The sequence below is a fragment of the Kosakonia sp. genome (genome assembly GCF_032104925.1).
Lineage (GTDB): Bacteria > Pseudomonadota > Gammaproteobacteria > Enterobacterales > Enterobacteriaceae > Kosakonia.
In genome coordinates, this window is record NZ_DAMCGF010000004.1 from 57,444 (window position 1) to 288,129 (window position 230,686).

225 protein-coding genes, 3 tRNA genes and 2 pseudogenes (2 of these 230 only partly in view) are annotated in these 230,686 nt (G+C 51.9%); 95 read left to right on the forward strand and 135 right to left on the reverse strand.

Annotated elements, in window-relative coordinates:
* The 10 genes from yceG to yceD all read right to left on the reverse strand — a co-directional run.
* Positions 1-101: the 5' portion of a cell division protein YceG gene (gene yceG, locus RT644_RS09505; RefSeq protein WP_313626457.1), read on the reverse strand. 922 nt of this gene lie to the left of the window's left edge; only the first 101 of its 1,023 coding nucleotides appear in the window; it begins with the start codon at positions 99-101; the stop codon falls past the left edge of the window.
* The gene (gene pabC / locus RT644_RS09510; protein WP_313626458.1) at positions 98-913 is read right to left on the reverse strand and encodes an aminodeoxychorismate lyase; all 816 of its coding nucleotides are present in this window, start codon (positions 911-913) and stop codon (positions 98-100) included. Before pabC ends, yceG begins: the two co-directional genes overlap by 4 nt.
* Positions 914-1,029: 116 nt before the next feature.
* On the reverse strand, positions 1,030-2,271 hold the full coding sequence (gene fabF / locus RT644_RS09515; RefSeq protein WP_044489622.1) for a beta-ketoacyl-ACP synthase II: 1,242 nt from the start codon (positions 2,269-2,271) through the stop codon (positions 1,030-1,032).
* A gap of 91 nt (positions 2,272-2,362) precedes the next feature.
* On the reverse strand, positions 2,363-2,599 hold the full coding sequence (gene acpP / locus RT644_RS09520; protein WP_000103754.1) for an acyl carrier protein: 237 nt from the start codon (positions 2,597-2,599) through the stop codon (positions 2,363-2,365).
* Between the two features lie 154 nt (positions 2,600-2,753).
* Positions 2,754-3,488: a 3-oxoacyl-ACP reductase FabG gene (fabG, locus tag RT644_RS09525; protein WP_020457450.1), complete on the reverse strand. Its 735-nt coding sequence runs from the start codon at positions 3,486-3,488 to the stop codon at positions 2,754-2,756.
* A 12-nt stretch (positions 3,489-3,500) separates the two neighbouring features.
* Positions 3,501-4,430, reverse strand: coding sequence for an ACP S-malonyltransferase (gene fabD / locus RT644_RS09530; RefSeq protein ID WP_020457449.1), 930 nt, complete (start codon positions 4,428-4,430; stop codon positions 3,501-3,503).
* A gap of 16 nt (positions 4,431-4,446) precedes the next feature.
* Positions 4,447-5,400, reverse strand: coding sequence for a beta-ketoacyl-ACP synthase III (locus tag RT644_RS09535; RefSeq protein WP_097407552.1), 954 nt, complete (start codon positions 5,398-5,400; stop codon positions 4,447-4,449).
* 6 nt (positions 5,401-5,406) lie between these two features.
* Positions 5,407-6,495, reverse strand: coding sequence for a phosphate acyltransferase PlsX (gene plsX / locus RT644_RS09540; protein ID WP_313626459.1), 1,089 nt, complete (start codon positions 6,493-6,495; stop codon positions 5,407-5,409).
* 79 nt (positions 6,496-6,574) lie between these two features.
* Positions 6,575-6,748: a 50S ribosomal protein L32 gene (rpmF, locus tag RT644_RS09545; protein ID WP_020457446.1), complete on the reverse strand. Its 174-nt coding sequence runs from the start codon at positions 6,746-6,748 to the stop codon at positions 6,575-6,577.
* Positions 6,749-6,764: 16 nt separating this feature from the next.
* Complete coding sequence (yceD, locus tag RT644_RS09550; protein WP_045507078.1) at positions 6,765-7,286, reverse strand: 23S rRNA accumulation protein YceD; 522 nt, start codon at positions 7,284-7,286, stop codon at positions 6,765-6,767.
* A 141-nt stretch (positions 7,287-7,427) separates the two neighbouring features.
* Here yceD and RT644_RS09555 point away from each other — a divergent pair, with 141 nt between their 5' ends.
* Both RT644_RS09555 and RT644_RS09560 read left to right on the forward strand, forming a co-directional pair.
* A complete protein-coding gene (locus RT644_RS09555; RefSeq protein WP_313626460.1) occupies positions 7,428-8,012 on the forward strand; it encodes a nucleoside triphosphate pyrophosphatase in 585 nt (194 codons plus the stop codon).
* 85 nt (positions 8,013-8,097) lie between these two features.
* Positions 8,098-9,249, forward strand: a complete 1,152-nt coding sequence (locus RT644_RS09560; RefSeq protein ID WP_313626461.1) for an alpha/beta fold hydrolase — start codon at positions 8,098-8,100, stop codon at positions 9,247-9,249.
* Positions 9,250-9,290: 41 nt separating this feature from the next.
* On the opposite strand, the gene rluC is transcribed toward RT644_RS09560, so the two are convergent.
* The gene (gene rluC / locus RT644_RS09565; RefSeq protein ID WP_160270737.1) at positions 9,291-10,244 is read right to left on the reverse strand and encodes a 23S rRNA pseudouridine(955/2504/2580) synthase RluC; all 954 of its coding nucleotides are present in this window, start codon (positions 10,242-10,244) and stop codon (positions 9,291-9,293) included.
* A 570-nt stretch (positions 10,245-10,814) separates the two neighbouring features.
* Between rluC and rne the strand changes: the two genes are divergently transcribed.
* Positions 10,815-13,961 carry a ribonuclease E gene (rne, locus tag RT644_RS09570; protein WP_313626462.1) on the forward strand — a complete coding sequence of 1,049 codons (3,147 nt, stop codon included), beginning with the start codon at positions 10,815-10,817 and terminating at the stop codon, positions 13,959-13,961.
* A 40-nt stretch (positions 13,962-14,001) separates the two neighbouring features.
* On the opposite strand, the gene RT644_RS09575 is transcribed toward rne, so the two are convergent.
* Positions 14,002-14,904, reverse strand: a complete 903-nt coding sequence (locus tag RT644_RS09575; RefSeq protein ID WP_409521843.1) for a LysR family transcriptional regulator — start codon at positions 14,902-14,904, stop codon at positions 14,002-14,004.
* A 161-nt stretch (positions 14,905-15,065) separates the two neighbouring features.
* Here RT644_RS09575 and RT644_RS09580 point away from each other — a divergent pair, with 161 nt between their 5' ends.
* Positions 15,066-16,277: an MFS transporter gene (locus RT644_RS09580; protein ID WP_020457439.1), complete on the forward strand. Its 1,212-nt coding sequence runs from the start codon at positions 15,066-15,068 to the stop codon at positions 16,275-16,277.
* Between the two features lie 81 nt (positions 16,278-16,358).
* Here RT644_RS09580 and flgL read toward each other — a convergent pair whose 3' ends face one another.
* The 11 genes from flgL to flgB form a co-directional block, all read right to left on the reverse strand.
* Positions 16,359-17,327, reverse strand: coding sequence for a flagellar hook-associated protein FlgL (gene flgL, locus RT644_RS09585; protein ID WP_313626464.1), 969 nt, complete (start codon positions 17,325-17,327; stop codon positions 16,359-16,361).
* 14 nt (positions 17,328-17,341) lie between these two features.
* On the reverse strand, positions 17,342-18,991 hold the full coding sequence (gene flgK, locus RT644_RS09590; RefSeq protein ID WP_020457437.1) for a flagellar hook-associated protein FlgK: 1,650 nt from the start codon (positions 18,989-18,991) through the stop codon (positions 17,342-17,344).
* 75 nt (positions 18,992-19,066) lie between these two features.
* A complete protein-coding gene (gene flgJ, locus RT644_RS09595) occupies positions 19,067-20,023 on the reverse strand; it encodes a flagellar assembly peptidoglycan hydrolase FlgJ (RefSeq protein WP_017456410.1) in 957 nt (318 codons plus the stop codon).
* On the reverse strand, positions 20,023-21,120 hold the full coding sequence (locus RT644_RS09600; protein WP_020457436.1) for a flagellar basal body P-ring protein FlgI: 1,098 nt from the start codon (positions 21,118-21,120) through the stop codon (positions 20,023-20,025). Before RT644_RS09600 ends, flgJ begins: the two co-directional genes overlap by 1 nt.
* A 12-nt stretch (positions 21,121-21,132) precedes the next feature.
* On the reverse strand, positions 21,133-21,831 hold the full coding sequence (gene flgH, locus RT644_RS09605; RefSeq protein ID WP_020457435.1) for a flagellar basal body L-ring protein FlgH: 699 nt from the start codon (positions 21,829-21,831) through the stop codon (positions 21,133-21,135).
* 57 nt (positions 21,832-21,888) lie between these two features.
* Complete coding sequence (gene flgG, locus RT644_RS09610; RefSeq protein WP_017456407.1) at positions 21,889-22,671, reverse strand: flagellar basal-body rod protein FlgG; 783 nt, start codon at positions 22,669-22,671, stop codon at positions 21,889-21,891.
* Between the two features lie 16 nt (positions 22,672-22,687).
* Positions 22,688-23,443: a flagellar basal body rod protein FlgF gene (locus RT644_RS09615; protein ID WP_020457433.1), complete on the reverse strand. Its 756-nt coding sequence runs from the start codon at positions 23,441-23,443 to the stop codon at positions 22,688-22,690.
* Between the two features lie 20 nt (positions 23,444-23,463).
* On the reverse strand, positions 23,464-24,741 hold the full coding sequence (gene flgE / locus RT644_RS09620; protein ID WP_017456405.1) for a flagellar hook protein FlgE: 1,278 nt from the start codon (positions 24,739-24,741) through the stop codon (positions 23,464-23,466).
* 26 nt (positions 24,742-24,767) lie between these two features.
* On the reverse strand, positions 24,768-25,448 hold the full coding sequence (gene flgD / locus RT644_RS09625; protein ID WP_020457432.1) for a flagellar hook assembly protein FlgD: 681 nt from the start codon (positions 25,446-25,448) through the stop codon (positions 24,768-24,770).
* Between the two features lie 11 nt (positions 25,449-25,459).
* Positions 25,460-25,864 (reverse strand): flagellar basal body rod protein FlgC, encoded by a 405-nt coding sequence (flgC, locus tag RT644_RS09630; RefSeq protein ID WP_020457431.1) that lies wholly within the window; start codon positions 25,862-25,864, stop codon positions 25,460-25,462.
* A gap of 4 nt (positions 25,865-25,868) precedes the next feature.
* The gene (gene flgB, locus RT644_RS09635) at positions 25,869-26,285 is read right to left on the reverse strand and encodes a flagellar basal body rod protein FlgB (protein WP_017456402.1); all 417 of its coding nucleotides are present in this window, start codon (positions 26,283-26,285) and stop codon (positions 25,869-25,871) included.
* 157 nt (positions 26,286-26,442) lie between these two features.
* Here flgB and flgA point away from each other — a divergent pair, with 157 nt between their 5' ends.
* The 3 genes from flgA (at position 26,443) to flgN (ending at position 27,917) form a co-directional block, all read left to right on the forward strand.
* A complete protein-coding gene (gene flgA, locus RT644_RS09640) occupies positions 26,443-27,102 on the forward strand; it encodes a flagellar basal body P-ring formation chaperone FlgA (RefSeq protein ID WP_045507063.1) in 660 nt (219 codons plus the stop codon).
* 94 nt (positions 27,103-27,196) lie between these two features.
* Complete coding sequence (gene flgM, locus RT644_RS09645) at positions 27,197-27,490, forward strand: flagellar biosynthesis anti-sigma factor FlgM (protein WP_017456400.1); 294 nt, start codon at positions 27,197-27,199, stop codon at positions 27,488-27,490.
* 4 nt (positions 27,491-27,494) lie between these two features.
* Positions 27,495-27,917: a flagella biosynthesis chaperone FlgN gene (gene flgN / locus RT644_RS09650; protein WP_017456399.1), complete on the forward strand. Its 423-nt coding sequence runs from the start codon at positions 27,495-27,497 to the stop codon at positions 27,915-27,917.
* A gap of 80 nt (positions 27,918-27,997) precedes the next feature.
* Here the strand turns inward: flgN and murJ are convergent, their stop codons facing one another.
* The 4 genes from murJ to rimJ form a co-directional block, all read right to left on the reverse strand.
* Positions 27,998-29,536, reverse strand: coding sequence for a murein biosynthesis integral membrane protein MurJ (gene murJ, locus RT644_RS09655; RefSeq protein ID WP_313626465.1), 1,539 nt, complete (start codon positions 29,534-29,536; stop codon positions 27,998-28,000).
* 107 nt (positions 29,537-29,643) lie between these two features.
* Positions 29,644-30,567 (reverse strand): Gfo/Idh/MocA family oxidoreductase, encoded by a 924-nt coding sequence (locus RT644_RS09660; RefSeq protein ID WP_313626466.1) that lies wholly within the window; start codon positions 30,565-30,567, stop codon positions 29,644-29,646.
* A gap of 2 nt (positions 30,568-30,569) precedes the next feature.
* On the reverse strand, positions 30,570-31,217 hold the full coding sequence (locus RT644_RS09665) for a YceH family protein (protein ID WP_045507054.1): 648 nt from the start codon (positions 31,215-31,217) through the stop codon (positions 30,570-30,572).
* 9 nt (positions 31,218-31,226) lie between these two features.
* Entirely contained in the window at positions 31,227-31,811 is a 585-nt protein-coding gene (rimJ, locus tag RT644_RS09670; RefSeq protein ID WP_020457425.1) for a ribosomal protein S5-alanine N-acetyltransferase, read from the reverse strand.
* A gap of 237 nt (positions 31,812-32,048) precedes the next feature.
* Here rimJ and mdtH point away from each other — a divergent pair, with 237 nt between their 5' ends.
* The 10 genes from mdtH (at position 32,049) to RT644_RS09720 (ending at position 39,474) form a co-directional block, all read left to right on the forward strand.
* Positions 32,049-33,257, forward strand: a complete 1,209-nt coding sequence (mdtH, locus tag RT644_RS09675; RefSeq protein ID WP_017456394.1) for a multidrug efflux MFS transporter MdtH — start codon at positions 32,049-32,051, stop codon at positions 33,255-33,257.
* A 65-nt stretch (positions 33,258-33,322) separates the two neighbouring features.
* Positions 33,323-33,970, forward strand: a complete 648-nt coding sequence (grxB, locus tag RT644_RS09680) for a glutaredoxin 2 (RefSeq protein WP_313626467.1) — start codon at positions 33,323-33,325, stop codon at positions 33,968-33,970.
* Positions 33,971-34,093: 123 nt separating this feature from the next.
* Complete coding sequence (locus RT644_RS09685) at positions 34,094-34,654, forward strand: lipoprotein (protein ID WP_313626468.1); 561 nt, start codon at positions 34,094-34,096, stop codon at positions 34,652-34,654.
* A 116-nt stretch (positions 34,655-34,770) separates the two neighbouring features.
* A complete protein-coding gene (gene pyrC / locus RT644_RS09690) occupies positions 34,771-35,811 on the forward strand; it encodes a dihydroorotase (protein WP_045507048.1) in 1,041 nt (346 codons plus the stop codon).
* A 75-nt stretch (positions 35,812-35,886) separates the two neighbouring features.
* A complete protein-coding gene (dinI, locus tag RT644_RS09695; RefSeq protein ID WP_017456390.1) occupies positions 35,887-36,132 on the forward strand; it encodes a DNA damage-inducible protein I in 246 nt (81 codons plus the stop codon).
* 277 nt (positions 36,133-36,409) lie between these two features.
* Positions 36,410-36,664, forward strand: a complete 255-nt coding sequence (gene bssS / locus RT644_RS09700) for a biofilm formation regulator BssS (RefSeq protein ID WP_017456389.1) — start codon at positions 36,410-36,412, stop codon at positions 36,662-36,664.
* A gap of 120 nt (positions 36,665-36,784) precedes the next feature.
* Complete coding sequence (solA, locus tag RT644_RS09705) at positions 36,785-37,903, forward strand: N-methyl-L-tryptophan oxidase (RefSeq protein WP_313626469.1); 1,119 nt, start codon at positions 36,785-36,787, stop codon at positions 37,901-37,903.
* Positions 37,904-37,954: 51 nt separating this feature from the next.
* The gene (locus RT644_RS09710; RefSeq protein ID WP_020457419.1) at positions 37,955-38,071 is read left to right on the forward strand and encodes a YceO family protein; all 117 of its coding nucleotides are present in this window, start codon (positions 37,955-37,957) and stop codon (positions 38,069-38,071) included.
* Between the two features lie 259 nt (positions 38,072-38,330).
* Positions 38,331-38,897 carry a cytochrome b gene (locus tag RT644_RS09715; RefSeq protein ID WP_020457418.1) on the forward strand — a complete coding sequence of 189 codons (567 nt, stop codon included), beginning with the start codon at positions 38,331-38,333 and terminating at the stop codon, positions 38,895-38,897.
* Between the two features lies 1 nt (position 38,898).
* Positions 38,899-39,474, forward strand: coding sequence for a YceI family protein (locus RT644_RS09720; RefSeq protein WP_020457417.1), 576 nt, complete (start codon positions 38,899-38,901; stop codon positions 39,472-39,474).
* Positions 39,475-39,508: 34 nt separating this feature from the next.
* On the opposite strand, the gene RT644_RS09725 is transcribed toward RT644_RS09720, so the two are convergent.
* Complete coding sequence (locus tag RT644_RS09725) at positions 39,509-40,558, reverse strand: rhodanese-related sulfurtransferase (protein ID WP_045507042.1); 1,050 nt, start codon at positions 40,556-40,558, stop codon at positions 39,509-39,511.
* A 217-nt stretch (positions 40,559-40,775) separates the two neighbouring features.
* Here RT644_RS09725 and RT644_RS09730 point away from each other — a divergent pair, with 217 nt between their 5' ends.
* From RT644_RS09730 to RT644_RS09740, 3 genes are all read left to right on the forward strand, one after another.
* Complete coding sequence (locus RT644_RS09730) at positions 40,776-41,696, forward strand: Kdo(2)-lipid IV(A) acyltransferase (RefSeq protein WP_020457415.1); 921 nt, start codon at positions 40,776-40,778, stop codon at positions 41,694-41,696.
* Positions 41,697-41,834: 138 nt separating this feature from the next.
* The gene (gene mdtG, locus RT644_RS09735) at positions 41,835-43,082 is read left to right on the forward strand and encodes a multidrug efflux MFS transporter MdtG (protein ID WP_045507039.1); all 1,248 of its coding nucleotides are present in this window, start codon (positions 41,835-41,837) and stop codon (positions 43,080-43,082) included.
* 342 nt (positions 43,083-43,424) lie between these two features.
* On the forward strand, positions 43,425-43,814 hold the full coding sequence (locus RT644_RS09740) for a MysB family protein (RefSeq protein ID WP_020457413.1): 390 nt from the start codon (positions 43,425-43,427) through the stop codon (positions 43,812-43,814).
* Here RT644_RS09740 and RT644_RS09745 read toward each other — a convergent pair whose 3' ends face one another.
* From RT644_RS09745 to mdoG, 3 genes are all read right to left on the reverse strand, one after another.
* Entirely contained in the window at positions 43,815-44,042 is a 228-nt protein-coding gene (locus RT644_RS09745; RefSeq protein WP_313626470.1) for a YceK/YidQ family lipoprotein, read from the reverse strand.
* 72 nt (positions 44,043-44,114) lie between these two features.
* Positions 44,115-46,643: a glucans biosynthesis glucosyltransferase MdoH gene (gene mdoH, locus RT644_RS09750; RefSeq protein ID WP_313626471.1), complete on the reverse strand. Its 2,529-nt coding sequence runs from the start codon at positions 46,641-46,643 to the stop codon at positions 44,115-44,117.
* Complete coding sequence (gene mdoG, locus RT644_RS09755) at positions 46,636-48,171, reverse strand: glucans biosynthesis protein MdoG (RefSeq protein WP_313626744.1); 1,536 nt, start codon at positions 48,169-48,171, stop codon at positions 46,636-46,638. The genes mdoH and mdoG overlap by 8 nt, the downstream gene beginning before the upstream one ends.
* A gap of 273 nt (positions 48,172-48,444) precedes the next feature.
* Between mdoG and mdoC the strand changes: the two genes are divergently transcribed.
* Positions 48,445-49,593, forward strand: a complete 1,149-nt coding sequence (gene mdoC / locus RT644_RS09760) for a glucans biosynthesis protein MdoC (RefSeq protein WP_097407533.1) — start codon at positions 48,445-48,447, stop codon at positions 49,591-49,593.
* Between the two features lie 36 nt (positions 49,594-49,629).
* On the opposite strand, the gene ymdB is transcribed toward mdoC, so the two are convergent.
* The 5 genes from ymdB to csgB all read right to left on the reverse strand — a co-directional run bounded on the left by ymdB (position 49,630) and on the right by csgB (position 52,009).
* Positions 49,630-50,160, reverse strand: coding sequence for an O-acetyl-ADP-ribose deacetylase (gene ymdB / locus RT644_RS09765; protein WP_313626472.1), 531 nt, complete (start codon positions 50,158-50,160; stop codon positions 49,630-49,632).
* Positions 50,161-50,239: 79 nt separating this feature from the next.
* Complete coding sequence (locus tag RT644_RS09770; RefSeq protein WP_313626473.1) at positions 50,240-50,566, reverse strand: hypothetical protein; 327 nt, start codon at positions 50,564-50,566, stop codon at positions 50,240-50,242.
* A 124-nt stretch (positions 50,567-50,690) separates the two neighbouring features.
* On the reverse strand, positions 50,691-51,011 hold the full coding sequence (gene csgC, locus RT644_RS09775) for a curli assembly chaperone CsgC (protein ID WP_020457407.1): 321 nt from the start codon (positions 51,009-51,011) through the stop codon (positions 50,691-50,693).
* A gap of 52 nt (positions 51,012-51,063) precedes the next feature.
* Complete coding sequence (csgA, locus tag RT644_RS09780; RefSeq protein ID WP_017456373.1) at positions 51,064-51,513, reverse strand: curli major subunit CsgA; 450 nt, start codon at positions 51,511-51,513, stop codon at positions 51,064-51,066.
* Between the two features lie 40 nt (positions 51,514-51,553).
* Complete coding sequence (gene csgB, locus RT644_RS09785) at positions 51,554-52,009, reverse strand: curli minor subunit CsgB (RefSeq protein ID WP_174240605.1); 456 nt, start codon at positions 52,007-52,009, stop codon at positions 51,554-51,556.
* Between the two features lie 591 nt (positions 52,010-52,600).
* Here csgB and csgD point away from each other — a divergent pair.
* From csgD to csgG, 4 genes are read left to right on the forward strand one after another with little or no spacing between them, the layout of a single operon-like run.
* Positions 52,601-53,251: a biofilm master transcriptional regulator CsgD gene (gene csgD, locus RT644_RS09790; RefSeq protein WP_313626475.1), complete on the forward strand. Its 651-nt coding sequence runs from the start codon at positions 52,601-52,603 to the stop codon at positions 53,249-53,251.
* Positions 53,252-53,255: 4 nt separating this feature from the next.
* On the forward strand, positions 53,256-53,645 hold the full coding sequence (gene csgE / locus RT644_RS09795; RefSeq protein WP_020457404.1) for a curli production assembly/transport protein CsgE: 390 nt from the start codon (positions 53,256-53,258) through the stop codon (positions 53,643-53,645).
* 26 nt (positions 53,646-53,671) lie between these two features.
* A complete protein-coding gene (gene csgF, locus RT644_RS09800) occupies positions 53,672-54,085 on the forward strand; it encodes a curli production assembly/transport protein CsgF (RefSeq protein WP_017456369.1) in 414 nt (137 codons plus the stop codon).
* Positions 54,086-54,110: 25 nt separating this feature from the next.
* Complete coding sequence (gene csgG / locus RT644_RS09805) at positions 54,111-54,944, forward strand: curli production assembly/transport protein CsgG (protein WP_020457402.1); 834 nt, start codon at positions 54,111-54,113, stop codon at positions 54,942-54,944.
* A gap of 111 nt (positions 54,945-55,055) precedes the next feature.
* On the opposite strand, the gene tnpA is transcribed toward csgG, so the two are convergent.
* The 5 genes from tnpA to ghrA form a co-directional block, all read right to left on the reverse strand.
* Entirely contained in the window at positions 55,056-55,514 is a 459-nt protein-coding gene (gene tnpA, locus RT644_RS09810) for an IS200/IS605 family transposase (RefSeq protein ID WP_038918153.1), read from the reverse strand.
* Between the two features lie 163 nt (positions 55,515-55,677).
* The gene (locus RT644_RS09815) at positions 55,678-56,160 is read right to left on the reverse strand and encodes a DUF1097 domain-containing protein (RefSeq protein ID WP_313626477.1); all 483 of its coding nucleotides are present in this window, start codon (positions 56,158-56,160) and stop codon (positions 55,678-55,680) included.
* A gap of 102 nt (positions 56,161-56,262) precedes the next feature.
* Complete coding sequence (locus tag RT644_RS09820) at positions 56,263-56,817, reverse strand: molecular chaperone (RefSeq protein WP_313626478.1); 555 nt, start codon at positions 56,815-56,817, stop codon at positions 56,263-56,265.
* Positions 56,818-56,836: 19 nt separating this feature from the next.
* Positions 56,837-57,574, reverse strand: coding sequence for a phosphatase (locus RT644_RS09825; protein ID WP_313626479.1), 738 nt, complete (start codon positions 57,572-57,574; stop codon positions 56,837-56,839).
* An 85-nt stretch (positions 57,575-57,659) separates the two neighbouring features.
* Positions 57,660-58,598, reverse strand: coding sequence for a glyoxylate/hydroxypyruvate reductase GhrA (gene ghrA, locus RT644_RS09830; protein ID WP_313626480.1), 939 nt, complete (start codon positions 58,596-58,598; stop codon positions 57,660-57,662).
* 263 nt (positions 58,599-58,861) lie between these two features.
* Between ghrA and RT644_RS09835 the strand changes: the two genes are divergently transcribed.
* Positions 58,862-58,949: transfer RNA gene (locus tag RT644_RS09835), tRNA-Ser, on the forward strand.
* 384 nt (positions 58,950-59,333) lie between these two features.
* Here RT644_RS09835 and RT644_RS09840 read toward each other — a convergent pair.
* Together RT644_RS09840 and RT644_RS09845 are read right to left on the reverse strand one after the other, a co-directional pair.
* Entirely contained in the window at positions 59,334-59,639 is a 306-nt protein-coding gene (locus RT644_RS09840) for a putative quinol monooxygenase (protein ID WP_313626482.1), read from the reverse strand.
* Positions 59,640-59,700: 61 nt separating this feature from the next.
* Positions 59,701-60,717, reverse strand: a complete 1,017-nt coding sequence (locus RT644_RS09845; RefSeq protein ID WP_313626484.1) for an NADP-dependent oxidoreductase — start codon at positions 60,715-60,717, stop codon at positions 59,701-59,703.
* A gap of 91 nt (positions 60,718-60,808) precedes the next feature.
* Here RT644_RS09845 and RT644_RS09850 point away from each other — a divergent pair, with 91 nt between their 5' ends.
* Positions 60,809-61,711, forward strand: a complete 903-nt coding sequence (locus RT644_RS09850) for a LysR family transcriptional regulator (RefSeq protein ID WP_313626485.1) — start codon at positions 60,809-60,811, stop codon at positions 61,709-61,711.
* Between the two features lie 154 nt (positions 61,712-61,865).
* Complete coding sequence (locus RT644_RS09855) at positions 61,866-62,195, forward strand: NIPSNAP family protein (protein WP_313626747.1); 330 nt, start codon at positions 61,866-61,868, stop codon at positions 62,193-62,195.
* A 340-nt stretch (positions 62,196-62,535) separates the two neighbouring features.
* Here the strand turns inward: RT644_RS09855 and RT644_RS09860 are convergent, their stop codons facing one another.
* A complete protein-coding gene (locus RT644_RS09860) occupies positions 62,536-63,444 on the reverse strand; it encodes a LysR family transcriptional regulator (protein WP_097407525.1) in 909 nt (302 codons plus the stop codon).
* Between the two features lie 93 nt (positions 63,445-63,537).
* Here RT644_RS09860 and RT644_RS09865 point away from each other — a divergent pair, with 93 nt between their 5' ends.
* The 3 genes from RT644_RS09865 (at position 63,538) to RT644_RS09875 (ending at position 65,722) form a co-directional block, all read left to right on the forward strand.
* Entirely contained in the window at positions 63,538-64,521 is a 984-nt protein-coding gene (locus tag RT644_RS09865; RefSeq protein WP_313626486.1) for an NAD-dependent epimerase/dehydratase family protein, read from the forward strand.
* Between the two features lie 435 nt (positions 64,522-64,956).
* Positions 64,957-65,364, forward strand: a complete 408-nt coding sequence (locus RT644_RS09870) for a hypothetical protein (RefSeq protein ID WP_269231253.1) — start codon at positions 64,957-64,959, stop codon at positions 65,362-65,364.
* Between the two features lie 169 nt (positions 65,365-65,533).
* Complete coding sequence (locus tag RT644_RS09875) at positions 65,534-65,722, forward strand: hypothetical protein (RefSeq protein WP_313626757.1); 189 nt, start codon at positions 65,534-65,536, stop codon at positions 65,720-65,722.
* Positions 65,723-65,733: 11 nt separating this feature from the next.
* On the opposite strand, the gene RT644_RS09880 is transcribed toward RT644_RS09875, so the two are convergent.
* The 4 genes from RT644_RS09880 to RT644_RS09895 all read right to left on the reverse strand — a co-directional run bounded on the left by RT644_RS09880 (position 65,734) and on the right by RT644_RS09895 (position 71,426).
* Positions 65,734-66,279: a hypothetical protein gene (locus tag RT644_RS09880; protein WP_313626488.1), complete on the reverse strand. Its 546-nt coding sequence runs from the start codon at positions 66,277-66,279 to the stop codon at positions 65,734-65,736.
* Between the two features lie 410 nt (positions 66,280-66,689).
* Entirely contained in the window at positions 66,690-68,588 is a 1,899-nt protein-coding gene (locus RT644_RS09885; protein WP_313626490.1) for a methyl-accepting chemotaxis protein, read from the reverse strand.
* A gap of 575 nt (positions 68,589-69,163) precedes the next feature.
* On the reverse strand, positions 69,164-70,210 hold the full coding sequence (locus tag RT644_RS09890; protein ID WP_313626491.1) for a hypothetical protein: 1,047 nt from the start codon (positions 70,208-70,210) through the stop codon (positions 69,164-69,166).
* A gap of 424 nt (positions 70,211-70,634) precedes the next feature.
* On the reverse strand, positions 70,635-71,426 hold the full coding sequence (locus RT644_RS09895) for an MFS transporter (protein WP_313626492.1): 792 nt from the start codon (positions 71,424-71,426) through the stop codon (positions 70,635-70,637).
* 215 nt (positions 71,427-71,641) lie between these two features.
* Between RT644_RS09895 and RT644_RS09900 the strand changes: the two genes are divergently transcribed.
* Positions 71,642-72,448, forward strand: coding sequence for an SDR family NAD(P)-dependent oxidoreductase (locus tag RT644_RS09900; RefSeq protein ID WP_313626493.1), 807 nt, complete (start codon positions 71,642-71,644; stop codon positions 72,446-72,448).
* Positions 72,449-72,813: 365 nt separating this feature from the next.
* Here RT644_RS09900 and RT644_RS09905 read toward each other — a convergent pair whose 3' ends face one another.
* Positions 72,814-73,107 (reverse strand): DUF1330 domain-containing protein, encoded by a 294-nt coding sequence (locus RT644_RS09905; protein ID WP_020457383.1) that lies wholly within the window; start codon positions 73,105-73,107, stop codon positions 72,814-72,816.
* A 203-nt stretch (positions 73,108-73,310) separates the two neighbouring features.
* Here RT644_RS09905 and RT644_RS09910 point away from each other — a divergent pair, with 203 nt between their 5' ends.
* Positions 73,311-74,216 carry a LysR family transcriptional regulator gene (locus RT644_RS09910; protein ID WP_020457382.1) on the forward strand — a complete coding sequence of 302 codons (906 nt, stop codon included), beginning with the start codon at positions 73,311-73,313 and terminating at the stop codon, positions 74,214-74,216.
* Between the two features lie 49 nt (positions 74,217-74,265).
* Here the strand turns inward: RT644_RS09910 and RT644_RS09915 are convergent, their stop codons facing one another.
* On the reverse strand, positions 74,266-75,033 hold the full coding sequence (locus tag RT644_RS09915; protein WP_269231262.1) for an AraC family transcriptional regulator: 768 nt from the start codon (positions 75,031-75,033) through the stop codon (positions 74,266-74,268).
* Positions 75,034-75,148: 115 nt separating this feature from the next.
* Here RT644_RS09915 and RT644_RS09920 point away from each other — a divergent pair, with 115 nt between their 5' ends.
* Positions 75,149-75,874 (forward strand): type 1 glutamine amidotransferase, encoded by a 726-nt coding sequence (locus RT644_RS09920; protein ID WP_313626495.1) that lies wholly within the window; start codon positions 75,149-75,151, stop codon positions 75,872-75,874.
* Positions 75,875-75,984: 110 nt separating this feature from the next.
* On the opposite strand, the gene RT644_RS09925 is transcribed toward RT644_RS09920, so the two are convergent.
* Together RT644_RS09925 and RT644_RS09930 are read right to left on the reverse strand one after the other, a co-directional pair.
* Complete coding sequence (locus RT644_RS09925) at positions 75,985-76,461, reverse strand: DUF1348 family protein (RefSeq protein ID WP_017456351.1); 477 nt, start codon at positions 76,459-76,461, stop codon at positions 75,985-75,987.
* A gap of 59 nt (positions 76,462-76,520) precedes the next feature.
* Entirely contained in the window at positions 76,521-77,090 is a 570-nt protein-coding gene (locus RT644_RS09930) for a TetR/AcrR family transcriptional regulator (protein WP_020457379.1), read from the reverse strand.
* Positions 77,091-77,535: 445 nt separating this feature from the next.
* Between RT644_RS09930 and RT644_RS09935 the strand changes: the two genes are divergently transcribed.
* Positions 77,536-77,985, forward strand: coding sequence for a carboxymuconolactone decarboxylase family protein (locus RT644_RS09935; RefSeq protein ID WP_045506980.1), 450 nt, complete (start codon positions 77,536-77,538; stop codon positions 77,983-77,985).
* A 44-nt stretch (positions 77,986-78,029) separates the two neighbouring features.
* On the opposite strand, the gene RT644_RS09940 is transcribed toward RT644_RS09935, so the two are convergent.
* The 3 genes from RT644_RS09940 to RT644_RS09950 form a co-directional block, all read right to left on the reverse strand.
* Positions 78,030-78,887, reverse strand: coding sequence for a hypothetical protein (locus RT644_RS09940; RefSeq protein ID WP_313626496.1), 858 nt, complete (start codon positions 78,885-78,887; stop codon positions 78,030-78,032).
* 149 nt (positions 78,888-79,036) lie between these two features.
* Positions 79,037-79,780, reverse strand: a complete 744-nt coding sequence (locus RT644_RS09945) for an SDR family oxidoreductase (protein WP_313626497.1) — start codon at positions 79,778-79,780, stop codon at positions 79,037-79,039.
* 225 nt (positions 79,781-80,005) lie between these two features.
* Positions 80,006-80,446, reverse strand: a complete 441-nt coding sequence (locus RT644_RS09950) for a GNAT family N-acetyltransferase (protein WP_045506974.1) — start codon at positions 80,444-80,446, stop codon at positions 80,006-80,008.
* A gap of 437 nt (positions 80,447-80,883) precedes the next feature.
* Between RT644_RS09950 and RT644_RS09955 the strand changes: the two genes are divergently transcribed.
* A complete protein-coding gene (locus tag RT644_RS09955; RefSeq protein ID WP_097407517.1) occupies positions 80,884-81,387 on the forward strand; it encodes a DUF1003 domain-containing protein in 504 nt (167 codons plus the stop codon).
* 385 nt (positions 81,388-81,772) lie between these two features.
* Complete coding sequence (gene catA, locus RT644_RS09960) at positions 81,773-82,450, forward strand: type A chloramphenicol O-acetyltransferase (RefSeq protein ID WP_313626500.1); 678 nt, start codon at positions 81,773-81,775, stop codon at positions 82,448-82,450.
* Positions 82,451-82,544: 94 nt separating this feature from the next.
* Here catA and RT644_RS09965 read toward each other — a convergent pair whose 3' ends face one another.
* From RT644_RS09965 to RT644_RS09980, 4 genes and pseudogenes are all read right to left on the reverse strand, one after another.
* Positions 82,545-82,943, reverse strand: coding sequence for a barstar family protein (locus tag RT644_RS09965; RefSeq protein WP_313626501.1), 399 nt, complete (start codon positions 82,941-82,943; stop codon positions 82,545-82,547).
* A 341-nt stretch (positions 82,944-83,284) separates the two neighbouring features.
* A pseudogene (locus tag RT644_RS23630) lies at positions 83,285-83,718 on the reverse strand (hypothetical protein).
* 50 nt (positions 83,719-83,768) lie between these two features.
* Positions 83,769-85,157, reverse strand: a complete 1,389-nt coding sequence (locus RT644_RS09975) for an ATP-binding protein (RefSeq protein ID WP_313626503.1) — start codon at positions 85,155-85,157, stop codon at positions 83,769-83,771.
* Positions 85,157-85,834: a response regulator transcription factor gene (locus tag RT644_RS09980; RefSeq protein ID WP_313626505.1), complete on the reverse strand. Its 678-nt coding sequence runs from the start codon at positions 85,832-85,834 to the stop codon at positions 85,157-85,159. Before RT644_RS09980 ends, RT644_RS09975 begins: the two co-directional genes overlap by 1 nt.
* A 206-nt stretch (positions 85,835-86,040) precedes the next feature.
* On the opposite strand from RT644_RS09980, the gene RT644_RS09985 reads away from it, so the two are divergent.
* Positions 86,041-86,877 carry a MipA/OmpV family protein gene (locus RT644_RS09985; protein ID WP_313626506.1) on the forward strand — a complete coding sequence of 279 codons (837 nt, stop codon included), beginning with the start codon at positions 86,041-86,043 and terminating at the stop codon, positions 86,875-86,877.
* Positions 86,878-87,050: 173 nt separating this feature from the next.
* Here the strand turns inward: RT644_RS09985 and RT644_RS09990 are convergent.
* Positions 87,051-87,639: pseudogene (locus RT644_RS09990) on the reverse strand (LysR substrate-binding domain-containing protein); the annotation flags it as partial.
* A gap of 225 nt (positions 87,640-87,864) precedes the next feature.
* Positions 87,865-88,635, reverse strand: coding sequence for an SDR family oxidoreductase (locus RT644_RS09995; protein ID WP_160270783.1), 771 nt, complete (start codon positions 88,633-88,635; stop codon positions 87,865-87,867).
* A gap of 94 nt (positions 88,636-88,729) precedes the next feature.
* Between RT644_RS09995 and RT644_RS10000 the strand changes: the two genes are divergently transcribed.
* Entirely contained in the window at positions 88,730-89,674 is a 945-nt protein-coding gene (locus tag RT644_RS10000) for an AraC family transcriptional regulator (RefSeq protein WP_313626508.1), read from the forward strand.
* A 28-nt stretch (positions 89,675-89,702) separates the two neighbouring features.
* Here RT644_RS10000 and RT644_RS10005 read toward each other — a convergent pair whose 3' ends face one another.
* The gene (locus RT644_RS10005; RefSeq protein ID WP_313626510.1) at positions 89,703-90,569 is read right to left on the reverse strand and encodes an SDR family oxidoreductase; all 867 of its coding nucleotides are present in this window, start codon (positions 90,567-90,569) and stop codon (positions 89,703-89,705) included.
* 108 nt (positions 90,570-90,677) lie between these two features.
* Here RT644_RS10005 and RT644_RS10010 point away from each other — a divergent pair, with 108 nt between their 5' ends.
* Together RT644_RS10010 and RT644_RS10015 are read left to right on the forward strand one after the other, a co-directional pair.
* Positions 90,678-91,553 (forward strand): LysR family transcriptional regulator, encoded by an 876-nt coding sequence (locus tag RT644_RS10010; protein WP_313626511.1) that lies wholly within the window; start codon positions 90,678-90,680, stop codon positions 91,551-91,553.
* 296 nt (positions 91,554-91,849) lie between these two features.
* The gene (locus RT644_RS10015; protein WP_313626512.1) at positions 91,850-92,254 is read left to right on the forward strand and encodes a GNAT family N-acetyltransferase; all 405 of its coding nucleotides are present in this window, start codon (positions 91,850-91,852) and stop codon (positions 92,252-92,254) included.
* Positions 92,255-92,350: 96 nt separating this feature from the next.
* Here RT644_RS10015 and RT644_RS10020 read toward each other — a convergent pair whose 3' ends face one another.
* Positions 92,351-92,887: a dihydrofolate reductase family protein gene (locus RT644_RS10020; RefSeq protein ID WP_313626514.1), complete on the reverse strand. Its 537-nt coding sequence runs from the start codon at positions 92,885-92,887 to the stop codon at positions 92,351-92,353.
* Between the two features lie 604 nt (positions 92,888-93,491).
* Between RT644_RS10020 and RT644_RS10025 the strand changes: the two genes are divergently transcribed.
* Positions 93,492-94,397, forward strand: a complete 906-nt coding sequence (locus RT644_RS10025) for an NADP-dependent oxidoreductase (protein ID WP_313626515.1) — start codon at positions 93,492-93,494, stop codon at positions 94,395-94,397.
* A gap of 242 nt (positions 94,398-94,639) precedes the next feature.
* On the opposite strand, the gene mmuM is transcribed toward RT644_RS10025, so the two are convergent.
* From mmuM to RT644_RS10040, 3 genes are all read right to left on the reverse strand, one after another.
* A complete protein-coding gene (gene mmuM, locus RT644_RS10030; protein ID WP_313626516.1) occupies positions 94,640-95,572 on the reverse strand; it encodes a homocysteine S-methyltransferase in 933 nt (310 codons plus the stop codon).
* Positions 95,559-96,959 carry an S-methylmethionine permease gene (mmuP, locus tag RT644_RS10035; RefSeq protein ID WP_313626517.1) on the reverse strand — a complete coding sequence of 467 codons (1,401 nt, stop codon included), beginning with the start codon at positions 96,957-96,959 and terminating at the stop codon, positions 95,559-95,561. The genes mmuM and mmuP overlap by 14 nt, the downstream gene beginning before the upstream one ends.
* 362 nt (positions 96,960-97,321) lie before the next feature.
* On the reverse strand, positions 97,322-98,074 hold the full coding sequence (locus RT644_RS10040) for an IclR family transcriptional regulator (protein WP_097407862.1): 753 nt from the start codon (positions 98,072-98,074) through the stop codon (positions 97,322-97,324).
* Between the two features lie 404 nt (positions 98,075-98,478).
* On the opposite strand from RT644_RS10040, the gene RT644_RS10045 reads away from it, so the two are divergent.
* The 6 genes from RT644_RS10045 (at position 98,479) to RT644_RS10070 (ending at position 103,361) form a co-directional block, all read left to right on the forward strand.
* Positions 98,479-98,871, forward strand: coding sequence for a RidA family protein (locus tag RT644_RS10045; protein WP_313626520.1), 393 nt, complete (start codon positions 98,479-98,481; stop codon positions 98,869-98,871).
* Between the two features lie 201 nt (positions 98,872-99,072).
* On the forward strand, positions 99,073-99,912 hold the full coding sequence (locus RT644_RS10050; protein WP_313626521.1) for a transporter substrate-binding domain-containing protein: 840 nt from the start codon (positions 99,073-99,075) through the stop codon (positions 99,910-99,912).
* A gap of 53 nt (positions 99,913-99,965) precedes the next feature.
* Positions 99,966-100,703, forward strand: coding sequence for an amino acid ABC transporter permease (locus RT644_RS10055; protein WP_045506921.1), 738 nt, complete (start codon positions 99,966-99,968; stop codon positions 100,701-100,703).
* Positions 100,700-101,344: an amino acid ABC transporter permease gene (locus RT644_RS10060; protein WP_045506919.1), complete on the forward strand. Its 645-nt coding sequence runs from the start codon at positions 100,700-100,702 to the stop codon at positions 101,342-101,344. The genes RT644_RS10055 and RT644_RS10060 overlap by 4 nt, the downstream gene beginning before the upstream one ends.
* Positions 101,341-102,078 (forward strand): amino acid ABC transporter ATP-binding protein, encoded by a 738-nt coding sequence (locus RT644_RS10065; protein WP_020457349.1) that lies wholly within the window; start codon positions 101,341-101,343, stop codon positions 102,076-102,078. Before RT644_RS10060 ends, RT644_RS10065 begins: the two co-directional genes overlap by 4 nt.
* Before the next feature lie 11 nt (positions 102,079-102,089).
* Entirely contained in the window at positions 102,090-103,361 is a 1,272-nt protein-coding gene (locus tag RT644_RS10070; RefSeq protein ID WP_313626748.1) for an alanine racemase, read from the forward strand.
* A gap of 108 nt (positions 103,362-103,469) precedes the next feature.
* On the opposite strand, the gene RT644_RS10075 is transcribed toward RT644_RS10070, so the two are convergent.
* A complete protein-coding gene (locus tag RT644_RS10075) occupies positions 103,470-104,351 on the reverse strand; it encodes an AraC family transcriptional regulator (protein WP_233500354.1) in 882 nt (293 codons plus the stop codon).
* Positions 104,352-104,767: 416 nt separating this feature from the next.
* Between RT644_RS10075 and RT644_RS10080 the strand changes: the two genes are divergently transcribed.
* Positions 104,768-105,514: an SDR family oxidoreductase gene (locus RT644_RS10080; protein ID WP_313626523.1), complete on the forward strand. Its 747-nt coding sequence runs from the start codon at positions 104,768-104,770 to the stop codon at positions 105,512-105,514.
* Between the two features lie 13 nt (positions 105,515-105,527).
* Entirely contained in the window at positions 105,528-106,241 is a 714-nt protein-coding gene (locus RT644_RS10085) for an SDR family oxidoreductase (protein ID WP_313626524.1), read from the forward strand.
* 103 nt (positions 106,242-106,344) lie between these two features.
* Here the strand turns inward: RT644_RS10085 and RT644_RS10090 are convergent, their stop codons facing one another.
* Positions 106,345-106,746 (reverse strand): winged helix-turn-helix transcriptional regulator, encoded by a 402-nt coding sequence (locus RT644_RS10090; RefSeq protein ID WP_020457344.1) that lies wholly within the window; start codon positions 106,744-106,746, stop codon positions 106,345-106,347.
* Positions 106,747-106,847: 101 nt separating this feature from the next.
* Between RT644_RS10090 and RT644_RS10095 the strand changes: the two genes are divergently transcribed.
* The gene (locus RT644_RS10095) at positions 106,848-107,579 is read left to right on the forward strand and encodes an SDR family NAD(P)-dependent oxidoreductase (protein ID WP_020457343.1); all 732 of its coding nucleotides are present in this window, start codon (positions 106,848-106,850) and stop codon (positions 107,577-107,579) included.
* 807 nt (positions 107,580-108,386) lie between these two features.
* Here the strand turns inward: RT644_RS10095 and RT644_RS10100 are convergent.
* Complete coding sequence (locus RT644_RS10100; protein WP_313626525.1) at positions 108,387-109,343, reverse strand: D-2-hydroxyacid dehydrogenase family protein; 957 nt, start codon at positions 109,341-109,343, stop codon at positions 108,387-108,389.
* 1,071 nt (positions 109,344-110,414) lie between these two features.
* Between RT644_RS10100 and RT644_RS10105 the strand changes: the two genes are divergently transcribed.
* The 7 genes from RT644_RS10105 to RT644_RS10135 all read left to right on the forward strand — a co-directional run bounded on the left by RT644_RS10105 (position 110,415) and on the right by RT644_RS10135 (position 115,083).
* Complete coding sequence (locus RT644_RS10105) at positions 110,415-110,846, forward strand: SRPBCC family protein (RefSeq protein WP_313626527.1); 432 nt, start codon at positions 110,415-110,417, stop codon at positions 110,844-110,846.
* A 115-nt stretch (positions 110,847-110,961) separates the two neighbouring features.
* Positions 110,962-111,345 carry a Rid family hydrolase gene (locus RT644_RS10110; protein ID WP_313626528.1) on the forward strand — a complete coding sequence of 128 codons (384 nt, stop codon included), beginning with the start codon at positions 110,962-110,964 and terminating at the stop codon, positions 111,343-111,345.
* Between the two features lie 33 nt (positions 111,346-111,378).
* A complete protein-coding gene (locus tag RT644_RS10115; RefSeq protein WP_313626529.1) occupies positions 111,379-111,942 on the forward strand; it encodes a GNAT family N-acetyltransferase in 564 nt (187 codons plus the stop codon).
* Between the two features lie 546 nt (positions 111,943-112,488).
* Complete coding sequence (locus RT644_RS10120) at positions 112,489-113,022, forward strand: glyoxalase superfamily protein (protein WP_020457337.1); 534 nt, start codon at positions 112,489-112,491, stop codon at positions 113,020-113,022.
* Between the two features lie 474 nt (positions 113,023-113,496).
* Positions 113,497-114,276: a BPL-N domain-containing protein gene (locus RT644_RS10125; RefSeq protein WP_409521847.1), complete on the forward strand. Its 780-nt coding sequence runs from the start codon at positions 113,497-113,499 to the stop codon at positions 114,274-114,276.
* 66 nt (positions 114,277-114,342) lie between these two features.
* Positions 114,343-114,489, forward strand: coding sequence for an omptin family outer membrane protease (locus RT644_RS23635; protein ID WP_409521848.1), 147 nt, complete (start codon positions 114,343-114,345; stop codon positions 114,487-114,489).
* Between the two features lie 506 nt (positions 114,490-114,995).
* Positions 114,996-115,083 (forward strand) — tRNA-Ser (locus tag RT644_RS10135).
* Between the two features lie 514 nt (positions 115,084-115,597).
* On the opposite strand, the gene RT644_RS10140 is transcribed toward RT644_RS10135, so the two are convergent.
* Entirely contained in the window at positions 115,598-116,497 is a 900-nt protein-coding gene (locus RT644_RS10140; RefSeq protein ID WP_313626531.1) for a LysR family transcriptional regulator, read from the reverse strand.
* A 98-nt stretch (positions 116,498-116,595) separates the two neighbouring features.
* On the opposite strand from RT644_RS10140, the gene RT644_RS10145 reads away from it, so the two are divergent.
* The gene (locus RT644_RS10145) at positions 116,596-117,318 is read left to right on the forward strand and encodes an SDR family oxidoreductase (protein WP_313626533.1); all 723 of its coding nucleotides are present in this window, start codon (positions 116,596-116,598) and stop codon (positions 117,316-117,318) included.
* A 697-nt stretch (positions 117,319-118,015) separates the two neighbouring features.
* Complete coding sequence (locus RT644_RS10150; RefSeq protein ID WP_020457333.1) at positions 118,016-118,495, forward strand: RrF2 family transcriptional regulator; 480 nt, start codon at positions 118,016-118,018, stop codon at positions 118,493-118,495.
* 66 nt (positions 118,496-118,561) lie between these two features.
* Here RT644_RS10150 and oqxB read toward each other — a convergent pair whose 3' ends face one another.
* Both oqxB and RT644_RS10160 read right to left on the reverse strand, forming a co-directional pair.
* Complete coding sequence (gene oqxB, locus RT644_RS10155) at positions 118,562-121,714, reverse strand: multidrug efflux RND transporter permease subunit OqxB (protein WP_313626534.1); 3,153 nt, start codon at positions 121,712-121,714, stop codon at positions 118,562-118,564.
* Between the two features lie 23 nt (positions 121,715-121,737).
* Positions 121,738-122,913, reverse strand: a complete 1,176-nt coding sequence (locus RT644_RS10160; protein WP_020457331.1) for an efflux RND transporter periplasmic adaptor subunit — start codon at positions 122,911-122,913, stop codon at positions 121,738-121,740.
* A gap of 334 nt (positions 122,914-123,247) precedes the next feature.
* On the opposite strand from RT644_RS10160, the gene RT644_RS10165 reads away from it, so the two are divergent.
* Positions 123,248-123,610: a helix-turn-helix domain-containing protein gene (locus RT644_RS10165; protein WP_044489829.1), complete on the forward strand. Its 363-nt coding sequence runs from the start codon at positions 123,248-123,250 to the stop codon at positions 123,608-123,610.
* Here RT644_RS10165 and RT644_RS10170 read toward each other — a convergent pair.
* From RT644_RS10170 to efeU, 8 genes are all read right to left on the reverse strand, one after another.
* On the reverse strand, positions 123,590-123,835 hold the full coding sequence (locus RT644_RS10170) for a hypothetical protein (RefSeq protein ID WP_313626536.1): 246 nt from the start codon (positions 123,833-123,835) through the stop codon (positions 123,590-123,592). The genes RT644_RS10165 and RT644_RS10170 overlap by 21 nt on opposite strands.
* A gap of 468 nt (positions 123,836-124,303) precedes the next feature.
* On the reverse strand, positions 124,304-125,629 hold the full coding sequence (locus tag RT644_RS10180; RefSeq protein ID WP_313626538.1) for a glycosyl hydrolase family 28 protein: 1,326 nt from the start codon (positions 125,627-125,629) through the stop codon (positions 124,304-124,306).
* 253 nt (positions 125,630-125,882) lie between these two features.
* Positions 125,883-126,290 (reverse strand): hypothetical protein, encoded by a 408-nt coding sequence (locus tag RT644_RS10185; RefSeq protein ID WP_313626540.1) that lies wholly within the window; start codon positions 126,288-126,290, stop codon positions 125,883-125,885.
* A 276-nt stretch (positions 126,291-126,566) separates the two neighbouring features.
* Entirely contained in the window at positions 126,567-127,130 is a 564-nt protein-coding gene (locus RT644_RS10190) for a chorismate mutase (RefSeq protein WP_409521844.1), read from the reverse strand.
* Between the two features lie 680 nt (positions 127,131-127,810).
* Positions 127,811-128,599: a phosphate starvation-inducible protein PhoH gene (gene phoH / locus RT644_RS10195; protein WP_017456289.1), complete on the reverse strand. Its 789-nt coding sequence runs from the start codon at positions 128,597-128,599 to the stop codon at positions 127,811-127,813.
* A 538-nt stretch (positions 128,600-129,137) separates the two neighbouring features.
* Positions 129,138-130,421, reverse strand: a complete 1,284-nt coding sequence (efeB, locus tag RT644_RS10200; RefSeq protein WP_313626542.1) for an iron uptake transporter deferrochelatase/peroxidase subunit — start codon at positions 130,419-130,421, stop codon at positions 129,138-129,140.
* Positions 130,422-130,425: 4 nt separating this feature from the next.
* The gene (efeO, locus tag RT644_RS10205) at positions 130,426-131,553 is read right to left on the reverse strand and encodes an iron uptake system protein EfeO (protein ID WP_020457323.1); all 1,128 of its coding nucleotides are present in this window, start codon (positions 131,551-131,553) and stop codon (positions 130,426-130,428) included.
* 39 nt (positions 131,554-131,592) lie between these two features.
* The gene (gene efeU / locus RT644_RS10210) at positions 131,593-132,426 is read right to left on the reverse strand and encodes an iron uptake transporter permease EfeU (protein WP_313626543.1); all 834 of its coding nucleotides are present in this window, start codon (positions 132,424-132,426) and stop codon (positions 131,593-131,595) included.
* Between the two features lie 281 nt (positions 132,427-132,707).
* Here efeU and RT644_RS10215 point away from each other — a divergent pair, with 281 nt between their 5' ends.
* A complete protein-coding gene (locus RT644_RS10215; RefSeq protein ID WP_020457321.1) occupies positions 132,708-133,892 on the forward strand; it encodes a NupC/NupG family nucleoside CNT transporter in 1,185 nt (394 codons plus the stop codon).
* A 35-nt stretch (positions 133,893-133,927) separates the two neighbouring features.
* Here RT644_RS10215 and RT644_RS10220 read toward each other — a convergent pair whose 3' ends face one another.
* On the reverse strand, positions 133,928-134,359 hold the full coding sequence (locus RT644_RS10220; protein ID WP_313626545.1) for a DUF3574 domain-containing protein: 432 nt from the start codon (positions 134,357-134,359) through the stop codon (positions 133,928-133,930).
* 99 nt (positions 134,360-134,458) lie between these two features.
* Positions 134,459-135,967, reverse strand: a complete 1,509-nt coding sequence (putP, locus tag RT644_RS10225; protein ID WP_044489611.1) for a sodium/proline symporter PutP — start codon at positions 135,965-135,967, stop codon at positions 134,459-134,461.
* 418 nt (positions 135,968-136,385) lie between these two features.
* Here putP and putA point away from each other — a divergent pair, with 418 nt between their 5' ends.
* Positions 136,386-140,342 (forward strand): trifunctional transcriptional regulator/proline dehydrogenase/L-glutamate gamma-semialdehyde dehydrogenase, encoded by a 3,957-nt coding sequence (gene putA, locus RT644_RS10230; protein ID WP_313626548.1) that lies wholly within the window; start codon positions 136,386-136,388, stop codon positions 140,340-140,342.
* Positions 140,343-140,392: 50 nt separating this feature from the next.
* On the opposite strand, the gene RT644_RS10235 is transcribed toward putA, so the two are convergent.
* The 6 genes from RT644_RS10235 to RT644_RS10260 form a co-directional block, all read right to left on the reverse strand.
* Positions 140,393-140,995, reverse strand: coding sequence for an SIS domain-containing protein (locus RT644_RS10235; RefSeq protein WP_313626550.1), 603 nt, complete (start codon positions 140,993-140,995; stop codon positions 140,393-140,395).
* The gene (locus tag RT644_RS10240) at positions 140,992-142,629 is read right to left on the reverse strand and encodes an FGGY-family carbohydrate kinase (protein WP_269231304.1); all 1,638 of its coding nucleotides are present in this window, start codon (positions 142,627-142,629) and stop codon (positions 140,992-140,994) included. The genes RT644_RS10235 and RT644_RS10240 overlap by 4 nt, the downstream gene beginning before the upstream one ends.
* A gap of 16 nt (positions 142,630-142,645) precedes the next feature.
* The gene (locus RT644_RS10245) at positions 142,646-143,599 is read right to left on the reverse strand and encodes an ABC transporter permease (RefSeq protein ID WP_020457315.1); all 954 of its coding nucleotides are present in this window, start codon (positions 143,597-143,599) and stop codon (positions 142,646-142,648) included.
* Between the two features lies 1 nt (position 143,600).
* On the reverse strand, positions 143,601-144,590 hold the full coding sequence (locus tag RT644_RS10250) for an ABC transporter permease (protein WP_097407818.1): 990 nt from the start codon (positions 144,588-144,590) through the stop codon (positions 143,601-143,603).
* The gene (locus tag RT644_RS10255) at positions 144,583-146,082 is read right to left on the reverse strand and encodes a sugar ABC transporter ATP-binding protein (RefSeq protein ID WP_045506843.1); all 1,500 of its coding nucleotides are present in this window, start codon (positions 146,080-146,082) and stop codon (positions 144,583-144,585) included. Before RT644_RS10255 ends, RT644_RS10250 begins: the two co-directional genes overlap by 8 nt.
* 107 nt (positions 146,083-146,189) lie before the next feature.
* Positions 146,190-147,173 (reverse strand): autoinducer 2 ABC transporter substrate-binding protein, encoded by a 984-nt coding sequence (locus tag RT644_RS10260; RefSeq protein ID WP_017456273.1) that lies wholly within the window; start codon positions 147,171-147,173, stop codon positions 146,190-146,192.
* Positions 147,174-147,595: 422 nt separating this feature from the next.
* Here RT644_RS10260 and RT644_RS10265 point away from each other — a divergent pair, with 422 nt between their 5' ends.
* A complete protein-coding gene (locus tag RT644_RS10265) occupies positions 147,596-148,147 on the forward strand; it encodes a nucleotidyltransferase family protein (RefSeq protein WP_313626552.1) in 552 nt (183 codons plus the stop codon).
* Positions 148,148-148,210: 63 nt separating this feature from the next.
* Positions 148,211-148,606: a lysozyme inhibitor LprI family protein gene (locus tag RT644_RS10270; protein WP_045506835.1), complete on the forward strand. Its 396-nt coding sequence runs from the start codon at positions 148,211-148,213 to the stop codon at positions 148,604-148,606.
* Here the strand turns inward: RT644_RS10270 and rutR are convergent.
* From rutR to RT644_RS10285, 3 genes are all read right to left on the reverse strand, one after another.
* Positions 148,603-149,241 carry an HTH-type transcriptional regulator RutR gene (gene rutR, locus RT644_RS10275; RefSeq protein WP_020457310.1) on the reverse strand — a complete coding sequence of 213 codons (639 nt, stop codon included), beginning with the start codon at positions 149,239-149,241 and terminating at the stop codon, positions 148,603-148,605. The two genes, RT644_RS10270 and rutR, sit on opposite strands and share 4 nt — an antisense overlap.
* Before the next feature lie 23 nt (positions 149,242-149,264).
* On the reverse strand, positions 149,265-150,185 hold the full coding sequence (locus tag RT644_RS10280; protein WP_313626555.1) for a DMT family transporter: 921 nt from the start codon (positions 150,183-150,185) through the stop codon (positions 149,265-149,267).
* 131 nt (positions 150,186-150,316) lie between these two features.
* Positions 150,317-150,493, reverse strand: coding sequence for a general stress protein (locus RT644_RS10285; RefSeq protein ID WP_020457308.1), 177 nt, complete (start codon positions 150,491-150,493; stop codon positions 150,317-150,319).
* 393 nt (positions 150,494-150,886) lie between these two features.
* Here RT644_RS10285 and wrbA point away from each other — a divergent pair, with 393 nt between their 5' ends.
* Positions 150,887-151,483 carry an NAD(P)H:quinone oxidoreductase gene (gene wrbA / locus RT644_RS10290; protein ID WP_020457307.1) on the forward strand — a complete coding sequence of 199 codons (597 nt, stop codon included), beginning with the start codon at positions 150,887-150,889 and terminating at the stop codon, positions 151,481-151,483.
* 20 nt (positions 151,484-151,503) lie between these two features.
* The gene (locus tag RT644_RS10295; protein ID WP_017456265.1) at positions 151,504-151,731 is read left to right on the forward strand and encodes a YccJ family protein; all 228 of its coding nucleotides are present in this window, start codon (positions 151,504-151,506) and stop codon (positions 151,729-151,731) included.
* Positions 151,732-151,773: 42 nt separating this feature from the next.
* Here the strand turns inward: RT644_RS10295 and agp are convergent, their stop codons facing one another.
* A complete protein-coding gene (gene agp / locus RT644_RS10300; RefSeq protein ID WP_313626556.1) occupies positions 151,774-153,012 on the reverse strand; it encodes a bifunctional glucose-1-phosphatase/inositol phosphatase in 1,239 nt (412 codons plus the stop codon).
* Between the two features lie 152 nt (positions 153,013-153,164).
* Here agp and RT644_RS10305 point away from each other — a divergent pair, with 152 nt between their 5' ends.
* Positions 153,165-153,611, forward strand: coding sequence for a helix-turn-helix domain-containing protein (locus tag RT644_RS10305; RefSeq protein ID WP_313626558.1), 447 nt, complete (start codon positions 153,165-153,167; stop codon positions 153,609-153,611).
* Between the two features lie 133 nt (positions 153,612-153,744).
* Entirely contained in the window at positions 153,745-154,527 is a 783-nt protein-coding gene (locus tag RT644_RS10310) for an SDR family NAD(P)-dependent oxidoreductase (protein WP_097407805.1), read from the forward strand.
* Positions 154,528-154,583: 56 nt separating this feature from the next.
* Here RT644_RS10310 and RT644_RS10315 read toward each other — a convergent pair whose 3' ends face one another.
* Complete coding sequence (locus RT644_RS10315; RefSeq protein ID WP_313626560.1) at positions 154,584-155,318, reverse strand: YnfC family lipoprotein; 735 nt, start codon at positions 155,316-155,318, stop codon at positions 154,584-154,586.
* A 30-nt stretch (positions 155,319-155,348) separates the two neighbouring features.
* Here RT644_RS10315 and RT644_RS10320 point away from each other — a divergent pair, with 30 nt between their 5' ends.
* A complete protein-coding gene (locus tag RT644_RS10320) occupies positions 155,349-155,540 on the forward strand; it encodes a hypothetical protein (protein WP_313626561.1) in 192 nt (63 codons plus the stop codon).
* 31 nt (positions 155,541-155,571) lie between these two features.
* On the opposite strand, the gene RT644_RS10325 is transcribed toward RT644_RS10320, so the two are convergent.
* Positions 155,572-156,954: a diguanylate cyclase gene (locus tag RT644_RS10325; RefSeq protein ID WP_020457302.1), complete on the reverse strand. Its 1,383-nt coding sequence runs from the start codon at positions 156,952-156,954 to the stop codon at positions 155,572-155,574.
* Positions 156,955-157,345: 391 nt separating this feature from the next.
* Between RT644_RS10325 and RT644_RS10330 the strand changes: the two genes are divergently transcribed.
* Positions 157,346-157,939, forward strand: a complete 594-nt coding sequence (locus RT644_RS10330; RefSeq protein WP_045506820.1) for a helix-turn-helix transcriptional regulator — start codon at positions 157,346-157,348, stop codon at positions 157,937-157,939.
* A gap of 64 nt (positions 157,940-158,003) precedes the next feature.
* Here RT644_RS10330 and RT644_RS10335 read toward each other — a convergent pair whose 3' ends face one another.
* From RT644_RS10335 to RT644_RS10410, 16 genes are all read right to left on the reverse strand, one after another.
* Positions 158,004-159,005 carry a hypothetical protein gene (locus RT644_RS10335; protein ID WP_313626562.1) on the reverse strand — a complete coding sequence of 334 codons (1,002 nt, stop codon included), beginning with the start codon at positions 159,003-159,005 and terminating at the stop codon, positions 158,004-158,006.
* A gap of 16 nt (positions 159,006-159,021) precedes the next feature.
* Entirely contained in the window at positions 159,022-159,948 is a 927-nt protein-coding gene (locus RT644_RS10340; RefSeq protein ID WP_313626563.1) for an ACP S-malonyltransferase, read from the reverse strand.
* Positions 159,949-159,959: 11 nt separating this feature from the next.
* Positions 159,960-161,327: a hypothetical protein gene (locus RT644_RS10345; RefSeq protein ID WP_313626565.1), complete on the reverse strand. Its 1,368-nt coding sequence runs from the start codon at positions 161,325-161,327 to the stop codon at positions 159,960-159,962.
* A 17-nt stretch (positions 161,328-161,344) separates the two neighbouring features.
* Positions 161,345-162,082: an outer membrane lipoprotein-sorting protein gene (locus RT644_RS10350; RefSeq protein WP_313626751.1), complete on the reverse strand. Its 738-nt coding sequence runs from the start codon at positions 162,080-162,082 to the stop codon at positions 161,345-161,347.
* 56 nt (positions 162,083-162,138) lie between these two features.
* Positions 162,139-163,443, reverse strand: coding sequence for an ABC transporter permease (locus tag RT644_RS10355; RefSeq protein ID WP_313626566.1), 1,305 nt, complete (start codon positions 163,441-163,443; stop codon positions 162,139-162,141).
* 6 nt (positions 163,444-163,449) lie between these two features.
* On the reverse strand, positions 163,450-164,106 hold the full coding sequence (locus RT644_RS10360; RefSeq protein ID WP_313626567.1) for a hypothetical protein: 657 nt from the start codon (positions 164,104-164,106) through the stop codon (positions 163,450-163,452).
* A complete protein-coding gene (locus RT644_RS10365) occupies positions 164,090-164,797 on the reverse strand; it encodes an ABC transporter ATP-binding protein (RefSeq protein ID WP_044489609.1) in 708 nt (235 codons plus the stop codon). Before RT644_RS10365 ends, RT644_RS10360 begins: the two co-directional genes overlap by 17 nt.
* Positions 164,797-165,789, reverse strand: a complete 993-nt coding sequence (locus RT644_RS10370; protein WP_313626569.1) for an ATP-binding protein — start codon at positions 165,787-165,789, stop codon at positions 164,797-164,799. Before RT644_RS10370 ends, RT644_RS10365 begins: the two co-directional genes overlap by 1 nt.
* Before the next feature lie 11 nt (positions 165,790-165,800).
* Positions 165,801-167,012, reverse strand: coding sequence for a beta-ketoacyl synthase (locus RT644_RS10375; protein WP_313626570.1), 1,212 nt, complete (start codon positions 167,010-167,012; stop codon positions 165,801-165,803).
* Between the two features lie 4 nt (positions 167,013-167,016).
* Positions 167,017-169,575 carry a beta-ketoacyl-[acyl-carrier-protein] synthase family protein gene (locus RT644_RS10380; protein WP_313626571.1) on the reverse strand — a complete coding sequence of 853 codons (2,559 nt, stop codon included), beginning with the start codon at positions 169,573-169,575 and terminating at the stop codon, positions 167,017-167,019.
* Positions 169,576-169,676: 101 nt separating this feature from the next.
* Positions 169,677-170,837 carry an aminomethyltransferase family protein gene (locus RT644_RS10385; RefSeq protein ID WP_313626573.1) on the reverse strand — a complete coding sequence of 387 codons (1,161 nt, stop codon included), beginning with the start codon at positions 170,835-170,837 and terminating at the stop codon, positions 169,677-169,679.
* A 30-nt stretch (positions 170,838-170,867) separates the two neighbouring features.
* Complete coding sequence (locus RT644_RS10390) at positions 170,868-171,149, reverse strand: acyl carrier protein (RefSeq protein ID WP_020457289.1); 282 nt, start codon at positions 171,147-171,149, stop codon at positions 170,868-170,870.
* 3 nt (positions 171,150-171,152) lie between these two features.
* Positions 171,153-171,719 carry a 3-hydroxyacyl-ACP dehydratase FabZ family protein gene (locus tag RT644_RS10395; RefSeq protein WP_020457288.1) on the reverse strand — a complete coding sequence of 189 codons (567 nt, stop codon included), beginning with the start codon at positions 171,717-171,719 and terminating at the stop codon, positions 171,153-171,155.
* A gap of 3 nt (positions 171,720-171,722) precedes the next feature.
* On the reverse strand, positions 171,723-172,478 hold the full coding sequence (locus RT644_RS10400; RefSeq protein ID WP_313626752.1) for an SDR family NAD(P)-dependent oxidoreductase: 756 nt from the start codon (positions 172,476-172,478) through the stop codon (positions 171,723-171,725).
* Positions 172,471-172,863: a holo-ACP synthase gene (gene acpS / locus RT644_RS10405; protein ID WP_045507240.1), complete on the reverse strand. Its 393-nt coding sequence runs from the start codon at positions 172,861-172,863 to the stop codon at positions 172,471-172,473. Before acpS ends, RT644_RS10400 begins: the two co-directional genes overlap by 8 nt.
* A gap of 19 nt (positions 172,864-172,882) precedes the next feature.
* Positions 172,883-174,526, reverse strand: a complete 1,644-nt coding sequence (locus tag RT644_RS10410; protein WP_313626574.1) for a ShlB/FhaC/HecB family hemolysin secretion/activation protein — start codon at positions 174,524-174,526, stop codon at positions 172,883-172,885.
* Between the two features lie 660 nt (positions 174,527-175,186).
* Between RT644_RS10410 and RT644_RS10415 the strand changes: the two genes are divergently transcribed.
* Both RT644_RS10415 and RT644_RS10420 read left to right on the forward strand, forming a co-directional pair.
* Positions 175,187-176,044, forward strand: a complete 858-nt coding sequence (locus RT644_RS10415) for a transcriptional regulator (protein ID WP_313626575.1) — start codon at positions 175,187-175,189, stop codon at positions 176,042-176,044.
* Complete coding sequence (locus RT644_RS10420; RefSeq protein ID WP_313626577.1) at positions 176,037-176,519, forward strand: hypothetical protein; 483 nt, start codon at positions 176,037-176,039, stop codon at positions 176,517-176,519. The genes RT644_RS10415 and RT644_RS10420 overlap by 8 nt, the downstream gene beginning before the upstream one ends.
* A gap of 218 nt (positions 176,520-176,737) precedes the next feature.
* Here the strand turns inward: RT644_RS10420 and RT644_RS10425 are convergent.
* Both RT644_RS10425 and RT644_RS10430 read right to left on the reverse strand, forming a co-directional pair.
* Positions 176,738-176,825, reverse strand: a tRNA-Ser gene (locus tag RT644_RS10425).
* Positions 176,826-176,959: 134 nt separating this feature from the next.
* On the reverse strand, positions 176,960-178,588 hold the full coding sequence (locus RT644_RS10430; protein WP_313626578.1) for an ABC transporter substrate-binding protein: 1,629 nt from the start codon (positions 178,586-178,588) through the stop codon (positions 176,960-176,962).
* A gap of 272 nt (positions 178,589-178,860) precedes the next feature.
* Here RT644_RS10430 and yccA point away from each other — a divergent pair, with 272 nt between their 5' ends.
* Together yccA and tusE are read left to right on the forward strand one after the other, a co-directional pair.
* Positions 178,861-179,520: an FtsH protease modulator YccA gene (yccA, locus tag RT644_RS10435; RefSeq protein WP_020457281.1), complete on the forward strand. Its 660-nt coding sequence runs from the start codon at positions 178,861-178,863 to the stop codon at positions 179,518-179,520.
* An 88-nt stretch (positions 179,521-179,608) separates the two neighbouring features.
* Positions 179,609-179,938, forward strand: coding sequence for a sulfurtransferase TusE (gene tusE / locus RT644_RS10440; RefSeq protein ID WP_313626580.1), 330 nt, complete (start codon positions 179,609-179,611; stop codon positions 179,936-179,938).
* Here the strand turns inward: tusE and yccX are convergent.
* The gene (gene yccX / locus RT644_RS10445; RefSeq protein WP_045506776.1) at positions 179,935-180,216 is read right to left on the reverse strand and encodes an acylphosphatase; all 282 of its coding nucleotides are present in this window, start codon (positions 180,214-180,216) and stop codon (positions 179,935-179,937) included. The genes tusE and yccX overlap by 4 nt on opposite strands.
* Positions 180,217-180,309: 93 nt before the next feature.
* Here yccX and rlmI point away from each other — a divergent pair, with 93 nt between their 5' ends.
* Both rlmI and hspQ read left to right on the forward strand, forming a co-directional pair.
* Complete coding sequence (gene rlmI / locus RT644_RS10450; protein ID WP_097408004.1) at positions 180,310-181,500, forward strand: 23S rRNA (cytosine(1962)-C(5))-methyltransferase RlmI; 1,191 nt, start codon at positions 180,310-180,312, stop codon at positions 181,498-181,500.
* A 60-nt stretch (positions 181,501-181,560) separates the two neighbouring features.
* A complete protein-coding gene (gene hspQ / locus RT644_RS10455; protein ID WP_017456235.1) occupies positions 181,561-181,878 on the forward strand; it encodes a heat shock protein HspQ in 318 nt (105 codons plus the stop codon).
* 28 nt (positions 181,879-181,906) lie between these two features.
* On the opposite strand, the gene RT644_RS10460 is transcribed toward hspQ, so the two are convergent.
* Positions 181,907-182,320, reverse strand: coding sequence for a CoA-binding protein (locus RT644_RS10460; RefSeq protein ID WP_313626581.1), 414 nt, complete (start codon positions 182,318-182,320; stop codon positions 181,907-181,909).
* A 137-nt stretch (positions 182,321-182,457) separates the two neighbouring features.
* On the opposite strand from RT644_RS10460, the gene mgsA reads away from it, so the two are divergent.
* Positions 182,458-182,916: a methylglyoxal synthase gene (gene mgsA, locus RT644_RS10465; RefSeq protein ID WP_086871977.1), complete on the forward strand. Its 459-nt coding sequence runs from the start codon at positions 182,458-182,460 to the stop codon at positions 182,914-182,916.
* 30 nt (positions 182,917-182,946) lie between these two features.
* On the opposite strand, the gene helD is transcribed toward mgsA, so the two are convergent.
* Positions 182,947-185,001, reverse strand: a complete 2,055-nt coding sequence (gene helD / locus RT644_RS10470; protein ID WP_313626583.1) for a DNA helicase IV — start codon at positions 184,999-185,001, stop codon at positions 182,947-182,949.
* Positions 185,002-185,123: 122 nt separating this feature from the next.
* On the opposite strand from helD, the gene RT644_RS10475 reads away from it, so the two are divergent.
* Together RT644_RS10475 and yccS are read left to right on the forward strand one after the other, a co-directional pair.
* Positions 185,124-185,570: a YccF domain-containing protein gene (locus RT644_RS10475; RefSeq protein WP_020457274.1), complete on the forward strand. Its 447-nt coding sequence runs from the start codon at positions 185,124-185,126 to the stop codon at positions 185,568-185,570.
* A 17-nt stretch (positions 185,571-185,587) separates the two neighbouring features.
* Positions 185,588-187,717 carry a YccS family putative transporter gene (gene yccS, locus RT644_RS10480; protein WP_313626584.1) on the forward strand — a complete coding sequence of 710 codons (2,130 nt, stop codon included), beginning with the start codon at positions 185,588-185,590 and terminating at the stop codon, positions 187,715-187,717.
* Here yccS and RT644_RS10485 read toward each other — a convergent pair.
* Positions 187,711-188,331: a TfoX/Sxy family DNA transformation protein gene (locus tag RT644_RS10485; RefSeq protein WP_097408001.1), complete on the reverse strand. Its 621-nt coding sequence runs from the start codon at positions 188,329-188,331 to the stop codon at positions 187,711-187,713. The genes yccS and RT644_RS10485 overlap by 7 nt on opposite strands.
* Before the next feature lie 218 nt (positions 188,332-188,549).
* Between RT644_RS10485 and sulA the strand changes: the two genes are divergently transcribed.
* A complete protein-coding gene (gene sulA / locus RT644_RS10490) occupies positions 188,550-189,059 on the forward strand; it encodes an SOS-induced cell division inhibitor SulA (protein WP_020457271.1) in 510 nt (169 codons plus the stop codon).
* A gap of 367 nt (positions 189,060-189,426) precedes the next feature.
* Positions 189,427-190,476, forward strand: coding sequence for a porin OmpA (gene ompA / locus RT644_RS10495; protein WP_045506756.1), 1,050 nt, complete (start codon positions 189,427-189,429; stop codon positions 190,474-190,476).
* 75 nt (positions 190,477-190,551) lie between these two features.
* On the opposite strand, the gene matP is transcribed toward ompA, so the two are convergent.
* Complete coding sequence (matP, locus tag RT644_RS10500) at positions 190,552-191,004, reverse strand: macrodomain Ter protein MatP (protein ID WP_020457269.1); 453 nt, start codon at positions 191,002-191,004, stop codon at positions 190,552-190,554.
* Between the two features lie 182 nt (positions 191,005-191,186).
* On the opposite strand from matP, the gene RT644_RS10505 reads away from it, so the two are divergent.
* Both RT644_RS10505 and fabA read left to right on the forward strand, forming a co-directional pair.
* On the forward strand, positions 191,187-192,947 hold the full coding sequence (locus RT644_RS10505) for a Lon protease family protein (RefSeq protein WP_313626585.1): 1,761 nt from the start codon (positions 191,187-191,189) through the stop codon (positions 192,945-192,947).
* Between the two features lie 69 nt (positions 192,948-193,016).
* Positions 193,017-193,535, forward strand: coding sequence for a bifunctional 3-hydroxydecanoyl-ACP dehydratase/trans-2-decenoyl-ACP isomerase (gene fabA, locus RT644_RS10510; RefSeq protein ID WP_131411023.1), 519 nt, complete (start codon positions 193,017-193,019; stop codon positions 193,533-193,535).
* Between the two features lie 70 nt (positions 193,536-193,605).
* Here fabA and rmf read toward each other — a convergent pair whose 3' ends face one another.
* The 6 genes from rmf to rlmKL all read right to left on the reverse strand — a co-directional run bounded on the left by rmf (position 193,606) and on the right by rlmKL (position 201,534).
* A complete protein-coding gene (gene rmf, locus RT644_RS10515; protein ID WP_017456222.1) occupies positions 193,606-193,773 on the reverse strand; it encodes a ribosome modulation factor in 168 nt (55 codons plus the stop codon).
* A gap of 253 nt (positions 193,774-194,026) precedes the next feature.
* Entirely contained in the window at positions 194,027-194,599 is a 573-nt protein-coding gene (gene pqiC / locus RT644_RS10520) for a membrane integrity-associated transporter subunit PqiC (RefSeq protein WP_313626587.1), read from the reverse strand.
* Positions 194,596-196,236 carry an intermembrane transport protein PqiB gene (gene pqiB, locus RT644_RS10525; protein ID WP_020457266.1) on the reverse strand — a complete coding sequence of 547 codons (1,641 nt, stop codon included), beginning with the start codon at positions 196,234-196,236 and terminating at the stop codon, positions 194,596-194,598. The genes pqiC and pqiB overlap by 4 nt, the downstream gene beginning before the upstream one ends.
* Positions 196,226-197,494 (reverse strand): membrane integrity-associated transporter subunit PqiA, encoded by a 1,269-nt coding sequence (gene pqiA, locus RT644_RS10530; protein WP_097407998.1) that lies wholly within the window; start codon positions 197,492-197,494, stop codon positions 196,226-196,228. The genes pqiB and pqiA overlap by 11 nt, the downstream gene beginning before the upstream one ends.
* A gap of 11 nt (positions 197,495-197,505) precedes the next feature.
* On the reverse strand, positions 197,506-199,413 hold the full coding sequence (locus RT644_RS10535) for an ABC transporter ATP-binding protein (RefSeq protein WP_045506740.1): 1,908 nt from the start codon (positions 199,411-199,413) through the stop codon (positions 197,506-197,508).
* A 12-nt stretch (positions 199,414-199,425) separates the two neighbouring features.
* Positions 199,426-201,534, reverse strand: a complete 2,109-nt coding sequence (gene rlmKL, locus RT644_RS10540; RefSeq protein WP_313626589.1) for a bifunctional 23S rRNA (guanine(2069)-N(7))-methyltransferase RlmK/23S rRNA (guanine(2445)-N(2))-methyltransferase RlmL — start codon at positions 201,532-201,534, stop codon at positions 199,426-199,428.
* A 99-nt stretch (positions 201,535-201,633) separates the two neighbouring features.
* Here rlmKL and RT644_RS10545 point away from each other — a divergent pair, with 99 nt between their 5' ends.
* Positions 201,634-202,743, forward strand: coding sequence for a YcbX family protein (locus RT644_RS10545; protein ID WP_072051603.1), 1,110 nt, complete (start codon positions 201,634-201,636; stop codon positions 202,741-202,743).
* On the opposite strand, the gene zapC is transcribed toward RT644_RS10545, so the two are convergent.
* Together zapC and pyrD are read right to left on the reverse strand one after the other, a co-directional pair.
* Positions 202,740-203,282 (reverse strand): cell division protein ZapC, encoded by a 543-nt coding sequence (gene zapC / locus RT644_RS10550; protein WP_020457261.1) that lies wholly within the window; start codon positions 203,280-203,282, stop codon positions 202,740-202,742. The two genes, RT644_RS10545 and zapC, sit on opposite strands and share 4 nt — an antisense overlap.
* Before the next feature lie 168 nt (positions 203,283-203,450).
* Positions 203,451-204,461, reverse strand: a complete 1,011-nt coding sequence (gene pyrD / locus RT644_RS10555) for a quinone-dependent dihydroorotate dehydrogenase (protein WP_020457260.1) — start codon at positions 204,459-204,461, stop codon at positions 203,451-203,453.
* A 247-nt stretch (positions 204,462-204,708) separates the two neighbouring features.
* Between pyrD and ssuE the strand changes: the two genes are divergently transcribed.
* From ssuE to ssuB, 5 genes are read left to right on the forward strand one after another with little or no spacing between them, the layout of a single operon-like run.
* Complete coding sequence (gene ssuE / locus RT644_RS10560) at positions 204,709-205,284, forward strand: NADPH-dependent FMN reductase (RefSeq protein WP_097407995.1); 576 nt, start codon at positions 204,709-204,711, stop codon at positions 205,282-205,284.
* Positions 205,277-206,248, forward strand: a complete 972-nt coding sequence (locus tag RT644_RS10565; protein ID WP_020457258.1) for a sulfonate ABC transporter substrate-binding protein — start codon at positions 205,277-205,279, stop codon at positions 206,246-206,248. Before ssuE ends, RT644_RS10565 begins: the two co-directional genes overlap by 8 nt.
* A complete protein-coding gene (gene ssuD / locus RT644_RS10570; protein ID WP_017456211.1) occupies positions 206,245-207,390 on the forward strand; it encodes an FMNH2-dependent alkanesulfonate monooxygenase in 1,146 nt (381 codons plus the stop codon). The genes RT644_RS10565 and ssuD overlap by 4 nt, the downstream gene beginning before the upstream one ends.
* Positions 207,391-207,397: 7 nt before the next feature.
* On the forward strand, positions 207,398-208,186 hold the full coding sequence (gene ssuC / locus RT644_RS10575) for an aliphatic sulfonate ABC transporter permease SsuC (protein WP_313626594.1): 789 nt from the start codon (positions 207,398-207,400) through the stop codon (positions 208,184-208,186).
* Positions 208,183-208,959 carry an aliphatic sulfonates ABC transporter ATP-binding protein gene (gene ssuB / locus RT644_RS10580; RefSeq protein ID WP_269231338.1) on the forward strand — a complete coding sequence of 259 codons (777 nt, stop codon included), beginning with the start codon at positions 208,183-208,185 and terminating at the stop codon, positions 208,957-208,959. Before ssuC ends, ssuB begins: the two co-directional genes overlap by 4 nt.
* Before the next feature lie 205 nt (positions 208,960-209,164).
* On the opposite strand, the gene pepN is transcribed toward ssuB, so the two are convergent.
* The gene (gene pepN, locus RT644_RS10585; protein ID WP_160270830.1) at positions 209,165-211,777 is read right to left on the reverse strand and encodes an aminopeptidase N; all 2,613 of its coding nucleotides are present in this window, start codon (positions 211,775-211,777) and stop codon (positions 209,165-209,167) included.
* Between the two features lie 263 nt (positions 211,778-212,040).
* Here pepN and pncB point away from each other — a divergent pair, with 263 nt between their 5' ends.
* The 4 genes from pncB to RT644_RS10605 all read left to right on the forward strand — a co-directional run bounded on the left by pncB (position 212,041) and on the right by RT644_RS10605 (position 217,926).
* On the forward strand, positions 212,041-213,243 hold the full coding sequence (pncB, locus tag RT644_RS10590) for a nicotinate phosphoribosyltransferase (protein WP_313626597.1): 1,203 nt from the start codon (positions 212,041-212,043) through the stop codon (positions 213,241-213,243).
* A gap of 159 nt (positions 213,244-213,402) precedes the next feature.
* The gene (asnS, locus tag RT644_RS10595) at positions 213,403-214,803 is read left to right on the forward strand and encodes an asparagine--tRNA ligase (RefSeq protein WP_313626598.1); all 1,401 of its coding nucleotides are present in this window, start codon (positions 213,403-213,405) and stop codon (positions 214,801-214,803) included.
* Positions 214,804-215,405: 602 nt separating this feature from the next.
* Positions 215,406-216,548 (forward strand): porin OmpF, encoded by a 1,143-nt coding sequence (ompF, locus tag RT644_RS10600; protein WP_313626600.1) that lies wholly within the window; start codon positions 215,406-215,408, stop codon positions 216,546-216,548.
* A 187-nt stretch (positions 216,549-216,735) separates the two neighbouring features.
* Positions 216,736-217,926, forward strand: a complete 1,191-nt coding sequence (locus RT644_RS10605; protein ID WP_269231342.1) for an amino acid aminotransferase — start codon at positions 216,736-216,738, stop codon at positions 217,924-217,926.
* Between the two features lie 45 nt (positions 217,927-217,971).
* Here the strand turns inward: RT644_RS10605 and RT644_RS10610 are convergent, their stop codons facing one another.
* The 7 genes from RT644_RS10610 to cmoM all read right to left on the reverse strand — a co-directional run bounded on the left by RT644_RS10610 (position 217,972) and on the right by cmoM (position 228,612).
* A complete protein-coding gene (locus RT644_RS10610) occupies positions 217,972-218,619 on the reverse strand; it encodes an MBL fold metallo-hydrolase (RefSeq protein WP_313626603.1) in 648 nt (215 codons plus the stop codon).
* Between the two features lie 26 nt (positions 218,620-218,645).
* Positions 218,646-219,194, reverse strand: a complete 549-nt coding sequence (locus RT644_RS10615) for a YcbK family protein (protein ID WP_020457248.1) — start codon at positions 219,192-219,194, stop codon at positions 218,646-218,648.
* Between the two features lie 188 nt (positions 219,195-219,382).
* Entirely contained in the window at positions 219,383-221,185 is a 1,803-nt protein-coding gene (gene ldtD, locus RT644_RS10620; protein ID WP_313626605.1) for a L,D-transpeptidase, read from the reverse strand.
* A gap of 184 nt (positions 221,186-221,369) precedes the next feature.
* Positions 221,370-225,818: a chromosome partition protein MukB gene (gene mukB, locus RT644_RS10625; protein ID WP_045506694.1), complete on the reverse strand. Its 4,449-nt coding sequence runs from the start codon at positions 225,816-225,818 to the stop codon at positions 221,370-221,372.
* The gene (gene mukE / locus RT644_RS10630) at positions 225,818-226,522 is read right to left on the reverse strand and encodes a chromosome partition protein MukE (protein WP_045506691.1); all 705 of its coding nucleotides are present in this window, start codon (positions 226,520-226,522) and stop codon (positions 225,818-225,820) included. Before mukE ends, mukB begins: the two co-directional genes overlap by 1 nt.
* On the reverse strand, positions 226,503-227,825 hold the full coding sequence (gene mukF / locus RT644_RS10635; protein WP_020457245.1) for a chromosome partition protein MukF: 1,323 nt from the start codon (positions 227,823-227,825) through the stop codon (positions 226,503-226,505). Before mukF ends, mukE begins: the two co-directional genes overlap by 20 nt.
* Positions 227,818-228,612, reverse strand: a complete 795-nt coding sequence (cmoM, locus tag RT644_RS10640) for a tRNA uridine 5-oxyacetic acid(34) methyltransferase CmoM (RefSeq protein ID WP_313626607.1) — start codon at positions 228,610-228,612, stop codon at positions 227,818-227,820. The genes mukF and cmoM overlap by 8 nt, the downstream gene beginning before the upstream one ends.
* A 118-nt stretch (positions 228,613-228,730) precedes the next feature.
* Between cmoM and elyC the strand changes: the two genes are divergently transcribed.
* The gene (gene elyC, locus RT644_RS10645) at positions 228,731-229,507 is read left to right on the forward strand and encodes an envelope biogenesis factor ElyC (protein ID WP_097406934.1); all 777 of its coding nucleotides are present in this window, start codon (positions 228,731-228,733) and stop codon (positions 229,505-229,507) included.
* Here elyC and RT644_RS10650 read toward each other — a convergent pair.
* Both RT644_RS10650 and kdsB read right to left on the reverse strand, forming a co-directional pair.
* Positions 229,487-230,380: a YcbJ family phosphotransferase gene (locus RT644_RS10650; RefSeq protein WP_313626608.1), complete on the reverse strand. Its 894-nt coding sequence runs from the start codon at positions 230,378-230,380 to the stop codon at positions 229,487-229,489. The genes elyC and RT644_RS10650 overlap by 21 nt on opposite strands.
* A gap of 136 nt (positions 230,381-230,516) precedes the next feature.
* Positions 230,517-230,686, reverse strand: the final stretch of a protein-coding gene (gene kdsB / locus RT644_RS10655) for a 3-deoxy-manno-octulosonate cytidylyltransferase (RefSeq protein WP_017456194.1). Its footprint extends 577 nt past the window's final position; the window shows 170 of its 747 coding nt (coding positions 578-747); its start codon lies off the right edge, out of view; it ends in the stop codon at positions 230,517-230,519.

The window sequence follows — 230,686 nt, forward strand, 5'->3', positions numbered from 1 at the left end:
ATCTGGCTGTCCGCTAACTGGCGAACCTTCCAGACGCCGGCTCCCGCCGCGATAATCAGCAAAGCCAACAGGAGGAGAACTACGCGTAACATTTTCTTCATGACGGATTTATGCGCTCACACAAGGGGGCTAAAAAGTGGTACAAATCGCGCGCTGACCAGTGCTGTTCCGCCCACTGGCGAACCGGGACAACTGGCATCAACGCGTTACAAATAATGACTTCGTCGGCCAGCATCAGCACATCATGCCGCGCATTGACTTCGACAACCTCAAAAGCGGAAGTTTTCAGCTGGCGCAAACAGTATTGACGCATGATGCCATCAACACCGGCCTGATCAACGCGCGGCGTGAAGACCTTCGAACCCTGCCGCCAGAAGATATTGGCGGCACAACATTCAACCAGCCAGCCTTCGCTATCCAGCACCAGCGCTTCATCAGCAGAGGTCTGCTCAAGCCCGGTGCGAATCAATACCTGCTCCAGGCGGTTAAGGTGTTTGATCCCGGCAAGCATCGGGTTACGCCCGAGGCGAATATCACTCAACGCCAGGGTTACCCCTTCCTGCCGCCACCGAGCGTAATGGGCAGGGCTTGCTGATAGCGACACTATCCGCGTCGGCGTATCACAACCCGCTGCGCTATAGCCTCGTCCGCCAGTGCCACGGCTGAGAATAACTTTCACCACACCCTCTTCTTTCTCTTTCGCGAGGTGTGCCATTTCCCGCGCCAGTATGTCCCAGTCGAGATAAGGGATCTGGAGCCGTTTACAGGCAAGACGCAGGCGCTGGAGATGCGCGTCGGGAAACTGGATTTGCCCGTCAAGGACACGCGCGGTGGTAAAACAGCCATCGCCAAATTGCGTCGCCCGATCATTCGCGGCAAGCCATTGCTGCTCTTTACCATTAATCAAGAACATAGAGGGCTCCTTATGCGTCTGGGCGGACAGTTTGGCAGGTTGAAAAGCGCAGGACAAGGGGATAAACCCGAATAGAAAAGGCCCGACAAGCGGGCCTCCAGTACACAGCGAAATGATCAGACTTTCTTGAAGATCAACGAGCCGTTGGTGCCACCGAAACCGAAGGAGTTACACAGGGTGTACTCCATACCGCTTACCTGGCGTGCAACATGCGGCACAAAATCCAGATCGCAACCTTCATCCGGGTTATCCAGGTTGATGGTCGGCGGAACAGCCTGATCGCGCAGGGCGAGGATCGAGTAGATAGATTCTACTGCGCCTGCCGCCCCCAGCAGGTGGCCGGTCATCGATTTGGTCGAACTAACCATTACTGTGCGAGCCGCGTCGCCAAAGACCGATTTCACGGCCTGCGCTTCTGCCATATCTCCCGCCGGCGTAGACGTACCGTGCGCATTAACATAGCCAATCTGGCCCGGGGTGATGCCGGCATCACGCAGTGCATTAACCATCGCCTTCGCGGCACCCGCACCGTTTTCCGGCGGAGACGTCATGTGATAAGCATCGCTGCTCATACCAAAGCCGACGATTTCAGCATAAATTTTCGCACCGCGCTTTTTCGCATGCTCATACTCTTCCAGCATGATGATGCCAGCGCCATCGCCGAGAACAAAGCCGTCACGCTCTTTGTCCCACGGACGGCTTGCCGCCTGCGGGTTATCGTTGCGGGTAGACAGCGCGCGCGCTGCGCCAAAGCCACCGACGCCTAACGGCGTACTCGCTTTTTCCGCGCCGCCTGCCAGCATGGCGTCGGCGTCGCCGTAGGCGATGATACGTGCCGCATGACCGATGTTATGCACACCTGAGGTACACGCTGTCGCGATGGAAATACTCGGGCCTTGCAGACCGAACATGATAGTCAGATGACCTGCCACCATGTTGACAATCGTTGAAGGTACAAAGAACGGGCTGATTTTACGCGGCCCACCCTTGACGAGGGAGCTATGGTTTTCTTCGATCAGGCCGAGACCGCCGATACCAGAACCAATCGCTGCGCCAATACGGGATGCGTTCTCTTCTGTGACTTCAAGGCCGGAATCCTGCATGGCCTGAACGCCAGCCACAATTCCATATTGAATGAAGTCATCCATCTTGCGCTGTTCTTTACGCGAGATGATGTCCTCACAGTTAAAATCCTTTACTAAGCCAGCAAATTTGGTTGCATAGGCGCTAGTATCGAAATGGTCGATCAGGCTGATGCCACTCTGACCGGCAAGGAGAGCTTTCCAGGTAGACTCTACGGTATTGCCGACAGGAGACAACATGCCAAGTCCGGTCACAACTACACGACGCTTAGACACGTTTGTCCTCCAGGGAGGGTATAAAAAAGAGATTCGTGGGATAACTACAGATAAAACTCAGGCGGTCGAGTGACCGCCTGGAGATGTTCACTTACGCCTGGTGGCCGTTGATGTAATCAATGGCAGCCTGAACGGTGGTGATCTTCTCAGCTTCTTCGTCCGGAATCTCAGTATCAAACTCTTCTTCCAGAGCCATTACCAGCTCAACGGTGTCAAGAGAATCAGCGCCCAGGTCTTCAACGAAGGAAGCATTGTTGGTAACTTCTTCCTGCTTAACGCCCAGCTGTTCGCCGATAATTTTCTTAACGCGTTCTTCGATAGTGCTCATACTCTTAAATTTCCTATCAAAACTCGCTTTCGCGATGGTTTTCGTAGTGTATAAAATGTTGAAAAATTTGCAACTAAATCCCGGCAGTTCTTACCACGATTTTACGCTATTTTGAGGCCTTTCGCCCTAATAACGCAAATAATTTTCATCGTGGTTAAACCATATACATTCCGCCATTGACGTGCAGGGTTTCACCAGTGATGTAACCCGCCTCGTCAGAGGCTAAAAATGCAACCGCACTGGCGATTTCCTGAGCACCGCCAAGGCGACCCGCAGGAACCTGCGCCAGAATACCCGCACGCTGATCATCAGACAGCGCACGCGTCATGTCCGTTTCAATAAAACCCGGAGCAACAACGTTTACAGTAATACCGCGGGACGCAACTTCACGCGCCAGCGATTTACTGAAACCGATAAGACCCGCTTTCGCCGCAGCGTAGTTGGCCTGACCAGCATTTCCCATGGTACCAACCACAGAACCGATAGTGATAATACGCCCATGACGCTTTTTCATCATAGCGCGCATTACCGCTTTTGACAGACGGAAAACAGATGAAAGATTGGTGTCGAGAATATCGTTCCACTCATCCTCTTTCATGCGCATCAACAGGTTATCACGGGTGATCCCGGCATTATTTACCAGAATATCAACCTCGCCAAATTCTGCGCGAATGTTTTCCAGAACAGATTCGATAGATGCAGCATCGGTCACATTCAACACCAGACCTTTGCCGTTCGCACCTAAATAGTCGCTAATCGCCTGCGCGCCACTCTCGCTGGTCGCCGTACCGATAACCTTCGCGCCACGGGCAACGAGGGTTTCAGCAATAGCGCGACCAATACCGCGGCTTGCACCGGTTACCAGTGCGATTTTTCCTTCAAAACTCATGGTCTTCCTCTTTTATTGCGCAAGTGCCTCTGACACGGCAGCCGGCTCGTTGAGCGCAGATGCAGTCAGGGTGTCAACAATACGTTTAGTCAGGCCGGTGAGGACTTTACCCGGGCCAACTTCATATAAGTGCTCAATGCCCTGCGACGCCATCAATTCAACGCTTTTCGTCCATTGCACGGGGCTGTACAGCTGACGCACCAGCGCATCACGAATCGCTTCTGGCGTCGTTTCGCACTTCACATCCACGTTATTTACAACCGGGATCTGCGGCGCGTTAAAAGTAATGTTCTTTAATTCAGCGGCCAGTTTTTCTGCGGCAGGCTTCATCAGCGCACAGTGCGACGGTACACTAACCGGCAGCGGCAGCGCACGTTTGGCACCTGCAGCCTTGCAAGCAGCGCCTGCGCGTTCAACGGCTTCTTTATGACCAGCAATAACCACCTGGCCTGGCGAATTATAGTTCACCGGAGAGACAACTTGCCCTTGTGCCGATTCTTCACATGCTTTGGCAATGGAAGCATCATCCAGGCCGATAATGGCAGACATCGCGCCAGTACCCGCCGGCACGGCTTCCTGCATGAATTTCCCACGTAGTTCAACCAAACGAACCGCATCAGCAAACGCGATAACACCCGCACACACTAATGCGGAGTATTCGCCCAGGCTATGCCCCGCCATCAGCGCTGGCGTTTTACCACCCTGCTGCTGCCAGACGCGCCACAGCGCGACAGAAGCGGCCAGCAGCGCCGGTTGTGTCTGCCAGGTTTTGTTCAGTTCTTCCGCCGGGCCTTGTTGCACCAGAGACCAGAGATCATACCCCAGAACAGCTGATGCCTCTGCGAATGTCTCTTCAATCACCGGATAAGCCGCAGCCATATCAGCTAACATACCGACGGTTTGGGAGCCTTGTCCCGGGAACACAAAAGCAAATTGCGTCATTTTTTTATCCTTATACTCAGAAACGAACCAGCGCCGAGCCCCAGGTGAACCCGCCACCAAACGCTTCCAGCAGGACAAGTTGCCCCGGCTTAATGCGTCCGTCGCGTACCGCTTCATCAAGCGCGCTGGGAACGGAAGCTGCGGAGGTGTTGCCATGGCGATCCAGCGTAACAACAACGCTATCCATCGACATGCCGAGCTTCTTCGCTGTCGCGCTGATGATACGCAAGTTAGCCTGATGCGGCACCAGCCAGTCCAGCTCGCTGCGCTCAAGATTATTGGCTGTTAATGTTTCATCAACAATACGCGCCAGCTCTGTCACCGCAACTTTGAATACTTCGTTACCCGCCATCGTCAGATAGGTCGGGTTCTCCGGGTGTACACGATCAAGGTTAGGCAGCGTCAGCAGCTCGCCGTAGCTCCCGTCTGCGTGCATATGTGTGGAGATGATGCCTGGCTCTTCGGAAGTGCCCAGCACAACAGCGCCTGCACCATCACCAAACAGAATAATCGTACCGCGGTCGTCCGGATCTAATGTCCGCGCGAGCGCATCAGAACCAATGACCAACGCATGTTTCACCGCACCAGATTTAACATACTGATCGGCGATGCTCAGCGCATAGGTGAAGCCCGCACACGCAGCAGCAACGTCAAACGCCGGGCAGCCTTTGATTTCCAGCATGTTCTGGATTTGGCAGGCTGCACTCGGGAAGGCATGCGTTGCAGAGGTAGTAGCAACAATGATCAAGCCTATCTGATCGTTATTGATGCCCGCCATCTCAAGCGCACGCTTAGCGGCTTCATAGCCCATGGTCGAAACCGTTTCGTTTGCAGCGGCGATGCGGCGCTCACGGATCCCTGTACGGCTGACAATCCACTCGTCAGAGGTTTCCACCATTTTTTCTAAATCGGCGTTTGTCCGAACCTGCTCAGGCAGATAACTGCCGGTACCAATAATCTTCGTATACATGTACGCTCAGTCACTCTTGGGTAATATACACACGCTCTGGTTTTCGCCATCCGTTGCAGACGAAGACGAGTGTGCATACACAGATTCCAGGCGAGCGGCGATCCGTTGTGGAACCTGCCGCTGCACCGCCTGCACTGCCTGCTCAATTGCCACGCAAAATGCGCGCTGATTCGCTGCACCATGACTCTTAATCACAGTGCCGCGCAATCCTAACAGACAGGCGCCATTATACTGGTCGGGGTTGAGGTGACTGAATCGCCTTGTCAGGCTTTTTTGTAACCAACGCTTTAATAAAATCAGCCACCACGACCTTTTTTTTCCTTCACCCTGCGATTTCAGCAGTGAAAGAAACATTCTGACAACACCTTCCATTGTTTTTAATGTGACGTTTCCGGTAAAACCGTCACACACCAGCACGTCCGTTTTGCCGGTCAATAATTCGTTCGCTTCAAGATAACCAATGTAGTTCATTGAGGACATGGAGCGTAATAATGCCGCAGCATCGCGGATGCTATCGTGCCCTTTGGTCTCTTCTTCACCAATATTTAGTAGCGCCACACGTGGGTTGGCAATACCGAGGATCTCTTCGGCCATCACCGCGCCCATCACGGCAAATTGCGCCAGCATTGTGCTGTCACAATCGACGTTTGCGCCCAGATCCAGCACAACGGTCTTGCCTTTCTGTTGATGAGGCAACACGGTCACCAGCGCCGGACGCTCAATTCCGTCAAGCGGTTTGAGCAGCATTTTCGCCAGCCCCATTAGCGCACCGGTATTTCCCGCACTCACGCAGGCCTGGGCACGACCTTCTTTGACTAACTCCAGCGCCGTGCGCATAGAAGTACCACGGCTGCTACGAATAGCCTGCGCTGCGCGCGCATCACTGGCAATAACTGACTGGGCAGGAACAATAAGCAAGCGCGAGCGTTGCTCGAAATCAGCTTTGGCAAGTAATGGCGTGATAGCGTCGGGATCGCCGACTAAAAGAAGGTTGAGTTGAGAATTAGAGTTCAGTGCCTGCAAAGCTGCAGGCACTGTCACGGATGGGCCAAAATCTCCCCCCATGACATCTAACGCCAGGGTTAGACGTGTCAAGGTATCGTCGCAGCCTGGTTCGGTCTATCCCCGCTTACGCGGGGAAATCCTCACTAAGCTTCATCACGCTTGCGCGTGATTACTTAGTGATAACCTTGCGACCGCGGTAGAAACCGTCGGCGGTAACGTGGTGACGCAGGTGGGTTTCACCAGAAGTTTTGTCTACAGACAGGCTGGTGACTGCGGTCAGCGCGTCATGGGAACGACGCATGCCACGTTTGGAACGGGTTGGTTTATTCTGTTGTACGGCCATGGACCTTACTCCTTAATTACTTACGCTTTAAGCTGGCTAATACGGCAAATGGATTTGGTTTCTGCGCTTCATCAGGCAGTTCCCCAAAGACCATGTCCGCCTCGGACACTTCACAGTGTTCAGAATCATGCACCGGAACTACCGGCAGGGAGAGAATGATTTCATCCTCGACCAGCGCCAGCAGATCGATTTCACCGAATTCGTTAACCTCAATCGGCTCATACGCTTCCGGCAGTGCTTCAGCCTGTTCGTCTGAACGCACAGGACTAAAACAATACGTGGTGTAGACCTGATGAGTGAACGGTTTCCCGCAACGCTGGCATTCGAGCGATACCGTTACCTTTGCATCACCGTTTAACACGGCAAGACGCTGGTTATCGATAACGAACGACATGGAGCATTCCACATCACTGTCTACGCTGACTACAGATTCAGCGACGCGCTCCGCCTGGTCGGGAGTATAGATACCCTCGTAATCAAGGCGTTTTTGAGCCGTGCGAACCGGATCAAGAGTCAGGGGTAATTTTACCTTTTGCATAGGGCGCGCATATTAACTTTGTAACGTCATAGAGTCAAAGAAAAAGGCAGCCTGCGGTTGCCTTTTGCCAATAATTCGCACACATTGCGGCCTACAGTTTAAAATGCCTGTCATTGTTAAGCCATATTTGGTGAAAAAAATATGTCGCAAATTATCCTCGCTTCCACTTCGCCCTACCGCCGCGCCCTGCTCGAAAAACTCGGTTTACCCTTTGAATGCGCCGCACCGCAGACAGACGAAACACCGCGTGCAGGCGAAGCGCCTCGCCATTTAGTGCTAAGACTGGCGCAGGAAAAGGCACAATCACTGGCGCAAAAATACCCTCAACATTTGATTATTGGTTCCGATCAGGTGTGCGTACTTGATGGCGAAATTACCGGCAAACCGCACACAGAAGAGAATGCCCGCCAGCAATTGATGAAAGCCAGCGGCAATATTGTGACTTTTTATACTGGCCTGGCGCTGTTTAATTCCGCAACCGGTCATGTGCAAACGGAATGTGAGCCTTTCGACGTCCATTTTCGCCGCTTAAGTGAACAGGAAATCGACGACTATGTCCGCAAAGAGCGCCCGTTGAACTGTGCCGGTAGCTTCAAAAGCGAAGGACTGGGTATTGCATTATTTGAACGCCTGGAAGGACGTGACCCTAATGCATTAGTGGGTTTGCCGCTAATTGCGCTGTGCCAGATGCTACGGCGTGAACATTGTAACCCGTTGTTAAGCTAATGCTTTCGCGATCACAGTTTCTTTTTTAGGCAAAAGTTACATTCATCACCAATATTAAAACGTCGTTTTAATTTAAGGAGAGGTGATGAAGATTTTACGTACGTTGCCGCTGATGTTTGCCCTGCTGGCGTCTGGCAATGTTTATGCGCAAGATAAGTGGCAAACAGAGGGCGTCGTTGAAGGCAATCTTCCGGCAAGCTGGCAAACGCTGAAAGCGCAGATGCGTTATCCCGATTCGTGGTTATCAGGCAATTTTAAAGATTTCCACCAGTGGCAATCGCATAGCCGCCAGCTATTTCGCCGCGCCCTGCTCACCCCGGACGCCACGAAACCCTTTTCTCCTCACTCGATAGCGAAAGAAGATCGCGGCAGCTATACCGCTGAAAAATTATCGCTGAACATTACGGACGATAACCGCATTTCCGCCCTGTTATTGATGCCGAAAACACCCGGCCCGCACCCTGCCATCGTTCTGTTGCACGATCATGGCTCGAAGTTTGATATCGGCAAAGAGAAGCTGATCCGCCCGTGGGGTAACGCGGTGCAACTCGCCAGTGCGCAAGCATGGGCTGATAAATTTTTCAGCGGTAAATTTATTGGCGATGAACTGGCGAGCCGGGGTTACGCGGTTATCGCTATCGACAGTCCCGGATGGGGCGATCGCGGCCCGATGGTTTATGAACAACAACAGGCGCTGGCCAGCAACTACTTCAATCTGGGACGCTCGCTGGCAGGCGAAGTAGCCTATGAGGATATGCGCACGGTCGATTTTATCGCCGCGCATCCCGGAGTGGACAGTAAACGCGTTGGCGTACTGGGTTTCTCAATGGGTGGTTTTCGCGCCTGGCAACTGGCGGCGCTGAGCGAAAAAGTCGCTGCTACAGCGGTTATTTCGTGGTTTGGAACCTATAACGGCCTGATGCAACCCGGCAATAACGTGTTACGCGGTCAATCCGCGTTCTATATGTTGCATCCGGGGATGCCCGCCCGCATGGATATTCCGGATATCGCCAGCATTGCCGCGCCGAAGCCGATGCTGATTTTCAGCGGTGGCAAAGACAAACTTTTTCCGGCAGCGGCGGTAAAAGACGCTTTCGACAAAGTGCATCGGGTGTGGTCTTCGCAGCAGGCAGACGACAAACTGGTGACGAAAAGCTGGCCTGAGCTGGGACATGTCTTTTATCAGGAACAGCAAAATGAAGTGTTTCCGTGGCTGGACAAATGGCTGAAGCCGTAAGCCAACCCCGTTTTCCCCTCGCAGACGCGAGGGGAAAAAGATTACTTAGCGTTACGTAACACTTGCAGACAATGTTTGAGTGCCTCATCAAGTGGCGCTTCTATACGCAATGTTTCGCCCGTATGGGGATGCGTGAACTTAAGTGCCGCAGCGTGCAGGAACAGTCGTGACAGCCCGGTTGGAGCCAGTTGCTTATCAAACTCGCGATCGCCATAGCGATCGTCAAAAGCAATCGGATGACCGGCATGTTGAGTATGTACACGAATCTGATGCGTACGTCCGGTCACCGGGCTGCAACGCACCAGCGTCGCGAATTCGTAGCGCTCTTCAACTTTAAAACGTGTTTCTGAAGGCTTGCCTTCGCTGTTCACCCGCACTATCCGCTCGCCACTTTGCAGAATATTTTTTAGCAAAGGTGCCTGCACCACTTTGACATGTGACTGCCACTGGCCGCGAACCAGCGCCAGATAATCTTTCTGCATATCTTTACCGCGCAGCTGCTCATGCAGCGAACGCAGCGCGGAACGTTTTTTTGCCACCAGCAAAACGCCGGAGGTATCACGATCTAAACGGTGAACCAGTTCAAGAAAGCGGGCTTCCGGGCGCAACGCGCGCAAACCTTCAATCACGCCAAAACTCAGCCCGCTACCGCCGTGTACCGCCGTGCCTGAGGGTTTATTCAGCACCAGGATATGATCGTCTTCATAGAGAATAACGTCGGTTAGCTGGGCAACTTTTTGCAAATGCGGAGAAACCGCCTCTTCTTCTTTTTCTGCCACGCGTACCGGCGGAATGCGGATTTCATCCCCCGCTTCCAGTTTATATTCCGGTTTTACACGTTTTTTATTTACCCGCACTTCACCCTTACGCAGGATGCGGTAAATCATGCTTTTAGGTACCCCTTTGAGCTGGGTACGCAGAAAATTATCGATACGTTGCCCCGCTTCATCAGCGGTAATAGCAACAAATTTTACGGATGGTGTCTCAGTTTTCATGGGAGGCGATTCTAAATAGCCACGCTGAATAGCGCCACTCATTTTTCTATGCTTATATTTACAATTGACTCGGTGGCTTCGTTTTACACAGTTGATTCGGCGGTTATTAAACCAATCTCCGGGCAAAGGTGAAAAAACTGTGAGTAACCGGGTGATAAATGGTAAAAGTCAGCTTGCTATAACAGGGTTCGCAAGGAATAATGTTGCGGTTTTCCGTGTTGAATCTTGTTAAAACAAGTAAATGAGCGGAATGACCAGTTTTGCCTGTCCGATCATACACGCAGCAATGGCGTAAGACGTATTGAACTTTCAGGCAGTTAGCGGGCTGCGGGTTGCAGTCCTTACCGGTAGATGGAATCTTCTCTGGAGAGTTTTTCCCAGGCTGTTCCCCTGATAATTGCGCTGTGTTTTCCACAGGAAACACAGGCAACCGACACACTGCGCCTCTTTAGCGAGCGACAACCGTGAGGTTGGCGACGCGAATAGTCTCGAGGCCATCGGTTCTCCCCCGGAAAGGCGTTATCTTGCCCGCAGCTTAGTCGTCAATGTAAGAATAATGAGTAAGTTACGATGAAAAGAATGTTAATAAACGCAACTCAGCAAGAAGAGTTGCGTGTCGCACTTGTTGATGGACAACGCCTGTACGACCTGGATATCGAAAGCCCGGGACACGAGCAGAAAAAAGCGAACATCTACAAAGGTAAAATCACCCGCATTGAACCCAGCCTTGAAGCCGCATTTGTTGATTACGGTGCCGAGCGTCACGGTTTCCTCCCCCTCAAAGAGATCGCCCGCGAATACTTCCCAGCTAATTACAACGCACATGGACGTCCGAACATCAAAGACGTACTGCGTGAAGGTCAGGAAGTCATCGTTCAGATTGATAAAGAAGAGCGCGGCAACAAAGGCGCGGCACTGACCACTTTTATCAGCCTTGCAGGCAGCTACCTGGTGCTGATGCCGAACAACCCGCGTGCGGGCGGCATTTCTCGCCGTATTGAAGGCGACGATCGCACCGAGCTGAAAGAAGCACTCTCCAGCCTGGAATTACCGGATGGTATGGGTCTTATCGTACGCACCGCAGGCGTGGGCAAATCCGCCGAAGCGCTGCAGTGGGATTTGAGCTTCCGTCTGAAACACTGGGAAGCTATCCAGAAAGCCGCCGAAAGCCGCCCTGCTCCGTTCCTGATCCATCAGGAAAGCAACGTGATTGTGCGCGCCTTCCGTGACTATCTGCGTCAGGATATCGGCGAAATCCTCATCGATAACCCGAAAGTGCTTGAGCTGGCTCGCCAGCATATCGCTGCGCTGGGCCGTCCGGATTTCAGCAGCAAAATTAAACTGTACACCGGGGAAATCCCGCTGTTCAGCCATTACCAGATTGAGTCGCAGATTGAATCCGCATTCCAGCGTGAAGTCCGTCTGCCGTCCGGTGGCTCTATCGTTATTGACTCCACCGAAGCGCTGACCGCCATCGATATCAACTCCGCACGCGCAACGCGCGGTGGCGATATTGAAGAGACCGCCTTTAACACAAACCTGGAAGCGGCAGATGAGATCGCTCGCCAGTTGCGTCTGCGTGACCTGGGTGGCCTGATCGTTATCGACTTTATTGATATGACCCCGGTGCGTCACCAGCGCGCGGTGGAAAACCGTCTGCGTGAAGCAGTACGTCAGGATCGTGCGCGTATTCAGATTAGCCATATTTCCCGCTTCGGGCTGCTGGAGATGTCCCGCCAGCGCCTCAGCCCGTCGTTGGGCGAGTCCAGTCATCATGTCTGCCCGCGTTGTAGCGGCACCGGCACCATTCGTGATAACGAATCCCTGTCGCTGTCGATTCTGCGTCTGATTGAAGAAGAAGCGCTGAAAGAAAACACCCAGGAAGTGCATGCGATTGTACCGGTTCCGGTCGCGTCATACCTGTTAAACGAAAAACGCGCCGCGGTAAGCGCTATCGAAGCCCGTCAGGGCGGCGTACGCTGCGTGATCGTGCCAAACGACCAGATGGAAACGCCGCACTACTCCGTACTGCGCGTGCGTAAAGGCGAAGAGACGCCAACGCTGAGCTACCTGCTGCCGAAACTGCACGAAGAAGAGATGGCCCTGCCGTCTGAAGAAGAGTACGCCGAACGTAAGTTACCTGAACAACCTGCATTGGCTACCTTTGTTATGCCGGACGTTCCGCCAGCACCACAAGCGCCAGCCGCAGCAGCAAGCCAGGCGCAACCTGCCGCAACACCAGTTGCTGCCCCAGGTTTGCTGGGTCGTTTCTTCTCTGCCCTGAAAGGCTTGTTCGCGGGTGAAGCTGCCCCGGCGCCGGTTGAAGTGAAAGAAGAGAAAAAAGGCGAGAAACAAGAGCGTCAGCAGGATCGTCGTAAATCACGCCAGGGCAACCGTCGCGATCGTAATGACCGCCGTGACAACCGCAGCGAAGGCAACGAAGCGCGCGAAAGCCGTGATAACCGCGAAGGTCGCGAAGAGAATCGTCGTAACCGCCGCGAAAAATCGCAGCAAAACGCCGAAGCCCGTGAATCTCGCCAGCCAGTCGCTGTTGATGAAACAGAAAAAACGAAATCTCGTGACGAGCAGCAGCAACCTCGCCGTGAGCGCAACCGTCGCCGTAATGATGATAAACGCCAGGCGCAGCAGGATGTCAAAGAGCTGAACCGCGATGAGCAACCTGCTCAGGAAACTGAACAGGAAGAGCGCGTACAGGTCATGCCGCGTCGTAAACAGCGTCAACTCAGCCAGAAAGTCCGTATTGGCGGTGACAACAACGTAGAAAACCGCGTTGAAGAAATCACTGTCCAGGACACCGCAGCGCAAAACACGCAGCTGGCGAAAGTCGACCTGCCAGCGGTGGTTGAAACCGCGCCGGTACAGGAACAGGATGAAAACGCTGAAGCACGCGAAAACGCGATGCCGCGCCGTTCACGCCGTTCCCCGCGCCACCTGCGCGTGAGTGGTCAGCGTCGCCGTCGCTACCGTGATGAACGTTACCCGCTGCAATCTCCAATGCCGTTGACCGTAGCCTGTGCCTCACCGGAAATGGCGTCCGGTAAAGTGTGGATCCGTTATCCGGTGCCGCGCGCGCAGGAAGAGCAGCAGACTCAGGAACTGGCCGTTGAAAACAATGCAGCCCCTGAGCAGGAAATCGCTCCGGCTATGGCTGAAGCGCAACTGGTTGCGCATCCGCAAGCGGAAGTTGTTGAGCCGCAGGCGACGGTTGAAAATGCCGAGCCGGTAGTGGTTGAACCGCAAGCCGCTGTTGAAGCACCGCAGACGGTTGCCGTTGAAACCACCCACCCGGAAGTGATCGACACGCCGGTGGATGAACAACCGCAGCTGATTGCTGAGGAAGATCGTCCCGTTGCGCAGGAAGTGGCAGAAGAAGCCGAATCCGCACAGCAGGAAGTCGCACCGGTAGCAGAAACGCCAGCGCCGGAAGCTGTACAGGACGCGTCCGAAGAAGCGGCTGCGCCAGTTGTTGCCGAGCCGGTGAAAGCGCCGGTGGTAGCACATGTTGCTCCCGCGGCTAAAAAAGTGGCTACCGCGCCAATGACCAAAGCGCCAGCGCCTGCCTATGTGCCGGAAGCGCCGCGTCACAGTGACTGGGTACGCCCGAACTTCGTCTTCGAAGGTAAAGGTTCTGCGGGTGGTCACAGCGCCACACACGCGGCAACCGCTCCGGCGACGAAACCGCCAGCTGCTGAGTAATTCCCTGGCAGTAAAAAGCCGACCCCCGGGTCGGCTTTTTTTATGCCTGTCGCACCGGATGGCGCATACCGCCAAGCCCAGGCATCACTTCACGCATCAGTTGTAAAAATTTCCGCAACCGCGCGGGATAATAGCGCGCCCACGGATAAACCAGATGAACCGGCAGCGGCGCGGCCTGCCACTGCGGCAACAGCGCTACCAGCTTGCCACTGCGCAACTCCTCTTCCACCGCCCAACTGGAAATCAGCGTCACGCCAAGCCCGCCAATGGCGGTATTGCGGGCCGCATACAGGCTGTCGGTATAAAGCCGGGGTGCAATCGCCACCTGCTCCGTATCGCCACTTTGCAGGTGACTCAGATGAATTTCATGCTGGTAGAACGTGCTGAGCGCAATCCACGGCAGCGCGGAGAGCTGCTGCGGTGTGTCGACAGCAGGAAAACGCGCCAGCAACGCGGGTGACGCCACGATAGATCGGGGTACTTCTGCCAGCAGTACCGATACCGTTGCCGGGTCCACTTCTGCCCCAACGCGAATAGCGCAATCGATATTGGCACTGAGAAAATCGACATTCTTGTCATTGAGCATCCATTCAACAGAGAGTTGCTGGTGACGTTCAAGAAACTTAGTCAGCGGACCGAGCAGTTGTTCCTGACCAAAGGCATGCGGTGCGCGTACGCGCAAAATCCCGACCGGCTCGTCGTCGGACTGGCTCAGTTCATCTTCCAGCGCCACCCAGGCATCCGCAACGCGCTTTGCATGCTGATAGCAGCGTTCACCATCATCCGTCAGCTTCATCGCATGAGTGGTGCGCAAGAGCAGCTTGACGCCAAGCAGCGACTCCAGCGACTGCAACCGGCGGCTGACCGTCGCCTGCGTCGTCTCCAGCTGGCGCGCCGCCGCCGACAGCGACCCGGCCTCCACGATACGGATATACGTCCGCATCAAATCCACCCTATCTATACGCTCTTGCCGTTTCATTATTATTTTACCTATACGTTTCACGTATAACCGTTTTACCACTCCGCTGGCTACCGCGCCATGCTCTGCTGCGTAAAAATGGCCTCACTTCGTTATTTACACCTAACGTTCCTGGGGAACCTGCTATGAACCGTCATTCTCTTTCGTCCGATGTTGTTGGCTGGGTCATTTTTGCCCTCGCGCTCGGCGCCGGATTCAGCGTCGCGGCTATCTATTATTCACAACCGCTGCTGCCATTAATGGGCAGCGACCTGCACTTAACCGTCAACGGTATGGGGCTGGTGCCGACACTCACACAGGCCGGTTATGCGCTGGGTATTTTGTTCCTGCTGCCACTGGGCGACCGCCACGACCGCCGCCGTCTGATCCTGGTTAAAAGTGCTGCACTGGCGCTGCTGTTACTGGCCTGTAGCCTGACCAGCCATCTGCCTTCATTACTGGTCGTCAGCCTGTTACTGGGCATGGCCGCAACAATGGCGCAGGATATTGTCCCGGCGGCAGCAATTCTCGCGCCGGAAGGCAAACAGGGGAAAATGGTCGGCACGGTAATGACCGGTTTACTGCTCGGGATCCTGCTTTCCCGTACCGTCAGCGGCTTTGTCGGCGCGGCATTCGGCTGGCGTATCATGTATCAGCTTGCCGCAGTCAGCATTGCGTTGATTGGCGTGCTGATGTGGTCGGTGCTGCCGCGCTTCGCAACCCACTCCACGCTGAGCTACCCGGCGCTGATGAAATCGATGGCGCACCTGTGGCAACGCTATCCGGCACTGCGCCGCGCCGCTTTCGCGCAGGGTTTTTTATCCATCGCTTTTAGCGCTTTCTGGTCAACCCTTGCGTTGATGCTGCTGGAAAAATATCAATTAGGCAGCGCGGTCGCGGGTACGTTCGGCATCGCCGGTGCGGCGGGTGCGTTAGCGGCACCGCTGGCGGGTGGTCTGGCGGATAAAGTTGGCGCAGAAAAAGTCACACAGTTAGGTGCGGGTCTGGTGACGGTATCCTTCGCCCTGATGTTCCTGCTGCCGGTACTGCCGCCGCATGGCCAGCTGGCACTGATTGCCCTCTCGGCGGTGGGGTTCGACCTGGGTCTGCAATCCAGTCTGGTTGCTCACCAGAACCTGGTGTACGGTCTTGAACCGCAAGCGCGTGGTCGTCTGAATGCGCTGCTGTTTACTGGTGTGTTCATTGGTATGGCGCTGGGCTCTGCGCTGGGCAGCAAACTTTACTCCGTTGCGTCCTGGCAGGGTGTGGTAGTGCTGGCAACGGTTTCCGGTCTGGTTGCTCTGCTGATCCGTCTGTTCGACGCCCGTCAAATCCAGCAAGCGGCGCAGAAAGCGTAGGATAAAAAAAAGCCCGCTCCGGGGTGATGGAGCGGGCATAGCGAACATGCCCAGTTTCCAGACATGCTCAAAATGAAAACATTACTTATTCATCTGGAACAACGACAGACCCTGCATATCGGTGAACGCTTTGTAAGACGCCTGCAGCGCGGCTTGTTGCATGGTGTAAGACGAAATCACCGAGTTCCAGTCCACGTCAATCAAATCACTCTTCTGCTGTTTCAGCGCCACAGTACGGTCATCGCCCAGCGCATCGAGGGTGTCCAGTTCGTTCAACTGCGTACCCAGTTCAGCACGGACAGTCGACACGTTGTTCAGGGAGTTCCCCAGACCACGGCTGGTTTTATCCACCACCGCCTGCGCTGCCGCCTTGGCGGTTTCATTGCCCGCTACCGGGGTTTTCAGTGCGGTAATCGCCGTATCGAGCATTTTGAACAGATCGGTTTCCGAAGTGCCCGGCAGGCCGGTGGCCGGATCAACCGGTTCTGGCGTGGCGTTGCTGCTGATATGGTTGAAGACTTCATTGCCCGTATGCGCAATAACCATGGTACGCGAGGCGTCAACCTGCTGGGAAATTGCCTGGTTACCACCGCTATATGTGCCCGTGGCATCATACGGCGCGCTTTCCGTTTTATAGCCGCCAAAGATATAGCGACCGTTACCGTCGGTACTGTTCGCCAGGTTCAGCAGCTGATCGCGGTAGCCCTGCAGTTCAGTTGCCAGCGAAGCACGGTCATCATCACTCAGCGAACCGTTGCCCGCTTTCACAATGGTGCCCTGTGCGCCAGTGATCGCCGTCGTCACCTGCTGCAATACGCTCTCTTCCAGCGACACTTTCTGCTTGGCGAAAGTACGCGCCGTCTCGTACTGGGTGTTTTGCGCCTGCGCCTGCGAAATCACCACCGCCTGCGAAGCGGCAATCGGATCGTCCGACGGGCGGTTAACTTTCTGCCCGGTCGCCATTTGCTCGCCGTAACCCAACCACGCACTCTGCGAGTTGGTCACGCCGCGCATGCTTTGTTCGTACATCATTTGAGTACTGATACGCATTTTTCACTCCTTACTTAGCGAATGCCGAGCAGCGCATCAAACAGCGTGCTTGCAGTTTGTAAAACCTGAGCGTTCGCCAGGTAATATTGTTGATAACGCTGCAGGTTACCGTACTCTTCGTCGAGGTTAACCCCGGAGATCGACTGCTGCTGCTTGGTCAACTGCGTCACCACGTTCGTCTGCGTGGTGGAGCTGGTTTTCAGCGTCGAGGTTTTGTTACCCACATCGCTGACCAGCGTGGCATACGCGTCGTTAAACGTTTTGTTGCCGCCGACGACTTTCGCGCTTTGCAGATTCAGCATCGCCTGGCCGTTGCGGTTATCGCTCGCACCAGAACCCGCGACGGAAGCCATGGCGATTTTCGACTCATCGGTAATCGCCACGCTCATATTCACAATCGCATTGCTCACCGGGCGAACGGTAAAACTGTCGTTGGCTTTAGGGCCAGTGGTGGCGCTGATGCTAACTTTCAGACCATCGAAATTCAGCGTGCCATCGGAGGGATCTGGCGTCACGGTGGTCGTGGTATTGTTGGACAGTCGGGTAACTTTCCAGTTAGTCCCGTCGTAGGCCACTTTATAATCCGTCGCCTGTACCGCCGAGCTGTCGCTGACCGCTGCGGTCAGTACCGCATCACCGGTGTTTTTGGAATTACTGGTGGTTGATGGCGCGCCAATGGTAAAGAACTGGCCACCCTGATTACCACTCGCATCGTAACCCTGCGTGTGTTGCTTGTTGAATGAATCAGCAAACGACAGCGCCAGTTGTCCAAGCGTATTACGCGCCTGGTCAAGATCCTGCGAACGGAACGACAGCAAACCGCCCAGCGAACCGGTGGTGATCAGTTTTTCCGGGATCTCAATGTTGCCTGCGGTTTTGTCAACATACGCCACGGCAGTACGTGCCGGATCGGCGCTGGACTGAACGGCCGCCAACTGGCGCGCATCGCTGCCCTGCACCAGAGAGTAGCCATCACCCATGCTGATGTTGTAGGTGTTGCCATCCTGGACGCTGACTTCAACACCGACAATTTTGTTCAGTTCACTAACCAGTTGGTCGCGCTGATCGAGCAGGTCGTTCGGCGACGCACCGCCGCCAACCGCGGTCAGACGAGAAATCTGATCGTTAAGTTTGGCAATTTGCGTGGAGTAGTTGTTGATCTGATCAACGCTTGAAGAGATAGACAGGTTTACCTGTTTATCCTGGTCACGCAGGTACTGGTCGGCCACTTTGAACTGGTTAACCAGACCGTCCGCTTTACCGAGCATCGCCTGACGGGATGACGGGTCAGAAGCGTTACTTACCAGTGTTTGCAGGCTGGAAAAGAAGCTCTGCAGGCTGGTCGACAGCGAGTTAGTGGTATCCGACAGTACATCGTCAATTTTTGACATCTGCTGGTAACGCGTGGTCAAACCGCTGTTCTGGTTTTCCGCTGCACGCAGCTGATTAGTAATAAAGGCGTCATACTCACGCTGAACACCGGTAACGAGTACACCGTTACCCACCCAGCCGCCACCGGTCAGGGTACTGTTGCCTGAGGTGAGCACCGTCGTCTGACGGGTATAACCCGCTACGTTATAACTGGCAATGTTATTACTGGCGGTATTAAGCGCGGCCTGGGCTGCGTTGAGCCCACTCATGGCGCTGTTAATCAAACTGGACATGGAGGTTCCTTATACACTTTCAGACATGAGTCCTGTTGACGATTATCGGCAACCCAGGGCAAAACTTGAGATATTTCAGAACAGATTTTGGATATCCGTGCTGTAGGCTTTACTGACCTTTTCACCCATCGATTTAAGCTGTTGGATCATGCTGGTCAGCTTACGGGCGTAGTTTGGATCGGTCGCATAACCGGCGTTCTGCAACGCCTGCGCGCCCTGCTCCGCCGTCGCCGCCGTGGTCACCGCCGAGTAGCGTTTATTACGCGTCAGCATGCCCACATAATCGGAGAGCGCTTCAAGGTACGAGCTGTAGACGCGGAACTTGGCTTTCACCTTCACCGCTTCTCCGTTTTCATATTCTGTCGTCGTGATTTCTGTGGTCGGCCCTTTCCAGCCTGGCGTGGCTTTAACACCAAAAATGTTAAAGCTCGGCTCACCGTTTTCACGCGGGATCTGGCGCTGGCCCCAGCCGGATTCCAGCGCGGCCTGCGCGAGGATCAGGTGGTGCGGAACACCGCTCTGCTCACTGGCAAGACGCGCCGGCAGTGAAAGCTGGGCAAGGAAGTCTTTGCTGTCACCGGTTAACGGCTCGTCGCCATCTTCCGGCACTTTTGGCATCGCTTTGCGCACCAATTGTGTCAGTGCCTGGTTTTGATAGGACGTCACGGTTTCCAGCGGGAACTTCATCGGCACCTGCTGCATCTGATCGGCAGGCTCAACCGGTGCCTGATCGCCAGCCATCTGTTTAACCATCATATCGGCCAGGCCAAGCCCTTTGCCTGCGGTCATCTGCTGTGCAATTTGCTGGTCATACATGCTGGTGTACAGCCGTGTTGAATCACTGCTGAAAATCCCGTCTTTCGGTAACGCTTCGCGCATGCTTTTCAGCATCATCTGCACGAACATCCCTTCCATCTGGCGGGCAACCGGGCGCAGGTTCGCGCCAGGATCCTGACGGGTTTGCGCCTTCAGTTCATTCAGTGATTGCGCGTCCCATGCCGCGCTCGTCAACAACCGGCTGTCAGTCAACATTAGATGATCTCCAGTTTCGCACGCAGGCAGCCTGCGCTTTGCATCGCCTGAAGGATGGACATCAGCTCCATCGGGGAAGCACCGAGCGCGTTAAGCGCACGGACCACGCTGTTCAGGTTGGCGCTGGAACGGACGCTTTGCAGCGAACCGCCACTCTGGCGCATATCAATTTGTGTTTGCGGTGTCACCACCGTCTGACCGCCGCCAAATGGCGTATTCGGCTGGCTCACGTTGGCCTGCTGATTGACCGTTACCGAGAGGTTGCCCTGCGCGACAGCACAGTTATCCAGCGCCACTTCGCGGTTCATCACCACCGAGCCGGTACGGGAGTTAATAATGACTTTCGCGTCCTGCTGCGTAACGCCGACTTCCATATTCTGGATGTCGGCCAGCAAACGGACTTGCGAGCTGCCGCCGTTAGAAACGCGGATCTGCACGGTACGCGCATCCAGCGCGGTCGCGCTGCCGTAACCACGGTTACGGTTGATGGTGTCGGCAATTTGCTGCGCCATGCTGAAATCTTCCTGGTTCAGCTGCAGGTTAATGGTGTTACCTGCGCCAAACTGGGTCGGCAGTTCACGTTCGATGACCGCACCGTTAGTAATACGCCCGCCGTTAAGCTGGTTGACCTGCACACTGCTGCCACCTGCGGAAGCACCTGCACCGCCGACCAGAATGTTACCCTGCGCCAGCGCATAAACCTGGCTGTCAACGCCCTTCAGCGGCGTCATCAGCAGCGTACCGCCGCGCAGGCTTTTTGCGTTACCCATTGAGGAGACCACGACATCAATGGTCTGTCCCTGGCGTGCAAACGCCGGGAACTGGGCGGTGACCATCACCGCCGCCACGTTTTTCAGCTGCATGTTGGTGCCGGCAGGAACCGTGATCCCCATCTGCGACAACATGTTGTTTAAGGTTTGGGTGGTAAATGGCGTCTGGGTCGTCTGGTCACCTGTACCATCGAGCCCCACGACCAGGCCATAACCAATTAAGGAGTTTTCACGTACGCCCTGTACACTGGTGAGATCCCGGATACGGTCAGCCTGGGCGAAGGTCGCCACCAGCGCTAACACGATACCAGTCAAATACTTAAACATAATTCACCCCGGTTACATCGGCGATAAGTTGAGGAAGAAACGTTGCAGCCAGCCCATATTCTGCGCTTCGTTGATATAGCCGTTGCCGACATACTCGATGCGCGCGTCCGCCACCTGTGTGGAAGGAACCGTGTTGCTGCCGCTGATGGTGCGTGGGTTCACGACACCCGAGAAGCGAATGAATTCAGTGCCCTGGTTGATGGCTATCTGTTTTTCACCCACCACATGTAAATTGCCATTGATCAGCACCTGATCGACCGTCACGGTCAGCGTGCCGCTAAAGGTATTGCTGGCATTGGCGCCACCTTTGCCGTTAAAGGTATTACCGCCGGAAGCAGAGAGATCGGCGCGGGCATTACCAAACAGACCTTCCAGGTAGCGCGGCGTGGTATCCATGCCGAAACTGGCCTTGCTGTCACGGCTGGCATTTGCCGACGAGCTCTTACTGGCACTGACGTTCTCTTGCAGTACGATCGTCAATGTATCGCCCACGTTACGCGGACGGCGGTCTTCAAACAGTGGCTGATAGCCGTAGTTTATCGGCTGCGCAGTCTGATAAATCGATCCATTTACCATCGGCACCGGTCCCGGAACCGGTTGAGCGGTGGTCGCCCCCTGAACCAACGGCGTTGATGGAACCCAGGCACATCCCGTCAGGGTTAATGCCACTAAAGCCATAATCGGATAGCTGCGCACGGCGTATTTTTGCATTGCATTCATCTTCAAAATCAGGGTTCCGGTGCGGCAGTTACCGCACCGGATAACGCCTTAGAGTTGCGTCAGTTTTTGCAGCATCTGATCGGTGGTCGATACTGCCTTACTGTTTATTTCGTAAGCGCGCTGAACCTGGATCATATTCACCAGCTCTTCCGCCACGTTTACGTTCGAGGTTTCCACAAACCCCTGATACAGCATCCCCGCACCGTTCAGCCCCGGCGTCGTGGAGTTTGGCGCGCCAGACGACTGCGTTTCTGCGTACAGGTTTTCACCAAGACTTTCCAGACCGGTGTCGTTCATAAAGGTGGTCAGGTTTAACTGGCCAACCTGAACCGGCGCGGCGTTACCCTGCTGCGTCACACTAACCACGCCGTCGCGGCCAATGGTGATGCTCAGGGTGTTCGCCGGAATGGTGATCGCAGGCTGCACCTGGAAACCACCCGCCGTTACCAGTTGACCGTTCTGGTCGACCTGGAAGGAACCATCGCGGGTATACGCCGAGGTACCGTCCGGCAGCAGCACTTCAAAGAAGCCCTGCCCCTTGATCGCCACATCTTTACTGTTGTTGGTCTGAGACAGGTTGCCCTGGCTGTGCAGACGCTCGGTGGCCACCGGACGAACACCGGTACCGATCTGCAAACCCGAAGGTAGCGTTGTCTGCGCTGAAGACTGTGCGCCAGGCTGACGAATCGTCTGGTACAGCAGATCTTCAAATACCGCGCGCTGGCGCTTAAAACCATTGGTACTGACGTTCGCCAGGTTGTTGGCGATGACATCCATATTGGTTTGTTGGGCGTCGAGGCCGGTTTTTGCGATCCATAATGAACTGATCATAAGTAGTCCTGTTTAATTAGCCCATTGACAGCAATTGGTTGGCGCGCTGGGCGTTATCGTCGACGCTGCTGATAATTTTCATCTGCATCTCGAAACGACGGGCGCTGGCGATCATGTCGGTCATTGCGGCAACCGGCTTGACGTTACTGCCCTCCAGCACACCTGACATCACGCGAATAGACGGGTCGTCCTGCAATGTCGTACCACGGGTCGCTTGTGCGTTCTGGCTCAGACGGAACAGCCCGTCATCACCGCGCACCACTTCCTGCGCGTTCGCTTTCACCAGCTTCAGCTTGCCGACCGGCGCGATAGTATTCGCCGGATCGCCAGGGTTCAGCGATGAAATCGTCCCGTCAGCCGCGATACTAATTTGCGAACCTTCCGGTACCGAAATCGGGCCGCCGTCGCCAATCACCGGATGCCCCTGAATGGTCAACTGGCCGGTTGAACTCACCTGGATATTACCGTTACGGGTATACCCTTCAGAGCCGTCCGCCGTCTGTACTGCCAGCCAACCGTCCTGCTGCAACGCCACGTCCAGCGGACGCGAGGTGTAGTCAAGTTGCCCTGGCGTCATATCGGCGCCAGGCGTAGAAGCCACTACCAGCGTACGGGTAGGCAGTGAAAGCCCTTCTACCGGTACCGCGCGCAGCGCATTGAGCTGCGCGCGAAAGCCTGGCGTGGACGCATTCGCGAGGTTGCTGGCGGTGACAGCCTGCTGATTCAGCGTCTGGCTGGCGGCGCCCATCGCGGTGTATATTGCGTGATCCATTAAGCCATCCCGTCAGACGATTAACGCAGGTTAACCAGCGTGTTAAGGATCTGATCCTGGGTTTTGATGGTCTGCGCGTTCGACTGATAGTTACGCTGCGCGACAATCATGTTCACCAGTTCTTTACTCAGATTCACGTTTGATGCTTCCAGTGCGCCGTTGGTCAGCTTACCGAAGTTGCCGGAACCCGCTGTACCCACGATAGCAACGCCGGAAGCGGTGGTCGCAGACCAGACGTTGTCCCCTTCGGATTTCAGGCCTTCGTTGTTAGCAAAGTTCGCCAGCACGATCTGACCCAGTACCTGAGTTTTCTCGTTGGAGTAGCTGCCCACCACAGTGCCGTCATCGTTGATGGCGTAGCTCACCAGTGATCCTGGCGGGTAACCATCCTGATCAACAGAGGCTGCGCCGCTGCTGCCGGTGTTCTGCTGCATAGAATTCAGGAAGCTCAGCGAGTAAGTACTGGCAGCAGAACCATTGAGGCTGGCCAGCGCGATATTGATCTGCGGCTGCGCGTTCGGCGCGGCGTTCAGGTTCCAGGTACGCGGCGTAGTGGCCGGCAGCACTTCGGTGTAGTTAGTCACGGAAGTGAGCGTACCGTTGGAGCTGAACGACATCTGCGCGGCTTTTTCATAAGAAGAGCCGGAAATGCTGGAGTCTTTGGTGTAGACATCCCAGGTATTAGCGGCGGTTTTAACGAAATAGCAGTCAACCGCATGTTCGTTACCCAGGCTGTCGTAAGACGTTACCGTGGTTTTTTTGTTGTAGGTATCCGAGTTAGTCGGATCGAACGGTGTCGTCGTCGGAATGGTCGCCGTCGAGTTCAGGTTCATCGGCATCGTCGCCGTGGTGGTGGCACGCGCCGACATCACGGTCGTTGGGATGTTAATGGTCGTCGGGTTGGCACCGGTCTGTACTACCGGCGGTGTACCCGCAACCGGATAACCCGTCAGTTGCATACCCTGCATGTTGACCAGGTTGCGGTTCTCGTCCAGCTTGAACTGGCCGTTACGGCTGTAATAAACAGAACCGTTGGTATCTACCATGCGGAAGAAACCGTTCTGGCTAATCGCAACATCCAGACCACGACCGGTGTTGGTCGTTGTACCGTCGGTAAAGTCCTGAGTGATACCGGCAACTTTTACGCCCAGACCCACTTTAGAACCGGCAAACATATCGGCGAAGGACGCAGAGCCGGATTTAAAGCCATAGGTGGCGGAGTTGGCAATGTTGTTACCAATGACATCGAGGTTGGTGGCCGCAGCATCTAGGCCGCTGACCGCTTGTGAAAAGGCCATGACTTACTCCTGATAAGTGTTTTGGCTTAGATAATCTGCCGTACTTCGTCGAGTGTGGTGGTACCGTAAGTACCTAAATCCAGTGTGCTACCGTTGCTGCCGCGGGTAACACCTTGCACCAGTGCAAACTGCAGCGGCTGGGCAACCAGCTGTGTTGCGCCAGAGCTGGCGGCGATAGAGACTTTATAAGAGCCATCGGGTGCCGCTGTTCCATCCGTCATCTTGCCGTCCCAACTGAAGGTGTGGACACCGGCAGTCAGCGAGCCAATATCGATAGTGCGCACCACGGTACCGTCTTTGCTGGTCACGGTAGCGGTCACTTTATCGGCGGCTTGCGTCAGTTCCACGCCAAACGGCGTTGAGGTTTCTTTGCCCACCAGAACGGTCTGTCCCGGGATCATCACGCCATGGCCAATCAGGTTTGTCGCCTGCAGCGACTGGCTGTTGTCGATCTGTCCGGAAATCGAACCGAGGGTGGTGTTCAGTTTTTCAATCCCGCTCACGGTGCTGATTTGCGCCAACTGAGTGGTCAGTTCGTTGTTCTGCAGCGGGTTAGTCGGGTCCTGGTTTTTCAGTTGCGCGACCAGCAGCGTTAAAAAGCTGCCTTGCAGGTCGGATGCACTGTTTGTTCCGGTTGCGCTGGTGTTGTTACTGGTCGAGGAGACACCGTTATTTGTCGGGTCATCCACTCTTACGGCGATAGACATGCGCGTCTCCTTTACTGTCCGAGCGTGAGGGTTTTGAGCATCATGCTCTTAACGGTATTAAGTACTTCAACGTTCGCCTGGTAGCTGCGGGACGCAGACATGGTGTTCACCATTTCGCCGACCACATCAACATTGGGCATTTTGACGTAGCCATTCGCATCAGCCAGCGGGTTACCTGGTTCGTAAACCAGTTTGTCCGGTGCCTGGCTTTCAATCACATCAGCAACTTTTACACCGCCGGTCGCTTGCCCGGGCGCAGCATCCACCTGGAACACAACCTGCTTAGCGCGATACGGCTGACCATCGGGCCCGGTCACGCTGTCGGCGTTCGCCATGTTACTGGCGGCCACGTTCAAACGTTTGGACTGCGCGGTCAGCGCGGAGCCTGCGACATCAAAGATATTCAGTAATGCCATTTAATTAGTTCCCCTGTTGCAGAACACTCATCATGCTTTTGATCTGCCCACCCAGCACGGTCAAGCCGGTCTGGTATTTAACGCTGTTGTCAGCGAACTGCGTACGTTCACGATCCATATCCACGGTGTTGCCATCCAGCGAGGGCTGATCCGGAATGCGGTACAGCAAATCGGTAGACGGTCCGCTCATCGCCTGCGCCGGGATATGGCGCGAAGAGGTCATGGTCAACGCAACGCCGCTGCCTTCAGCACGCCCACGCTCCATGACTTTTTTCAATTCGCTGGCGAAATCAATATCGCGCGCCTGAAACCCCGGGGTATCGGCGTTGGCGATGTTTGCCGCCAGAATTTCCTGACGCTGGGCGCTCAGGTTCAGCGCTTCTTGCTGGAAACGAAGTGCGGCATCAAGTTTATCGAGCATGGCTCCCCCACTGATGACAATTATTTAGCCAACAGCTTAAATCTCCGCTGACAAACTTATCGCTGGAATAAGGGCAAAATGCGTCGCTATTTATTGCGTTGATAGGTTGACCATGCGGTTAAAATCCCCTCAACCACTCAACAGGCAGGAGTCTGCGATGAACACGTTGAAAGGCGGTTTAGCCGCGACCTTACTGTTTTTAAGCGCCTTTGCTCAGGCCGCTGACTTGCAATCACAGCTGACGTCATTTTTTGCTCAACGTCTTGCTGGCTTTAGCGACGAGGTAGTGGTAAATATACGCACCCCGCAAAATCTGTTGCCCAGTTGCGAGCAGCCAGCGCTGAGCGTGCTCGGGAACGCTAAACTGTGGGGGAACCTGAACGTGCTGGCGAATTGCGCAGGTGTTAAGCGCTATTTGCAGGTGGAGGTTCAGGCGACCGGTAACTATGTGGTGGCAGCGCAGTCCGTTGCCCGTGGCAGCCTGTTGCAGCCCGGCAGCGTGACGCTAAAACGCGGCCGCCTCGATCAGTTGCCGCCGAGAACGATGCTGGATATTACCCAGGCGCAGGATGCGGTCAGTTTGCGCGATCTTACTCCAGGCCAGGCGATTCAACTGTCAATGTTGCGCCAGGCGTGGCGGGTTAAAGCGGGTCAGCGTGTACAGGTCGTGGCGTCGGGCGATGGCTTTAGTGTGAACGGCGAAGGTCAGGCACTGAACAATGCGGCGGTGGCGCAAAACGCCCGTGTGCGCATGGCTTCAGGGCAGATTGTCAGCGGTACAGTGAACGCTGATGGGAATATTCTGATTAACCTATAATCTTTTTAAAGAATTCATGTCGCCTGCCGATAATTAAGCAACGACTAAAGATATCAGGCCCGAAACGCCGGGATACCTCGATGAGGACAACACTATGAGCATTGATCGCACATCGTCTTTAAAACCGGTTAGTTCCGTTCAACAGCGCGAAACTAACGAGACCCAAACGCAGAAAACGCGTCTGGAAAAAGCGGCTACGGCAAACAGCACCAGCGTGACCCTCAGCGGCGCGCAGACCAAGCTGATGCAGGCTGGCGCGAATGACATCAATATGGAGCGCGTGGAACAGCTGAAAACCGCGATCCGTAATGGTGAACTGAAGATGGACACCGGCAAAATCGCCGATGCCCTGATTGATGAAGCGAAGAGTTACTTGCAGAGTAAATAACAGTATGAATCGACTGTCAGACATTCTTGATCAAATGACAGTTATCCTGAGCGCTCTTAAAGACGTGATGGATGCTGAGCAAAAACAGCTTTCCGTAGGTAACATTCAAAGCAGCGCACTGCAGCGTATCACGGAAGAAAAAAGCTCATTGCTCGCGACACTGGATTACCTGGAGCAACAACGTCGTTCGACACAAAAAGCGCAGCATAGCGCGAACGACGACATCGCAGATCGCTGGCAAACCATTACGCAGAAAACGCAGCATTTGCGCGACCTTAACCAGCACAATGGATGGCTGCTGGAAGGACAAATTGCGCGTAACCAGCAAGCGCTGGAACTGCTAAAGCCGCATCAGGAACCGAGCCTGTACGGCGCGAATGGCTATACCGCTTCCGCCAGCCGTGGCGGAAAGAAAATCTCGATTTAATAAGACCCGTCTTCTTTGCCAGGGATAATTCCCTGGCAATTTGCTTTTCTGTTTTCCCGCTTCCACTTCGCTGAACAGACTTACACCGTAGTCCGCCGCGCGAACTCTTTCACTTTAAAGCCCAGCAGCGCAAGCGTGGCGAAATAGGCAATCACCCCGACCAGCACGACAGCCATCAACCGCAGCAGGCGATAAGGCATAGTGCCAGTTGACCACTCCGGCATGACATACAGCATGCCCATTAATGCCGCTGCCATCACCAGCACCGCAACCACCAGACGCAGCAGGAAACTTGCCCAGCCCGGCTGCGGCGTAAAGATCTGCTGCTTACGCAGCTGCCAGTAAAGCAGCCCGGCGTTCAGACAGGCCGCCAGACCAATCGACAAAGACAACCCGGCGTGTTTCAGCGGCCCGATAAACGCAAGGTTCATTAATTGCGTCATCACCAGTGTGACGATGGCAATCTTCACCGGCGTTTTAATGTTCTGTCGCGAGTAGAAACCCGGCGCCAGCACTTTAACCACGATAAGCCCCATCAGCCCTACCGAGTAGGCGATGAGCGCGCGCTGGGTCATTGATGCATCAAACGCGGTGAATTTACCGTATTGGAACAGCGAAACGGTCAACGGTTTCGCCAGGATGCCGAGCGCTACGGCGCTGGGCAACGCCAGCAGAAAGCAGAGCCGCAGCCCCCAATCCATCAGGCGGCAATATTCGTCGTGGTTCCCGCTGGCGAAACTTTTCGACAACGACGGTAACAGGATAGTGCCAAGCGCCACGCCAAGCACGCCGGAGGGAAACTCCATCAGGCGGTCAGCGTAATACATCCACGACACGGAACCGGAAACCAGAAACGAGGCGAAAATGGTGTTGATGATAAGTGAGATCTGGCTGACCGAAACCCCCAGAATGGCCGGCCCCATCTGTTTGATAACCCGCATCGCCCCGGCATCGTGGAAGCTGATGCGCGGCAGCACCAGCATGCCGATCTTCTTCAGGTGCGGCAGCTGATACACCAGTTGCAGCACACCGCCGACCGTAACAGCCCAGGCCAGCGCCAGTACCGGCGGATGGAAATAGGGAGCAGCAAACAGCGCAAAGCCAATCATGCTGATGTTTAAGAATGTCGGCGCAAACGCCGGCACCGAAAAGCGATTCCAGGTATTGAGGATCGCCCCGGCCAGCGACGCCAGCGAGATCAGCAGAATGTAAGGGAAGGTAATGCGCAGCAGTTGCGAGGTTAAGTTGAATTTATCCGCCGTATCGGCAAAACCCGGTGCGGTGACGAGGATCACCCACGGTGCCGCCAGCATCCCGGCCACGGTGACGATGGCCAGCGCCAGCGTCAGCAACCCGCAGACATAGGAGACAAACACCCGCGTCGCATCTTCACCCTGTTTGCTTTTGTACTCGGCGAGGATCGGCACAAAGGCCTGAGAAAACGCCCCCTCTGCAAAAATGCGGCGCAATAAATTTGGCAGTTTGAACGCCACGAAAAAGGCGTCGGTCGCCATTCCCGCACCAAACACCCTTGCCACAATGGCGTCGCGCGCAAAACCCAGCACGCGGGAAAACATCGTCATGGAGCTGACAGCCGCCAGCGATTTTAATAGGTTCATTCTGGTTTCCATAAGACACAACGCCTGCAATGCAGGCGTTGATGTACAGCGAAGCGCTTAGTCTACAGGGAAAAAGGCGAATTACTATCGCCAGATGTTACCGGGCATTATTCACTCATCGCCTCGCGCCAGAGCTTGTCTACCACGCGCTGGGCGAGGATCGCTTGCTCACCTGCGGTTTCCGGAACTGTCTGATTTTGCACGCATTCAATGAAATGGCGGGCGCATCCGGCGAAACCGCGCTGCTCCAGCACACTCTGCCAGCCCGCCACCGGACGGGCGACGACGCCCTGCCCGCGTTCTTCGCGCCACTCGCGCATGTCGGTTATGTCGAATAAGCCGCCGTCCGTCACCGCCTGAACCCATTCCCGCTGGCTGCCCGCCCGGCGATGCATGCTGGTGGTAATTTGCAGGTGTTCAACACTGAAATGGTGCTCGGCATAAATCATAGCGCCGTCGTCATTGGTCAGCAGCGTCCCGCTTTTTAATTGCGCGGCACCGCCCGCCAGCCATAGCGCGGTATCCACAACGTGCAGGTAGTCATCCAGCAGGGTGAAGCGTAAATCATGCGGCCCGACGCTATCGGTACGGTGTTTATCCATACGCAACGAAGCGGCCTGCGGCATCTGCTGTTTTAGCTCGCGGTAAAGCGGGGAGTAACGGCGGTTAAACCCGACCATCAGCGTCAGTTTTTTACGTGCGGCCAGCTCAATAAGCCGCTCCGCATCCTGTAAGTTTTCCGCCAGCGGTTTATCCACACAAACGTGTACACCGAGATTGAGCAACTCACTGACGACCGCATAGTGTGAAGCCGTGGAAGTATGGACAAAAACCGCATCGCATTGTGCCGCCACGGAAGCCACCGAGTCGGCATACGGAATGCGCCAGGTTTCGCACACGCGCAGCGCCTTTTCCCGCGTTGGCGACCAGGCCGCCGCCAGCGTCCAGTCAGTTGCTGCGCCTAACACCGGCAACCAGGCCTTTTGCGCAATGCCGCCAAGCCCTACCACACCGATACGTAAAGTTGTCACTGTTAATCTCCCAGATGTGCGAGCAGCGAATCGAGACGCTGCTTCAGTTCAGCCACTTCCGCTTCCAGCGCATCGACACGCGCTGCCAGAGACGCATCCGGCGGGCTGACGGCTTCCACAACATTCACCAGCGTCTGCACATCGCCGCTGAAAAGATGCATAAAGCGGCTTTCGCGTTTGCCCGGCTCTCTCGGCAGACGCACCACATACGGCCCGTCTTCACGCGTCGCCAGATGTTCTAACGCATTTTCCACTTCAGCCATATCGCTGAACTGATGCATCCGTTCGCCGCGGGTGCGCAACTCGCCCGGCGTTTGCGGCCCGCGCAGTAACAGCGTAGTGATCAGCGCCACTTCGGCAGAACTGAGTTTGAGATCGCCAAATTCCGAATTACAAAAACGCTGCTCATATTTTGTCACCCGGTTACCAAAACCGCTTACCGTGCGCAGATAATGGCGCTTGACCAGTTCATCCAGCACCGTTTGCACCTCGTGTTCAGCAAGGTTCATCACCGGTTCACGGTTGGTTTTTTGATTACAGGCAGTGACAACACCATTAATGGAGAGCGGGTATTGCTCCGGCGTCGTCACCTGTTTTTCCAGTAAACAACCAATCACCCTCGCCTCGACGGCGGTTAATTGATACTTCATCAAAACTCCTTAGCGACCGGGGGTCCATTCCTGCGTGGTTAATGCGGTAAGCACGTGATCGCGCCATTGCCCGTCAATTAACAGATACGATTTGGCATAGCCCTCTTTTTCAAAGCCAAGCCTCGCCAGCAAATCACCGCTGCGTTTATTGTGCGGCATGTAGTTCGCCATAATGCGATGCATATGTTGCGTGCGTTGCATATAGCGAATGGCGGTGGTGAGCGCTTCGAACATCAGCCCCTGCCCCTGCCATTTCTGGCCGACGGAATACCCCAGATAACAGGCATGAAAAGAGCCGCGCACCACGTTTGAGAAATTCGCCACGCCAATTATCTCTTTCTCTTCCGGATCGAGCAGCGCAAAGTAGAACGCAGAACCCTGTTTATGAAATTCATTGATCATGCTCAGGCGCGCCTGCCAACCGGAAGGATAACAATGGCTTTCATCGCGCACGGGTTCCCAGGGTTTTAAAAACTGGCGGTTTTCGGCGTAATAATCCGCCAGCCGCCAGGCGTCGCGCTCATGCACCAGGCGAACCACCAGGCGGTCTGTTACTAAGCGTACTTTCGGCACGTTACTGCGATAGCCAAACATGCATTACCACTCCTTCCGTTTTACGACTCTTTTAACCCCTTCCCTTTACTATACAGTTGCTCCGGGGCTGTGGGAAAACAGCAACATGGCATTTTCTGCGTCAAACACCATTTTCGATGAAAAGTCTCAATCAAAGGCAGATGTTGATAAAAAAATATTGTCACCACGAAGATGGGAAAAGGCCCGGCGAAACCGCAGAATAAGAAGGTCTTATCTTTCTTATTTCCCGGAGGGGAAATGGCGCGCATATCGCAGGCAAGGAGCCTGGGTAAATATTTCCTGCTTGTCGATAATATGCTGGTTGTTCTCGGCTTTTTCGTTGTCTTCCCACTGATTTCTATCCGCTTTGTTGACCAGCTTGGCTGGGCGGCGTTAATGGTCGGCATTGCGCTCGGTTTGCGTCAGTTTATTCAACAAGGGTTGGGGATTTTTGGCGGTGCGATTGCCGACCGCTTCGGCGCCAAGCCGTTGATTGTCACCGGCATGCTGATGCGCGCGGGTGGTTTTGCCGCGATGGCGGTGGCGCATGAACCCTGGCTGCTGTGGCTTTCCTGTATTCTTTCCGGGCTGGGCGGCACGCTGTTTGATCCGCCGCGCTCCGCGCTGGTGGTGAAATTGGTGCGCCCTAATCAGCGCAGCCGTTTTTTCTCGCTATTAATGATGCAGGACAGCGCAGGAGCCGTTATTGGCGCGCTGCTCGGCAGCTGGCTGCTGCAATATGACTTTCGTCTGGTATGTGCGGCCGGTGCGCTGATGTTTATTTTATGTGCCGCATTTAACGCCTGGCTGCTACCTGCCTGGAAACTCTCAACGGTGAAAGCACCGGTGCGCGAAGGTCTGACGCGCGTGCTGCGTGACAAGCGCTTTGTGACTTACGTACTGACCCTTACCGGTTATTACATGCTGGCGGTGCAGGTCATGTTGATGCTGCCGATTATGGTTAACGACATTGCCGGCTCACCGGCGGCAGTGAAGTGGATGTATGCCATTGAAGCCTGTCTGTCGCTGACGCTGCTTTATCCCATTGCTCGCTGGAGTGAAAAACGCTTTCGTCTTGAGCATCGACTGATGGCGGGTCTGCTGGTGATGTCCTTCAGCCTGCTGCCGGTGGGGATGGTCGGCACGCTGCAGCAGCTCTTCACGCTGATTTGCACCTTCTATATTGGCTCCATAATTGCCGAACCCGCGCGGGAAACGTTAAGCGCACAGCTGGCCGATGCCCGTGCACGCGGCAGCTATATGGGGTTCAGCCGTCTTGGGCTGGCCTTCGGTGGCGCGCTTGGTTATGCCGGTGGCGGCTGGCTGTTTGACGCCGGGAAAGCATTTAACCAGCCAGAGTTGCCGTGGATGATGCTTGGCGTTATCGGGATGATTACCTCCATGGCGCTACTGTGGCAATTTAGCCACAAACGTATTCGCCCGACCATGCTCGAGCCCGGCGCCTGATTTGCACGCCGGTTTTCCCTCTTCCATACTGGTAATTGATGGATAAGCCAGTATGGAGGAGAAACGTGAAACTCTACATTTACGATCACTGCCCGTTCTGCATTAAAGCCCGCATGATTTTCGGCCTCAAGAACATCCCCGTCGAACTCAAGATCCTGCTCAATGATGACGAAGCCACACCGACGAAAATGATTGGCCAGAAAATGGTGCCGATCCTGCAAAAGGACGACAGCCGCTATCTGCCGGAAAGCATGGATATTGTTCACTATGTCGATAAGCTCGATGGCAAACCGCTGCTTACCGGCACGCAAAACCCGAAAATCGAAGAGTGGCTGCGCAAGGTTAATGGTTACGTTAATAAGTTATTGATCCCCCGCTTTGCGAAATCGGCGTTTGACGAATTTTACACGCCACAGGCGCGCGCCGGGTTTGTAGCCAAAAAAGAGGCCGCCATTGGCGATTTCGCCGAGCACCTCAGCCATTCCACAGGATTAGCGAAAAATATCAGCGACGATTTACGTGTGCTGGATAAATTGATTGTGCAGCCCAACGCGGTGAACGGAGAACTCTCCGATGATGATATTCATCTCTTCCCGCTGCTGCGTAATCTGACGCTGGTAAGCGGTATCAACTGGCCAAGCCGCGTTGCAGCGTACCGCGACAATATGGCGAAACAGACACAAATTAACTTGCTGTCATCAATGGCTATTTAACCGCCCATGACGGAAGCGCGCCCGCTTCCGTCATGCCTTTCAGCTTTTTCCGCTGGCCTTTATTTAGTGTGTGTCGCATGCTACGCCCCTGCGTCGTAGCATGGCGATCACGTTGAGGAATTCATGAAGAGAATTATTTTTGCCGCAGCATTACTGTTGAGCGGCGTGCTGGTGGGGTGCAATCAACTGACCCAATATTCTATCAGCGAACAGGAGATTAACCAGGCGCTACAGAAGCGTAACGACTTCGCCAAAGATATTGGCGTGCCCGGCGTTGCGGATGCCCATATTGTGCTGAATAACCTGGCCAGTGAAATCGGTCGCGAAGAACCCAATAAAATCACGCTGACCGGTGATGCGAATCTGGATATGACCTCGCTATTTGGCAACCAGAAAGCCATCATCAAATTGAAACTCAAAGCGTTGCCGGTGTTTGATAAAGGAAAAGGCGCGATTTACCTGCAAGAGATGGAAGTGGTTAACGCCACCGTGACACCGGAAAAAATGCAGACCGTGTTACAAACGTTGATGCCTTATCTTAATCAGTCGCTGCGCAATTACTTTAACCAACGCCCTGCTTATGTGCTGAAAGAAGACAACAGCAAAGGCGAGGCGCTGGCGAAAAAATATGCCAAAGGGATTGAGGTGAAACCGGGCGAAATTATTATCCCCCTCACCGACTAAATAACAGGGCGCCGCGAGCGCCCTTTTTTTCAGGAAAAGGATGCAAACGAAAACGTTTCCGCTTATTCTTAGTGCCCGGCAAAAAACACCTGTTTCTCACCAGCCGGAGCACTCCAATGACCCAACCCCAGGTTTTGAAAATCCGCCGTCCTGACGACTGGCATGTCCATTTACGTGATGGCGAAATGCTAAAAACCGTGGTGCCGTGGACCAGCGAAACTTACGCCCGCGCCATTGTCATGCCGAACCTTGCTCCTCCTGTCACCACTGTGGATGCGGCTATCGCCTACCGCCAGCGTATTCTTGACGCCGTACCCGCCGGGCATGATTTTACGCCATTAATGACCTGCTATCTGACCGACAGCCTGAGCGCCGATGAAGTCGAACGCGGCTTTAACGAGCAGGTATTTACGGCAGCGAAACTCTATCCGGCGAATGCCACGACCAACTCCAGCCATGGTGTTACCAGCATAGATGCGATTATGCCGGTTCTGGAACGGATGGAGAAACTGGGCATGCCGCTGCTGGTGCATGGTGAAGTGACGCACGCGGATATTGATATTTTCGATCGCGAAGCGCGGTTTATCGAAACGGTCATGGAACCGTTACGCCAGCGCCTGCCGGGGCTGAAAGTGGTGTTTGAGCATATTACGACCAAAGATGCCGCAGACTATGTGCGCGATGGCAATGAGTTGCTGGCCGCGACCATTACCCCTCAGCACTTGATGTTTAACCGTAACCATATGCTGGTCGGTGGCGTGCGCCCGCATCTTTATTGCCTGCCGATCCTGAAGCGTAATATTCACCAGCAGGCGCTGCGCGAACTGGTTGCCAGCGGCTTTACGCGCGCGTTTCTCGGTACGGACTCTGCGCCGCATGCGCGTCATCGTAAAGAGGCCAGCTGCGGCTGCGCCGGTTGTTTCAACGCCCCCACCGCGCTTGGCAGTTATGCAACCGTGTTCGAAGAGATGAACGCCCTCCAGCACTTTGAAGCGTTCTGTTCCGTCAACGGGCCACGTTTCTATGGCTTACCGGTGAACGAAACGTTTGTTGAGCTGGTGCGTGAAGAGAGCCAGGTGCCAGAGACGATTGCGCTGCCGGAAGATTCACTGGTGCCGTTCCTCGCCGGTGAAACCGTGCGCTGGCGCGTTAAATAAAAAAATTATCGCTCCCTGTTGTAATATTTTTCGCTTAACTGTATAAACATACAGTAAATTACACAGGGGGCTATTATGCGCATTGAAGTGACTATCGCCAAAACCACACCCTTACCGCCTGGTGCTGTTGATGCACTGGCGGGCGAGTTATCTCGTCGTCTGAACAATTGTTACCCCGATCGCGAAAACAAAATTACGGTTCGCTATGCCGCAGCAAATAATCTTTCGGTTTTAGGCGGTGCAAAAGAAGATAAAGATCGCATAACTGAAATTTTGCAGGAAACCTGGGAAAGCGCCGACGACTGGTTTATCACCGACTAATTTCTCTTTAAGTTTGTGCTTATTGCCGGGTCGCCCCGGCTTTTTTTGTTGTTTTTTTAAGCGCAATCCTGGTGCAGATCTTTTTTAATAAAAATATATGGTTAAGAGCCCGTTTTCTTATTCAAAAAAATCTAACGGCCGAAAAAACATGTTGCAGAGTGTTTAATTATTCGATCTACAACCCCACTTGTTGGTATACTGAAAAAGCTTCAAATAAAACACGCATTGAACCTCAAGAGTCGTTGTCGAATTAAACACGCCAATAAAGGGGGTTATGATGGTAAAGAATAATGAAGTCATCCAGACCCATCCACTGGTCGGATGGGACATCAGCACCGTGGATAGCTACGACGCACTGATGCTCCGGTTACACTACCAGACCCCAAACAGAGCCGCTCAGGAAGAGACCGAAGTCGGCCAGACGTTGTGGTTAACGACCGATGTTGCCCGCCAGTTTATATCGATACTCGAAGCGGGCATTGCCAAGATTGAATCGGGCGACTACCAGGAAGATGAGTATCGCAGGCATTAGTGATAATGCGCTATATAGACTCAACAGGCACCCTTGTGGTGCCTTTCTTATTTCTGTCCTTGTATAACGTTCCCAGGTTAATTACCCTCCTGAACACGCATTTGCCTGGAGAACACCACCATGAAATACGATCTCATTATTATTGGCAGCGGCTCTGTCGGCGCAGCGGCAGGCTATTACGCCACGCAAAGCGGGCTGAATGTGCTGATGACCGACGCTCACCTGCCGCCCCATCAGGAAGGCAGCCACCACGGTGATACGCGTTTAATTCGCCACGCTTACGGCGAAGGCGAAAAATATGTTCCGCTGGTGTTGCGCGCGCAGCAGTTGTGGGAGCAACTGGCGGCGGAAAGCGGCGAAGCGGTATTTGACCGTACAGGCGTTATCAACATTGGTCCGGCTGATTCCACATTTTTGGCTAACGTCGCGCAAAGCGCAGCGCAGTGGCAGCTAGCCGTCGAAAAACTCGATGCCCCGTCACTGATGGCTCGCTGGCCGGAAATCCGCGTACCCGACGATTACATCGGCCTGTTTGAAGCCGACTCCGGTGTGCTGCGTAGCGAACTGGCGGTAAAGACCTGGATCCGTCTTGCCAAAGAGGCGGGCTGCGCTCAGCTCTTCAATTGCCCGGTCACCGCGCTACATCATCATGAAGACGGTATCAGCATCGATACCCGGGAAGGGACATTCCACGGCAAAAAAGTTCTTGTCAGCGCGGGGACGTGGGTGCAAAAACTGCTGCCTGAATTGCCGATACAACCGGTACGCAAAGTTTTTGCGTGGTTCCAGGCCGATGGCCGTTACAGCACCAAAAACAAATTTCCGGCGTTTACCGGTGAAATGCCCAATGGCGACCAGTATTACGGCTTCCCGGCGGAAGACAATGAATTAAAAATTGGCCGTCACAACGGCGGGCAGCTTATCAGCGACGCGCAGCAGCGTAAGCCGTTTGGCGAAGAGCCGGGAGATGGCTCCGAATGTTTCGCTTTCCTGCGCCAGTTTCTGCCCGGCATCGGTGGGTGCTTGTACGGTGCATCCTGCACCTACGATAACTCACCGGATGAAGACTTTATTATTGATACGCTGCCGGGATCCCCGGACACGCTGATTGTCACAGGCCTGAGCGGACACGGTTTCAAATTTGCGCCAGTGCTGGGCGAAATTGCCTGTGAATTTGCCCACGGCAAACGTTCGCATTTTGATTTACAACCTTTCTCACTTTCCCGTTTTACCGGGTAACCTTTCAGCGGCCTCGTTCGGGGTCGCTTATTGCATTTTTACGGAGAGAATATGCGCCGTCTGTTTCATTACTTAATAAATAACGTGCGTGAACATTTGATGCTTTATATTGCGCTGTGGTTACTGATCGCACTGATCGATATTATCTATATCGTATGGGCATCTTGATAAACACTGACAAAAATTGACATATACTTATAAAAATATATTGTCAGGGCAGAATATTTAAACATCATCTCCGCAGCAAAACCTCAATAAATTGAGGACTTACACCACAGTCCACCTAATGTGCTGAATGTTATCCAGCAAAGTCATTCAAAAACGATGATATAGAAAAAATAACGATTCAATAGCGTAATTTTGAGTTGCAATATTGTTTCTCTCCCGCCATTTTAATTTAACCAGTTATTAACTCAGATTAACAATTATGCCATTACGCAATTCACCTGAGCGCTACGGCGCCGTTTCTATTGTTCTGCACTGGCTGGTGGCCATTGTGGTTTATGGTATGTTCGCGTTGGGTCTGTGGATGGTGACGCTGAGCTATTACGACGGCTGGTATCATAAAGCGCCTGAGCTCCATAAGAGCATCGGCATTTTGCTCATGCTCGGCCTCGTGTTCCGGGTAGTGTGGCGTTTTCTTTCCCCGCCGCCAAAGCCGCTCGCCAGCTATTCACGTCTGACGCATATCAGCGCCGTGCTTGTTCATATCGCGCTCTATTTGCTGTTGTTCGGCATTCTTTTCAGCGGCTATCTCATCTCCACGGCCGACGGTAAACCCATCAACGTTTTCGGCCTGTTCGAGATCCCCGCAACGCTTGCCGATGCCGGATCACAAGCCGATCTTGCCGGAAATATTCACCTCTGGCTGGCATGGACAGTGGTTGTGCTGTCCGTATTACATGGCCTTGCCGCGATTAAACACCATTTCATCGATAAAGACGTCACTCTCAAGCGCATGCTGGGAAAATCGTCGCCTGACTCTGGAGCATAATATGAAGAAAATCCTGCCGGGACTCGCTCTCGCTTCGCTGCTGTTCACCACGGGTTCTGCTATCGCTGCGGACTACAAAATTGATAAAGAGGGTCAACACGCCTTCGTTAATTTTCGTATCCAGCACCTCGGCTATAGCTGGCTCTATGGCACGTTTAAAGATTTCGACGGGACGTTTAGCTTCGACGAAGCCAACCCGGCCTCAGACAAAGTGAACGTGACCATTAACACTAACAGTGTCGATACCAACCACGCCGAGCGTGATAAACACTTACGCAGTGCTGAATTCCTGAATGTCGCCAAATTCCCGCAGGCAACCTTTACTTCAACCGAGGTGAAAAAAGCGGGTGACGGGCTGGATATTACCGGCAATCTGACGCTGAATGGCGTCACCAAACCGGTAGTGCTGGCGGCGAAACTGATGGGCCAGGGCGATGATCCGTGGGGCGGCGTGCGCGCAGGCTTTGAAGCTTCCGGCAAAATTAAGCTGAAAGATTTTAACATCACCACAGATCTGGGTCCGGCGTCACAGGACGTTGAACTGATTATTTCCGTGGAAGGCGTGCGTCAGAAGTAAGATTGCGGGAGAGGGGCAACCCTCTCCCCAGGGTTTATTCCGGATCCGGAATGCCCAGTTTGGTATTCAGACGACCACGGGATTTGTTAAAGATTTTGTTGCCATTCTCCCGCCCGGCGCGACGTTTACGCTGCTCTTCTTCCGGCAATTCGCTCTCTTCTTTGCACAGCTCACTGCAGCAACCATTAAATTTCTCAGCGCAGGCCGGACATTGAATAAACAGCAAATGGCAGCCGTCATTACGACAATTGGTATGGGAATCGCAGGGTGTGCCGCACTGATGGCAATGAGCAATAACGTCATCGGAAATGCGCTCGCCCATACGCTCATCAAATACAAAGTTTTTACCGATAAAACGCACCGGCAAGCCCTGTTCGCGCGCGCGGCGCGCATATTCGATAATGCCGCCTTCGATATGCCACACTTTAGTGAAGCCGTTATGCTTCATCCAGGCACTCGCTTTCTCGCAGCGAATACCGCCGGTGCAGTACATAACGATTTTCTTATCTTTATGTTCCTGCATCATTTCGACCGCTTTCGGTAGCTGCTCGCGGAACGTATCCGCCGGGATCTCCAGCGCACCAGCGAAATGTCCGACTTCGTATTCGTAGTGATTGCGCATATCAATGAACACCGCATCAGGATCGTCGAGCATGGCATTCACTTCCGCCGCTTTCAAATAATCCCCCACATCGCTGGCGTCAAAACTCTCATCTTCGATACCGTCGGCAACAATCCTGTCGCGGACTTTCATGCGCAGCACCCAGAAGGATTTACCGTCATCATCAATCGCGATATTTAAACGCAGGCCGTCGAGCGCCGGATCGAAGGCATAAAGCGTCTGGCGAAAGGTATCGAATTTACTTTGTGGCACGCTGATTTGCGCATTGATACCTTCATGGGCAAGGTAAATACGGCCAAACACGTTCAACTGGCTAAAAGCCTGGTAGAGCGCGTCGCGCGTGGCTTGCGGATTAATAATCGAGAAATATTTATAGAACGAGACGGTAACGCGCGGTTCCGTTTCCGCGAGCATCCGCGCCTTCAGTTCATCATTGGAGATGCGGTTGTGTAACACTGGCATGGTGTACGTGTCCTGCAAAGTTAGGGGTGAAAAAACGGCGGCATCATAAAGCAAATACTGATAATTTACATCCACACATTTTGCGCTACATTTTCTCTCATTCTAACGATTACGACGCAACAATTCCTGACAAAACAGGCATTCTGTGCGCCATGGTTTTGGTTAATTCCGAAAAAATGCGAGAATACAGGGAATTGTTGCTTCAAACAGGACAGTCATGACGCATTTACCCAAGTTTACGGCATCGCTGCTGCACCCGCGCTACTGGGCTCTCTGGTTCGGGGTCGGCATGCTGTGGTTAGTTGTTCAACTCCCCTATCCCGTGATTTACCGCCTCGGCTGTGGCATTGGTCACCTGGCGCAGCGCCTGATGAAACGTCGCGCGCGTATTGCGCAGCGCAATCTCGAACTCTGCTTTCCGCACATGAGCGAAACAGAGCGGCAGAAAATGGTCGCAAAAAATTTTGAGTCGGTTGGCATGGGTTTGATGGAAACCGGCATGGCCTGGTTCTGGTCCGATCGCCGGATGTCACGCTGGATGGACGTTATCGATTTTGAACATGTCAGAAGCGTGCAGGCGCAGGGGCGAGGAATTTTGCTGATCGGCGTCCATTTTTTGACGCTGGAGATCGGTGCCCGCATGTTTGGTCTGAACGAGCCAGGTATCGGTGTCTATCGCCCGAACGACAACCCGGTTATTGACCTGCTGCAAACTTGGGGCCGCATGCGTTCCAATAAAAGCATGATCGACCGTAAAGATCTCAAAGGCATGATCCGCGCCCTGAAAGCGGGTGATGTCGTTTGGTATGCGCCCGATCATGACTACGGCCCGCGCGCCAGCGTTTTCGCCCCTTTCTTTGCCGTTAAAGATGCGGCTTCCACGTCAGGAACCTGGATGCTGGCCCGCATGTCCCAGGCCTGTATCGTACCTTTTGTTCCACGCCGTAAACCGGACGGTAAAGGGTATGAATTGATTATTCTCGAACCGGAATGCTCTCCTCCACTCGATGACGCAGAAACCACCGCAGCATGGATGAACAAAGTCGTTGAGCGCTGCATAATGATGGCGCCAGAGCAATATATGTGGTTGCATCGCCGCTTCAAAACGCGCCCGGAAGGCGTCCCCTCTCGCTACTGAAGCGATAAAGAGCCTGCAAATGCAGGCTCTTTTTTTGTCATACAAACCTGCGTCAGCGCATTGCGGCAATCATAACCCGGGCGCATAATTAGCATGCTTACTATCGACTATTATTAATGTGTGCTGTTATGGACGGTTATGTCTCACTCTGATGCCCCAATAAACTGGAAGCGCAATCTCACCGTTGCCTGGTTTGGCTGTTTTCTCACTGGCGCGGCGTTTAGCCTGGTGATGCCCTTTATCCCCCTCTATGTCGAGCAGCTTGGCATCACCGATCCCGGTGCGCTCAATATGTGGTCCGGTTTAGTCTTTAGCATCACCTTCCTGTTCTCTGCCATCGCTTCTCCCTTCTGGGGCGGTCTTGCCGACCGTAAAGGACGCAAAATCATGCTACTGCGTTCCGCGCTCGGCATGGCGATTGTTATGGCGTTAATGGGCATCGCACAAAATGTCTGGCAGCTCCTTGTGCTGCGGGCGCTTCTCGGTTTGCTGGGCGGTTTTATCCCCAACGCCAATGCCCTGATCGCCACGCAAATGCCGCGCAATAAAAGCGGCTGGGCGCTGGGGACGCTCTCAACGGGAGGCGTCAGCGGCGCGCTGCTTGGCCCGCTGGCTGGTGGTTTGCTGGCCGATAGCTGGGGTTTGCGGATGGTCTTTTTTATTACCGCTTCTGTGCTTTTTATCTGTTTTCTGCTCACGCTACTTTGCATCCGCGAAAATTTCACCCCGGTGGCAAAACGCGAGATGTTGCACTTCAAAGAGGTTTTCGCCTCGCTAAAAAGCCCCAAACTGGTGTTGAGCCTGTTCATCACCACCATGATTATCCAGGTAGCGACGGGCTCTATTGCGCCGATTCTGACACTCTATGTGCGCGATCTTGCCGGTAATGTCAGCAACATTGCCTTTATCAGCGGCATGATTGCCTCCGTGCCTGGCGTCGCGGCACTGCTTAGCGCACCTCGTCTGGGCAAATTGGGCGACAAAATCGGCCCGGAGAAAATCCTCGTCGCGGCATTGATAATCTCCGTCTTGCTACTGCTGCCAATGTCAATGGTGCAAACGCCATGGCAACTGGGCATTTTGCGCTTCCTGCTCGGCGCTGCAGACGGCGCCTTGCTCCCTGCGGTGCAAACGTTGCTGGTCTACAACTCCACCAGTCAAATTGCCGGACGTATATTCAGTTACAACCAGTCATTCCGCGATATTGGTAATGTTACCGGCCCGCTGATGGGTGCGGCGGTCTCGGCCAGCTACGGTTTTCGTGCGGTGTTTTGCGTGACGGCGGGCGTCGTTCTGTTTAATGCCATTTATTCATGGTGCAGTTTGCAGCGCCCTGCCCGCCGTGCCAGAACCGAGGCAACCCGCAGCGTTCAACGCCAGCAGTAGCGTAAAGCGTGATCGCCCACTCGATACAATAGATATTTGCCTTACATCCAGGCTGCCCCGCGTATAAGAAGCGATGCTGTTTCGTGCAAATTTCCCGAATTAATTAAAGCTGAAAAGCGGGATAACTGGCATGACTGACCATCTTTATCTTGCAACACGTTAAACATAAAACGCAGTCACAAACATTCGTCACGAATTCTGCAGGTGTACAGTTATTCAGCGCGACACCTTTCTCGTTATGCCATGAAATCGCTGATTTATTTATGACAAATTTGACGCTCGCAAAGCCAGCGTCTATAGGTTTGTGCATACCTTTTTTACTGTTATCTCAGGAGCGATGATATGGCCGAAACTGAACTGGAGTATTACTCAACACTGTCGGAAGCAATTGATGCCGCGCGGGAATTATTTATTGCCGACAACCCGGATCTTGATGAAGAAGAAATCAGCGTGCAGCAATTCAATGTGCAAAAGTATGTTCTTCAGGATGGCGATATCGCGTGGCGCGCTGAGTTTTTTGCGGATGAAGAAGAGCCCGGTGAATGCTTGCCTCTTTTCAGCGGTGAAGCCGCACAAAGTGTCTTTGACGGCGATTTCGATGAGATTGAGATAAGCCAGGAGTGGCAGGAAGAGAATACGCTGCATGAATGGGACGAGGGTGAATTCCAGCTGGAACCACCGCTGGATACCGAAGAGGGACAGACAGCCGCTGACGAGTGGGACGAGCGCTGATTACTCGTAAGGGCCGTGATGAGTATCCAGCGGTAACAAAAGTGTGTCAAACACCAGTGAGAAAGGTAAATCAAGTACGGTAATGTAGCGCCACGCGGAGTCGCGGACATCCCACTTAACGCCGGGGTAATACTGATTACCGTGTCCCTGGCCAGGAATTGTCCGACTGACGATGCTGCCGCAACCGCTTAGCAGATACGCCATGACGACTACTAAAATTACTCTCACAGACAACCTCTTCTTATCTGATACAGATAAAAAAATACCGGCTCTCAGGCCGGTATTTTCCTTAATGTCGGCTTACTTTGCCTTCAACGCCAGCGGGTTAAGCTTGAGCGTTTCATAGTAGCTCGCCCATGACAGATATTTCTCCGGCGCCGCCCACAAGCGATAGTGCATACGCGCTAGTGTGACCGGGTCGCTCAGCAACACCAGGCGACGGTCGCGGTTCAGCTTCTCTGGTGTTTCATTCAGCGCCTGCTCAACATGGCGATCGCGGGCAATTTCCAGCACGTGGCTTGCGCGGTGGCGAGCCGTTGCCATCGCCGTTGCCAGCGCGTTGAATGACGGGTTAAACACCGCATGCATAAATCCATCTTCCAGGCTGCGCGAGCGGTTCAGCTCCAGATATTTATCCGTGTTCACCAGTACCTGCGGCGGAGAATACTCTTCCGGGATGAGGAACAGTTTCCAGCGTTTGGTACGCAGTCCGACGGTAGACCGGCTGGAGATAACCGACACGAACGGCGACAGGATCAGCGAGAAGACAATCGGTGCCAGCCAGAACAGGAAGCGGAGATCAAGCCATGCCATCCCTACTGCCCATACCAGCCCCAGCAGCAGCTGAGAACCGTGGCGCATAAAGGCTTCACCCCACGGCGTGGAGTCATCGTCACGCTGCGGCGAGTTCCATACCACTTCCCAGCCAAGGAACGCGCTGACCACAAACACGGTGTGGAACAGCATACGCACCGGCGCAAGCAGCACCGAGAACAGCACTTCCAGCAGCAGGGAAATCGTTACGCGAATGAAACCACCGTACTCTTTCGGCCCCTTGCACCACACCAGGATGATACTCAGTAGCTTCGGCAGGAACAGCAGGACCATTGTCGAAGCGAAAAGCGCAATAGCCAGCTCCGGACGCCACTGCGGCCACACCGGGAACAACTGGCGCGGCTGCAGGAAGTATTGCGGCTCCGTCAGCGCATGCACCACCTGCAAGGCCGTGGAAAGCGCAAGGAACATAAACCACAGCGGCGCGGAGAGATAGGACATCACACCGGTGAGGAACACTGCGCGGTGAACCGGGTGCATACCTTTTACCAGGAACAGGCGGAAGTTCATCAGGTTGCCGTGACACCAGCGGCGGTCGCGCTTCAGCTCATCGAGCAGGTTCGGCGGCAGCTCTTCATATGAGCCTGGCAGATCGTAAGCAATCCACACCCCCCAACCGGCACGGCGCATCAACGCGGCTTCGACAAAGTCGTGGGACAGAATCGAACCGGCAAACGAACCTTCACCCGGCAGCGGCGCCAGCGCGCAGTGCTCAATAAACGGTTTCACGCGGATAATCGCGTTATGCCCCCAGTAGTGGGATTCACCCAACTGCCAGAAGTGCAAGCCCGCAGTGAACAACGGCCCGTAAACGCGGGTCGCAAACTGCTGACAACGTGCATAGAGCGTATCCATCCCGGACGCTTTCGGTGACGACTGGATGATCCCGGCGTTCGGGTTCGCTTCCATCAGGCGTACCAGCCCGGTCAGACACTCGCCGCTCATCACAGAGTCCGCATCCAGCACCACCATGTAGCTGTACTGGCTGCCCCAGCGGCGGCAGAAGTCATCGATATTACCGCTTTTGCGTTTTACGCGACGGCGGCGGCGACGGTAGAAAATCTGCCCTTCGCCCTGCACTTCCGCAATCAATTCCATCCAGGCTTTCTGCTCGGCTACGCAGATATCCGGGTTGTAGCTGTCGCTCAGAATATAGACGTCGAAGTGCGCCGCGTTGCCAGTGGCTTTCACAGATTCCCAGGTTGCGCGCAAGCCCGCGAACACGCGATCCACGTCTTCGTTACAGATAGGCATAATCAGCGCCGTGCGATGTTCCGGGTTTAGCGGTTCATCGCCCACCGTCGAGGCCGAAATGCTGTATTTATCGCGGCCAATCAACAGTTGCAGGAAGCCCATCAACGCAGTCCAGAACCCGGCGGAAACCCAGCAGAACAGCACCGCGAACAGGATCAAGATACCGGTTTGCAGCACATACGGCAGGAGCTGCATAAAGGAAACCCACAGATCCTGGCCCGCCATATCCGTTGGGTTGATAAGCGCCCAGCCCTGATAAGGCAGAATGGTTTTCATATACCAGGTGGCGACGACGGTTTGCGCCAGCGTCAGCACCAGCAGGATGTAGCGGCGGATAGAACCAACGGTACGCCATTTCTGCTCGTGTGCTTGCTCCTCTTTGGTCAAACGCGCAAGGTAACGGGGCGCAACTTCGCGCCCGCGCAGACGATCCCAAAAACGGCCAATCGGGTTCGTGCGCCACGGATCGGGGAACATCGAAGAGCGTTTGGCTTTCGGCATCGCCTGAAGCTGTGCACGCCCTTCATCGTCTTTGATCAATTGCCCTTCAGCGAGCGAATCCGGCCAGCTATGTTCCAGACGTGCTTTCACAGAACCCAGCGGCGTATCATCTTCACGCGTCCAGCTCGTATGCTCTTTATCCAGCGCCTCATGCACGCTGCGAATGCTCTCTGTCGGCAGCGCCGCTTTTTCCGATGCGGAAAGCGGCAGCATGTCGATATACTCAGTTGTCTTATTCATTGGCAGGTAGCTGATAGCTCCAGGTTTCACTCAGGTTCTGGTCGGCGTTGACCAGCGCCGCGCGCATATCCGTGGTTTTCTTCGGATCTTTGACTTTCACGCGCAACATCAAACGCCAACCTTGCGTAACCGGATTATAGCGAACGGTATTTTCCACAATCTCACCGTTATCGCCAATGCTGGCTTGCGCGGTTACTGGGGTATCCTTCGGCAGCTTTTTCATATCCTGGCCGGTGAAATCCACCACAAACGCGATAGTCCCGTCAGGTTGACGGATAAGATTTGACTGTTTCACATCCCCTGTGGAGCGACGCGTCTGCAATACCCACGCATTGTCTGGCGCATGCAGCTTGTCTTCGTCACGGCTAAAGGTGATGGTGTATTTGAAGTTCATCTCTTTACCCGGATCCGGCAGTTGATCCGGGGTCCAGTAAGCGACGATGTTATCGTTAGTTTCATCGTTGGTCGGGATTTCAACCAGTTCGACTTTGCCTTTGCCCCACTCGCCTTTCGGCGTTACCCACGCGCTCGGGCGCAGATCGTAGCGGTCATCGATATCTTCAAAACGGGAGAACTGACGACCACGCTGCAGCAGACCAAAGCCCTGCGGGTTTTCCATCGCATAGCTGCTCACAGCAAGATGTTTCGGGTTATTCAGTGGACGCCAAATCCACTCGCCGTTGCCTGCCAGCATCGATAAACCGTTAGAATCGTGCAATTCCGGGCGATAGTTGGTCGCAGGAGAGGGTTGCGTCGGCCCAAACAGGAACATACTGGTCAGCGGCGCAACACCGAGTTTGCCCACTTTGTCGCGCAGGTAAACTTTGGACTGCACATCTACCACGGTGTCGCGGCCTGGAATAATCACAAAACGGTATGCGCCTGTTGCACGCGGTGAGTCCAGCAGCGCGTAAATAGTCAGGCGTTTGTCAGTTGGTTTTGGACGCTCAATCCAGTACTCACGAAAACGCGGGAACTCTTCGCCAGATGGCAGTGCGGTGTCAATGGCGAGACCGCGAGCGGAAAGGCCATACACCTGCCCCGCACCAATCACGCGGAAGTAGCTTGCGCCCAGCATGCTGACGATTTCATCGTTTTTATCTTTATTATTGATGGGGTACAGAACTTTGAAACCGGCGAAACCGAGGTCTTTGACCGTGTCTTTATCGTGCTGGACATTGCCGAAATTGAAGTAATCCGGGCTGTATTTAATTTTACGTACGGCAGTGGTAGTCACTTCGTTGATGGTCACTGGCGTGTCGAAGTACATACCCTGGTGATAAAACTCAAGCTTAAATGGGGTGTTGATCGCGTTCCAGTAGGCTTTGTCATGGTTAAACTGGATCTGCTGATAGTCCGCGTATTTCATCTCACGGAACACAGAGGGCAAATTGGTCTTGGGTGCTTCGTAGCCTTTACCGGCCAGTGATTGTGCCTGTTTTGCGACATCATCAATAGAAAAGGCCCAGCCTGATGACGTATAAAGTGACAACAGAACAGCAGCACCAACCCAACGCATTTTCATCATTCGTAATTTAGGTTTCATAATAACTAAGCACTTCCCCCTTTGTGTGCTTAAATCGATCCGATCCATTTTAATGGAAACTCAGGCTATCCGACAACTGAATCCCCGCATTGTTCTCCATGCAGGCTCATTGAATAAGCAAATGAAACTAACCCTTTATCGTTTTGCAGGCTTATCCTGGAGACAGGTTATCGGTCATAGTGTAGGGTTGGTTGCGAATGTAATCATTATTTGTCTTATGGATAAGACGAAAAGTCTGAGAATGTACGGAGTGATATGACCAAAACCCCCGCACAACGAGAATATTTCCTTGATTCCATACGCGCGTGGTTGATGCTGCTTGGGATCCCATTTCATATTTCGCTGATCTACTCCAGCCATATGTGGCACGTAAACAGCGCCTACCCTTCATGGTGGCTAACGCTGTTCAATGACGCCATACATGCGTTCCGTATGCAGGTGTTTTTTGTCATTTCCGGTTATTTTTCATACATGTTGTATTTGCGCTATCCGCTTAAGCGCTGGTGGAAGCTGCGCGTTGAGCGCGTCGGCATTCCAATGCTCACCGCGATCCCGCTGCTGACGCTGCCGCAATTTATTATGTTGCAATATGTGAAAGATAAAACAGCCGAATGGCACACCCTATCGACTTATGACAAATTCAACACGCTGTCATGGGAACTCATCTCCCATTTATGGTTTTTATTAGTCCTTGTGGTATTAACAACGATCAGCATGGTGCTGTTTAAAAAACTAAAAAATAGCGCTAACCGGCTGGCTGGCAATATTTCGCTGGCGAAACTGTCGCTTTGGTTCCTGCTGTTAGGTATCGCATGGGCTGCGTTGCGTCGAATTGTGTTGATGATCTATCCGGATATATTACGTGACGCGCTGTTTAATTTTGCGGTCATGCAGACGTTGTTCTACATTCCGTTCTTCATTCTTGGTGCGCTGGCATTCATTAACTCGCGCCTGAAATCACTTTTCACCACGCCTTCGCCATGGTGCATGCTCGGCTCAGCGCTGGCCTTTGGTGCTTATTTGCTTAACCAGCGCTATGGCAGTGGTGATGGCTGGATGTACGAAACCGAGGCGGTTATCACCATGCTGCTGGGGCTGTGGATGGTCAATGTCGTCTTTTCATTGGGCCACAAGTTGCTGAACTTCCAGTCAGCGCGTGTGAGTTATTTCGTGAACGCATCCCTGTTTATCTATCTGGTACACCATCCGCTGACGTTGCTATTTGGTGCGTGGATCACACCGCATATCCAGTCCAATCTCCTTGGTTTTCTTGCCGGACTGATCTTCGTCATTGGCATTGCGGTGCTGCTGTATGAAATCCATCTGCGCATTCCGCTGCTACGCTTCCTTTTTTCCGGCAAGCCGCAGCAAAACGACGCGAAGCGGCATGCTCACGCCAGATAAGGTTTCCGGCTGCCCTGCCCGCAGAGCAGCCGCGCCTTATTGGATGTGCTGAGTCAGTAAGCGCTGGTAAAGCTGCGTCATTTCGTCATCGAAACAAACAAAGATCACCTTCTGGAGTTGAGGCCGACGTATAAGGTGCGCAGCGACGGTATTAACGGCGATTTCGGCCGCCGCGGCTTTTGGGTAACCATACACGCCGGTACTGATAGCGGGAAAAGCAATGCTCGTGTAACTATTGGCTTCCGCCAGTTGAAGGCTATTGCGGTATGCATCCTCCAGTAAGCGCGCTTCATTCTCTTCTCCGCCACGCCAGACCGGCCCAACGGTATGGATCACCGCTTTCGCCTTTAAATTTCCTGCCGCCGTGATCACCGCATGGCCTGGCGGACACTCGCCCTGCTGCTGACGTACCTGCCGGCACGCATCGAGCAAAGCAGGTCCGGCGGCACGATGAATCGCGCCATCCACACCGCCGCCGCCAAGCAATGATGAGTTTGCTGCATTCACAATCACATCCACTTCAAGCGTGGTGATATCCCCCTGAAGCACCTGCATACGTGGTTGCATTTTTGCCCCCTATCCGCCAGTAACCCGTTAACACCGTTAAGTGTATCCGGAAATAGCAAGGGCAACATATTCAAAATCATCAGTTATAGGTGATGGTAACCTCGGCGCGGGATTGCTGCGCATCGAGATAGCGCATCTGGACTTGCGCAACCGGCGAAGAGAGTGATTGCCCGGTTACCTCGTTGACATGGATTTGCCGGGTCTGCATTTGATTGTTTTGCAAACACGAAAGCTGCAGATTTTGGTTCTGAGTGCGAGTTTCGCAGCCGCCTTCAACGATGGCACCACGAAAATGGATCGCCCCTCCTGCCTGCTGGGTTCCGGCATAGGCGGATGACATCATAAAAAAGCAGGCAACAGGGAACACGAACGCTTGAAACAGACGCATAAACACCTCGTAAATCACTCATCCCTGGCGGTTGAGCTTCGGCTATTGGTAAGTTAAATATCGGCACCGTTAGCGCGTTCCTTAATTAAAATTAGCATTCAGATGAGGAATATGTTCGCCGTATCCTGGATTAAGTAAATTATTATTCGGCGGGCCACTGCCGGGAGAGATGGAGCGACTGACCATCAGATACCGTGACGAGAATTTTGACGTTATCGTGCGCGGAAATATTCAAATGAATGCGCGAAATTGCGGTTGTTTGATTCGCCGGGAGAGTCATTGTGTTTCGTTGCCGGCTTTGGCTCACCCCCGCAGCACCTTCGCGCTCGGTAATAATCTGCACCTGGCAAACACAATCCTGCGTAACCTGCACCAGCGGAGTAATGGTGTAATTGTCGCCCTCGCGGGTGGTATTGAACGTGATCTGGCTGGATAACGCCGCCAGCAATAATAAGGTATGCATAGCGCCTCCAAAAAAAACAGGGCCGTAGCCCTGTTTATTCCTGCCCGGGGGATCAGTACTGATTCGCGGTAGCGTGGTTACCGTAACCGGTTTGCTGGACAGTGACACTCGAGCCCGATGCAGTCTGGTTAACCAGCGCGCCGTTACCCACACCATACTGGCTCACAGAAATATCAGAGTTGCGGCCATTCCACTGATCGATAGTGGCATTGTTTTGCGCCCCGTTCTGGACCAGATCGATAGAGCTGGCATCAGAACCCTGGCCCACATCGGCGGCGTTGGCGGAACCATACTGATGGATAGTCAGGTCAGATTCACGTGCATCGCTTTGCAGAGCAAGGGCGGCGTTGGCGCTGCCATATTGATAAATGCTCAGTTCAGAATTTGGACCATTGCTGCCACCGCCATGACCGCCGCCATTGCCATACTGCGGGACACTACCTGCAAATGCACCTGCTGAAACAACGATCGCTGCGAATGCTGCCACTTGGAAAAGTTTCATGGTAAACCCCCGTTGGATTGAGATTAAAGCCGCAAGACTTTCAACGTTGAATAACGCGAATAGCCATTTGCGACTGTCGTTGCACCACTACTGCCGTTTTTTGCGTACCGTACTGCGTGATATTTGCCCGGTTGCCCGAGCCTTTCTGAATAATAACCGCGCTATTACCATAAGCCCCCTGCGTAATACTCGCATCGTTGGCACTCCCGGCCTGATCGATATAAGCAAGGTTATAACTTCCGGACTGGTTAATTTGCGCTGAATTGTTTCCGCCATTTTGCGAAATAACACCTAATAATTTCGAGCCTCGTTGATCAATATGCGCATTATTACTCGCACCATGTTGATCAATATTGGCTGATTGATTATAAGGCGCCTGGCTTAACTCATTAATCGCCAGATTATATTCCGGGTTTGCCAGGTCATATCCGGCTGCTGTTACAAGGCACGGAATTCCCAGCAGGGTTAACATCATAAAGGCTATTTTGTTCTTCATGCTGTCACCGCCAAACTTATTTGTTAATACCTGGTTGCAAAACTGAGTATGCCGTGGATAAAAAGAAAATATCTCACCAGCAAGTTGGATTTTCATTAACCTTGTCATTCTAAAGCATGAAGTATAATTATCCCCCGTTTGCAGCAGAGGCGGCATCAGATGATTTTTCTTAAATAATTACCCCGGCGTTATAAGCGTCAATGCCCAGGATACGTGGCCAGAGCAAAACGTGAAAATAAGGTGAACCTGAAGTCAACAAAAGTCAGGTCATTGTTCTTAATATAAATTCTTGCACAATATTCTTTTGTAACCCGCCCTGCTTTTGCCTTTGCATATCTACTTCCCCGAACATCAAAATAACATTTCAATATTTAATTTTACATTCTGTTACATGATTCACACTTGCTTTAAGGTTTGCAAGCGTTAGATTGAATTCGCAGCACTCATTACTTTGTATTATTTCTCCCTTGCACGGGCTGATCACTTATTCCTGAACACAGCATAGCGCATCCGACAGTACATCTGGTTTCCCCGGTGAATAACCGGGGGGTTGAAGTTGATGAACAAAAAACAAATACGCGGGGTTTCATCATGTTTAGTGAAGTCCATAGTTCAGCTATTTCAGTCTTATTATTAATAACCAAACCTTCATTACAGGCAACGGCGCTTCTCCAGCATTTAAAATTTGCGCTCTCTTTGCCCGGAAAGCTCCATAATATTCAACGGCCTCTCGATGAGATTCCCGCATTGAGCATCGTCTTATTCGACATGATGGATGCGGATAAAAAATTGATTCAGCAATGGCAGAATATCCTGTCACAACGAAATGGTGATATTAAGTTATTGCTGATGAATACCCCTCTTGATTACCCATTCCAGGATGTAGAAAACTGGCCAAATATTACGGGTGTCTTTTACATTTCCGAGGACAGAAGTCAGCTGGTCGATGGCTTACAAGGCGTACAACGTGGTGAGTGCTATTTCTCGCAAAAACTGGCGAGTTATCTCATCACTCATGCCGGGAATTATCGTTACTACAGCACTGAATCTGCATTGCTCACCCACCGGGAAAAAGAGATCCTTAATAAGCTGCGTATCGGCGCATCAAATATTGAAATAGCCCGTTCGCTGTTCATTAGTGAAAATACAGTTAAAACGCATCTTTATAATCTTTTCAGGAAGATAGCTGTAAAAAACCGCACGCAAGCCGTCTCCTGGGCTAACGATAATCTCAGGCGTTAGTGCGATGAAACGCTATGGGTATCGTCTGGCAACTGCCACTTTGCTGATCGCCTGCGTAAACGTATCGGCTGTTGAAGTCGAAGTTCCCGGGCTGTTAGCCGATCACACTGTATCGTCTGTCGGACACGATTTTTATCGTGCATTTAGTGATAAATGGGAAAGTAACTGGAAAGGGAATTTAACTATCAATGAACGACCTAGCGCCCGTTGGGGAAGCTGGATAACGATAATCGTCAATCAGAGTGTCGTATACCAGACGTTTCTTTTCCCGACGCACCGCGACTTTGAGAAAAATGTTGAAATCGCGTTGGCGCAAACCCAGCAAGCGATCGATCACCTGCAAATAAACCAGGCGCTGCTGAGCGTTGGCGATATGGCGAGTGATGAATTCTAAAATACGTTAAATCTCCGGAGGCTATTATGCGAAGCATATATACCCTGCTTGCGCTGTTGCTTGTCGCGCCTGCATGCTGGGCGGGAACCATGACATTCCAGTTTCGTAATCCTAATTTCGGCGGTAATCCTAATAACGGTGCATTTTTATTAAATAGCGCCCAGGCACAAAATTCTTATACCGATCCCAGCTATAAGGATTACGGCGTGGAAACCACTTCCGCGCTGGATAATTTCACCCAGGCAATACAATCACAAATATTGGGCGGATTACTTACCAATATTAATACCGGTAAACCCGGGCGAATGGTGACCAGCGATTTTATCGTGGATATTTCCAACAAAGACGGACAACTGCAATTAAACGTCACCGACAGAAAAACCGGCAAGACATCTACGATTCAGGTGTCGGGATTGCAAAGCGGTTCAACGGACTTTTAAGCCACTGTCTAACAGGACAACAACTATGTCGCGTCTATTTATTTTATTCGCCGTGTGTTTATTAAGCGGTTGCCTCACTGCGCCGCCAAAACAAGCCGCTAAGCCGACGCTGTTGCCGCGGGCGCAAAGTTACCAGGATCTGACGCATCTGCCGATGCCAAGCGGGAAAATTTTCGTCTCGGTGTATAACATCCAGGATGAAACCGGGCAATTTAAACCCTACCCGGCAAGTAACTTTTCTACCGCTGTCCCGCAAAGCGCGACCGCAATGCTGGTGACGGCGCTGAAAGATTCGCGCTGGTTTGTCCCGCTGGAACGCCAGGGTTTGCAGAATCTGCTAAATGAACGAAAAATCATTCGCGCCGCGCAAGAAAACGGGACTGTTGCCATCAACAATCGCGTTCCTCTTCCCTCGCTGACTGCCGCGAATATCATGATTGAAGGATCCATTATTGGCTACGAGAGCAATGTAAAATCCGGCGGCATTGGTGCGCGTTATTTCGGCATCGGCGGAGACACACAATATCAGTTGGATCAAATTGCGGTGAATTTGCGGGTGATTAATGTCACGACCGGGGAAATTCTCTCGTCGGTCAACACCAGCAAAACCATCCTCTCCTATGAAGTACAGGCTGGGGTATTTCGCTTTATCGACTACCAGCGGTTGCTGGAAGGAGAAGTTGGCTATACCGCCAACGAACCGGTCATGCTCTGCCTGATGTCAGCGATTGAAACGGGGGTGATTTTGCTAATCAATGACGGGATTGATCGGGGACTGTGGGATTTGCAACAAGGCGCCGATCGCCATAATCCTGTGCTGGCTAAATACCGTGAAATGGCGGTGCCGCCGGAGTCCTGAAAAATAAATATCCTCCGGCATAGCCGGAGGTTTTTCAGATGCGCCTGTAAGGCTCTGTTACCAGCTGCGCCCTAACAGGCGCATACGATCTGACATTTGCATCAAACTTCGTTACTTACGGCCCGTAAACGGGCTACCCGGATAAGGGATCGATAACTGCTCGCCCATTTTATCCTCTTCAAGCTGATGCTTTATGTATTCCTGGATCTTTGCCGTGTTCTTCCCTACCGTATCTACGTAGTATCCCCGGCACCAGAACTCCCTGTTCCTGTATTTGAATTTCAGATCTCCAAACTGCTCATAAAGCATCAAACTGCTTTTTCCTTTCAGATATCCCATAAAGCCGGATACGCTCATTTTGGGCGGGATTTCCACAAGCATATGGATATGATCTGCACAGCATTCAGCTTCCAGAATCCGTACATTTTTCCACTCACACAGCTTTCTTAAAATGCTGCCTATCGCCAAACGTTTCTCTCCGTAGAACGCCTGCCTTCGGTATTTGGGCGCAAAAACTATGTGATATTTACAGTTCCATCGGGTGTGCGCTAAGCTCTTTTCGTCCCCCATTGGGACCCCCTTTTGATTTCTTGTTGAACTTTTGCAGTTGCCAGACCGCAAGGTGTTTTAACAAATCAAAAGGGGTTTTAATAACTGGCTTAAAGCTGAAAGCTTTCCGGAACCCCCAGCCTAGCTGGGGGTTTTCTATGGACAAGAAAGGCGTGACTTGCGGTCACGCCTTTTCTTGCTCTTTGAGCAGCGGCTGCGCGCGGCGGGAAGCCAGCCACAGCCCGCTGTTTTTCATGGCATAGCCAAACACTAACCCCACCGCCAGCGACGGGATAACCAGCCGCCAGTCGCCCTGCCCGGCAAACGTCGCGCAGGCACCAATGAATGTCCCCGGTACAAAAGAGAGCAGCACGTTCCGGGCCTGCAGACACATCAAAAACGCCACCACACCGGTCATCAGATAGCCAGCGATCTCCAGATGCGGAGCCAGGGCTGCGCCATGAATAATGACCTGCGCCCAGGCCACGCCACTCATCACCGTACAGGCGGAAATAAGCAGCCCTTTCACACCGCCCTGCGGACACGCGAAATAGGCGGTGCAGCCGAGAAAACCGGCCCAGCTTAATAAACCGAAAGCGACAGCCACCCAGCCCCAGATGCCGGAGAGAATGCCTGTCGTAATTGCGATAGAAAGGAGAATGTTCATGGCGCGCATCATAGCAGATGCACGCCCCGGATATGCGACAATACGCACACTATTTGAAAACCAACTATCTCAGTTGCATTTTAATTGTGATTAAAATCACAATTAATCTTCTGACTCTTCCTGCAACTCATCCCACATCGCGGCAATTGCATCGCGTGTCAGTGGCGCCATGGTGCGCCAGAACGGCGTTGTCGCATGGGCTTCAACTTTGCCAAAGAAGGTGCCGCACCAGGGCAGGATATAATCGGCGAATAAGGTCTCCTGCGCTTCGCTTTCGTCTTCTGCGGCCTGATCTTCCAGCCATGATGCCGCAAGCAGCAACGTGCCGATGTGATCGGCTGGCGCATCGGTTAACGGCATGCCGCGGCTGGACAAAAATGAACGCACTTCCGCTTCCGTAGCACCGTCCACCCAGGCACTGCGATAAGGCGAGACGCGGCACTCTTCCCCGACAAACAGCGCGTTGTAATCGGCCGCCAGTGCCTGCGCATCGCAGTTTTTCTGCAACCGTTCAAGCAGCTCATCCTGCTCCAGCGGCCAGCTTTCCGCCAGTTTCCCCTCCCGGATCATGGTATAGAGCGGTACCAGCAGAGGATCTTGCGGCTGGCGGTAAAACAGCGAGCCCAGTACACGGCAGAGAATTGAAAATTCGTTCATTCAGTTGTTCCAGTCAGTATTAAAGTTCTGCAAATTCGGGAATTGGCGCCATGCCGCGGGATTCGAGGAAATCCAGCAGACGACGCGGCGAGACATTCAAAATACGATCTTCCGGGAAACCGACGTCATCCAGCACCTTACGGCACTCACTGAAATCGCCCAGCGTAAACGCGGTGTGAGAATCCGATCCCAGCGCCACCCAGCCGCCGGCATCACGCACGGCGGCAGCCACGGCGCGACAATTCGCCTCGCTGCCTTTGCGCGAATGGACAAACGATGAATTGTTAATTTCAAGCGCAACGCCATATTTCGCGGCGGCAGCGGCAACGGCCGGAATATCAATGTCAAATTTCGGGTTACCGGGATGGCTAATAATATGGACATTGCCGCTGGCGATAGTCGTAATCATGGCCTGAGTATGGGTGGCTTTATCCTGCGGCGGAAACACCGGCTCATGGAAACCTGCAATGATCAGATCCAGCGACGTCAACATCGGTCCGGTACAGTCGATTTCACCCTCGGTGTTTTTAATATTGGCTTCGATACCGCGCAAAATACCCACGCCATCGACCAACCGCGGCCAGATGCGCATATTCACAAAGTGCCAGTAGTGCGGCGCATCCGCCATATCCGGCCCGTGGTCGGTAATGGCAAAGAGCTTAATCCCTTTGCGTTTTGCCTCGGCAATATAATCGTGAAGCGTACTGTAAGCGTGGGTGCTGGCGACGGTATGCATATGCAGGTCAACGGGATACATGACTCACTCCTGTAGTTATTTCTGCAAAGGATAGCAGTTATCGTTCGCGAGTTTAATGACAAAACCCGGCGATGCCGGGCGTCTGTCAATAACCACGCGCTCTGTCTACCCGCCCGCTCACCGCTTCACCCCGCTCAATAGCCTGAATAGCCTGCGCGATAAAAGCCACGGCTTCACTGCGGCGTGTCGTCGCCGCCATATGTGGTGTCATCGCCACACGTGGATGCGCCCACAACGGATTATCAGATGGGAGAGGCTCCTGGCTAAAGACATCAAGCATGGCGCCTTTCAGCTTGCCGCTCTCCAGAGCAGCAAGCAAATCACGCTCGACAACATGCACACCGCGCGCAAGATTGATTACATAGCTGCTGTCAGCCAGCTGATTGAGCAACGCAGTGTTAATAATGCCAGCCGTTTCCGGGGTGTTCGGCAGCAGATTGATCAACACTCGTGTGCCATGAAGAAAGTCGGGCAACTCCTCGCCACCCGCAAAGCTGGTCACGCCGGGCATGTTTTTACGGCTGCGACTCCAGCTACGCAGCGGGAACCCCCACTGGAGCAGACTTTCGGCCACTTTCGTGCCGAGCACACCCGCGCCGAGGATGCCAATGGTGAAGTCTTCACGTTCGTATTCATCGAGCGGTTGCCATTTCGCCTGCAGTTTTAGCGCCTGGTAATCATCAAAGCGCCTGAACCAGTGCAGCACCTGGCTCACGGCATACTCCTGCATTTGCAGCCCCATGCCGGTATCCTCCAGGCGAAACAGCGGAATAGACTCGGGAAGCATCTCAGGATGAGCCTGCAACTGGCTAAGAATCGAGTCAACTCCCGCCCCCAGTGCAAACACGCCTTTTAATTGTCGGCCTTTGAGCATCGCAACCGGTGGATGCCACACCAGCGCATAATCGGCATGGGCATTATCGCCCGGCGTCCACGCACGGATATTTGCCTGCGGCAGCGCCTGCCGCAATGCGCGGATCCAGTCATTGTTATTGAATGAGGGGTGATAAAAGATAATTTCCATATCAACTCCAGAACCTGATGTGATGTATCCGGTTATTTTCCGGAACAATTATGCTTTTTCGCGAAGGCCGCTCAGCATAACAAATTTCTCTCATACCTCGCGGAGAAAGTGCCGTGCCGAGAAAAAAAGCGATTTCAGAACGTTTAAGAAGCAGGTTGTTTGAAGTTTGTCTAAACGCGCTAATTTATTGAAAAAGAGGATTGACGGCGTTCCGGGTTTTCCCTACATTAGCGCCCGTCCCGGTAACACCGGGAAGACAATGTGGTGAGGTGTCCGAGTGGCTGAAGGAGCACGCCTGGAAAGTGTGTATACGGCAACGTATCGGGGGTTCGAATCCCCCCCTCACCGCCATCATTCAAAGAAGAGCTCGCAGGCAAATGCGGGCTTTTTTTTCGCATATCGCACTCCACCAGGGGGGTGAGAAGCCCCGACCGGGGGTCGACAACTGGCGCAGCCAGTTGGACAGACCATGAACGCAGTGAATGGGCTGCCCGCAGGGTGAGCGCAGCGAATCAATCCCCCCTCACCGCCATCATTCAAAGAAGAGCCCGCAGGCAAATGCGGGCTTTTTTTTCGCCTGTCGCACTCCACAAGGGGGGGTGAGAAGCCCCGACCGGGGGTCGACAACTGGCGCAGCCAGCTGGACAGATGACGAGCCTGCGAGAAACCTGCCCGCACAAAAAAACGGCAACGTTTTGGAACAACCGCTCGTCAAATATCCTCGCCCTTACATTGTCATTCCCTATCCAGTAGCCCTCTTTCGTTAAGCGCATCATATTTCAGTATTTCGGCGGTCATTCGTTCCTGCCATCGGGTGATAAATGCCCGGGTGTGGGGAGCGGCCAGATGCGCGGTCAGCGCATCCTGATCTTTCCAGCGTTCCAATATGAGCACGCTTCCTGCAAGATGATCCTCTACGGCCACATCATACGAGAGGTTTCCTGCACGTTTTCGCACGGTTTGAGCAAGCACTTTCATATCGGCCATAAAAAGCGATAAATCAGAGGGGTTGATCTTCACATAGCCACAAATGATGAGCATATCGTCGCCTTTTATCTGCTATTCCCGATCGCCATGGCTGGCCGATCGGGGATCGTGATTATCAAAAGTTTGTCAGCACAATTTTGCCCTGAATCCTTCCCATTGCTGCGCGCTGGTGGGCAGCAGATGCCATTGCGAGCGGATAGGTGCTATCAATCACCACCCGAACCACGCCTTCTTCCAGAAGACGGCCTGCTTGCGCTAATTGCGCACCGCTGGAGCGCACTTGCGTGGATGACACCGTCACCGCTTTTTGCGCGGCCTCATGATGTGCGGAAAAGCCCAAAGGATTAACCAGAAAGAGTGCGCCGCCAGGTCTGATACAGCGCAGAAAGCGCGCCATAGTTGCGCCGCCCACCGCATCAAAAACGAGATCAACATTTTTTACTGCGCTCTCGGCTGCGGTTTTGGTGTAGTCGATAAACTCGTCTGCCCCCAGCTCGCGTAAAAGCGCTTCATTGTGGGAGGAAGCCACGGCGATGACCCGCGCACCTTTCCAGCGGGCAAGCTGAACAGCAAGGTGTCCCACGCCGCCGCCGGCACCATTGACCAACACGGTTCGCCCTTTTAATGGAACGGCTTTATGTGGAAAAGACTGGAAAGGATTCGGCGCGTCATGCCCGGTTTCGATAAGAAACTGCCAGGCCGTGAGCAGTGACATCGGGGCACCGGCAGCCTGAACATGCCCGATTCCCTGCGGTTTCAGCGCCAGTTCCGACGAAGGAACACTGACATATTCTGCGTAAGCGCCACTGCCCTCCATCATCTTTTCAGGAAAACGCACCATCGAATAGACCTCATCCCCGATGCTGAACCCGGTAACATATTTACCGACCGCCGCGACAACACCTGAGATGTCCGTTCCCAAAATAAGCGGAAAAGTGGGCTCGGGCCACCATTCACGCGGAAGTGCCCGATACCCGTCACGCAGATACCAGTCTGGCGGGTTAAGGCTTGCCGCTTGCACATGAACCAGAACCTCGTCGTTTCCCACCCGGGGCCGGGGAACGTCTTCATAAAGCAGGTTATCTGGCCCACCAAACGCATGTAGCTGTACAGCTTTCATCATCTCAGTCATTACCGTCTCGCTCTAAAAACAACTCAGGTAACAGAGCATACGGCTAATATCCAGGATTGATAATGTAGCTGTATTTCGCTTTAATTGTGCCATGAAGGAACAAATCGGTTTTGAAAGACTCACGGGTCTCATCGCATTCGCTCGTGCCGGCGCTCTGGGCAGTTACAGTGCCGCTGCCCGCGCGCTCTCCGTTTCACCTTCCGCCATCAGCAAAAGTATTCAACGGCTGGAGAAGCATCTCGGCGTCACGTTATTCACCCGAACGACACGCTCGCTCGTGTTAACGGCCGAAGGCCGCGAGCTGCATGAACGTGCGCTGCGATTGCTACGGGATGCCGAGGAGATCGAGCAGATAGCAAAACGCGCGCGCGCGGAACCGGCAGGTACATTGCGGATTGCGGCATCGTTACCGGTGGGTATCCACATGATCGCCCCCGTGCTTGCGCAATTTTGCGCGCTTCACCCAAAAGTGACGATTGATTTACGGTTAAGCGACCAGGTGGTAAACATCGTTGATGAGAATATTGATATTGCCATTCGGATTGGCGATCTCGCGGATTCAAACCTGCTGGCGCGTCGCCTCCCGCCGTATCAGATAGGATGCTATGCCTCGTCTGAATATTTAGCCGGTTGCGCTCCACCGCAACATCCTGATGACTTAATCAGCCACCAAACGATTAATCTGCGTTACCAAAATACAGGGCAACTTTTTCGCTGGCCGTTCCGTGTCGGTGAGCGGGAGATTGAAATTGTGCCTTCGTCAACGGTGATTGTTGATGCCAGCGAAGCCGTTATAGCCGCAATGACTGCCGGGGCCGGAATAGGTATGGCGTCGAATTTTATGGTGGCATCCCTGGTCAGGGATAAAAAGTTAGTTCCCGTACTCGCAGATTTTACGGTAGCGCGGCGTAATATTTCGGCTGTCTGGCACGAAAGTCGCCGTTCCAATCCGGCGGTACGTGCGTTTCTGGATCATATGCTTAAACATTTTTAAATTAGCTGCCAGCGGCAATAATCAACGCGACATGGACCGCGCTATCCCACTTTGGTTCGCAGGAAATGCTCAGGATGAAATCCGTGCCAGTCTGGTTTTACGGCCCCAGAGCGCAATAATTCGCAATGAAGAAAATATAGAAAGGATATCGAAAATGAAAGCAGTGGAATTTTTGCTATACACGCTCAAACCCGGCACCGGGAAAGAGTTTCACCGGATCATGACCGAGGAGAGTGCCCCGCTTCATCGTTCAGCAGGTATGGATATCGTTTCTTTCGGTCTTTCAGCCCATGACGATGATGCTTACTATCTAATCAGAGCTTATGACAGCCTCGCCCACCTGGAATCCTCACAGGAATCTTTTTATAACAGTGAAGCGTGGCGGCTTGGCCCCCGGCAGGCGATTATTGACAGAATAAGCGTCAGCGTTAAATCGGTGCTCACGCTCAGCGACAGCGCAATTGAAAATTTACGAGCCAGCTGATTGCGCAACCAGAAATGATTATAACGCCGCGCCAGCGGCATTTTTTCGCCAGTCCTTAACGTCGCGCGTCACCTGCGCGTAACCACCAGTCTCTTCGGCGCCAACTCACTGTCTCAGCGCCTGCAGAATTGTTCAGTGGACGGCATCCCCATTCGTAAGCCATCTGGTCAGCGATCAGATCCATCTGAACGGCAGCAATGCGCGAGGAGCCGACATTCTGCCCTCTGAAAAGGTTCACAGTAATGACATCTCTGACAAATTGAGGTCGCGGGTATTTACATACGATTTCTGCCTACCTGCCCAGATATTCCATCATCTGCTGCCGTAGAGGTGGCCGTCTTCATGTCCCTACGTTGTTGATATAAGCCTGTAAGCCTGCTGCGAGAATATCGAACACCGTTTTACAGGCCTTACTGTGCCGCAAGTCCTCATGCATCACCAGCCAGGTGTCGAGATGAAACGCAAAGAAATCAGGCATCAACCTCTCTAACGGAACAGGGAAACCGGCCAGTTGAACCTGACACATCCCTATGCCCGCGCCTGCGCGGATAAGGTGCAGTTGCGCGACATCACTGTCAGTGCGCACGGTAAAGCGTTCACGATTTAACTGAGGAAAGTGTTTCAGTGCCTGTAAAATAAAGGGCGTCGTTTTATCAAAGCCCACAAGCGTATGGGTGAACAACTCGTCAATACTTTCCGGTGCGGCGTGGCGTGCCAGATAGGACGGCGAAGCATGCAGACCAATTTCAATACAGCCCAACCGACGCGCAATCAGTTGTTCCTGCACCGGTGTGCTCATGCGTACCGCAATATCCGCTTCCCGATTCAATAAATCCTGTATTCGGTTAGACAACACCAGTTCAATGGTAAGTTGAGGATAATCTTCTTTAATTTGTGCAATCAGGGGGGGCAGCACTTCGGTGCCGATAATTTCGCTCGCAGATACGCGAACCACGCCATGTAACCCGGCGGAGTGGGCACTGAAGCTGGCAGCCGAACGCTCAATCATACTGGCTGTATTTTCCATCGCTTGCGCATGTCCCTGAATCGCTACCGCCGCATCCGTGGCCTGCAGGCCAGTCTGAGAACGTGTAAACAAAACCAGACCAAGGGCGGATTCCAGTGCCGCTACGTGACGCCCCGCTGTGGGCTGGGTGATGGAAAGCATGCGTGCCGCTCCCGACAGGGAACCTTCTTTCATCACTGCCAGGAAGGTTCGATACCATTCCCATGGAATATTTATGTTCATACAAAAATGCATACCTGCTATCTGATGCCATGCAATTACATTTAGCTTGCACAGGCACTACGATGTCAACAGACATCCGGAAGAGGTAAAACAATGAACAGCAATAACAAGGTACTCATACTGGGCGCAACAGGCGGAATCGGTGGTGAAATCGCCCGTAAACTCATCCGCGAAAAATGGGACGTTCATGCGTTGCGCCGCACTGCCCCGCAGAATGAAGATCACGAGGGTATGACGTGGATAAAGGGTGATGCGCTGAATGCTGAGCAGGTTGCGACTGCCGCGTCAGAGTGTGATGTGATTGTTCATGCTGTTAATCCGCCAGGTTATCGAAACTGGGAACAACTGGTTTTGCCCATGCTACAGAACACAATCAATGCCGCAGAGCGAAATGGTGCATTAATCGTTCTCCCGGGCACCGTTTATAACTACGGCCCGGACGCCTTTCCACTCCTGCGCGAAGACTCTCCCCAAAATCCTGCCACCAGAAAAGGGGCGATACGGGTGCAAATGGAGAAGGCTTTGTTCGCTTACGCGCAGCGTGGCGGAAAGGTGCTGATTCTGCGGGCCGGTGACTTCTTTGGCCCTGACGCAGGCAACAACTGGTTTTCGCAGGGATTGATCAAACCGGGGCACCTCCCGCGGATAATTAAAAACCCAGGCAAAGCCGGGACAGGCCATCAGTGGGCCTACTTGCCGGATGTCGCCGACACTCTGGCTGCGCTGTTGGCACGTCGGGATCAACTCGACCCTTTTGCCTGCTTTCATATGCGGGGACACTGGGACGCCGATGGTACGGCGATGACCGGAGCCATACAGCGTGTCGCGCAGCTTGCGGGGGTTAACGCGAAGGAAAAATCATTTCCCTGGTGGCTCATCACGGCGATGGCACCTTTCAACACCACACTGTATGAAATGCTGGAGATGCGCTATTTATGGGAACAGGCAATACAGATGGACAATGCAAAACTGACCGCTTTCTTAGGCCACGAACCTCATACCCCGCTTATTGAGGCTGTGCGTACCACTTTAATCGGCCAGGGCTGCGTTAATCACACATTGTTCACGCATTCGTGAGCGGATCTAAGTATCGTTTCTGGCACGAAGCGGCAAACCAAGGCATAGCCATGTCTGCGACGAGCGAGGAGTGGTCCTTTAAGCCATTGTGTATCAGATGCAGGACTAACACTGGCAGGTGATAATCAACCGGGGGCAAGTCAAATGAAGTGGCAGTGATCGGCGGGAAGCCCACAGCTATTGAAGCCAAATTTGTCGATGACGGGGCTAGTTCTATTCGGAACCAAGAAAGCCCGGCTGGCTCAAAACCATGGTCAGTAACTGAATAGACAAAATGGTAGTTCAGGCGAAAAAATACTCCACTGGTTTCGATGGCGGTGCTATCTATCATACAAACAGCCCAGTATTAGCTAGTTACTATTCGAAGGTGTTTACCGATGCGGGCGTCACAAACTTTAAGTTTGTACTTACCCCGGTCACAAAGTGAGGTGTGAAATGAGTAATGATCGAGAAATGTTAGAAAAAATTCTGGGTGGAAAAATCGAGCAGTCGAACGCCAGAAATATACCTGGTGTTACGATTGTGGATGGGCAGCAAGTTGTTTATTTTTCGGACGATGGGAAAAACAACCCCCGAAAACAATTTAATAATATTACGTGCTTTTCTGAGCCTCCGAATGCTGTTCGTGGAGGGGTAAATGATCGCGGGTGCAAAGTCACCCCGCCCTCGGGGCCTATTTTTCACGCGATTTCCTATCATGGTGATCTTGACGGTTGGAGAAAAGATATTGAGGCAGGGGCCATTGGCCTTGGTCTATTACTCGCCCAAATCAAAGGTGATCAATTGGTTATTTCCGATGGCCGCTCAATCCCGCTATCAGATTGCAAAATAGAGTTTTCTTAATCATCACTTATTCTCAACGCCGGTCTCGTGCTGGTTTTTTGCAACCTATTTGCTCCGAGGTTGCATCTGACCCTGACCGGAAATCCTGTGACCTGCTCCCCATCAGCTAACATAACTCAATGTTATCAATGTCCGCTCCTGGCACGAAAGAGTCGATCAGGGGGCAGACATGTCTGCTCAGAGCGAGGAACGGACATTGCTAACAGCATTCTGTGCGAATCAACAGGGAGCGGGTCAGCATTTCCAGAGTTTACCTCTGTGGAAGGCAAAAAAATGGAGTATGCCTATCCAGAACTGGCTGCTGGAAATGCGTCGTTTCATTATCGAGTTCGGTGACCGCCTGAGCGCTCACCTTTAACGAGTGGGCAGTTACACTGAATTACTGACACACTCCTGCCAAAATGTCAGACAAACCCCATATTCATCCAGAAGGTCGTCAGCAATTTCAAACTGAAACACCTTATCCGGGAAAGCCTCCGCTAACGCGCGCTTCCAATATCTAGTTATCTGCTCGGCAAATAAATGGCAAAGACGATAATCCTCTTTTGACAGACCTACTTTAAATACGGGCCGATCCGGTGCATCTTCCCACTTTGAAAAAAACTGATTTATTGAAAAAATATTTCTGTATCGTTCAACGTCTCTGCGCGATGTACTTTGTACTAATACACTAGATTTACTCTCTACTAGCCCAAGCAAATGAAACCTTTTCGGGTCGTATTGCTGAGCGTTAGGTAGCCAGAAAATATGCCCCTGGATCTCAATAAAATCAGGAGAGAGCAAACCCAGCACAGAAATTGCTTGCTCTAGTGAAACCAAGTGCCCTACATATGAAAAAAATTCTCCGGAGCCAATATCTGAAACAAACAGGCTTAATGACTCTTTAGAAATATTACCCTGATAAACTTTCATCATTTCAATCCTAAACTATCAAGAACCGACTGAGGAACATTTCCCTCAAAAGCTTTTGTATCACTTCCCTTCTTGGGAAAATATGTTCCATTCGAAGCCTGGTTCCACTCGACCACCTTAATCCGAGAGAAAGACACATCATATAGTGCGCGCCCCTCAGGTGACCTGCTCCCCATAAATTAACATATCTCAACGTTATCAACGTCTGCTTCTGGCACAGCGCTGCCGTTGGTCATTACCTGCATAACTGAAATATGGCTACTGAATCTGTGGCGATTAACTGTTGAGTAAAAATAGAGTAGCGCTAAGGGATTTTACAACAAAGGAAATGCGAAGCGGACCCTGGCGGAAAGGCTAAGTGACAGGCACAAAAGATAAGAAAGCCGACTCTGCCGAGTCGGCTATTTTGGATGTCAGAGCTTGAAGCTGCCAACCACGTTTTCGAGTTGGACGGTTTGTTCTTCCATGGACTGCGCGGCCGCCGCCACCTCTTCCACCAGCGCCGCATTCTGCTGCGTTGCGCTATCGAGCTGGTTGATGGCGATGTTTATCTGGGCAATTCCGCGACTTTGTTCATCGCTGGAAGAGCTGATTTCTGAGATCAGCACGCCCACGCTTTCGACTTTCTCCATCAGGCCGTCCATCGTGGTACCCGCCTGACGAACCAGTCCGCTGCCCTGCTCAATGCTGCTCACCGACTCTTCAATCAGTTTTTTGATCTCCTGAGCTGAGCGGGCGCTGCGCTGCGCCAGCGAACGAACTTCACCGGCCACCACAGCGAACCCGCGTCCGTGCTCGCCCGCCCTTGCCGCCTCCACTGCTGCGTTAAGCGCGAGGATATTGGTCTGGAAGGCGATGCCGTCAATCACACTGATGATTTCCACCACTTTAGAGGAGGACTCATTGATGCTATTCATCGTGGAGACAACGTTGTTAACCACACTGGCCCCTTGTTTCGCCACCACCGAAGCCTCTTCCGCCAGCTTGTTCGCCTGCAACGCGTTCTCTGCGTTAAGGCGCACGGTGCTGGTCAGTTCTTCCATGGACGCTGCCGTTTCCACGATCGAGGCCGATTGATCTTCGGTGCGCGAAGAGAGGTTCAGGTTACCGCTGGCAATCTGGCGCGAAGCCGATGAGATCGCCATCGAGCTATTCCCTACCTGCTGCATCAGCTCATTAAGGAACGAAATAAACTTATTGAAGTTGTTGATAATGGCGTTGAATTCCGGGCTCTTACTTTGCGCAAGACGCTGCGTTAAATCCGCGCCGCCGCTGGATAACGCTTCAATATTACGATTGAGCAACGTCACATTATGGAAAATATTGCGCACAATAATCATCATGATAAAGACGATAAGGATGCCGATAATCGCCTGTACGATGGTGAGCTTGGTCATAATAGCGTCAGACATACTCACCAGGTGGCTGCTCGGAATATCAACCGCCATGAACCATGGGCTACCGCTGATGGGCAGAACGAACAGGGAATGCGCGCCATCTTCACCGTCATAGCTCCCGCGCACTTCCGTTGTTTTACCCTGGCCTAACAGGCCAACTAACGGTGCCGCCGCCGGAATACCGAGATCGCGAACGTTTGACAGCGCGGGTTTATCCTGTACGGAAGAGCCGTTACCGACGATTTTGCCGTCCGCTTCAACAATCAGTACGCTGCCGTTTACCGCTTTACCCATCTCAACAGCCAGCTGGTTAAAGAAGCCCAGCGTCACGTCGATGGTCGCCACGCCCCAGGCTTTACCGTCTTTCCAGATCGCCATAGCACAGTTCGTTCGGGGCTGCGGGCTGGCCGCATCCTGATAAGCTTTCGCCCACGCACACTCGCCTTTCGGCGCATTCATGCCGTCTTTATACCAGGGTTGTTCCCAGTATTTTGCCGACTCCGGCTGGTTCCATACGGTGTTGACCTGCAGGTTGCCGCTTGCGTCGCGGGCATAGAAGGTACTGAATTTGTCCCGGGCCGGATCTCGCTGGCCGGGAAGAGGCCAAATCCCACCGCCGAATACGTTTAAATCGCCATATTGGTTAACCAGTCGCGGTAATAATGCGTCGATTTGCTCACTTTGCAGACCGACAACCAGTTCAGTGATGGAGCGTTGCTGAGCCTTAACACGGTTCATCTGCTCTTTAATCGCGTTACTTTGTAATTCAACCGTCGCCTGAATATTTTTGGTCTCGGTTTCAATAATCTGCGGGGAAACGAATTGTTTGATAACAATATAGGTAACTATCAATAAGATAACGAAAAAGCTTATAAGTAACAGGCCTATTCGGCCCTGAGTATTTTTCCATGTCATAATAGCAGCACCCGTTCTGGTTGAATTAGGTGTAATAACGACATTTATTTGAAATTCTTTAATTTAAATCGTGCCATGGTTTCATATAAACGCGCATTTCATTGGTCAAAATGAGGTTTTAGAAAAAAACGTTCTGTCGTTCACATTTTTTAATGTTCCCCACTTGTTTCTATAAAAGGTAATATCAACGTCATGCGTTATTTCCCGTAGAGGGATTTATTTTGATGATATCTATATTATTTTCATCAAGATGCGTACTTTCTGATGAAACTGAACGGTACGGACAGCAACATGTTCATTCGTACTTTTTTATCAGGCACGGTGGCAAGATACATAAGGCATGAAACTGAAGGACAGACATGACGGCATATTCAAACTCTGATGCGGCAAAGGACTTACGCCCGGCCTTAGACAAGGCACCTGCTGGCGCTGTTAACGGTGAATGGGTCTTTATCACGGAGCAGGCTGGAGTCGCCTCGCAAACCGGAGGCTACAGGTATGCCGACGGAAGTCACATTACTGCTGGTGACCACGCCTTTCAGAGGGTCCGCAACGTTCGGCTGAGTAACTGCCTGTTATTCATGTTTTTCTTCAAGAGATTCAGCAGCGTAAAAGAAATTGAAAAGCGGATGTGAAACACCGGTGGTCTTTTTATCAGCCTCATCCGCTTTCAAAAAATATTCCAGTAAGGTTTTTGGCGTTTTTGCCAGGTTCTCGAACAAATTTACGGGATGCTGCACCACTTTCCCGCCTTCCAGACGAAAGCCATGTTTCAGTCCGGTTGCGGTTACAAAGAACTTACCATTTATACTGCCAAAATCAGGCTCCGGCGTTTTCAACGTCACTTCACTGGCCGCCTCAACAATAAAGTTTTGATTCCCTTTTTGCTGATAAACCGAAAACTGCGCGTCGGAAACCTGCTCCATGCCAGCGGCATTTTTGCCGGACTGATTGACGATGCTTTCAATAAAGTTAAAGTTTGCCAAATGCGTCGGAGAGTATCCCGGGTCCAGTTCATAGCGTAAAAAACCTTCATCCAGCGCGGAGCCAGATAGTTTCCCCCCGTTGAGGATACGTGAGGCTGTTGCCTCATCTTCTGCAATAAATTTGTAAGTCAGTACGTGCCCGCCGGTGTCATACATATTCCCGTCATTAAGGTTTGCCATCACGCCATTAAACATACGGTAATCCCCTAAATCGCGGGCGAGATCGTCCACATAGCGCAGATCCGTTCCCTGTTGCTTTGCCTGCGCATACAACCCGGCCAGCGTATTGCGGTCATTATTTGTCAGAAAATTAACCGAAGACATGCCCATCGTGTCTTTCGTCAGTTGAGTTTGTACAGGCGGGTTGCTGTCCGTATCGCCGAACAGACGGGACATCAGCAGCCCCATACCGCTGAGAGTCGTTTGCCCTGATGCCGCCGGCGTCTTCGCTGACGTCTGTACAGGCTGAGAGAGAGTGGTTTTTGAAATATCCTCAGAGGTGCTTTGCGTCTGTGTGTATTTCGCTGTGGATGTCGTGATAATCATAAAATCCATTTCCCCAAGACCTGAGATGTAAAGTGGATCCCCGGTGAGTCCATACCGCTTTTTTCCGTAGTACCCCACAATCCGGAACACGGCGGAATAGATACGCTGCGCTTATTGATGTGAAATCGTACATCGATATAACTAACGGCATAAGACCGGATAACTTGAGCGTTTTTCCCGCCAGGAACGATGCACCAGGTTGACGCCTGACCGCCATTAACATCCCCATCATCACCAGCCCGGCACCCGCTGAAGAGATCAGCGCCCAGCTATGCGTGATCTCCCAAACCCAGGCGGCAGCCAGTGAACCGCCTGCTCCGCCCAGAAACATGATGCTCATAAAGAGTGTATTAAGACGGTTTCTGGCATCCGGGCGCAAAGCATAAATTGTGTGCTGGTTCGCTATCAGTACACATTGCTCACCCGCATCCAGTAGTAAAATGCCCACCACCAAACCCGCCATGCTGTTCCGGGCCCAGAGAACACCCCAGGCAAACAGCATGAGTAACACACCTCAAACCACCATCCGGAATGGTCCCTGGCGATCGCTGAAACTGCCTGCCAGAGGCGCACACAAAATACCGATTAATCCCAGAGCGGCCAGGGTCCCGGTTACCCCTGCCCCATAACCGTAGCGATGCGCTAACCAGAAAGGGAGCACGGTCCACAGCATGCTGAAAGAGGCAAACAGCATGGCCTGTGTCAGTGTTGCATCTCGCACTGGCGGCTCGCTTTTCCACAGTTCACCTAATGAACGTAACACCGCCGGATAGTGAAACGTGGGTGTCGGCAATGACTGAGAAGGCAAAACGCGCGCGATGAAAAATAGCACCAGCAATGTCATGACCGCGCCGGAAAAAAAGACGCCACGCCAGTCGAAATACTGACTGATAAGGCCTCCGATAGCCCGGCCAGCAAGAACACCGCTCGTCAAGGTGCCTACAGTTTTTCCCCGTGAAGACACTTTCGACAGAGAGGCAGCAAGCGGCACGATTTGTTGGGCAACGGTTGCCGCCATCCCCGTCAGGAAAGAGAAGCACACCAGCACAGTCGCCGTTGGGGCTAACATCATGCCGATCAGCGCGAGGAAGAGCACCTGCGCCTGACGCAGGATAAGCCGCTGGCGCTCAATATAATCACCCAATGGGATCAGCAGGAATAAACCCGCCGCATAACCTAACTGGGTGGACATGGGGATCAACGAAACAGCAGCCCATTCATGAGGAAAGGTCGCCGCAATGAGGTTCAGGACAGATTGATTAAAATAAATATTCGCGACCACCATGCAGCAAATAATCGCCAGCATCAGAATTCTGGCTGATGAAAGCGCCTGGTTCTCCGTACGCATTGACTACACCTCGCTCTACATTCACGCTTTTTTGCAGCATAAGCAGAGGCGGCGCCCAACGCTTGGCGCGTTTTTTTCAGACATCTGAATTATGTGGCACAAGCGTCTGAAATCGGGATGAGTTAGTAATGGTTCTTATGTTGTTAACGGTGCTGAGTGTAAGGAGTAACAAAATGGATTTAAAACTGACAGGTAAAGTGGCTCTGGTAACCGGAGCGCGAACCGGGATTGGTTTCAGTATTTGTGAAGAGCTGGCTGCAAATGGTGTGCATGTCGTTATGGTTTCCAGACAAGAACCAGAACTTATCCTGGCGGCGAAAAAGATCGCCGATAAGTATGGTGTTTCGGCGCTGCCGGTTGCCGGGGATGTGACCGATCCCGGCCTGCCCTCGCGGGTCGTTGAACAAGCGGAAAAGGGTTTTGGGCACGTTGATCTGCTGGTGAATAATGCCGGAAAAGCCCATGCAGGCACGCTGTTAACCACCACCGAAGAGGACTGGCAGTTAATGACCGAGACCAAATTCTCCGCCATGCGACGCTTTTGCAAAGCTGTGTTACCCGGGATGCAAAGACGAAACTGGGGGCGAATTGTCACTATTTCCTCTATTGGCGGCATCTACCCAAACCCGCAACTTACCGTCTCACATGCACTGAGCGCCGCTATCAACAACCTGACCCGAAGCCTTGCTCTGAGCGTGGCGGCGGATGGCATTCTGGTTAATGCGATTGGCGTGGGTGCTGTCGCGACGGATAACTGGGCGCAGAATATGCTGCCGAATGTCCGCCATCGCCGCCCTGAACTGGCTGATAAAACTGACGACTACGTCATGGCATTACTGGGAAAAGAGAAAACGCCGGTAGGCCGCTTTGGGCTGCCTGAAGATATCGCGGCAATTGCCGCCTTTCTGCTCTCCGAAAGGAATCAGTTTGTTACCGGGCAGACCATTGAAGCATCAGGTGGCGCAGACAGATTTATGTGAATATTCCCCCTCAAAAGAAGATGTGAGAGGGGTTAATCTGAACCCGCTGATCAGCATGCCTGGGCCAGCGGAATAAACAGCGCTGACGCCCATTGCCAGGGCAATAATCCCGTGCGCCTTGTGCAGAAGGAGGATTCCTGGCTGCGGGAGAGCCGGTGACAGCAAGAGCGGCTTGCCATCACAGTCGATGTCATATGCAGGCGTGCCGATGAACTGAACGAAGCGTCACCGGCCGCGCGGAGACTGCGGTTATGTTCGCGGCAGCAGGCCATCCTGTTTATCAGGATACCGGGGGATTAACCTCCCCCTTGTTTAAGGGCCGCGTTGCCTCTATCCATAAACTCACGGACCTGAAACCCGGCGCGTTAAAGCCCGGTGCCTTCAACCAGTACAAACGTTCCGCTGGCAGCCCCTGAACGTAGTGATCTTGCGGCCTGGTATTCCGGACTTTCATAAAAGCGTTTAGCTTCCGCAAAAGAATCGAACTCAAAAACGACATGCCGTTCATGCGACTCTCCTTCAAGGTTTTCGTACTGCCCGGACCAGGCAATGATCTTCGGATCGAAATTCTGCATGGCCGCCGCCGCCGCTCTGGCATATTCAGCGTAGGCAACGGGGTCTGAAACGGTCACATGGGCGATGAGATAACCTTTATTCATGGGTTTTATCCTTCGTTAGCGGCTGGATATGCCAGCGTAAGTACATAGACAGGTGAGAACGTAAAAGCCTTTTCAGGGGATGATTGATCTTCAATGCATCCAGACAGCGTTGTGCGATTACGCGGTGTGAAAGCAGTCTATTAAGTATTAACATGGCCATAAATAGCGGAAAAAATAACGTACTGTTACCCAAAAGGTGAACAATGAAAAATCTGGAGCCACTGATCATTTTTGCGCGCGTGGCGGAAATGAAGAGTTTTACGCAGGCAGCCGAAAGTCTGGGCATCCAGAAAGGACGCGCTTCACTGGTGGTCCGTGAACTCGAGCAGGAAATTGGCGCTACGCTACTGCACCGGACAACGCGGACGGTACAGTTAACTGAAGACGGGCGGGTTTTTTATTCGCGCGCCCGCGACTTTCTCTCGGAGGCTGAGGAACTGAAATCCATGTTCTCTCACGGCGATCAGTCATTAAGAGGGAGGATTCGCGTTGATATGCCAGCGGTACTGGCACAAAGCGTGGTGATCCCTGCTCTGCCACAGCTGCTGGAAGCACATCCTGAACTGGAAATTGAACTTTCGAGTACTGACCGCCGTGTCGATCTGGTTCAGGAAGGGTTTGACTGCGTTGTGCGCCTCGGCCCCGTTGTTGATGAAACGCTTATTGCACGGCCATTGGGGCATCTGCGCATGATCAACGCAGCCAGTCCGCGCTATCTTGATCGCTTCGGTGTTCCGCAGACGATTGATGATCTTCTCAGCCAGGGACACAGGATGGTTCACTATATGCGCAACTTTGGTTCGAAACCTGACGGATGGGAATATCCGGCAGGCGATGGTTACCACTCAGTGATGTTACCAGGCACCATAAGAGTCAACAGCGTACCGGCTTATCATGAGGCGGGGCTGGCGGGGTTAGGTTTAATTCAGGGAGGCTATTCCTCACTTTTACCCCATATCAAAAGTGGCGCACTGGTTGAAGTGTTGCCCCAGTTTCGCCCCGCGCCGCTTACTGCGTTTTTTGTTGTCGCGCACCGGCGCAACTTGTCGCAGCGTGTAAGAGCGTTTATGAACTGGACCGAAGAAATGTTAAAACCTTACTTTGACTGATACCGGTATTCATAATTGGTTGTTATTGCCCTTCCCCGTCGCAGCCCGGTTAAAACTCGCCGGGCGTTGTCCCCATCACTGAACGGAACGCCGCAGAAAACGCCGCCGGGCATGAGAAACCGAGCTGGTAGGCGATCTGTTTCACGGGGATGTTATCAGCGAGGAGATCTAAGGATGCGTATATTCTGGCTCGCTGTTTCCATGTCCGGAAGCTGAACCCGGTGTCCCGTAAAAACTGGCGAGAAAAAGTCCGTTCCGACATGTTCGCTATGTCAGCCAGGTCAATCAGTGACGCGCTCCAGCGATGACTGAACACCAGCTCTCTTGCGGCACGAAATAAACGCGCATCACGCGGCATAGGAAGTTCCGCGCCCCCGGAGGGGGTCTCGCTGAGGATTTCCAGCAGTAAAAGCGCCATTTTTCGCTTTATCGGCGCGTTATATTCACCCGTAAAAAGGCCGTTTATGAGTTCTTTCACCAGTGGCGTCGCGCTAATGGTATGAACCTGGCTGTTCCTGCTGAAGTTTGTACAGGCCGCAATCAGGCTACTGCTGACATAGACCGCCCGTAATTCCGTATCTGACAGAACGCTATAAGAGTGAACCATAAACGGGGGGATCCAGAGGGCGCGTTGAGGGGGAATAACCCACTGTCTGTCAGCGGCTTCAACCAGCATTACCCCTCTGGTAGCAAATAATAGCTGCCCTTCAAGATGGTAATGCGGGGGATCAACCTCTCCACGGCGGTAAGAAATGGCCGTGCCTGACCAACCCGTCGCTTCATTATGTCTTGGCGTTTTATCAATGCTGACTGGCATTTCAGATGAGAACCTCTTGTTTACCATGACCTGGCTGATCTTACCCGCGCGATAATGTTGGCGGGTAACGTGCGCTTAATTAACTTTATGACCCGTATTACAGGAGCATACATCTGTGCGAGTACATTTCATTGTTCATGAACGTTTCGAAGCGCCCGGCGCTTACGAAATCTGGGCGACGCGTCGCGGCCATCAGATCACCTTTTCCCGCGTTTATGCCGGTCAAAAACTTCCCGCAGATGCACGGGACATCGATCTGCTGGTGGTCATGGGCGGCCCCCAGGATCCCTCCGTCAGTGTGGAAGAGTGCGCGCATTTTGACTCTCACGCTGAGCAGGCGCTGATTGCCTCGGCGGTGAACACAGGTAAAGCCGTTATCGGTGTCTGCCTGGGCGCTCAACTGATTGGCGAAGCATTGGGCGCCCCTTTTGCTCACAGTCCGGAAAAAGAGATTGGCACGTTTCCCATTTTTATGACTGAGAAGGGAGCGATGAACGAGATGTTCTCTCACTTCGGCAATACCCTTAACGTAGGTCACTGGCATAACGATATGCCAGGGCTTACGCCTGAGGCGGAAATTATCGCCTGGAGCGAGGGATGTCCACGCCAGATCGTCGCGTATTCTGATCGGGTTTACGGGTTTCAGTGCCATATGGAACTGACACCGGAGGTCGTCGAATTGTTGATTGCTCATTCCGAAAACGATTTACGCCGGGCCGCTGAATATCGTTTCGTTCAGTCAGCAGACGAACTACGGGCGACGGATTACAGCGAAATGAACAGAAACTTATTCATCTTTCTCGACAAACTTGCGTCACGTTACGCCCAGTCAAACGCATGACGACATTCACCTCAACGGAACCGGCTCCTGATGTTAATGAACATCTGGCGTTATTTTTGCGTTGAGAAAAGCCCCCGGCTACCACTGTATCCGGGGGCTTAGCGACAAATTTACAGACCCAGTTCCGACAACCCCGGATGATCATCCGGACGACGTCCCAGCGGCCAGTGGAATTTGCGTTCACTTTCTTTGATAGGCATGTCATTGATACAGGCGAAGCGGCGTTTCATCAGGCCATCGGCTTCAAATTCCCAGTTTTCGTTGCCGTAAGAGCGGAACCAGTTGCCTGAGTCATCACGCCATTCGTAAGCGTACCGGACCGCGATACGGTTGCCGTCAAACGCCCATAACTCTTTAATGAGACGATACTCAAGTTCCTTTTTCCATTTACGGGCCAGGAATGCTTTGGCCTCTTCACGATTATTGGCAAACTCGGCGCGGTTACGCCATTTGGTATCCAGTGAGTACGCCAGTGAAACTTTTTCAGCATCGCGGCTGTTCCAGCCATCTTCAGCGAGACGCACTTTTTCAATCGCTGACTCGCGAGTGAACGGCGGAAGTGGCGGGCGGGTTTGCGTTTCGGACATGGTGAAGCCTCCTGTAAATTCGGATATATGAGTAGAAATCATTTTTTGATACGCAGGCGTTATGAAGAGGCCTGTTCCAGCAAGATTTTCGCCACGTCTTTTGCGCTATCGGCGGCGCTGCAATCGCCCATTACGTACGACATGGTGATAGCGCCCTCCAGCAGAATCAGTAGCTGTCTGGCCAGCGCGACAGGTTGCCCGATATTTAATTGCTCAGTGAGTTCGAGCGTGTAATCCAGCAATTTTTGTTTATGCAGCTTTGCTATCTGGCGAACGGGATCGTCAGGGTCCCCCACTTCTCCGGCTGTGTTGATAAATGCACAACCACGAAAGCCTTCTGATTCAAACCAGCCCCTGAGGACAGTGAACATATTCAAAATGCGATCCTGAGGGGTATCGCCTTTATCAGATTCGGTTCTGAACCAGTGCATCCAGCGTTCATCACGCTCATTCAACGCGGCGGCTGCCACGTCATCCTTGGTCGCGAAATAGCGATAAATACTTTTCCTTGCTACGCCTGAGGTCTTGACCAGAAGGTCCATGCCGGTGGCATGAATACCGTTTTGATAGATCAATTGCTCTGCGGTAGACAGGATTTTTTCTCGGGTATCGGTCGTTTTCTTGTTCATGCGATAAAGGTAGAACGATCGTTCTACCTCGTCAACCCTTTTTTCAGAAAGAACTTTCGAAAAAGAAAAAAGCCGTCCGTGAGTGATAACGAACCGCTAGCTTTTTTTAAAACGCGGATGAGCTGGAGGTGCAATCTACGGGCACGAAGACGTCGAACGCGTCGGATTGAAAGCCTGGCATAAGTGGGAAGCGGATATTAATCGTGCGTTTTATCATTCCCGGGAATCATCTTCAACGGACTGTTTTCTCTGTTTAACTGGCAGAAATTCCCGCGCTGAATGTCCTACCTTCTTACTCAGTATTTGTCTCTTTTATTTATGTCATGAATGGCTAATATCACAACGTCAGAGCAGACGTGCCGGTTCAAATTCGTCGTAATGGCGCTTTATGACATCGGAATAATAAACAGAGAGTGACTCAACAATTTCAAAAGGAGAGATAGGTATGAAGCGTCCAAACTGGTTTCAGGTTTCTGCTGAAGGTGGAAAGGCTATCGGAGCGCTCCATCATTACGCTACTACCGGGACAAATTTACCCGCTGATCTTATTCACTTAATTTTTTTAAGCGTTTCACAGATTAACGGTTGTGCGCACTGCATTGATATACATACTCGCGACCTTATCAAGGCTGGTATGTCCATCGAAAAGATAGTCCTGGTGCCTGTCTGGCGCGAAGCGACCTATTTATTCTCGGAAAAAGAGCAAGCGGCGCTCGCATGGGCAGAAGAAATTACCCGTATCAGTGAAACACACGCTTGCGATAAAGCCTATTCCGCCGCGCTTTCTGTATTCGGTGAAAAAGATCTGGTTGAACTGACCATTGTTATTGCCACTATGAATGCCATTAATCGTATGGGCATCAGTTTTCGCATGAAGCCGCTCGCTAAAGCCTGAAATGCGGTGCTGGCGAAGCGAGGTTATACATAATCTTCTGAATTTTATGCTGAAATAATTATCGGGGGATGCACCTCTTTAAAGATAAAACACCCCTCATACTGATTTTTGGGTGTGACGGTTTCACGTTCGAAAGCATGATGCCAGGCAGTGCTGACATCCGGTATTTGTTGCGCTGTAAGCAAAGTGTATGCCGCCGCACCGGATAAAAGTTCGACCGAGAGTGGATCGGTAATTTGAAAATTAAATAGCGTTAAATCATTGTGTAAAGCACTACCGCGTTGGGCAAGCTGAGCAATAGAATGACTTTGCAAGGGAAATGCATCCTCAAAATATTCTCGGACGGATTTTAACTGTAATTCTGCCTTCTCAAGGCTACCGCGCCGTTTTATATGAAGATTGTGAAGCATAATTAACATCCGGTGTTCTGGATACGCTGAAGTGAAGTTGATCAAATTTTCAGCCATGCGGAAGTCACGCCATGCAAAAAAGTGTCTTCCCGATCGGGCCCTGAAATATTCATCCCTTTCTCGTTGTTGAATGGGTTGCCATTCCGGGGGGAAGGCAGTTACAGGTCGACGAGGAATAGCGTCAATTCCAAGGCAAGGAATTTGCCGCGATATAGCCCATATCAGTAAATTTAAGGTTTCCTGGGTACGTAATATCCTGGGGAAGTTTTGAAGTCGGCAAATGGCAGATTCATTATATTGATGCGAAAATAACATCCCTTTACTATCCGCTTCAAAAATTAATACAGCCGAATTTTTAAAATAGCGCTCCGCTATATCCTTTCTTAATTGAGTATATTCCGACACACCATGTATGGATTCGCCCAGAAAAATAAAACGCTTGTCGCGAAAAAGCGGTTGCTCTTTAAGAACATAATCCGTAGATCTACGCATCAGAATTATGGCCGCAAGTGATAATTACATGCTATTACATTAACGTTATACGGCGACTACGGACAAGTGATTTGCAGCCACTGAAGCATCTCTACTTTACATAAACGGCCTTTAGTGAACGGTGGCCGTTCTGTTTAGCATCAGCGGACTCAGCCCCGACAACTAAGGTCTTCGCGCGTTGGCCCCTGAAAGTAGATGCTACTGATATGGCAACTGCGCGGTTGAGTCAGTACAAAACGAATCGTTTCCCAGATCGATCGCCCAGTCAGTAAACGTTCCCCCATTGCGGAGTGATTGTCGACAACCGTATCTAAAGCGCTAAGTTCAAAATCCGGTGGGTACAGCCCGGTTACGCGTATATTTTCTTCAGATAACTGCTGTGACAGTTTCGTTGTAAACCCGCTAAGCCCATGCTTACTGGCAAAAAAAGCGGGATGCGCAATTGAATCCGTAAAATGCGGGATCGCGCATGAAGATATAATGGAGACGATATCAGCACTGTCTGAACGTCTTAATCCAGGCAGCAATGCCTGCGTCAGTAAAATCGACCCCGTAAGTCCTGAACTGATGGTAGTGATAATTTCTGTGTCAGGCTGATCGTCTAACGTCCCTGACAACCACTGAGCAGCATTGAGAATTAAAATGTCGATGGGCTTGTCTGAAGTTAATAACGGTGAAGAAAACGAAGAAAGGGACTCAGGCCGGGTTAAATCACAGATATACCCTTTTGCAATGCCGCCTTCGGCAGTAATGATGCTGCAGGTTTTTTGCATATCATCAGCCCGCCGCGCGCAAAAATTCACCTCGACGCCCTCTCGCGCCAGCCACACGCACAGCGCCCGGCCAAATCCCCCGCCGCCACCGGTAATAACCGCTCTCTTACCTCTCAGCATCTTCATGCCTCCTTTTCTTAATGGATATGTGTGATGGAGATATACATGAGGAGACTGAATGACATCTTTCCGTTAGTGCCATTTTTAATAAATAAACGGCGCGACAAACTGGTGAAGAGAACAAGGGGATTAGCGACTTTCGCCTCTGGCACAAGGCCGCCCACGAAAATATCATCGGACGGCGATTTGCCCGAAGTTGTAATTTGGGTTCAGGTAGTCCTGTATTTACAACTTGACGGTATAGCGGACAAAATTATCCAGCACGGCAAGCTTATCATACAGTGCCCGGGCCGGATTGGACTCTCTGGTAACCCAATAGACTTTCGACCATGACTTCGTCCGGGCTTCCTCACATATCGCCTCAATCAGCGCTTTTCCCGCGCCAAGGCCGCGCATAGTTTCATCAACAAAAAGATCTTCAAGGTAACAATGAGGCTGTGTTACCCATGTTCCCTCATGCAACACGCACATCGCAAAACCAACCACGCCCTGTTCAGCTTCCGCAAGCCGGCAGATGACATCAGAGTCTGGAGACAGCACCCGACGCCAGGTCGATGAGGTAACGTCATCGCTCAGCGTACTGCCAGAAAATTGCAAATATCCGTTCCAGAGCCTTAACCATGCATCGTAATCCTTAGCGTTAGCTTCACGTACCTTAAACGACATGTCATATACCTTGATGAGTAAGTGTTAATTCCATAATAACAAAGCTGATTTTGGGCCCAGGCGCTGCTTCCAGGCTTAAAAGTCCCGGATCGCTAATATCCGTTTCTGCCACGAAGCGGGCAGCGCCGGAAGAGATGATATGCGCTCTGCGTGAAAAACGGGAGTTCGCCGTTTATCCCACCGTTGCTGGCGCATGTTAATCATTGAGGAGTATCAGTAATCATTCGGGGTGTTCCGGGCGAGCTTGCCGGCCGCGAACCATCCAGTTGGCGATGGGATAATGTGGATGGAGTGAGCTGGTTGATACGCTTTATGCAGGCGCTTTACCTGACGTATAACATCCGTGACGTATATTTTTGTACGACTGGGCTTAAGTGCCCAATGATAAAAAACGTTTCGGCGATTCTGGCAACCTCCCCCAGCAGGAAGTCTATGATATGCACACAGATAAAAAATTTCGGTTATATCGCCCCCTGAAAGGCATTACGCATACTTTTGGCGACGAGTGGTTTGCGTTGAAAGCAGAAGCGTTCGCTCGTTTTTTCGGTACGCCGATATTTCTGATTGGACAGACTATCGTTGTGATCGTGTGGATTATTCTGAACGTGGCTGGTGTCGTGAAGTTTGATCCCTATCCTTTTATTCTCCTCAATCTTGCGTTCAGCATTCAGGCTGCTTATGCCGCGCCGCTGATCCTGCTGGCGCAAACCCGGCAGGCGGAGCGAGATCAGGCTCATGCGCTGGCGGATGCACAACACCGCGAAGATCTGGACGACGCAATGACGAAACGCCAGATCCTCGCCGAGGAGCAGTCGGCACAACTGCTGGAATTGCTAAAACAAAATACTCAGTTGACCGAAATGACCCGGGAAATGGCCGAGCGTATCGAAACAATCACCTTACAGCTTGCACAGCGTGAGCTTCACAAACAGCAGCAGTAAATATCTCGTGGTGACTGGTGCCACCGTGAGATCTGCTGGCAGACATCGGGCGTTATGGCAGCGATGCGCTCTCTTCTCCAGTATCACGAAAATGCCCCGCCAAGCCTGCTCCCTGAGCAGGCATGACAGGCCGTACTTAGCGAGGAGCGGATATTCGGCGACTTTTTGTCGTTACGAAAATACTGCATATTGCACAATCCACTTTCATTATTTGGATATTGGAAAATTTACGTACTGTTTCTTCCCGTATGAAGATAGATACACTCACTCTTAATAATTTCGTTCGCTACCAGGAAGATTCCTGGCCTATGCACTTGATTAATTTATAGAAAAATCTTAGGCTACCGGAAAAACATTATTCATTATTGGTGACCAAAGGCTAAAAATGAAAAAAACAACTCCAGAATATACAACTGTCGACTTATCTCGTTGGGCAAGGAAGGAGCATTTTGAGGCATTTCAGACCTTTGCTCAGTGTACATTTAGTCAAACTGTACAATTAGATATTACCGCGTTGTTAAAACATATAAAGGCGGTTGGCTGGAAAATTTATCCTACTTTAATTTTCCTCATTGCTAAAATAGTAAACAAGCATACAGAATTTCGTATGGCTATAAAAGACAATGAGCTTGTCATCTGGAATGATATTCACCCATGCTATACGATTTTCCATGATGAAACAGAGACTTTTTCGTCATTATGGAGTCACTACGATGGCAATATTCATCACTTCCTGGATATTTATTCCGAAGACGTCGCACGCTATGGCAATAACCTCTCCTATCTGCCTAAAGAAGAGTCTCGGGAAAACGTATTTTTCGTATCTGCAAATCCCTGGGTAAGTTTTACTGGTTTTAATATTAATATTGCAAACATGCAGAACTTTTTCGCCCCCATGTTCACGATTGGAAAATATTACCAACAAGGTGAAAAAGTACTGTTACCTCTCGCCGTCCAGGTACATCATGCCGTTTGCGATGGTTTTCATGTATCAAGACTAATCAATGAGTTACAAACCATGTGCGATGACTTATTGCGACATTCAGGGGAACCCGAAGCGTAATGCGCCAGAATACGGGTAAATATCCTTTTACCTGGGGCATACAGCACGACGTCGGCGCTAAAGCTGAAACGGAGAGAGCTTTGGCATCTTTGAATTATCCTTTTGACTCTTTATTATTCCTTGCAAGCGCAAGCAACTCTTCGATATTCTTTTTGTCTTCCTGCTTAAAATAAACGTCAAAATCATGAGTATTATCCTCTTTCCAGGATAAAATGGCATGGTTAAGAATATCGAGATAAATCACTTTCTCCTCATCAGGTAACTCGGGGATTTTCTCATGAATGATGGCTATTTTTTTACTATCAATCCAGCTAAAATCACATAAACAATCGTTTAATGCATCCCAGTTGAATCCAAAATATCCGGGAAACCACAGCAAATAATAAAAGCTTTTGAGTAATTCCGAACTCAGTCGTATTTCAGGATCTATTCGCGCGCAAAAAACCTGAGAAATATCTAAAGATGGGTATTTTTCATAGAATTTAAAAGACATTAAATTTTATCCTTTACTTCCTGGAGGGAAGGCTTACGGCCCACTATATCCCGGATCTCACTATCTTAACCCATAATCATTAATTTCAGCGATAGAATATGAGTATCCGTTCCTGGAACCAAGATCCTCTATTTAATCGCGTGATGGTTTCCAACGTACGTTTCAGGCACCAGGCAGCCAGCCATGAGCAGGCATCTCCGCTCATCACCAGAAGCGGAGGTTCGCAGTAGTTCCCCTCCTGACGAAGGTATTACGCAATTTGCGGTGTGTTAATCACTGTGGCGCAAGTCATACAATCCGGGGCACTTCACGGTAGTGCTGAGTGAGACGCGGGTGTCGTGCTAGCACGTTTTATCGCCGCCAGCCCAGCGCTTAATATCACTTATCTTTGGTGAGCGGATGCCCGCGCTCAGGAGGTTCTTGGTGGTGTAAAGGCTGATCTGCGTGTTATCGCCATTCCGGCTTTCGATCTCAATTAACGTGTTATTAATCAATAATCTTGTGAAAGGAGCTTTTGATTGATCTCCCCTTTTTTGCGCTCAACGTCAAACTCGCTTAATACGATAACCGGATTTCCTGAATATGCCTCATATTCGAGGCACTGCCTTGCCATGTGCCTGATGATTCGATAGGTATCAGAAGCCGCGTTGCTTATGAAACTGCCGTCAAAAGAGGACTGGCTGCTTTTAAGTTCGCTGACGGTTATGGCGCACCCACTGAGTGCGAGGGAACACAACAGGCCTGCCAGGGCAACGTATTTCACTTTTAACTCCATGGTTCAGGTAGATGCCCTCCGCCGGGTCGGGATCAGCGTTGCGCTTTCGTTCAGGCGGACTTGTGGTCTGGGAAATCAACCGTAACCATCAGTCCGCCTTCTGCAGACGTAGTGAGACTTACGCTGCTGTTGTGTTGCTGCGCAACCGCTTTGACGATGGCAAGCCCCAGCCCACTCCCGCTTTGCATCTGATTAGGATCGCGAAAAAACCGGTCAAACACGCGCTCCCGCAATTCAACCGGAATGCCAGGCCCGGCATCTGAAACACGTAACTGCGTGGAATTATTTAAGGATCGTAACTCCACCTCGACCCGTCCGCCCTCAGGGCTGTACTTCACGGCATTTTCAATAAGGTTATCGATAAGCGACATCAACCGTTCGCGGACACCTGTTATCCAGATTTCATCTTCAGCGTAGAATTCAAGCTCTATCCTGCGCTCAGCCGCGAGCGGCGCCAGCCCGGCCATTCGCTCTTGTATAAGCGTCGTCAGCGGCACAGGCTCCATAACCGTGTCAATGCGCGCTTCGCTGTGCATCATCAGCAGCAACTGATTGACGAGACGAGCCGCACGGCTATTGCTGCGAATAATCCCTGCCAGTAACTCTTTTTGACTGTCACTGCTGACATAGGACTGCAAAGCTTCAACATTGATTCGCATCGCAGCCAGCGGGGTACGCAGCTCGTGGGCGGCATCGGCAATGAAAACGCGTTCCCGTTCCGTACTTTCCCGCACCCTGGCAAGAAATCCGTTCACAGCGTCGACCATCTGGCGAAGCTCCCTGTGCTTTGGCACGGCTTTTAAGGGCGAGAGATCGTCCGGCGTGCGTAGGGAAATTTCATTGACCACCCGATTCCACGGGCGCATCGCAATGCGGATGGACAGCCACGCGGGAAACAAAAGAAAAGGAATGCATACCAGTAGCGGCATGACGTAGTAGCCACGCGAATTCAGGTAGATAAAGAAGTTCCAGCCTCCGGCAGGGGTGATGAGTGTGACCTCCGTGTCGGAGTTCGCGGACGTCAGGGTACGGCTGGTCCAGGCGCGCCCTTCGCTCTGAACTCGCTCAATTTTCCCATCGCGGGTGTTTGTCACCCCGGTCGGTGCGCCATCAGAGGCATAAATTATCGCTTTGTCCTTGCGCACGATAAGGCTGATGGAGAGTTCTGGATCTTCACCGCCACCGTAATCTTCCCGCACCGCTTTACTGAGCGCAGCCAGCACATGCGTTCGCTCCTGCGGGCGATCCTCCATACTCTCAACGACAGTAAAAATGGTTTCGTAAGTCTTGCTGCCCGTTAATATCGGCGGGCTACGCAAGTCCTCCCACAAAACGTAAGTCAGAAAAAGACACCAGAGCAGTGTGAGTAGTAGCATTTGAGCTACCATAATGCGCCGTACAAACGTTGGGGTTCTCAGATGGCGCCAAAAATTTCGCATCAACCTGCCCCCTTCTGGATCGGAACGGTATCAATGACATACCCAACGCCCCTCACCGTTCGCACATAGCCGTCGCCGATTTTGCGACGCAAATTCCCCATATGCACATCGAGCGCATTACTCATATTTTCTTTTGCGCCAAAGATCCGTTCTTCCAGAAAACTGCGGGTCAGCACGCGATCGCTGCGCAACATCAACGTTTCAAGCAGCGCGTATTCACTTGCCGTCAACTCAACATGCCGTGCATTCACGGTCACGCGTCGCGTCGGCACATGAAGCGATAATCCGCGAATCTCTATCGCCTCGTTCTCAAAACCGTAACTGCGGCGCGCAAGCGCTCTCACTCTGGCCAACAACTCGGCGAGAACAAACGGTTTGACAAGATAGTCGTCGGCACCGGCGTCCAGCCCGGAGAGGCGATCGTGCAGTGTGCCGCGCGCCGTCAGGATGATGATGGGGATGCCCTTGAGCTGCTGACGCAAGCGCGCCATTAGGCTCATGCCATCACCGTCGGGTAAACCGAGGTCGAGTAACACAAGTTCAGGCACGCAGGCATCAAGCTGATGCAGCGCATCCTCTTTGCGGCGAACCCATATGACATCAAGTCCTTGATCTGCAAGGGCAATACGCACGCCATTGCCGAGATCCAGGTCGTCTTCGATTAGGAGAATTTTCACAATGGTTACGGTATCAACAGTGAATGAAGAACGTCTGAAGAAAAAAACGGTAGCAGGAAATCTATCAGCTTTGCAGCACCTGTACTTGCTTCATCCTTTCTTCATTTTTGGCTCACGAGAACTTTAGGGGGCGCATGCAAAATGAGCGTTCTGGCGTTTAACACCCACTTGTATCGTAATCATTTGAATCCACAAGGACTTCTTTAATGAGAAACATCAAACTGCGTCATAAGTTCCCCCTTCCACTTTCGGGACGCAGCCTGAAAAAAATGTTGCCGGGCGCGGTCCTGGCGTTACTGGCCACCCCGATACTGGCGGCAGAACAGGATCCGGGCAATGCGTTGACCCTGGGAGGCGGCGCGAATGTTACGCCACGCTATTCTGGCGCGGATAAAAGCCGCGTCACAACGGCCCTGGTGCTTGATTACACAATGGCAAATGGTTTCTTCGTCAGCACCACGCGGGGCATCGGCTACGGCAACAACATCGGCAAGTTCGATTACAACGCGGCGCTGAGCTATCGCGCAGGCCGCAAGGATCGCGATGCGGACAGCGACTCGCTAAGCGACGGCAGCGACTACCTGCGCGGTATGGGCGACGTCAAAGGCTCGGCTCTTGGTGTGCTTGGCGTGGGGTACGGGGTGACCAACTGGCTTAATGTGCAATTGCAGGCCGAGGTGCCGGTTTCGCAGCGAAGCAATGGTGCGGCCCTGCATTTCGGCATCAATAGCCCGCTCTATATCTCATCGAACAACTCCGTAACGCTGGCGCTGACCGGCAGTTGGGGAACGGAAAAGTACATGCAGACTTACTACGGGGTCAGTGCATCCCAGTCGGCCGCCTCGGGGTTTACTCAATATGATGCCGGATCGGGAATTTATGCCTGGTCAACGAATCTTACCTGGACCCACAAATTCAACCAGGACTGGAGCGTGGTTGCCGCAGCAGGCGTTACGCAGTTGACAGGTGATGCGCGCAATAGCCCGATTGTGCAACGAAACACATCGCCCACGGGAAGCCTGCTGGTGACATATCGTTTCTGAATCGTTGTTCAACACGCTTACCGCCCGCTTATGGCTCCGCACAGCCAATAAACAGGCATTCGATCCGCCCCGGTTCAGCGAACGGGGCGGAACTCAATACAGTGAAGATCCGAAAGCATCTGCCCCAGGCCCGGATAAAACCTGTTAGCTGGCGCATCAGCAGAAGAGCATGCTTACGTTGCGGACGGGGCGGGATCCGCCAGCAAGGCATCGACGATATCCCGCATGACCCGCAGGCGATCCATATGGCGCAGATCATAGTGATACCCCACCCAGATATCTTTGGATGGCGGCGGTTCCGGCATGCGAATGCTCTGCAAGCCGGGGATGGCATCGCCAAGAGGCCGCGGCAAAACAGCAATCCCCATTCCCCGCTGGCACATCTGCGCCTGAACGGCCCGGCTGGTGCTGGTAAATACACGCCGTGACTGCGGAAATCTGTCAAGCAGCCAGGCAACGTCAGAAAAGTAGGATTGTGCCGTATTCATAAGAATAAGCCCCACAGCAGCCGGGTCGTGCTCCGCGAGATGCGCGATTTCCGGCGTGCCATACAGCGCGTAGGGCATACTCATCAACCGGCGCTGAACAATATCCGGTTCGGGGAACAATGCGAAATGCGATGTCGGCATCACGGCGCGACAGATTAAGTAAGCGGTAGCTGGCGATAATTTCCGGCACAATCGCTGGATGGTGGCGCGTCAGTTCGACCAGCACAGGGGCCAGAACATAATTAGCAAACCACTCGGCTGAGCGAATAACCAGCGGAGTCGCTGAGGCGCCGTTACTTCACGCATCCACGCCTGGTACGCGCCGCGCGGCCTCTTTTCCGGGATCAAAAAGCCAATTGTCGCTGCCAGACAAAACATTCTCGCCAGCCTGATACGCGGCGAAGAGATGAAAAACGGCAGCCATCGCAATTTGCTAAAGCTCAGAGGGGAATATCCCCTCTTTGATCGTCTTTACCACTCCCGTTCCCGTTCGCAGTCGTTAGTAAGTGAAGGGTGAGCGATGCTGTGCCTCTTTCAGCATCATTTGGGCATCTTCACCCGCCGCAGTATAGAGCGGCGCACTGGCATCCCGCGCAACCGCGAAAATGGCATTCGCGACATCATCCGCATGCGTCACGGGCGCGTTGCTATCGCCCACACGCTGGATAAACTCCTGCACCATTTGCCCATAGGCGGGATCATCGATGCCTGCAAAATAGGCGCGCGCATTCTCGCCAAACTTCGTTTCCGGGGAGCGCCCCGGTAACACTACGTGAACACGAATACCAAAAGGCCTGACTTCAATGGCAAGTGACTCGCTCCATGCATTCAGCGCTGCTTTACTGGCGCGATAAAGGCCAATCAGCGGCATCGCCCGGGTCGTTACGGATGAAGAGACGTTAATGATCACCCCTGATTTTTTCTCTCTCATCAGCGGCAGAAACGCCTGGGTTAATGACAGCGTCCCCAGCACATTGGTGTTCATTAACTGCTGCGCGGTGGCAAGCGGCGTAAGTTCGACCGGTACAGGTGCGCCAAAACCCGCATTGTTCACCAGAACATCAATCGCGCCCGCCGCTTTCACGACATGGTTAATACTCTGCGCGGAAGTAATATCGAGCGGCAGGATCGTCAGTTTATCGCTTGCAGGCAAACAGGTTGGGTCAGGCGTTCTCATGGTGGCAATCACATCCCAGCCCTGCTGTAAAAAAAGTTTTGCTGCGGCAAGACCAAAACCTGAAGAGCAACCGGTAATCAGTACAGTAGACATATGTGATCCTCTTTGGTGGCAAGAGCAGCGATCATAGCGGCCACCAGCCGGACAATATATAATCAAACGTCCTGTAAACTTTAGAGAGCGTCCAATGTCAGATCCGTTGACCGATATTGTTGCCCTGCTCAACCCCAGGCCATCGCATTCAAAACTTGTTGAAGGGCGCGGCCAGTGGCGTATTGTTCGGGAATCTGGCGGAGAGGCCTTTTACTGCGCCGTGCTGGAAGGCGAATGCCTGATCACTGTTAACGGCAAAGGTCCAACGTTGCTGGTTGCCGGTGATTTTATTCTGATACCCGCCGCGTACGTTTTCGAGAACACCAACGCGAGCGGAGCTGGCTCAACTGACATCACAACACCAACGATTATCAGCGAAGGACATGTGCGGATTGGCGCAACCAGCGGGCCCGCCGATCTGATCATGTCTGTCGGCCACTGTGAATTCGATACGCCGGATAAGCAACTCATCGTCTCTTTGCTGCCAAATGAGATCCTGATTAAAGGGCAACGGCGTTTCGCCACCTTGCTTGAACTTCTGCTGGATGAAAGCCGGGCCAGGCGACCAGGCCGCGACGGGGTATTAATGCGGCTTTTGCAGCTGCTGCTGGTCGAGTCGTTACGCAGTAATGATGATCTGCCGAAAACGGCGGGCATCCTGAAAGGGCTGCAACATGAAAAGATCGCCGTCGCGCTGCATCTGATCCATGAAAAACCGGGCGTTGAGTGGCAAATCGCCCAGCTCGCCCGCCACGCCGCCATGTCCCGCTCGGCTTTTTTTGCCGCTTTCAGTGAGACAGTCGGGATGCCGCCGGGGCAATATCTTCTCTTCTGGCGCATGTCGTTAGCGAAAAAAGCGCTGATCAGCAGCAAAGAGAAAATTGAACAAATTGCCTTTCACGTCGGCTATCAGTCTGCGAGCGCCTTTAACGTGGCATTCACGCACTATGTGGGCGTTCCACCAGGCGTTTTCAGACGCCAGAATGAGCTCCCACAAACGCGTTCCCCGGCGTTAAGCAAGGAGCAGGCTTTTCCTTAAGCCCACACCCGCGTGCCAGAAGGGTATTTTATTGCGCGGCAAGTGCCGTCACGACGTCGCGGTAAGTATGCAGCGGGCGGCCAAGAAGCGTGACCAGTCGCTCTCTGTCGCCATCCTGCGGGAGCATGCCGTGGCTGACGTAGCGCTCAGCCATCAGACGCATTTCGTAGGCCATCCATTTCGGCATAAATTCCGCCATGCTGGCTTCAAATGCACCCGGATTATCTCCGCCGTAAATAATCTCGCGGCCCAGCACCTCGCGCCATACGGCGGCGGCGCTCTCGCCGGTCAGCGTATCGGGGCCGACAAGATTAATCGTCTCGACAGGCAGTTTTCCGCTCGCCCGATCGCGTCGTATTAGTTCAATAGCCGCCACTTCAGCGATATCGCGGGTGTCGACCATCGCCAGGCCAATCCCGCCGATCGGCATCGGATAAACACCGTGATTCATGACCACATCCTTAATCATGGCCTCATTGTCAATAAAGTAGGTAGGCCGCAGGATCGTGGCGCTAAAGTCCATTGCTTTAAGCATGCGCTCGGCCCCATATTTCACGGCGAAGTGCGGCACATTGACGGCAACATCGGCGCCAAAGACGGAGAGATAAACCACACGTTCAACGCCGCACTCGCGGGCAATGTTGAGGGTAATCATCGTCTGGGTATATTCGTCGCTCGTGACCGCATTCAGTAAAAACAGCGTCTTGATGCCGCTGAAGGCGGCGCGCAAGGCGTCGATATCCAGCATATCGCCTTTCACAACCTCCACATTTTCGGCAAAACCGGCCTTTGCGGGGTCACGGGTCAGCACGCGGAAATCGGCGCCGCGGCGAAGAAGCTGGTTAACAATATGGCGGCCGACGCGGCCGGTAGCTCCGGTGATCAGGATGGTCATGGTATTTACTCCGTGGTGTTTGGTTGGTGTGAACAAACACTATCGCGATCCATTTTCGCTTTGAAGATGCTATTTTTTAGATGGTTCGTTCCATAAATGAGACACCCCATGGATATTAATGCCCTTAAAGATTTCCACCTCATCGCGGCCTCGGGCGGCATCGGCGCAGCCAGTCGCGCCAGCGGAAAGCCCAAAGCAACCCTGTCACGCAGGCTGACGGATCTTGAAGAGGCGCTCGGTGTGCGTCTTATTGAACGCGGCGGGCAGAGGTTGCACATCACTGAGGCGGGTGAACGCCTTTTGTCACGCACCGTTGGTGCAATCCGTGACATTGATGAGGCGGTCGAATCCGCGCGGGAAGCGTCGGCAACTCCCGCAGGATGGCTGCGTATTGCGGCCCCACTGCTCTTTTCACAACTCGCTCTCGGGCAGCTTCTGGCTGAGTTTCGCCGCCGCTATCCTCGCATTTACGTTGAAGTGATTTCTGAAAATCGAATCAGCGACCTGGTGGATGAGCATTTTGATGTCGCGATCCGTATTAATCCGCACAAAAACAGCACGCTGGTTGGCAGACAGTTTGCCAGAGACAGACTGGCGCTGGTGGCGGTTCCCGCGCTTGAGATGCCGCTCAGCGATGCGCAAAGCGCGCCTGCGATCCCGGCAATTGTGATGTCAACTTATTCGGACGGCGAGCTCTGGACCGTTCAGGGCGGAGAGCGTCGTTTCGCGCCGCAACCGGTGATGCGCCTCTCTTCCCTGCTGACCGTGCGCGACGCCGTGCTGGCAGGTGCCGGCGCGGCGATGCTTCCGCAATCCATTGTCAGCCAGCAACTGGAAAAAGGTGAGCTGGTGTGCTGGGGAGAAGCCGATACATTGACTGAACTCTGGGTGCTGCACACCGCCCGTCGCCTTCAGAGCCCCAAAGTTAAGGCTTTCGTGGAGTTTATCTGCGAGTATTATCTCACCGGCTGGTTCTCTGTCTGAACCAGCCGATTCGGGTATTAACCGGAGATAACTAGTTGTTAAGCAAAAGGTTTAGCACTGCGCTGTGAGGGCATTATTGTTGATTGCCCAACCACGAGCGAATTCTCACGCTGTGCTGTGCTGTGCTGCGCTGGTGTCTGGTGTCTGGTGTCTGGTGTCTGGTGTCTGGTGTCTGGTGTCTGGTGTCTGGTGTCTGGTAAGAGAGTGTTATTCTGTGTAGAAAACCACCAACGCTATGCGAGGTTACTTTGCCTTTAAATCTCCATATTCGCCCTGCTCTTGCTGATGAGGCCTCAATGCTGGCTGAACTCCGCGTTGAGGCAATGCGCCCGAGTCTTGAGGCGATCAACAGATTCGATCCCATCAGAGCACGCGAACGCTTCCTTTCGACATTTACGGATAAAGAGACGTTCATCATCTGCTACCAGCATGAGATCGTGGGATTTTACGTGCTGCGGGATTTCCCGACGTACCTCTATCTGGATCACTTCTATATCAAAAATCAATTTCAGGGTAAGGGCGTGGGAAAAGAGGTGGTGCAGCGCATACAGCAAAAAGCCAGACATCCCGGGAAAGCTATCCGACTCATCGCGTTGAAAGCAAGCCCGGCGAATGATTTCTACCGCGCTTTAGGGTTCATGTTTGAGCGAGCTGAAGGCGTTGATAATCACTACATATGGCCATGCGTCGACGCTGAATAATGCACTCCTTTTCAGTGACGTTGAAGTAAAACAGTACCGCTGGCAGCGGGCGGTACTCTCGCTTTAGCGGAGGTCGCCGCTAAGTTTACAGGCGGTTTATGACGTCAGCCGATAGTGCGACTGCACCAGACCCGAAGGGAAGCTGCGGCTTGATAACAGAGTCAACGCTATATCCCCATTCAGGGCTCCGAACAACGGTTTTCCCGAACCGAGCAGGACAGGAACGGTAGTGATAACGATATCGGCGACCAGCCCTTCGCGCAGGAACGACTGTATTACCTGCCCGCCATCGATATAGACGCGATGCGCGTTCTGCGCCGCCAGGTCAGTAAGCACCTCCCCTGGCGTGCGGCATGAGAACTGCACTTTGCCCTTCAGCTGCTCGGGCACGGGAGTATCGCTTAGCTGTCGGGAGAGCACCAGCACGGGTCGATCATAAGGCCATTCGTCAAAGGTCAGCACCTTCTCATAGCTGCCCCGCCCCATAACGATCCAATCTTTGTCCGCGATAAATGCTGCATAGCCATGATCTTCTGTCGGGTCATCGCGCTGCAACAACCAGTCGATGTCGCCATCCTGTCGGGCGATATAACCATCAAGACTGACCGCGATAAAAACATGTGTGGTGACCATCAGGTGCTCCGTATTCAGATTGCATATATCCCGTTGAGTTTAGGGATGTGAGCGATATTGGCCTGCTCCCTGCGGAAAAACGTAGCATGAGAGCAGCAACGTTCCCATTATGGATTACGGCAAAAAATCGTGTGGTGTTGAGTCCAGGTTGGAGCAATAAGCCGTGATCTGCTCCCCATAAAGCAACCTATCGCCATGTTAACAACGCCCGCTCCTGGCACTCAGCAACTGGTCAAGGGGCAGGCATGTCGGCAGTCAGTATTTATCAATGATGCCCTGACTGACGACATAAAAAAGCAATCGCCAGGGGGCTATTGACAGCCTGTTTACACCTGAGTAGGCTCACCGGCACGTCGCGAAAAACGATCCTTTCTGCTGTTGAATTGATCGCGTACACGTCGATTCTGTTTCCTTACAGTTTGACCAGCGTCTTCGAAATCAACCGCGTTGTTGCCATGACATGGCGAAAGCGCTTATCGCTACCCGTCGGTAGCGGCACGATAAACGGAGCGTACCTATGTCAAACTCAAATTCTGACCCGCAGTTATCTGTCCGTTCTTTTCCTGCTTTTTCTGCTCCTGTGTGTGTAGACGGTAGTAACACGATGAAGGCAATCCGTTATCACGCTTTCGGTGGGCCTGATGAATTACGCGTTGATGAAATTCCTGTTCCTCACGCCGGGCCTGGCGAGATTCGTATTGCGGTGCATTATGCCGGGGTGAATCCATCGGACTGGAAACGCAGAGAGGGCCAGTATCAGGCATTCGAAGATGGGGTGTTGCCACTCACGGTGGGCGTTGAGGCCAGCGGCATTGTTGATGAGATTGGCGATGGCGTTTCCGGCGTTGCCATCGGCGATGCGGTATTCGGTTTTGGTGATGGCACCGTCGCGGAGAAAGCCATCCTCTCGCACTGGGCGGTCAAACCCGCTGCAGTATCTTTTGCGGTGGCAGCAGGCTTGCCCGTAATGACTGATACGGCCAGCCGGGCACTCGATGAAGTGAATATAAAAACGGGGCAGACACTGCTGGTTAGCGGGGCGGCAGGCGGTGTAGGAACGGCTATCGTCCAGCTTGCCTGCCTGCGCGGCATAACCGTTATTGGTTCAGCAAGTTCCCCTAAACATGGCTATCTCGCCTCATTAGGCGCCATTCCGACCACGTACGGTCCCGGTTTACAGGAACGAATAACTCACTTAGCGCCGGGAGGTGTTGATGCGGCCATTGACGTTGCGGGTTCCGGGGTCATACCTGAATTAATTTCAATCGTGGGACATCCCGCTCGCGTGCTTTCCGTCGCGGATTTATCTGCAGAGCAGTATGGCGCGAAATTTTCCCACGGCCCGCCTGTACACCCGGAGCTGGCTCTCGCAAATATTGCCCGTCTCTGTGCCGATGGCCTGTTTAAACTTCATATTGCGGGCGTATACCCACTGCAACAGACTGCCGATGCACATCGGGAAAGTGCAGAAGGCCACGTGACCGGCAAACTCGTCATCAAGGTTTGCTGAAGTGCAGCTTGCCGGAGGCAATCGGGTTACCCGTCACGTCTCGCTCTTCAATTCGGGTGCAGCCTCGGTGCCTTCCGCCATGCAATGCACAGTCATCAGGTTGAGGTTATCGGTTGTCAGACATAGACAAATTTTTCGCCAGCCATTGATAACGCAGAGAACGATTTATCTTCATGCCAGCCGGATGACAGGCAGCGTGGGCCACAATTTCCGGCCCACGAGCCTTGTAAGTTTCCTCGCCGTTAACGGTCTTCGCTCAGCGCGGCAATATCCTGCGGGGTAGTACGGCAGCATCCGCCAATAATTCTCGCTCCTGCCGCTAACCACTGGGGCAAGTATGCCGCTAAGGATCCGCAGCTCCCGCCGTGTGTATGCCACGCCTTAGTAACGGCGTCATAGGTTTCACCAGAGTTCGGATAGACAACCAGAGGCAGCGCACTGAGGCTTTGCAGATGTTTGAGGGCGGCGGTGGTTTTGCTCAGCGCAATACAGTTAATTCCCAGCGCAACAATTTGGGGACAACCAGACAGCGCATTTACCACCTGGACCAGCGGTGTGCCATCGCTCAAATGCTTGTCGTCACGTAAGGTGAAAGAGAACCATGCCTGCGCTTGCGGATATTCAGATAACAGGTCTGCCAGCGCGACGATTTCGGCGAAAGAAGGTAATGTTTCACAGGCCAGCAGATCGGCACCGGCATTGAGCAATGCATCAATGCGCGGGCGATGAAATGCCTGAAACGCCTCGTGGCTGCACGCGTAGTCGCCGCGATACTCCGAGCCATCTGCCAGATAAGCACCGTATGGCCCAACAGAGCCCGCCACCAGCAGCGGACCGGCATTGGGGTTTTCTGAGCGATAAATGTCACTCGCCTCTTTTGCCAGTTTCACACTCTGTGCAATCAGCGCTTTCGACTGCGCCTCAGTCAGCCCGCGAGCCGCAAAACCAGCGGGTGTGGCCTGGTAACTGGCGGTAATGGCTATCTGTGCGCCCGCCCGAAAGTAATCCAGATGCACGTCCCGAATACGCTGCGGATTTTCCATTAGCACTTTGGCCGACCAGAGATTATCGACAAGGCTGCATCCGCGCGCTTCAAGCTCAGTGGCCAGGGCACCATCCAGCACAGCAAAGGGATGATGTTCAAGCAGCGTGGTCAGGGAGTTACTCTGCGGCATAGTCAGCCTCCTTCAAGGTTGTTTTCCGGGTGAGAAAATAGGCACCGTAGCAAAAGGCGACAAACGGCAGACCACAATAGAGCGCAATGCGTTGATCCGCATCGAACGCCAGCCCGATGCAGGCCAGCAGACACAGCACGAATCCCAGTACCGGCACCAGCGGATACCAGGGTGCCCGGTATTTCAAGGCCGCAGATGACTTGCCCGACTGTAAGTGGCGGCGACGAAAGACAAAGTGGGCCGCGCAGATGCTGAGCCAGACCGCGACAACGGCAAAGCCTGAAATGGCGCTGAGCGCAACGAAGACAGTATCAGGGGCAATCACACTCGATAACAGCGCCAGCAGACCACCAAGCATCGAGACAGAAAGTGCTATCAACGGCACGCCATTTTTGTTGACGCGGGCAAAACAGCCCGGCAACGTTTTTTCGTTTGCCAGCGACCATAGCATACGACCCGACGCGTAGAGCCCGGAATTCGCCGCGGAAAGGATAGCGGTCAGGATGACAAAGTTAAAAATATCTGCCGCATACGGAATGCCGATTTTTTCAAAAACCAGCACAAACGGGCTCTTCTCAACCCCGGCCACATTTGCCGGAACCAGCGCGGCAAGGACAAACACGGTGCCGATAAAAAACAGGATCAAGCGGGCAATCGTCGCGCGGATCGCGACCGGGATAGCCTGGTGCGGATTTTCTGTTTCACCCGCCGCGATACCGATAAGCTCCGTACCGGAAAAAGCAAAATTGACCGCCACCATGGTCATCAGAATGGGCAAACCGCCGTGCGGGAACCAGCCTTCGCGGGTGAGGTTAGAAAGCCCCAGCGACGGTGAACCATCCTTCAGGGAGATAAACCCGAAAATCACCCCGCCCCCCAGGATGATAAAGACGAGAATGGTCGCGACTTTAACCAGCGAAAACCAGAACTCCCCTTCGGCAAAGAAGCGCGTTGAAATCGCGTTAAGACAAAAAATCACTACACAAAACAGGGCGCTCCATATCCAGACTGGAACCTGCGGGAACCAGTACTGCATACAAAATCCGGCGGCGGTAAAACTTGAGCCCAGTGCAACTGTCCAGGTAAGCCAGTATAGCCATGCCACGGTATACCCTGTCGCCGGACCGATATAGCGCGCCGCATAGACATGAAAAGCGCCGGTTACCGGCATCGCCACGGAAAGCTCGCCAAGGCACTGCATCACCAGCCAAACGACCAGCGCCCCAATCAAATACGCCAGCAGTGTCCCTGCCGCCCCCGTAGTGGAGATGATGTATCCGGTATTAAAAAATAATCCTGTGCCAATGACGCCGCCCAATGACAGCATAATCAAATGGCGGGTTTTCATGGTGCGCTTAAGCTCGCCATTTTCTTGTTGTGTTTGCATACCACCTTCTAAACGTATAGATGTCTAAATGTCCGTTCTGGGGTACTTTATATCGTCATTATCAACAAAAGGCCAGCACCAGGCTGACATCCGGGTTGAGACACGCAGAAGCAAGGGGCGTACAAAGATCGGGAAAGCGGTTTTTTCAGCGCACTACCCGGAGGAAACAGGATAAGAATGTCGGGTATCCGGATGCCCCGCCGCAGGAGTGAAAATATCTGTGGCTGTGGGAATGAGTCCTTTTGAAGGGGTTATACCAGCGGGCTTTCGCAGCGCAACGACGCAAGCGATACAACCCTGCGCCCTCTGGTGTAACCCGACGAGACGGAAATCCATTATTTTCAATTACATGGATTATGGACTCAGGTGAAATCCGATAATTTCTGCCCGGAAACGATCAGCTCGTTGAGCAACATCTGACGGCGCTCCTCCGGCGTATCGCGACTCACCATAAAGCAGATTGCGGCGACCGCTTGCCCGCTTCGGGAACGAATCGGTGCGGCCATACAGCAGGTAAAACTTTCTGATAAGCCTTCCGTCAGGCAATATCCCTGCTGTCCGGCACGATGGATATCTTCGAGGAAGGCCTGTTTGTCGAGGACTTGCCCGCTCGCCAGACGGTAGTCCTCTTCGGGAATGAGATCGAGAATGGCACTATCCGACCAGTTACTGAGCAGCAGGCGACCGGTGGCAGTCCACGGAATCGGTACCCGCACCCCGACATCTGAGGTGATTTTGAACGGGTGGGCATTACTTTCCGACAGCACGACGGTGTACTTATTCCCTTCCAGCATACAGAGCTGCACCGTTTCGCCATGACGGGCAACGATCTCAACCATTAACTGATGTGAGCGGCGGATCAGATCGTTATGGGCCATGTAGTCCGCACCGTAATAGTGCATTTCACGGCCGAAGAACACCGCGCCGTCGGCATCCAGTTCAAGCAACCCGGCCTCACTCAGCAGGTTAACAAGTTCATATACGCTGGAACGCGGCGCGCCGGTGGCGTCGATCAAATCGCGCATCGCCATGGGCTGACGAGCGATATGCAACTGGCGAAAAATGTCGATAACCCGGTCAACACCGCGCGCCCGCGATGGCTTCTCGTCCGGCATAAGCAAATTCTCCTGATGCAGTCGGGCGGTCGCGCCAGACAGTAAAAAAGAAAAGCATCATACACCCAGCGTCGTCGTTAACCCATCCCCGTTAATTAAAATTTCATCGCCAGCATTTATATTTCTTTGTTCTATTTTGGGGCCTCATTTTAGCGCATGACCTGCAGGTTATTTTTTTAAATAACGACAGCGGTAACATTTCTGGCCAGGAATTTCCTTCATTACTTTTTTATTTTGCGATCGCGACAACATCACGAGAAATTAAATTCTCCGCGATATATTGCAAAAGCAAAAAACCTGTGCAAATCTTGCTCTATCCGATATTGCAGATATAAGTCTGATATACCAGACAACAAACACCCGGCACTAACGGGTATTCTCAGAACCAAAAGGAGCAGCGTTGCATGACGATTAAGCGTTATGGCATTGAAGGCGGCACCGGTACGGGTGGGCAGAAACTGCCGTTCGCACGGGCAGTTGAGGCCGATGGCTGGCTGTATATCTCAGGCCAGACACCGATGCGCGAGGGCGAAGTGGTGGAAGGCGGTATCATCGAACAGACGCAACTGGCGTTCGATAACTGTCTCACCATCATGCGGGAAGCAGGCTATCGCATAGAAGATGTTGTGCACGTTACGGCGGTATTAACCGACGCGCGCTATTTCAGTTCATTTAATAAAGTATTCAGAGAGATATTTAGTGATAATCCGCCAGCACGTATTTGTAGCGTGCAGGATTTAGTGGTCGACTGCAAAGTGGAAGTGGATATGAAATGTTTCCGCGCTGACCGCAAATAATTAAAACCGTTAAAACAGGCTGCGCTTTTTATTTTTTTCTTCGTCAACACCAGGACCGCCTGTTATTAATTGATGCTTTTGCTTTTTCACCAGAATATCCCGAAATAATCAGCGCTGCCGCTGCGCGGGCGATCGCCTGACTTATCACGGGTGACACGGTATTACGCCGTCTCGTCAAACATTAAAAAGAGAGCATAAAAAATGAATGCAACAACATCGCTGAAATTAAGTGCCGTAGCACTGGCCGGCGCGCTGGTATTGCTGGCTGCCGCAGGCTGTACGCCGACCGAAGAGAAAAAAGAAGCCGGTGCAGCGCCGCAGTCTGCACTGCAAACCGTCCTGCAGCGCGGCACACTGCGCGTGGGCGACTGCCTGAGCTTTGCCCCGTTTGGTTTTTACGATAAAGACGGCAACCCGGATGGTTATGACGTCGATCTGGCCAAAGCGCTGGCGAAAGAGATGGGCGTCAAACTGGAGATGGTCAACACCACCAGCGCCAACCGCATTCCTAACCTGCAAACCAATAAAGTCGACGTGGTGTTCTGTAACTTCACCCGCAATCTGGAGCGCGCCAAAGAGATCGGTTTCACCAACCCGTATGTCGTGGCGAGCGAAGCCATGCTGGTGCGTAAAAACAGCGGCATTCAGTCCGCGCATGACATGGCCGGAAAAACCATCGCCACGGTGAAAGGTTCCACCAACGGCGACGAAGTGCGCAATCTCGGCATCGACGTGAAAATTCAGGAGTATGACTCATCCCAGGCGGCGATTCTGGCGGTGAAGCAGGGACAGGCTGATGCGATGATCGAAGATAACAACTTCCTCGCCTATCAGGCGAAGCTCGATCCATCGCTGACCGTGACAAACGAAGCGCTGGTGCCGCTGGAGTACAACGCCTTTGGCGTGAAACAGGGCGATCAGGTGTGGACCAACTATCTGAACGAATTCCTTTTTGAAATCAACGCCTCCGGCGAGAACGCGCAGCTGTATGAGAAATGGTTTGGCAGTAAACCGCGCTACCCGCTGAATCCGCAATACTGATTGTTCGCCCGCGGTGCAGCAACCGATGCTGCACCGCCTGAAGGAGTCACACCATGAGTTATCAATGGCTAACCCTGTGGCGCTACGCCGACACCTTTCTGGACGCTGCCTGGCTGACGCTACAGGTCACGCTGCTGGCGTTTATCCTGGCGGTGGCACTCGGGCTGCTGGCTGCGCTGGCAAAATCCTCGCCGCTGGCGCCGGTACGCTGGCTCAGCCACTGTTACGTCGAGTTCATCCGCAATACCCCGGTGCTGTTGCAAATTTTCATTATCTTTTTTGGTCTGCCGTCGTTGGGTATCACCATGAGCGCCTTTACCGCAGGCGTGCTGGCGCTGGGGATTAACGTGGGCGCTTATCTGTCGGAAACCTTCCGCGCCGGCATTCAGTCAGTCGCGAAGGGGCAGCTCGAAGCGGCGTATATCCTCGGGATCCCGCGCCGACAGATCTTCCTCAGCGTGGTGCTGCCGCAGGCGGCGCGCGCGGTGTGGCCTGCCATTATCAATAACCTGATTCAGTTACTGCTCGGCACGTCGCTGCTCTCCGCCATCGCGCTGCCTGAACTGACCGGCACTGCAACGGTGATCAATGCGCGCACCCTGCTCTACATCCAGACCTTCAGTATTGTCGCGCTGGTCTATCTGGTGCTGAGCAATCTGTTCTCATGGCTTGGCAACATGGCAGGACGCCGGATGTTCCATCCGCCGCTGGTGACGCCGGTAAAAAAGCCCGGTTGGCGGTGGGCAAAAAAATGGCTGATTAACCCAGCGAAACGGGAGAATGCCCTATGAGCGAACTTATCATCAACTCGCTGCCAATCCTGCTGAAAGGCCTGGTCATCACGTTACTGCTCTCTGTCGCCGCTATCGTTGGCAGTACGCTGCTCGGGTTACTGGCGGCAGTGTTACGCACCAGCCGTTTGCCGGTCGCCAGGCAGATCGCCGTGCTCTATACCGAACTGTTTCGCGGGACGCCGGTACTGATCACGCTGATGTTTATCTATTTCGGCGTGGCGTACTTCGGCTATGAAATCAATCTGTTCGCCGCCGGGATCCTTGGCCTGAGCATTTATCAGGGCGCTTACATTGCCGAAGTATTCCGCGCCGGGATTGAAGCTGTCCCCAAAGGCCAGTGGGAGGTGTCGTGGATCCTTGGTCTGACAAAACGCCAGACGTTTCTAAGCGTGATCCTGCCGCAGACGCGCGGCATCGTGCTGCCGCCGCTGGTGGGCCAGTATCTTTCGCTGATTAAAGATACCTCGATTGTCAGCATGATCGGCATGTCGGAATTGATGCACCAGGGCCAGGCCATTGTCGATCGCATCGGTCAGCCGGTGGTGATTTATGGCCTGGTGGCCCTGCTCTACTTCGTTGTCTGCTTTCCGCTTTCCCGTTGGGTTCAACATCATCAAACCAGGAGCCAGTTATCATGAGCAAATCCGCCATTACGCTGAGCCGGATCACCAAATCCTTTGGCTCAACCCAGGTACTGAAAGAGATAAGCCTTGATGTCTCGCCCGGCGAAGTGCTGGTGCTGATTGGCGCATCCGGTTCCGGCAAAAGCACTGTATTACGCATTATGAGTGGGCTGGAAACCGCCGATGGCGGGGAAATCTGGGTGAATGAAGTACCGCTGCACGACCGCAAACGCAGCAGCGAAATCTGTGGCCACGTCGGCATGGTGTTTCAGCAGTTCAATCTGTTCCCCCATAAAACCGCGCTCGGTAACGTGACGCTGGCGTTGATTAAAGCGCAGAAACTGTCCGAGGCCGAAGCCAATAAACGCGGTATGGCGGCTCTGAGCCGTGTCGGGCTGGCCGAGCGCGCGCACCATTATCCGGCCCAGCTCTCCGGCGGTCAGCAGCAGCGCGTGGCGATTGCCCGCGCGCTGGCGGTGGAGCCGAAAATTATGTTTTTCGATGAAGCGACGTCCGCGCTCGATCCCGAACTGGTTGGCGAAGTGATGGAGGTGATGCGCAGCCTGGCGCGTGAAGGTATGACCATGGTGGTGGTCACCCACGAAATGGGTTTTGCGCGTAAAACCGCTGACCGCGTGGTGTTTATGGATCAGGGCGTGATCGCCGAGCAGGGTTCGCCGGAGCAGATCTTCGTCAATCCGCAGAATCCGCGCACCCAGCAGTTCTTATCGCGTGTGCTTGAGCACTAACAGGAGGCATGATGTCGATTCACTTTCCCCTGCAGGCGGACGGCGCGCTGGATGCGCTGCAACCTGCGCCGCGTTTTAAATCGGTCGCCGGATCCGGTAATCAGCCGCTGGCTAACGGTGTCCAGGTCTTTAACAGCCCGGATGTGTTTTCCCCACTGATGTTGATGAAGCAATCCGCGCTGGAGAATAACCTGCGTCAGCTGGCAGCGTTTTGTCGTGAGCAAGGCGTAATGCTGGCGGCACACGGCAAGACCTCAATGTCTGCGGCGATCCTGCGCCGCGCCGTCACTGAAGGCGGTGCCTGGGGATTGAGCGCCGCCACCCCAGCGCAGGTTCGCGCCTTGCGCCAGTTCGGCATTCGTAACGTCTTCCTCGCCAATGAACTGGTCGATCCTGCCGGCATTCGCTGGATAGGCGAATGGCAAAAGCAGCATCCCGACCATAATTTCCTGTGCTACGTCGATTCGCTACAGGGTGTTCGTCTGCTGGAGCAGCATCTCGGCGACAGCCGCATTGCGGTACTGCTGGAAATGTCAGTCAGCGGAGGGCGCACCGGCTGCCGTTCACCCGCTGAAGCACTGGAGATTGCCGCCGCGATTGCCGCCAGCCCTGCCCTGCAACTGGTGGGTGTTGCGGGTTATGAAGGCGCACTCGGTGCAGGACGTGATGCCGCAGGCGTGCAGCGCGTCAAAGATTACTGCCAGATGCTGATCGCCACGGCGGCGCTACTGGCTGAAAAACAGTTGTTTGCCAGCGAGCAGATTATCCTCAGTGCCGGTGGCGGCGCATGGTTCGACGTGGTGTCGGCGTGTTTTACGGCCGTGAATCTGCCACTGCCCATGACGCCGCTGATTCGATCCGGTGCTTACATGGCGCACGACAGCGGGCTGTACGCGCGCATTGCACCTTTTGCGCAGCCCGGAGCTACGCATCATTTCACCGCTGCGCTGGAGATCTGGGGACGGGTGTTGTCGCGCCCCGAGCCAGGCCTCGCGTTTGTTGATTTCGGGCGCCGCGATGTGCCGTTCGATCAGGATCTGCCCAATCCGCTGTGGGTGCGCAATATCGATGGCAGCGCCCCGCGTGCCGCGTCTGGCATGCGTATTAGCGAGGTGAACGATCAACATGCCTATTTGTTGCTGCCACAAGAGGATGCGTTAAAGCCCGGCGACTGGGTGGGTTGTGGTATTTCGCATCCCTGTACCGCCTTCGATAAATGGCGGTACTTGCCGCTGGTTGACGATGATTACTGCGTCACGGATTCACTGGAAACCGCATTCTGAGCCAAGCATCGGGCGGTAACGGCGCGATAGGTCGCGCTGTTTTTACCTGTGCGACTGCACCGCGCTTATCCGTTCTTTAACTACCACGACATGCAGGCCGGGAAGCGATTATTCCGGCCAGTACGATTCGGCTTTCACTTTTAATAAATGGCGTAAACGCTGCGCTTCCTTTTGCGGTGGGCACCCAAAGAACCGGCTAAATTCTCTGCTAAATTGTGTCGGACTGAGGTAGCCAACCCTGAAAGAGGCTTCGCTGGCCGTGACATTGCGCTTCACCATTAAAAAACGCGCCTGGTGCAGCCTGATGGAAATCAGATACTGTTTGGGTGTTGTGCCGGTGAATGCCCTGAAATGGCGATGAAAAGAGGGAGAGCTCATGCCGGCTTCTCTAGCCAGCGTCTCCACGTCAACAGGCTCCATAAACCGGGTATGCATCGTGCGGATGGCGCCAGCAATTTGCCTGAAATGCCCTTTTCCGGAAAGTGCCGCTCTGATGGAGGCTCCCTGCGTATCGATCAGGACGCGGTAATAAAGTTCTTTCAGAATACCCGGCCCCAGAATTCTGGCCTGCTCCTCATCAGAAAGCGCCAGCAGAAGGCGATATACCGTGTCGGCCAGTTCTTCTCCCAGCGGGCTGGAAAACATGATTCCCGCCTGCTCATTTTCGCTTACCTCGCTTTCGCCCATTTCAATCAGTAATTCGGCAATCGTGGCGACATCAAGCGATACGGACATAGCCAGCAGCGGTTCTTGCTGGCTGGCAGTCGTCTGGCTGTTGAAAGGAAGAGGCGCTGAGACCACCAGATAATGTCCGGGATCGTAAGTAAATTCCCGACCGCCCATCAAAGCGGTTTTCTTTCCCTGCAGCACAATGACAATGCACGGTTCGTAAAGGACGGGCGTGTGGGGCATCGACTCATTGACCCGCAACAGTTTTATCGCCGTCATACGGGTGCGCGAGTAGCCCTCATCAGGCGCAAGCGCCAGCAAAGCAGGGATCATTTTTCGCGTAAGGCTTGAGGTAAGTCCGGACACTGCCCCCCCGAATATATAAAAAGATAAATTTTTGCGTCTGTATAAGGTTATCGAACCCAATTCTGACAGAAAAAGATAATCTTTGTACAGGAACCTTCATTGTTGCATCGCTCTGCTTTCCCTATTCTTTTCGCAGCAAAAGAAAAGCGCAGACGTTATGTATTTCCTTTGTGAATCAACATGCTGCCTTATGACAGACACTGGCGGGAAAACGTCGCACTGAGACGCCCCGCTGCCGCCTGTCGCGCCTGGCGTAGTTTGAACAGATCCCCCGCTTTTCACACCGTCAGATCGGCAGCGCAATCAGATCAATACCGGCGGCTGAAGACGATGACGTTCAGGCGAGGCAATGCAAAATTTGAGGAATAAAAATGGCAGATTTTTTGGGATTAACGAACAAAGTGGCAATTGTCACGGGTGCCGCAGGTGATATTGGCAGGTCCACCGTAAAACGTCTTGTTAGTCATGACGCGAAGGTGCTGGCTCTCGATATCGACCCGGCAGTTCATGCCCTGGCACAGCGCAATCAGGTGGTGACGCAGATATGCGATGTCAGCCAGGAACAGGAAGTCATCAGCGCCCTCACTCTCGCGCAGGCGGAATTCGGCGGCGTGGACATTCTCATCAACAATGCGGGTAAGACCCTGAATAAACTCGCTACCGAAACATCCGTTGAAGAGTGGGACAGCATTATGGCCATTAATGCCAGAGGGTATTTTCTCCTGAGCCGGGAAAGCCTGAAGGTAATGCAGCCCCGCAGGCAGGGAGCGATTGTCAATGTGGCCTCCGTAGTGAGCATGGTGGGCATGAAAGCCACGTCCGCTTATTCGGCTTCTAAAGGCGCCATCGCGCAACTGACGAAAGTGCTGGCGCTGGAAGCCGCTGAGTATGACATCCGGGTTAATGCCGTCGCCCCCGGCGTCGTCGAAACAAATATTCTGTCCGGCATAGTGGAAGACAGTCGGGTGATGCTTGCCAGCTACGGCCACGCGCATCCCCTTGGACGAGTGGCTCAGCCGGAAGAAATTGCGGAAGCCATTATCTGGCTCGCCTCACCGAAAGCGAGTTTCGTGACGGGAACGGTATTAATGGCAGACGGCGGTTATACGGCACAGTAACAAGGAGGCAGTGATGAAAAAGCAGAGCATTTTAATTATCGGAGCCGAGAAAGGGCTGGGTCACGGGCTGACAGCAGCCTATCTGGAAGGGGGCTGGGACGTTTTCGCCACACACTTACCGGATGCGGATACCTCCGCCCTGCGCGCGCTGGCAGAGATCTACCCTGGCAATCTGATGACCGGCGAGATAGATGTCACCAACAGCGCCCATATCGGGCCACTTCTCGACAGGCTCCGCGAACGGCAGTTTGACGTTATTTTTATGGTGGCCGGAATTTACGGCCCCTTGCATCAGTCCGTGTTGCAGGCATCTGACACGGAATTCCAGCAAATTATGCTGACCAATGCGTTTGGCCCTGCCCGCCTGGCCCGGCACCTCCTGCCGGTACTTAAGCCTGCGGGAAGCCTGGTTTTTATGTCGTCGCATCGGGGGAGTATCGCCAGCAACACCGAACCGGGGATCGGTCTTGAGCTTTACCGGGCCAGTAAAGCGGCGCTGAATATGCTGGCGCGTTGTATATATATGGATATCAGCCAGGGAGAACAGACGGTACTGTCGATTCATCCTGGCTGGGTGGCGACGGCGATGGGCACGCTGGATGGTACGGTGGATGCGGAGATCGATGTAAAAACCAGCGTCAATGGCATGATCAGTGTGATTGAGCAACACCGCAACGCCAGAAGCCATCTGTTCCTCGATTACGAGAACAACAGCTGGCCCTGGTAATAACCGACAAACCAGCCTGTATCTTTTCCAGGTTTACCCCGGCCCCGGGAATACACATCCGGGGTTAGCCTGTTGGCGTTATTCAGAGAGCCGGGGGGATTGCTCAGGCCTCAACCCGCCTGTCGTATTTATTTTCCTCCGCATGCGTTCGATCGTATTCAGCCTGCGCCAGTGCAATGGCCGGACCAAACTCCTGCGCCCAGTTCGCCAGCGCAATAAAAGGCTGCTGCAGTGACTGCGCCAGCGGCGTAATGGTGTATTCCACACTCACCGGATGCGTGGAGAGAACGTGACGATCAATTAAACCGTTTCGCTCCAGACGTTTCAGCGCATCGGCCAGCGCTTTGTGGGTAATTCCGTCCAGCCGTCGGCGAAGTTCATTGAACCGGCAAGGTTCCGTACACAGCACCGTCAGAATTAATATCGACCATTTATTGGTGATATGTTCTAACACCAGGCGGGTATTTCGTTGTTCTATCAGGCAATTATCGTGGTTTTCTGGCATGGCGGTATAGTCACTTATAGTTGGTATAGCGAAAGTGCGTAATTGATATTAAGTATAGAATTTATATCATCTGTTTTCGAGACCTCAACCGGAGAAATCAGATGGGCAAGATAGAGAAAAAAGTCGCTGTGGTGCTTGGTGGTGCAAAAGGGATTGGGCTGGCGATCAGCCAGCGTTTAGCCACCGAGGGGGCTGTTACCTGGTTCACTTCACGCCGGGCAGAAGAGCTTGAGACAGCCAAAAGCAAAATATCAGGGACCGCGATGCCGCTGCAGGCCGATGTCAGTCAGAAGAACGAACTGAGCCGTATCATGCAGACCATTGCAGAAAAATCAGGTCAGATAGATATCCTGATCATCAATGCCGGAATGTCGGAATACGCCCCGCTTGAAGAGGTAAGTGAAGAGCATTTTGACCAGACGTTTGGCCTGAATGTTCGCTCCCCCGTTTTTGCCCTGCAGGCAGCATTGCCGTTGTTGAAACCCGGCAGCAGTGTCGTTCTCATCGGTTCAATTGCTGATGTTCTCGGCACACATGGATACGGCGTTTACTCGGCCAGCAAAGCCGCACTGCGCTCTTTTGCCCGCACCTGGACACGCGAACTTGCCGCGCGCGGTATCCGCGTTAACGTTGTTGCACCCGGACCGATAGACACAGACATGATGGCCGCAACCTCTGATGAGGTGCGTAAAGGCTTAACCAGCGCAATACCACTTGGCAGAATGGGCCAGCCTGAAGAGGTAGCCAACGCTGCATTTTTCCTCGCCAGTGACGAGAGTTGCTATATAGCAGGTGCTGAGATTTGCGTTGATGGCGGCATGACGCAGGTTTAAACCTTCATTCGACGGCCATCCCGGGATGGCCGTTCAAAGTAACGGCAATACCAGATGATGTCGGTTGTCCAGTCTGCAAATGCGCGCACTACTCGAGAAAGAACGCGTTGATGCGGGTACAGCACGTTGACCGGTACGGACAGCGCTCGTAATAGAGAACCACCCGACTCGCCAGGTTTATGGCATGTGCTGACCAGGCTGGTCCCGGCCAGCATCCCTGTAACTCTACGGGTCGCTTTTTGCGCAGTGAGGGTCAGTCTTTTCCTTGTGCAGAACTCAGGGCGAAGGGTTGATGCAGCGCCGGTAATGCAACGGACCTGACAGGCAGCCCTGAGCGAGGAGCGGAAGCTCGCACAATATAAAAGTGGCAAGGTTGCTTAAGTCATCAGAGCTGACAACGGAATGTTGACCATTTTGCAGGATGTCCGATGAATTCACGCAATGCGTCGAGAAATACCGTGCCGCTGTAAGCGGATGACGTAACGCGCGTAGCACATATATTTCTGCAAATACATATACTTGTGTGAATATCTCCGGCAAGAGGAGTGCCAACGCGCCACTGTTAATGTCATCCCTAGCGATCCGCCAACAGAAACGCAATCCCCAGCCCTTAATCGCCGCCTGACGAATTATTTCGAAATCATCACAACCGAACATGCGTAAGCTACTGTTTTCTCAGACCGAATGGCCAGTCATGCTCGACCAGCAACACAGTTCCGCACCGTGCTGGACTGCCCCCACCCGCCAGACGATCCTGCCCTATAGTTGGGGGCTGATATGCGCTTATTATTTCCTTTATTTTTTAAGTCAGAGATTTATAACGTGTGTAGTATCACCTTCAAAGAAACGAACCACATTCTCAAAGGCTGCTTTGAAATATAATTCATACCCAGCTTTTTCTACATAACCCAGATGGGGTGTACACAGAACGTTCGGCATGTGTAAGAAAGGGTTATCGGTATCATAGACAGGTTCTTGCTCATAGACATCCAGAGCCGCATATCCGGGACGACCTTGCCGCAAAGCCTCATAAAGCGCACCGTCTGAAACAAGCTCAGCACGACTTGTGTTCACAAATAAAGCATCCCCTTTCATTTTAGAAAGATCACTGAGGGTAATATTTCCTTCAGTTTGCGCCACCAGGCGTTGATGTACTGTGATGATGTCAGAAGTGGAAAAAAACTGCTCTCGGTTTTCCGGCACATGCAATCCAACGGCACGAGCTTCTTCTTGCGCGCGCTCACTCCCCCATATTTGAATCCGCATCCCGAATGCCTGAGCATAATTTGCAATCTTCTTGCCTATTTTCCCGTATCCCAGTATTCCAATAAGCTGATTATTTACCGCAGAACCCATTTCTGTCTGCCACAACCCTTTTTTCATGGCCTCCACTGACGAAATTAATTTTCTTCTGGAAGCCATAATTAACAGCCATGTTAATTCAGCAGGTGCAACAGGCGAACCAATACCTTCAACTATGGCAACACCGGCCCGGGTACATGCATCAATATCGACATTTCTGGCTAACTTGCCAGTTTGACTGATCAGTTTCAGATTAGGCGTACGTCTTAAAAAAGCGTCGTCAATAACCGTTCGCTCTCTGATTAATATTAATGCCTGTGCAGTAGCAAGCTGGTTTTCAATATGGGGAGTTTTACTCAAATCCCCAACGGAAACACAGGAGTATTTATCATTGCTTTGCAGAAAGTTAAGCGAAGTCGTAGCTAACTGGTAATCATCTGGAATAAGAACTTGAATAGGCATTCTTCACCCTGATTCTGGATTAGTTTCACTTTCATATTATTTCAAACAAGGATGAAGCTATATCTTATTATTTAGCTTTCCCTGCCACTAATAATGATCCATTTATTGAACGATTTAAGTTTATCAGGAAGATGCCTCTTGTAAAGACCACCTTAAAGGAAGGTTATTTTTTTATTTGTTTTACACCAGTATTTAAAATCACGAAACAATACATATCCAATATAAAACTTTATACTTAGAGTGATTATTCCACTGTAAAGCCAGATTAGATGCGGTTCCACTTAGACCTGAACCTCAAAACCATCAATGGGCGATCATTTTATTTCATTTAAAAGATATCAATATTTCGAACACTACATCTTTCTGTTTGGATGGTTGAATTTTAAAGTCAAAACAGCGAAAGCGTCAGAGAGGAATAAACTCTCCAAGTGCACTGCAATCACACCACAACCGTAACGCAGCAGGTGTCGCTGCGTTTGTAAGAGGATATTGAACCTGTAAACCGCCGATAGTGCACGAGGCACTCCACCGGCGTCGTCACTTTTCGGACCAGGACATCTGAAACCATGGCAACGCAATTTTTTTAATCAAGGCTTGAACGACGGTATTTCATTGATGATCAGAAGCCTTAAAACAAGCAATTGAGTAACAAAAGATCATACAGGTCATGCTGTTACCCTGTATGTGGATTCATAGCCTTACACCGGGTTTTAAGGTCTGCAAAACTCACAGGACGGATGTGAAACGACACCCCAACCAATTCAATGCATTGTCAGAAATTCCGTGAGGTTTAACTCCCGACGAAGGGGGGGAAGTGAACTGAAAGGCTACTCTGCGAGAAGCGGACCTTTTTATATTCTTTTAGCCATTCAAATTACCGTTTAAAGCGTCACCCGCGTCACATCTCAGCAGCCCTTTCACTGGTCTGCTGGCGAGTGATTATGTGTTGAGATGCCTGCCTGAACGAGACTGGCTCTCCCGGAACGAAAAATGAGGTTTGGCATTTTTGCCGTTACACCATTATAAGTACACATTCACTATGCCCACTTACTGTATCTGACGAGCAATTTTATGAATGAAAACAACGCCTGGAGCAAGCGCTATACACTCACTGTAAAAAGCCAGCCGAAAGCAATATGGCAGGCCTTTGTCGACACCGATAACTGGAAACGATGGAACCCTGGCGTAAAGTCAATCACTATCGAGGGGCCATTTCATACGGGAACATGGTTCACGATGGAGCTACCTGAAGGAGAGGTTGTCCGTAGTCAGCTTACTGATGTTTCTGAAGAAAAATATTTCATTGACGAGACCTGGGTGGATGAAACACGGGTCAACGTTGAACATCGTATTGAGGCATCCGGCCCCGATGAGAGTATCGTGACGTATGCGATCAGTACTCAGGGTCCCCAGGCTAAGGCTTTCGGAGAAGGGATCAGCTCGGACTTCCCGGAAGTCATGGCGGGATTGGCTACATACCTGTCCGAAACAGGCTCAATGTAATGGCATCTGAATTCCAGTTTTGTCGGCGGGTGGATGATGATCCTGCGTAATTGCCACAGAGCATAACGGTTTGGTACACGCTGGCATTTATTAAGTCATCAATTTGAGAAAAATTATGAAAAAATCGATAGTTCCTGAACAATTTCAGCATTATTTCGATGACTGGCACTTCTCCCCCGTCATCGACGCTGATGGCACAGTGTACCTTTCAGGTGTTACCGCGGCACGCAAGGAAAAACCGATAAGTAAGCATCCTGAAGAACAATTCCACGATGCGTTTTATAAGCTGGGTGTTTATTTAAACGCCGCCGGTTTGGGCTATGAACATATACTTGAGATGACCACTTTTCATATTGATCTTAAAAAACATATAGACGTTTTTTCGAAAGTAAAAGATGAGTATATAAAGGCGCCATACCCGGCATGGTCCGCCATTGGCGTATCAGAATTCATTCCAGAAAATGCGCTTGTGGAAATGCGGATTGTGGCTAAAAGGTAATTTCCGCATGTCAAATTTTATGAGGATTGCACCGTGAGTGCTAAATTAATTGAGCCTTTGATGTCGGATTTATATATCCTGGAACCCTTAGATAAAGCTCATGCTAAGGAAATGTATGCAGGATTATGTTCTGTTGACGATTATAAGTTTATACCGACCAACCCACCGGCAAACCTGGATGAGTTGACAGCGCGTTATGAGAGAATATCTCAGCGTTACTCGCCGGATAAGAGCCAAATATGGCTAAACTGGGTGATTATACATCGTCAGTCTGGTGCATACCTTGGGTATGTCCAGTCGACCATTATGATTGAAAAAAACTGGGCATATATTGCTTATCATGTGTTTGGCAGGTATCAAAAACGCGGGGTGGCAAAACAGTGTGTGCGTATGGTAATAGATTTTTTATTTAAACATTATCATTTATCTCATATCGACGCATTGATTGACTCTCGTAACCTGGCCTCAATTGGTTTAGTGGAATCTTTGAAACTAAAGAAAATTAATGAGCTGAAAGATGCGGACTTTTTCAAAGGTTCGACCAGCGATGAATTTCATTATAGAATTTTTAATAATGAATGGACGACAAAAGCGTGAGGTTATAATTATACATCACAGGAACTATGAAAAATGATTAACCGACAGGGAAATAAAAGACGTTCATATAATAATTATTGACATTGCCCCCCATTTAACTATTGGAATATCGCTATTCGTCATGCCCTTCCCCCATCACACAGTCGCCTGTAAAGCCTGTTCAAATGAGAAACGTGTTTACTTTGCGCGGCCCCCTGCCAGTCAATCTCTCGATATACTTGCAAGGTTTGTACGCTTCTCGCACGAATGCGTCGGCCCTGAGCAGATATGCCCGCTCAGCACGAAAAGCGGACGCGGAGCCTGTTGCATCACGTATCCCTTAATCGTGACTACCTGAATTGGTAGTCCCCCTCTTCATGCGAACCTGAAAACTTGTGGCGTTTCGCGAGCCTGGGTATTCTCATTCAGGGTCCGTGCTGCCCGCCGCTCGCTTCCTGAAAGGAAAAGGTGAAAGCATCTAAGTTCTCAACCTCATTAATTTTAAAACTCTTGATGGTCGGGACGTGGTAATGCGAGCACCACCATTTCCTGACAGCAGGAGAAAATATGTTTTCCATCGAGCAAGCCAAACAAATGGCGGCAAAGTTAAAAGCCTCTCTTGAGTTGCGTGAACATAAGCTTTCTTATTCCACCGCGCTCGAAACGGTTGCACACCAGTTAGGCTTCAGAGACTGGAACACAGCGGCAGCAACGTTGCCCCCGCAGATCCCACAGTCTCAAATCCAATTCAGCAAACCCATCCCTATCCTGCGAATTTTTGATGTCCGCAAAGCGCAGGAGTTCTATCTTGAATTTCTGTCATTCAGCGTTGAGTTTGAACACCGGTTCGAGCCTGGCTTACCGCTGTATATGGGCATTGCCCGAGAAGGGTTGCAATTACATCTTTCTGAACATCACGGTGACGCCAGCCCGGGCGCAACGATATTTATCCCTTTGAATAATATTGCGTTGCTCAGAAATGAACTCCACAGCAAACAATATGGATACGGCCGCCCGGAAATCGTGAAGCAAGACTGGGGAGACGTTATGGAAGTCCACGACCCGTTTGGCAACCGGCTGCGCTTCTGTCAACAAAGCTAGTTTGCCCTTCTTGAACAGGGGGATCGTCACCGGCGCTTTCCTCCTTATTAAGGCAGTCATGAATGGCACAAACCAGCCTGTCAATAACGCAACCTTGTCTGCCATGTGCGATAAGCAACCACGCGGTTTTCAGGCATATCCCCGGCGCCTTCTCTACTACCCGCATTGCAATGTGTCGCCCGCTCTGCGAGCGGTTATAGAAACGTTGAGAATTAAACGGATAAAGTGGATGTATCCCATGGTGGCTAAACGATGTCCGTTGTTACTCCAGCCCTGCCGCAGGAAAGTGGTGAGCAAAAGGCTGATGTCTGGGGTAATGGTGAAAATGACACGACAGGATTAATCATATTTCAGGCCTGGCAACGCGCTTTTAACGCCTTCTGGTTGCGTGTCAATCAGAGAGCACGCGCTAATTTGCCGTTTTTCCCTTCCCGTAAACAGCCCTATTGGCATTTAAAAACTCAGGAATGTTTAATGAAATCTGAAGCGCTCCTTTCCAGACGTCATCTGAACATTTTTATATTTACCGCTGCGCTGACTCTCTTCATGACAGGATATACACCTTCAGCTCATTCTGCAGACAGCAAACCTGTAAAGATCGCGGTTTACCGGGGGGAAGCGGGTTGCGAGGGCTGCTCGGAAATGGTTGTAAAATCGCTCCTTAATACCGACCTGAAACTCTCCATCAGCTATATGGGTGAGAACGAAAAGCTCACGTTGAACCGCCAGAACCTGAAGGGTTTTGATTTGTATATTCAGCCCGGTGGCGGACAGGACATCCCTGCGGCTTACGATGCGATAGGTGATGAGGGCGCTGACGCGATCCGGGATTTTGTCCGTTCCGGTAAGGGGTATCTTGGGATATGTATGGGCGCTTATCTTGCTGACAAAGACTGGATAGGGCTTATCAATGCCCCCCTTGATTCAGAAGCTGGCAGGCCGGGTGCAGAGGCTAATGACGAAGGAGACTACACGCTTTCCGTTAAATGGGGAGGCAAAGAGGAATCGTTTTACTATCAGGATGGCCCCTATCTGAGTAACAGCGCTGAAAGCCCCGGCTATACCCCCATCGCTTATTACCTGAATGGCGACGTTGCAATGGCGGCCTACACCTTTGGAAAAGGTAAGGTTGTGCTTACCGGCCCTCATCCAGAAGCTGATGAAAGCTGGATTAACGCAAGCAAACCCGGGTATATCCCTGCAGCAAGCAAAATGACACGCCTGCTGAAATATCTGGACCCGCAGAAAGATTGAACACCAACGGCGGCAATACGCGCCTCCCTGCCCCATCGCCAGGATATCGGGTATTCGTAATCGGGCCTGCCGTACCCTGGCATCGCAGTTCAGTATCGTATTAATGACGTTGAAATTAACGCCCTGCTCAAATTCAGTGATTGGTTTCCAACAAAAACTATACCATTACCGCTGGTCTGCAATATCGTTTCTAAATCAGCGCTGCGTATATAGTCTTTACAGACACGAAGCCCCTGACGGGGCTTTTTTTATAGCCATATTCTCTGAAAAATATCCTGCAAAAGGATTTCAATTAGGCAGCAGCCCCCATTGATTCGCCTCTTAGATCAGATATAAACGCGACATCATGCCCTTGTCATACTCTGCATCCAGTCCCGCATGGATGCCGCAATAAAGGCGGCTTCCCCGGCCTCGAACATCCCTATTTCGCCGGATGCGTAGTGAAATCGATCCTGTCCATCAAAAAACAGTGCGTCTTATGATCGTGAGAATTGAGTACGCATCCACAGGGCTTACTCACGAGTAATGCCTGGCGACATCAGTGCCTGCTCGCTTTGCTTTATGGGCCGGTAAGCTTGCGTATTTTGCGGTAAATCTTCGCATTGCTCACACCTTAAGCGAATAGTCATGAAAGCTTAAAATCTTGCTTGACCGTTTCAGTACAACTCCCTATAGTAGCGCCCCGTTGCCCCCAGTACTGGCTGGCAGCGATACAATGTGGTGAGGTGTCCGAGTGGCTGAAGGAGCACGCCTGGAAAGTGTGTATACGGCAACGTATCGGGGGTTCGAATCCCCCCCTCACCGCCATCATTCAAAGAAGAGCTCGCAGGCAAATGCGGGCTTTTTTTTCGCATATCGCACTCCACCAGGGGGGTGAGAAGCCCCGACCGGGGGTCGACAACTGGCGCAGCCAGTTGGACAGACCATGAACGCAGTGAATGGGCTGCCCGCAGGGTGAGCGCAGCGAATCAATCCCCCCTCACCGCCATCATTCAAAGAAGAGCCCGCATGCAAATGCGGGCTCTTTTTCGCATATCGCACTCCACCAGGGGGGTGAGAAGCCCCGACCAGGGGTCGACAACTGGCGCAGCCAGTTGGACAGACCATGAACGCTGTGAATGGGCTGCCCGTACAAAAACGCCGGGAGCGTTTTTGAACAACGCTGGCGTTGGCCCCAAAGGGGTGAGACCCAGGGAAGAGCCGAGTAATAGTGAGCGCAGCGAATCAATCTCCCCCACAGCCATATTCTGCATGTCATAAGCAGCCATAACCCATGACAAAAGGGGTCAATATCAGCGTGCGAGGCGTGACAACGCTGACGTTAAATATGCTGCTGCCGCCATTGCCTGACATGGTCTACCAGGGCGCGTAGTTTAGGTGCCATATTTCGGCGTTGCGGAAAGTAGAGATAGAAGCCAGGGAAATAAGGAAGATAATCGTCCAGCAATGAGACAAGCTGTCCGCTTTGAACAAACGGTCTGAACGTATCCTCTGTGGCAAACGTAATTCCGCCACCGGCAAGCGCGAGCCGCAGCATCAGGCGCAGATCATTAGTGGTGATCTGTGGTTCAATCGCCAGGCTGAAAGGTTCTCCCGCCTCCTCAAATGCCCAGCGGTAAGGAGCGACATCTTTGGCAGGACGCCAGCCGATACACCGGTGATGGATCAATTCACGCGGATGTGCGGGTGCGCTGTTCGTCGCGAGATACGCGGGCGAGGCAACCGCCATTTCACGTTGTTTTTCGGTAAGCGGGACGGCGATCATATCCTTTTCAATCACCTCTCCAAGCCTTACGCCAGCATCATAACCCGCAGCCACAATATCAAACTCCTCATCCGTCACGACAATATCGACCGTCACGGCAGGGTTGGCCGCCGCAAACGAGGCAATCAGCGGGCCGGAAAGAAATACTTCGGCTATCGAGGTCACGGCGATGCGAAGGCATCCGCGCGGCATATTCTCCGACGCGACCTCTTCGAACGCCGTTTCAATACTGGATAACGGCAATGACAGGGACTGACGCAACCGTTCTCCCGCCTCCGTCAGCGTTACTGAGCGCGTCGTACGCATTACCAGCATTGTGCCGAACGCATCTTCAAGCCGTCTTATTCCCTGACTGATTGCCGATCGGGTGACGCCCAGGCGAGCAGCCGCCGCGCTGAAATTACGCTCTTCTGCCACCGCGATAAAAACCGGTACAAGGTTGAGATCAATTTTCATTGTTTAACGCTGCTAACCAGTGAGTCCAGTAACAGCAGGATACTGGAACCAATCGTTACGTTCTATGATCGTTTCGAACTCAAATGAAGGAGCATGCTATGGATAAAGTGATAGTTATTACCGGCGCATCCAGCGGGATTGGCGAAGGTATGGCCAGAGAGCTGGGCAACGCAGGCGCGAAGGTGTTATTAGGGGCCCGCAGACGGGAGCGTATCGAAGCCATTGCTGCAGAAATACGCAGCGCGGGCGGTATCGCCGAAGCGCGTGAGCTTGATGTCACCAGCCGCCAGTCGATGGCCAGCTTCGTGCAGGCGGCGCTGGATCAATGGGGCCGCGTCGATGTTCTGATCAACAATGCGGGCGTCATGCCGCTCTCTCCGCTTGCCGCCGGCAAACAGGATGAATGGGAGCGAATTATTGACGTGAATATCAAAGGCGTGCTCTGGGGCATTGGCGCTGTGCTTCCCGTGATGCAAGCGCAGGGTTCCGGTCAGATAATCAATATTGGCTCTATTGGTGCCCTGTCTGTCGTGCCAACCGCCGCCGTCTATTGCGCCTCAAAATTCGCAGTACGCGCGATTTCGGATGGTTTACGCCAGGAAAGCCCAAATATTCGCGTGACCTGTGTCAATCCCGGCGTGGTGGAAAGTGAACTTGCCTCAACCATTACGCATCCGGAAACCAGAGCGGCGATGGATGTGTACCGTTCTGTGGCACTTAAACCAGCGGATATAGCCCGTGCCGTGCGGCAGGTCATTGAAGCCCCTGAGAGCGTGGATACAACAGAAATAACCATCAGACCGACCGCGTCAGCCAACTGATATTCCTGACTGATGACAGGCGTTAATGTCCGTTATCATTTCTGCGCATCGTCGGGGCCAGGGTCATGCAGCCATTGACGGCAGGAGAACCACTTATCTCCCCTGCCGGGTTGCTGGCCCTGATAGTAAAGCCGGTTTATTGCCCGGAGTCAGCAGAACATCCCGCAACATCTTCTGGAAAATATGCTCTGCAGGTGACCTGCATACCTGTACTGGCAGCCCCTACCCGCCAGGCTACTGGTATCGCAATGGCTTTCTTTTGACGAACAGACGGCCCACTTCCCGCACATAACTGAACATCGTTTCCTCCAGAACGGCCCCCTTTGTCCCAGAAAAAACTTTTTAAACATTAAGGTATAATCGTCTACCGGGAGGATGAGCACAGTAACGCCTGTGAAGTGTCTGGATAATGGGTCAGCATTGATCCGTCGTATGGTTGTGAGGCGCCATGATGAGCCAGGCCATAATTAAATAGCCGCCAGTGCGCCACGGATCTGAACGATGAATCTGAGTTCAATAAACCGTGCGCGGATACATACGTTGCATCCATCCGGCGTACCGGAAACTCTTTTTTACAGGGTTCGTTAAGCGTTGATTGCTTCAAAAAAATTACCGCATTTGTTATATTGTTGCTCATTGCTTATTCACCTCTGCGGTGCCAAAAAGAACAAGATTCACCGCAACCCAGGATTATAAAATGTTAGATTACCGCTTCCCGACAGCTTTGCAGATGGTTCTCAGCGTAGCGATGGCGGAGCAAGTGGGTGAACGTTCGACGAGTGCGATTCTGGCCTACGGCCTGGAAGCGAATCCGAGCTTTATCCGCAAATTAATGGTGCCGCTCACGCGTGACGGCATTATCGTCTCAACGCTTGGCCGCAACGGGTCTATTCACCTTGGTCGCCCGGCGGAAGAGATCACCCTGCGCGATATCTACCTTTCCGTCATCGAAGATAAAAAATTGTGGGCGTCGCGTCCTGACGTACCGGCACGTTGCGTGGTCAGCGCTAACGCCTGCTGGTACTTCAAGTCTATCGCCGAAGAGGCGGAGCAGGCGTCATTACAGGTATTAGCGCGCCACACCGTGGCAAGCGCGCTGGAAGAGGTGAAAAAAGCCGATACCAGCGGATGGGATCCCGTGCCGGAACTTATTGCCCAGTATAAAAAAACCTCTTAATTATTTACTTATTGCGAAAAAAAACCGCCTTCACAATGAAGGCGGTTTTTTTGTATCTGCAACTACTTACGCAGGCAAAACGTCATTTACCGGTTTACCGCGCGTCACAAATTTACGCAGCGTAACGTAAAACACCGGTGTTAAGAACAGACCAAACAGCGTCACGCCCAGCATACCGGAGAACACCGTGATCCCGGTGACGCCGCGCACTTCTGCACCCGCGCCGTGGCCGAGGATCAGCGGGATCGTGCCGGCAATAAAGGCGATGGAGGTCATAACAATCGGGCGTAAACGCAGGCGGCAAGCCTCCAGCGCCGCTTCCATGATCCCTTTCCCCTGGATTTCCAGCTCGCGGGCAAACTCCACGATAAGAATCGCGTTTTTACACGCCAGCCCCATCAGTACCACCAGACCAACCTGCACGAAGACGTTGTTATCGCCACCGGTCAGCCAGACGCCAAACAGTGCGGACAGCATGGTCATCGGGACGATAAGGATCACCGCCAGCGGCAGCGTCCAGCTTTCATACAGTGCGGCCAGCACAAGGAAAGCCAGCAGAACCGCGACCGGGAAGACAATCAGCGCCGTATTGCCCTGCGTGGCCTGCTGGTAGCTCAGATCCGTCCATTCAATATTCATCCCGTTCGGCAGGATCTGCTTAGACATCCCGTCCAGTTGCGTCATCGCCTGCGAGGAAGAGAGAACGCGAGGGTCGGCATCACCAATAAGATCCGCCGCCGGATAACCATTGTAGCGAATCACCGGATCCGGCCCGTAGGTGGTACTGATATTCACCATACTGCCGATCGGCACCATTTCGCCCTGATTATTACGGGTGCGCAAATTCGCAATATCTTCCACGCTATCGCGAAACGGCCCGTCGGCCTGCGCCATCACGCGCCAGGTACGGCCAAACTGGTTGAAATCGTTAACATACGACGAGCCCAGATAGGTTTGCAGCGTACCGAACAGATCGGTTAGCGACACGCCCTGCGCTTTCGCCTTATCACGATCAACCTGCACATCCAGCTGCGGAACGTTAGCCTGGTAGGTTGAGATGGGGAAATGCATCCCCGGCGTCTGCATAATCGCACCGGACATGGTGTTCACCGCACTTTGCAGCGCGCCATAGCCAAGACCGGCGCGATCCTGGATGTACAGCGAATAACCAGAGCCCTGACCCAGCCCTAAAATCGGCGGCGGCAAAATGGAGAAACCAAAGCCCTGCTGGATCTGCGCGATTTTAGCGTTGATCTCAGCGTTAATTTCCGCCGCGGTATGTTTACGCTGGTCGAACGGCTTCAGGCCAAAAAAGACCGTCCCGGTATTCGGCGTGTTGGTGAACTGCAACGCGTTAAGCCCAGGAAAAGCGACCGCATAATCCACGCCTTCGGTATTCATACCGATTTCGCTCATTTTGCGGATCACCGCATCGGTACGGGCCAGCGAAGAGCCTTCCGGCATCTTCACGCCGCCAATCAAATAGAGCTTATCCTGTGTCGGAATAAACCCGCCGGGTACGGCTTTAAACATGACGCCAGCGGCACAGAGCAGCAGCACATAAACGACAAACACCGCACCACGTCGACCAAGCGTTTTACCAACCAGCCCCTGATAACCGTTCGAGCTACGATGGAAAAAGCGGTTAAACGGACGGAAAAGCCAACCGAACAGACGATCAATAAGCCTCGTCGGGAAGTCTTTCGGTGAGCCATGCGGCTTCAACAGCAAGGCAGCCAGAGCCGGAGAGAGCGTCAGCGAGTTGATGGCGGAGATCACCGTCGAAATCGCGATCGTCACCGCAAACTGTTTATAGAACTGACCGGTTACGCCGGAGAGAAACGCCATCGGCACGAACACCGCGCACAGTACCAGCGCAATCGCGATAATCGGCCCGGACACTTCTCGCATCGCCTGATGCGCCGCCTGCAGGGGCGCAAGCCCCTCTTCGATATTTCGCTCGACGTTTTCCACCACCACGATGGCGTCATCCACAACGATACCGATAGCCAGTACCAGCCCGAACAAGCTCAGGGTGTTAAGCGAAAAGCCGAGCAGGTAGAGAATGCTGAACGTGCCCACGACCGAGACCGGCACCGCGATCAGCGGAATAATCGACGCGCGCCAGGTTTGCAGGAACAGGATCACCACCAGCACAACCAGCACCACCGCTTCCAGCAACGTTTGCACGACCGCGCGAATGGAATCGCGAACAAAAACTGTCGGATCGTAAGGCGCCGCCCATTTCATATCTTCCGGGAAACGCGTGGCCAGCTCGTTCATTTTGGCGCGTACCGCGTTAGACAAATCGATAGCGTTCGCCCCCGGAGACTGGAAGATACCAATCCCGACCGCGTCTTTATTATTAAGCTGAGAACGCAGCGCATAGCTGCCGGAACCCATTTCAATACGCGCTACGTCGCGCAGGCGTACTACCGAACCGTCTTGCGCCGTTTTCAGAACAATATTGCCAAACTCGTCTTCCGTATGCAGACGCCCCTGGGCGTTAATGGAGATCAGAAAATCGCTCTCTTTCGGCAGCGGCTCCGCGCCAAGTTGCCCGGCGGAAACCTGTACGTTTTGCTCCTGCATCGCCGTCACAACATCAGAGGCTGTTAACCCGCGAGCCGCCACTTTATTGGGATCCAGCCAGATGCGCATCGCGTATTCGCCCGAACCGAAAATCTGAATCTGGCCGACGCCGGGCAGACGCGCCAGTTCGTCTTTTACTTTTAGCGTGGCGTAGTTACGCATATACAGTGAATCGTATTTCCCGTTGGGCGAAAACAGATGCACCACCAGTGTCAGCGTCGGTGATTGTTTCTGGGTGGTGATGCCCAAACGCCGCACATCTTCCGGCAGACGCGCCTCCGCCTGTGATACGCGGTTTTGCACCTGAACCTGCGCCTGATCGGGATCCGTACCCGGACGGAAAGTGACGGTGGTCACCAGTACGCCGTCGGAGCCTGCGACAGATTTCATGTACATCATGTTTTCAACGCCATTGATCGCTTCTTCCAGCGGCGTCGCCACCGTCTCGGCAATCACTTTCGGGTTGGCGCCCGGATACTCCGCGCGCACCTGCACGCTTGGTGGAACAACGTCAGGGTATTCGCTAACCGGCAATAGCGGGATGGCGATCAATCCGGTGACAAAAATCAGGATCGACAGCACCGCGGCGAAAATCGGCCTGTCGATAAAAAAGCGGGAAAAGTCCATGTGTCGGATTCTCAGATAAGGGATCAGTTGAGGGCGGCGCTGGCGTTCATGGCAACGGTTTTCGCGTTAACCGGCATCCCCGGCATAAACACTTTTTGTAAACCATCGACGATGACTTTATCGCCAGGGTTCAGCCCCTTCTGCACAATGCGTAAACCGGCGGCCAGACGCCCCGGCGTGATATCGCGACGCTGCGCTTTCCCGTCTTTATCAACGATATAAACATATTTGCGATCCTGATCGGTCAGCACCGCTTTGTCGTCGATAAGCGTGGCTTTGAATTCAGCGCTGCCCGGCAGACGTACGCGGGCAAAAAGCCCCGGCGTGAACTGACGCTGCGCGTTATCCAACAGCGCGCGCATCCGGATCGTGCCGGTACTCGGCGTTAACTGATTATCCAGAAAATCCACTTTGCCCTGATGCGGGTAGCCATCCTCCCCGACAAGGCCAATTTCCACCGGTAGCGCCAGGTGATTACTGGACGCCCCCTGCCCGCTGCGGGCGAGGTTTTGATAGTGGAGGTAGGTCGACTCATCCACGTCAAAGTAGACGTAAACGCTCTTCTGTGAGACCAGCGTGGTGAGGACGCTGGCGCTGTCACCCGCCGTGACCAGATTTCCGCTGGTGATCAACGCCCGGCTGGCGCGACCATCGATAGGCGCGGTCACTTTGGTGAAATCCAGGTTCAGTTGCGCGGCATCAACTGCCGCCTGCGCGGCGCGAATGTCGGCCTGCGCCTGAATGGCGGCCGAACGGCGCTGCTCCCACTCCTCACGGGAAACCAGATGGGTATTAATTAATTTATCGGTACGGTTAGCCTCACTTTGCGCCAGGCTGGCCTGCGTTTTGGCTCTCGCCAGCGTCGCCTGCGCCTGTTCCAGCGCGGCGCGATAGGTTCTGTCATCAATGGTGAACAGCACCTGACCCTTTTTCACTTCCTGGCCGTCGGTGTAATTCACTTTATCAATGTAGCCGGAGACGCGGGGGCGGAGCTGAACACTCTCCACCGCTTCAATCCGTCCGTTGAAACTATCCCACTGGCTAATAGATTTCACTACCACGTCAGCGGCGCTGACGGCGGGAGCTTGTGGCACGGCATTTTGCGCGACACCGTTATCACATCCGACAAGCAGTACAGAGAGAAACATCGCTCCCAGTGCATTCAGATGATACTTAACCCAAGGTTTCTGCAGGCTCATTATTTTTATTCCGCTAATTGTAGCCGCCGGGCAAGACGCAGCGGGAGACGCTACGCCACTTCCTTTGTCCGGGCTGGCTTCAGGCCATTTGTGCCGTTCATCGCCACAAAACTGTAACAGTTGCCAATACACTATCGCGGGGATTGTAGGGAGGCGCTAAATTTAGTGCAAGAATAATTGATACACTTTATGTGCTGTTTGAAACAGGGGTAAAAGTCGCGTTTCCGGCAAGGATTTAAATGCAACAATAAAACTTGCAATTAATCTAAAAACGGGTCACCTTTAAATGCAACAGACAAAGATGCTTTTTAATAAGCAGCGTGAGGGCAACAAGATGAACACTGGCGCATTTATTCACGATTTACTCGACTGGATCGACAACAACCTGGAAAGCCGTCTGGACATTGAGACCGTCTCCAGGCGGGCAGGCTATTCGAAATGGCATCTCCAGCGGCTCTTCAAAGAGCATACGGGTTATCGTCTCGCCGAGTATATCCGCGCGCAAAAGCTGCAAAAATCGGTCGAGCGCTTAACCCACAGCGACGAGCCGATTGTGAACGTGGCGATCGCGCTAGGCTTTGACTCCCAGCAATCCTTTAACCGCAGCTTCAAGCGTCAGTATGGGCAGGCACCCGGCGCATGGCGTCGCAGTGTCGGCTGCCCGCAGGCACAGCAATCACGCCAGCAATCCACATAGCGCGTTGTGGTTTTCGCAAAGGCATTCAGGATGAAGATGAAATTGTCGGCCTGATAGCAGCAGGCCATCAATATGTGGGGGCTGGTTGCCGCGGGCGGTTTGACGTTTCCTTAAAATAGCCGTCCAGAAAAAACCCGGCACGGCATCATTCTGGTATGAAGAAGCGTGACGTGAGCTATTTACAAACCACATCATCCTTTTTCGATCACATACCAAAGCGGCCATGCTTGTTTTTCCGTAAAAATCTCACCTCCGCCCTCTTCTTCTGAGAATGTAATCTCCCTGACCAAACTACATGCCGTAATTATTCGAATAATTTACGCACCCACCGATACATAAGTTTCGTTTCGTTGATATTTATCCCCCGGTCAAACGCACTAGCTGATCAGGGATGATGTCGCTAATCTGCCACCCTTCTGCCTGTTAAGCGCTGGCGGGTGAGCAAGTGCCTGCCTGTATCAACCAGATCGGTGAGCCCAGTTCAGCAGCGGATATTGAACTGATAAACGTCGTGGCCGTACAGGATCCGCTAAACGCGGCGTATCAGTTCATCGAAGATGGCTAATAGCAAACGGTTTAAAATACCCCTCCTTTGCCGGAGGGCTGTTCCCGTCATCGCTGACTGCGTCAAACGATGTTGCGTAATAAACAATCAGCGTCATCAGCACCGGCAGAGTTCCATCGCATACCTTTTTAGTCTTCTGGCGCATTCGTCACCGGGAAAGGGATCCAGTTTTTTGCGCAATCCGTCGAGGCAGCCGATCGTGGTAACGATGCTTTTCCCGGCGGCACCGGTGAGACGCCATCGGGGCCAATGCGGATCTGCGCCGATTCAATTATCCAGCGGGCAGTCTTGCTGAAAGAGACGCCGTTCAGGGCAAATTGCAGAGGATGAGCCGCGTCATAACCGCGTAATATCAACTGGCCGCTTTCACCGGAAATATGATTCAGGGAGATATCGCGATAGACAGGAATGTTGTTACCGCTTGCGTGCGCATCATAGCGCGTATCAAAGTCGAGCGGCCGACGATTCCCGCGCATACAAACATTTTCGTAGCGCACATCGCTGACAATGCCGCCCCGGCTGATATCACTTTTGATACGAAGCCCGGAAGTTGTGCCATCAAGTGTCAAGTCACGCACCCGAATGTCACTGACACCGCCGACGGTCTCGCTACCAATCGACATCCCATGTCCCCAGTAAAAATGGTTATCCACCAGAACCACATGCCGCGTGGCGCCACCCGCGCCCGCTTTAATCGCCACGTTATCGTCACCGGTTCTGATGAAGCTGTGGGCGATGAGGATATTCTGCGACGAAATGGGATCAATGCCGTCGGTGTTACGGGCATCCGCTGGGGTATCAATACGCACGCCCCAGAACGTCGCATCGCGGACGTTTTTCAGGGTGACATGGAATCCTGGCGAATTTCGCAGTGTGATGCCGTGAAAAATAATATGGGAGGCATCCTCTATTTCAATCAGGCGAGGTACATTCTGTGCCCCGCCTTCCGTCTGCGCGCGGCGAGCCAGTTGCCACCATGATTCATCCTGTCCTTTTATCGGCTTACCGCCCTGCCCGTCAATAATCCCTTCGCCGACAATGCCTCCACCGTCAGTGCGGCTAAAAAGGATAAAGGGTCGGCAGCCATTCCCTTTATGATCGACAGTTCCACAATGGCCATTTTTGTCGTATACACGTGGGTCACTATTTGCTACCAGCATTGCCCCTTGCGAGATCCAGAGTGTGACGCCAGATTTCATGCTCAGCGGTCCGCTGGAAAAACGCCCCGCCAGAAGCTGTAAAACCTCACCCCGGGGGCAGTTATCAATCGCCGACTGAAGTCGTCGGGTATCGTCTGCCGATGAAGACGTCAGCTTTGCGCAGACAGGCGCAGGCAGCACAGGTTCTGGCACATCAGCACTCTCCAGGGCCGATAGCGCCGCGCTGAAGCCGGATACCGGGAAAAAAATCAGGCTGGCAATTATTCCTTTCACATTACGGCGCAGAAAAAACATAATTATCCCGACATTAGAATTGTTGAAGTATTGTAGAAGTGCTGTGATGAAAACACCGGGCGAATTCGTTTTCAGTTGAAGTGACGTTTAAGTTCGGCAGCCAAAAAGTGTTAGGATGTTTCTTCTTTTTATTTTTGCGATTACCATTCAGCATTAATTCATAGTCCTCAAAGCGTGAGGGATTTTGCAAACCGCATTGGCTTTTCATATTGCTTTCCTCTTAATCTCATGGAAAACAGATATCGCTTTATGCTTACTCATTACCATCCAGCTTTGTAAAAACACGCCCGGATGTTGCCTCAAGGATGTTCACCACACGCTTCAGTGCTTCGAAATCGGAATAAAACTGTTGGCCTAACGGCGTATTTCTCGCAATCTCAATGCAATAATTCAGGGCGTTTAGCGCATGGTGTGCATGGTAAAGGCAAAGCGTGGCGTTACTGTCCAGACGGGCTTTGGATAATATGCGGACATCCTGTTCAATACCGGCTCTGATACCATCCAGTTTTAAGTACAATAAGCGCAACGCGTCGGGTTCATCAGGTTCCAGTAACAACACATTAATCAGCCCAATGGATTCTTTAAAATTTTTAACGATTGCGTTAATAACATCACACCCGTCATATGCCATGTTCACTCCGTAAAAAGCCATTAATGCCATTAGTGTCACTTGATATAATTAATGTTGTTATCCAGAGGCATGAAAAAGTAAACGGCATTGCCATAAACTAAAAATCACAGCCGGGAACACAAACGGTGACGCGCTAATTTTCATTAGCAGAGTTTATCTTTATAAAATTAAACCTGAATACAATAACATTATTTAATCAATGCTCGCAGCATAACCGTATTAATAGTGTGAGTATCGTTGATATTGCTTTTTACCGGCACAGAGCAACGGGTTCGGTGCGTATTTCAAAGACTGTGACGTTGCCTGTCAGACTATCCCTTTATCGCGCGCCTGCTGAGCACGCTGAATAAAGCGCATGGTGTCGAGTAAATTATCCTTCTCAGCGTCAGTAAGATTGGGAGACACCGTTTTCTCCGCCAGTAAAGCCCGGTCAGTATAAGAGAGCGTTCCTGCCCGAAGCCGCTGACTTATGGTCAGTAGCAGAAGTTTGTCCAGTTCATTAATACGCCGTCTGATCCCATCAAGATCCAGGAGGGTAACAAAGGATTCTGGTCGGGGTAACCAGTCTGCCAGATAGCGATACTGTATCGCTTTTCCCGCGTTCATCAGCGCACTGATGAACGGCTCCACGGACTGCGGCTCCAGACCAGCCTCGCGCGCGGTGCTGCGCGCCTGCGATATTACTTTTTGTTCCCGGGCTACATCTTCCACCGGCAAATGGTACTTCACCTTGTAAGCTGCAACTTCTCTCATTAACGCCATACGTTCGGTTAAGAGTGATGAAAGGGCACTGAGACAAATGGGCGCAGATGCTCCTGCAAAAAAGCTACCGGACATACAGAGTGTCGATACGAAAATTTTCATCATCATCCCTCAAAGAAAGGTGCCAACCCTAATTTACCTGTGCAAATATAACCATTAGTTACTATTTCGTTTCTGGATGTAAGAACTTTGTTATAAGCGGCGTCAACTTTTCGAGCAGCGCATGTCGTTCCAGCGCGTACGGATACAATCTTCTCCTCGAACACCCATTTGCATGGTTCTCCGTAGTTAAAAAATGGTTGCGGGATAGACAGCAAGCCAGCACCACGGCAAAGCGCTAACAGGCACCGTTCACTTTTCATTAATTCAGTTGCGTTATTATTTCATCAAAGCGGCTTTGCGTAAGAAAATGTAACGCGCTGATATCAATATGGATTCATCGACAGAACGCAAATCTTGTACAGATTTGCGATTTCAATAATGGGGAAAAGCACCAGTCAGGTTCGTTTGAACTGCACGTTGCCCATGGCAAATGCGTAATTCCTTACAGGGAAGCAGGCTCACACACTCAGCGGGGTTCTCATCTGCATGCACGGTTATTGATACGTAATTATTTACAAGTCATAGTCTTGCCCTCGCCCTTAAGCGAAGCGCTTACCTGGAAAAGCGGGCTTTTTTGTCTGTCGTACAGGGAATGGAAATCCGGGAACGGGAAGAGAACGGCCTGTTTGCATCCCGCAAAAAATAAAACCCGGTTTCCCGGGTTTTATCGCTAACTATCAACGCCGTCAGTCGTACGCTTTTAGCGTGCGCTGGCAGAGCGCGGAGCGTACGCAGTCGTCTTTATTAAAGCGTACAACGCCAATCATCTCGTCTTCCTCAAAACGTGCCAGCGCGTCGCTCAAGCCCGATTTCACACCGGATGGCAGGTCACACTGGGTAATATCACCGTTGACAATAACGGTCACGTTCTCCCCGAGGCGCGTTAAAAACATTTTCATTTGCGCAGCCGTGACATTCTGAGCCTCGTCGAGAATGACCACCGCATTTTCAAAGGTACGTCCGCGCATATAGGCGAACGGCGCGATTTCCACCTTACCGATCTCTGGTCGCAGGCAGTATTGCATAAAGGACGCCCCCAGGCGTTTCAACAGCACGTCGTAAACGGGCCGGAAATAGGGAGCGAACTTCTCCGAAATATCACCGGGTAAGAAGCCGAGATCTTCGTCGGCCTGCAGAACCGGTCGGGTTACAATAATCCTGTCCACGTCCTTATGGATCAGGGCTTCCGCCGCTTTCGCCGCGCTGATCCACGTTTTCCCGCAGCCGGCTTCACCGGTTGCAAAGATCAGTTGTTTACTCTCGATAGCATTCAGGTAGTGCGCCTGAGCTTCATTGCGCGCTGCAATTGGGGAAGTATCACGGCTGTCCCGCGCCATGCCAATTGCTTCTACGCCACTCATCTGCACAAGCGAGGTGACCGACTCTTCTTCACGTTGTTTATGGCTGCGTGAATCACGTCTCAGCACGCGTTTCGCTTCACGACGAGCTTTGATCACTGCTTTTTGTCTTCCCATGGATAGCACCTTGAGTTGTTGGTTTACATCACACACGTCGCTATCGACGCGATTATGCGCACAAACGTCTGAGGGTTGGCTTCCTTGTAAGCCATGACTTGCCTTTGAAAATGACGTGCCAACGCGACGAACAGCATCGCCTGTCACATCGTCAACATCAGGAATGAAAAAGAAGGAGGAAAATTCAGGGGTGAAGAAGTCGCTGCCGGAGGTCGCACCGCCGTGCCGGGTTTTGCGTGGTCTTTTTGTCTGTCCGCTACTGGACTTTACCATCCGCGATCTCCAGAAAAACTTCATCACCGCAGGGGATAACGCTCTCACTAATTACATCAAAGCTTAGCATCATTGCAACATTATTTTTACCTAACTATAACGTGCATGACCTCTGCGTCGTTGAACAGAGTCTCGGTTATGAATATTACAGAAAGATAACAGATACTTTCTCATACGAAAAAATGATATCTGGATGGCAGAAAAAGTATGTCAGGATGCAACAGATGACAGATTATCCTGCCCGGTGGCGGGCAGGATAGGATCTTCACGCTTCGAGCAGAGATTGCGCCAGATAGCGATTTGCCGCTTGTACGCCGGGCAATACAAAGAAGTAACCGCCGCCAATCGGACGAATGTACTCTTCCAGCGCCTCGCCGTTCAGACGCTTTTGTACCGTCAGAAAGCCTTTTTCCAGATCATGTTGATAACAAACGAACAGCAACCCCATATCCAGCTGACCGGAGTTGGTCACGCCGAGCGAGTAACTATAACCACGCCGCATCATCAGGCTGGATTGGGTCTCTTTCGTCCGTGGGTTCGCCAGGCGAATATGGCTGTCGAGAGCAATGACATCACCGTCTGGATCGCTGGCATAATCCGGAACGTCATGCTCATTCTTCATGCCCAGCGGCGCACCAGAATGCTTATCGCGCCCGAAAATGGTCTGCTGCTCTTTCAACGGGGTACGATCCCAGAACTCCACGTGGAACTGGATAATACGCACTGCCTGGTAACTGCCGCCCACCGCCCACGCCGGTTCGCCCTGCTCTTCCGTCACCCACACCACCTCGTTCATCAACGCATTATCGCGGCTGTCCGGATTGGCGGTGCCATCTTTAAAGCCCAGCAGGTTAACCGGCGTCTCTTTGCCTTTGCTGCGCGCCGCATGGTCAGAGATAAACCCTTCCCTTTTCCAGCGCACGCTGAGTAAATCTGGCGTGTGCTTGATGATGTCACGCAGTGCGTGAATCACCGTGTCCTGTGTGTTGGCGCAAATCTGGATCAGCAAATCGCCGTGACACAGCGCCGCGTCGAGCGAATCGTTAGGGAAACGCGTCATCTTTTGCAGCTTTTTCGGCATCTGCTCGCGCAAACCAAAACGGTTATCGAACAGCGATTCGCCCACGGAAACCGTCATCGTCAGGTTATCCGGCGCGATATAAGCGCCGAGAATACCGGAGTCCATTGGCGGTAAGCGTGGGTTCGTTGTTTCCGGAGCCGGGCCGCCGGAGGTCAGAAACGTGATGCGCTGCGTCAATAAGCGGAACAGCCGTTCGAGATCGGCTTTATCAGCAGCCAGCACATCAAACGCCACCAGCATCATTGACGCCTGTTGCGGCGTCAAAATACCGGCCTGATGCACGCCCAGGAAAGGCTGCTTCTCCATCCGCGCATCCGGCGAAAGCGTCCCCGGTGCGCTCTTCGGTGTTACCGCATGCGCCACCGGGCATCCGCCAGCCAGCGCAAGCGCGCTGCCCAGCGCGCCCATACTTTTTAATAAACGACGCCGGGAAGGTTCGCTGACGTCGTTGTTATCCTCTTGCTTCATGGTATTAGTCCAGCCCCAGCACGCCGCGCAGCTGCGCCAGATCTTCCGCCAGTGTTGTGATCGGCCCTTTCAGCGCATTGCGGTCGGCGTCGGTCAGCTTATCGTAAGTCTCATACCCATCTTTAGTGCGGTATTTCGCAAGGATGGTATCTACTTTCTTGAAGTTGGCATCGACTTTCGCCAGCAGTTCGGCGTTATCTTTCTGCAATTGCGGACGCAGCAAATCGACGATTTTCTGTGCGCCATCGACGTTAGCCTGGAAGTCCCACAAGTCTGTGTGGCTGTAGCGATCTTCTTCACCACTGATTTTGCTGGCGGCCACTTCTTCAATCAGGCCAGCGGCACCGCCAACCACTTTAGAAGGAGGGAACGCCAGCTCATTAATGCGCGTTTGCAAATCAACCACATCGGAGTAGAGCTGATCGGCATATTTGTCCATCTCTTTGGTGCTGTTGTCGCCAAACAGGGCTTTTTCCAGACGGTGGAAACCGGTGAATTTCGGATCGGCGGCTTTATGCTCGTAATCATCTTCACGGGCATCAATGCTGCCATCGAGATCGGAGAAAAGCTCAGCAATCGGTTCAATACGCTCGTAGTGCTGGCGCGTCGGCGCGTACAGCGCTTTCGCTTTTTCAATATCGCCCGCTTTTACCGCCTCGGTGAACGCTTTGGTGCCGGAAACCAGCTGCGCCGTTTCAGCAACCACATACGCTTTATACGCGGTAATGGCTCCGCTCAGGCTCAGCAGCGCGTCACCTTTCGCCGCATCGGCTGTTGCCGCGCCTTTCACCACCAGCTTACCTTTCGGGTTGGTTAACAAACCGCAGGTCATCTCATACTCGCCCGGCTGCAGGTTGGCGGTTAGCTTCTGGCTAAAACCTGGCGCGATATTTTCACGCTCTTCAACCACCATTACGCCTTTGAGAATCTCCCACTCGAGCGCTTTCTGGCTGTGGTTGAGAATAATAAACTGCGTTTTACCCGCGTTCACCGTCAGGTTCATCGGCTCACACTGCTTGTCCGTAACCGTGACTTTCACCTGCGGAATATCCGCGGCATGCACCGCGAAAGCACTGGAGATGAATGCCGCCATCCCGGCCTGTAATGCACTACGACGAAAATGAATTGCCATGCCCTTTCCCTTAATTAGTATGTTGTAACTATAAAGCGATTACGGTGCCGCCCGTGAAGGCTGCGTACCCGCGCGAGGCGGTAAAACAAACATCACCAGCGCCGGGATCAGATAGATAAAGTAGACCACCACTTCGCTGACGCTTGGCGTTTCCTGGTAACCAAAAATCCCTTCCAGCAGCGTGCCGGTGAGGGAATGCGTGGTGAGCACATTACTGAAATCGAAGGCCACATCCTGGAAGTGGTTCCATAATCCCGCTTCGTGAAAAGCGCGGATCGCCCCGGCGGCAAGCCCGGCCGCGACAAAGAGAATAAACAGGCTGGTCCATTTGAAAAACGCGCCAAGATTCAGACGCACGCCGCCCCAGTAAAGCAAGAAACCGAGCACCACCGCCGTAGCCAGCCCCAGCACCGCGCCCAGCGGTGGCCAGACGCCAACATCCTGCTGGAACGCCGCCAGCAGAAAGAACACTGATTCCAGCCCTTCGCGCGCCACGGCGAAAAAAACCATCAGGATCAGCGCCCAACCGTGGTTATGACTGCGCGCCAGCGCGCTGTCGACCGCGTGCTCCAGTTGCACTTTGACGTTGCGCGACACTTTGCGCATCCAGAACACCATCCAGGTGAGGATCACCACGGCGATCGCCGCGACAATGCCTTCAAACAGCTCCTGCTCTTTTTGCGGGAACTCGCCGGTGGTTTCATTAATCGCGATACCCAGCCCAAGGCAGAGTGCGGCGGCAAGAAAAACACCAATCCACATCACGCTTATCCAGCGTCCGCGCTGGGTACGTTTCAGATAACTGGCAATCAGGCTGACGATCAGCGCCGCTTCGAGGCCTTCACGTAACATAATCAAAAATGGAACAAACATGGAGGAAACCCCTAGTGTCATGCGCGGTCAACGGTTGCAAAGAAAAGTAAATTGCATTGATAGTGATTATCATTACGGCGCAAGGAAACTCAAGCGAAAAATGTTGAGAATGATAACTGGATGTAACCGCGTAGCAGGCTAACCATGCGGTTTTTGCGTTATGCGGAAGCGGTTGAAATAAAGCAAAAACATAGCTTACAAATCTTTAACTTTGTATTTACCCCACTTCAGCGCTGTGGCTAAATAAACGCCCCGTTTCGTTTACCTGCAAAATTAAAGACATGACTAACTTTTTCCATTTTTTGCTGGCGCTGATAGTGATCCTCGCGCTGGCCTGGCTGGTGAGTTTCGACCGCCGGCACATTCGTTTTCGCTTCATCCTGCAATTAATTGTTATTGAACTGGCGCTGGCGTGGTTTTTCCTGCACGCGCAAAGCGGGTTAACGCTGATTAAATACGTTTCCGGCTTCTTTGAAGCGCTGCTGAAATTCGCGGGCGAAGGCACCAGCTTTGTCTTCGGCGGGATGAGCGAGAAAGGGCTGGCCTTTATCTTCCTCGGCGTGCTGTGCCCTATCGTCTTTATTTCCGCGCTTATCGGCATTTTGCAGCACTGGCGCATTCTGCCCATCTTTATTCGTTTGATAGGCACATTGCTGTCAAAACTGAACGGCATGGGCAAACTGGAGTCGTTTAACGCCGTCAGCTCGCTGATCCTCGGCCAGTCGGAAAACTTTATTGCTTATAAAGGTATCCTCGCCGATCTCTCCTCGCGCCGCATGTTCACCATGGCAGCAACGGCGATGTCGACGGTGTCGTTGTCGATTGTCGGCGCGTATATGACCATGCTGGATGCAAAATATGTGGTTGCCGCGCTGATCCTCAATATGTTCAGCACCTTTATTGTGCTGTCGGTAATTAACCCGACGCGCCCGGAAGCGGAAGCCGAGGTCAAGCTGGAAAAGCTCCACGAATCGCAAAGCTTCTTTGAGATGCTCGGTGAGTACATCCTCGCGGGTTTCAAAGTAGCGATGATTATTCTGGCGATGCTGATTGGCTTTATTGCGCTGATTAGCGCCATTAATGCCCTCTTCTCCGCCTTGTTCGGCATCAGCTTTCAGCAAATCCTCGGTTATGTGTTTTACCCGCTGGCATGGCTGATTGGCATCCCGCTGAGCGATGCGCTGCACGCGGGCAGCATTATGGCGACCAAGCTGGTGGCGAACGAATTTGTGGCGATGATTGAGCTGCAAAAAATCGCCGCGCAGATGACGCCGCGCGGGCTGGGTATTCTTTCCGTGTTCCTGGTATCGTTCGCCAACTTTGCCTCGATCGGTATTGTGGCGGGGGCAATTAAAGGGTTAAACGAGCAACAGGGGAATGCAGTTTCCCGCTTTGGTTTGCGCTTAGTGTACGGCGCAACGCTGGTGAGTTTGCTTTCGGCGGCTTTCGCAGGCGCGGTGTTGTAATTTACTGGCCCACTTCGCGCAAGTGGGCCATAACATCAGAATTGCACACAGACCGGCTGATCGACACGCATCACCGATTCCTGGGCAAAGCGTGATTTGTAGATCTCACGCAGCACATCGATTTTCGCATCACTTTGCGCGTCCACACTGTGGATCAGCATCAGCGCCTTGCTTGGCTCCTTCGACACCTTCCCGTTGCTACCCAGCCACTGTCCCTGCGCATCAAATGTGGTCAACCCATCGCGAAAACGCGGCGTGACATCGTTATCCACATACTGCTGCCACTCCTGCGCGGTAATCGCTTTACCGCCCTGGCGGGTCAAGCCGTAATAGAGCGTGGTTTGCTGCATCTGATTTTCAGCTTTGCAGGTTTGCGCGGCCGCCCCCGGTTGTTTTGCCGCCGGCGAAACGCAACCCGCCAGTAAACCTGCCATCACCAGTGCAGTGAACCCTGTCGTTAACTTCATATCGCTATCCTCATTGTTATTTATTGTGAGATAACAGCGTAATTACAATTATTTATCAATAAAAAAACCCGCCGCAGCGGGTTTTTCATAAGGGATAATTTATTCAGCCTGTAAACGCGATGGCGGCGCAGAGCGGTAGTGCGCATCTGCCTCGGCAAAGCGCTGCTGCATCTGCGCGGACGGCGCTTTGCCCAGCAGGCTAAACACCACAATGCCGATGCTGCCGAAAACGAAGCCCGGAATGATTTCATACAGATCCAGCCAGGCGTAGTGTTTCCAGACAATTACCGTTACAGCACCGATGATCATCCCGGCCAGCGCACCGTTACGCGTCATGCGTGACCACATGACCGAGAACAGCACCACCGGACCAAACGCCGCCCCGAAGCCCGCCCAGGCGTAGCTCACCAGGCCAAGCACGCGGTTTTCCGGATTCGCCGCCAGCGCAATCGCCACCAGCGCCACCAGCAACACCATCGCGCGCCCTACCCATACCAGCTCGCGCTGGCTCGCGCCTTTACGCAAAAACGCTTTGTAGAAATCTTCGGTAATTGCGCTCGAGCACACCAGCAACTGGCAGCTCAGCGTCGACATCACCGCGGCGAGGATCGCCGACAACAGCACCCCGGCAATCCACGGGTTGAACAGAACCTGCGCCAGTTCGATAAACACGCGCTCGGCATTCTGGTTAACGGCTCCCGCCACAGACGGATGCTCATTAAAATAAGCGATGCCGAAGAAGCCCACAGCGACCGCGCCCGCCAGGCACAGGATCATCCACGTCATACTGATGCGACGCGCATGGACAATGGTGTGATGGGAATCCGCCGCCATAAAACGCGCCAGAATATGCGGCTGGCCGAAATAACCCAGTCCCCAGCCCATCAGCGAGACGATGGCGACAAAATTCAGGCCTTTCAGCATATCGACGTTTTCAATGCTTTTTTGCTTGATCACGTCCAGCGAATCACCAAAACCGCCAACGGAAATAATGACAATCACCGGCGTCAGGATCAGCGCGAAAATCATCAGGCTGGCCTGCACCGTATCGGTCCAGCTGATCGCCAGGAAGCCGCCAATAAAGGTGTAAATGATCGTCGCAGCGGCACCAGCCCACAGGGCGGTTTCGTAACTCATACCGAAGGTGCTTTCAAACAGACGCGCGCCGGCAACAATGCCGGAAGCACAATAGATGGTGAAAAACACCAGAATTACCACCGCCGAGATAATCCGCAGCAGGCGGCTGTTATCTTCAAAACGGCCGGTGAAATAGTCCGGCAAGGTCAGCGCGTTATTGTTCACCTCGGTGTGGACACGCAAACGTCCGGCCACCAGTTTCCAGTTAATCCACGCGCCCAGCGTCAGGCCAATGGCGATCCAGCTTTCAGAGATCCCCGAGATAAAAATCGCGCCCGGCAGCCCCATCAGCAGCCAGCCACTCATATCCGATGCCCCCGCCGACAGCGCAGTGACCAGCGGCCCAAGGCTGCGGCCCCCCAGAATATAGTCATCGAAGTTTTTCGTCGAACGCCAGGCGACGAAACCGATAAGTATCATGCCAAAGATATAAACAAGAAAAGTCACCAGCATTGGTGTGCTCATTGCCATTAAAAAGTCTCCAGGATTCTTCGTCGGCAAAGACTGTTTGCCGCTTTTTTCCAGCGCCGGAACGGGGCGATGGGGCGTTTAGATTATTTGAAGCGCCCGTATCCTGCCGGATGCCTCACTTATTCACAATTGATTTAACACAGCATTTACATCAAATTCATCCCGACTCTGATAGCAATTTCCTATAGGTTGCACTCTGTCACACTTTCAAAGGTTGCACCTTTAAAAAGTGTTATCTGCAGCATAAAACCTGCTTTGCCAGCGAATTGTTCAGCGCCTTTAGCAATAACCAGCCGTTAACATCTCATTCATTTTCTACCTTGCCAGCCAGGTCACATTTAACAAGGTTGCACAAAGTTGCAACATGATGGATATTTCAGCCTGAACCGCAAAACCACGTAAAAAACAGGAGCAAAGCATGGGCACCACCACCATGGGGGTCAAGCTTGATGACGCAACACGCGAAAGGATCAAAGCCGCCGCGGCGACCATCGACCGCACACCGCACTGGCTGATTAAACAAGCCATCTTCAATTTTCTGGAAAAGCTGGAAAACAACGAAGGCCTGCCGGAACTGGCGACCGCATCCGCCACCGCGCAGGAAGACGAAAGTGCCGTTGTGGTTGATGACAGCCACCAGCCGTTTCTCGATTTTGCCGAGCAGATCCTGCCGCAGTCAGTTTCCCGCGCCGCGATCACCGGCGCATGGCGCTGGGCGGAAACTGATGCGGTACCGATGTTGCTGGAACAAGCCCGCCTGCCGCAACCGGTGGCGGAAAATGCCCATAAGCTGGCTTATCAGCTAGCGGAAAAACTGCGTAACCAGAAAACCGCCTCCGGCCGCGCTGGCATGGTGCAAAGCCTGTTACAGGAGTTTTCCCTCTCCTCGCAGGAAGGCGTGGCGCTCATGTGTCTGGCCGAAGCGTTACTGCGTATACCCGACAAAGCCACCCGCGATGCGCTGATCCGCGACAAAATAAGCAACGGTAACTGGCAGTCACACATTGGGCGCAGCCCGTCGCTGTTCGTCAATGCCGCCACCTGGGGGCTGCTGTTTACTGGCCGTCTGGTCTCCACGCACAACGAAGCCAATCTCTCGCATTCGCTGAATCGTATTATTGGCAAAAGCGGTGAGCCGCTGATCCGCAAAGGCGTGGATATGGCGATGCGCCTGATGGGCGAACAGTTCGTCACCGGCGAAACGATCGCCGAAGCGCTGGCCAACGCGCGCAAGCTGGAAGAGAAAGGTTTCCGTTACTCCTACGACATGCTCGGCGAAGCGGCACTCACCGCAGCCGATGCGCAAGCGTATATGGTGTCATACCAGCAGGCGATCCACGCCATTGGCAAAGCCTCCAACGGACGCGGCATTTATGAAGGGCCAGGGATTTCCATTAAGTTATCTGCCCTGCACCCGCGCTACAGCCGTGCGCAATACGACCGCGTGATGGATGAACTCTATCCGCGCCTGAAATCCCTCACCTTGCTGGCACGCCAGTATGACATCGGCATTAATATTGACGCCGAAGAGGCCGATCGTCTGGAAATTTCCCTCGATCTGCTGGAAAAACTCTGTTTCGAGCCGGAACTGGCAGGCTGGAACGGCATCGGTTTTGTTATTCAGGCCTACCAGAAGCGCTGCCCGTTTGTGATTGATTATCTTGTGGATCTGGCGACACGCAGCCGTCGCCGTCTGATGATCCGCCTGGTAAAAGGCGCTTACTGGGACAGCGAAATCAAGCGCGCGCAAATGGAAGGGCTGGAAGGCTACCCGGTTTATACCCGCAAGGTATACACCGATGTTTCATACCTCGCCTGCGCGAAAAAATTACTCGCGGTGCCGAACCTGATCTATCCGCAGTTCGCTACTCACAATGCCCATACGCTGGCAGCTATTTACCAGCTTGCCGGGCAAAACTACTATCCGGGCCAGTACGAATTCCAGTGCCTGCACGGCATGGGCGAACCGTTGTATGAGCAAGTCGTAGGGAAAGTGGCCGATGGCAAACTGAACCGCCCGTGCCGCATTTATGCGCCGGTCGGCACCCACGAAACACTGCTGGCGTATCTGGTGCGCCGCCTGCTGGAAAACGGCGCGAATACCTCGTTCGTCAACCGCATCGCCGACAACACGCTGCCGCTGGACGCGCTGGTCGCCGATCCGGTGAGCGAAGTGGAAAAGATCGCCGCCCAGGAAGGCCAGGTCGGTTTACCGCACCCGAAAATCGCCCTGCCCCGCGCACTGTATGGCGAAGGACGAATCAATGCCGCTGGCCTCGATCTGGCGAACGAACACCGTCTGGCCTCGCTCTCCTCCTCGCTGCTCGCCAGCGCGGCGCAGAAATGGTACGCCCGCCCGACGCTGGAACAGGTGGTCATGGACGGCGAGCCCGTCGCGGTCATTAACCCTGCTGAACCGAAAGACACCGTTGGCTATGTGGTGGAAGCTAGCGAAGCGCAGGTTAATCAGGCGCTGGAAAACGCCGTTAATCACGCGCCAATCTGGTTTGCCACACCGCCGCAGGAGCGCGCCGCCATTCTTCAGCGCGCCGCGGTGCTGATGGAAGACCAAATGCAGTCGCTGATTGGCATTCTGGTGCGTGAAGCGGGTAAAACCTTCAGCAACGCCATTGCCGAAGTGCGCGAAGCGGTCGATTTCCTGCGCTACTACGCAGGCCAGGTCAGTGCGGATTTCGATAATGAAACGCACCGTCCGCTGGGGCCGATAGTCTGTATCAGCCCGTGGAACTTCCCGCTGGCGATTTTCACCGGCCAGATTGCCGCAGCGTTAGCGGCGGGCAACAGCGTGCTGGCAAAACCTGCCGAACAGACTCCGCTGATTGCCGCTCAGGGCGTGGCTATTCTGCTGGAAGCCGGTGTTCCGGCGGGGGTTTTACAATTATTGCCAGGGCGTGGCGAAACCGTAGGCGCGCAGCTGACCGCCGATCCGCGCGTGCGTGGCGTGATGTTTACCGGCTCCACCGACGTGGCGACGCTGCTGCAACGCAGTATCGCCACGCGTCTTGATGCCCAGGGTCGCCCGACACCGCTTATCGCTGAAACCGGCGGGATGAACGCGATGATTGTCGACTCCTCCGCGCTTACCGAACAGGTGGTTATCGATGTGCTGGCCTCCGCGTTTGATAGCGCAGGCCAGCGCTGTTCAGCCCTGCGCGTGCTCTGCTTACAGGATGACATTGCCGATCACACGCTGACCATGCTCCGCGGCGCGATGGCGGAGTGTCGCATGGGTAACCCAGGCCGACTGACCACCGATATCGGCCCGGTGATCGATGCCGACGCGAAAGCGAATATCGAGAAACATATTCAGGCCATGCAGGCCAAAGGGCGCAAGGTGTACCAGGCTGTGCGTGAAAACAGTGAAGATGCGCGTGAATGGCGCACCGGCACCTTTGTCGCGCCAACGCTGATTGAACTGGAGAGCTTTGACGAGCTGAAAAAAGAGGTCTTCGGCCCGGTGCTGCACGTTGTCCGTTATCACCGTAACCAGTTGGATCAGTTAATCGCGCAGATTAACGCCTCCGGCTATGGCCTGACGCTCGGCGTTCATACCCGTATCGATGAAACCATCGCCCAGGTCACCGGCAATGCCCATGTCGGTAACCTGTATGTGAACCGCAATATGGTGGGCGCTGTGGTAGGTGTGCAGCCATTTGGCGGTGAAGGGTTGTCCGGCACCGGGCCGAAAGCTGGCGGGCCGCTCTATCTTTACCGCCTGTTAGGCAGCCGACCGGAAAACGCGGTGCAGAAAACGCTGGCCCGTCACGACGCGCAGCATCCGCTGGATGCGCAGCTGAAAACATCGCTCTTGCAGTCGCTGGAAGCATTACGCGCATGGGCAAAAGATCGTCCGGCGCTGCAACAGCTCTGCGCGCATTATGGCGAGCTGGCGCAAACCGGAACACAACGCCTGCTGCAAGGCCCGACGGGTGAACGCAACAGCTGGACGCTGGTACCGCGCGAGCGGGTGCTCTGCGTGGCGGATAACGAGCAGGATGCGCTGGTGCAACTGGCGGCGGTCATCGCCTGCGGCAGTCAACTGCTGTGGCCGGACGATACGCTGCACCGCGATATGGCAAAACAGTTGCCGGAAAGCGTCAGCAAGCGTATCCAGTTTGCCAAAGCCGATGCGTTAATGGCGCAGACGTTTGATGCGGTGATTTTCCATGGTGACTCCGACCAACTGGTGGCGCTGTGCGAAAACGTCGCCGCACGCAATGGCGCTATTGTGTCGGTTCAGGGCTTTGCACGCGGTGAAACCAACATCATGCTCGAACGTCTGTGGGTGGAACGCTCGTTGAGCGTCAACACTGCCGCTGCCGGTGGCAACGCCAGCCTGATGACGATTGGCTGATGTTGTCCCCTCCCTGAAAAACAGTCTGGTAATAACAACAAAAAAGCGCCTTACGGCGCTTTTTTTCTGAGCGTCAGACCGACATCCCCGCCGGGATGTACCGACAGTAACGTCTCTTTTGAATAACCACTTTCGCTCATCAGGCAGGCGCAGGCGGCATCGAAAATCGCCAGCGTCAGCACGATGGAAGTGGTCGCCAGCATATTAAGCGGATCAATTTCGCGCTGCACGCCGGTGGAAATCACCAGCCGCGCGGCCTGGGCGATAGCGGAATCCGGGTTTTCCGTCACGCTAATCAGCGGCACACCCTTTTGTGCAAGCCCTGGCAACAGCCGCGTTAATTCGTCGGAATTCCCGCCGCGCGACAGCATAATCACCAGATCATGGCGACCGAGAAACCCCAAATCACCGTGCGCGGCATCCGTGGCATTCAGATAGATAGCCGGGCGTTCGACGCACGCCAGCATATGGGCAATCTTGCGTGCCGCAATGCCGGATGTTCCTACGCCGGTGACCGCGATTTTGCCACGACAGCCACGCAGCTCTGCCATTAACCTATCCCACAGCGCATCGTTAAGATGGTGACTTAACGCCGCCATCTCTTCGCTATAGATTTGCCAGGCGCCGCAGGCCTGACGCCAGCTATCGCTCATGCCTCCTCCTGCATCAGTTGGCGGTATTTCATGTGATCCTGGTACATCGCATGGAAGACGGTGTATTTGCGATCGTAATACTGCTTGATGCGGTTAGTCTGCGGCGTCACCGTCTTGCCAATGCGGCTCATCGCCGACATCGCTTCCGGGAAAGTGTCAAACACGCCCGCCGCCACGGTGCCCATCATTGCCCCGCCGAGCAGCATCGCTTCGCTCTCTTCCGGCAGCAACATCGCGCAACCGGTGGCATTTGCATGCTCCTGAACAAAGATCGGGTTCTTGGTGCCACCGCCGCTCGCCATTACCGTGTCGATGCTGTAACCACTTTGATTCATGGTTTCAATAATATGCCGCGTCCCGAGGGCAATCGCCTGGATGGTCGCCAGATAATGCAACGCCATATCCTCCGGTGTACGCGACAGTTTCAACCCGCTGATCACCCCGGTTAATGTCGGGTTCGCACGCGGCGAACGGTTACCGTGGAAGTACGGCAGAATGTGAATATCACGCGTTAAAAACGCGATGTTTTCCGGCTCGCCCGCCATCTTGCGCAGCAGCGCATTCAGCACTTCATAGATGGTTTGCCCTTGCGCTTTTGCCTGGGCGAGCAGCGTTTCGTAGCACGGATGGGACTGGATAATATGGTCAATTAATGCCCCGGTCGCCGACTGCCCGCCCTCATTCAGCCAGTAACCCGGCAGCACCGCCGAGAAGTAAGGCCCCCACACGCCGCCGATAAAGCGTGCCTGCGGTGAGATCGCCATATGGCCGGTAGAGGTACCGCCAATCAGCGCGATACGCCGATCGAAATCCGCCATTTCCCCCGAAGGCCCACTGGCGCCGAGCGTTCCCAGCGTGCCTGCGTGGGCATCGATAATCGACACGCTGACCGCCGTGCCGGGCATCAACCCCATTTCGGTTGCTGCGCGCTGCGTCAGTCCGCGCCCCAGCGGCTCACCCATGGTTTTCACGTAGCGGCCAATTTTCTCTGCATCATGCTCCAGCAAATCCTCAAGACCAATCTGGCGGAAATAACTGGTGTCCCACTTATCCTCATGGCCCATATATGTCCACTTGCACACCGTGGAGCAAAGTGAACGGGTATCATCGCCGGTCGCCCGCCAGGTGAGAAAATCCGGCAGGTCGAAGTAATACCCGGCATTGGCCCAGGTGTTCGGCATGTGCTGTTTTAGCCACAGCAGTTTCGGCGTTTGCATCTCCGGCGAGATGATCCCGCCCACGTAATCCAGCACCCGGTGGTGCGTGGCGTTGATACGGTTCGCCTGTGAGATAGCACGGTGATCCATCCACACGATAATGTTCTGCTCACTGCGCCCGGAAGGACTAATGGTCAGCGGGTTGCCCTCTTTGTCGAGCACCACCAGCGAACAGGTCGCGTCAAAGCCGAGGCCTTTAACCTGAATCGGGTTAATGTCCGCCTGGTTCACCGCATCGCGTACCGCGTTGCACACCGCCTGCCAGATATTGTCGGAAGATTGCTCCACAAAGTCGGCCTGCGGGCGGTAAATTTCAATCGCCCTGCTCGCCTGGCTGACCATTCTGCCGGTCAAATCAAAGACGCCTGCACGTGCGCTGCCGGTGCCAACATCCACACCAATAAAGTAGCTCGCCATTCTTTTTCTCCCGCTCTCAGGCTTTTCGATTTTGTAATGCGATAAAGAGGATCAGCACCGCGCCCCAGAGCGCCATCGTCAGATAACTGCTGATACCCAACAAATTAAAGCCACTCTCCAGCATCTGCAGTACCACCAGCGCCAGCACCAGCCCCAGCACGCGGCCAAAACCGCCGTCCGGGTTAATGCCGCCCAGCACCGACGCCAGAATGGTCACCAGAAGATAAGACTCACCGTAGCCCGCTTTCGCCGAATTGAACTTCGCCATCATCAAAATGGCGGCCGCCCAGCCCAACAGTGCGGAGATGATATAGACCGAAATCTGTACGCGAACGGTATTCACACCGCTGTAGCGGGTGGCCTGCTCGTTTGAACCAACCAGATAAAGGCTGCGCCCGAGCGTCGTGTGTTCGAGTAACACCCACAGCAGCAACGCAACGAAAATAAACAGCAACAACGCAACCGGGATGCCAAGCAGTGTGGCGTTGCCAAGGAACTGAATAGCCGCCGGAAAACCGGAGATGACCGTGCCATTTGAGAACAGAATATTGAGCCCGGAAATCAGCGTCATGGTGCCAAGGGTTGCCAGAATTGGCGAAACGCCAATCCACGCCACCAGCGCACCGTTCAGTGCGCCAATCGCCACCGCCACCAGCAGACCGGCGAGTAACGCCAGCGCCAGGAATAGCGGGTTATCCGGGTGGCTGACAATCACCGCCGCCATCACCAGTGAACAGGCGTTCGCACTGGCAATGATAGACAGATTAATGCCGCCGGTCAGCATGGTGATGCCCATGCCCAGCGCCAGCATGCCCAGAATCGGCAACTGCGAGCCAATCGACTGGAAGTTAGCGATGCTGAAAAAACGGCTGCCGAGCAGCGCAGAGAAAACCAGCGCCACGACGATGATAATCACGCATTGCAAGCGGATGATGGCATCACCGGGCAGAATTCGGACGATGGATTTCATCTTATAACTCCCTCGCAAGTTTGCGTTTTTCGTTCCACGCGGTGGCGCTAATACTCACCAGAATAATCGCGCCGCTAAACACCGTGTGCCAGTATGAGGAGACGCCCAGCAGCGTTAAGCCATTCTGCAGGAAGGCCAGCAGCACAACGCCCAGTAGCGTACCGGTCAGCGTACCGCGCCCACCGGACATGCTGGTACCGCCAAGCACCACCGCCGCCAGTACCGTCAGCTCAAACCCCAGCAGCGAGTTGGGCGCAACAGACTGGGTAATTTGCGCCTGTACTACGGCCGCGACGCCTGCGAGAATGCCCATAAAACCGTAGACGTAGAAGTGCAGCTTCAGCAGATTCAACCCAAGGCGTGACGCGGCATCACGGTTGCCGCCCATGGCATAAATCTGGCGGCCCAGCCGGGTGTAGTTCATTAACACGGCAGTCAGAATGATGGTCGCGCCCAGACACAGCAGCGGCAGCGTCAGTCCATAGTCATATCCATCGGCGGCGGTGAACGAGAACCAGTTGATGCCGTTCATAAACCAGTCCGGGAAACCGTACAGCCACGTTCCTTTGGTGGCATACACCAGCAGGCCGTAGTAAACATTCAGCGTGGCAATGGTAATGATGATGGCAGGCACGCGCAGCCAGTAGACCAGGAAGCCGTTGACCAGGCCCAGCAGCAGCCCGACCGCCATCGACAGCCCTAACGCCAGCGCGAAATTACCACCGTGGGCAATCACCCAACTGGCCATGGCGTATTGGGCAATGGCGGTCATCGCCGGAAACGAAATGTCGATGCCGCCGGAAATCAGCACCACAAAAAGCCCGCAGGCCAGAATCCCGAGGATGGCGTAGCTGGTGGCGACATCTGTCAGGTTGCCGAGGGAGAGAAACTCATCGGTCCGCACGCTGAGAAATATCGCCAGCGCGATCACCAACAGCCCCAGCCAGAATTCATGTTGCCCGACAAGGCGGGAAAAGGACGTGTTACGCATTGACCACCCCGGCAATTTCCTGCTCTGTGCAATGGTGCGGATTAAATTCGGCCACCAGTTCTCCCTGACGCATCACCAGCACGCGATGGCTGTTGTAGTAAGCCTCCGGGATTTCGTCACAAATCATCAGCACCGCCATCCCCTGCTCCGCCAGCTGACGGGCAATCTGGTAAATGCCCTCTTTGTTGGCGATGTCTACGCCAACCGTGGGCGAATCCAGGATCAGAATGCGCGGCTGCGTGGCAACCCATTTAGCGATGGCGATACGCTGCGCGTTGCCGCCGGAGAGCGTTTTCACCGGCAACTGTGCATCGGAGACTTTGATATTCAGCTCGCGAATCAGATCGGCCACCAGTTGCCCGGCTTTCGCGTGATCAAGCAACCCGCTGCGCGTGTGCAGCTTGTCGAACACCGTGACGATGGTGTTGTCATAAATCGACTGTTCCATGATCAGCCCCTGCGTCAGCCGGTCTTCTGACACATAACCAATGCCGTGACGAATCGCGTCATGGTTGTTACGCAGTTTCACCGGCGTGCCATTGATGCGGATCTCGCCATCTTCCGGTTTGGTCATACCAAACAGACTCATGCACAGTTCGGTACGCCCGGCGCCTAAAAGGCCAACAATCGACACGATTTCGCCGCTGCGCAGCGCCAGATTGATATCGCGATATTTGCCTTTGCGGCTAAGGTGGCGCAGTTCCAGCATGGGCAATTGATCCACCGGTGGTTTTTCCGGCAGCGGACTATAGTGAAAACGTTGGCCGGTCATCAGATACGCCAGCTCGTGGCTATCCAGTTCGCTTGCCGGCCAGGTACCAATCAATTTCCCGTCGCGCATCACGCTGATACGATCGGCCACTTCCATCACTTCATCCAGACGGTGGCTGACAAACACCACGCAAATACCGGCGGCTTTCAGTTCATTGACCACGCGCAGCAAGCCATTCACTTCCTGGCGGGTAAGCGACGCGGTGGGTTCATCCATAATTACCAGCCGGGCATCGGCGGCAATCGCGCGGCAAATCGCTACCAACTGGCGGTCAGCAATAGAGAGTTTTTCTACTTTTTTATCCGGATCGAGGCGCACGCCAATGCGCGCCATCGCCGCCAGCGCCTGGGTTCGCATCGCGCGACGACGCACCCAGATATCGCCTCCGGGGAGGTAGCGGTGAATGGCGATATTTTCCGCCACGCTAAAATTAGGAAACAGCGACAGATCCTGGTAGATAACCTGAATCCCGTAGTGCGCTGAAAGCTGCGGCGTGAGCTGATGAAAAAGCTTGCCGTCGAGCGCGATGTTAGCGCCCTTTTCCGGGTGATAAACACCGGAGATAACTTTGATGATAGTGCTCTTTCCGCAGCCGTTTTGCCCCGCCAGACAGTGAACTTCGCCTTTCTCCAGCGTTAAATTCACATTATCCAGCGCCAGCACGCCCGGGAATCGCTTGCTGATATTCTCAAGAGTGATAAATGCGGTGGTGTCGGTCATCGACAATACCTCTGCCAGCGCCCGGGATGGGCGCGAGGTTAAAATCTGCGGCGGAAGAGGCCGGCCTGACGGCCGGCATTCCGGTTCCCTGGTGTGGCCTGAAAGGCTCAGAAACCGAGTGATTGTGCGTTATCTTTGGTCACTTCGAGGATCTTATTAAAACGGATCACTTTCTTATTCATATCAACATCGGCTTTGCCCAACCCATCGATAGTCAGATCGGGCGTCACTTCTTTTCCTTGCAGCAACTGATCGGCGACAGTCACCAGCGCGAAACCGGCGTCACGCGGATCCCACAGCAGCGCTTTTTTGATGTCGCCACGCATCAGATACGGCGCGGCCTGGCCCGGCATCGCGATGCCCACTACTGCCAGTTTGTCTTTTGCACGTTTCTTCTGTACGGCTTGCCCGGCGCCAATCGGTCCCAGCGAACCAAAGCCAATCACCCCTTTCATTTGCGGGTAGGTTTTCATTAAATCGAGGGTGGTGGCATAGGATTTGTCGATGCTCTCGGCAACCGGCAAACGCGAGGTCACTTCGAACATATCCGGGTATTTCTCTTTTTGATATTTGATCGCGTAGTCAGCCCAGGCATTGTGCAGCGGCACCGTCAGCGAGCCGACATAAATGGCGTAACCGCCTTTACCGCCCATATCTTTTGCCAGTTCATCGACGTTGGCCTGCGCATATTTTTCGCTGTCGATGGTTTCGATATCCCACTGACCAATTTGCTGATCCGGCGATTCATGCGTCAGTACCACAATGCCTTTGTCACGGGCTTTTTTCAGCACCGGCTCCAGCACCTTCGCATCGTTCGGCACCACGATGATGGCGTTGACGTTTTTGGCGATCAGATCTTCAATCACTTTCACTTGCTGCGCCGGATCCGGCGTTGATGGCCCGGTCTGGTACGCATTGACGTCCAGTTTTTTCGCCGCTTCGTTGACCCCGGTTTCCATGCGGTTAAACCATGGAATACCGGTAACTTTGGCAACCACCGCGATCTCATATTTTTGTGCCGCAAACGCCTGGCCGGAAACCATGCTGGCAGAAATGAGGGCTGCGCTGAGTAATGCGAGTTTGAATTTCATAGTTGTACCTTTCTTGAGGACAGAGGAAAGTCGCGGAAGGGAGGTTAGCAACGAAGGGAAGAGGCAAAACACTGCTAATTTTAAAAATGTGATATAAGCCCAAATAAGTTAAATTGACGATCTATTATTGTTAATTTTAAGTTAAATATGCACGAAACCTCTCCATTAACAGCGCAAACAGTGTTAAATTCAACCTATAAATAAACATAGCATTAACAATACATTTTCATTTCCAGCTTTGTGGTCGATGTTTTTACATGGCAAAACCGCATCTCAGCCGCCAGAAGTTTTTAAAATTGAGAACTGAAACGAGCAAGGCAACAACACCAATAGCAACATTTTCAGCGTAAAACGATACTCACCCGCCAGCAGTGGCGATAACCTTGTATTCCCTGCGGCTTAATGAATAACGGAGTGTCACGATGCGCTATGCGGCTGAACTGGAAGCACTGCTTCGTGCCGATTCACAGCGAATGGCGGTACTGGCAATGGTGCAGGCAACGCACGCAGGGTGCTGGACTGGTGCCGGATTTATACGCGATGCGGTTTGGGATCAATTGCACGGTTTTACGCCGCGACCGCATACCGCAGATGTGGATGTTATCTGGCATGAGCCTGCGGACACGCTTGCTGAACGCGATGCCGGGCTGGAGGCACAGTTGCGTCTGCGCTCGGGTGATGTTGCCTGGTCGGTCAAAAATCAGGCGCGTATGCACACGCGAAATGGCGATGCGCCGTACGCCTCGCTTGACGAAGCCCTGAGGCACTGGCCGGAAACGGCGACAGCCGTCGCGGTACGTTTAGACAAAGAGGATCGCCTCGCGATTATCGCCCCTTTTGGGCTGGCGGATTTATTCTGCTTGCGTCTGCAACCGACACCCCGTTTTCAGCACGAGAAGCGGCACCTTTTCGACCAGCGTGTTGATGAAAAACGCTGGCTGACACGCTATCCAAAACTCCAGCTGTGCGGGTGACTTTCGCGAAGGGCTATGTTAATAAAAGCGCTGGTTCAACGCCTTGCGAAATAAGGGGAAGTGATGAAAACGCGTATGCTGGCGCTGGCGGCGCTGTTACTCAGCAGCCCGGTTCTGGCCGATGAGTGCGATAACGCCTCCACACAATCTCAGCTCAACAGCTGTACCGCTGGTCAATACCAGGCCGCGGATAAGAAACTTAATCAAACCTTCCAGGCCGCGCTTAAACGCGCGACGCCGCCGCAAGCGGCGATGCTGAAAAAAGCGCAGCAGAGCTGGATAACCCTGCGCGACAGCGACTGCGCGTTTGTCAGTTCTGGCGTGGAGGGCGGCAGTGCCCAGCCGATGGTGCAAAACCAGTGCCTGACAGATAAAACCAACGAACGTGAAGCCTGGCTGGCATCGCTGCTGCAATGTGGCGAAGGTGATCTGAGCTGCCCATTACCGCCGGGCCATTAACGCACGCGGATGCCTTCGATGATCATATGCTGAACGTTTTCCACCGCGCGCTGAAAGAAAGCCTCATCCTGCAGGGTCGAGCCGGTGACCGCTTCCACCTGGGTTGCGAAATCGGCGTAATGCTGCGTTGAGGCCCAAATCATAAAGATAAGATGATGCGGGTCGACAGCGGCGAGTTTGCCGCTGGCTACCCAGCCCGCAATAATCGCCGATTTATCGTCAATTAAGGTTTTCAAACTGCCGGTCAGTTCCGCTTTCAGCAGCGGCGCGCCCTGGAGCATCTCCTGGCAAAACAGTTTTGATGCCTGGGGATGGTCGCGCGAAACTTCCATCTTTAAACGGATGTATTCGCGAATGGCCGCCAGCGGTGCGAAATCCTCGCGAAACGCTTTCAGCGGCGCTAACCAGATATCGAGGATCTGGCGCAACACGGCGATATAAAGCGCCTCTTTCGACGGGTAGTAATAAAGCAAATTGGTCTTCGATACGCCCGCCAGCTCCGCTACCTGTTCGAGGCGCGCGCCATGAAAACCAAGCCGGGAAAAGAGCTCCAGTGCTGCGGTTAAAATCGCCTGCCGCTTTTCACTCACCGCGCGCTTGCGTTTGCCCGCGCCACTCGCTGCATCCTGTGCCATCACTCACTCCTTCTCCTTCACTATCACGACTCTTGCTCTGCCTCAGTTGCGGCGGCGGAAGTAGATGTTTTTTTCTTTTTCAGCTTCAGCTCACTCACCAGCACGCCAAGCACAATCAACGCGCCGCCCAAAAGTGCTAACAGCGGTAACCGCTCGCCAGCAATGCGACCAAAAATTCCGGCCCACACTGGCTCGCCAGTATAAATAACCGTGGCGCGGGTTGGTGACACGCTGCGCTGCGCCCAGTTCATTACCACCTGGATAATGGCGCTAAAAATACCCAATCCCAGCGCGACCAGTAACAAACTTGTTGTCAGTGGCGGTATGGTTTCTCCGGCAGGCACCATGGCGGTAAAAGACACCAGCGATGCGGTGAGCAACTGCACTACCGTCACCCGGCGAACATCGACTTTTCCGGCCCAGGCACTGATCAGAATAATTTCGGCGGCAATCGCCAGCGCGCTGGCAAGAGTAATTATTTCCCCCTCACCGAGCGCCAGCATGTTCCCCTCCGGCCCGGCGAGCAACAGCAAGCCGGTAAACGCCAGCGCAATGCCAACACAGGAAATGAATCCCGGCAACCGCCCCAGGCACAGCCACTGTAATAGCGGCACCAGAGGCACATACATGGCGGTAATAAAGGCGGATTTGCTGCTGGAAATAGACTGAAGCCCCCAGGTTTGCAGACTGTAACCCAGCGCGATAGCAACGCCGATGACGACTCCCGCCTTCACTTCAAGCCAGGTTAAACCACGCAGAATATTCACAGAGAGCATACCCACCGCCAGCGCGGCAGTGGCAAAGCGCAGGCCAACGAAGAAAAACGGCCCGCTCATCGTTACGGCGTATTGCACGGCGAGAAACGTACCACCCCAGAACATGGTGATAAGGATCAGCAGCGCTTCCTGAGGTTTTACGGAGAAGGCGTAACGGGAGAGAGACATATCACAACCGGCAACAGGGGAAAAACGCTAGTGTGCGTTGGCTTCGCAGACGGTGCAAGAATAAAAAAACCGCCGGGTCTCCCCGGCGGCGGGCGTGGTTGACAACCGGTCAGAGCTGTCAGCCGCCATTGTTAGCTGCTGTTGCGGCTACCATGGCTATTTTTGCCCCCTTTTTTACCGGCTTCTGAGGCGCGCTGGGGATCGTTTTTGAAATTCCCCCCGCTCTGCTGGCCACCTTTACGGCCTGCTGCTGATGCTCTTTCACGGTCTTCAGCAAAGTTACCTGATCCACCACGATGGTTTGCCATGCTTACCTCCAGATGAGTGAAATATCAGACATCATACTGCGTTCAGTAAAAGAGGATTCTTTCACCGCACGGTGCAAAGGCAGAGCCTTTATCTGCGCCGTGTGGAACTAAGCTTAGTGGAAGGAAAGCATTCAGCCAGTGAATGGTAATATTCTGCAACAGCTTGCGCTGCCAATAGCCCTCCTTCCCTAAGCGAAACTGATAACTTCCTCTTAACTCGCCAAAAATCTGTCGCGTTTATATGTGACAAATTGTAAGTGTCAGAGTTTTATTTTTTAAATTGTTATTTATCAAAGAAATGGCGCTCTCATTTGCACTCTGGCTATCACGTCATACGCTTAAAAAGAACGCAGCGATCTGCTGCCGTAAATCATCAAATAAGGAGTGAGGCAAATGGCCAAAGTATTGGTGCTTTATTATTCAATGTATGGACATATTGAAACGATGGCGCATGCCGTTGCCGAAGGTGCGCAAAAAGTGAATGGCGCGGATGTGGTCATCAAACGCGTACCGGAAACCATGCCGGCAGAATTATTTTTGAAATCAGGCGGTAAGACGCAAAACGCGCCAGTCGCCACGCCGCAAGAGTTGGCTGACTACGACGCCATCATTTTTGGTACTCCGACGCGCTTCGGCAATATGTCCGGACAGATGCGAACGTTCCTTGATCAGACTGGTGGGTTGTGGGCCTCGGGCGCGTTGTACGGCAAGCTGGCGAGCGTCTTCAGCTCCACCGGCACCGGCGGCGGCCAGGAACATACAATCTCGTCAACCTGGACTACCCTTGCACATCATGGGATGGTGATTGTGCCGATTGGCTACGCTGCCCAGGAGTTGTTCGATATTACGCAGGTTCGCGGAGGCACACCTTATGGCGCAACAACCATTGCCGGTGCCGACGGTTCCCGACAGCCCAGTGATGAAGAGCTGGCAATTGCCCGTTATCAGGGCGAATACGTTGCGGGCCTGGCAGTAAAACTCAACGGTTAACCTTCCACAGGAGGAGAGAGATGCCAACTCAAGAAGCAAAAGCCCATCGCGTTGGTGAATGGGCCAGTTTACGTAATACGTCGCCGGAAATTGCCGAGGCGATCTTCGAACTCGCCGATTATGACGAAAAGCTGGCAGAGAAAATCTGGGAGGAAGGCAGCGATGAAGTGTTGCTACGCGCCTTTGAAAAAACCGATAAAGATTCTCTTTTCTGGGGCGAACAAACCATAGAACGGCAAAATGTGTAGCATCCGGCTCCCCCGCTATCGCGGGGGAGCACTTCGTTTCGCTTATTTCGCCGCGTCGCGCATTACCGCGTTGAACTTATCAATCGGACAGAACCCTTCTTTATCTACCGGGCAGCCGTTTAAGGCCAGCGTGACACGCTGTGCCGGGGATTTCAGGGTTAATGCTTCGGCTTTGCGCAGTTGATCGCGGCTCTGATAAACATATTCAATCTTCATCAGATCGCGATTACCCGCCGTGTCATGCCAGCGCTGGAAAACGATCTTCCCACCAATCGGCGTGCGTTCGTTCTGGTCATGCAGTTGATAAGGTTTGAAATCGAGCGCCGTGAGCAACGAGGCGATGTTGGAGTCATGCCCCACCAGCAGGGTCAGTTTTGGCGCCCGGCCAGCCTCTTCCACCAGCGTTTTGTCGATGTATTTCACCAGCGGTTTTGCCACGTTACGCGCCACTTCCGGCGAGGTGAACAAGGTATCCTGGTAGCTATTTTTCAGCTTCGACAAAATATTCCATTGCTGATCGGTTTTGATTTCGCCCCACGCCACCTGGTCCATTGGAAACCCTTCGTAGTACTGCAAGGTGAACGCATCCACCAAGGAGTTCCCCACTTTCAGTGGCCCGGAAACACCCGGCTCCTGCTGATATTTCGCGCTGAAGGTATCGGTGCTATCTACCAGTGAGCATTGTTGTTTCTCTTTACAGGCCGGTGACTGCTGATAGCGGGTGATTTTTTCCAGCAGTTTATAGCTCTCTGCCAGCGCATAGTGCTGGCGCTGAGTTTCCATCGCTTTTACCGCCTGCTGGCCAAACGCGGCAGACTCGTCCGTGATCACCGGATTAAAGGTCGGATCCATGGTGCCCATTTTTTCCTGGTGATGTACCGGGACATCACAGCCAGGAAACGCGCCATTGATAAAGAACTGCGCCGTCGCGACAGTGCGTTGCAGACTGTTAGCCCACGCGTAAACACTTTCTGGCGACGGGCACTCTCCCGCCGCAATGAGCTTCTGCTCCGCGAGCCATTCGCGCATATAGTGCCCCATATACACTTCCAGCACGCCGCCTTTGGTGGTCAGCTCCCCGCCGGGCACATCCCACTCGGGCCATTTGTTGGGTGTTGATTGCTCCAGCACGCTGCCATTATTCGCCAGCGGTGCACGTAAGTTATGACGACTCATGATCAACACTTGTTGTAACTGATAACCCTGTGGTGCCGTTTGCGCCATCGCGGCGGGGAGTGCCATGGTGGCGGCAATTGCGCTAAGCCAAAAAACCGTTTTCATTATGCTTTCCTTATTTTTCTACCCGAAATTAGATTGTGACACATTCATGACAACTCACGCGCATAAGATCTGCGGAGTGTGCACTGGCGCAAAAAGCGGTGTGAAGCCGCGCGATGTGGTTTTATAATTAAACCGCTAACCGGAGAACCGCGATGAAACGTACCCGCTTTGAAGAAACTTTCTGCCCTGTTGCTCGTTCACTGAATATCATTGGCGACTGGTGGTCGTTACTCATTGTGCGTGATGCACTAGCAGGCGTGACGCGGTTTGGCGAATTCCAGAAAAACCTGGGTATTGCCAAAAACATGCTGACTGCACGTCTTAAATTGCTGGTGGATGAAGGGATTTTGCGCACGCAACCAGCCTCTGACGGCAGCGCCTGGCAGGAGTATGTGTTGACGGAAAAAGGCCGTTCCCTGCAAACGGTGCTTGTCGCTCTTTCCCAATGGGGACAGGAGTGGTTGTTCGGGCAGGATGAGCCCGCCAGCGTGCTGGTCGATAGCCAAACGCATCGGCCCTTACAAAAACTGGCTCTGCGCGCCGAGGATGGCCGTGAGTTGCAGCCAGAGGACGTGCGGCTGCGAACTACCAAACTCTGACAATTCAGTCTGTTACCTCAAACAATTATCAAATCGCACTTTTTGCCGCCTCATTTGGTTGCATTATAAAACCAAATATCGGAAGCTCAATTTAGTTTTATGATAAAACCATTTAACAACGAGGTAAGAGAAAATGACAACTGCCCTGATTACCGGCGCCTCTTCAGGGATTGGCGCCATCTATGCCGATCGTCTTGCGGCCCGTGGTTACGACCTGCTGCTGGTTGCGCGTCGCGGCGATCGCTTACAAGCACTTGCCGACGATTTGCAGCATCGCCATGGCGTAAAAATCAGCACACTGGTTGCCGATCTCAGCAAGGCTGAAGGAATCGAGCAGGTTGAAACGGTTTTACGTGACGATACGACGATAAGTCTGCTGGTAAACAATGCCGGTGCAGCAAATCTTGCCCCTATCCTCAGCAGCGGTGCCGATCAACATGAAGCCATCAACACGCTGAATACCACGGCGCTAATGCGTCTGACACTGGCAGCGTTGCCGCGTTTTGTGGAAAACAACCAAGGAACCATTATTAATATTGCTTCAGTCGTTGCTTTCCATGCTCGTGCAGGCAGCGCGGTCTACAGCGCGACGAAAGCCTGGGTACTTAATTTCACCCGTGGTTTGCAGGAGGAGTTTGCCGGAAGTAATCTTCGCATTCAGGCCGTACTGCCAGCCGCGACCGCGACCGAAATTTGGGGGCATTCCGGTATTACACTTGATGCGCTACCCGAAGGCTCGGTAATGACCAGCGAAGATTTGGTCGATGCGGCACTGGCAGGTCTTGACCAGGGAGAACTGGTCACGATTCCGCCAGTCGAGGATTTACAGCTGTGGGATAACTGGGAAGCAGCGCGGCTGGCGCTGTTTAGCGCTTCGCGCAATGGTAAACCTGCCTCACGCTACGCCCGCGATTAACATTTACCGGTAGTTTGTAAATAAAGCGGAGCCACTGGCTGGCTCCGCTTTATTACTCAGTAAAAACTCGCGCGGGTGGCGATCGTCATATGCGTCACCGCATCCCCGCCGTTTGCCGGGGTGACATTGAAGTGACAAAGAACCGGAACTTTCCTTTCGTCATACTGGCATTCACTTACCGCAGTAAAATTGAACCGGGCATCAAGCGCAGATTCATTGACCATCGTATAATCAAGCGGTTTATTGATGCTATCAGGGTAGTGAATGCTGGTTGAGGAGGCGACGAGATCGCCAGAGTAATATTGCACCTTTTTGATATTGCCACCAGTGTCGTAGAAATGATCGGTAATTTTTAGTGTCCGCAGCATTGTCTCGCCCAGCAGGCCTTGCGCATTGGTTTTATAATCAAGATGCCCCTCACTATCATCACGACTCATTAAATTACATTTTTCATCCAGCCCAAAAGCGACAGGTTTGCCATTAAATGTCCCTTTTAACGCTTTTCCTTCATGGACCAAATTCATATGGCTGTTATCGGACTTACCATCGCGACGTAACGCCTGTACGCAGCCCTCGGCAGATAACGCCACATGGAGCGTATAAACCTCGTTGCCTTTATCATCGGTTCCAGTGGAATCGATGGTTTTGACATGTCCTTTGATCGGGTTGAAATCGAGCAGTATCGACAGATTTAACAGTACCGGAATATAGGTTTGCTGCGCGCAGGCTACCGTGGTGGTGAGCCCAAGCGAGAGGGCCAACAAATAAGAGCAAATTTTCACTTCTGCCATCCTTTGACATGAAAGTAAAAAGAGTAACAAATGCGGATGATTCAGCAAGACCAGAAAGAGGAAAATCTGAAGGCAAACAAAGCCAGCGTGGCTAAAAAGCGGTTAATATGTCCGCGCATGTTGATGATCGTCAAAAACATTCCTGCTCCAGGTACAGCAGCACAGATTAATTACACTGCTTCACCTTTTCGTAAAAAACGAAAAGAAGCGCTAAACGGGTAAAAATAATATACCGCCAATTCATCCGGACAATTCAACCAGGCTCTTTCCATAATTCGACGCGATTGCGACCCTTATTTTTTGCAATATAGAGCGCCTCATCAGCGACCTGAATTAAACGTTCGTAATCAGGGTGACCACTATACATTGCCGCCCCGATAGAGAGAGACAATGCAATATTATCCCCAGAAGGCGAAACAACCGTGATCTTTTCAACACGGCTACGGATGCGCTCAGCAATACGCAAAGTATCAAACTCCGTCGCCTCGGTTAAAATAATGACAAACTCATCACCACCATAACGAAAAACATAATCACTGCTGCGCACATTGTCATAGAAAGCGCTGGAGACTTTGCGTAAAATCTCATCGCCAGTATGATGCCCCCATGTATCGTTAATCTGTTTAAATTTATCAACGTCAATAATTAATACAGACAACGGTGTATTCATGCGCTTGGCATGTGCAATTTCGCGTTTAAATATCGTCGGCAAGAAACGTCGATTAAGAAGTTTAGTCAGCACATCCATTCCGACTTCATGCCGGGAAACTTCCTCAAACAATTCACGTAACATGGTAATAATCTGCGAAACGGTGTTTCTTATTTGAATTAAAAATTTTATGCGCAGTGTTCGGTTACTTAATGCTCTGGGTGTATTGCGCGTATTGCGGAATACTTCATCCAGGTCCTGAATGAGGCGTGAGATATGTCCCACTTCGGCAATACCGCTAAAATAGTGGCGGCCTTTATGGTTAAACCACAGGCCAAAGTCTGACTGACTGAAAGTCAGGCTATTACCCAAATCAGCATCCAAAATGATTTTGTAGATAAGATCAATTTCCCAGCTTAGCAACGCAGCAGTCTGACGTTCCTTCTCTTCTTCTGCGTTCTCAAGCAAAGTGAAAATGCGATAATTCTCATCTTCTTTCGCAGAATTGTGTTCAGTAAAGGTAAAAGCTCGTGACATCACTTCCATGGCAAGATCAATACTGTTAATGGCGTAATGGTAAACTTCAAGTTTCTCTGCTGGGCTGTGAGTTGACGAATTGATCACCGGAAAGAGTATTTTTTTAAGAACCCGGAAGCCCATTTCGACGATTTCAACCGAAATACCAATGCGCGCATGAATGGAAGCAACGTGTTGCTGAACGGCGATAACCTTATCGATATCATCAACCTGGCAAGTCAACACATCGATAATCCACGTCTCCAGTGCACTTTTAAGGCGTCTTTCTACTTGATCATTGGAAAGGAACTCCTCCGCATGAGGGTCAATCAGAACGATACGGTAGAATTCCTGGCTCAGAATATGCGCATGCGTTTTGCCAACTTCTGCAACTAAAAAACGAATACGTTCATCTGTTTTATCAATGAGATGAGTCCACTCGCTTTTAATCAATTTAAGATAATTTTCCATTACTTAAACCCTTACGATAGTTAACGCGCTCTCTGCTTGCCCTCATCAGTGTGCTGAATATCGCAAGCCGGAAACTCACAACAAACGTTGAATGTTCTCCAGTCTTTTTTAAAAAAACGAAATAATATGCCAAGAAAAAAACGTTCTACAAGATAAAAAAATAAATACTACCTGAAATGCATCACTAACAACTCAATCATTTAAAACAACAAAATCAAGTAATGCACCCAAGAAGTATAGACTGCAAATACGCAATTACAATCCACCCTGTAACTAACCTTATCTTATTACAAGGTCTTATTTAAGACTATTTAATTACAGGTTCCACTCCTGACTACCTATAATCCAGGAATTATCTCCCGAATTATTCAATACGATATCGAGCAAACACATGAAGATTTATACGATCAGTGACGATGTTTATTTCCAGAATGGAATTATTTCATTAGCCAAGTCTAAGGGATGGGACATAGTTGCACATGAGTTAGATTCCTCTCTTACTAACCAACTAACACCTGATGACGTCGTAATCCTTCATCTGGATGTAAAGAACAGCACCTATGCGAAAGCAATCTCACCGCTTAATAAAGTCTGTAAATTACTGGTTATTTTAGGTGCAGCGAGAGATATTGTGATTAATGATGCTGATCTGGTCATCAAATCCAGGGACTCGCTTCTTGAAATAAGTCGAGCTATTAGAGCTGTGGCAAAGAAGAAAAAAGAACTTTCGATCAAAGAGAGTGACCTCAGTGATATCGAGAATATTATTCTCAAAGAATCACTAAAAGGCAAAAACATCCACCTGATAGCTAAAACACTCAATATACCGCCAAAAAGAGTTTATGCTTACCGCAACAAGGCGTGCAAAAAATTGGGAGGCAAAAAAATAAGTGACCTACTTCTGATAAGGGATAAACTACTTGAAGAATCATCAACTTTTTTCACCTCACCTACCAGTATAAGAGAACTGGATTACAGCTTTTAAAACATGCAAGCAAAAGATTATTACCGCCTGTAGTGATATAGATGCTACAGGCGGTTTATTTCTATCACCAGAGATGAGTCTGTTTGTCGATCGTCCCCCAGCGGAAGTACATGTCACACGCCATCAGAAAATCCCGATGCCAAAGCGCGTAAACGTGCAAATAGTTAAAGCCAATGCAAGGTAAAAAACAGATCAGAAAATAGATCTCAAACCAGAGTTGCCATCCGGACCATGCCAGCAGCATACTAACGAAAATGATCCATACAAACTCTATGAGCAGTAACAAAAGAATTCTCAACCAAAAAGGTTTTTCATAGAATGCAGGCCATGGCAATGAAACTGAAAAGTAAAAATCAATTTCTTTTAAAAACAACCTACCGAGAAAGATATAACGTTTCGACAACCGTGTAAAAAGCAGATTCATCGTCAAAACAATACAACACGCAATAAACATTGCGATCACTACCCTGGCAGAGAAAACGCCTGCCCGCTGCGAAAAATCCGCCTCATGTTTCAAAGGCGAAATCGTCAGCAAATTTAAAGCGACACCAAGTAAAAGATAGGCAAAAATATAGCGATAAAGGTGTTTATACTTCACCTTTTCAACCGCTGCTGTTGCTACCTGCTTAATATAACTGGTCCTTAAGTTCCGAAACACACCGTAAATAAAAATCGGTGAAATTGCCAGCAAAGGAATCAGTACATACATTGCTGGATGAACTAAAAAACTGCTCCATATGATTAACCAAAAAACGACAGCAAATAAAATACTGGCAATAAATGGGTGAGAAAACGATGCATCTGTTTTGCTAAGTTTACTCCCAGAAAAAAAAGAGAAATCAATTGCTTTTGTAACGCATTTGTATGCCCAAAAAGCTTTAAGTTCATAAATTGAGTTAAAGAATAAAATACCCATAATACCGCTGAGATAATAAGTGTCATTTTGATTAAATTTATAGCCATTATTCTTCCAATAAAAACCAATCATAATAAAAACGACAATGAAGAGAAACGGCAGTATTTTTTTGTCCTGAATGCGTATAAATTTGAGATAGTCTGGAATCACAATAGCACCATTATATTTAAAATAATCCCCTGCAATGCAATGTCATCTCAGGTTTAAAGTTTACAAAATCCATTAATACTTTCCCAAGATAAGCTTTATGGCTAATTTCGATAAATAAGGTCGGTTTTTTATTTCCTAAAAAAAGCGACATGGAATCCGCCCATTTAACAGTATGTGTCAAATGCAAGGAGAGGTTTTCTTTGATCTTTACTGGTTCAGTTTCTGCCCTCCCCGTCACATTCATGACGACATCGTGCTGGGGTGGGCAAATTTCAGCGTCAGACAGATATTTGCGCATTAAGGGTACGCCTTCGGCCATCAAACGCGTGTGCCAGGCACCGCTTACGCCAAGCTTCACAGGCTCATGGCCAGCAGCACGGAGCTGACGTGAGAACTCATTAAGAGCAGCTATCGTTCCGCCAACCACTTGTTGCCGGTGGCTATTATCACAACTGATATCGATTGGTAGCTCAGATTCATTAATCATTTGACTGAGAGCGGTATTATCTATGCCTCTTACCGCCAACATATAGCCTTTATATTTTTTACTAACCTCATCCATAACCTGCGAACGAAGATGGATCAGGCGGAACAAATTTTCCAGTGTTACTGCTCCGGCAGCATAAAGAGCGCTATATTCTCCGACACTATGCCCGCATGAACCTGTAACGCGCATGTCCCCAAGTTTGTCTTTACAAAGGGTGTAGAGCGTTATATTCATCGCGGTTACAGCAATTTGTTGTACCGTAGTCTGGATCAAGCGATTCATTGGTCCTTTTAGACATAATCGCCTAATATCCATACCCGAAATATCACTGGCGCAATCCCAGATAGCACATGTTGTTTGATTTATATTCCATAAATCTGCCCCCATACCGATAACAGGATTACCCTGGCCAGCAAAAAGAAAAACAACAGGCTGTGAAGTCTTATTTAAATCCATAGATAATATCCTTATAAATGATATTCAAACCCCAGATACAAACCAATCGTTCTACCAAAGTGGGAGAATTCAGCATCTCTTGAGCCAAATGCTGAAAACATACCAGCATAACCTTCCACTTTTCCGTCAAAATAATTAAGCGGTGTTGAGTAGTGCACACCTACTAACGAACCGTAATCCATCATATTGGTAATAATATAAGGTTGCAGGCTAGAGCCACCTTTGAAAGCTAAACTTGCATACGCATTAATGTAGTGTTTTCCCTGTAGGTTTCCTTTATTTGCAACATTACTAATTTCTGCCCCCATAAGGTATTTATACGCGTCAAACACCTGATCTAATGCAGCATACTGATTTTTGGTATTGAGGTAATCGACAAAATTCATTTGCTGGTGCCACTCACGTGCGGAATATCCTTCGCTTTGAAAGTAGTATTCCATGCCAAACAAACTGAAGTTATCGGTTGTGTACTGCCCCCCTATCGCCAACTCAATACCCTGTTTATTTTCGGTGGCATAGAGCGAAGAAGGAAAAACGTAATTTTGCACCGCAGCAGCCCTTTGCTGTGAAAAATGCCGCCATTGCTGGGCTGAGTGCAAGGCAATCTCAGCATTGATAATCCATTGTGGTGTGTAATTAAAACTGTCAGCTAAAGCAACAGAGCGAGATTCTCCTGACATCACATTAATTGACGGCGTATGATTTTTAAGACGATATTCTGTATAACTTAACAGATAGCGTTCACTGGAATTAGAGCGTTGATCAGCAGACCAATTGCCTGACGACTCATAGCGCTTATTTATTCGTGCTAATCGAGGTGCGACAGTGAAAGCCAGACCGTAATCCCTTGTATCATGAATAAGGCTCGCTCCCCAAAATGATTCAGCATAAACCGATTTCATTGCCGGAGTATAAAGGCGGTCATTTTTGAATCCCGCATAGTAATTAGTTAGCAGAGCCGATGGCGATTTAAGAAAGAAAATACCCGGTTTATCTCTGAGCTTACCGACTTCCAGACGAATGTTGTCAGAGGCTATAAACGTAAGTTTAACCTGATTCAGTAGCATTCGTGAACGATGGTTATCCTTATCAAACTTACCAGGTGCTCGCCATGGATAATAAGTTAATCCATAAAGTGATAGATCTAAATTGAGCCGTTCCTCTATAAGCGAACAATCACTGCCGAATTTCACACCTGCGCTATTATTAACATTATCTTTTACATAGGCGTTCTTACCTTCAATATTCCATATCGATGGTTTCTTTTTTGTATAAGAGCCTTGTAACGATAGTGTGACATCAGCTTTTTTTTGTATATCTGAACCAGAAAGACAATTTGCAGAGAGACTAACAGGTAACAATATGAATGACAAAGTCACCAGATTTATGCGGCAACTCACTTAACACCTCGCTGGATATATTCCCGGGTAAAGTTAGATTCCGGTAAAGACTCGAACCTGACATCGCTGTACTCCATAACAGAATAACCTTTACTATGCTTTGCATCTCGCACAATGATTTTCATTGGTCGCATTTCCCCCAGTACCATTTGAAAATTTTGGTACTGGACTGTTTTAAGCAGTCTATCGTCCATCGAATAATAAGATGCCTGATATGGGTGATAATTTTCTTTTTCAACCAGATAGATAATTTTTGGGTATGTCACTGCATCCGATTTACGCAGTAAGACGAGTTCGTAGCAGATCGATTCCCCGCAGGGCCTATCTTCCGTCAGCGTTGCGCTATAGGAATATTCAAAGTTGGTCACGATTACGTCACCATTTGAAATCTGTCCGACCAATCTTTGTTCTCTCGATATAGGTATAGGTCGTCGAAGGGTTGGCGTATAAAACCAAAGATCATACCAATCAGATAGCATGATATTACCCTTATCCCTTGGCGGATAAATAAACCGAGCTAATGAGCGAGCATCAGCCGGCATTCCTTTTTCAGGCTTCATAAATCGCATCGAGATATCAAGGATCTGTTTATTTTCTTCTTTTTCTACACCATCTTTGTACTCAAGCACTGTAACGGTATATCGAAAAGGTTTATTGGGTGAGCGAATTTCGTCAGCTCGCCGAATAATATCCAGCGCACCGACCGCAGCTATCGCACTGGCATTTGCCATCATAAAAAAAACAGACACAATAATGGTTCGAAAACTAGCGGCACCAATCATACTCAACCTTAAGAAAATTTAAATGCATCTGATATATTTAACCGGGATGCTCGTAACGCAGGTAATATTGACGCTAACGAGGAGGTTAGCACAGGTAATACAAACGTTAGCCATATCAACTCGGCGTTATTAGTTTTAATGAAAGCAGTATAACCTTGCGTTTGCCCGGGAGAGGGAGGCATGGCAATACCATGTAGATTAATGATACCTGCTAGAATAAAGCCGATGGCAAGACTACCTATCGCACCGAGGATCCCAATATATATGCCTTCCAGCAGGAATAACCGCGAAACATGAAATGGCTGTAAACCTATAGCCCGTAGCGTGGTGATTTCTCGTGTACGCTCTATAATATTCATCGTCATCGCATTACTGATCATAAATATTACGATGAGGACCACGATAAGCTTAATGAAGAAATAAATACCAGAGAGTAACCCCTCCACTTGCTGATAAAAAATAGAAGTATCTTTCCAACTTTTAACGATCAATGGCAAATGATGTTCATCAATAAAATGCCGCAAATTTTTAATAAAAAGATCTGTATTATCTTTTTTAAGTAAGATTAATACTTTACTTACACCATCTGAACCCATCAATTTTTGTGCTGTCGCCAAAGGCATTTTCATCGCAACATCATCATAATCTTTAATTCCTGAGGAAAAGATGCCACGTAATTTCAATGAAAGTGCGCCCTGACCACCATGGGTGTTGACTGTCATTATATCAAGCCAGTCACCGTAATTCGCATTTAGCGTTGCGGCAAGTCCTTCCCCGAGGGTAACTTCATTGGTTTTCACTCGCGATAAATCACTCCCAGAAATAATTTTATCGAATGAACCGAGCTTTAATGATGGCAATGGTTCCACACCAAACCCTGAAAAAAAACTGGAGGTTTCATTTTCGTATTGTGATACAACGCCGCTAAACTCCAGTTGTCCTGAAATAGTTGAAATATCATCAGATAACTCATGATCGCTGAGGATTTTTTTTTTCAGGTTTGCATAATCTGCAATCAGGCTGCGGCTTTTATTGGATGTCTCAAAATATTTTGGATTATAGATCTGTACGTGTCCGATATTTGTTCGAATTGTCTGCTCCTTCAAAATCCAAAAAGAATAGTCAATAAACCCACCATATAAAAAAATAGACACACCACCCAGCATTATGGCAATCATTGTTGAAAGTGTTCTTTTTTTATGCCGGAACAAATTCAAAAAAGAAAACTTTGCATCCCTGAATTTAAAAAGCAGACAATAAAGGACAAAACAGATTATCACAACAACAGCTATATTCATTAAAGGTATATGCATGCAGATTTACTCACCTTTGAGTAATGGAATAACAACCTGGGTAACTTCATTCATATCCCACTCTGGTTCAGTGTGGAATTTAGTATTCAGGTACTTCGCATCCCCAGAACTTTTCGCCTTTATTTTTTTCATTAGCAATTCAGCCTGCTGAGGCTGATTGCAACTCACCAGGGCTCTATAACGCATATACTCGATATGATTTACAATATCTTTGTCGAAAACATTTTTTCCCCTTAATAACCGCTCGGTATCATCGAGTGTTACCACGCAACGCCCTATGACAGCAGGTAAATACGCGTCGATGCGCGCGCGTAGATATCTAATACGGGGATTTTCTTCATGTGTATCTACTGCTTCATCAAGATAAAAAAAGCCCGTTTTCGCATATTCCGAAGCATGGATGAAATCATTAACAGCCGAAAAATGATTCGCCTGGCGCAACATTCCATAGGAATAAAAAATCAGCGATGTAACGTTCTTCGTTTTTTCAAACTCCTGAAAAAGCGCCTGTGTCGTTTTCGCTAACGCATCGGATTGCTCAGGAAGGCCGTGCTGTATCACTTTATCGACCTCCGGAGCGGTCATCGCATCAGCACTATTCGCTACCACCGTACAGGCCAACCCCACCCAGAGTGGCCAATAATACTTATGCACCTGAGCCATGTACTAACACTCCATCTTTAATTTCAATTACCCTCCCGGCCCTGTCTCTAAGCTGGGTTGAATGCGTGGAAATAACAAATGTGGTACCGGTCTGCTGATTTATTTTCATTAACAAATCTAAAATGGCTTCCCCTGTCGTTAAGTCCAGATTGCCGGTCGGTTCATCGGCGACAACGACTTTGGGATCATGCGCAAGCGCGCGGGCGATCGCAACGCGCTGCTGCTGCCCTCCCGATAATTGACCAGGTTTGCGATCAACTAAATGGCCGAGCCCCACGCTGTCCAGGAAATGTAAAGCGCGCTCTTTTGCTTCTTTCTTATTGAAATGTGCATTCAGAATAAGTGGATAAAAAACGTTATCAAAAACACTGAGTACCGGAATGAGGTTAAAAAACTGGAAAATAAATCCTAAGTACTTGCTTCGTACATACGCCAACTGTTTTTCGGGCATTTCATTAAGAACATGATTAAGAAACATGACAGTCCCCCCGGATGGCGTATCGATGCCAGAAAGGATATTGAGCAACGTGCTTTTCCCACTACCGGAAGGCCCACACAGCGCCACAAACTCACCTTTATTAATTTCAAGGTTAATATTTTTAAGCGCATCAACCTTATTTTCACCAGAACCAAAATGCTTATAAATATCCTGCATAAATATTGCTGGAACTTCTTTTATTGTGTTGCTCATCAATCACAACTCCGCCGAAAACAGGTATCAAAATAACTATACCCGCCGAAATTATCAGCTAATATTGTGCGCATTTTTTTTGAAAGACCCTTGTTATTTAGTAGATATTCCCAACTCAGCGCAGGTGTAAGACAACCACTCGCCCCATAAATATCGTTCAGATCGATAAAATCAATGCCAGTTTGCTGCGTTATTCGCATAATATTATCTTTCCTGGCCGAAATGGTAAGCAAATCACCTTCCGACAGGTCCTTCATCATCTCACGTTGAATGTCATCAATATTATTGTTAGCGACATAATTACCGCCACTCACTCTTAGTGCACTTTCGCGCAAACTAAAAATAAAACATCCTGTCCGTTCAACAGAGAGTTGCATGCCATTTTTTTGCTTCGATTTAGCGCCACCTTTCATACCAAAAATATCTTCATCCGAAAAAACCAATACAGGGATCGCTCTGTATGCTCCGCATATCACGACAAAATCGAAAACTTTCCAGTGTAGATAATCTTGTGCCAGTTGCATCGCCTGTACTAATGCAAATTTCTCCCCACGAACTTTGCACGTTACGTTTTTGATAGAGAATTTCTTTAATATGTTTTTAGGCAACGTATCAATCATCGAAGTATGCAGCGCGCTGGTAATATTTTCAAAAACAGATGATTCTCCCCATGCATCAATATAAATAAAAGCAGTACGCGACTTAAGCAATAACATACGATCTCTTGGGGTCATCTGCTGTAATGCAACATCAGCAGCTTGCTCCATGGATTCTATATAATCCATATAACGCGGTTTACGTATCATTTCCCGCGCATAAGTTTCTTTATCAGTGCCGAATCGCTTAAATGCCCAGCCGCTTGCGGAAGTAGATTTAAGAGCCTGATTATACAAGTGCGATTCCCAGGCATTTAACCAGTGAGGTGCATAAAAATAGAACTTATCGTCTGGTTCCAAAAGTGAAAATGACGACAGATATATCTCATTTTTCATATCTACAAATCTCAAACACGGGTATCTGACATGACAACACCGATAATTGACCCATCAACACCAAGCCCCGTCTTCAGCAAATGTTTTTTTTCATGTTTAATGGCGCCGATGTCCGTCAACAGCTGACTTGCTATCTCTTCAATAATGTCATCGTTACTTACCGGAGTAAGTAATTCGCATTGGCGGAGGGAATGTTCACCAATAATCAAATCGACGATCCCTGAGCCTGTTGTGGTGTAACCCAGTTGTCCTTTATAAGCGAGAACAGGAACAGGTTGCTTGTCTGAAAGCATTGCGATTGCTTTGGCTTCTGCTTTATCACTGTTTAACGAACCATTGCCATGAGGAATAATTGCGCATAAGTCACCGAGACCAATATTTGCTTCATCTAATATTTTACTGATTACTTTAATAATATTAGAGCTTAACCAGGCTGAATCATTACTGCGGCTCGCGCTAATTTGCGCATATGCAGATTTGAGCCGCACCCCACCGTTTAATCCTCTGGCCTGCCGATGTTTTTTGCTCTCAAGTAATATGACGCTGAACCCCTCTGAAAATAAAACTGATCTACTGTTTTGACCAAATGGCTGTACTGATTCGCTATCAAGCATTGATTGGTTTTCAAGAAACCAGATATCCTGCGTTTTAATTTTTGAACAATTAATTACGCAAACAAGATCTGCCCCGTCACTATCAATCGCCTGGCAACCAAGATGAACCGCAGTTAATGATGAATTACTTGTGCAATGTAAATTAGGCGGAAGATAGTTTAATCCATATTTATGCGCAATATTATAGGAAAGTTCGTCCTGCGACATATTTTTAGCATGAAGACGGCTTATTGATGGTGAACATTTTAGATCCTCAACATCATTATGGTCATAAAAGGATTTATAGTCTATGCCATCAACACGTGGCCCTAACCCGGTTAAATATACCCTTACCCTTTCACCTGTAAGCGCGCTTTTGTCAAGATTAGCCCGTGCCAGTGCATCATCGATTAATCGATATAGTAACGCTAATGGGCTATCATCTCTTTGCTCCAGCTTTGCGACGCGCTTATTCGCTTTAAACCCACATTTCAGCGCTACTTCTTCAGAAGCAAACCAATAAGTTTCATTAACACGCTTACCAGCACGAAGATTATTTATTAATTCACTATAATTTTCAGCAAAGGGTAAATGTAGACTGTAGCCTGCAATGATAGCCGCATTATCCATTGCACTATTCCTTAATCACAAATGCATAATAGTTTCCACCTTCTGTTGCCCCAACCAGCAACACATGCTTAAGCGTTAAATTTTGAGGACTCCGTACGAAGTTTATACGTGAGTCGAAGAACGCTTGCGTATAAGGAATGGCCGGCACTGATTGCTTTTTAATACAATCAATGACAACTAAAAGATTGAGCAACCCGGCAGATGAAGCAACGAACCCGAAATAAGCGTTATAGTTAACGACCGGAACCCGTGGATTCTCTTTCTGGAAGATGCTGTAGATAGCGTCGATTTCAATTTGCGAATTTTCTTTACTGCCATTACTGGTGCCGCAAACCAAATCGATATCTGCTGCACTGACACCGGCATCATCAAGTGCGCGCTCAATTGCCAGAGACATTGCTGACGATTTTTCACTCAATAACGATGCATCAAAGTAGCTATTACTGCTGGATTTACCGTAGCCAGCAATTTCTGCCATCACCTCGGCACCACGCGCAACTGCCGCATCCGGGTCTTCCAGTAATAACATGCACGCACCTTCGCCGGGAATGAATCCCTTTGGCTCCTCGCCATAGATTTGATAATCATTGACATCAGAAGTCATATGGATTTTCTGTGTTAGCGCATCCATATAAAGAGACAGTGAGGGGAAATATTCATCAGCGCCGCCCACTATCACATGGGGTTGCAGGTTTTGCCGGATAATCTCATAACCATAAGTTAATGCGCCGAGCGCCGCATTCTCGCCGGTAGCAAGTGTGGTGGTATAGCCTTTAATGCCTTCAGAAATGCCGCAGAAAGTGGCGATCGAATTCATTAGCGAGCCAGGAAACTCAGAGGTGCTGACTTTCCGCGGATCGGGTTTCAGACTCTGCAAATATTTATAGGTTGTCTCCTGAGGGCCACGAGACATCCCCATGATCATACCGAGCTCTTCGCCATCACGTTTTATTTTACGTTTCGCCATATTCAACGATTCAGACAGCGCAACAAGCGCAAACGTCCCGCCACGCGTTGCCTTTCGGGCATCAAAACGGCGCAGATGTTTACGCGGCTCCAGCCCCATGATCTGAAAGGTTTTAAAATCCGGCTCCTGTTCCGGAAACGTTCCGGTGCTCATGGCAGCTTCATCGCCAAAAATTTCTTCGAGTTGATTTGTGGCAACCAGCACTCTCAGTAATTCCCGCGCTTCTGCCAGGGTGTCATCAGGAAACGTGACACCACCTAACACGGGTACGTGATTTTTTTGCCAGACATTGCGCAAAATATCATTAACCGTGTGACCAATCGCCGTTACAGCTCCTACGCCAGTAATAGCCACACGCTTACTGTCATATTGACTGACCGGCACTGTCCCTGGTTTTGTACTCACCACCATGCAGCAGTTATTTCCACCAAATGCATAGTTATTTTTCATAAAAATATTAATTTCTTTTTCTCGAAACTCATTAGCGACATAGTCCAGGTCGCAATTTGGGCGCGCAATTGAGAAATTGAGAGTCGGTAAAACTTTATTTTCAGGCAGCGTTACCAGACAAGCGATAAGCTCAACAATGCCTGCAGCACCAATGTTATGGCCGAAATAAGATTTTGTTGAACTGACAAGCAAATGATCGTTATCAGGAAACACTTTCTTCATCGCCAGCGTTTCAATACGGTCATTCGCTTCTGTACCCGTACCGTGTGCATTGACGTAATCAATTTGTTCCGGTTTTACACCAGCATTCTCCATGGCTTTAAGCATGACCTGTACCGCTCCACTGGCTCGCGGGTCCGGACCCGTTTCGTGGTAAGCATCGCAGGAGGTTGCGTAAGAGAGAATTTCACCGTAAATTTTGGCTCCGCGTGCGATGGCATGTTCATAATCCTCCAGTACCATCGCACCAGCACCTTCACCGATAGACATGCCAGACTGACCTGAAAAGGGAGTGCAGGTGCTGGGATGCATCACGTTCAATGCGTAAAACCCAGCAAACGTTGGCAGGTAGATAGGTTCTGTACCGACAGCCAGCATGGTCTTACTTTTACCATTTTGGATATAGTCAAAAGCCATACCGATCGCGTTAGGGCTGGCTGTACAGGCCGTTGCCACCAACTCCCCGCCACCTTTGAGACCTAAGAGTGTCGAAACACTTGAGCAGCAGGAAGAAAATCCCCCCGAATAAATAGCCTTGCGGAGCGAGAAATCATCCATTCTCTGCTCAAAAATTGGCAGAAACGCTTCAGTTCCGGCGGAAGAAACGCCGACAATTAATCCTGTCTCATCAAGGCAGGCTTTATTACCAATAAGCCCGGCCTGGGTCAGCGCATCCTTGCCCACTTTGTATGCCCATAATGCAGCATTATCCAAAGAGTGGATAATATTTTCAGGGAGCTCTGAATAATCTATTTCCTGAAGGACTTCAGCTGCACGGGCATTTTCAAACCACGTTGCAAACCGCTCACTGTTGCCGACACCATTTTTTTTATCAAAGAGCGCCTGTTTAAAATCTTCAATAGTTTCGGCCAGGGATGACAAAATCCCCATACCTGTAATTACAACGCGTTTCCTGTTCGTTTTCACCGCTATCCCCCGGAGTAGAAAATCTTTGTATTCATAATAAATAGCCAAAGTAAAGCGACATATTTATACCTGTCGCCTTACTTTCGTTTTAATTATTAGAATTACACAATTCGCTTTGACTTTGACGGATCAATAAAACTATGTTCAGCCGGATTGATGAGCATACTTAAGTTATATAAAAAAGGTACGCTTTTTGTTCTCGCTGGAATATGTTTTTCTGACGTTAAAATTTCAAACCCTGGGAGATCCGCTAAAGCATAATCATTGTCAATCAAAGCCAGTGCGATAAAAGATTGTAACGCAGGGGAAAAAGCGGATTTTACAATAACGCCAACCTCTTTCCCCTCTACTAAAACTTTATCATCAGAATTGATTCCACTGCACTCTGCAGTCGGGAGCATACCAATGAGTTTACGCTCAGCCAGATTATGGGACTGTGGCTCAATCACTGACTTGCCAATAAAATTTTCTTTATCGTATTGAATTGCCCACTGCATTTGCAACTCAATCGGGTTTTGGCTATAGCCGGAAAAAAGACTTTCATCCCATCCGGTATTCTCAAGACGAACAATATCCTGGTATTGGATGCCACCTGTTTTTAATTCGTATTTTTCACCAATTGAAAGGATGGTTTCCCATAATTTTACCAGGGAAGCCTCCTGGCCAATGGCCATATACGCAAATTCGCCATGCTTCCCACAGCGGAAAATAATCAGGTCATCGGCCTCATTAATGTACTCAAAGTAAGGTAAGCCAATAATGTCGTAGCCATATATTTCTGACATAACTTCCCAGGAGTAAGGCCCTTCCAGCATAATAGCGCCCCAACCGCTATCTGCCATAGACTTAATCTCCGGGCGTTCAACAATATCGTGTGCTTCATCGCTCTCTAAAATTGATGTAAGGCGCTCAATTAACTCCGGTGCCGGGATGTTTTCTGAAAGGATGTAATAACCGTCCGGGGTACAGAGAACATATATGTCCCCGCGGATGGTACCATCCTCATTTAATACCAACGAATAGATACCTTGCTCATCGCGAATAATTGAGATATCAGCTGAGGCCATATGATTTACCAAAGCCCATGCATCATCTCCCATTACGCTAACGATAGCCATATGTGAATAATCGACAAGCAGTGCATTTTCTCTGACTGCTTTATATTCAATGGCGAGATCATGATATGCTACAGGAACTGTGCGCTTATTATAAATGCCCATTCTGGCATTGTTTTCCAAATGCAAGTCATTAAGAGACTTCATAAAACCTCTTCAGGTAAATTGTTCAAAAGGTCAGGCACGTTTTTTTGTAATAACAAATGTTGCCAAATTATTAATGCTACGCATATAAGAAGGATCGTCTCCTTCACTTACTTGTATATCAAAGACCTTATCAAGCAAAACAATAATTTCGGTCGCGTCTACTGAATCCAACTTTAAGCCGTTACCAAATAATGGCGTATCGTCATCAATTTGCGTTTCATCTCGTTGAATATTCAATCGTTGGATGATTTCCGTTTTAATTGTGAAAAGTACATCTTTACGCTCCTGGATATTATCATGCATAGTTGTCATTGCTTATGTTCCATTAATGGTATATTTCGCTTCACGGTAGTTAATTATTGTTCCTTGGCTAATCAATTTTTTACCAACGTTAGCCGTCACGGAATAGTGCATAAATCCAGTTGGATCTGAAAACGCCAACTTGCTTGTAACCTCAATCGTATCGCCTGGATAAGCAATATCTTTAAACTTTAAATTCTGTGCTGCTAATACGCCGCGCACTTGTGAGCGCCTTGCCCTGATAATATCCAACAATTCTTGCTGATGGATCTTCGCATAAATATCTCGTAAGTTTTTCAATTCGATGCCAAACTTTTCAAAATAAATATCGCATACATCAGTAATAAATGAAAAATACTCACTTGCCTGACCAAATATCTCTGCAATAAGAACACCGGGCATGATAGGGTCATCAGGAAAGTGGCCAAGTAAATAGGGTTCGTTATATGTAATATGTTTTACGATCTGCACATACCCATTTTCCCCATATTTATAATCATCGATTCTGTCGACCATTAGTAAGGGCTGTCGCCACCCGCCCATCTCAAGAAAAATTTTAGAAGGAATAGAATATCTGGACATAAATCACCGCATTACCAGACCGCCATCGATCACGATGGTCTGGCCAACAATATAACTGGCAGCAGAAGAACTTAAAAAAACAATTGTATTCGCCACTTCCTGACACTTTCCCAGACGCTTCAAAGGGATTGAGTTCGTTACCTCGCGCACTACGGTACGAGAAACTTTCTTTACCATCCTCGATTCAATCATTCCAGGAGCAACAGCATTCACTCGCACACCCCGAGGAGCTAATTCTGCGGCTAATGTTCTGGTAAAACCGAGCAAAGCGCCTTTTGAAGCACTGTAATTGACCTGACCTATACTTGGAATTACTGCTGCTATAGAAGAAACATTGATAATCGCTGGAGTTTCAGAACATCGCAGCAGCATTAAAGCTTCCTTCGTTAATCTGAAAGTGCTCAGCATATTTGTATCTATAACAGTACTAAAATCCTCAAAAGTCATTGAGGCAAAAAGACTGTCTTTAACAATGCCTGCGTTATTCACTAATACATCAATCTTTGTGACTTTAGCATTAAAATATTCCATTAATATAGCCACCTTTTCAGAATCAGCTATATCACATTGCAATATATTTAATCTTTGCCCTGCGGGGTTAGTTTCTTTTAAATTGTCTAAACGATCCGCATTTGTATTATACAATGCATAAACTTCACACCCTTGTTCCAGAAATTTTTCGCAGATGGCAATGCCGATGTCGCCACTGGCTCCTGATATTAAAACTGTTTTGCCTTTTAGATCATTATATTTATACATTTCCATTACACGCAATTGAGTTAACAAGAGATACTGCTACGGCATGAGTGCGACAATGCGATATGCTAAGTGACACATTAATAACACCGTTTTCCTTTATTACCTCACCCAATCTCCCAGTAAATAAAAAAGAGGGGCAGCCAAATTCATCATGATTTATCTCAATATCTTTAAAGCACACCCCATTCCGAAACCCACAACCAAGCGCTTTAACAATTGATTCTTTAGCGGCCCAAAATCCGGTTGCCCTTTCAAAATCCGGTTCATTTGCATTAATTTTCATTATCTCTTTTTTTGTAAATACGCGTTGTAAAAAAAACTTGCCGCCATTGTTAATCGCGTTAGTGATCCGTTCCACTTCAACGATATCAGTACCGATACTTATCCCTAAATTTATCATAAGATTACAGTTGATAAGTTACATTAAAATTAGATATAAATTGATCTTCAACGAGACCAGTCGGGTACATTAAGGGAACTGATAAAGAGATATCATACCCGAGTGATTTAACTGTTCCTTTAATCCCAAGAATTGTTCCAACTATCCTTTTCCCATCAAAAGTATTTTGTGGGTATATTTCACCAGAAATCTGACCATAATCCGCGCCTATATATAACTCAGAACTGTAATTCCCGATAAGGAAATGTAATGTATTCTGAATATAGTACCCTTTATTGCCATCTAATCCTGTGCTGGTTTCAAACCCTCTAACGTTCCAACGATTACCTATTGTAAATTGATCTTGTAATGTTAACGGCGCTGGCGAAAATTGAGCCCCCATATTCAATTCATAATAATAGTGTAAATACTCACCGTTGAACCATTTCACATAATTTGTAGTCAGATTAAAAATTTGGCTTTCCGTACTCACGTCCCCTGACACCATATCCGGCGTTTTTTCACCACCCAGCCAAGTCATAAAACGTTGCCAGCTAATGGAGGAGTCTAGTGTCGCATCCTGGAAATTTTTTTTAAAAGTTAGTCCAAGGCGCAGATTGCTCATATCTCGTTCTTGCAGTGCTAAATCTACGCCACCTAATTGATAGGTAGATTTACGCCTTAATAATTCTATATTCCCTGTTATTTTTTTATCCATGTTGCGGAAAAGAGTTCGGGTTCCTTTCAAACTAAGGTATTGATTTTTTCCTTCATAGTCTAAATCCCAATAACTCAGCCCAACACGCTGGCGAGACATACTACTACTGTAGAAAAGTTCATAATCCCAAAAACCTACTGGTAAGCTATAAAAAGCACTGATGCTTTTATATTGACCTGTTGTACTGCTGGTACCAGACAAATAGAAAAGATCGCCAAGCTTTGCAGAGTTGTACAAATAGCCTGAAATACCAGTAAGTATCTTTCCTGTGCTTCTGTCGCCCCAGTCGTTGTATGTCGTTCTGATATTCCATAATTTTGTACGATTAGTATTGATAACAATATCGCTACGGCCGTAGCGACTTCCAGGCACGATATTAATCTTTACATCAACACCAGGCACCTTCTGTAAGTTCTCCAGCCCTTGTTCAATATCTCGCAGATTAAGAATATCACCTGATGTAAAAGGCAGGATCCAACTTCTGATATCGTCATTTTCAATGATCACTTTATCGATCCTTCCTGCTAAAATTTTCAGCTGTAATTTTTTTGCCTTTACATTTTGTACTGGGATATCCACTCGTGTTGTTACATATCCAGCCTTTATATAATAATCCTGCAAATAGGTCGCAATATACTCAATACCTTTCGTCCCAAGACAACTGTTCGAGACCTCATCTTTTATATTTCGAATGGTTTTATTATCCAAAAATTCGTTTTCTAAGATAAGTTCTGATATAGGGTAACAGCCTTTTTCAGAGGGTAATTCAAATTCGATAATGTTTTTGTCTTTAAGCTTAGAGAAAACATCTTTTTTATCAATCTGATTTTCCTGGGCGATGTTATTATCATTTTTTTTCTGATCTTTGGCTAGTCGTTCCAGCTGAGTATCAGCATGTGCACGAATACTACATAGCAAAATGAAAGCTAAAAAGTAAAATTTGATTTTCATTACCTCTAGAAAATTAAAACTACAAGAACGGCTAACACGTATAATTATCTTCATAACAACAGCCAAAACAACTTAATTATTCTTAAAGATCAAAAAAGAACATTCGTTAAAAATAAAATATTTTTAACGTGGCGACATTATTGACACAATGTATAATCATTAATTATGTTTTGAATTAATTAACCCTTAATATCATCAAGAACATCATTGATGCCTTCGACAACCAGTTTCGTTTCTAATATAACGCTAAAAAACCTCTTCCGTAGCGGCTTTCCCCGTCTGCCTTAAGCACCGCATTATGAATCGCTACTCCATTAGCATCAAACAATCATATATCGTATAAATATATATTCTCACCAGAAAAATGTATTACCCCCATCATCTTAAATGGGACCTTAAATCAACAAAAGTTAATTTAAGATATATAACAACCAACAATCAAAGATGCATCCACCTAAATATCAAGCATTTTTTAATGTAAGCATCAATAGCACCCATTATTAATCGACCTACGCTAAAATTCGCAAGAAGACGGCATTAATTGTTGCAAAAAACATAGCAATACATCTATTGTTGTGCTGAAATTAATAACATAACATTTTAACCTATTACATACATCGCTAATAAAGGACTCAGCCTCTGGCTGCTATTGGAATATATATGTACTGGATTATCAACGACAACATAGAATTCAGACCGGGAATGAAAAGACTGTCATCGGTAAATAATCCCGAAATGAACGTTACTCTAACCTCCCCAGCCAGCCGTTGCCTTCTCTTACTGCTTGAAGCATCTCCGGATATTGTGCTGCAACAAGATTTTTTTAAGAAAGTTTGGGAAGAAGAAGGAATGTTAGTTCCAACGAATACGCTCTATCAGAATATATCTATTGTTCGGCGTGGGCTGCGTGCCGTAGGTGAAACAGACAGAAGACTTATTGCAACCATTCCCCGGAAAGGTTTTCAGATAGATGACAGCGTAAAAATCTCCAGACGAAACGATAACGAACCGGCTACACCTTTTGCTATTTCTACTGCCAATTATCAAACAACTCACAACATTCCTGAAGAGCTTGATTATCCAAAGGATGATGTACTGAACGAGCAAGATCTTTATGCTGAGACAGGCACTCGTGCAATTAAGAAAAAGAAGTCGTTTGCAACCTCAAATGGAGTTTTTGCTGCTTCAGCCTCATTTATTGCAGGCCTGCTCGTCGTTTACCTGACATGGAACATTAGTAACGATGCTGCTTTTTTTGAAAGTTATACGTTCATTGAAAAGGAAGATGGTTGCCATTTTTACACTAAAGATGATAGCCATGACAACAATGAATATTACATGAAATATAAATCTCTTATTAAAGACTCTGGTTTGAATTGTAAAAATTACCCCTGGGTCTATTTCCCAACTTCACCTACCTCGCCATCTCTCGCTGCTTTAGTCTGCAAGAATAAATTTTCGACAACATCATCACCAAGGTGCATTTCACTTTTAATCAGGGGAGTAAACGGTGACTAAAAAAGCAATATTCTTTCTAAGCCTGTTTTTTATAAGTGTAGGGATTGTAGCGGGATTTTTTTATTACTCATTGCTTATAAAAAACAGAAGTGCTGAAAGTTGCAGTGCTTCCATGATCGTTTTTCATAAAGAAACACAAGCCAACATTACTTTCGATTTTATGTACAATAAAGAGAAAAGAAATGGCATCGTTTCAGTAAGCGGAAGTTACCTTGAAAACTCTCACCCAGAAGGGACCATACGCAGAGATATATCCTTTACCTGGACCGAAAATCACGGTACCTACAATTTTCTGTCATCCGGGATAAACAAAATCGATAGTTTAGAAACCTTACCGGATAAAGTCATCGCTACTCTTTTGCCCGGTTTTTACGTTTATCCTGATAAAAGTATCACCTATTCAATCCATCCCCAGGGATCGCAAGGATTCCTTTTCACCATTGGAAAACGGCCGCTTTTCTTTTGCAGCCGTTAGAAGCGGTTAATGAGTGTCATCAAATTTGCATGATGGGGACGACCAAACCAGTCCTCCCCTGCTTCTACTTTGAATAAAAACGGTAGAACTGATTGAGCGTCAATGGAATTCACGCATTACTCTACCCGCGAACTTAGAGTAAGTGCTGAATGCAACCAGCGTTGATTTTCTCGAAATAAAAAAGCCCCAGCTTACGAAGTAAGCTGGGGCTTTATATTTGGCGGAAGCGCAGAGATTCGAACTCTGGAACCCTTTCGGGTCGCCGGTTTTCAAGACCGGTGCCTTCAACCGCTCGGCCACACTTCCGGTGTGAGGCGCACTATAAACATCCTCGAGTCTCATGTAAAGCCCGGGAATGTTTGTTTGCCTGAAAAACCATCAAAACCGCGCTGTTAGATTGAAATACCAGCACAATGATCGTTTATTCAGCGCATCTCAGATCAGTGTTGCTTAATGTATAAATCTTTTGTCAGGTATACACCCAGGCTATCGGGCGCAAACCCGCCAACCCAAGGCTTCACCAGATGTGTACGAACATAGTGGTAAACCGGGATAGCGGGAACGTCCTCGCCAAGTATGTCTTCTGCTTGCTGGTAATATTTACCGCGTTCGGCAATATCCTTCGCTTTCGCTGCACTCTTCAGTGCTTCGTCATACGCTGGATTGCTATATTTACTCGTGTTTTCACTGTCGCCGGTACGGAAATTATTGAGGAAAGTGGCGGCATCAGCATAGTCTGCAATCCATGCATGCCGTACCACATCGAAATTACCCGTATGCATGGTATCAAGCATGGTTTTCCACTCCTGATTTTGTAGCTTTGCATTAACACCAAGATTTTTCTGCCACATTGAACTGGCAGCAATCGCGATCCGCTGATGTGTTTCCATCGTGTTATACAGAAGGCTGAAGCTCAATGGGTGCTCATCATTGAAACCAGCTTCATTGAGAAGTTTTTTCGCTTCAGCGAGTCGTTTTTCCCTCGGCCATGACGCGTAATCTGGTGAAGCTATTTTCACACCACCAATTTCCGGCTGGCTAACTACCCATGCAGGACGCTGCCCCTGTGCCATTACCTTATCCGCGATGACATCTTTATCCAGAGCCATATTGAGTGCGCGACGTACTCGAGGATCGTTAAATGGCGGCTTAGTGGTATTAAACTCGTAATAATAGGTCGCCAGTTGCGGAGCGACACGCACCTGATCGCCTAACGTTTTCTTTAACTGCGCAAACTGGTTCACAGGAATGGTGTATGTGATATCAATCTCGCCAGCTTTATAACGGTTAATGTCCGCCGTTTCGGCATTGATAGGAAGATAAGTGACTTTATTAATCACTGTCGCTTTATTATCCCAGTAGCGAGTATTGCGCTGGGCGACAATGCGTTCATTAACGACCCAATCGGTAATCTTATAGGCACCGCTCGTTACTATATGTTCCGGCTTTGTCCATTTATCACCAAATCGATTGATCAATACGCTGTCTACCGGAACCAAAGATGGGTGCGCCAGCATCGGCAGAAAGGATGCCGTGGGTTGTGTCAACGTGACTTCCAGTGTTGAATCATCTAACGCCTTCACCCCAAGCGTATCAGGTGTTTTTTTACCTTGAGCGATATCAGCAGCATTAACGATATGCATATTTCCAGGATAGCTGGCATAGGGGGATGCCGTTTTCGGATCGACTAAACGTTGCCAGCTCCAGACCACATCTTTTGCCGTGATCGCCGTACCATCCGACCATGTGATCCCCGGGCGTAAGTGGAAAATCCAGACCGTGTTATCTTTATTTTCCCATTTTTCCGCCAGCCGGGGTTCAATGGTTCCATCTGCCTTAACTGCGACCAACCCGTCGAAAATATCGCTAATAATGTTGAACTCGACGTCACTTTCCACTTTATGTGGATCCAGCGATGCAGGCTCGCTGCCATTGTTACGCACCAACTCCTGTTTTTCAGCAAGCGTAGTTCCTGCGGGTACCGTCGCTGCAAACGCGCCGGAACATGCGCTCAGAATGCCGATAGTCAATAATGAAAGTGCAATGTGGTTACGTGTTTGTGGTTTCATGTCCTTTCGCCTTAGTAATGTACATTGTCACGACGCGATTACACTCTTAGCGCCCCAATAGTTATATAGCAATAGATTTCAGTGACATATAAGACACCAATATGGATCTGTCTCACATTTATCCCTTTATGCTGAGTAGCACGCATTTCTGCGCACGAAACACTGTGTCAGCACCGAGGTTTTATGAGTAAAGATGGGTAAAACAACTTTGTCAGCAAGCGAGACTTTTTTAGACTCTGCAATCAATTACATCTGTCATAAGAGAGTGACTCATGGATCGTATTATTACTTCATCGCGTGACCGTACTTCCCTGCTAAGTACGCACAAAGTCCTGCGTAACACCTATTTCCTTTTAAGCTTAACGCTGGCGTTTTCCGCAATTACGGCGACCGCCAGTACCGTATTAATGTTGCCTTCTCCGGGCCTGATCCTGACGCTGGTTGGGATGTACGGTTTAATGTTCCTGACCTATAAGCTGGCGAACAAACCAACCGGTATCCTGGCTGCGTTCGCGTTCACTGGTTTCCTCGGTTATATCCTGGGGCCAATGCTTAATGCTTATCTCTCAGCAGGGATGGGAGATCTGATTGGCCTGGCTCTCGGCGGCACCGCATTGGTCTTTTTCTGCTGTTCCGCCTACGTGTTAACGACACGCAAGGATATGTCTTTCCTCGGCGGCATGCTGATGGCGGGCGTGGTGGTGGTGCTGATCGGGATGGTCGCGAATATTTTCTTGCAGTTGCCAGCGTTGCATCTGGCTATCAGCGCCGTATTTATCCTGATTTCAAGTGGCGCTATCCTGTATGAAACCAGCAATATCATCCACGGTGGTGAAACCAACTACATCCGCGCCACAGTCAGTCTGTATGTGTCGCTGTACAACATCTTTGTCAGCCTGTTGAGTATTCTGGGTTTCGCTAACCGCGATTAAACAAGCCTGATTCCCCATTAGCCCCGCTTATGCGGGGCTTTGTTTTTTGCTACACTCCCGCCGTTGTTGACTAACGCTGCTAAAAATTATGTTGATCTTTGAAGGTAAAGAAATCGAAACCGATAGCGAAGGCTATCTAAAAGACACTACGCTGTGGAGCGAAACCTTAGCGTCTATCATTGCTGAGAAAGAGAACATAGCTCTCTCTCCTGAGCACTGGGAAGTGGTGCGCTTTGTGCGTGAATTTTACCTAGAATTCAATACCTCTCCCGCTATTCGCATGCTGGTAAAAGCGATGGCGAATAAATTTGGCGAAGAGAAAGGCAATAGTCGCTATTTGTACCGCCTGTTTCCCAAAGGGCCAGCTAAACAGGCGACAAAGATCGCTGGTTTGCCAAAACCGGTGAAGTGCATCTAATAGCGAATGCCGAAGTTTGTCCATTCCCTGCCGGGCTGATGCGGTTCGGCAAGAACTCTGTCAACCCGGGCGCTACGCGGTCCCCCTGCTTTCAGCCATGCAATCAGCTGATTCACTGCGTGCTCGTCGCCGCAGGCAACCACTTCGACGCTGCCATCATCAAGATTACGTGCATACCCCGTCACACCGAGCTTCTGTGCTTCGTGCTGCGTGCTATAGCGAAACCCGACGCCCTGCACCATTCCGTGTACCCAGGCGATTGTGCAGACATGTGCCATCTTTCCCTCCCCTTTCTATTCAGGCTCGTTGCATTTGCCCGTTGAACCCGTGACAATAGCGCCCATTTTCTTCAGTTTATAGAATAGCCGAATATGAGTGTACGTTTAGTGTTAGCCAAAGGGCGCGAGAAATCATTGCTGCGCCGTCATCCCTGGATTTTCTCCGGCGCTGTCGCGCGAATGGAAGGCAAAGCCAGCCTCGGTGAAACGGTTGATATTGTCGATCATCAGGGTAAGTGGCTGGCGCGTGGAGCATTATCTCCTGCATCGCAGATTCGTGCTCGCGTCTGGACTTTCGATAAAAATGAAAGCATTGATATCGCGTTTTTCACCCGCCGCCTACAACAAGCACAGCAGTGGCGAGATTGGCTGGCGCAACGCGATGGTTTGGACAGCTATCGCCTGATTGCAGGCGAATCAGACGGCTTACCCGGCGTAACCATCGATCGTTTCGGTGATTTTCTTGTTCTCCAACTTCTTAGCGCAGGTGCGGAATATCAGCGTCCAGCCATTATCTCGGCGCTCCAGTCTCTCTATCCACAATGCGCGATTTACGATCGCAGCGATGTTGCTGTGCGCAAAAAAGAGGGGCTGGAACTCGCGCAAGGACTGGTGGTTGGCGAACTGCCGCCCGCGTTGTTGCCGATTAAAGAGCACGGCATGAAGCTGTTTGTTGATATTCAGGGCGGGCATAAAACCGGTTACTACCTCGATCAGCGCGACAGCCGGCTGGCAACACGTCGCTACGTGGCAGACAAGCGCGTATTAAACTGCTTCTCCTATACCGGCGGCTTTGCCGTTTCCGCGCTGATGGGCGGATGCCGCCAGGTCGTCAGTGTAGATACCTCTCAGGAAGCGCTGGATGTCGCGAAACAGAACATTACGCTGAACGAGCTGGATTTAAGCAAAGCAGAATTTGTTCGCGACGATGTATTCAAACTGCTCCGCAAATATCGCGATCAGGGCGAAACTTTCGATGTCATCGTGATGGACCCGCCAAAGTTCGTGGAAAACAAAAGCCAGTTGATGGGCGCCTGTCGCGGTTATAAAGACATCAACATGCTGGCGATCCAGCTCCTGAATCCCGGCGGTGTACTGCTCACTTTCTCCTGTTCCGGTTTGATGACCACAGATTTATTTCAGAAAATTATTGCTGACGCCGCAATAGATGCTGGTCGTGATGTACAATTTATAGAACAGTTCCGTCAGGCCGCCGATCATCCTGTGATCGCTACCTACCCGGAAGGGCTGTATCTGAAAGGGTTTGCCTGCCGCGTCATGTAACTTGAAATTTGGAACTGCGCCCGCATATCTGCGGGTATGTAAGGTTCCCGGGAGGTGACAATGATTGCCAGCAAATTCGGTATCGGTCAGCAAGTTCGCCACTCACTGCTGGGGTATCTTGGCGTAGTGGTCGATATCGATCCTGAGTATTCACTGGACGAGCCGTCAGCAGATGAACTGGCGGTGAACGACGAACTCCGCGCACTGCCCTGGTATCATGTCGTAATGGAAGATGATGATGGCCAACCAGTGCACACATACCTGGCAGAAGCACAGCTGACAAGCGAAATTACGGATGAACATCCGGAGCAGCCATCCATGGATGAACTGGCGCGCACCATTCGCCGACAGCTCCAGGCTCCGCGCCTGCGCAACTAAAAATACCCCGCCAGATGCGGGGTATTTTTTATTTCGCCAGACCGAGCCGCGGGATCTCAATAGCCGGGCAGCGATCCATCACTACATTTAACCCCGCCTCACGCGCCAGCACGGCCGCTTGTTCATTAATCACCCCTAATTGCATCCAAAGCGTTTTCGCTCCGATGGCAATCGCCTCCTGTGCAACACCCCACGCCGCTTCCGAATTGCGAAAAACATCCACCATGTCGATTTTTTCTGGCACATCGGCAAGTGTTGCATAGCCCTGCTGCCCAAGAAGGGTAGTCCCTGCTACTTTCGGCGAGACGGGAATCACCTGATAACCCTGGTCCAACAAATACTTCATCACGCGATAACTTGGTCGATCGGGTTTATCACTCGCACCAACCAGCGCAATAGTTTGGGTCGACTGTAAAATATCGGCAATATCGGTTTCTTTCATGTTTTCCTCCCGGCGATGTCACCAAAGTGTAAATCAAACAGACCCACCCGACCATTTTCGGATTTTTTTATTCACTTCTCTTGCAGCATCAGACGCTTCCAGTAATCTGTAGCGAAAACCACTGACGGAAGCGGATTATGGAATCAACCACTCGCACCTTACCCGTGCGCAAAAATATTGCACTGGTCGCACACGATCACTGCAAGCAATCATTAATGAAATGGGTAGAACGCCACCAGCCTGTACTGGCCAAACATGAGCTATATGCGACTGGTACAACCGGGAATTTGATTCAGCGAGCAACCGGCCTTGAAGTCAACGCCATGCTGAGTGGCCCAATGGGCGGCGACCAGCAAGTCGGCGCGTTGATTTCAGAAGGTAAAATCGACGTACTGATTTTCTTCTGGGACCCGCTTAATGCTGTCCCGCACGATCCTGACGTAAAAGCCCTCTTACGTCTTGCAACGGTGTGGAATATTCCGGTTGCGACCAATTTATCTACCGCTGATTTTATTATCGAATCGCCGCAGTTCAATAACAGCGTCGACATCCTCATTCCGGACTACCAACGTTACCTCGCTGAGCGTCTGAAATAAGTCCTGGCGGCCGCAGCGGCCGCCTTCTTTTCACGGTTTTCGCGCGACTGGCACATCCAGCGATTTTAACGTGTCGACAAAGCGTGACGGTTCATCTTCATCAAACAATAGCCAGACACGATGGCGTGCGCGCGTCAATGCGACGTACAACAATCGCCGCTCTTCCGCATCAGGGAACTCTTCCGCCTGCGGCAGCAAGGCTTGCTCCATAATGGATTCCCGCGCCGGAGCAGGAAAACCATCCGCGCCCTCTTTCAGCCCCACCACAATCACATAGTCCGCTTGTTGCCCTTTACTGGCGTGGATAGTCGTAAAATCGAGCTGAAGTTTCGGCCAGCGGGTGGCTGCTTTATCAAGAACCGCCGGTTTTCCGTGGTGATAACGAGCCAGAACCAGGATCCTGTCTTCCGGCGTTGCATATCCGCTGAGTTTATCTAAAAGTGCATCCAACTGATCCTGCGCCATCAGCGTCACTGCGTTTTTATCCCCACTTTTCAAACTGTTCAATGGCTTTGCAAGCTGCCATGGGTTCTGCTGGATAAAGCGATTCGCCACTTCACCAATGCGTGAATTGAAACGATAAGTCGTATCCAGTGCGCAGAGATCGCCTTCACCAAAATAGTCATGGAAAGCGGTGGTTAAGGAAAGTTGCGCGCCGCTGAAACGGTAAATTGCCTGCCAGTCATCACCGACAGCAAATAGCGTCGTTTGTGAGTTTTGCTTACGCAACGCAGCCAGCAAAGCCGCGCGCTGCGGTGAAATATCCTGAAATTCATCGACCAGAATATGCTTCCATGGGCTAACAAAACGCCCTTTTTCAAGCACATTAATTGCCTGATGAATCAGCCCGGAAAAATCGACGGCGTTTTCAGACTTTAGCTCCGCTTTCCACGCTTTTAAAATCGGCGCCATCAATTTAATGCGTTTACTGAACAGGTCACGAACTTCATCTGGTGCGCTGGCGATCATCTCCGCCTGTGCACCGCCATGCATACGCATCAGTCCGATCCAACGATCGAGACGCGGAGCGATGCGGCGCTGCAATTTTGCATCTTCCCAAAAATTGCCGTCAGGGACGTCCCATTCCATCTCTTCTTCCAGCCACTGACGCCACCCTTTCGCCTGTGCTTTCTTTTCACTGCACTGCTGGCACCAGGTATCCGTTAGCAAGCGCAGCCGGGCCGATATGTCATTTTCCAGTTCGCTTAAAGCGGGCACTTTTTTGCTTCCCTGGGAGATGATATACAACGCCAGCGCATGAAAAGTGCGCGCGGTAATCTCCTCGGTATGTAGCCTTTGCTGGATACGCTCATCCATCTCCTGAGCGGCTTTGCGACCAAACGCAAGCAGCAGGATTTGATCCGCCGAGGCTTCGCCACGAGCCAGCAACCAGCCTGCTCGGGCCACCAGCACCGACGTTTTTCCACTCCCCGCGCCAGCAAGCACAAGTAAAGAGTGCTCGCCGTTGACCACGGCCCGCGCCTGCGCCGGGTTTAAAGGAGATGTTTCAACGTGCTCAAAAAAAGCGGCGTACTGAGTAACCATCGTTTCAGTATAAGTTTGATTGTGCTGTGTCCGGCGCTTCTCAACGTCCGTCAGCCACGACTGGCACTGACGCCAAAGCTCACGGCAATTATCAAACTCCGCTAATCGGCTTGTCGGAATCGGCAACGCGGCAAACGCCTGCTGCAATTGCTGCTGTAACCCCTGAAGCTGCTTACGGGTAAGCCATTTCGTTGGCTCAATACGCCCGGAAATCAGCTCCAGTTGCTCCGATAAAACCCCGGCAGCAACCTCGCTCATTTCCGCGCTCCACCGCTTCCAGCGCTCATTTAAAAGATGGTAAAAACGCTGTGTTTCGTTCCATTCCGTTCCGTGGAGACGAACTACTTTGTTGTCGGCAAGCTGAAATTCCATCTCTCCCCACACCAGCCCTCGCTTGCATTCAATCGCTAACAACTGATTGAAAGGGATAAGGTATTCGTGTCTGTCACCTGCCACTTTAATGCCGGCATTCAGAATGACTGCGCGATCATACGGGTGTTGCGCCAGACGTTTTCCCAGTGAGGTCGCTTTCAGTTCCATGACTTATCGTTCTCAACTTGTGACAATAATTGCCAGTTTACCTGCCAGAGAATTGGCGCTCCAGCCCAAATAATCGTTACAATTACCGGCATTCTCTACCGACCGGTTTGTACTGAGGTTTTATGCGTACCGTTTTGAATATTCTAAATTTTGTGCTTGGTGGTTTCGCCACAACACTCGGATGGCTACTCGCAACAATAATCAGCGCCCTGCTCATTATCACTCTGCCGTTGACGCGCTCTTGCTGGGAAATCACAAAGCTCTCATTTATCCCCTGGGGAAATGAAGCCATTCACATTGATGAACTTGAACCGCAGAGCAAAAACAGCCTGTTAAATGCAGGTGGAACATTATTGAATATTATCTGGCTTATTCTGTTTGGCTGGTGGCTATGCATTATGCATATTACCGCCGGTATCGCTCAGTGCCTTACCATCATCGGCATTCCCGTTGGCGTCGCGAACTTTAAAATCGCTGCGATTGCACTGTGGCCAGTTGGCCGTCGTGTGGTATCTGTAGAAACCGCTCGCGCTGCCCGCGAAGCCAATGCGCACCGTCGTTTTCAATAATCGGATCGCTTGTCATTATGTTAAGTCCTCTGCTTCGCCGTTATACATGGAACAGTGCCTGGCTCTATAACGTCAGAATTTTTATTGCGCTTTGCGGGACTGCTTTGCTGCCCTGGCTACTCGGCGAGGTGAAACTGACCATCCCGCTAACGCTTGGCGTCGTTGCCGCCGCACTTGCCGATCTGGATGACCGCCTGACGGGGCGGCTGAAAAACCTGATAATTACGCTGGTGTGCTTTTTTATTGCGTCTGCATCTGTGGAGTTACTCTTTCCGTGGCCATGGTTGTTTGCGTTTGGTCTTGTGACATCCACCATTGGTTTCATCCTGCTTGGCGGGCTCGGACAGCGTTACGCCACCATTGCTTTTGGTGCGCTGCTTATTGCGGTCTATACCATGCTGGGAATTTCCCTTTTCGAACAATGGTATCAGCAACCACTGCTGCTGTTGGCAGGTGCAATCTGGTTTAACTTACTGACGCTGGTTGGACATCTGGTTTTCCCCATTCGCGCCCTACAAGACAACCTGGCGCGTTGCTATGAACAACTGGCACATTACCTTGAACTAAAATCACGTCTTTTTGACCCGGATATTGAAGATGATAGCCAGGCGCCGCTCTATGATTTAGCACTGGCGAATGGCCAGTTAGTGAACACGCTCAATCAAACCAAAGCCACGTTGCTCACGCGTTTGCGCGGAGATCGTGGGCAGCGCGGCACACGTCAAACATTACATTACTATTTTGCGGCGCAAGATATTCACGAACGAGCCAGTTCTTCACATATCCAATATCAAACCCTGCGCGAACATTTTCGTTATAGCGACGTGATGTTCCGCTTTCAGCGCTTACTTTCCATGCAGTCACATGCGTGCGCTCAGTTATCACGCGCCATTTTGCTTCGCACTCCGTATCAACACGATTCTCGCTTCGAACGGGCATTTATCCACCTTGACGCGGCGCTTGATCGTCTTCGCGCTAATGGCATCACGCCTCAGGAGCATATGAAAGCACTTGGTTTTCTGCTGGATAACCTGAGGGCTATTGACGCTCAGTTAGCAACTATTGAATCTGGTCAACCACAGCCTTCATTGTCAAATGACACTGAAAATCAGCTTTCGGATGATAGTCTGAGTGGTTTCAATGACATGCGGCAGCGGTTACGTAATAATTTGACGCCAGAATCCGCACTTTTTCGCCACGCAGTACGCATGTCGGTGGTGTTATGTATCGGTTATGCGTTTATCCAAATAACGGGGCTACAGCATGGTTATTGGATCTTACTGACCAGTCTCTTTGTCTGCCAGCCGAACTATAACGCCACTCGCCACAGGCTGACGCTACGCGTAATCGGAACGCTGATTGGCGTTGCGATCGGATTGCCGGTACTTTACTTCGTTCCCTCACACGAAGGGCAACTGATACTCATCGTCATCACCGGCGTACTGTTTTTCGCATTTCGAACAGTGCAATACGCGCATGCCACGATGTTCATCACCTTACTGGTGTTACTGTGCTTTAACTTATTGGGCGAAGGATTTGAAGTCGCGCTTCCCCGTATTATTGATACGCTTATAGGTTGTGCTATCGCCTGGGCGGCAGTGAGTTTTATCTGGCCGGACTGGCGTTTTCGACACCTGCCCCGCGTTACTGAACAAGCCTTTGATGCTAACTGCCGCTACCTTGATGCCATTCTTGAACAGTACCATCAGGGACGCGATAACCGGCTTGCTTACCGCATCGCCAGACGTAACGCTTATAACCGTGACGCGGAACTGGCATCGGTCGTTTCAAATATGTCTTCCGAACCCGGAACCTCACCTGAACTTCGCGATGCCGCGTTCCGTTTGTTATGTTTAAATCATACCTTTACCAGTTATATTTCCGCGCTTGGCGCACATCGTGAGCAGCTCACCCAGCCGGAAATCCTACGTTTACTTGATGATGCAGTCTGCTATGTTGACGATGCTCTACATCACCTACCAGCAGACCAAAAACGTGTTCAGGATACTCTTGCCGATCTATCCCAACGCATTAAACACCTGGAGCCGCGCCCGGATAGCAAAGAGCCACTGGTACTGCAACAGATTGGCCTGCTGATCGCTTTATTGCCTGAAGTGTGCCGTCTGAAAAGCCAAATTACTCAGTAAGGACTCGCTCCGTTCTTAATTACGCCGTTAAACCACTCCATCAGTTCCCGGCGTCGCGGCGCCGGTAACGCCGCTTCGTGAAGCCCAACAATTGCGCCCTCGAGTGCAAGAAGCACTTTCGCGCTCAGATGCTTGTTTGATTTTCTCAATCTAAGCCAACAAACTTTTGCCCCGAGCATTCGCAGTGTATGTGCATCCAGTACGCCAGCTTCATGGAGTTGAGCTTCAAGTTGAAAAGTAAGGTTAGGCAGATCGCGTAACCGTTTTCTGGCACTGCGCCGATCTTTATCACGCCGCGCAGCATCAAGTGACAGAGCCGAAAGTTGCAGAAGTAACGAACGATCGCGCCACACACTCTCGCTAACGAAGTAGTAATTTAACGAAACCTGACGCCCACGTTTGTTGAATACCAGTAAAGGGGCATCTTGCGTAACCGTATATTGCGCACTCTCGTCGCAAGCGCGAAGGTAAAGTTCCCCTTCTGCAACCATCGCGAAAACAGTTTTATCCACTGACAAGCTGTAACCACCAAAATGAGCGCGGTGACAAATTGTGCCGAGAGGCATGAGGTATTCGCGCGACTGATATATCCGTTGATAAGATAGGTCTTCCATGATTTTTGCCTTATAAATCACATAGTAAAAGCCAGATTTAAATTACTGAAACCACTACGCAGGAACATAGGCAACTGTGAGCAAGACGGCAAGCAAATTTTTCATTACGCGGCAGGGACAAAACAAAAATGCGAGATAGTTTCCGAAAATGAGGTTGATCTCTGAGCATGCAACGGTTACTGTATAAACATACAGTAACCCACAGGGCTGGATTGATTATGTACACTTCAGGCTATGCGAATCGTTCGACAACACTCGCTTCAACACTCAACAAATTGAATCACGTTGAGCCTTCCAGCATCACTACCGGGCTGATTAGCGAAATGGTCTATCGTGAGGACCAGCCCTGGATGACGCAGCTTCTTTTACTGCCTTTACTGCAGCAACTCGGGCAACAATCCCGTTGGCAGCTGTGGTTGACACCTCAACAAAAACTCAGCCGTGAGTGGGTGCAATCCGCTGGGTTACCCCTCACCAAGGTGATGCAGGTGAACCAGCTTTCTCCAAGCGTAACACTGGACTCAATGATTCGTGCATTGCGCACAGGTAACTATAGCGTCGTTATTGGCTGGCATTCTGAAGAGCTGACTGCAGAGGAACATCGCCAATTAGCTATGGCGGCAGAAGAAGGCAATGCGATAGGCTTCGTTATGCGACCTGTACGCCACGATCCTCTGGCTGCGAGACAGCTTTCCGGGATAAAAATTCACTCAAATTTGTATCATTGAGTAAATTTAGGAGTTTTCCTAGGATGTTTTTTGCCTGAGAGCAGCGCTTCAAATTTATCGTCCAAATACAGCGCGAAAGCCTGTCTCGCGCGCTTTGTACGGAAATAGCCGTGGTGAAAGATTCATCAGAAGTGTTAAATATTGTGTATACAAAGCCTTTTTTTTCATATGCCTGACGGAGTTCACACTTGTAAGTTTCCAACTACGTTGTAGACTTTACATCGCCAGGGGTGCTCGGCATAAGCCAAAGATATCGGTAAAGATGTCCGCAGAGTTGTCAGTGAGCAATGCCCCCGGTGAAGGATTTAACCGTGGCTTCTCTAAAGAGATTCCCATGGCGATTTTTGGATGATAACGAGGCGCAAAAATGAAAAAGACAGCTATCGCGATTGCAGTGGCACTGGCTGGTTTCGCTACCGTAGCGCAGGCCGCTCCGAAAGATAACACCTGGTATACAGGTGGTAAACTGGGTTGGTCCCAGTATCATGACAAAGGTGCGGTATGGCAGAACGATGGCCCGACCCACGAAAGCCAACTGGGTGCTGGTGCGTTCGGTGGCTACCAGGTTAACCCGTACGTAGGTTTCGAACTGGGCTATGACTGGCTGGGTCGTATGCCGTACAAAGGCGACACCGTTAACGGCGCGTTCAAAGCTCAGGGCGTTCAGCTGACTGCTAAACTGGGTTACCCGGTAACTGACGATCTGGACCTGTACACTCGTCTGGGTGGTATGGTTTGGCGTGCAGACGCTCAGAACAACCAGGGCTTCAAAGATCACGATACCGGTGTTTCCCCGGTCTTCGCTGGTGGTGTTGAGTGGGCAGTTACTCGTGACATCGCTACCCGCCTGGAATACCAGTGGGTTAACAACATCGGTGATGCAAACACTGTTGGTGCTCGTCCGGACAACGGTATGCTGAGCGTAGGTGTTTCCTACCGCTTCGGCCAGCAGGAAGACGCTGCTCCGGTAGTAGCTGCTCCGGCTCCGGCTCCGGCTCCGGAAGTGCAGACCAAACACTTCACTCTGAAGTCTGACGTTCTGTTCAACTTCAACAAAGCGACGCTGAAACCGGAAGGTCAGCAGGCGCTGGATCAGCTGTATGGTCAGCTGAGCAACCTGGATCCTAAAGACGGTTCCGTAGTGGTTCTGGGCTTCACCGACCGTATCGGTTCTGACGCTTACAACCAGAGCCTGTCTGAGAAACGTGCACAGTCCGTAGTTGATTACCTGGTTTCTAAAGGTATCCCGGCTAACAAAATCTCCGCACGTGGCATGGGTAAATCCAACCCGGTTACTGGCAGCACCTGTGACAACGTGAAACCGCGTGCAGCGCTGATCGACTGCCTGGCACCGGATCGTCGCGTAGAGATCGAAGTTAAAGGTAGCAAAGACGTTGTAACTCAGCCGCAGGCTTAAGTTCCCGTCTAAAAAAACCCCGCTCATTAGCGGGGTTTTTTATTGCCTGAAATAACAGGCAGGAATAATTCGCACCTATTCTTTCCCAAGTAATGCCTGCAGGTCATGTTTCAGCGTAGACATCTGAGATGCATACTTTTCCTTGTGCTCGGCATCTTCGATCAACTGCACAATCGTTTCAGAAAGCGTTTTCCCCCTGCGCTGCGCTAACCCAGCCAGACGCTGCCAGACCACAAATTCCAGGTCGATCGATTTTTTACGCGTATGCTGATGTTCGGCATTAAAATGCCGCTTGCGGCGGGCGCGAATAGTTTGCTTCATCCGGTTAATCAATGACGGATTGATATGCTGCACAATCCAGTCGTTGACCTGTACGGGTTCATTTTCGAGTGTCAACAATAAATCGACCGCATCCTTAGCGGCACTGGCTTCTATGTAGCGCGTGATTAATTCCCCTTCACGATGCTTTTTTACCAGATACTTCCATTTCCAGCCGCTTTCGAGATTTTCCAGTTGTTGATATTTCATTGCGCTCTCAACGTGACCGTGTAACTCAGTTCAGAATATCAGTTTTTTCCAACTCTGCTGAAAAGAAATCACGGCCTCGTTTAAGCCAATAGTGTTCGCGTCGCGAAAGCGTGTAATGAATGTGTGCTGTTGGAGCGTTTACGGTATAATCGCGCCTTTGACATCAGACTAAAAAAACGACTTTGACCATTACAAAACTTGAATGGAACGACCTGGTTCCTGATACCAGCAGCTATCAGGAAGTGTTTGAATCGTCCGAATTAGCCCGCGAAACGGACTTCTCCCTGGCCGATACGCAACCCCGATTACAGTACGCGCTGGAGCAATTGCTCTATCCGCAGGCGACGTCACGCTTTTTGCTGGCTAAAGCGCCAGAAGAAGCCGAATATCTTGCGCTTATCGCCAGCGCCACCGAAATGCTCATCCCTGAAGCCCGCCCATTTTCTGGCGGCCAATATCATGTCAATGGTTCGGCAATTCGCTTCGAACCTTCGGCTGATGCCCAGGCAAATTTTATCGGCAACAAACCCACCGCGATCGCCGATTGGGTAGAAGCAGAACAACTTTTCGGCTGTCTTCGCCAGTTTAATCAGGAAATCACGTTGCAACCCGGCCTCGTCCACCAGGCAAACGGTGGGGTGCTGGTTATTTCCTTACGTACGCTGCTTGCACAGCCACTGCTATGGATGCGCCTGAAAACGATGGTAACGCAGCGCCGTTTTGACTGGGTTTCCTTTGATGAATCGCGCCCCCTGCCGGTCACTGTGCCGTCCATGCCAATGGATCTGAAAGTCATCCTCGTGGGTGAACGTGAATCACTCGCGGATTTCCAGGAAATGGAGCCGGAACTCGCATCGCAGGCCATTTACAGCGAATACGAAGAAACGCTGCAAATTGCGGATGCCGAAACCATGTCCATATGGCGTCAGTGGGTCGAGCAAACCGCTCGCGATGCGCACTTGCCCGCCCCTGCGGCTGATGCATGGACAACACTCATTCGCGAAGCCGTCCGCTACACCAGCGATCAGGAAACGTTACCTCTTTGCCCAATGTGGTTGTCTCGGCAACTGCGAGAAGTGGCAGCGATGTCCACTGATGAAACCTTTAGTGGGGAAGAGTTCCAGACAATGCTTGCGCAGCGAGAGTGGCGTGAAGGCTTCCTGGCGGAGCGCATGCAGGATGAGATCCTGCTTGAGCAAATCCTGATCGAAACCGAAGGAGAACGCATCGGTCAGATCAATGCACTGTCCGTTATCGAGTTTCCGGGACATCCACGTGCCTTTGGTGAACCCTCGCGAATCAGTTGTGTGGTGCATGTTGGCGATGGCGAGTTTAACGATATTGAACGCAAAGCTGAGCTGGGCGGTAATATCCACGCCAAAGGCATGATGATCATGCAAGCGTTCCTGATGGCGGAACTGGAGCTGGAACAACAGATCCCCTTTTCCGCCTCACTGACTTTTGAACAATCATACAGCGAAGTCGACGGTGACAGCGCATCAATGGCTGAACTGTGCGCATTAATCAGCGCGCTATCTGAAGTTCCGCTTAATCAGAGCATTGCGATCACAGGCTCGGTGGATCAATTTGGTCGCTCCCAGCCGGTCGGCGGGCTGAATGAAAAAATCGAAGGCTTCTTCACTATTTGTCAGCAGCGCCAGCTCACTGGCAAGCAAGGGGTGATTATTCCCTCGGCAAATGTACGCCATCTCTGCCTGCAGCAGGAACTTCTGGATGCTATCCAGGCGCAGCAATTTTTCATCTGGGCAGTAGATGACATGATGGATGCGCTACCCTTATTAACGGGTTTGCCGTGGGATGCCGAAGGGCAAAATAACCTTAAGCAACTCATCCAGGAACGTATCGCGCAGGCAACACAACAGGATGCGCGCCACCGCTTCCCGTGGCCGCTTCGCTGGTTGAACTGGTTTATCCGAAACTGATCGGACTTGTTCAGCGTACACGTGTTAGCTATCCTGCGTCCGAAATTACAAATAAGGCTTACTGAGAACATGGTAGATAAACGCGAATCCTATACAAAAGAAGATCTTCTTGCCTCTGGTCGTGGCGAATTGTTTGGCGCAAAAGGCCCGCAATTGCCGGCACCGAACATGCTGATGATGGACCGTGTGGTCAAAATGACTGAAACCGGCGGTAACTTCGATAAAGGCTATGTTGAAGCTGAGCTGGATATCAACCCGGATCTGTGGTTCTTTGGCTGCCATTTCATTGGTGATCCGGTGATGCCTGGCTGCCTCGGCCTCGATGCAATGTGGCAACTGGTTGGTTTCTACCTGGGCTGGCTCGGCGGCGAAGGCAAAGGCCGCGCGCTGGGCGTTGGCGAAGTGAAATTCACCGGCCAGGTGCTGCCAACGGCGAAAACCGTGACTTACCGTATTCACTTTAAACGCATTGTAAACCGTCGTTTGATCATGGGTCTGGCAGATGGCGAAGTGCTGGTTGATGGCCGCGTTATCTATACCGCCGCGGATCTGAAAGTAGGTCTGTTCCAGGATACGTCTAATTTCTGATACCGGGTTACCTACCCCGGTAAAGGCGAAACCTCCGCAATGCGGAGGTTTCTTTTTTAAAGAGACAGAATCAGGCAATGACTGCCCTGTCCTCCATGGCCTCCCGCCAGCCTCCCAGCCACTCGGACCTTTGATTCAGGGTTTGGTAGGGACACATTTCCTTCGGACGCCCGGTAATACCAGCCTGATAACCACGTTGATGTGCCCGTTCCAGGCGATCGCGTTTTTGTCTCTTCATGCCTCGTTTCCCTCATTATTTGATCTGGTGGAAAAGAAAACAGTGGTCACTTAATGCGCAACCACAGGTCACAAATACCTTGAATAGACTTCGTCGTCAATGCGCAAAATTCACGCCAGTGTCATAAATGTGAGCTACACAAAAGTTCATTTGTACAAAAAATGTGAGCCAGCACAACTAATGGTTTGTACTGAAACATAAAAAAACCGCCATAGATTTTGTCTATGGCGGTTTTTACAGACTTTAGATTTACTTATGGCAGACGAGTTAGCGCATTCGCAATACTGACAGCCTCTTGCTGCCAGCCCTGAGCCAGCATTTTCACCATTTCATCATAGCCATCCTGCTGCTGTTTCAGCTCAATATGGAAGGGGCGCTTAATCAGTTGTCCCTGGTGTTTAAGTAACCATTCGCCGCTTACAATCACTCGCCCATCATAGCGACCATGAAAACCGGTCACAGTTACGTTTAGCGTATCTTGTTCACTGCCTAGCGGCTGCGATGCGACCACCCAGCCAGGCAGTTGATTGCTCAGATTGGATACCAGCGTGTTACGCAGTTGCTGATCGAGCGGGCTGGCCCACAAATTGTTCGTAGCAATGACGTATTGCACATCGCTGGTCTGGTACACCACGCCATTCCCCGCGAGAAAATCAGGTACCGAAACCTGTTCTACCCATAACTGACGATTCCCCTGGTTTTGCCCGGCCATCGTCTGCGCCTTTACTTGCGACGGCGAAGGCAGCTGATAGTAGCTTTTGTTATCACCGCCGCTACTGCAGGCTGTCAGCAACAGAGCCAGTATCGCTAATGCGCTCTTTTTCATTCTTTTGCCCTCTTCGGCTGCGGATCGGGTTTCCCTTTCGCTTCAAATACCAGCGCGTTGCTCTTATCGTTGAGCGTTTTCAGCACCGGTTGCAGTTCACGCAATACCTGATCGAGGCGCTGCATATCCGCCACCATTTTATTGTAAGCGGCGGAACCTGGCTGGAAGCCCTGCATACTGCGGTTAAGTTCGCGTAGTGTGCTCTGCATATCTGCAGGTAGTTGCTGCATCGACTGGCTGGCGGTCAATTTGTTGAGGTTATCCAGCGTCGTTTGCAGACGTTTGAGCGTTTGCTGGCTTTCAGATAGCGTGCTCGTCGCCTGCTGGATCATCGGGTTCAACGGTAAATTGTTAATTTTATCCAGCGTATCCATTAGCCGTTGCTGGATCTGCGCCAGTCCACCACTCACAGTCGGAATGATGGGATAGCCAGCGAACTCGTGCATGCCACTGATCGCAGGGGCATTATTGTAAAAATCGAGATCAACATACAGCGCGCCGGTAACAATATTACCGGTCTTCAACGAGCCTCGCAGACCACGCTTCAGTAGCGCATTCAGATGTGCGCTCATATCCGGATCTTCACCCAGTTGGTTCGCCAGACGTTCCGGCTCAATACGGATCAGAACCGGAATACGATAATCATCATTCAGCGCCTGGCGCATACCTTCCGTAAAGAACGGCACCTTACTCACCGTACCAAGGCGGATGCCGCGGAACTCAACCGGCGCGCCGGGTTGCAAGCCACGGATCGAATCTTTAAAGAACATCAGATAATCAACATGTTCGGTGTATAGCGAATCCTGAATGCTGCGCTGATCGTCATACAACTTAAAAGCGCTGTTTTCCGCCACCGGCTGCCCCAAATCCAGGCCTTCCGGCACATCGAAGCTGACACCGCCGCCGAACAGCGTCGTCAGCGACCCCATCTCGACGCGCATCCCGGCGGAGGTGAGATCGACGGCAATCCCGCTGTCTTTCCAGAAACGCACATTGCTGGTCACCAGCCGATCGTTCGGCGCATTAATAAAGAGCTGATAGCTCATGGTCCGTTTTTGCGTATCAAAGGTGCTGGTTTCCACTGAACCCACGCGATAGCCACGGAACAACACCGGATCGCCTGCCGTTAATTGCCCCGCTTTATTACTGTCAAGGATCACCCGGATACCTTTCGCATCCGGCGGTGCCAGCGGCGGCGAATCGAGCAAGTTGTAGCGCTCCGGTGCATTGCCTTTTACACCGGGCTGAAGTTCGATATAGGCACCAGAAAGCAGCGTACCAAGCCCGCTGATACCTTCGCGACCCACCTGCGGTTTCACCACCCAGAATACCGAATCATTATGCAGGAGCTTTTCCATGCCGGAATTGAGCCGCGCTTTGATTTCAACATGGGTAAGATCATCGGTCAGCGTCGTACTCTCCACTACGCCAACGTCCACACTGCGGCTTTTAATCGTCGTTTTACCGCCGACAATTCCTTCGGCGTTATTGGTGATCAGGGTGACTTCCGGGCCTTGATGGCTGTAATGATAGAAAAGGATCCAGGCCCCAATCAGTGCCGTCACAATCGGGAAAATCCACACCGGTGACCAGTTTCTCACCTTTTGCACCCTGGCTTCCCCACTCTTATTCTCCATGCTTTAACGACTCCTCATGGTGCGTTTGTGGCTCGCGATCCCAGCTCAGACGCGGGTCGAAAGTCATTGCCGCAAACATCGTGATAATAACGACCAGCGCAAACATCAGCGCACCCATCGCAGGATAAATATTCATCAGCCCCCCCATCCGCACCAGCGCAGACAGTACGGCAATAACAAACACGTCGATCATTGACCAGCGCCCAACGAATTCCACTATTTCATAAATAAAATGCATGCGTTCGCAATCGCGCTTTCCGTGCCCTTTCGCATCAATACACAACCAGGCGATGCCAATCATTTTCAGCGTCGGCACCATAATGCTGGCGATAAAAATCACTAACGCAACCGGATACGAACCCTCGCTCCACAGCAAAATCACCCCGGCCAGAATGGTCGACGGCATGCGGTCGCCCAGCAGGTCGGTCACCATGATGGGCAAAATATTGGCGGGTAAATAGAGCATGATGGCGGTCATCAGCAGCGCCAGCGTCCACTGAATACTGTTGCGCCGACGCGCATGGCCATGAGTATGGCAACGTGGGCAAACCGGCTGGTCAATCGCCACTATCGCCGTGCAACATGGGCAGGATCGCAGCCCCTGGCGGATACCTGGTACACCGACATGCAGCGGCTGCGCAACAGCTGGCGCAGGCGCAATGTCGTCCCACAGCCAGTGGCGGTCTACGCACTGAAACGCCCGCAGTTGCAACAGACAGAACAGGCACCAGGGAATGAAACTGCTGCCGATGCCAATATCACCATAAGCCATCAGTTTGACGAAACTGACCAACACCCCGGCGAGGAAAATCTCCGCCATTCCCCAACTTTTAAGCTGGAATAACACGCGGGCAAGGCCAATTTTCAGGCGGAAATCCATCCGCACGCGGTTAACCAACAGCAGGATCGTCACCAGGCAAAACGCCGGCACAAACTGCACGAACAACAGAAAGAAAGTGCCGAGGCTGGCGTAATCTTCCGAGAACATCACACCAGGAATTTCCAGCAGCGTCACCTCACTGGCAACGCCTGCTACTTTCATGTTTACGAAGGGAAAAAGGTTGGAGAGCAATAGCATAAACAGCGCGACGATAGCATAAGCAGTGGGACGCTGGCGCGGCGCGTCCCACTCGGTCGCAAGCGTTGTCCCACAACGCGGGCACGCCGCTTTTTGTCCATGTTGCAGCGGCGGTAACGCCACCAGCATGTCACATTGCGAACAGAGAATGTGGCGAGTGGTGTGGTGGTGTTCACACATACAGGCTCCCTTTATGCGCCGTTTTTCAGAGCCTCCAGATACTCCCAGCGTTCAAACGCTTCCTCAAGCGCTTGCTCCGCCGAAGCCATATCGGCTAAGACTTTCTGCGTATGGTCGTGCGGCTGGCTAAAGAAACTGGCATCGGCGACCTGCGCTTGCAAATCCCCAAGTTGTGCTTCCAGTTGTTCCAGCTTTTGCGGTAATTGTTCCAGTTCACGCTGCAGGTTATAGCTTAGTTTGTTACTGTTGCGTTTGACAGTTTCTGCTTTGGCTACCGGCGCTTCCATACTTTTTTTCGCGGCGTCCTGTTTTTGCATCTGCGACGCCGCCTGCTGACCACGGGCATCGTGATAGCCGCCAACATACTGACCAATCTGGCCGTCGCCTTCGAAGATCCAGCATTCGGTCACGGTATTATCAACGAACTGACGATCGTGGCTCACCAGCAGAACCGTACCCTGATAGGCATCGATAAGCTCTTCCAGCAGTTCCAGCGTTTCAACATCCAGATCGTTGGTTGGTTCATCGAGAATTAACAGGTTGCTGGGTTTCAGGAACAAACGCGCCAGCAACAGTCGGTTACGTTCCCCGCCAGAGAGCGCACGTACCGGCGTCATCGCCCGTTTCGGATGGAACAGAAAGTCCTGCAAGTAGCCCAGAATGTGGCGCGGCTTGCCGTTCACCAGCACTTCTTGCTTACCTTCAGCAAGGTTGTCCATCACCGTTTTATCCGGATCCAGTTCGGCGCGGTGCTGATCGAAATAGGCCACTTCCAGTTTGGTACCGACATGGACACGCCCGCTATCGGCTTTGAGTTGATCCAGCATCAATTTGAGCAGCGTAGTCTTACCGCAGCCGTTCGGGCCGATCAGCGCGATTTTGTCGCCGCGCTGCACCTGCGTGGAGAAATTGCGCACCAGCACTTTGCCATCGATGCCGTAATTGACGTCTTCCATCTCGAAAACAATCTTGCCGGAGCGGGAGGCCTCTTCCACCTGCATCTTCGCGCTGCCCATCACTTCACGGCGTTCACTGCGCTCGCGGCGCATGGCTTTTAACGCGCGGACGCGGCCTTCGTTACGAGTACGACGCGCCTTGATGCCCTGGCGGATCCACACCTCTTCCTGCGCCAGCTTGCGATCAAATTCCGCATTTTGCAGCTCTTCCACGCGCAGGGCTTCTTCTTTCTCCAGCAGATACTGATCGTAATTGCCCGGATAGGAAACCAGCTTGCCGCGATCGAGGTCGACGATACGCGTCGCCATATTGCGAATAAACGAACGATCGTGAGAGATAAAGATGATGGTGCCGCCGAAAGATTTCAGGAACCCTTCCAGCCAGTCGATAGTTTCAATGTCCAGGTGGTTGGTTGGTTCGTCGAGCAGCAGCACACGCGGACCGCTCACCAGCGCGCGCCCCAGCGCTGCCTTACGCAACCAGCCGCCGGAAAGGGCGGAGAGCGACATATCCGCCGTTAGCCCAAGCTGCGCCAGCACTTCATTGATACGGTTTTCCAGTTGCCACAAACCGTGGTGATCCAGCATCTCCTGCACACGCGCTAACTCGGCGAGGTTTTTATCGCTCGGATCGCTCATCACCAGGTGGGAAACCTCATGGTAGCGCTTGAGATACTCGGCCTGCTCTTCAATCCCTTCAGCGACAAAATCGTAGACGCTGCCGGTAACATTACGCGGCGGATCCTGTTGCAGGCGTGCCACCACCAAATCTTGCTCATACACAATGCGACCATCGTCCAGGTTAACTTCCCGGTTGAGGATCTTCATCAGCGTTGATTTCCCTGCGCCGTTACGCCCAACAAGACACACGCGTTCGTTTTCTTCGATATGCAGCTCAGCATTATCGAGAAGCGGCGCATCGCTGAATGACAGCCACGCGCCATGCATACTGATTAATGACATTTATTTATCCTTTCAGGCTGCGGTAATCAGCCAGCAGTTGTGGATCTGACGGTTGCGGGCAAAATCCTGCGACTGCGTTTTTTGGGTGATTTCTTGTGCTTTAAGACCCAGTTTCGCCAGCCCGTCGAGATCCATACGGAAACCGCGTTTGTTATTGGAAAACATGATCGTGCCGCCCTTACGCAACAGGCGTTTGAGATCCTGCATCAGCGCCATATGGTCTCGCTGTACATCAAAAGACTCTTCCATACGTTTGGAGTTGGAGAAGGTCGGTGGATCGATAAAGATCAGGTCGAACTGCTCATCAGTATCGCGCAGCCACGCCAGGCAGTCGGCCTGGATCAGGCGATGCGCACGACCGCTCAGGCCATTAAGACGCAGGTTGCGCTCGGCCCACTCCAGATAGGTACGTGACATATCCACCGTTGTCGTCGAACGCGCGCCGCCCAGCCCCGCATGCACACTGGCGCTGCCGGTATAAGAGAAAAGATTGAGGAAATCTTTGCCTTTACTCATTTGGCCGAGCATACGGCGCGCGATACGGTGATCGAGGAACAAACCGGTATCAAGATAATCGGTCAGGTTGACCCACAGGCGAGCGTTATATTCGCTCACTTCCATGAAATCACCCTTTTCATTCATTTTCTGATACTGATTGTTGCCCTTCTGCCGTTCACGGGTTTTCAACACCAGCTTGTTTGGCGCAATCCCCAACACATGAATAGTGGCCGCAATGATGTCAAACAGACGCTGGCGCGCTTTTTGCGCATCAATCGTTTTCGGTGCGGCATACTCCTGCACCACCACCCAATCGGCATAGCGATCGACCGCGACGTTGTAATCCGGCAGATCGGCATCGTACAGGCGATAACATTCGATACCTTCCTGACGCGCCCATTTTTCCAGCTTTTTAACGTTCTTGCGCAGGCGATTCGCGTAATCTTCCGCCATTGCCGGCGCTTTCGCTTCGCCGGTATTTTCCGCCAGATGGTAATTTTTCTGCACGCAATCCAGTGGACCGTTTTTCGCTTTGAACTGGCGCTCAGCACGCAGTTGCAGGCAGTTCAGCAGATCAACCGAGGCGCTAAACAGTGACAGATTCCAGCCGCCAAATTGTGCTTTCAGCAGACGGCCCAACAGGCTGTGCAGCGCGATCAGCGCCGGTTCACTCTCCAGACGCTCACCATACGGCGGGTTACTGATCACCGTACCGTACGGGCCTTTTGGCAGCGGGTTGCTCAGCTCGGCAACATCTTTCACCTCAAAGGTGACCAGCTCGCCAATCCCGGCGCGTCGGGCGTTTTTACGGGCGATATCGATAACGCGCGCGTCGCTGTCTGACCCATAAAAATGGGAGGCGTAATTCGCCAGCCCCGCACGCGCGCGCGTTTGTGCCTCGGCTTTCACCTCTTGCCACAGCGCTTCATCGTGCTGTGCCCAGCCACCAAAACCCCAGTGGCCGCGGTGCAGACCCGGCGCGCGATCGGTCGCCGCCATCGCAGCTTCAATCAGCAGCGTCCCGGAACCGCACATTGGATCGAGCAGCGGCGTGCCTGGCTGCCAGCCAGAACGCATCACGATCGCGGCGGCCAGGTTTTCTTTGATCGGCGCCATCCCGGTGCGATCGCGGTAGCCGCGCAGGTGCAAACCTTCACCGCTCAGATCAAGGGAGATATTTGCCGTATCCTGGTTCAGCCAGACGTTAATACGCAGGTCCGGCATCTCACGTTCCACATTCGGACGCGGCAGGTTTTTGCGGGTAAAGCTGTCGACGATCGCATCTTTGACTTTCAGCGCGCCGTACTGGCTGTTACGAATTTCATCGTTCAGGCCGCTAAAATGGACGGCGAAGGTTGCGCCCGGATTAAACATCTCTGTCCAGTTGATCGCCTGCACGCCGAGGTAGAGATCAAGATCGCTGTAAACCTTGCACTCCCCGAGCGGCAGCATAATGCGCGAAGCCAGACGACTCCACATCAGGCTCTGGTACAGGAGCCGCGTGTCCCCTTCAAAATGGACACCACCCTGAACAACCCGGCACTCAACGGCACCAAGTTTTTCCAGTTCAGTTTTTAACAGCTCTTCCAGCCCGCGGGCCGTACTGGCAAACAGAGAAATCATAATGTCACTTACACTCAACGAAAATTGTTGCGCATTATAGCTAATCTGGCGTTCATGTCATAAAGTTGAGGGCTAATTTTCATCAGACAGGGGGAAGACGTGCCAACGCTTTCACGTCTTTTTATTCATCCGGTAAAATCCATGCGTGGTATTGGCCTGACGCATGCGCTTGCCGATATCAGCGGCCTCGCTTTTGACCGTGTTTTTATGGTCACGCAACCCGATGGCACTTTTATTACCGCACGACAGTATCCGCAGATGGTGCGCTTTACGCCCTCACCGTTAACCGATGGTTTGCACCTGACCGCACCGGATGGCAGCAGCGCGGTGATTCGCTTTGCCGATTTTGCGCCCGACGCCGCGCCCACGGAAGTATGGGGAAACCACTTTACTGCCCTTATCGCGCCCGACGAGATTAATCGCTGGCTGAGCGGCTTTTTTTCGCGCGAGGTGCAGTTGCGCTGGGTTGGACCTGAATTAACCCGCCGCGTTAAACACCACGACGACGTACCGTTATCTTTCGCCGATGGTTTTCCCTATCTGCTGGCTAACGAAGCCTCGCTGCGTGATGTACAAAACCGTTGCCCGGCCAGCGTGAAAATGGAGCAGTTTCGCCCCAACCTGGTAGTGACGGGCGCGCAGCCGTGGGAAGAGGACAGCTGGAAAGTGGTGCGTATTGGCGAGGTGGTTTTCGATGTCGTGAAACCGTGCAGCCGGTGTGTGTTCACCACCGTCAGCCCGGAGCGCGGGCAAAAACACCCCTCCGGTGAGCCTCTCGCGACCTTACAGCGTTTTCGCACCGCGCAGGACAACGGTACCGTCGATTTCGGCCAAAACCTGATTGCCCGTAATAGCGGTGTGATCCGCGTTGGCGATGAAGTAGCCGTGCTGGCAACGGCGCCCGCGAAAATATACGGCGCAGGCGAAGCCGAAGAGGCTGTTGAACAGGATGCACAACCCGCAGGCACGGTAGAAATCAACTGGCAAGGTCAAACATTTCGCGGCAATAACCAACAAGTGTTGCTTGAACAGCTTGAACATCAGGGGATTCGCGTGCCCTACTCGTGTCGCGCCGGGATTTGCGGTTGCTGCCGGATCCGCGTAGTGGAAGGTGAAGTCAGTGCGCTGAAGAAATCAGCGGTTGCGCCGGATGGTTCAATTCTCTGCTGTAGCTGTGTGCCGAAAACATCGCTGCGACTGGAGGCTTAAACCGCCTGTTCGAACTGAATTGCGTTGGTATGTAACTGTGGTTTGAGGCGATCGTTCATAATTTTAATCGCGTCGCCCAGTTGCATAGTGCGCCCGGCAATTACCACGCCGGGTTGCGCCAGCAGACACAGCGCAGCATTGTCACCCGGTTCAACCACCAGCAGATTCACACACTCCTGCGTATCGCTCAGCCAGACGCAAGCGCCTTCGCCCGTAACAGGCGTCCACAGGGAATCATGCGTCATGAAGTGCCAGCTTTTCGGCATTTGCGGCTTGAGGAAGCGAATCGCTACCAGCGCGTTAAGCACCAGTTCAGCGCGTTGCTCATGGGATAACGGCAAATCGCGGCATTTTTCATCAAAGGAGAAATAGAGCGCAGCATCATCAACGCAAAAACCAGACGGTGAGAAAGCGTCTGGCGTCAGCATCTTACGGGCAAAACGAGAGCGAAATAACATGCCATTGGCTAAATCGAGCATCATGCGATCATGCTCATCATCAAAATACCAGCGCCAATTATCGTCAGGTTTAATTCGCATTTTCCTCTCCCCTTCCCCTAAACATCCTGTCGCTTTTTCATCCTGTTTGCCGCCTCGTTTATTACTTAAATAATAAAAGACTAAAATGTTTAAATTAGCAACAGTGGTGGAATATAAAACAACCAGGGCGGGAAATAAAGCCCTGGTTGTGCAGGAAGGGATAAAAGATTAGATATGGGTAACGATTTCTTTAATCAGCGGTGGACCTTTAAAAATAAAGCCCGAATAAATTTGCACCAGTGACGCACCGGCGGCGATTTTCTCGCGAGCTGCTATCACCGAGTCGATGCCACCTACGCCAATAATCGGCAAGCGTCCGTTTAATTCTTGCGACAACCGCCGAATAATTTCCGTGCTTTTTAATTGCAACGGACGACCACTTAACCCACCCGTTTCGTCACAATGTTTCATTCCCTGTACCAGCGATCTTTCAAGCGTAGTATTAGTGGCAATAACACCATCAATATTGTGGCGAACTAAACTATCGGCCACCTGGATCAATTCTTCTTCAGAAAGATCTGGTGCGATCTTTACGGCTACCGGAACATATTTATGATGCACATTTTGCAGATCGTTTTGCTTATTCTTAATTGCGGTAAGCAGATCGTCCAGCGCTTCGCCATATTGTAGCGTGCGCAAACCGGGCGTATTTGGCGAAGAAATATTAATGGCGATATAACCGGCGTAGGCATAGATTTTTTCCATACAAATCAGATAGTCATCTTTACCCTGCTCGACTGGCGTGTCTTTATTCTTACCAATATTAATGCCCAACACACCGTCGAAGTGTGATTTCTTTACGTTCTCAACCAGGTTATCCACGCCAAGATTATTAAAGCCCATACGGTTGATCAGCCCTTCGGCGTCCACCAGACGGAAGATCCTCGGCTTGTCATTACCCGGCTGCGGGCGTGGCGTCACGGTACCGATTTCGATGGCGCCAAACCCCATCGCGCCCAGCGCATCAATGCACTCACCATTTTTATCCAGCCCGGCCGCTAACCCCAACGGGTTCTTAAAGGTCAGACCCATGCATTTGACCGGCTTCTCCGGTACACGCTGACGTACAAGGGCTTCGAAAGGTGTGCCGGTAATACGGCGTAATTGCTGGAACGTTAATTCATGAGCGCGCTCAGGATCGAGCTGGAAAAGGGCTTTACGAACGAAGGGGTAGTACATGAACTCTCCTGGATTCCCGGTTGCAAACCGGGGGCGTATTATCAGTGATTACCCGACGAAAGGGAATTGACCTGCGGCAAAAAAAGGCGAATCGACGCAATCGTTTTCTCTTACCTCTCTCCTTTATGCAAATTTCAGCATATTTTCATCGAATAAATCATTTAGTGGAATAAATCGACTCTGCCACACTGCCCTTAATTGTTATGAATGTTATCTAAAAGCAAACAATTGGTTATAAGGAGCGATTATGAGAGTTGTCACCCTGGCCGGAAGCCCGCGCTTTCCCTCCCGCTCCAGCGCGTTGCTGGAGTATGCCCGCGAGCGCCTGAATGCGCAGGATATTGAAGTGTGTCACTGGCATTTGCAAAATTTCGCGCCGGAGGATCTCCTCTATGCCCGCTTTGATAGCCCCGCGTTGCAAACATTTATTGGGCAACTCAGCGAGGCCGACGGGTTAATCGTCGCGACACCTATTTATAAAGCGGCTTACTCCGGCGCCCTGAAAACGCTGCTCGATCTGCTGCCCGAACGGGCGCTGGAAGGCAAAGTGGTGTTACCGCTGGCCACTGGCGGCACCGTGGCGCATATGCTGGCGGTGGATTACGCCCTGAAGCCGGTGCTCAGCGCACTGAAAGCGCAAGAGATCCTGCATGGCGTCTTCGCCGATGATAGCCAGGTGCTGGATTACCAGCATAAGCCCAGCCTGACGCCCAATCTGCAAACCCGACTGGATAAGGCGCTGGAAACTTTCTGGCAAGCGCTGCACCGCCGGGATATCCAGGCGCCGGATTTCCACCTGCCGCAAGGAGTCGCGCATGTTTAACCTGTTTAAAAATCGCGCGCAATGGCTGGCGTTAAGCGGTTTACTGACGCTTTCCGCCTGGACGCAGGCCGCCGAACCGGCACCGGAAAGTTTGCGTATTGGTTACCAGAAAGGCAGCGTCAGCATGGTGCTGGCAAAAAGCCATGAACTGCTGGAAAAACGCTACCCGAACACCAAAATCACCTGGACGGAATTCCCGGCAGGCCCGCAAATGCTGGAAGCACTGAATATTGGCAGTATCGATCTCGGCAGCACGGGCGACATTCCGCCAATTTTTGCGCAAGCCGCGGGGGCGGATCTTCTGTATGTCGGCGTTGAGCCACCAAAGCCGAAAGCAGAAGTGATCCTTGTTGCACAAAACAGTCCGATTAAAACGGTTGCCGATTTGAAAGGGCATAAAGTCGCTTTCCAGAAAGGTTCCAGTTCACACAATTTACTGCTGCGCGCACTGCAACAGGCCGGGCTGAAATTCAGCGATATTCAGCCAGTGTTTCTGACACCTGCGGATGCGCGCGCCGCGTTCCAGCAAGGTAACGTTGATGCATGGGCCATCTGGGATCCCTACTACTCGGCGGCGCTGCTGCAGGGTGGCGTGCGGGTACTGAAAGACGGCACCACGCTGAAACAGACTGGCTCCTTCTATTTAGCTTCGCGTCCCTATGCGGAAAAAAACGGTGCATTTATTCAGGGCGTTCTGAACACCTTTAGCGAAGCCGATGCGTTAACCATTAGCCAGCGTGACGAAAGCATCGCGCTGTTTGCCAAAACGCTGGGGCTGCCCCAGCCGGTGATTGCCAGCTATTTCGATCACCGTCCACCGACCAAAATCTCACCGGTCGATGACACCACCGCCGCACTGCAACAGCAAACGGCCGATCTCTTTTATGAGAACCGGTTGCTACCGAAAAAAGTCGATATTCGCACCCGTATCTGGCAACCGGCCAAACAAGGAGCCAAATCATGAGCTTAAATCTGTTCTGGTTTTTACCCACCCACGGCGATGGTCACTACTTAGGGACGGACCACGGCTCGCGCCCGGTAGATCATGCTTATTTACAACAAGTCGCTCAGGCGGCGGATCGTTTAGGGTTCAGCGGGGTGCTGATCCCTACCGGACGCTCCTGTGAAGATGCGTGGCTGGTCGCCGCCTCACTTATCCCGGTAACGCAGCGGTTGAAGTTTCTTGTCGCCCTGCGTCCCAGCGTCACGTCGCCGACCGTTGCTGCACGCCAGGCGGCGACGCTGGACAGGCTATCAAATGGACGTGCGCTGTTTAACCTGGTAACCGGCAGCGATCCGCAGGAACTGGCCGGAGACGGCGTATTTCTCGATCATACGCAGCGTTATGAAGCCTCCGCGGAGTTTACTCACGTCTGGCGTCGTCTGCTGGAAGGCGACACCGTAGACTTCGAGGGCAAACATATTCATGTACGCGGCGCGAAACTCTTTTTCCCGCCGGTGCAGCAACCGCGACCGCCGCTCTATTTCGGTGGATCGTCCGATGTGGCGCAAGATCTGGCCGCTGAGCAGGTTGACCTCTATCTGACATGGGGCGAGCCGCCAGCGCAGGTAAAAGAAAAAATTGAACAGGTGCGCGCCAAAGCCGCAGCCCACGGGCGTAAAGTGCGCTTCGGTATTCGGCTGCATGTGATTGTCCGGGAAACGAATGCCGAAGCCTGGCAGGCAGCGAATAACCTGATCGCCCATCTGGATGATGCCACGATTGCTAAAGCGCAGGCCGCCTTCTCTCGCCAGGACTCCGTAGGTCAACAGCGGATGGCGGCGCTTCATGGCGGCAAGCGCGATCAACTGGAGATCAGCCCCAACCTGTGGGCGGGCGTTGGGCTGGTACGCGGCGGCGCGGGAACCGCGCTGGTGGGCGATGGCCCGACCGTCGCGGCAAGAATCAATGAATACGCTGAGCTTGGTATCGACAGCTTTATTCTTTCCGGCTATCCGCACCTGGAAGAGGCATATCGCGTCGGCGAACTGCTGTTCCCGCACCTGGATGTCGCGGTGCCGCAAATTCCGCAGCCACAACCGTTGCAGTTGCAGGGCGAAACGGTGGCGAACGAGTTTATTCCCCGAAAAGTGGCGCAAAGCTGAGGCAATTATGGCGGTAGAAAAGAAATGGCTCCTGCACATTGCCCCCTGGCTACTGCCGGCGGGGATTGTGGTGGTGTGGCAAATCGCCTCCTCCACCGGCTTGCTCTCCACGCGCATCCTTCCCTCACCGGAAGGCGTGCTGGAAGCATTCTGGACATTAAGCGTGAGCGGTGAATTGTGGCAACACCTGGCGATCAGCTCCTGGCGCGCGGTAATTGGTTTCTCGATTGGCGGCACTATCGGTCTCACACTGGGGTTGATTAGCGGGTTGTCGCGCTGGGGAGAACGTCTGCTGGATACCTCCATCCAGATGTTGCGCAATGTGCCGCATCTGGCGCTGATCCCACTGGTTATCTTGTGGTTTGGTATCGATGAGAGCGCGAAAATTTTTCTTGTCGCGCTCGGCACGTTGTTCCCCATTTATATCAATACCTGGCACGGCATTCGTAATATCGACCGGGGATTGCTGGAGATGGCGCGCAGCTACGGTTTGTCCGGTTTTGCGCTCTTTGTTCATGTGATCCTGCCCGGCGCGCTGCCGTCGATTATGGTCGGGGTACGCTTTGCGCTCGGCCTGATGTGGCTGACGCTGATTGTTGCCGAGACAATTTCCGCCAACGCCGGAATTGGCTACCTGGCGATGAACGCCAGAGAGTTCCTGCAAACGGATGTTGTGGTGGTAGCCATTATTCTCTATGCCCTGCTCGGCAAACTGGCCGATGTGAGTGCGCAATTGCTGGAGCGCCTGTGGCTGCGCTGGCATCCCGCTTACCACGTGAAGGAGGCAACAGCATGAATACGGCGCGTCTCACTCAGGGGATCCCGTTGTTATTAAACGGCGTGAGTAAACGTTACGGCGATAACACCGTCCTCAGCGGGCTGGATCTGCATATTGCCGCCGGGCAGTTTGTCGCCGTGGTAGGCCGCAGCGGTGGAGGCAAAAGCACATTGCTGCGCCTGCTGGCCGGGCTGGAAACCGCCAATGCCGGAGAGCTGTTAGCGGGCAATACACCACTGGCGAATATTCAAAACGACACGCGGATGATGTTTCAGGATGCCCGGCTGCTGCCATGGAAGTCTGTGATAGATAATGTTGGTTTAGGGTTGAAAGGCCGCTGGCGGGAAGCCGCACAGGATGCGTTACGCGCGGTCGGGCTGGAACAGCGAGCCAGCGAGTGGCCAGCAGCGTTGTCCGGCGGGCAGAAACAGCGGGTCGCGCTGGCACGGGCGCTGGTACATCAACCGGGTTTGCTGTTGCTCGACGAACCCCTGGGTGCGCTGGATGCGTTAACCCGTCTGGAAATGCAGGCACTGATTATGGAGCTGTGGCAGACACACGGTTTCACGGTGGTACTGGTGACGCATGATGTCAGTGAAGCGGTAGCGATGGCGGATCGCGTCCTGTTAATAGAAGAGGGAAAAATCGGGCTGGACCTAGCCATCGATCTGCCGCATCCGCGCCGCCTGGGTTCGGTGAGACTGGCAGAACTGGAAGCGGAAGTGTTGAATCGGGTGATGAAACGCAGCGAGTCAGAAACCGTTCCGTTACCAAAAACTCGTCACGCTTAATGTTCTGTAGTAACCAGCACAGGTCGCGCCCGTTAAGGTTTATTGCTTATTGAAAACCACGCTCTGTCGGCGCAGTCGTCAACCGGTTTGAATTCAGCCAGGTGGGCGGGGGTAAATCACGGACTGGTATACGCGGCTTTATAACGGTTTTGGCGCGCCCTTTGCGGGGAAAACAGTGCCGCCTTCGGTGAAGGCGGCATTTTTGTTACGCCAGCGCTTTGCTGACTTTCTCGTACAGATCGCCGGAAAGGTTCGGCAACGCTTTTAACTGCTCCAGCGCCGCACGCATCATCGCCTGACGTTTAGCGTCATAGCGTTTCAGGCGGATCAGCGGCTCAATCAGACGCGATGCCACTTGCGGGTTACGGCTGTTCAGCTCGGTTAGCATTTCCGCCAGGAACTGATAGCCGCTCCCATCCAGCGCATGGAACGCTGCCGGGTTGCTGCTGGCGAAAGCGCCAATCAGCGAGCGGATGCGGTTCGGGTTGCTGAGGGTGAACGAGCGGTGTTTCAACAGGCTGCGCACCGTTTGCAGCACATCTTTCGCCGGGCTGGTGGCCTGCAGAATAAACCATTTATCCATCACCAGACCGTCGTGATGCCATTTGTCATCGTATTCCTGCATCAGCGCATCGCGGCACGGCAGTTGCGCGGCAACCGCCGCCGAAAGCGCCGCCAGCGCATCCGTCATATTATCTGCGTCGTGATACTGCTGGCTCACCAGTTTGTCTGCCAGTTGCGCATCGCCAAACGCCAGGTAACGCAAGCACGTGTTACGCAAAGAGCGTTTGCCGATATCCGCATGTTCAACGCGGTAGCTATCGAGTTTGTACGCGTTGTACACCGCCAGACACTCATCCGCAAGTTCGGTGGCAAGCGTGCGCGTCAGCGCTTCGCGTACCGCCGCGATGGCCACAGGATCGATGGTTTCAAACAGTTCGGCGATCTCATTTGCCGACGGCAGCGTCAGGATCTCTGCGGCAAGCGCAGGATCAATCGTCTCGTCCAGCAGGATCGCGCGAAACGCATCCGCGACATGCAGTGGCAGCGACAGCGCCTGGCCCTGCTGATGGCGCGCAACGTTCAGTTTAATGTGCGTAGCCAGCAGGCTCTGCGCCGCGTCCCAGCGGGAGAAATCGTTACTGGCGTGGCGCATCAGGAAGGTCAGTTGCTGATCGCTCCATTTATATTCCAGCTTCACCGGCGCAGAGAATTCACGCAGCAGCGACGGCACCGGCTGGAAATAGACGTTATCAAAGATAAAGGTCTGTTCCGCCTGAGTGACGTTCAGGACGTTATGTACCGGGTGCCCGTCTTTCTGCAACGGGATCACTTTACCTTCGTTATCGTAAAGTTCGATATCGAACGGGATATGCAGCGGCAGTTTGTCTTGCTGTTCGGCGGTCGGCGGTGTGCGCTGGCTGATGGTCAACGTGTATTGCTCAGTGTTCGGGTTGTAATCATCGTGCACCGTCACCACTGGCGTACCGGCCTGGCTGTACCAGCGGCGGAAATGCGACAGATCGATGTTTGACGCATCCTCCATGGCCTGCACGAAATCGTCGCAGGTCGCCGCGCTACCGTCATGACGCTCAAAATAGAGCTGCATCCCTTTCTGGAAATTCTCTTCGCCAAGCAGCGTATGCATCATGCGAATAACTTCCGCGCCCTTTTCATACACCGTCAGGGTGTAGAAGTTATTCATTTCAATAACTTTATCCGGGCGGATCGGGTGCGCCATCGGGCTGGCGTCTTCGGCGAACTGCAGACCACGCATGGTGCGCACATTATTAATGCGGTTTACCGCACGGGAGCCCAGGTCAGAACTGAACTCCTGATCGCGGAACACCGTCAAGCCCTCTTTCAGGCTGAGCTGGAACCAGTCGCGGCAGGTTACGCGGTTACCGGTCCAGTTATGGAAGTATTCGTGACCAATGACGCGCTCGATATCAAGGTAATCTTTATCGGTAGCGGTATCGGTGCGGGCAAGCACGTATTTCGAGTTGAAGATGTTCAACCCTTTGTTTTCCATGGCACCCATATTGAAGAAGTCGACAGCGACAATCATATAGATGTCGAGATCGTATTCGAGGCCGAAACGCTGTTCGTCCCACTTCATAGAATTTTTCAGCGAGGTCATCGCCCACGGTGCACGATCGAGGTTGCCGCGATCGACATATAGCTCCAGCGCCACTTCACGCCCGGAACGGGTGGTGAACGTATCGCGCAGCACGTCGAAATCCCCAGCGACCAGCGCAAACAGATAGCAGGGTTTCGGGAACGGATCCTGCCACTGTACCCAGTGACGACCATTCTCCAGTTCGCCCTGATCAACACGGTTGCCGTTAGAGAGCAGGAACGGATAGCGGGTTTTATCGGCAATCAGTTTGGTGGTAAAACGCGCCAGCACATCCGGGCGGTCCAGGTACCAGGTAATATGGCGGAAGCCTTCCGCTTCACACTGCGTACACAGCGCTTCACCGGACTGGTACAGCCCTTCGAGCGCGGTATTCGCGGCCGGGCTTATTTCATTCACAATGCGCAAGGTAAAACGCTCTGGCAAACCATCGATCACCAGTTGGGAGCCTTCTTCTTTATAGTTGGTCCAGGGCTCATCATTTACGTGAATGGAAATCAGGGTCAGCTCGCCGCCATCCAGGCGCAGCGGCACAGCAGAGGCGCTATGGCGTGACACTTTGCTCAGCGCAGTGACGACGGTTTTGGCGGCGTCAAGGTCAAAGGTCAAGTCAATATCGCTAATCAGGTAGTCCGGCGCACGGTAGTCGTGACGGTATTTGGCTTGTGGCTGTTGTGTCATAAAAAACCTTTAGCATCTTCTGTTGGTTACGACTCCAGTCTATTCCGGTTGCCGCAAACGCGCCACGCAGAATCTTCATCTTTTCAGAGGGAAAAGCTCTGTCTGCTACATTTTTATAACAGTCGGCACGAAATGCCATCGACCCATTCAACGCCTTATGGTGTGATCAGGGTTCAATAACCAGGTAAACAAGGTATACTCCAGCGACATTCTGCTTTGTTTATTGTACTAAACGCTCCTGTAAGAGGATGCTACTGCGCACCATGACTCAACTCGCTTTCTCAGGTCTGCAAACGCTGCTGGATACCGACGCTTACAAGCTGCACATGCAGCAAGCGGTGTTTCACCACTATTATGACGTGCATGTGTCGGCTGAATTCCGCTGTCGCGGCGATGACCTGCTCGGTATCTACGCAGATGCGATTCGCGAACAGGTCGACGCGATGCAATCGTTGCGTCTGCAAGATGACGAGTATCTGTGGCTGTCCGGCCTCCCCTTCTTTCAGCCTGACTACCTTAACTGGCTCCGTCATTTTCGTTATGACCCGCGCCAGGTCACGATTACTAACGACAACGGCAAGCTGCATATCAGCCTTTCCGGTCCGTGGCGCGAAGTGATCATGTGGGAAGTGCCGCTGCTGGCAGTGATCAGTGAAGTGGTTCACCGCTGCCGTTCGCCACAGACTGGCGTGCAGCAGGCTCTGCTGCATCTGGAAGAGAAACTGGCGGATTTCGCTGCGCGCACCGCGCAGGTAGATATGTCCGGTTTCCGTCTGATGGATTTCGGTACGCGCCGCCGTTTCTCCCGCGATGTGCAACAAGCGATAGTCGAACGGTTGCAACAAGAACCCTGGTTTATTGGCACCAGTAATTATGACCTGGCCCGCCGACTGTCGCTGACCCCCATGGGCACCCAGGCGCATGAGTGGTTCCAGGCACACCAACAGATCAGCCCCGATTTGGCCACCAGCCAGCGCGCGGCACTCGCGGCCTGGCTTGAGGAGTATCCAAACCAACTGGGGATTGCGTTAACAGACTGTATTACGATGGATGCGTTTTTACGTGACTTCGGCGCGGAATTTGCAACCCGTTACCAGGGGCTACGCCATGATTCTGGCGATCCGGTGGAATGGGGCGAAAAAGCGATTGCCCACTATGAGAAACTCGGCATCGATCCTCTGTCGAAGACGCTAATATTCTCGGATAATCTCGATCTGAACAAAGCGCTGGATCTCTATTGCCACTTTGCCGATCGCGTCAAGCTGGGCTTTGGTATCGGGACACGCCTGACGTGTGATATTCCCGGCGTAAAACCGCTGAATATTGTTATTAAGCTCGTTGAGTGCAACGGAAAACCGGTGGCAAAATTATCCGACAGCCCCGGGAAAACTATCTGCCATGACAAGGCGTTTGTTCGCGCCTTACGCGAAGCGTTTGACCTGCCGCAGGTCAAAAAAGCCAGTTAATAGCAGGGAGCCTGGGGGCTCCCTTCTTTTTTGCCAATAATTTATTAATGGTTCCTGCGAATTCTGCTTGTCTGATGGCGTACGCCAGGTAACATAGATATCCCCCCTAATCGGGCGGACAAGTGTTTATTTTTTCCGACTATTAACAGAGAGAATATTATGAGCGTTGTGCCTGTAGCCGACGTATTCCATAGCCGCGTGGCCGTTGACAGTGAAGTCACCGTACGCGGATGGGTACGCACCCGCCGAGATTCTAAAGCTGGTATCTCCTTCCTCGCCGTTTATGACGGCTCCTGCTTTAATCCTGTACAGGCCGTTATTAATAATTCTCTGCCCAATTACCATGACGAAGTGCTGCGTCTGACCACCGGTTGCTCCGTTATCGTCACCGGCAAAGTCGTGGCGTCACCGGGCGAAGGCCAGAGTCTGGAAATTCAGGCGACCTCTGTCGACGTCACCGGCTGGGTTGAAGATCCGGATACCTACCCGATGGCGGCAAAGCGCCACAGTATTGAATATCTGCGTGAAGTTGCTCACCTGCGCCCGCGCACTAACCTGATTGGCGCGGTTGCGCGCGTTCGCCACACGCTGGCGCAGGCGCTGCATCGTTTCTTCGACGAACAAGGTTTCTTCTGGGTATCTGCGCCGCTTATTACCGCGTCGGATACCGAAGGCGCAGGCGAAATGTTCCGTGTCTCCACGCTGGATATGGAAAACCTGCCGCGTACTGCGGAAGGCAAAGTCGATTTTGATAAAGATTTCTTTGGTAAAGAAGCTTTCCTGACCGTTTCCGGCCAGTTGAACGCTGAAACCTATGCCTGCGCCCTGTCCAAGGTTTATACCTTCGGCCCGACGTTCCGCGCGGAGAACTCCAACACCAGCCGTCACCTGGCTGAATTCTGGATGCTGGAACCAGAAATCGCTTTCGCCGATCTCGACGATAACGCCCGTCTGGCTGAAGCGATGCTGAAATACGCCTTTAAAGCGGTGCTGGACGAGCGTCTGGACGACCTGAAGTTCTTTGAAGAACGTGTGGACAAAGACGCGATTGGCCGTCTGGAGCGTTTCATCGCGGCAGATTTCGCTCAGGTTGATTACACCGATGCGGTCGCCATTCTCGAAAAATGTGGTGAGAAGTTCGAGAACCCGGTGTACTGGGGCGTTGACCTGGCTTCTGAACATGAACGTTACCTGGCCGAGAAACACTTCAAAGCACCGGTGGTGGTGAAAAACTACCCGAAAGATATTAAAGCGTTCTATATGCGTCTTAACGAAGATGGTAAAACCGTGGCGGCGATGGATGTGCTGGCACCGGGGATCGGTGAAATCATCGGCGGTTCGCAGCGTGAAGAGCGTCTTGATGTCCTGGATGCCCGTATGGCAGAAATGGGGCTGAATAAAGAAGATTACTGGTGGTATCGCGATCTGCGCCGTTACGGCACTGTACCGCACTCCGGCTTCGGTCTGGGTTTTGAACGCCTGATAGCCTATGTGACAGGCGTACAGAACGTGCGTGATGTGATCCCTTTCCCGCGGACTCCGCGTTCCGCAACATTCTGATGTTCTTAAGGCCAGCGCTATCGCTGGCCTTTTTCATTTATGTGACGCCTGTCAACTTTCATTAACAGTTCACGAGTGTTCCCACCAATCCCCGCCGCGTTTTTTACCCTTCTTTGCGCTTTTTTACACCTGAAAAACTTTTGTACGTAAATCCCCCAAACCGTTTATTGCGGAATATGTCAGCCTGTTAATTAGCACTTTTGGTTAAAATAAGCACAGCAATCTGGATGGCTAAATGCCGTTATAAGAAAAAACACGACACGCGCGTTTCGCGGATAAGAAAAGCCTTTAGCTTAATTAAATATAAGTAATTCATATAAATAGCAATGATATCGCTCATTAAATCAGCACCCGGTGCTGAACTTTGAGATGGTTCACAAAGTTCCCAAAAATACATAAAATCTTACACAATATTTCTTTTTGTTACTGCTTTAAGACATTTGTAGCACTTTCAGGGTAGCGAAACGTTGTTATGTTTGGAAAGATGCCTTTCAGACACAGAAAGACACCAAACTCTCATCAATAGTTCCGTAAATTTTTTTTGACGGAATTTATTGGCGGCAGTGGCAGGTGTTCAAAAAAACCAATGAGGGTAATAAATAATGATGAAGCGCAATATTCTGGCAGTGGTTATCCCTGCTCTGCTGGCAGCCGGTGCAGCTAACGCTGCAGAAATCTACAACAAAGACGGCAACAAAGTAGACATCTACGGTAAAGCTGTAGGTCTGCACTACTTCTCTAAAGACAACGGTGCCAACAGCTACGGCGGCAACGGCGATAAAACTTACGCTCGTCTGGGCTTCAAAGGCGAAACTAAAATCAACGATCAGCTGACCGGTTACGGTCAGTGGGAATACAACTTCCAGGGTAACAACTCTGAAGGTGGTACCGATGCTCAGAAGGGTAACAAAACGCGTCTGGCATTCGCTGGTCTGAAATTCGGTGACGCAGGTTCTTTAGACTACGGTCGTAACTACGGTCTGGTATATGATGCAATCGGCGTAACCGACATGCTGCCAGAATTCGGTGGTGATACCGGAAACAGCGATAACTTCTTCTCTGGCCGTAACGGTGGTCTGGCAACTTATCGTAACCACAACTTCTTCGGTCTGGTTGACGGTCTGAACTTCGGCGTACAGTACCTGGGTAAAAACGAGCGTGCTAAAAAACTCACTGATAGTGCGGATGACATTACTCGTTCCAACGGCGACGGCTGGGCTACTTCTGTAAGCTATGACTTTGAAGGCTTCGGTATCGTTGGTGCATACGGCGCAGCGGATCGTACCAATGTTCAGGAAGCAAATGATGCGTCTGCAACTGGCTATGGCGCAGCTGGTCAGAAAGCCGAACAGTGGGCAACCGGTATCAAATACGATGCGAACAATATCTACCTGGCAGCATTGTATGGAGAAAGCCGTAACGCAACTCGCCTGAATACGACCCCGCCGCGCAGCGTTGAGCGCAATGGTTACCTGAACAAAACTCAGGACTTCTCCGTTGTTGCACAGTACCAGTTCGACTTCGGCCTGCGTCCATCCATCGCTTACTACAAATCTAAAGCGAAAGATGTTGAAGGTATCGGTAGCGAAGATTACATCAACTATGTTGAAGTTGGTGCTACCTACTACTTCAACAAAAACATGTCCACCTATGTTGACTACATCATCAACCAGATTGATAAAGATAACAAACTGGGCGTAGGTTCTGACGACACCGTAGCAGTAGGTATCGTTTACCAGTTCTAATCAGTCACCCTCGACTGTTATATGCATATCAAACAGGGCCTTTGGCCCTGTTTTTTTATGCCTGTAAGATAAATTACGATGAGTTTTGAAAAGCATCGCGCTTTTTATCGCAAACGGTTGGCAATTCCTGTGTCAGCCGTTAACCTGATAGCGGATCTCCCTTCTGTCATCAAAATGGAACCTCGTCATGTTTGAGAATATAACCGCCGCACCTGCCGACCCTATTCTGGGTCTGGCCGATCTGTTTCGCGCCGATGAACGCCCCAATAAAATCAACTTAGGCATCGGTGTCTATAAAGATGAAACCGGCAAGACCCCGGTGCTGACCAGCGTTAAAAAAGCCGAGCTTTATCTGCTGGAAAATGAAACCACCAAGAACTACCTCGGTATCGACGGTATTCCTGAGTTTGGCCGTTGCACGCAGGAACTGCTGTTCGGCAAAGGCAGCGCGATTATCAATGACAAACGTGCGCGCACCGCGCAAACACCTGGCGGTACGGGTGGCCTGCGTGTGGCGGCAGATTTTCTCGCTAAAAACACCTCCGCAAAACGTGTCTGGGTGAGCAACCCGAGCTGGCCGAACCACAAAGGCGTATTTAACTCCGCCGGGCTGGAAGTGTGTGAATACGCTTATTACGACGCGCAAAATCATGCGCTGGACTTCGAGGGTCTACTGGCAAGCCTGAACAATGCCCAGGCAGGCGATGTGGTGCTGTTCCACGGTTGCTGCCATAACCCGACCGGTATCGATCCAACGCTGGAACAGTGGGAAACACTGGCGAAGCTGTCCGTTGAAAAAGGCTGGCTGCCACTGTTCGACTTCGCTTATCAGGGCTTTGCTCGCGGCCTCGAAGAAGATGCTGAAGGATTACGCGCGTTTGCTGCGCTGCATAAAGAGCTGCTGGTTGCCAGTTCGTTTTCAAAAAACTTTGGTCTGTACAATGAACGCGTCGGTGCCTGCACATTGGTGAGCGCAGACGCGGAAAGCGCCGATCGCGCATTCAGCCAGATGAAAGCCGTTATCCGTGCTAACTACTCTAACCCGCCAGCACACGGCGCTTCCGTGGTTGCAACCATTCTCAGTAACGAGGCTCTGCGTGCCATTTGGGAACAAGAGTTAACAGACATGCGCCAGCGCATTCAGCGTATGCGCCTGCTGTTTGTTAATACCTTGCAGGAGAAAGGGGCTAACCGCGATTTCAGCTTTATCACCAGACAGAACGGTATGTTCTCGTTCAGCGGCCTGAGCAAAGAGCAGGTGCTGCGCTTGCGTGAAGAGTTTGGTATCTACGCGGTTGCTTCAGGGCGCATTAACGTCGCAGGCATGACGCCGGATAATATGTCGCCGCTGTGCGAAGCTATCGTTGCCGTACTGTAAGTTACAGCAGCAACAAAAAGGGTCGCCGAAGCGACCCCTTTTTATTTACCAGACAGGTAATTCATCTTGCAGAAACGGATTGTGCAACCGCTCATTTCCCAGCGTAGACATCGGACCATGTCCGGGAAGGAAAGTAACATCATCACCGAGCGGCAACAATTTGCGCTTGATGGAATCAATCAATTGCCCATGGTTGCCCTTCGGGAAATCGCTGCGCCCTACACCGCCTTTAAAAATCACATCGCCGGAAATCAGCAAACGAGATTGTGCATCAAAGAACACAATGTGCCCCGGCGTATGACCAGGACAGTGCAATACCTGCAGCGTTATTTTACCCACCGTGACGCTGTCGCCTTCATTTAACCAACGATCGGACGTCAGCGGCTGGCACTCCTCCAGGCCAAACATCCGGCTTTGTGCCGGCAGGCCTTGCAGCCAGAACTCATCTTCTTTTTCCGGGCCGATAATCGGCACACCATAATGCTGCGCCAGTTCGGCTGCGGCGCCAACATGATCAAGGTGACCATGCGTAAGCAGGATCTGCGTCAGTGTCACGCCTGAAGCATCCACTTCCTGAATAATCCGTTCGGCGTCACCACCGGGATCGACCACGGCGGCAAGTTGGGTCTGCTCACACCAGATAAGCGAACAATTCTGGGAGAACGCGGTAACCGGAATAATACGATAGTTCATACTGCTCCTGTAGCTCAGCCTGAGTTTTACCAGTGCCTTACCGGCCCGGTATCAATATGCACAAAGTTGCTGCTGGGGTAGTATCCTACACCACCCGCGCGCAGAGATAACGCGGCTTTGCGAATATTACTCAGCGAAATCCCTTCAATATGGAAATCCATGGCCTGACCTTTGGTGTGATAGCTCTGTTTCGCCACACCGCGGCTGTGTGCGCGTAGTTCATTGTTGGTATCAACAGAACGGTAACCGGAGATCAGTTGCACTGGCTTGCGTGTTCCCAGCAGCCCTTGCAAACGGAAAAGATGGTCGAACAAACGAGGGTCGATGGTTTTGATTTTATTCGCGCGGTAATCACGGAAAAAATGATTAAGTTTTGCTAATTCATCCTGAATATAGCCCCTGCCATCGAAAAACTCAGCTTTAATAGATTCACCGGTATTCAGATTATTCAGCGTCAAAATACGCGGGCGCGGCGTGGAAAGGGTGGCAAAAGCCGGTGTTGGTAAGATGGCAGCACCGAGTGCGACCCCACCCAACGCCAGCAGTTTGCGGCGATTAGCGTCAAATTTATCCATGATAATAAATTCTACAGATAAGCAATGTTGAACAAAATTTATGCACTCGTATAGCGCACGAGAGGCACCTTACCGGGCAACAAACGCCACGTCAAGGCTGCCTCATCCCAGTAAATACGGGCTCTGTAGCCTCCAGAGCCCATTTTCTACCAGTTATTACGACAACACGCTGACTGAAACTGCTTCATTTATCTGATTAATTGTTCAGCTTTCGACAAGATTTGTGCACCCGATCGCGCCGTCAGATCATAATTGTAAATATCTGTACGATACTGCGTCCGCCCGTCAGCCCCGACAAAGGCGGTCAGGTAATAGAGATTGACCGGGATATCATGACGAATATTGACATAACGCGTATCTCCCTGTTTTAGCGCATCAGAAATCCGCGTATCGTTCCATCCCGCATCCTGCAACAGCATATTAGCGAGCTCAGAGGCTTTATTGACACGCACGCAGCCAGAGCTCAATGCCCGTGCCTCTTTCTGGAACAGATTATGGTTCGGCGTATCATGCAAATAGATAGCGTCCGAGCTCGGCATATTGAACTTATAGCGTCCCAGCGAATTCTGCGCACCAGGAGCCTGCTGGAAACGGAATGGTAAGTTCGCAGGCGTGATGGTCGCCCAGTCAACCATGGACGGGTCGATCGCTTCCTTGCTGTTCCATCCTCGCAATACGGTATAACCGTGGCGCTCAAGATAAGCCGGATCGTTCCATACCTTCGGTAGAATATCCTTACGCGCCAGCGTTGGCGGCACGTTCCACGGCGGGTTAACCACCACGTTGTTCAGCGCGCTGCTCATCATCGGCGTTTTGCGGTCCGGCCGGCCCACGATCACCCGTGATGCCAGCACCTGGTTACCGTTGAGGTAATAAACCAGCGAATATTCAGGAATGTTGACCATGATGCCGGTCGAAAGCGTGCCCGGCAGCAAACGCAAGCGCTGGATATTCAGTGCCAGTAACCCGGCGCGCTGCGACGGACTTACGTTCAGCCAGTCGCGCGTCCCCTGGCCAATCACGCCATCCGCATGCAACCCTTGCCATGCCTGGAAGCGTTTGACCGCTTCCACCAGTTGGCGGTCATATGCCGCGCGCGTCGGCTGCGCTTTTTTTACGTGCTGAGCCGAAGGGCTAACGGCGACGTTATCACCCGGTAAGGCGATATTTGGTCCCCCCTCCAGCATACCGGTGCGCTGCAGGATCTCACGCAGTGCCGGAATATCATTGCTCCACTGCCCCGGACGCAACGTCACCGTGCTGGTGATTTGCGGCCACGGACGAGCATCGCCCACCAGCGCCAATAGTGACTGGTGCATAGCAGCATACTGCGGGTGATGTGGTGCAAGATGATCGATAAAACCAGGCAGAGATCCATTGTCCAGCGCCAGTTGCCACTGGTTAATGACCGAAATGGCAGGCGTTGTGAGTGCATAAGGTTTGTCGCTATAGAGCCAGCGCTGGCCCTTCGACTGGATACCCGAGACAAAGTGCAAATATCCCAGCATCGCATCAGACAGCACAACATCGCGCGCCATGCCGGAAACCGCGGGATCGGTGAGTAATTCAACCCAGGTAGTAAATTGTGGCTGAAACCCTGCAATCGCTACTTCTGCCAGTTGCTGCTGAAACGCCTGCACCGCCTCGCGGTTATCCCACATCGGTTTTTGCCCGCGCGCGGCGTATAACGCAGCGAGCTGATCCATATAGACCGGCGTCCAGTTGGCTGGCAATTGCGACTGAAGCTGTGCGCGCACATCAACAACGGAAACGCCAGACGGGAAAGGTTTCACGCCGATCAACATCGCCGTCGCAGGTGACTGTTCCTGCGGCTGCGGCAGCACGGTTGGCTGCTCACCTGGCGTCGCCGAGCTATCCACCGGCACGATTTCAGGCTCATCGGCCTGCACACTAAACAGTGGAGCGAATGCGAATGCCAGGCATAAACTCAGCGCCGGCATTCGACGACCATACGACTTCTTAAGCAACATCCCTTGCCCCCTGTTTCTCTTACATTGCTCGTGACAAATTCGTCACCTTTCTCTCAGTATATAAAGACAAAAAAGCATTTGCCTTCCCTAATGTAAAGAAGTTTAAAGATTAAACACGGGCTGGCAATAGCTTTCGGCAAACAAAAAGGGCGACATTGCTGTCGCCCTTTCGCATGCTACTTTCTTACGACGCATTCGCCGTGCCAGGAAGCGTTTCCGGAAGCTGAGCGGCAAAACCGCGCAGGCCGACAACGTGCACATGCTCATGATTTTGCACGACTTTACGCACCAGTTTGTAGGTGGTGCCTTTTTCCGGGCTGATATTTTCCGGTGCCGCGATAATGAGCTGCATTTCCAGACGTTCGCACAGCTCAAACAGTGTTGCGATAGAGCGGGCGTCCAGACGTGCGGCTTCATCAAGGAACAGCAAGCGGCACGGAGAGATGTCTTTACCGCGCAGGCGACGCGCTTCATCTTCCCAACTCTGCACCACCATCACCAGAATCGACATCCCGGTACCAATCGCTTCACCGGTCGACAACGCACCAGATTCCGCGCGCAGCCAGCCGTCGGAACCACGGTTAACTTCTACTTCCATCTCAAGATAGTTGCGGTAGTCCAGCAACTCTTCGCCGATGGTTTGCGGCGTACGCTGACCCATATCGATTTGCGGATTCAGACGCTGATAAAGTTTCGCCAGTGCTTCCGAGAAGGTCAGGCGGCTGCTGTTAAACAGATCCTGATGCTGCTCGTGCTGCTCAGAAAGCACCGTCAATAATGTGGCATGGGTTTCCCGCACATTCACATTCAGACGCACGCTATTCACCTGGCCGAAGGAGACACTTTGCAGCCCCTGGTTCAGCATACGAATACGGTTCTGCTCGCGCTGAATAGTTTTGCGGATAATATTCGCCACGCTGCGCGAGCTGATCGCCAGCTTCTGTTCACGGGACGTCAGCTCTTCCGTCAGGCGGCTAAGTTCGATCTCCATCTGTTCGATGGCTTCAACCGGATCATCGGTACGAATAATATCCTGGCGGATACGCTCACGCAGATGCTGATATACCGCGACAAAAAACTGGATCTTACGCTCCGGTCGTTTCGGATCCTCGGAAAGACGCAGCACATCGCGTAAATGTTCGTTATCCGCAACTGCCGGACGCAGAGCACCGAGCGCCTTATCCGACATCGAGCGTAATTCATCGGCAGAAAGGTAGGCCAGCTCGCGGCGGTGCAGACGGCGTTCAACACCGCTGTCTTTCACCATGCGCATCACCGCGCACCATCCTGCTTTCGCGGTAACCACCTGTTCACGCATTTCATGGTAATCGCGTTCCAGACGGCGCAATTTACGCGTCAGGTTATCCATCTCCGCTTCGCAGAAGGTGATGGCTTTTTCCAGCTGGTTACGGCGTGCGCGGTTACCGGAGAGCTGTGCATGCAGCTCGTCACGACGGATACGCGCCCGTTCTTCTGCTCCACTGTCGGCGCGAACGCCAATATCCTGTAACTCTTTTTGCAGATCGTTGAGCAGCTCTTTTTTGGTATCGAACGAACTCTTCAGCGAAGCCAGTACCTGGTTGTACTGGCTGTATTGCGCGGCATGGCTACGCATCGCTTCACGCGCTTTGGTGCGCTCCGCTTCTGCCTGTTCCAGGCGCTGGCGCAGTTTTTCGTTGAGATCGTTATTACCGTTAAACATTTCAGCGGCATCGGAGTAGCTGAAGTGTGCACGGCGCTGTACCACTTCCGCCAGGGCGAACGCTTGTTGGCGGGCATCACGCTGCACCTGCTGCGAGGTGGCATAATCTGCCTTTAACTGCTCAAACTGTTCCGGATCGCTTTGCAGTACGGAAACAACCGGTTCGAGTTTCGCCAGTTGATTGCCAAACTGCTGAATAAACCGCGCCGCTTCCTGTGCTTCGTCCAGGCGTTCCTGAATTTCATCCACGCGATCGGCAAGGGTATCGTCAGCCAGCAGATTAATACGCGGCAGCAAGCGGTTAAGCTGGGCAACGCCCTCTTTCGCCTGTTCGAACTGCACGCGGTTTTGCTGGTTGTCATTTTCATGGTTACTGATTGCGCGCTCCAGCTCGCCACGGCGGCTGCTGAGAGTGCGAATTTCCGCTTCCGGATCGTCCTCAAAGGCTACCGCCAGGTGGCTACCGATAAAGCGGCTGAATGCCTGATGCAGGCGCTGCGTTTTCTGCACATCAAAAGAGAGGGTGGCAAAACGCTCTGCCAGCGCTTCACGCTCTGCATGCAGGCTTTCGATACGGCTTTCGCGCGCAGCACGGCCAAACAGCGGCAGCGTCGGGAAGCGTGAATAACGCCACTGGCGATCGGCGATTTTCACCACCACCGCTTTTTCCAGCTCATCAACGCTAAACACGCTGTCATCGAAGGATTGCGGGTCCCCTTCGATCAGATAGAGATCTTCCGGGCAGTCTTCCAGACCTTCCAGCATTTCGGCGACCTGCGACAGATCCGGCACCACAATCGCATGACGCGATGGCCCGTATAGCGCGGAGTAATACGGCGCATCGTCAATGCTGACATCGTCATAGATTTCCGACAGCAGTACACCGCCAAAACGCTCCGCCAGCGCATTGAGACGGCCATCTTCGGCACCGCCAGGCTGGCTTAAACGTTCGATTTCATCATCGACAGCACGTTTACGCGCGCCCACTTCATCGCGCTCAACGATGGCTTCACGCTCACGCTCAAGCAGTTGTTGCAGATACTCTGTCACGTCCTGCCCGGACTCGAACTGCTCACCGCTTTGCTCGCACAGTTGCGTCAGATTGCTCTGTGCCGCCAGCCATATTGGCGCACGTTTGGTCAGCGATTGAATACGAGACTGTAATTGTTCCAGTTCCTGACGCATCGCCATGCGCTGCTCACCAGCGGCGGAAACGTTGTCAGAGAGTGCGGCGATTTGCGCTTCCAGTTCCTGGTGCAGCGCTTCAAGATCGTCTGCGTCATACTGTTTGCCCTGGCGCTTGCAGAACTCAGCCAGCAAACGCTCGGCATCCTGCTGCTCACGCAGACGCTGTTCCAGCTCATTCAGACGCATACGCAGCGGCTGTACCTGCTCGGCCAGATGGCGCTGGTTAACGCCATCCCGCAGCAGCTCACGCGCCACATCCCAGGCTTCGTTACGCGCCAGCGGGCCGTTAATCGCTGCTACCAGTTGGTACGCCTGCTCGAACTGGCTGTGCGCGGTTTGCGCCACGCTTAATTTCTGATCCAGCGACAGCAGTTTTTCCGTCGCTTCCTGCTCTTTCGCCTGGAAAGTTTCCAGCCATTCGTCGGCGCTTTCCGGCGTCAAATCCGGCAGGTTGCATAACTCTCTTGCTCGCTGTAACGCCTGCAACGCCTGGTTGTACTGAATGGCGCGAGTTTGCTGGACATCCAGCGCTTGCTGGTAATCGGCAAGCTGGCTTTTCAGCTCATCCACTTCAAGCTCGGCGGCTTCCGCGCGGGCTTCGTTCTCTTCCTGACGCTCGGCGGCTTCGGCCACTACTTCATGCTGCTCTTCAAGGCGAACTTGCAGTTCGTCGAGATCCGCTTCGTAGCGCTCGATTTTTTCCTGCTGGCGCAGCGCGGTTTGCACCAGATTCAGGTGATCGCTGGCGGCCTGATAGTCGGCCTCCAGATCCCCTTCCGCACCGCTATGCTCGGAGAGTTCGCGCGCCATATCGACATGCTTATATTGCTCTGCCGCCAGTTGCTGGCGCGAGGTAAACAGATCGCGACGAAACTCGAGCGCTTTGTCCAGATGCACCCGCCGTTCGTTGGCGTGGCGCATATAGTCCGCCGCCACATAGTTGGTGGCTTCGCTGATGAGATGCTTAAACAGATCGCGATCCGACTGAGTCACGCGAATCGCTTCCAGCGTCATGCGGTTTTCACGCAGTGCCGCTTCCATATCCTGGAACGCTTTGCGCACGCCGCTGTTTTCCGGCAGCAAATAGTCGCGCAGCGAACGGGTAATGGCGCTGGAGATCCCGCCGTACAGTGAAGCCTCAATCAGACGATAGAACTTGCTACGATCCGAGGCCGAACGTAAACGACGCGCGACAATCCCTAAGTCAAACATCAGCGCATGATAATCGGTGATGGAGTTGAACTGCTTGAACTGCACCCCTTCCATCGTATCCAGCTTGTCTTTCACTTCCTGCAGAGAAAGCACGCGCGCCTGACGCTCATTCAGCGTTTCCGTCAACAGCTGCGTTGGCAGCATCGAGGTAGGCAAGCCCTGAATCGCAAACGGTTTGATATCCACTTTGCGGTCGCGACCGGCGACCTGTTGCAAACGCACCCCCACCAGCACGCGCTGATGGCGGGAGTTGATCACATCCAGCACCGAGTAACAGACACCGGCTTTCAATTTACCGTGCAGGCCTTTATCACGCGAACCCGAGGTCGCACCCGCTTCGGTGGTGTTACGGAAGTGCAGCAGCGTCAAATCCGGAATCAATGCCGTAACAAAAGCGGCCATTGTGGTCGATTTGCCGGCACCGTTGCCCCCGGAGAGTGTTGTCACCAGCTCATCCAGGTCAAACGTACGGGCAAAAAAGCCGTTCCAGTTAATCAGCGTCAGCGAACGAAATTTACCGCGATCAATCATTACTCTTCCTCCGAGCTATCCGGCTGATTATCTTCAGGCTCATCATTGAGCTGCAGATGGTTTTCGACAGGCATCGCTTCACCGTCGCGGATCATGCGCAGCTGCGCTTCACGCGCATCATCGCCCGAGCGCACATCGGCGCCAAAGCGGAACACGGACTCCGTGATACGGAACTTGCTGCTGTCGTTACCCATAAACCAGATCATGCCGAGACGGCGCAGGCGGTTCAGCGAAGAGCGCACCTTTTCCTGCAACTTTTGTCGGTCAAGATCGGAACCGGTAGAACGGTTATTCACCAGCTTCAGCAGCTTCGCTTCATCCGCCAGCGACAACAGCTCGTCGTAAAGCTCCTGCTGGGTGAAGATCCCTTCATTTGCCAGACGCTCCGGGCTGAGATAGAGATAGCAAAGAATTTTACCCACCATCATATCCAGCTCGGAAAGCACCGAGCGCGGGATAAGCGTGGTGGAGCGCGGGCGCAGATAGAAAAAACCTTCCGGTGCGCGGATCAGCTCAACATTGTAGCGCGCGTAAAACTCTTCCAGATACTCCTGGAAATCCATTAAAAAAGCGTGATTATCCAGCTCGTCGAGGCCGATATGTCGCCCTGAGCGCAATGCGCTGTCCAGTGCCGGAAACAGAGAGTTAGCCAACGCCTGTGCCAGTTTAACCGGCATCACTTGTTCAATATTTGTCGATGACATGCGCCTGTACCTTGGCTCCGTAATCATTAATCGGCTGCCACTTCGGCGGCAGTCCGGTGAAATCTGCTTGCGCTACGCCAAGACGTACCGCCTGATCAACCACGATGCGCGCGATGTCGAAATGACGAACACGCGGATATTGCGCCAGATACTCGCGCGCCACCAGGCCGAGATCCAGCGGCACGCCTTTGGTCTTATAAATTGCCAGTTGCTGCTCAATAAGCGCCGCCAACTGCTCGCGAATTTCGTTAAACTCTTCGTACTCCAGATCCGGCGGCAACTCACCTGTGACTTCTTCATCACGCAGCGCCATCTCTTCATCGCGCATGTCCAGCAGCCTGTCGGCGCTGGCGTAGGTTAACGCCCACGGCGCATCGAAATAGGATTGTACCGACTGACGCAAACGCTGGGCAAAGACGCGGTTCTTATCCATATCGATAGCGGTACGGATAAATTTGTGTACGTGGCGATCGTAACCAATCCACAGATCGATGGCCTGCTGGCCCCAGCTCACAATACGATCCAGCTTACTTTGCAGGTTGAAGACCAGTTGATCGAGGAACTCGAGATCATCGCGCCCGAGGGTCGCATCCTGAATGCTCAACAGGTTGGTCTGCAATTTATCCCCGGCGGCATCGAGCGTATCCTGCAGTTCGCGTAACGTACCGGAGGTTTCAGACAGCAGCAATTCACAACTGGAGATGGCCGCGCGCCAGTCTTTATTCAGCAGTTGTGCAATATCATCTTTGACCTGTTGCTGCTGTTCATCCATCAGGCGCTGAGTCAGATCGATGCTGTCAAAAATCTCCGCGACCGAGTATTTCAGCGGCGCGTAAACATTGCGATGCCAGTGAAATTCGTCTCCGCCTTCCTGTGCCGCGTCTGCGGCGCGTTTTAACTCGCTGGCCACAATGGAAAGCTGCATAGAAAGACGCAGCGTGGAGAACTCGCGCTGGCGAATGTAGTAATCAGTAATGCCAATGCCCAGCGGCGTCAGACGGTAGATGGCATTGCCCTCCACCAGCTCACTGGTAAAGCGATTTAACAAACGCTGGCGCACCAGGTCGTTTATGGCGTTATTGGCACGCTGAGTAATGGTTTCACTGGTTTGCTCGAACGCATCGCTCACATGGCGAAAGGCATCGACCAGTTCACCTTCGTTCATTTCCCCATCCAGACGCTCACCATTGAGCGTGGCGATGGCCAGCAAAAAAGAGAGCCTGTCGACCGGCAGCGAGATGGAGAAATCATTTTTCCTGGCCCAGGCAACCAGTTCGGGGACTGTCTGGGAAAATTCACTCATCGTTTGTCCTTTCATCGATTTGCGGCTTAAGCGCGGTCACGTGAATATAGCGGCCAAGGCTAATATAGGGTTCCTGGCGGCAATAGCGTGTTTCCAGTTCAAGTAACGCGTCAAAGCAGTCATGCTGCTGGTGTTTTTCGCGCAGATAATCGTGAAACACGCGCACACCCGTTTTGCCCGTTATCTGCCAGCCAATCTGTTCGAGCCAGCCATAAACATCCGCAGGAGCACGCGGAAAATCCGGGGAAAGGGTACGTTTTTTGCGCTTCGGCATACCGACTTTCACATAGTCAAAATTTCCTGCCACCATATTGTGCATCAGCAAGCCGCCGGCATTGTAAAACATTAATGACAACGCGCCGCCGGGGCGCAATACCGACCACAATATTTGCAATACAGGAACCGGTTCTGCGACCCATTCCAGCACAGCATGGAACAATATCAGATCAACTGGCGATTCCAAATGCTGAGCAACGTCCTGAACGGCGCATTGTATAAAATGCATGTTACCGCTCACACCTTTCTCTTCTGCCGCCGCCTGGGCACGTGTGATCATCGCTTTCGACACATCACAGAGCGTGACGTGATGACCCAACTGCGCCATGCGAATCGCCGTCTGGCCTTCCCCACCGCCAGCATCCAGCACACGCAATGGCTGGTTGCCCATCCGGGCCAACAGTGCATCAAGATCCTGCCACAGAATCGCCTGACGCAGCTGACCTTTAGTCGTGCCGTAGATGTTGCGCGAGAACTTCTCGGCAATATCGTCGAAATTGCGATCCTTCATGGGTGCTCCACGCTCCTGGCAAAACCGCTATTTTGTCACAGCCGTGCCGATAATGAACCCATCTGGTGTAAGATCGGCGCAAAAGGCCTGCTATATGGTCAAAAAGGAGACGGATACGGTGCTTTTTACTCTCAAAAAATACATCGGCGGCCTGATGCTGCCTCTGCCTTTTTTGCTTTTGCTGATCGGGCTGGGCATTGCGCTGATCTGGTTTAGCCGCTGGCAGAAAACCGGCAAAGTCCTTATCAGCGTCGGGTGGCTGGTTTTATTGCTGTTAAGTATGCAGCCCGTTGCCGATCGCTTTTTAAAACCGATTGAAGACACCTATCCCACCTGGCGCGGTACGCAGCCGGTAAAATACATCGTGATTCTCGGTGGTGGTTATACCTGGAACGATGCGTGGGCACCGAGTTCAAACCTGATTAATAACAGCCTGCCGCGCCTGACGGAGGGCATTCGTCTGTGGCAGGCCAACCCTGGTTCGAAAATGATCTTTACCGGTGCGGCGGCGCAAACCAACCCGGTCAGCACGGCGGAAGCTGGCGCACGCGTCGCTGAAAGCCTGGGCGTGCCGCGCAGCGCCATCATAACGCTGGATCAACCGAAAGATACCGAGCGGGAAGCGCTCGCGGTGAAACAGGCGATTGGCGATGCGCCTTTCCTGCTGGTGACTTCAGCGTCTCATCTGCCACGCGCAATGATTTTCTTCCAGCATGCTGGCCTGCATCCATTGCCCGCGCCGGCAAACCAGCTGGCAATTGCCTCACCGCTTAATCCGTGGGAACGCATTATCCCATCCCCGGTGTGGCTGATGCACAGCGACCGGGTGGGTTATGAAACGTTAGGGCGTCTCTGGCAGTGGCTGAAAGGCAGCTCAGACCAGCCAGGGGAGTAGGGATTTCGAGGCAAGATCGAAGGTAGCGCGGTTAAACCGTCCGGTATTCACCAACTGCGCCACTTCATCCCATAACAGGTAGAGCCAGCGCCGCCACAGGAAGGATTCCGCAACCGGCGCGCGCTGGAGATAATGCCAGAGCAATCCTTCTGCCTGTGCACCTTCCACCAGCCGGAACAGTTCATATTCGCGTGGCGCCCAGAGCATAATGCCAGGCCCAACCATTGCCAGTAACTGGTCGCTCCGGGCATCCTTCAACATACTGCGCAAGTTAAAGCTGCCATGCACCAGCACACAGTTATCGTTAAAACCATCAAACAGCGCGGGCAGGCACTCGCGAGTACGAAACAGCACGCGCTTATCCTGCATCGTCAACCCGGTATTGTGATACTGGTTGAGCGTGGTCCACAGCACTTCCACGCGCTGGCGATACCAGGAAGGCCAGATATTTTCCTGGGTACTGTCAACGGTGCCAACGCAACCGTGGCTATCCTGGCGGTGCCAGAAAAGTAATGCCTCAACGATTTGATCTTTGAGCTGCTCCCAGCGCTCAGGCGTACGCGCTGGCGCTTCAACCGGTACGCCGCGCAGGCGTTCGATGAGCAGCACATCCGGCCCCGGATGCTCTTCATGCGTCATCACACCATAAACAACTGGCATGCGAACAGTCCCGCCGCGCGCCAGCATTGATATCTTCCAGGCTAACTGTCGCGCAATGCCAGGCGTTGAGAAGCTTCGTGCCAGCAGCGGCATCGGATTACCCTGGCTGTCATACAGCGCCCAGAGTGCGGAATCCGGCTTTTCGCTGACGCACTCCATGCGGCTCAGTTTTTCACCCAACAGATGACTCAGTTCAGCGCGCAGTTGTTCCATAGCAGATTGCCCTCACAAAGATGACTGCTTTTATAATGAGCGCCGATAGCATAGATGTCATCCTGATGAGATCAAAACAGCATAAGAATTTAGCCGGCCAGCCACAAATCCCCTCCGGCTGGAGGGGATGGAGGGATTAACGCAGCTCCTGACGGACGCGCGCCAGATCTTCCGGGGTATCTACACCGGTTCCCGGTACCACACTGGCAACGGCAACGTGGATTTTCTCGCCGTACCAGAGCACACGCAGTTGCTCCAGCATCTCTATCTGCTCAAGCGGGCTGGTTTGCCAGCTGACATAACGGC

Excerpts from the sequence above, each read along its gene's own strand:
- pabC (WP_313626458.1), bottom strand. The coding sequence starts at position 913 with ATGTTCTTGATTAATGGTAAAGAGCAGCAATGGCTTGCCGCGAATGAT.
- acpP (WP_000103754.1), bottom strand. The coding sequence starts at position 2,599 with ATGAGCACTATCGAAGAACGCGTTAAGAAAATTATCGGCGAACAGCTG.
- fabG (WP_020457450.1), bottom strand. The coding sequence starts at position 3,488 with ATGAGTTTTGAAGGAAAAATCGCACTGGTAACCGGTGCAAGCCGCGGT.
- fabD (WP_020457449.1), bottom strand. The coding sequence starts at position 4,430 with ATGACGCAATTTGCTTTTGTGTTCCCGGGACAAGGCTCCCAAACCGTC.
- RT644_RS09535 (WP_097407552.1), bottom strand. The coding sequence starts at position 5,400 with ATGTATACGAAGATTATTGGTACCGGCAGTTATCTGCCTGAGCAGGTT.
- rpmF (WP_020457446.1), bottom strand. The coding sequence starts at position 6,748 with ATGGCCGTACAACAGAATAAACCAACCCGTTCCAAACGTGGCATGCGT.
- yceD (WP_045507078.1), bottom strand. The coding sequence starts at position 7,286 with ATGCAAAAGGTAAAATTACCCCTGACTCTTGATCCGGTTCGCACGGCT.
- RT644_RS09555 (WP_313626460.1), top strand. The coding sequence starts at position 7,428 with ATGTCGCAAATTATCCTCGCTTCCACTTCGCCCTACCGCCGCGCCCTG.
- RT644_RS09560 (WP_313626461.1), top strand. The coding sequence starts at position 8,098 with ATGAAGATTTTACGTACGTTGCCGCTGATGTTTGCCCTGCTGGCGTCT.
- rluC (WP_160270737.1), bottom strand. The coding sequence starts at position 10,244 with ATGAAAACTGAGACACCATCCGTAAAATTTGTTGCTATTACCGCTGAT.
- rne (WP_313626462.1), top strand. The coding sequence starts at position 10,815 with ATGAAAAGAATGTTAATAAACGCAACTCAGCAAGAAGAGTTGCGTGTC.
- RT644_RS09575 (WP_409521843.1), bottom strand. The coding sequence starts at position 14,904 with ATGCGGACGTATATCCGTATCGTGGAGGCCGGGTCGCTGTCGGCGGCG.
- RT644_RS09580 (WP_020457439.1), top strand. The coding sequence starts at position 15,066 with ATGAACCGTCATTCTCTTTCGTCCGATGTTGTTGGCTGGGTCATTTTT.
- flgL (WP_313626464.1), bottom strand. The coding sequence starts at position 17,327 with ATGCGTATCAGTACTCAAATGATGTACGAACAAAGCATGCGCGGCGTG.
- flgK (WP_020457437.1), bottom strand. The coding sequence starts at position 18,991 with ATGTCCAGTTTGATTAACAGCGCCATGAGTGGGCTCAACGCAGCCCAG.
- flgJ (WP_017456410.1), bottom strand. The coding sequence starts at position 20,023 with ATGTTGACTGACAGCCGGTTGTTGACGAGCGCGGCATGGGACGCGCAA.
- RT644_RS09600 (WP_020457436.1), bottom strand. The coding sequence starts at position 21,120 with ATGTTTAAGTATTTGACTGGTATCGTGTTAGCGCTGGTGGCGACCTTC.
- flgH (WP_020457435.1), bottom strand. The coding sequence starts at position 21,831 with ATGCAAAAATACGCCGTGCGCAGCTATCCGATTATGGCTTTAGTGGCA.
- flgG (WP_017456407.1), bottom strand. The coding sequence starts at position 22,671 with ATGATCAGTTCATTATGGATCGCAAAAACCGGCCTCGACGCCCAACAA.
- RT644_RS09615 (WP_020457433.1), bottom strand. The coding sequence starts at position 23,443 with ATGGATCACGCAATATACACCGCGATGGGCGCCGCCAGCCAGACGCTG.
- flgE (WP_017456405.1), bottom strand. The coding sequence starts at position 24,741 with ATGGCCTTTTCACAAGCGGTCAGCGGCCTAGATGCTGCGGCCACCAAC.
- flgD (WP_020457432.1), bottom strand. The coding sequence starts at position 25,448 with ATGTCTATCGCCGTAAGAGTGGATGACCCGACAAATAACGGTGTCTCC.
- flgC (WP_020457431.1), bottom strand. The coding sequence starts at position 25,864 with ATGGCATTACTGAATATCTTTGATGTCGCAGGCTCCGCGCTGACCGCG.
- flgB (WP_017456402.1), bottom strand. The coding sequence starts at position 26,285 with ATGCTCGATAAACTTGATGCCGCACTTCGTTTCCAGCAAGAAGCGCTG.
- flgA (WP_045507063.1), top strand. The coding sequence starts at position 26,443 with ATGAACACGTTGAAAGGCGGTTTAGCCGCGACCTTACTGTTTTTAAGC.
- flgM (WP_017456400.1), top strand. The coding sequence starts at position 27,197 with ATGAGCATTGATCGCACATCGTCTTTAAAACCGGTTAGTTCCGTTCAA.
- flgN (WP_017456399.1), top strand. The coding sequence starts at position 27,495 with ATGAATCGACTGTCAGACATTCTTGATCAAATGACAGTTATCCTGAGC.
- murJ (WP_313626465.1), bottom strand. The coding sequence starts at position 29,536 with ATGAACCTATTAAAATCGCTGGCGGCTGTCAGCTCCATGACGATGTTT.
- RT644_RS09665 (WP_045507054.1), bottom strand. The coding sequence starts at position 31,217 with ATGAAGTATCAATTAACCGCCGTCGAGGCGAGGGTGATTGGTTGTTTA.
- rimJ (WP_020457425.1), bottom strand. The coding sequence starts at position 31,811 with ATGTTTGGCTATCGCAGTAACGTGCCGAAAGTACGCTTAGTAACAGAC.
- mdtH (WP_017456394.1), top strand. The coding sequence starts at position 32,049 with ATGGCGCGCATATCGCAGGCAAGGAGCCTGGGTAAATATTTCCTGCTT.
- RT644_RS09685 (WP_313626468.1), top strand. The coding sequence starts at position 34,094 with ATGAAGAGAATTATTTTTGCCGCAGCATTACTGTTGAGCGGCGTGCTG.
- pyrC (WP_045507048.1), top strand. The coding sequence starts at position 34,771 with ATGACCCAACCCCAGGTTTTGAAAATCCGCCGTCCTGACGACTGGCAT.
- dinI (WP_017456390.1), top strand. The coding sequence starts at position 35,887 with ATGCGCATTGAAGTGACTATCGCCAAAACCACACCCTTACCGCCTGGT.
- bssS (WP_017456389.1), top strand. The coding sequence starts at position 36,410 with ATGGTAAAGAATAATGAAGTCATCCAGACCCATCCACTGGTCGGATGG.
- solA (WP_313626469.1), top strand. The coding sequence starts at position 36,785 with ATGAAATACGATCTCATTATTATTGGCAGCGGCTCTGTCGGCGCAGCG.
- RT644_RS09710 (WP_020457419.1), top strand. The coding sequence starts at position 37,955 with ATGCGCCGTCTGTTTCATTACTTAATAAATAACGTGCGTGAACATTTG.
- RT644_RS09715 (WP_020457418.1), top strand. The coding sequence starts at position 38,331 with ATGCCATTACGCAATTCACCTGAGCGCTACGGCGCCGTTTCTATTGTT.
- RT644_RS09720 (WP_020457417.1), top strand. The coding sequence starts at position 38,899 with ATGAAGAAAATCCTGCCGGGACTCGCTCTCGCTTCGCTGCTGTTCACC.
- RT644_RS09725 (WP_045507042.1), bottom strand. The coding sequence starts at position 40,558 with ATGCCAGTGTTACACAACCGCATCTCCAATGATGAACTGAAGGCGCGG.
- RT644_RS09730 (WP_020457415.1), top strand. The coding sequence starts at position 40,776 with ATGACGCATTTACCCAAGTTTACGGCATCGCTGCTGCACCCGCGCTAC.
- mdtG (WP_045507039.1), top strand. The coding sequence starts at position 41,835 with ATGTCTCACTCTGATGCCCCAATAAACTGGAAGCGCAATCTCACCGTT.
- RT644_RS09740 (WP_020457413.1), top strand. The coding sequence starts at position 43,425 with ATGGCCGAAACTGAACTGGAGTATTACTCAACACTGTCGGAAGCAATT.
- mdoH (WP_313626471.1), bottom strand. The coding sequence starts at position 46,643 with ATGAATAAGACAACTGAGTATATCGACATGCTGCCGCTTTCCGCATCG.
- mdoG (WP_313626744.1), bottom strand. The coding sequence starts at position 48,171 with ATGATGAAAATGCGTTGGGTTGGTGCTGCTGTTCTGTTGTCACTTTAT.
- mdoC (WP_097407533.1), top strand. The coding sequence starts at position 48,445 with ATGACCAAAACCCCCGCACAACGAGAATATTTCCTTGATTCCATACGC.
- ymdB (WP_313626472.1), bottom strand. The coding sequence starts at position 50,160 with ATGCAACCACGTATGCAGGTGCTTCAGGGGGATATCACCACGCTTGAA.
- csgC (WP_020457407.1), bottom strand. The coding sequence starts at position 51,011 with ATGCATACCTTATTATTGCTGGCGGCGTTATCCAGCCAGATCACGTTC.
- csgA (WP_017456373.1), bottom strand. The coding sequence starts at position 51,513 with ATGAAACTTTTCCAAGTGGCAGCATTCGCAGCGATCGTTGTTTCAGCA.
- csgB (WP_174240605.1), bottom strand. The coding sequence starts at position 52,009 with ATGAAGAACAAAATAGCCTTTATGATGTTAACCCTGCTGGGAATTCCG.
- csgD (WP_313626475.1), top strand. The coding sequence starts at position 52,601 with ATGTTTAGTGAAGTCCATAGTTCAGCTATTTCAGTCTTATTATTAATA.
- csgE (WP_020457404.1), top strand. The coding sequence starts at position 53,256 with ATGAAACGCTATGGGTATCGTCTGGCAACTGCCACTTTGCTGATCGCC.
- csgF (WP_017456369.1), top strand. The coding sequence starts at position 53,672 with ATGCGAAGCATATATACCCTGCTTGCGCTGTTGCTTGTCGCGCCTGCA.
- csgG (WP_020457402.1), top strand. The coding sequence starts at position 54,111 with ATGTCGCGTCTATTTATTTTATTCGCCGTGTGTTTATTAAGCGGTTGC.
- tnpA (WP_038918153.1), bottom strand. The coding sequence starts at position 55,514 with ATGGGGGACGAAAAGAGCTTAGCGCACACCCGATGGAACTGTAAATAT.
- RT644_RS09815 (WP_313626477.1), bottom strand. The coding sequence starts at position 56,160 with ATGAACATTCTCCTTTCTATCGCAATTACGACAGGCATTCTCTCCGGC.
- RT644_RS09820 (WP_313626478.1), bottom strand. The coding sequence starts at position 56,817 with ATGAACGAATTTTCAATTCTCTGCCGTGTACTGGGCTCGCTGTTTTAC.
- RT644_RS09825 (WP_313626479.1), bottom strand. The coding sequence starts at position 57,574 with ATGTATCCCGTTGACCTGCATATGCATACCGTCGCCAGCACCCACGCT.
- ghrA (WP_313626480.1), bottom strand. The coding sequence starts at position 58,598 with ATGGAAATTATCTTTTATCACCCCTCATTCAATAACAATGACTGGATC.
- RT644_RS09840 (WP_313626482.1), bottom strand. The coding sequence starts at position 59,639 with ATGCTCATCATTTGTGGCTATGTGAAGATCAACCCCTCTGATTTATCG.
- RT644_RS09845 (WP_313626484.1), bottom strand. The coding sequence starts at position 60,717 with ATGACTGAGATGATGAAAGCTGTACAGCTACATGCGTTTGGTGGGCCA.
- RT644_RS09850 (WP_313626485.1), top strand. The coding sequence starts at position 60,809 with ATGAAGGAACAAATCGGTTTTGAAAGACTCACGGGTCTCATCGCATTC.
- RT644_RS09855 (WP_313626747.1), top strand. The coding sequence starts at position 61,866 with ATGAAAGCAGTGGAATTTTTGCTATACACGCTCAAACCCGGCACCGGG.
- RT644_RS09860 (WP_097407525.1), bottom strand. The coding sequence starts at position 63,444 with ATGAACATAAATATTCCATGGGAATGGTATCGAACCTTCCTGGCAGTG.
- RT644_RS09865 (WP_313626486.1), top strand. The coding sequence starts at position 63,538 with ATGAACAGCAATAACAAGGTACTCATACTGGGCGCAACAGGCGGAATC.
- RT644_RS09870 (WP_269231253.1), top strand. The coding sequence starts at position 64,957 with ATGAGTAATGATCGAGAAATGTTAGAAAAAATTCTGGGTGGAAAAATC.
- RT644_RS09875 (WP_313626757.1), top strand. The coding sequence starts at position 65,534 with ATGTCTGCTCAGAGCGAGGAACGGACATTGCTAACAGCATTCTGTGCG.
- RT644_RS09880 (WP_313626488.1), bottom strand. The coding sequence starts at position 66,279 with ATGATGAAAGTTTATCAGGGTAATATTTCTAAAGAGTCATTAAGCCTG.
- RT644_RS09885 (WP_313626490.1), bottom strand. The coding sequence starts at position 68,588 with ATGACATGGAAAAATACTCAGGGCCGAATAGGCCTGTTACTTATAAGC.
- RT644_RS09895 (WP_313626492.1), bottom strand. The coding sequence starts at position 71,426 with ATGCTGGCGATTATTTGCTGCATGGTGGTCGCGAATATTTATTTTAAT.
- RT644_RS09900 (WP_313626493.1), top strand. The coding sequence starts at position 71,642 with ATGGATTTAAAACTGACAGGTAAAGTGGCTCTGGTAACCGGAGCGCGA.
- RT644_RS09905 (WP_020457383.1), bottom strand. The coding sequence starts at position 73,107 with ATGAATAAAGGTTATCTCATCGCCCATGTGACCGTTTCAGACCCCGTT.
- RT644_RS09910 (WP_020457382.1), top strand. The coding sequence starts at position 73,311 with ATGAAAAATCTGGAGCCACTGATCATTTTTGCGCGCGTGGCGGAAATG.
- RT644_RS09915 (WP_269231262.1), bottom strand. The coding sequence starts at position 75,033 with ATGCCAGTCAGCATTGATAAAACGCCAAGACATAATGAAGCGACGGGT.
- RT644_RS09925 (WP_017456351.1), bottom strand. The coding sequence starts at position 76,461 with ATGTCCGAAACGCAAACCCGCCCGCCACTTCCGCCGTTCACTCGCGAG.
- RT644_RS09930 (WP_020457379.1), bottom strand. The coding sequence starts at position 77,090 with ATGAACAAGAAAACGACCGATACCCGAGAAAAAATCCTGTCTACCGCA.
- RT644_RS09935 (WP_045506980.1), top strand. The coding sequence starts at position 77,536 with ATGAAGCGTCCAAACTGGTTTCAGGTTTCTGCTGAAGGTGGAAAGGCT.
- RT644_RS09940 (WP_313626496.1), bottom strand. The coding sequence starts at position 78,887 with ATGCGTAGATCTACGGATTATGTTCTTAAAGAGCAACCGCTTTTTCGC.
- RT644_RS09945 (WP_313626497.1), bottom strand. The coding sequence starts at position 79,780 with ATGCTGAGAGGTAAGAGAGCGGTTATTACCGGTGGCGGCGGGGGATTT.
- RT644_RS09950 (WP_045506974.1), bottom strand. The coding sequence starts at position 80,446 with ATGTCGTTTAAGGTACGTGAAGCTAACGCTAAGGATTACGATGCATGG.
- RT644_RS09955 (WP_097407517.1), top strand. The coding sequence starts at position 80,884 with ATGCACACAGATAAAAAATTTCGGTTATATCGCCCCCTGAAAGGCATT.
- catA (WP_313626500.1), top strand. The coding sequence starts at position 81,773 with ATGAAAAAAACAACTCCAGAATATACAACTGTCGACTTATCTCGTTGG.
- RT644_RS09965 (WP_313626501.1), bottom strand. The coding sequence starts at position 82,943 with ATGTCTTTTAAATTCTATGAAAAATACCCATCTTTAGATATTTCTCAG.
- RT644_RS09975 (WP_313626503.1), bottom strand. The coding sequence starts at position 85,157 with ATGCGAAATTTTTGGCGCCATCTGAGAACCCCAACGTTTGTACGGCGC.
- RT644_RS09985 (WP_313626506.1), top strand. The coding sequence starts at position 86,041 with ATGAGAAACATCAAACTGCGTCATAAGTTCCCCCTTCCACTTTCGGGA.
- RT644_RS09995 (WP_160270783.1), bottom strand. The coding sequence starts at position 88,635 with ATGTCTACTGTACTGATTACCGGTTGCTCTTCAGGTTTTGGTCTTGCC.
- RT644_RS10000 (WP_313626508.1), top strand. The coding sequence starts at position 88,730 with ATGTCAGATCCGTTGACCGATATTGTTGCCCTGCTCAACCCCAGGCCA.
- RT644_RS10005 (WP_313626510.1), bottom strand. The coding sequence starts at position 90,569 with ATGACCATCCTGATCACCGGAGCTACCGGCCGCGTCGGCCGCCATATT.
- RT644_RS10010 (WP_313626511.1), top strand. The coding sequence starts at position 90,678 with ATGGATATTAATGCCCTTAAAGATTTCCACCTCATCGCGGCCTCGGGC.
- RT644_RS10015 (WP_313626512.1), top strand. The coding sequence starts at position 91,850 with ATGCTGGCTGAACTCCGCGTTGAGGCAATGCGCCCGAGTCTTGAGGCG.
- RT644_RS10020 (WP_313626514.1), bottom strand. The coding sequence starts at position 92,887 with ATGGTCACCACACATGTTTTTATCGCGGTCAGTCTTGATGGTTATATC.
- RT644_RS10025 (WP_313626515.1), top strand. The coding sequence starts at position 93,492 with ATGAAGGCAATCCGTTATCACGCTTTCGGTGGGCCTGATGAATTACGC.
- mmuM (WP_313626516.1), bottom strand. The coding sequence starts at position 95,572 with ATGCCGCAGAGTAACTCCCTGACCACGCTGCTTGAACATCATCCCTTT.
- mmuP (WP_313626517.1), bottom strand. The coding sequence starts at position 96,959 with ATGCAAACACAACAAGAAAATGGCGAGCTTAAGCGCACCATGAAAACC.
- RT644_RS10040 (WP_097407862.1), bottom strand. The coding sequence starts at position 98,074 with ATGCCGGACGAGAAGCCATCGCGGGCGCGCGGTGTTGACCGGGTTATC.
- RT644_RS10045 (WP_313626520.1), top strand. The coding sequence starts at position 98,479 with ATGACGATTAAGCGTTATGGCATTGAAGGCGGCACCGGTACGGGTGGG.
- RT644_RS10050 (WP_313626521.1), top strand. The coding sequence starts at position 99,073 with ATGAATGCAACAACATCGCTGAAATTAAGTGCCGTAGCACTGGCCGGC.
- RT644_RS10055 (WP_045506921.1), top strand. The coding sequence starts at position 99,966 with ATGAGTTATCAATGGCTAACCCTGTGGCGCTACGCCGACACCTTTCTG.
- RT644_RS10060 (WP_045506919.1), top strand. The coding sequence starts at position 100,700 with ATGAGCGAACTTATCATCAACTCGCTGCCAATCCTGCTGAAAGGCCTG.
- RT644_RS10065 (WP_020457349.1), top strand. The coding sequence starts at position 101,341 with ATGAGCAAATCCGCCATTACGCTGAGCCGGATCACCAAATCCTTTGGC.
- RT644_RS10070 (WP_313626748.1), top strand. The coding sequence starts at position 102,090 with ATGTCGATTCACTTTCCCCTGCAGGCGGACGGCGCGCTGGATGCGCTG.
- RT644_RS10080 (WP_313626523.1), top strand. The coding sequence starts at position 104,768 with ATGGCAGATTTTTTGGGATTAACGAACAAAGTGGCAATTGTCACGGGT.
- RT644_RS10085 (WP_313626524.1), top strand. The coding sequence starts at position 105,528 with ATGAAAAAGCAGAGCATTTTAATTATCGGAGCCGAGAAAGGGCTGGGT.
- RT644_RS10090 (WP_020457344.1), bottom strand. The coding sequence starts at position 106,746 with ATGCCAGAAAACCACGATAATTGCCTGATAGAACAACGAAATACCCGC.
- RT644_RS10095 (WP_020457343.1), top strand. The coding sequence starts at position 106,848 with ATGGGCAAGATAGAGAAAAAAGTCGCTGTGGTGCTTGGTGGTGCAAAA.
- RT644_RS10100 (WP_313626525.1), bottom strand. The coding sequence starts at position 109,343 with ATGCCTATTCAAGTTCTTATTCCAGATGATTACCAGTTAGCTACGACT.
- RT644_RS10105 (WP_313626527.1), top strand. The coding sequence starts at position 110,415 with ATGAATGAAAACAACGCCTGGAGCAAGCGCTATACACTCACTGTAAAA.
- RT644_RS10110 (WP_313626528.1), top strand. The coding sequence starts at position 110,962 with ATGAAAAAATCGATAGTTCCTGAACAATTTCAGCATTATTTCGATGAC.
- RT644_RS10120 (WP_020457337.1), top strand. The coding sequence starts at position 112,489 with ATGTTTTCCATCGAGCAAGCCAAACAAATGGCGGCAAAGTTAAAAGCC.
- RT644_RS10125 (WP_409521847.1), top strand. The coding sequence starts at position 113,497 with ATGAAATCTGAAGCGCTCCTTTCCAGACGTCATCTGAACATTTTTATA.
- RT644_RS10140 (WP_313626531.1), bottom strand. The coding sequence starts at position 116,497 with ATGAAAATTGATCTCAACCTTGTACCGGTTTTTATCGCGGTGGCAGAA.
- RT644_RS10145 (WP_313626533.1), top strand. The coding sequence starts at position 116,596 with ATGGATAAAGTGATAGTTATTACCGGCGCATCCAGCGGGATTGGCGAA.
- RT644_RS10150 (WP_020457333.1), top strand. The coding sequence starts at position 118,016 with ATGTTAGATTACCGCTTCCCGACAGCTTTGCAGATGGTTCTCAGCGTA.
- oqxB (WP_313626534.1), bottom strand. The coding sequence starts at position 121,714 with ATGGACTTTTCCCGCTTTTTTATCGACAGGCCGATTTTCGCCGCGGTG.
- RT644_RS10160 (WP_020457331.1), bottom strand. The coding sequence starts at position 122,913 with ATGAGCCTGCAGAAACCTTGGGTTAAGTATCATCTGAATGCACTGGGA.
- RT644_RS10165 (WP_044489829.1), top strand. The coding sequence starts at position 123,248 with ATGAACACTGGCGCATTTATTCACGATTTACTCGACTGGATCGACAAC.
- RT644_RS10170 (WP_313626536.1), bottom strand. The coding sequence starts at position 123,835 with ATGGCCGCTTTGGTATGTGATCGAAAAAGGATGATGTGGTTTGTAAAT.
- RT644_RS10180 (WP_313626538.1), bottom strand. The coding sequence starts at position 125,629 with ATGTTTTTTCTGCGCCGTAATGTGAAAGGAATAATTGCCAGCCTGATT.
- RT644_RS10185 (WP_313626540.1), bottom strand. The coding sequence starts at position 126,290 with ATGGCATTAATGGCTTTTTACGGAGTGAACATGGCATATGACGGGTGT.
- RT644_RS10190 (WP_409521844.1), bottom strand. The coding sequence starts at position 127,130 with ATGATGATGAAAATTTTCGTATCGACACTCTGTATGTCCGGTAGCTTT.
- phoH (WP_017456289.1), bottom strand. The coding sequence starts at position 128,599 with ATGGGAAGACAAAAAGCAGTGATCAAAGCTCGTCGTGAAGCGAAACGC.
- efeB (WP_313626542.1), bottom strand. The coding sequence starts at position 130,421 with ATGAAGCAAGAGGATAACAACGACGTCAGCGAACCTTCCCGGCGTCGT.
- efeO (WP_020457323.1), bottom strand. The coding sequence starts at position 131,553 with ATGGCAATTCATTTTCGTCGTAGTGCATTACAGGCCGGGATGGCGGCA.
- efeU (WP_313626543.1), bottom strand. The coding sequence starts at position 132,426 with ATGTTTGTTCCATTTTTGATTATGTTACGTGAAGGCCTCGAAGCGGCG.
- RT644_RS10215 (WP_020457321.1), top strand. The coding sequence starts at position 132,708 with ATGACTAACTTTTTCCATTTTTTGCTGGCGCTGATAGTGATCCTCGCG.
- RT644_RS10220 (WP_313626545.1), bottom strand. The coding sequence starts at position 134,359 with ATGAAGTTAACGACAGGGTTCACTGCACTGGTGATGGCAGGTTTACTG.
- putP (WP_044489611.1), bottom strand. The coding sequence starts at position 135,967 with ATGGCAATGAGCACACCAATGCTGGTGACTTTTCTTGTTTATATCTTT.
- putA (WP_313626548.1), top strand. The coding sequence starts at position 136,386 with ATGGGCACCACCACCATGGGGGTCAAGCTTGATGACGCAACACGCGAA.
- RT644_RS10235 (WP_313626550.1), bottom strand. The coding sequence starts at position 140,995 with ATGAGCGATAGCTGGCGTCAGGCCTGCGGCGCCTGGCAAATCTATAGC.
- RT644_RS10240 (WP_269231304.1), bottom strand. The coding sequence starts at position 142,629 with ATGGCGAGCTACTTTATTGGTGTGGATGTTGGCACCGGCAGCGCACGT.
- RT644_RS10245 (WP_020457315.1), bottom strand. The coding sequence starts at position 143,599 with ATGAAATCCATCGTCCGAATTCTGCCCGGTGATGCCATCATCCGCTTG.
- RT644_RS10250 (WP_097407818.1), bottom strand. The coding sequence starts at position 144,590 with ATGCGTAACACGTCCTTTTCCCGCCTTGTCGGGCAACATGAATTCTGG.
- RT644_RS10255 (WP_045506843.1), bottom strand. The coding sequence starts at position 146,082 with ATGACCGACACCACCGCATTTATCACTCTTGAGAATATCAGCAAGCGA.
- RT644_RS10260 (WP_017456273.1), bottom strand. The coding sequence starts at position 147,173 with ATGAAATTCAAACTCGCATTACTCAGCGCAGCCCTCATTTCTGCCAGC.
- RT644_RS10265 (WP_313626552.1), top strand. The coding sequence starts at position 147,596 with ATGCGCTATGCGGCTGAACTGGAAGCACTGCTTCGTGCCGATTCACAG.
- RT644_RS10270 (WP_045506835.1), top strand. The coding sequence starts at position 148,211 with ATGAAAACGCGTATGCTGGCGCTGGCGGCGCTGTTACTCAGCAGCCCG.
- rutR (WP_020457310.1), bottom strand. The coding sequence starts at position 149,241 with ATGGCACAGGATGCAGCGAGTGGCGCGGGCAAACGCAAGCGCGCGGTG.
- RT644_RS10280 (WP_313626555.1), bottom strand. The coding sequence starts at position 150,185 with ATGTCTCTCTCCCGTTACGCCTTCTCCGTAAAACCTCAGGAAGCGCTG.
- RT644_RS10285 (WP_020457308.1), bottom strand. The coding sequence starts at position 150,493 with ATGGCAAACCATCGTGGTGGATCAGGTAACTTTGCTGAAGACCGTGAA.
- wrbA (WP_020457307.1), top strand. The coding sequence starts at position 150,887 with ATGGCCAAAGTATTGGTGCTTTATTATTCAATGTATGGACATATTGAA.
- RT644_RS10295 (WP_017456265.1), top strand. The coding sequence starts at position 151,504 with ATGCCAACTCAAGAAGCAAAAGCCCATCGCGTTGGTGAATGGGCCAGT.
- agp (WP_313626556.1), bottom strand. The coding sequence starts at position 153,012 with ATGAAAACGGTTTTTTGGCTTAGCGCAATTGCCGCCACCATGGCACTC.
- RT644_RS10305 (WP_313626558.1), top strand. The coding sequence starts at position 153,165 with ATGAAACGTACCCGCTTTGAAGAAACTTTCTGCCCTGTTGCTCGTTCA.
- RT644_RS10310 (WP_097407805.1), top strand. The coding sequence starts at position 153,745 with ATGACAACTGCCCTGATTACCGGCGCCTCTTCAGGGATTGGCGCCATC.
- RT644_RS10315 (WP_313626560.1), bottom strand. The coding sequence starts at position 155,318 with ATGGCAGAAGTGAAAATTTGCTCTTATTTGTTGGCCCTCTCGCTTGGG.
- RT644_RS10320 (WP_313626561.1), top strand. The coding sequence starts at position 155,349 with ATGCGGATGATTCAGCAAGACCAGAAAGAGGAAAATCTGAAGGCAAAC.
- RT644_RS10325 (WP_020457302.1), bottom strand. The coding sequence starts at position 156,954 with ATGGAAAATTATCTTAAATTGATTAAAAGCGAGTGGACTCATCTCATT.
- RT644_RS10330 (WP_045506820.1), top strand. The coding sequence starts at position 157,346 with ATGAAGATTTATACGATCAGTGACGATGTTTATTTCCAGAATGGAATT.
- RT644_RS10340 (WP_313626563.1), bottom strand. The coding sequence starts at position 159,948 with ATGGATTTAAATAAGACTTCACAGCCTGTTGTTTTTCTTTTTGCTGGC.
- RT644_RS10350 (WP_313626751.1), bottom strand. The coding sequence starts at position 162,082 with ATGATGGCAAATGCCAGTGCGATAGCTGCGGTCGGTGCGCTGGATATT.
- RT644_RS10355 (WP_313626566.1), bottom strand. The coding sequence starts at position 163,443 with ATGCATATACCTTTAATGAATATAGCTGTTGTTGTGATAATCTGTTTT.
- RT644_RS10360 (WP_313626567.1), bottom strand. The coding sequence starts at position 164,106 with ATGGCTCAGGTGCATAAGTATTATTGGCCACTCTGGGTGGGGTTGGCC.
- RT644_RS10365 (WP_044489609.1), bottom strand. The coding sequence starts at position 164,797 with ATGAGCAACACAATAAAAGAAGTTCCAGCAATATTTATGCAGGATATT.
- RT644_RS10370 (WP_313626569.1), bottom strand. The coding sequence starts at position 165,789 with ATGAAAAATGAGATATATCTGTCGTCATTTTCACTTTTGGAACCAGAC.
- RT644_RS10375 (WP_313626570.1), bottom strand. The coding sequence starts at position 167,012 with ATGGATAATGCGGCTATCATTGCAGGCTACAGTCTACATTTACCCTTT.
- RT644_RS10385 (WP_313626573.1), bottom strand. The coding sequence starts at position 170,837 with ATGAAGTCTCTTAATGACTTGCATTTGGAAAACAATGCCAGAATGGGC.
- RT644_RS10390 (WP_020457289.1), bottom strand. The coding sequence starts at position 171,149 with ATGACAACTATGCATGATAATATCCAGGAGCGTAAAGATGTACTTTTC.
- RT644_RS10395 (WP_020457288.1), bottom strand. The coding sequence starts at position 171,719 with ATGTCCAGATATTCTATTCCTTCTAAAATTTTTCTTGAGATGGGCGGG.
- RT644_RS10400 (WP_313626752.1), bottom strand. The coding sequence starts at position 172,478 with ATGTATAAATATAATGATCTAAAAGGCAAAACAGTTTTAATATCAGGA.
- RT644_RS10410 (WP_313626574.1), bottom strand. The coding sequence starts at position 174,526 with ATGAAAATCAAATTTTACTTTTTAGCTTTCATTTTGCTATGTAGTATT.
- RT644_RS10415 (WP_313626575.1), top strand. The coding sequence starts at position 175,187 with ATGTACTGGATTATCAACGACAACATAGAATTCAGACCGGGAATGAAA.
- RT644_RS10430 (WP_313626578.1), bottom strand. The coding sequence starts at position 178,588 with ATGAAACCACAAACACGTAACCACATTGCACTTTCATTATTGACTATC.
- yccA (WP_020457281.1), top strand. The coding sequence starts at position 178,861 with ATGGATCGTATTATTACTTCATCGCGTGACCGTACTTCCCTGCTAAGT.
- tusE (WP_313626580.1), top strand. The coding sequence starts at position 179,609 with ATGTTGATCTTTGAAGGTAAAGAAATCGAAACCGATAGCGAAGGCTAT.
- yccX (WP_045506776.1), bottom strand. The coding sequence starts at position 180,216 with ATGGCACATGTCTGCACAATCGCCTGGGTACACGGAATGGTGCAGGGC.
- rlmI (WP_097408004.1), top strand. The coding sequence starts at position 180,310 with ATGAGTGTACGTTTAGTGTTAGCCAAAGGGCGCGAGAAATCATTGCTG.
- hspQ (WP_017456235.1), top strand. The coding sequence starts at position 181,561 with ATGATTGCCAGCAAATTCGGTATCGGTCAGCAAGTTCGCCACTCACTG.
- RT644_RS10460 (WP_313626581.1), bottom strand. The coding sequence starts at position 182,320 with ATGAAAGAAACCGATATTGCCGATATTTTACAGTCGACCCAAACTATT.
- mgsA (WP_086871977.1), top strand. The coding sequence starts at position 182,458 with ATGGAATCAACCACTCGCACCTTACCCGTGCGCAAAAATATTGCACTG.
- helD (WP_313626583.1), bottom strand. The coding sequence starts at position 185,001 with ATGGAACTGAAAGCGACCTCACTGGGAAAACGTCTGGCGCAACACCCG.
- RT644_RS10475 (WP_020457274.1), top strand. The coding sequence starts at position 185,124 with ATGCGTACCGTTTTGAATATTCTAAATTTTGTGCTTGGTGGTTTCGCC.
- yccS (WP_313626584.1), top strand. The coding sequence starts at position 185,588 with ATGTTAAGTCCTCTGCTTCGCCGTTATACATGGAACAGTGCCTGGCTC.
- RT644_RS10485 (WP_097408001.1), bottom strand. The coding sequence starts at position 188,331 with ATGGAAGACCTATCTTATCAACGGATATATCAGTCGCGCGAATACCTC.
- sulA (WP_020457271.1), top strand. The coding sequence starts at position 188,550 with ATGTACACTTCAGGCTATGCGAATCGTTCGACAACACTCGCTTCAACA.
- ompA (WP_045506756.1), top strand. The coding sequence starts at position 189,427 with ATGAAAAAGACAGCTATCGCGATTGCAGTGGCACTGGCTGGTTTCGCT.
- matP (WP_020457269.1), bottom strand. The coding sequence starts at position 191,004 with ATGAAATATCAACAACTGGAAAATCTCGAAAGCGGCTGGAAATGGAAG.
- fabA (WP_131411023.1), top strand. The coding sequence starts at position 193,017 with ATGGTAGATAAACGCGAATCCTATACAAAAGAAGATCTTCTTGCCTCT.
- rmf (WP_017456222.1), bottom strand. The coding sequence starts at position 193,773 with ATGAAGAGACAAAAACGCGATCGCCTGGAACGGGCACATCAACGTGGT.
- pqiC (WP_313626587.1), bottom strand. The coding sequence starts at position 194,599 with ATGAAAAAGAGCGCATTAGCGATACTGGCTCTGTTGCTGACAGCCTGC.
- pqiB (WP_020457266.1), bottom strand. The coding sequence starts at position 196,236 with ATGGAGAATAAGAGTGGGGAAGCCAGGGTGCAAAAGGTGAGAAACTGG.
- pqiA (WP_097407998.1), bottom strand. The coding sequence starts at position 197,494 with ATGTGTGAACACCACCACACCACTCGCCACATTCTCTGTTCGCAATGT.
- RT644_RS10535 (WP_045506740.1), bottom strand. The coding sequence starts at position 199,413 with ATGTCATTAATCAGTATGCATGGCGCGTGGCTGTCATTCAGCGATGCG.
- rlmKL (WP_313626589.1), bottom strand. The coding sequence starts at position 201,534 with ATGATTTCTCTGTTTGCCAGTACGGCCCGCGGGCTGGAAGAGCTGTTA.
- zapC (WP_020457261.1), bottom strand. The coding sequence starts at position 203,282 with ATGCGAATTAAACCTGACGATAATTGGCGCTGGTATTTTGATGATGAG.
- pyrD (WP_020457260.1), bottom strand. The coding sequence starts at position 204,461 with ATGTACTACCCCTTCGTTCGTAAAGCCCTTTTCCAGCTCGATCCTGAG.
- ssuE (WP_097407995.1), top strand. The coding sequence starts at position 204,709 with ATGAGAGTTGTCACCCTGGCCGGAAGCCCGCGCTTTCCCTCCCGCTCC.
- RT644_RS10565 (WP_020457258.1), top strand. The coding sequence starts at position 205,277 with ATGTTTAACCTGTTTAAAAATCGCGCGCAATGGCTGGCGTTAAGCGGT.
- ssuD (WP_017456211.1), top strand. The coding sequence starts at position 206,245 with ATGAGCTTAAATCTGTTCTGGTTTTTACCCACCCACGGCGATGGTCAC.
- ssuC (WP_313626594.1), top strand. The coding sequence starts at position 207,398 with ATGGCGGTAGAAAAGAAATGGCTCCTGCACATTGCCCCCTGGCTACTG.
- ssuB (WP_269231338.1), top strand. The coding sequence starts at position 208,183 with ATGAATACGGCGCGTCTCACTCAGGGGATCCCGTTGTTATTAAACGGC.
- pepN (WP_160270830.1), bottom strand. The coding sequence starts at position 211,777 with ATGACACAACAGCCACAAGCCAAATACCGTCACGACTACCGTGCGCCG.
- pncB (WP_313626597.1), top strand. The coding sequence starts at position 212,041 with ATGACTCAACTCGCTTTCTCAGGTCTGCAAACGCTGCTGGATACCGAC.
- asnS (WP_313626598.1), top strand. The coding sequence starts at position 213,403 with ATGAGCGTTGTGCCTGTAGCCGACGTATTCCATAGCCGCGTGGCCGTT.
- ompF (WP_313626600.1), top strand. The coding sequence starts at position 215,406 with ATGATGAAGCGCAATATTCTGGCAGTGGTTATCCCTGCTCTGCTGGCA.
- RT644_RS10605 (WP_269231342.1), top strand. The coding sequence starts at position 216,736 with ATGTTTGAGAATATAACCGCCGCACCTGCCGACCCTATTCTGGGTCTG.
- RT644_RS10610 (WP_313626603.1), bottom strand. The coding sequence starts at position 218,619 with ATGAACTATCGTATTATTCCGGTTACCGCGTTCTCCCAGAATTGTTCG.
- RT644_RS10615 (WP_020457248.1), bottom strand. The coding sequence starts at position 219,194 with ATGGATAAATTTGACGCTAATCGCCGCAAACTGCTGGCGTTGGGTGGG.
- ldtD (WP_313626605.1), bottom strand. The coding sequence starts at position 221,185 with ATGTTGCTTAAGAAGTCGTATGGTCGTCGAATGCCGGCGCTGAGTTTA.
- mukB (WP_045506694.1), bottom strand. The coding sequence starts at position 225,818 with ATGATTGATCGCGGTAAATTTCGTTCGCTGACGCTGATTAACTGGAAC.
- mukE (WP_045506691.1), bottom strand. The coding sequence starts at position 226,522 with ATGTCATCGACAAATATTGAACAAGTGATGCCGGTTAAACTGGCACAG.
- mukF (WP_020457245.1), bottom strand. The coding sequence starts at position 227,825 with ATGAGTGAATTTTCCCAGACAGTCCCCGAACTGGTTGCCTGGGCCAGG.
- cmoM (WP_313626607.1), bottom strand. The coding sequence starts at position 228,612 with ATGAAGGATCGCAATTTCGACGATATTGCCGAGAAGTTCTCGCGCAAC.
- RT644_RS10650 (WP_313626608.1), bottom strand. The coding sequence starts at position 230,380 with ATGGAACAACTGCGCGCTGAACTGAGTCATCTGTTGGGTGAAAAACTG.